The organism is Pseudomonas sp. B10 (assembly GCF_900156235.1).
Taxonomy (GTDB): Bacteria; Pseudomonadota; Gammaproteobacteria; order Pseudomonadales; family Pseudomonadaceae; genus Aquipseudomonas; species Aquipseudomonas siliginis.
Genome location: NZ_LT707063.1, coordinates 4,441,741 through 4,672,426, shown reverse-complemented (window position 1 = coordinate 4,672,426; position 230,686 = coordinate 4,441,741). Strand labels below are relative to the sequence as shown.

Sequence of the window (230,686 nt, the reverse complement as noted above, 5' to 3'; positions counted from 1 at the left end):
CTGCACACGGCGATTTCCGACCTCGAAGTGGAAAACCACGAAGAGAAAGGCTTTCTGTGGAACCTGAAATACCCATTGGCCGATGGCGTTAAAACCGCCGAGGGCAATGACTTCCTGATCGTCGCCACCACCCGTCCGGAAACCATGCTCGGCGACTCCGCCGTCGCGGTTAACCCGAACGACGAGCGCTACAAAGCGCTGATCGGCAAATTCGTCGAGCTGCCACTGGTTGGCCGCCGCATCCCGATCATCGCCGACGATTACTGCGATCCTGAATTCGGCACCGGCTGCGTGAAAATCACCCCGGCCCACGATTTCAACGACTACGAAGTCGGCAAGCGCCACAACCTGCCGCTGCTGAACATCTTCGACAAGAACGCCAACGTGCTGCCTGCCGCGCAGGTGTTCAACCTTGACGGCACGCTGAACGAGAGCATCGACGGCAAGATTCCGGCCGAGTTCGCCGGCCTCGAACGTTTCGAAGCGCGCAAGCAGATCGTTGCTGCGTTCGACGCCGCCGGCCTGCTGGTGAGTGTCAACGATCACAACCTGAAAACGCCGAAAGGCGATCGCTCCGGCACGGTCATCGAGCCGTGGCTGACCGACCAGTGGTACGTATCGACCAAGCCGCTGGCCGAGCCGGCGATTGCTGCCGTTGAAGACGGTCGCATCCAGTTCGTGCCCAAGCAGTACGAAAACATGTACTTCTCGTGGATGCGCGACATCCAGGACTGGTGCATCAGCCGTCAGCTGTGGTGGGGCCACCGGATTCCGGCCTGGTACGACGAGTCAGGCAAAGTCTACGTCGGTCGCGACGAAGCCGAAGTGCGTGCCAAGCACAACCTCGGCCCGGACGTTGCGCTGCAACAGGACAACGACGTACTCGACACCTGGTTCAGCTCCGGCCTATGGACGTTCTCTACTCTGGGCTGGCCTGAGCAGACCGAGTTCCTGAAGAAATTCCACTCCACCGACGTGCTGGTCACCGGTTTCGACATCATTTTCTTCTGGGTTGCCCGGATGATCATGATGACCATGCACCTGATGAAGAACGAAGACGGCACGCCGCAGGTTCCGTTCAAGACTGTCTACGTACACGGCCTGGTACGCGACGGCCAGGGCCAGAAGATGTCCAAGTCCAAGGGCAACGTCCTTGACCCGCTGGACATCATCGACGGCATCGATTTGGAAACCCTGGTGCAGAAGCGCACCTCGGGCCTGATGCAACCGAAACTGGCGAAGAAGATCGAGAAAGCCACCCGCGAAGAGTTCGCCAACGGCATCGAAAGCTACGGCACCGACGCCCTGCGCTTCACGTTCTGCTCGCTGGCCTCGACCGGACGCGACATCAAGTTCGACATGGGTCGCGTCGAAGGCTATCGCAACTTCTGCAACAAGATCTGGAACGCCGCGCGTTACGTTCTGGACAAGGGCGAAGACTGCGGCCAGAACGGCGAATCCTACGAGCTGTCGCTGGCCGATCGCTGGATCATCTCGCAGCTGCAACGCACCGAAGCCGAAGTGACCCGCCAACTGGATCAGTTCCGTTTCGACCTCGCCGCGCAAGCGTTGTACGAGTTCATCTGGAATCAGTACTGCGACTGGTATCTGGAACTGTCCAAGCCTGTGCTGTGGGACGAGAACGCGCCGGTCGAACGTCAGCGCGGCACTCGCCGTACGCTGGTGCGCGTGCTGGAAGTGGCGCTGCGTCTGGCGCATCCGTTCATGCCGTTTATCACTGAAGAAATCTGGCAGCGTATCGCGCCGCTGGCCGGTATTCAGGGCAAAACGATCATGCTGCAGCCTTGGCCGGTGGCCAACGAGGAGCGCATCGATCCGGCGGCGGAAAACGACATCGAATGGCTCAAGGAACTGATGCTCGGCACGCGCAACATTCGTGGCGAGATGAACATCGGCCCGGGCAAGCCACTGCCGATCTTCCTGAAGAACGTCAGCGCTGAAGACCAGCGCCGCCTGACCGAGAACGAAGCGCTGCTGAAGAAGCTGGCGCGTCTGGAATCGATCACCGTACTCGCCGCTGGCGAAGAAGCACCGCTGTCCGCTACCGCATTGGTGGGCGAGATGGAAGTGCTGGTGCCAATGGCCGGTCTGATCGACAAGGGCGCCGAACTGGCGCGTCTGGACAAGGAAATCCTGCGTTTGCAGGGCGAAGTCCAGCGGGTTGGCGGCAAGCTGTCCAACGCAGGTTTCGTCGACAAGGCTCCGGCCGAAGTCATCGAGAAGGAACGCGCCAAACTGGCCGAGGCCGAACAGGCCCTGGGCAAACTGGCCGAGCAACATGCGCGGATTGCCAGTCTGTAACGGCAAATCGCAGTGAAAAAGGGAGGCCCAAGTGGCCTCCCTTTTTTATTCCTGCCAAACCTTGAGTCCCCTGTGGGAGCGAGCCTGCTCGCGAAAGCGCTGTGTCAGCCGACAAATCTGCCGGATGTGAAACCGCCTTCGCGAGCAGGCCCGCTCCCACAGTTTGAACGGTGTTGCCTTCAGATGTGGGACAATGCCCGCCACTTTCAGCCATACCCGAATCGAACACGCCCATGACCGCCCCCCGCACACCCAAACCTGCGCGCAAGAAGCCTGATGTCGCGTCCCCAAGCAAAGCCGTCGAGCCGCGCGAGAAGGCCAGCCTGCACCCGCGCAATCGCCATCAGGGTCGTTACGACTTTCCGGCGCTGATCAAGACCACGCCGGAACTGGCCAAGTACGTGATCACCAACCCGTACGGCAAGGAAAGCATCGACTTCGCCAGCCCCGACGCAGTACGTGTGTTCAATCGGGCACTGCTCAAGGCGTTCTACGGCATTCAGCATTGGGATATCCCGGCGGATTACCTCTGCCCTCCGGTTCCGGGGCGTGCCGACTATGTGCACTTTCTCGCCGACCTGCTGGCGAGCATGAACGACGGCAAGGTGCCGCGCGGCGCGATCGTCAATGTGCTGGATATCGGCATGGGCGCCAACTGCGTTTATCCGCTGATCGGCAACAGCGAATATCGCTGGCACTTCCTCGGCTCGGAGATCGACCCGACAGCCGTGGCGGCGGCGCGAGCCATCGTGCAGTCCAATGATCTGAGCAAAGTGATCCAGCTGCGCCAGCAGGAAAACCGCAAGCACATCCTCATCGGCTTGCTGGAGCCGGGCGAGCGTTTTGACCTGACCATGTGCAACCCGCCGTTCCACGCTTCGATGGAAGAAGCGACCAAGGGCAGCGAGCGCAAATGGCGCGCCCTGGGCAAGGCCGACCCGAAACGCAAGCTGCCGGTGCTGAACTTCGGTGGGCAATCGGCGGAGCTGTGGTGTGAAGGCGGCGAAGCACGCTTCGTGACGCAGTTGATTGCCGAGAGCGCGAACTTCCAGCACAAGGTGTTGTGGTTCAGCACGCTGGTGTCGAAGGCCTCGAACCTGCCGGCCATCGAGACGGCACTGAAGAAGGCCGGCGTGCTGGAGAGCCAGGTCGTGGAGATGTCGCAGGGCCAGAAGCAGAGCCGCTTTGTCGCCTGGACCTTCCAGACCAAGTCCGAGCAGCAGATCTGGCGGCGTGAGCGCTGGGTTCGCTAACACACAGCAGATACCCCAGTGGGAGCGAGCCAGCTCGCGAAGGCAGCGTGTCAGTCAGCTTCAATATCGACTGACACACCGCTTTCGCGAGCAGGCTCGCTCCCACATTTGCCCGCGACTTGACCGTCAAATCACAGACACAAAAAAACCGTGCCCCGGATCACTCCGAAGCACGGTTTTTTTATCGCTGCGTCTTACTTGTTCACAGCGTCGGTCAGGCCTTTGGCCACAACCAGCTTGATCACTTTCTTTGCAGGGATTTCGATGGCAGCGCCAGTCGAAGGGTTACGGCCGGTGCGGGCAGGACGCTCGGTCACTTTCAGCTTGCCGATACCTGGCAAGGTGATTTCGCCGCCGTTTTCCAGCTGATCGGCAACGATTTGGCCCAGTTGGTCCAGAGCGTTACGCGCGGTGGTTTTCGGCGCGTCGATAGCTTCAGCGATGTCGGCGATCAGTTGGTCTTTAGTAAGAGCCATGTAGTGTTCCTTCCCTATCAAATTCATATGGATTGCAGAGTGCAGTGTCAGCCATCGAGCCCGATCTTCTGGATCTGGCACCCTCGGCGATAACCACGACGAGTCGGGTTATAGATGCCGAAATCAGGGTTTGGTTCGACCTGACAAATGCTGAATGCACGCTTAACGCAGTGACTTCGCGTAAGACCGGGCAAAACTAGCACAGCGACAAGGAAATATCCGCCTCTAGCTACCCATTTGGTCAGCTTTATTGCGCTAAATCGGTAAAAAACCGCTTAAGGCCGGGCGCGCGCCCCGGTTTTGCCCTGCAACCCGCGCCAAAACCAGTGGTTGCGGTACACTGAGCGCTTTTTCGGGGGAGCCTGCCCTCCTCCCTTCCAACAGCCGAGAAGCCCATGCCGATCCGTCATTGCATCGTCCACCTGATCGACAAAAAACCCGACGGCACGCCCGCAGTTCTGCACGCCCGTGACTCTGAACTGGCCGAGTCCGCAGCCATCGAAAACATGCTCGCCGACCTCAACGAAAGCTACAACGCCAAACAGGGCAAAGCCTGGGGCCTGTTCCATCCGGAATCCGGCGCGTTCCCCTTCAGCGGCTGGCTGAAGGAGTACATGGACGGCGGCCGTGACTTCACTGCATTCAGCAAAGTGGCGGTCGAGCATCTGCAGAAGCTGATGGAAGAATCCAACCTGTCGGTGGGTGGCCACGTGCTGTTCGCCCACTATCAGCAAGGCATGACTGACTATCTGGCGATCGCCCTGCTGCACCACAGCGAAGGCGTGGCGGTGACCGACGAGCTCGACGTGACGCCCTCGCGCCATCTCGACCTTGGCCAGTTGCATCTGGCCGCGCGGATCAACGTTTCCGAGTGGCAGAACAACAAGCAGTCCAAGCAGTACATCTCGTTCATCAAGGGCAAGAATGGCAAGAAGGTCTCGGAGTATTTCCGCGACTTCATCGGCTGCCAGGAAGGTGTCGACGGCCCCGGCGAGACGCGCACACTGCTCAAGGCCTTCAGTGACTTTGTCGAGAGCGAAGACCTGCCGGAAGACTCGGCCCGCGAGAAGACCAAGACCCTGGTCGACTACGCCAGCAGCCAGGCCAAGCTCGGCGAACCGATGGGCCTTGAGGAGCTGTCGGAACTGATCGACGAAGAACGCCCGAAGGCCTTCTACGACCACATCCGCAACAAGGACTACGGCCTGTCGCCGGAGATCCCGGCAGACAAGCGCACCCTCAATCAATTTCGCCGCTTCACCGGCCGCGCCGAAGGCCTGTCGATCAGCTTCGAAGCGCACCTGCTGGGTTCGAAGATCGAGTACGACGAAGAGAACGGCACCCTGATCATCAAAGGCCTGCCGACTTCGCTGACCGACCAGCTGAAGCGGCGTAACTGATGCTCGGCAATGTGCTGAAAAAAGTCGCCCTGGTACTGCTGGTGGTCGTGGTCTATCAGAACTGGGGCAAGATCGAGCGGGTGTTCAATCCCGCGCAAATGGTCTCGCCGCAGACCCGGGCGCAAGCCAATGTCGTGCTCTATGCCACCGACTGGTGCGGCTACTGCAAACAGACCAAACGCTTTCTCGACAGCAAAGGCATACCGTTCAAGGAGTTCGACATCGAGAAAGATGCCGATGCGCGCAAGGCGTATGAGGCACTGGGTGGGCGCGGGATTCCGCTGATCGATGTGAACGGCACGTTGATTCGCGGATTCGATCCGGACGAAATCCTCGCTGCCCTGAAATAATCCACTGTGGGAGCGAGCCTGCTCGCGAAAGCGCTGCATCAGCCAACAACCATGTTGAATGATCCATCGTCTTCGCGAGCAGGCTCGCTCCCACAGGTTTTGCAGCTGACTCGATAAATCAGCGCGCCTCGATACGGAACCCAAAGCGCGGAAAGTGCACATGCACCACGCCGCCACGTTCGTCTTCACGGCGAATGATCAGCTCTTCACGGCCAGCAAACAGCAGCTCGCCCACCACCGGATCAACGCCGTAATCGATAGCGGCAATAGCCACTTGCTGGCCGGCCTTGAAGCCGTTCGGATCAACGAACCGCTCATCCGGCAATGCCGCTGGCGTCGCGTTACGCGCGACCTCCAGTGCCTCGGCGGAAGACATCTCGCTCGCTGCGCCATGGCCGAACCCCAACACTCGACCCAGCCACGCCGCCACCGCCGGATATTCATCCACCAGCGGCGCCGTGACGTGGGTCGCCTTGAGGAACCACAGCGGATGCGCCAGGGCGAAGTCGGCAATCGATGGCTCGCCGAAGAGGAAGTCGCCCTGCTCGCGCTGCAACTGTTGCTCCAGCCGCGCCATGATCGTCGGCCACTGATGTTTGGCCTGCTCGGCGGACAGACGCGTGGCGCTGCCACCGCTGAACAAACCGGCGCGGTCGGCCAGGAAGGCCTTGATCGCTTCCGGCGGCAACTTGCCGAAACGCACCGCCACCGACTCCGGTTGGAACACCAGGCTCACCGCGTGCTGGAACACCACCGAATCGGCCCACGCCGCAAAACTGGCGCTGGTCATTTCCTGACCTTCGGGGAAGAACGTCGGCAGGGCTTTTTCCTGTTCCAGGCGTCGAGCGATCAGTGCGGTGTCGCAATAGATGTCAGCACCGATCTGCAACACTGGAGTCTTGCGGTAGCCACCGGTCAATGCCGTCAGATCAGGCTTGGGCATCACCGGGGAAATATGCACCGAACGCCAGGACAAACCTTTGAAACCCAGCAGCAGGCGCGCCTTCTCGGCGAATGGAGAGGTCGGGTAATGGTGCAGAATCAACTCGGACATGCTCGGCTCCGCCGCTCAGATAGTGAGCCCGCAGCTTAGCGTGCATTTGATTAGCAGCCTACAGATCTGCCTGATGGGAACCAATCAGTCAGATTGATAAGACGCGACGAGGCATTCCTTGGCGCTCTTGCGCAGTTTCTTGATCAACCGTTCCTGGCGCAAAGCATCGCTTTTGTCGCGGCAAAGTTCGGTGTAGACCAGCGCCATCGCCGGGCTGGAGAGAAAGAACCGCGCGCCCTTGCCGCTCTGGTGCTTGGCAAAACGCCGCACCGGGTCGTCGCTGATTCCGCAGTACAAGGAGCCATTGGCGGCACGCACGAGGTAGACGAACCAGGATTTGCTCACTGGCTCGGCAGCATCGACGGATTGTTCGCTAAGACTGGTCACTTCGGGATCTGAACGTGTAGGAAAACAGGCGGCGATCTTATCAGCGCCCGGCCTGAAATGCCTTCAGTCCCTTGCGCGCCTGGGCGCGGACGGCGTTGCGCACCAGCGGCGTCCAGCCCAGCAGCAGGCCTTTGAAACCGAGCGCCTGCCGCGACCAGCGCCACAGATCGAAGTGGTCGTGGTGCTCACAGATCTTGCCGTCACGGAACACGAAACGCGCCTGGATATCGTTGATGACGATGTTGCCGGTCTGGCTGAACAGGTAGGTCGCGACCCAGTGTGCGCCGCCGGTGCGCTCGTCGGCGCGGACGTTGTCGAAGGTCAGGGAAAAATCCTTGGCGCGGGTAGTCAGCATGCGCCACATGTCGCCGGCATCGCGCCCGCGCAACTCGCCGAAGGCCGGATCGCTGAAGACCACATCATCGGTGTAGCAGGCGGCCATGGCTTCGGCGTCAAGGCGCTGAAAGGCTTGGTAGAAGCGGGTGATCAGGGCGCTATGGGCTTCGCTCAAGGCAATCTCCAAAGAAATAGGTACAGATTGCCAGCACCATAATCTGCCGCGCGCAGAAACACTATCCGCAATACGCAAAACCCTTGTGGGAGCGAGCCTGCTCGCGAAGGCAATTCAACATTCAACATCTATGTTGACCGAAACACCGCTTTCGCGAGCAGGCTCGCTCCCACATTTGCACCCAGTGCATTCAGAGCTTTTCGCTTTGCACCTGCACATACAACGCGCGCCCCGCACCCAGCCCGGCGAGGATCGCACCGGCACCGATAACGCCGAATATCCAGCCCAGGGCATTCCAGCCGCCGGTCCAGTCATGCACCACGCCCACGGCAAACGGCCCCATGGACGCCAGGGTGTAGCCAAAACCCTGGGACATGCTCGACAGGTTCGCCGCGACATGGGAATCGCGCGAGCGCAGCACGATCAGGGTCAGGGCGAGACTGAACGTGCCGCCCTGCCCCAGTCCGAGCAGAATCGCCCAGCCCCACAGACCTTCGATAGGTGCGTACAGGCAGCCGAACAGGCCGGCCAGGGTCAGCGCCATGACCACGACGATCGCCAGGCGCTGATCCTTGCCCCGGGTCGCCAGCCACGGCGCGGCCAGCGAACTGGCCAGTTGAATGATCACCGAACCGGACAGCACCAATCCGGCCTGAGTCGGTGTCAGCCCGCGCCCGATGAGGATCGACGGCAACCAGCCAAACACGATGTAGGCCAGCGACGATTGCAGGCCCATGTACAAGGTCACCTGCCAGGCCAGCGGATCACGCAGCAACCCGCGCACGCGATAGGCGACGTTGTGTGCGCCATGTTTGGAGCCGACTTGTGGCAGCCAGAATACCGCGGCCACCAATGCCGGAATCACCCAGAAGCCCAGGCCCATCGCCCAGCTGTTGCCGAAGTGTTCACTTAGCGGCACGGTCGAACCCGCCGCCATCGCCGCGCCCAGGCACAGCGCCATGGTGTAGACGCCGGTCATGGTCCCGGCATGTTTGGCGAAGTCGCGCTTGACGATGCCCGGCAGCAGCACGCCAACGATGCCGATGCTGGCGCCCCCAAGCACGCTGCCGGCGAACAGGCCGATCTCGCCGAAATTGCTGCGCAGGATAATCCCGCCGGCCAGCGTCAGCAGAATCCCCAGCACCACGCGCTCGGCACCGAAACGCCGCGCCAGAATCGGCGCCAGCGGTGCGAACAAGCCCAGGCACAGCACTGGCAACGTGGTCAGCAATCCCGCCTGCGCCGCAGACAGCCCGAGGCTTCTGGAGACCTCGCTGAGCAATGGCGCCATGCTCGACAACGCCGGGCGCAGGTTCAGCGCCACCAGAATCAACCCGAGCAGCAACAGCCACGGGCGTTTTACCAATGGGTGGCTTTGCTGGACCTGCTCGTCATCAGCCTCGGCATCGATCAGCAGCTCTTCAAGTTCGGCGGAGCGCTTCGACGCTGTGGATAACTCACTGCGGGACATGGTTTTCTCGGTTTCAAGGTTCATTGATCAACTGCCTCGACAAGGCTTTCGCTCGTTCCGGGTCGCGTTGCTCGACCGCATCGAGCAAGTCGATGTGCAAATCGAACACTTCCTGACGGCGCGGGGAGATATTCAAGGTCTGGCGCAATTGCGCGCCGACGATGCTGGAGAAATAGCGATACAGCTCGCTGAGGGTCGGGTTGTGCGCGGCGTCGACCAATCGGCGATGGAACACCAGATCGCAGGCGATATAGGTGTCGAGATCGCCGTGATAGTGGCTGCCGCTGGTGCCGAGCGCTTCACGCAGCGCCGCCAGATCCTCATCGGTACGACGCAACGCCGCCAAGCCGATGGCCTCGACTTCAAGGATGTGTCGGGTCTCCCGAGCCTGCTCCAGGGAACAGCGGGACAACGCTTTGAGCGTATCCAGCGGATCGACCACCGCGCGCAGATAACTGCCATCGCCCTGGCGAATTTCGATCAGACCGGAAAACGCCAGAACACGCATGGCTTCGCGCACGGTGTTGCGGCTGATGCCCAGTTCGGCACACAGCTCAGGCTCGGTCGGCAGACGCTCGCCGACCTGCCACGCGCCGCTGTTGATGCGTTGACGCAGTTGATCCAAAGCCTGATCGACCAGGGATCGCTTGATCAAAGGGGAAATATCTGACATGTGCCTCACCCTTTCATCCAATCATGGGATGAATTTTCCGACATGTTAGTCAGACCCATGTAGGACGGCAACCACCTAGGGTCAATCGGAGACACATGAAGCGGTATTTTCGATTGGTCAAAATTACCCTTTAAGGGTAATTTCAGGGACAGGGTTTTGGCTTCTTATGGAAAAGAACACACCCCATTACGACTTGGCGGTGATCAAGGCGGATGTCAGGAGATTAGGCTGGAGAGCATTTACGCACACAGCAAGAAGAACCGGTTCCGACATGGAGCTTACGCTTGCAGAGATGCAGGAAGTCGTTTGCATGCTGCAGCGCAACATGCTCTACAAGTCGATGACGACCTATGACAACCACCGTATTTGGCAGGACGTCTACCACATCAATTCACATGGTCTGGAGATTTACATAAAGGTGTCATATCACAGCGACAGACGCCCGCCCGTGATCTCCTTCAAGGAGAACAAATCATGAATACGCAACAGTGCTTCAGTTGCGGTGCATCTGAAGGAATGGTGCATTTCGAAGGTCGAGGCGAAACGGTGAGCGTAAAGGGAATGGAGCGTCGAGTTGAGGACCTGTCGGGCTGGGAGTGCCAGAAGTGCGGAGAAGTCGAACTCGATGAAGTGTGCGGGCAGCGCTACTCGGACGCATGCGATGAGCTCGTTATCGCCAGCAGAAGAATGATCGGCAATGAAATGAAAAAAATTCGCCGGAAACTGCATCTGACACAAAAGGAAACGGTGCAATTGCTGTCCGGCGGTGGACACAATGCCTTTTCACGCTACGAACGCGGCGAGGTACTGCCGCCGAAGGCGTTAATGCTGCTCATGCGTTTGCTGGATCGCTACCCACACTTGCTGGCGGATGCCAGAGTCTTGGCAGAAGGCGCTGACTTGAGAGGAGCATTTACGTTCATCGAGCACGCAAAGCGCCAATCTCTCAGTGCTTCCTGAGCGCCCAAAAAAAACAAACCCGGCAAATCGCCGGGTTGTTTTTTACCCATCCACCATCAATGCAAAATCTGACTCAAGAACAACTTCGTCCGATCATTCTGCGGATTGTCGAAGAAGTCGTTCGGCGCCGCCTGTTCAACGATTTCGCCCTTGTCCATGAAGATCACGCGGTTGGCCACGGTGCGGGCGAAGCCCATTTCGTGGGTCACGCAGAGCATGGTCATGCCGTCTTCGGCCAGACCGATCATGGTGTCCAGAACCTCTTTCACCATCTCCGGGTCAAGCGCTGAAGTCGGTTCGTCGAACAGCATGATTTTCGGCTTCATGCACAAGGCGCGGGCGATCGCCACACGCTGTTGCTGACCGCCGGAAAGCTGCCCCGGATATTTGTGCGCCTGCTCCGGAATGCGTACGCGTTCCAGATAATGCATGGCGATTTCCTCGGCCTTGCGCTTGGGCATCTTGCGCACCCACATCGGCGCCAGGGTGCAGTTCTGCAGAATGGTCAGGTGCGGGAACAGGTTGAAGTGCTGGAACACCATGCCGACTTCGCGGCGGATCGCTTCGATCTGCTTGAGGTCGTTGGTCAGTTCCACGCCATCGACGACGATGCGCCCCTGCTGGTGTTCTTCCAGACGATTGAGGCAACGAATCGTGGTCGATTTACCGGAACCAGACGGGCCACACAGAACGATGCGCTCGCCCTGTTTGACGTTGAGGTTGATGTCCTTGAGTACGTGAAACTGGCCGTACCACTTGTTCACGCCCTGCATCTGGATGATGCCTTCCGGACCCACAGGCTTTTTGATTGCTTCGCTCATTTACAGAGAACTCCTAACGCTTGTGGCCAGTGTCGAGCTTGCGTTCCAGATGCATGGAATAGCGCGACATACCAAAACAGAAAATCCAGAACACCAGGGCGGCGAACACGTAGCCTTCGGTGGCCATGCCCAGCCATTTCGGGTCGGCGGCGGCTTGCTTGACGCTGTTGAGCAGGTCGAACAGGCCGATGATGATCACCAGGCTGGTGTCCTTGAACAGCGCAATGAACGTGTTGACGATGCCCGGGATCACCAGCTTCAGGGCTTGCGGCAGAATCACCAGGCCCATCGAACGCCAGTAACCGAGGCCCATCGCTGCAGCCGCTTCGTACTGCCCTTTGGGAATCGCTTGCAGACCACCGCGCACCACTTCGGCGACGTAGGCCGACTGGAACAGGATCACGCCGATCAGCGCCCGCAGCAGCTTGTCGAAGTTCATGCCTTCGGGCAGGAACAGCGGCAGCATCACCGAGGACATGAACAACACCGTGATCAACGGCACGCCGCGCCAGAACTCGATGAAGGTCACGCAGACCACACGAATCGCCGGCATGTTCGAACGCCGCCCCAGCGCCAGCACGATGCCCAGCGGCAACGCTCCGGCGATGCCGACCGTGGCGATCACCAGGGTCAGCATCAGGCCGCCCCACTGGCTGGTCGGCACGGTGGTCATTCCGAAACCGCCATGCAGCAAAGTGAAGGCAATGATCGGGTACAGCACCAGGAAGCTCAGGCCGTACACCGCTTTACGCGGCACCCGCGAGATGAACAGCGGTGCCGCGCCAATGACCGCCAGCCACACGGTCAGGTCGACGCGCCAGCGCAGTTCGGTCGGGTAGTAGCCGTACATGAACTGGCCGAACCGCTGCTGAATGAACACCCAGCACGCGCCTTCCTTGGTGCAGTCGGCGCGCGTGGTGCCGACCCAGTTGGCGTCGACGATCGCCCAACTGAGGATCGGTGGCACGACCAGGTAGATCAGGTAGAACGCAAACAGCGTCAGCAGGGTGTTGAGCCAGCTGGAGAACATGTTCGCGCGCATCCACGCCACCACGCCGATGCTGCTGTTGGGTGGAGGCATGTCGGGTTTGAAAGTATGAGTACTCATGCGCTTTTCCTTACCGCTCGATCAGCGCAATGCGCTTGTTGTACCAGTTCATCAGCAGGGAAATGCTGATACTGATCGCCAGGTACACGCTCATGGTGATGGCAATCACTTCGATGGCCTGCCCGGTCTGGTTGAGCACGGTGCCGGCGAACAGCGAAACCATTTCCGGGTAACCGATACCGGCGGCCAGCGAGGAGTTTTTCGCCAGGTTGAGGTATTGGCTGGTCAGCGGCGGAATGATCACGCGCAGGGCTTGCGGGATGATCACCTTGCGCAGGGTCGGGCCGTTGCGCAGGCCGAGGGAACGCGCTGCTTCGGTCTGGCCGTGGCTGACCGACTTGATCCCTGAACGCACGATTTCGGCGATGAACGCTGCGGTATACACGGTGAGCGCCAGGGTCAACGCCAGCAGTTCCGGGATCAACACCCAGCCACCGACAAAGTTGAAGCCCTTGAGCTCGGGCATTTCCCAGTGCAACGGAGCGCCGAAGATCAGCGCGCACAAGGTCGGGATCACCAGCGCAATCGCCAGGCCAGTCCAGAACTTGTGGAACGGTACGCCGGTTTCCTCGAAACGCTTGTTGGCCCAGCGGCACATCAGGACGATGCCGACGATCGCCAGCACGATGCTGATCACGAACGCCCAGAAGCCGTCAGCGGCGAGTGCGGCCGGCATGTTCAGGCCACGGCTGCTGACGAAGAAGGTGTCGCCGAAGTTGTGGCTGTTGCGCGGCCCCGGCATGGTCAGGAACACCGCGAAGTACCAGAACAGGATCTGCAGCAGCGGCGGAATGTTGCGGAATACTTCCACATACACCGTCGCCAGTTTGGCAATGATCCAGTTCTGCGACAGCCGCGCTACACCGACGATGAAACCGAGAATCGTCGCCAGGATCACGCCGATAAAGGTCACCAACAGGGTGTTGAGCAGGCCGATGACAAACACCCGCGCATAACTGTCCGCTTCGGTGTAGTCGATCAGGGTTTGAGCGATGCCGAACCCGGCACTGCGCTCCAGAAAGCTGAAACCGGAAGTGATACCCCGGTGCTGAAGGTTGGTTTGCGTGTTGTCGAACAGGTACCAGCCAAGCGAGACCACCGCCACAACGGTGATGATCTGGAATAGCCACGCACGCACTCGTGGATCGCTGAGGCTGAGCCTCTGCTTTGGTGCGCCGATTGAATTTTGCATGAAGTGCCCCGGAAGAAATGGAACAAGAACATCACCCGGCGGTTGGCCCGCCGGGCGATAGAACCATTAGCGCACTGGTGGTGCGTACTGAATGCCGCCGTTGTTCCACAGGGCGTTCAGGCCACGGTCGATTTCCAGCGGAGTGCTCTTGCCGAGGTTTTTCTCGAAGATTTCGCCGTAGTTGCCGACCTGCTTGACGATCTGCACAACCCAGTCTTTCGGCAGTTTCAGGTCTTTGCCGTATTCGCCGTCAGCACCGAGCATACGGGCCACGTCCGGGTTCTTGGTGGACTTGGCTTCAGCTTCGACGTTCTTCGAAGTGATGCCGGCTTCTTCGGCATTGAGCAGCGCGTAGCCGACCCAACGCACGATCGCCAGCCACTCGTCGTCGCCGTTACGCACGACCGGGCCCAGTGGTTCTTTGGAAATGGTTTCCGGCAGCACCACGTAGTCCTTCGGCGAGGCCAGCTTGCTGCGCTGGGCGAACAGCTGGGACTTGTCGGAGGTCAGCACGTCGCAACGGCCGGATTCCAGCGACTTGGCGCTTTCATCGGAGGTGTCGAAGGTGATCGGGGTGTATTTCAGACCGTTGCCACGGAAGTAGTCGGAAACGTTCAGTTCGGTGGTGGTACCGGCTTGGATGCAGATGGTCGCGCCGTCGAGCTCTTTGGCACTTTTCACGCCCAGCTTGTTGTTCACAAGGAAGCCGATGCCGTCGTAGTAGGTGATGAAGCCCGGGAATTTCAGGCCCATGCCCGCGTCACGGGAGCTGGTCATGGTGGTGTTGCGCGACAGGATGTCGATCTCGCCGGACTGCAGCGCGGTGAAGCGCTCCTTGGCGTTCAACTGGCTGAACTTGACCTTGTTGGCGTCGCCGAAAACGGCTGCGGCCACAGCGCGGCAGACGTCGGCGTCTATGCCGAGGATCTTGCCGGTCGCATCCGGTACCGAGAAGCCCGGCAGACCGTCGCTCACGCCACACTGCACGAAACCTTTTTTCTGTACCGCATCCAGGGTTGCACCCGCCTGAGCGAACCCGCTGACGCCTAGTACTGCTGCAGCAGTCACGACCGCCAGAGTGGATTTCAACATCTTCATTCAAACCTCCAGTTTTGCTCTTGTTGTGTCGGAGCTTGAGTCCAGTCGCACCCTTTTGAGGCGTTGTTGACCCGTGTTGGCTTTTTTTAGGTTCTTCACGGAATTCCGGGAAACACAGAAACAAGAACGCCGATTTGGTTGATGATGTTCGTGCGAGCAAACACATCTAACAAACCGGCGTTCTTATGCGTGATATTAATACTTTCCTTCCTTTTTGGGAGGGCTTTTCTGTCGTCACGATCAAGCCTGATGGCGACGCACTACAGATCGATCTGATCCCCCATGCCACCCGATTTCCTTCCTGTGGCGGCTGCCTAAGGCCCTGTTCAACTACGCATGAGTATTGCGAGCGCGTCGTTCGTGATTTGCCCATCCTTGGCCGCGCTGTACGTCTCAACGTTTTGCTCAGGCGGGTTGGCTGTCGTGACTGTGGCAAACGCATGGAGGCTGTCAGTTGGCTAGACCGCTACGCTCGCATGACGCGCCGCTTGGCCGAGGCGGTCATTCAGGCCTGCGAACGCCTTCCAACCCTGCACGTGGCTCAGATGTTCGGCCTACATTGGGATACTGTTAGGTTGCTGGAGCGTCGAGCCTTGCAAGCGACGTTGAGCGCGCTGCCAAAGGCGCAACCGCGACGTTTGGTGATGGATGAGTTTGCGTTGTTCAAAGGGCATCGTTATGCCAGCGTGGTGCTGGATGCCGATACCCGGCGCGTGCTGTGGATTGGTGAAGGCCGCAGCCGTGCGGCGGTCAGGCCATTCTTCGAAGAGCTGGGGGCAGAGGGTTGCGCCCGAATCGAAGCGGTCGCGATGGACATGAATACTGCTTTTGACCTGGAGGTTCGCCAGCACTGCCCAAAAGCTCGAGTGGTCTATGACCTCTTCCATGTCGTGGCCAAATATGGCCGAGAAGTGATCGATCGGGTTCGCGTTGACGAAGCCAATCGGCTACGTCATGACAGGCCGGCTCGCAAGGTTATCAAGCAAGCGCGATGGCTGTTACTGCGCAATCCGCAGAACCTGAAAACGCCGGAGCAACAGCTCCATTTACAAGACCTGTTGGCGGCCAACCAATCGCTGATGACGGTCTATTTGATGAAGGCTGAACTCAAAACGCTCTGGACGCCGAGCACCGCTTGGGACTGGAGATCAGCCTGGAAACAATGGCTGCGCCACGCACATGAAAGCGAAATACCTGCTCTGATCCAGTTCGCCAAACGGCTAAAGCTTTACTGGCGGGGCATTGTGAGCCGAGTTCGCTGGCCGATGCATACCGGCCAACTGGAAGGAATAAACAATCGAATAAAGGTGATCAAGCGGATGGCGTACGGTTACCGGGATAGCGAGTTCTTTTTCATGAAAATCAAGAGCGTCTTTCCCGGTAATCCGTGAAGAACCTTTTTTTAGGGTCAACCGACGTAAGACCTTCGCTATGAGTCTAGTAGGAGAAAATCCACATCATGGATCACTCACTTCTCACCAATCGGCCGAACGGGCTGTAGCCCTTTCACGTTCGCTAAGCCCGTAGCGGCCATTGGCGAACATCCATCACCGGATTCGTTGCTATCCCATCACGCGACTGACACTGATAGTGTTACCGCCACGCGTAGGACGCTTCGTACGCAAACCTCCATAGCAAACGCCGTACCACACCGCTTGCGAAAGTGATTGCGCGACACGTCAATAGCTAAACTTGTAACCTTGCGACATCTTGTTAACGGATCAACCGGGCGCGCACTTCAATCACGCACTCAATGAGAGCGCCCGCACATTTTTGGAGCAGACATGACCGAGCCCTTGATTCTCCAGCCTGTTAAGCCCGCAGACGCCTGCGTGATCTGGCTGCACGGCCTCGGCGCCGACCGTTACGACTTTCTTCCGGTGGCCGAGGCGTTGCAGGAAAGTCTGTTGAGCACGCGCTTTGTGCTGCCGCAGGCACCGACCCGTCCAGTGACGATAAATGGCGGATATGCCATGCCCAGCTGGTATGACATCAAGGCCATGAGCCCGGCCCGGGCGATCGATCGCGACGAACTGGAGGCGTCGGCAGAGCGCATCATCGAGCTGATCGAAAACGAGCGCGCCAGCGGAATAGACGCCTCGCGGATTTTTCTCGCCGGGTTTTCCCAAGGCGGCGCGGTGGTGCTGCACACCGCATTTCTGAAATGGCAGGGGCCGTTGGGTGGGGTGCTGGCGTTGTCGACTTACGCACCGACATTCAGCGACGAACTGGAGTTATCCGCCAGTCAGCAGCGCATTCCGGTGCTCTCGCTGCACGGCCAGTTCGATAACGTGGTTCAGAACTCGATGGGCCGCAGTGCTTACGAGCATCTGAAGAAGCATGGTGTCACCGTGACATGGCAGGAATACCCAATGGAGCACGAAGTGTTACCTGAAGAGATCCGCGACATTGGTGTCTGGTTGAGCGAACGACTGCGCTGATTGTCGACCAATCCCTGCCCATTGATCCCTCCTACTACGCCGCGCCCGATTCTTGCATTACACTGGCCGGCGTACATTCCTTAACCAATTGATGAGATGACCGTGCTCAAAGCACTCAAGAAAATGTTCGGTAAAAGCGAGGCTGAGCAGCTCGCGCCAGTTCCCAGTGCGCCGTCGCACGCCCCCGGTCATCGCGCCGATGCCCCGCAGGCCGACCGCCCCGCTCCCGTAGCCGCACCGAAGCCCGAAGAAAAACCCGCTGCGGCCGCGCCAATGGCCGTAGAGCCTGCACCCGGCGAAGCGCCGAAACCGGCCAGACCGCGTCGCGAACCGAAGCCCAAGGCACCGGTCATTCCATGGAAACTCGAAGACTTCGTCGTCGAACCCCAGGAAGGCAAAACCCGCTTTCACGATTTCAAGCTTGCCCCGGAACTGATGCACGCCATTCAGGATCTGGGCTTTCCTTACTGCACGCCGATCCAGGCGCAGGTGCTGGGCTTCACCCTCGCCGGCAAAGACGCAATCGGCCGCGCGCAGACCGGCACCGGCAAGACCGCCGCGTTCCTGATCTCGATCATCACCCAGTTGCTGCAGACGCCGCCACCGAAAGAGCGCTACATGGGCGAACCGCGCGCACTGATCATCGCGCCGACCCGCGAGCTGGTGGTGCAGATCGCCAAGGACGCCGCTGACCTGACCAAGTACACCGGCCTCAACGTAATGACCTTCGTCGGCGGCATGGACTTCGACAAACAGCTCAAGCACCTCGAAGCGCGGCATTGCGACATCCTCGTCGCCACGCCGGGCCGCTTGCTCGACTTCAACCAGCGCGGCGATGTGCACCTGGACATGGTCGAAGTGATGGTCCTGGACGAAGCCGACCGCATGCTCGACATGGGTTTCATCCCGCAGGTACGGCAAATCATTCGCCAGACCCCGCCGAAGTCCGAACGCCAGACATTGCTGTTCTCCGCGACCTTCACCGAAGACGTGATGAACCTCGCCAAGCAGTGGACTACCGACCCGGCGATTGTCGAAATCGAAATCACCAACGTCGCCAACGAGAACGTCGAGCAGCACATCTACGCCGTGGCCGCTGCCGACAAATACAAGCTGCTCTACAACCTCGTCAACGACAACGGTTGGGAGCGGGTCATCGTGTTTGCCAACCGCAAGGATGAAGTACGCCGCATCGAAGAGCGTCTGGTGCGTGACGGCATCAACGCCGCGCAGCTGTCCGGCGACGTACCGCAGCACAAGCGCATCAAGACTCTGGAAGGTTTCCGCGAAGGCAAGATTCGCGTGCTGGTGGCCACCGATGTCGCCGGTCGCGGCATCCACATCGACGGCATCAGCCACGTGATCAACTTCACCCTGCCGGAAGTGCCGGACGACTACGTACACCGCATCGGCCGTACCGGTCGCGCCGGCGCTGACGGTGTGTCGATCAGCTTTGCCGGCGAGGACGACTCCTACCAGTTGCCGTCGATCGAAGAAAAGCTTGGTCGCAAGATCAGCTGCGAAACCCCGCCGACGCACCTGCTGCGAGCGGTTGAGCGCAAGCGTCCGCAGTAAGCTCCGCTATATGAGAAAGCGCAGCCGGCAACGGACTGCGCTTTTTTTATGCCCGATGGTTGCTCGCCAGAACTAAAAGTCCATAATGGAAAAATAAGTTTAGTTTGGGAGCGCGAAATGTCCAGTACGCCTTATGTGATCGATCAAGCCCAGGCCCACCAGCTGTTGGCGCGTATCGATGTGCCGCAGATCCTGCGCAAGCTGTTCCGCGATCTGGCGGCCGGGAACGCCGTGCAGCCGGCGCAGCAATTGGTCGAGTTTCCGCAGGGTGCCGGCGACTTCATCAACTACTTGGGTGTACTGGCCGAAGACGGCGTGTACGGAGTGAAGACTTCGCCGTACATCGTTCGTGAGCAGGGTGCGCTGGTGACGGCGTGGACATTGTTGATGTCGATGAAAACCGGCGAGCCGCTGCTGCTCTGTGATGCCGGCGAACTGACCATCGCGCGCACCGCCGCGACCACGGCCGTGGCGGTCGATGCCCTCGCCCCGTTGAATGCCCAACGACTGGCGATCATCGGCAGCGGCAAGATCGCTCAGGCGCATCTGCACTATGTGAAAGCGTTGCGCGACTGGCAAAGCATCAGCCTGTATTCGCCGTCGCTCACGGAAGACGCCGAAACACAGGCCGTATTGAAGGCCATCACGCCGTCACTGAAGATTGCCGACAGCCGCGAGACCGCCATCGCCGATGCTGACGTGATCATGCTCTGCACCTCGTCGGCCGGGCCGGTGATTGATCCTGCAACGTTAAGCAAACCGGCGCTGATCACCTCGATCAGCACCAACGCCCCCCGCGCCCATGAAGTACCGCCGCAAAGTCTCAACGACATGCAGGTGTTCTGCGACTATCGTCTGACCACGCCCGGATCGGCGGGTGAGATGTTGATTGCCAGTGAACAGCATGGCTGGAGCAAGGATTCGATTGTCGGCGACCTCGCCGACTTGCTCAGCGAAAAAGTGCAGCGCCCGGGTTACGACCGTCACGTGTTCTTCCGTTCAATCGGCTTGGGCCTGGAAGACATTGCCCTCGCCAATGCGGTTTATCACTTAACCCACTAACGCCAACAATCCCCTGTGGGAGCGAGCCTGCTCGCGAATGCGGTCTGACATTCAGCGAAGATGTCGACTGATACACCGCTTTCGCGAGCAGGCTCGCTCCCACGATGGACTAGCGAACGCCTTGATATTGCGTACCCACTGGAGACCTACATGAGCCACGCAGATTTCATCATCATCGGCGGCGGGATTGCCGGCGCTTCCACCGGGTTCTGGCTGGCGCCGCACGGCAAAGTGATCGTGCTCGAGCGTGAAACCCATCCCGGCTATCACTCCACCGGTCGCTCCGCCGCGCTGTACACCGCCGCCTACGGCACCGCACAGGTCCGCGCACTGACTCAGGCGAGCCGCGCGTTTTTCGACAGTCCTCCGAGCGGCTTTTGCGAGCACCCACTGCTGACCCCACGCGGCGAAATGACCGTCGACTTCATCGGTGATCCCGCCGAACTGAACAACCAATACCTCAGCGCCAAAGCGACCGTGCCGCAGATGCAACTGCTCAGCGCCGACGAAGCCTGCGCGCGTCTGCCGATCCTGCGCCGGGAAAAAGTCCACGGCGCGATCTACGACCCATCGGCCTGCGACATCGACACCGACGCACTGCATCAGGGCTACCTGCGCGGCATTCGGCGCAACCACGGCGAAGTGCGCACCGATTGCGAAGTGCTCGGCTTGAGCCGCGATGCCGATGGCCTGTGGATCGTGCAGACCAACGGCGAGACATTCAGCGCACCAGTGCTCATCAACGCCGCCGGTGCCTGGGCCGACAAGGTCGCTGCCTTGGCCGGTGCGCAGCCGCTGGGGCTGCAAGCGAAACGCCGCGCCGCGTTTATATTTGCCGGCCCGGAAGGCGTGGACACTCATCATTGGCCAATGCTGGTCAGCCTCGACGAATCCTTCTACATGAAGCCCGACGCCGGCATGTTCCTCGGCTCGCCGGCTAACGCCGATCCGGTCGAACCACACGATGTGCAGCCGGAAGAACTCGACATCGCCATGGGCATCTATCAGATCGAAGAAGCCACCACGCTGACCATCCGCCGTCCGACCCGCACCTGGGCCGGTCTGCGCAGTTTCGTTGCCGACGGTGATTTGCTCAGCGGCTTTGATCCGCAGGTGCCAGGGCTTTTCTGGGTCGCCGCGCAGGGCGGTTACGGCATTCAGACGTCGCCGGCGATGGGCCAGGCCAGTGCGGCGCTGGTGCGCGGCGAGCCATTCCCCGAGCACCTGCATCAATTCGGCCTGGACAGCGCCATGCTCTCCCCGGCCCGACTGGCTTGATCGCATCGACTCGTCGAAAAGATTGCGGCACACTCGCAGCGCCCCGGCACAAGGGGCGCTGACGCTGCCTGGAGCTCCACTGTCATGACTGCCCCCGAATTCGACCCGGCGCTGGATAACTTCCGCGCCATCGCCGACGCCATCGCCACGCTGTTCTTTCCACATGGCGAGGTGGTGCTGCACGACCTGCGCACGCAGAAGGTCGACTACATCGCCAACAATCTGTCCAAGCGCGAGATCGGCGACGACTCGTCACTGGAAGACATGCTCAGCGAGGATGTCAGCGACAGGAACATCGGCCCGTACGAAAAGCTCAACTGGGACGGTCAGAAAATTCGCAGCCTGAGCACCGTGCTGCGTGACAGCGAAAGTCGGCCGCTGGCGGTGCTGTGCATCAATCTGAATATTTCCCTTTTCGAGAACGCCAAAGCGGCGCTGGACCTGTTTCTCTCGCCGAGCAAGCTGATTCCGCAGCCGGACTCGCTGTTCCGTGATGACTGGCAGGAGCGCATCAACACCTTCCTCCACGCCTGGTTGCGCGAGCGGCAGTTGAGCCTGAATCTGCTGACTCGTGACCACAAACGCGAACTGGTGCTGGCGCTGCACGCCGAGGGGGCGTTCAAGGGCAAGAGCGCCTCGAACTACGTGGCCAATGTGCTGAACATGGGACGGGCGACGGTGTACAAGCATTTGAAGGAATTGAAGGGCTGAATTCTGCGGTGACTCGTCCGGCCCCATCGCTGGCAAGCCAGCTCCCACAGTAATTGCGTCACAGACAAAATTTATGGCGACCGCTGAACCTGTGGGAGCTGGCTTGCCAGCGATAACGGACTGTCAATCGCCGTAGATATCGGTCTTGAAATACTTCTCGGAAATCTTCTGATATTCGCCATTCGCGCGAATCCCGTCGATGGCGCTGTTCAACTGGCTGACCAGCTCAGCATTGCCCTTGCGCACGGCAATACCCGCACCTTCGCCGACGTACTTCGGATCCTTCAGCTCCGGCCCGACAAACGCGTAACCCTTGCCACGCGGCATCGACAGAAAGTCATTGAGCGGGATGGTGTCGGCGAAAATCGCATCGAGGCGCCCCGCCGCCAGGTCCATGTAGATTTCTTCGTTGTTGCTGTAGCGCTTGACGTTGATGCCCTTGGGTTCGAACACCTCGGTGGCATAACGATCGGTGGTGGTCGCGCGCTGCACGCCGACGTTCTTGCCTTTGAGGCTGGCGTACTGATCATCGACCGTAGCGCCTTCCTTCATCACCAGACGCGAAGAAGTGAAGTAATACTTGTGGCTGAAATCCACCGACTTCTTGCGATCTTCGTTGATGGTCATCGACGACAGCGCCATGTCGATCTTCTTCACTTTCAGCGAAGGAATCAGCCCGTCGAACTCACCTTCGACCCACACGCACGTGACCTTCATCTGCGCACACAGGGCATTGCCGATGTCGTAGTCGAAACCGACGATTTCACCTTTATCGGTTTTCGACGCGAATGGCGGGTAGGCCGCTTCGATGCCGATGCGCAAGGTTTTCTCGGCGGCAAAGGTGCTGGCACAGGCCAGCAGACTGAGCGCCAGACCGGTGATGAGGGGGAGTTTCTTCATGTTCGTTCTCTCGCGGGTTGTTGTTGGTTTGGCGAAGAAGAGCAGCTACAAGCGGCAAGCTGATAGCTGCAAGACAGAAGCTTTTTTGTACTTGGAAATCCATACTGGACTCTCAGGTACAAATCGTCAATCGGGTAGAGAGGGAAGGATTTTCGGTGTCACAGATGACGCCTTCGCGAGCAGGCTCGCTCCCACAGGGGAACGCTTTCCAATTGTGGGAGCGAGCCTGCTCGCGAAGACTGACCGGAGGGCGCTACAGAAACTACTTCTTCCAGCGATCCGCAGCCGCATGATCACTGTCGCGCCCTTCGACCCAACGTGGTCCATCGCTGGTGTTTTCTTTCTTCCAGAACGGCGCGCGGGTTTTCAGGTAGTCCATGACGAAGGCGCAGGCATCGAACGCGGCCTGGCGGTGGGCGCTGGCGGCGCCGACGAAGACGATCGGTTCGCCCGGCTCCAGCGCGCCGATGCGGTGCAGCACTTCCAGTTTCAACAGCGGCCAGCGCTGCTCGGCTTCGACAGCGATCTTGCCGAGAGCCTTTTCGGTCATGCCCGGATAGTGTTCGAGGAACATCCCGGCCACGTCGAGCCCGTCGTTGAAGTCGCGCACATAACCGACAAAGCTCACCACCGCGCCCACACCGACATTGGCCGCGTGCATCGCATTGACTTCAGCGCCCGGATCGAACGGCGTGGCCTGCACGCGAATCGCCATGTTCAGCCTCCGGTCACGGTGGGGAAAAACGCCACTTCATCACCATCGACAACTGGCTCGTCGAGCTGGCAGAGGTCTTCGTTGCGTGCGCACATCAGGTTCTGCTCGCTCAGCACTTCGGCGCCATCACGTTCTGCCAACAGTGCCCGAACGTCATCGACGGTGGCGAAATCGCCTTCAACCGCAACCGAATCCACGCCCAGCGCTTCACGGTAGCGGGCAAAAAATTTCACCGTCAGTTTCATGGCTGCTCCGCCTGGAAGTGGCCGCTCTTGCCGCCGACTTTCTCCAGCAGACGCACGCTTTCGATGGTCATGCCACGGTCGACGGCTTTGCACATGTCGTAAATGGTCAGGGCAGCGACACTGGCGGCGGTCAGCGCTTCCATCTCGACACCGGTCTGCCCGGACAACTTGCAGCGCGCGACGATACGCACGCTGTCCTCACCCTCGGCGCTGAGTTCGACTTTGACGCCAGTCAGCATCAGCGGGTGGCACAGGGGAATCAGATCGCTGGTCTTCTTCGCCGCCTGAATTCCGGCAATGCGCGCCACGGCGAACACATCGCCCTTGGGGTGGCCGCCGCTGACGATCATCTGCAGGGTTTCAGGGAGCATGCGCACTAGCGCTTGAGCCGTCGCTTCACGGAACGTCACGGCTTTTTCAGTGACGTCGACCATGTTGGCGCGACCTTGGGAATCGAGATGAGTCAGCACGAGGGCCTCCTTGAGGCAGCTGCGAGCGGCAAGCTACAAGCGGCAAGTTAAAGCGCGGTAGGCAGGCGTCAGGAAAGCTCGCATTTAAACAGCCGAAAGCCGCAAGCTTCAAGCGGCAAGTGAATTTCACTCGGACCACTTGTAGCTTGCGGCTTGAAGCTTGTAGCTGCTCCTCTTAGAGATGCGATTCGGCGTATTCGGCCAGGATCGAGCGAGGCACCCCTTGCAGGGTGATGTGCACACCGTTGGGGAAGTCCTTGAAGCGTTCGGTCAGGTAGGTCAGCCCGGAGCTGGTCGCGGACAGGTAAGGGGTGTCGATCTGCGCCAGGTTGCCCAGGCACACCACTTTGGAACCGGCGCCGGCACGGGTGATGATGGTTTTCATCTGGTGCGGCGTGAGGTTCTGGCATTCGTCGATCAGGATCAGGCTTTGCTGGAAGCTGCGACCGCGAATGTAGTTGAGCGATTTGAACTGCAACGGCACTTTGCTGAGGATGTAGTCGACGCTGCCATGGGTGTTTTCGTCATCCATGTGCAAGGCTTCGAGGTTGTCGGTGATGGCGCCCAGCCAAGGCTCCATTTTCTCCGCTTCGGTGCCGGGCAGGAAACCGATTTCCTGGTCCAGACCCTGCACGCTGCGGGTGGCGATGATGCGGCGATAACGTTTGCTGACCATGGTCTGCTCGATCGCAGCGGCCAGCGCCAGAATGGTTTTACCGGAACCGGCGGCGCCAGACAGGTTGACCAGATGAATGTCCGGATCCAGCAACGCATACAGCGCCAGACTCTGATAGATGTCGCGCGGCTTCAGGCCCCAGGCCTCCTGATGCAGCAGCGGTTCCTGGTGCAGGTCGAGGATCAGCAGGCGGTCTTCCTGGATTTCCTTGATCCAGCCGACAAAGCCCTGCTCGTCGATGATGAACTCGTTGATGTGCACGGCCGGCAGGTTATCGATCAGTTGCACCTGATGCCAGGTGCGGCCGTGGTCCTGACGGGTTTCGACCTTGCTCACGCGGTCCCAGAAGGAGCCGGTCATGTTGTGGTAGCCGTTGGGCAGCAGGGACACGTCATCGACCAACTGGTCGGTGCTGTAGTCCTCGGCATCGATGCCACAGGCGCGCGCCTTGAGGCGCATGTTGATGTCTTTGGTGACCAGCACCACCGGTTTCTGCGGATCGCGGGTATGCAGATCAATCAGTTGGTTGATGATTTTGTTGTCGTTCAGGTGCTCGGGCAGAATCAGGTTCGACTCGGCCTGCTTGCTCATCAGAATTGACAGCAAGCCCTTCGGCCCGCCCTTGCCGCGCTGGATCGGGACACCCAGCTCAACGTCTTCAGGGGACGCATCGCCCAGGGTCTTGTCGATCAGGCGGATCGCCTGACGGCATTCGGCGGCCACGCTGTGATGGCCGCTCTTGAGCTTGTCCAGCTCTTCCAGCACGGTCATCGGGATGGCGACGTGGTGTTCTTCGAAATTCAGCAGGGCATTTGGATCGTGAATCAATACGTTGGTATCGAGTACATACAGGATTGGCTGGTTGGAGGAAGGGCTGCGTCCGTGATCATCCATACTCGGTCACCTTTGTGGGAGCCATTCGACGCAATACCTTGACAGTGCTGCGCCTCGAGGTGACTGCCGAATTCATCCACGAGGGCCTGGATGAACTGCACACAATAGGAGTCTGGGAAGACGCCACCTGTGTTGCAGGTTTCGGCGGTCTGTCTTCGTAATACTCCAAAACCGATGACATAAAAAAGCACTTTGACGGTTTTTTTAAGTTTATTTTGCAGAGTGACGAAAAGCCCTTGGCGGACTCCCCGTACCCCGCTAAAGTCGGAAGTCCGCCTGCATCGAATTCCTTCTGAAAATTACCCCAAGCCCAATGTTTCCGGGCTTCTTGTCGTTTCTCAACGAAACGCGTCCTGACAGTCTTCCCAGCCGATGCCGCTCTGCGCAGTCTGGGTGATCAGCCACGGTAAGGACGTCTTCACCGCATCCTGTTTCATGTTGAAATTGATCACCCCGTGCCGCCACAGCAGCATCAGGGTCAGCACTCGCTGCGCGCTCGCCGGCCCCTTGAGCTTGCCGGCACCGTCCTGGGCATCGATATCCCAGAGCGCTACTTGCAGGCCCTGGCTGTTGAAGAAACCTTGTGCGTCACTGCGGCGCTGGCCATCCGGCGGCCGGAACAGCGGCACGTAGTTTTCCGGCAGTTTGTTCTTCACCAGATCGGCGCTGCGTCGCACCGAATCCTGCCAGTCCTGCCAATGGCTGTGAGAGCGGAACTCCCAGCCCTGCACGCCCACGCACTGCCGGGAGAAACTCGCCTGCAGGCTGCTGACCGAACGGCCGGTGAGTCGCGCCTGAATATCCTTGCCCAAGACAAAGAATGTCCCGCTCAGATTGGATTTGCGCAGGTATTCGGTCAGCCAGTCGGTGTTGTCCGGTTGCACGTTGGCGGCGCTGTCGAACGTCAGCATAAAAAGCCGATCATGCATGTCGTCGCCGTTGCGCTCGTAGTCGCCAAAACGATCGAATTCGTTACTGGTTTGCGGCGACAGCGCGGCCTTGCGCATCAGCTCGTCGAGGTACTGCAAATGGAAGATCCGGCTCGGCTCGGCCCACTTGGTGTAATAGCTGTCGTCGCTGACGACGAACTTGGCCGCCTGCTCGCGCAGGGTCGGCAGGTCTTCGACGAGGAAGCAGAACGAGGCGTCCTGATCGCAGCTTTGCTGGGCGTGGTTGTAGTTGGCGAGCAAGCGCTGCCAGAGGCGCTGGCGCAGCTGATTGACCGCATCGATATTGACCGTGCGCAGGCCCAGGCGCTGGGCCAGTGCCGCCTCGTCGATGGACTCGGTGCCGAGCAGGCCGCGAGCGAACATGAGGATTTCCGCCCGCGACGCGACGTCGAACAGGGTCGGATTGCTGAGCTGCTCCGGCCAGGTCGTGCGATCCAGCGTCGCCGCATCACCGGGCGCCGCCATGGCGCCGAAGCTCAGCAGCCACGCGGTGAATAAAAGAACAATGCGCAAAGGGATGTCTCCATAACAAAACCCGCGCGGCACTATAGCTGATCCTGTCCTGTTTCCCCTCAGCCACGGATGATCGTTCCCACGCTCTGCGTGGTAACGCCTCCCCGGACGCTCCGCGTCCGACGACTGTGACGCAGAGCGTCACGGGCTGCATTCCCACGCGGAGCGTGGGAACGATCATGTAAATCCGCTTTCGCGAGCAGGCTCGCTCCCACAAGGGGTCTGAGTTAAGCCGTCGATCACCTATGGGCTTGATAGCTGGAGTCAACCCGGACAACCCCCTAGAATCGCCCCCACGATTAAAGGAGACGACTTCATGCTGATGGTGATTTCCCCCGCCAAGACCCTCGACTACGAAACACCGCCGGCGACCCAGCGCTTTACCCAGCCGCAGTACCTCGATCATTCCCAGGAATTGATCCAGCAGTTGCGCGAGCTGAGTCCGGCGCAGATCAGCGAGTTGATGCACGTGTCCGACAAGATCGGTGGCCTCAACGCCGCGCGTTTCGGCAGCTGGACACCCGCCTTCACCCCGGAAAACGCCAAACAGGCCCTGCTCGCCTTCAAGGGTGATGTGTACACCGGCCTCGACGCGCAGTCCTTCAGCGAGGCGCAATTCGATTACGCGCAAAAGCACTTGCGCATGCTCTCCGGCCTTTATGGCCTGCTGCGGCCGCTGGACCTGATGCAACCCTATCGCCTGGAAATGGGCACCAAACTGGCCAACGGCCGTGGCAAGGATCTGTATGCGTTCTGGGGTACGCGCATCAGCGAGTGGCTGAACGAAGCGCTGGCCGAGCAAGGCGATGACGTACTGCTCAATCTTGCATCCAACGAATACTTTTCTGCGGTCAAGCGCAGCGCGTTGAAGGCGCGGATCATCAACACCGAGTTCAAGGATCAGAAGAACGGCCAGTACAAGATCATCAGTTTCTACGCGAAAAAAGCGCGCGGCCTGATGAGCCGTTTTGTGATCCAGGAACGCATCAACGACCCGGCTCAGCTCAAGCAATTCGATGTACAGGGTTATCGCTACAGCGCCGAACAATCGAAACCTGACAATCTGGTGTTTTTGCGCGACCACGCCCCGGAATAAAGCATGCCCTTTGCACGACTCTTTTTCTCAAGAGTCGTGCAGTCCGCCCGAAGTCAAAATTCCCCCGCCGCATATCGCCAAATTCATGGCGCCAATAAAACCACACTCTATTTTCTAATTTTAGTTTCACTCGACACTGAAGTTTTTTTTCAGTAGTGGCACCTAAATTTTTTACCCGTAGTGGCACAAAACTATCGGCCCCGGTTTCGCCCCGATAACTAAAGGGCGAAATCGTTAGTGCTATCAATTTGCACCCAGTGCCATCTTCATCAATATTTCAAAAAATTTCGACTGGCACGATGAGCGGGCTGGAACTATGTCCAAATGCGTTGCTCATACCACCGGTAACGATTCTCGCCGAGTTTGTACGAGATAACTTACGCAGAGCTGATAGCCATGTAACCAAGTTGTCACAGCAACTTGCCTGAGTGACTAACTAGTCTCAAAACAATCGAAGGACAGGAGATACGCACCATTAATATCCCCTACAAAGGCCAAGGCCGCGCCCCTATAAACGTGCTCGCCTGAGCACCTAACTGCTTGATTTACCGGCTCCCTACCGGACGTCGAGCAGGCTACACGACTGCACTAGAGTCTTCCCGCACGGAAGATCGGCTGCATAACAGGGCAAGTCATAACAACAAGGCCTAGTTGCGCACATCTTGAGTGCACTTATTAGACACTCGGAACTTTGTATGCCTGCACACGGCATTGTGGCGCCTGTAAGCCGCACTTCCGAGTGCACTAGTGACCGCTGAACACCATTAACTCCGGCCTTCTAAGGCCTGATATATACAGAGGTAATTGCGATGCGCATCAGCATATTTGGTTTGGGTTACGTTGGCGCAGTATGTGCCGGTTGCCTGTCTGCACGGGGCCATGACGTAGTTGGCGTCGATGTTGCCAAAGACAAGATCGACATGATTAACGCCGGCAAATCGCCGATTGTAGAACCAGGCCTGGGCGAACTGCTGCAGCAGGGTATCCAGACCGGCCGTCTGCGCGGCACGACCAACTTCGCCGAGGCGATTCGTGATACCGACCTGTCGATGATCTGCGTCGGCACGCCAAGCAAAAAGAACGGCGACCTGGAACTGAACTACATCGAGGCCGTGTGCCGCGAGATCGGTTTTGTCCTGCGTGAAAAAACCACCCGCCACACCATCGTCGTGCGCAGCACCGTGCTGCCAGGCACCGTGGCCAACGTGGTCATCCCGATTCTGGAAGACTGCTCGGGCAAGAAAGCCGGCGTCGATTTCGGCGTTGCGGTCAACCCGGAATTCCTCCGCGAATCCACCGCCATCGCTGACTACGATCAGCCACCAATGACCGTTATCGGTGAGTTCGATACCGCCTCGGGCGACGTTCTGCAATCGCTGTACGAAGAACTCGACGCCCCGATCATCCGCAAGGACATCGCCGTTGCCGAGATGATCAAGTACACCTGCAACGTCTGGCACGCGACCAAAGTGACCTTCGCCAACGAGATCGGCAACATCGCCAAAGCCGTCGGCGTCGATGGTCGTGAAGTGATGGAAGTGGTTTGCCAGGACAAGACTCTGAACCTGTCCCAGTACTACATGCGTCCGGGCTTCGCCTTCGGCGGTTCGTGCCTGCCCAAAGACGTGCGTGCGCTGACCTACCGCGCCGGTTCCCTGGACGTCGAAGCACCGCTGCTCAACTCGCTGATGCGCAGTAACGAATCGCAAGTGCAGAACGCTTTCGACATCGTTGAAAGCCATGAAAAACGCAAAGTCGCCCTGCTCGGTCTGAGCTTCAAGGCCGGCACCGACGACCTGCGCGAAAGCCCGCTGGTCGAACTGGCGGAAATGCTGATCGGCAAGGGTTACGACCTGAGCATCTACGACAGCAACGTCGAATACGCGCGTGTCCACGGTGCGAACAAGGACTACATCGAATCGAAGATTCCGCACGTATCGTCCCTGCTCAACTCCGACTTCGACTCGGTGATCGATAACTCCGACGTGATCATCCTCGGCAACCGCGACGAGAAATTCCGTTCGCTGGCCCAGGAAGCGCCGCAGGGCAAGCAAGTCATCGACCTGGTGGGCTTCATGTCCAAGGCCACCAGCGCCGGTAGCCGCACCGAAGGCATTTGCTGGTAACGCAGCCCCAAGCGACAAGCGTCGAGCTGCAAGTCAACGCGATTGGCTTGCAGCTTGAAGCTTGCAACTTGCAGCTTCCCTTACCTTCGGATGACGGTTATGACCAAGCTCAAACATTTTTTTCTGCAATCAGCCGGCTGGCTTTTTTATCTCAGTCTGCTGATGGGCCTGGCCTTGATGCTGCCCACGTCCACATTCGACTCCGAGTCGAAGGACTTCATTTTCCTGATTGGCGCCGTGGGTATCTGGCGCTACTCGATGGGTGCAACGCACTTTGTGCGCGGCATGATTTTTCTCTACATCGTTTACCCGCACCTGCGTCGCAAAGTACGCAAGCTGGGTAAAGCGGCCGATCCGTCGCATGTGTTTCTGATGGTCACCAGCTTTCGTATTGACGCGCTGACCACTGCGCAGGTCTACAGCTCGGTGATCCGCGAAGCCATCGACTGCGAACTGCCGACCACCATTGTCTGCTCGATCGTGGAAATGTCCGACGAGTTGCTGGTCAAGGCGTTGTGGGCACGGATGAATCCGCCGGAGCGGGTCAAGCTCGACTTCGTGCGTATCCCCGGCACCGGCAAGCGCGATGGTCTGGCCTTCGGTTTCCGCGCAATCTCCCGCCACCTGCCGGACGACCGTGCCGTAGTGGCCGTGATCGACGGCGACACCGTGCTCGGCGAAGGCGTCGTGCGCAAGACCGTGCCGTGGTTCCAGCTGTTCGGTAATGTCGGCGGCCTGACCACCAACGAGTTCTGCGAAGTGCGCGGCGGCTACATCATGAGCGAATGGCACAAGCTGCGTTTCGCCCAGCGCCACATCAACATGTGCTCGATGGCCCTGTCCAAGCGCGTACTGACCATGACCGGTCGGATGTCGGTGTTCAAAGCCTCCGTGGTGACCAATCCGGAGTTCATCGCCGACGTTGAAAGCGACTCGCTGCAACACTGGCGTCTGGGCCGCTTCAAGTTCCTGACCGGTGACGACAAGTCGAGCTGGTTCAGCCTGATGCGCCTGGGTTACGACACTTTCTACGTGCCGGACGCCGCGATCAACACCGTTGAGCATCCGCCGGAAAAGAGCTTCATCAAGGCCAGCCGCAAGCTGATGTTCCGCTGGTACGGCAACAACCTGCGCCAGAACTCGCGTGCACTGGGTCTGGGTATCCGTCGCCTCGGCGCGTTCACCTCGGTGGTGCTGTTCGACCAGCGCGTATCGATGTGGACTTCGCTGCTCGGCCTGACCGTCGCACTGATCGCCAGCTTCAAGTACGGCACCGCGTTCATCCTCGTGTACCTGCTGTGGATCGGCATCACCCGCCTGATCCTGACGCTGTTGCTGTCGTGTTCCGGTCACCGCATCGGCCCTGCTTACCCGGCGATTCTGTATTACAACCAGATCGTTGGCGCCCTGGTGAAGATCTACGTGTTCTTCCGCCTCGACCAACAATCCTGGACTCGCCAGCCCACATCCCTGACCCGTGATCTCGCCAGCTTTCAACGTTGGTTCAACACCTGGTCGTCTCGGACCATGACCTTCTCCGCCGGCAGCATTTTTGTCGCCGTGCTGCTGATGATGGTCTGACCCGCTCCTATTGAATTAACAAGGAAATCGCCCCTATGAATACCGCCGTCAACGTCAACGTAGTGCATGAATCCGAAGCCCAGCGCCAGCACGCTCGCGTGAAAATCCCGGCCAAGCTGCGTTTCTTCGGCCCTGACCGGACGCCGCTCGAAGCGCGCGTCCTCGATCTGTCGGCTGGCGGTCTGGCGTTCAACGCCGGGCAGATGCCACTGACCATCGGCGAGGTGTACAAGGCGCGTCTGCAATTTGTCATCGACAACCTCGGCCTGGCCATGGACGTTGAACTGCAGGTGCGTTCCTTTGACCGCGCCACCGGCCGCGCCGGCTGCCAGTTCCAGAACCTCGAGCCGCAGGACATTTCCACCCTGCGCCACCTGATCACTTCGCACCTGGCCGGCGACATCGTCAGCATCGGCGAAGTGCTGGCGACCCTGCAGCGCGACAACTTCACCAAGGCGCGCAAGAACAAGACCAACGACACCGGCATGACGCCGTTCGGCCGCCTGAAAGCCGTGACCTTCAGCGCCGGTATTTTCGCCGTTGGCCTGGTCGCTGCCGGTTTTATCTTCAAGTCGGTGTACGGCATGTACTTCGTCAGCCACGCCCAGGCCGGTCTGGTCAGCGTGCCGGGGATGAACATCACCATGCCGCGTGACGGCACAGTGCAGAGCCTGGTCAAGTCCGACGGCGTTGCCGCCAAAGGCGCACCACTGGCGACCTTCAGCACCAGCATGCTCGACGTGCTCAAGGGCCATCTGGCCGAAGACCAACTGGCCCCGGCCAAGGTTGAAGAACTGTTCGGCAAGCAAATGACCGGCACCCTGACCTCGCCGTGCGATTGCACCGTGGCCCAGCAACTGGTGGCTGACGGTCAGTACGCGAGCAAGGGCGACGTGATCTTCCAGTTGGTGCCGCGCAACACCCAGGCCAACGTTGAAGCACGCTTCTCCTATCGCCAGTTCGGCGACGTGCGTCCAGGCACTCCGGTGAGCTTCCAGATCGCCGGCGAAGACAAGACCCGCACCGGCAAGATCGTCAGCAGCACCAGCCTGAAGAGCGCCGACCTGTCCTCCGACATCCGCGTGCAGATCCAGCCTGACGAGCCGCTCGACAGCAGCCTGGCCGGCCGCCCGGTTGAAGTGAACAGCGACCGTGGCCCGAACCTGAACTGGCTGATCGACAAAGCCATGGCTGCCGGTCTTTAAGTCGAGGACATGCCTGTGACTACTCCACCCATCCTCAGAACACCGCTATCACTGTGTGCCCTGGCATTGGCGGTGAGTCTGGCCGGTTGCGCCGGGCTGCCCGATCAGCGCCTGGCCAACGAAGCGCTCAAGCGTGGCGACACCGCCACCGCTGCGCAGAACTACCAGCAACTGGCCGATCTGGGTTACAGCGAGGCGCAAGTCGGCCTGGCCGATATCCAGGTCGACAGCCGCGACCCGGCGCAGATGAAACAGGCCGAGGCGACTTACCGCGCAGCGGCCAGCGTGTCGCCGCGTGCCCAGGCACGTCTCGGTCGTCTGCTGGTGGCCAAGCCGGGTTCGACCGAAGCCGAGCACCACGAAGCCGAAACCCTGCTGAAAAAAGCCGCCGCCAATGGCGAAGGCAACACGTTGATCCCGCTGGCGATGCTGTATCTGCAATACCCGCACAGCTTCCCGAACATCAACGCCCAGCAGCAGATCGATCAGTGGCGCAAATCCGGTTACCCGGAAGCCGGTCTGGCGCAGGTGCTGCTGTATCGCACCCAAGGCACCTACGACCAGCACCTGGATGACGTGGAAAAAATCTGCAAGGCCGCGCTCAACACCACCGACATCTGCTACGTCGAACTCGCCACCGTTTACCAGAAACGTGGCCAGCCGGAGCAACAGGCCGAGCTGATCAAGCAGATGCAGGCCGGTTACAGCCGTGGCACCGTCACCGCGCAGCGTGTCGATTCCGTGGCCCGCGTGCTGGCCGATTCGACCCTGGGCAAGACCGACGAAAAAACCGCGCAGGCGCTGCTCGAGCCGATCGCTCCGGGCTACCCGGCGTCGTGGGTCACCCTCGCGCAATTGCTTTACGACTTCCCCGAACTGGGCGACGTCGACCAGATGATGAAGTACCTGGACAACGGTCGCGCCGCCGACCAGCCGCGCGCCGAACTGTTGCTGGGCAAGGTCTACTACGAAGGCAAAATGGTCCCGGCCGACGCGAAAGTCGCCGAAGAACACTTCCAGAAAGCCGTCGGCCGCGAAGTGGCCGCCGACTACTACCTCGGCCAGATCTACCGTCGTGGCTACCTGGGCAAGGTCTATCCGCAGAAGGCTCTGGACCACCTGCTGACCGCTGCGCGCAACGGCCAGAACAGTGCCGACTTCGCCATCGCCCAGTTGTTCTCGCAAGGCAAGGGCACCAAGCCCGACCCGCTGAACGCTTACGTGTTCAGCCAACTGGCCAAGGCCCAGAACACCCCGCAAGCCGATGAACTGGCAGCGACCCTCGAGGCGCAATTGCCGCCCGAGCGCCTGCCCGAAGCCCGCCGTCTGTTGCAACAGGAACAGGCCAGCCGTGGCGCCCTGAACTCGAACACGCTGCAACTGCACGCCCTGCAAGAAGAAGACGGCGAGGAAAAACTATGAAGCTGAACCCATTCGTGAAGGCCGGTATTGGCCTCACCTTCGCGCTGCTCTGGTCTTGCCCGACACTGGCTGCGATGACTGAAACCAAGAACTTCGGTCTGGAAGTGAAACTCACCGGCCAGTCCGAAGACGACCGTGACCTCGGCACTGCCGGCGGCGGCGACGTCAATGGCGTGGGCCTCGACCTGCGTCCGTGGATCTACGGCGAAAGCGGCGCGTGGAGCGCCTATGCGATGGGTCAGGCGGTGACCTCGACCGATATCATCGAGACCGACACCCTGCAGCAATCGGACGGCGAACAGGCCACCGACAGCGGCGATCGCGAAACCAAGAAAAACTACCTGGCGATGCGCGAGTTCTGGGTCGGCTACAGCGGCTTCACGCCCTACCCTGGCGAGATTCTGAAGTTCGGTCGTCAGCGCCTGCGCAATGACGACGGCCAATGGCGCGACACCAACATCGAAGCGCTGAACTGGACCTTCGATACCACACTGCTGCGCGCCAATGCCGGTGTTGCCGAGCGTTTCAGCGAATACCGCACCGACTTGAAAGAGTTGGCGCCGAAAGACAAGGATCGCCTGCACGCCTACGCCGACGCTGCTTATCAGTGGACGCCGGGGCAGTGGGTCGGCATTCGCGGCCACCACACTCACGATGACGGCAAACTCGATTACGCCGAGCCGGGCGTCCCGCGCGATTCGCTGGACAAGACCGAGAACGGCGACATCAGCTGGATCGGCCTGACTGCCGACAGTGACGCCTACAACTGGCGCAACACCAACACCGTCAACTACTGGGGCAGCATCACCGGCATGAGCGGCGACCGCGACACGGTCAACGCGCTGAACGCCGACGGCACACGTCCGACACAAGCCAAGCGCAGCGATGACATCAGCGGCTGGGCAGCCGACGTCGGCGTACGTCTGCGCCTCGATCCGCAGTGGCAAGTCGGCGGTGCATACGCCCGCGCCAGTGCCGATTACGAACAGAACGGTCTGGAGAGCAACCGCTCCAACTACACCGGTACCCGCTCGCGCGTGCACCGTTTCGGCGAAGCGTTCCGTGGCGAAATGAACAACATGCAGACCGCCACCCTGTTCGGTTCGTGGATGGTCAACGACGAGTACGACGCCAGCCTGATCTACCACAAGTTCTGGCGTGTCGACGGCAACAAGCCGGTCGGCAGCAACGGCATCAACGCGGTGGAAAACAACACCGACGACGTCACCGGCGCAATCCTCTCCAGCACATCCTTGCCGCTTGAAGATGGCAACAAGGACCTGGGTCAGGAAATGGACCTGGTCGTCACCAAGTACTTCAAGCAGGGCCTGTTGCCGGCGGCGTTGAGCCAGTCGATCGACGAGCCTTCGGCACTGGTGCGTTTCCGTGGCGGTGTGTTCAAACCGGGCGATGCCTATGGCAGCCAGGTTGATTCCTACATGCACCGCGCATTCATTGACGTGATCTGGCGCTTCTGATGCAAACCGCCAAGGGAGTGCCCGACATGATCAGCACCAGAACAGGCTCACTCAGCCTGCTGGCCGGCGCGATGCTGCTGGCCAGCGCCGGCGCCTTCGCCAATGTTGAACCGGCCAAACCTGCGAACGTGGCCAAGGAACTGCAACAGGCCAAGACCTACACCGTCAGCAGCGCGCCGACCGACGCGCTGAAACTGGCCAAGCCGACCCTGCCCGACCTGTCCGGCTTCACCGCCGAAGCCGCTGCCGCGAAGATCGTGCGCAGCAAACCGGGCAAGATCAGCGTGCGCCGGATGATGCAGGAAAACGCCCTGAAGGACTTCATCGGCGGCGATAACAAGATGGCCGAATGGGTCGTGCGTCAGCACGGCATCCCGCAGGCGATCTTCATCGACGACGGCTACATGAACCTCAAGGATCTGGCGAAAAAACTGCCCAAGCAGTATTTCAGCGAGACCGCTCCGGGCGTGTACCTGGCCAAATTGCCGATCGTGGTCGGCGAGAAAGGCATCCTCGAAATCGATGGTCAGACCCAGGAACTGCGCCTGTCCCAAGAGGCCGGTTCGTTCCTGGTCAATGACGGCAAACTGTTCGTGCGTGACACCAAAGTCACCGGCTGGCGCGAGAAGGACAACGGCCCGGCAACCTTCCGTTCGCCGAAGGAATTCCGTCCGTTCCTGCTCTCCTGGGGCGGCACCGAGACCTACATCGTCAACAGCAAGATGGCCAGTTTCGGTTACGCCAACAGTAAGTCGTACGGGGTGAGTATTTCCCAGTACACGCCGAACATGGCCAAAGTCCTCAAGCGCCCGGAACCGACCGGCTGGATCGTCGGCTCCGAGTTCTCGGACATGTGGTACGGCTTCTACTGCTACGAAACCAGCGACTTTGTGGTCAAGGGCAACACCTACAAGGACAACATCGTCTACGGCATCGACCCGCATGACCGCTCGCACCGTCTGATCATTGCCGAGAACACCGTTCACGGCACGAAGAAGAAGCACGGGATCATTATTTCCCGTGAGGTCAACGACAGCTTCATCTTCAACAACAAGAGTTTCGACAACAAGTTGTCGGGCCTGGTGATCGACCGTAACAGCGTCAACAACATCATTGCCTACAACGAGATCTACAAGAACCACACCGACGGCATCACGCTCTACGAGTCTGCCGACAACCTGCTGTGGGGCAACAAGGTCATCAGCAATACCCGTCACGGCATTCGTATTCGTAACAGCGTGAACATCCGCCTCTACGAAAACGTTGCCATGACCAACGGCCTGACCGGTATCTACGGCCACATCAAGGATCTGACCGACACCGACCGTGACATCAAGCTCGACCCGTTCGACGCGCAGGTCTCGCTGATCGTCGTCGGCGGCGAGCTGGCAGCCAACGGCAGCGGCCCGCTGTCGATCGACTCGCCGCTGAGTGTCGAGCTGTATCGCGTGTCGATGCTGGCGCCGACCAAGTCCAGCGGGATCAGCTTCAACGGCATTCTCGGCGAGCGCCAGGATGAAATTCTCGATCTGTTGGTGCGCCAGCAGAAAGCCGTGCTGATCGACCCTGTCGAACGCCAGACCGAATTGCAGGACTGAGGATAATTTTTATGCACCCACACATGATCAAACTGCTCAGCCTCTCGGCCCTGACTCTCGGCATTCTCGCTGCCGGCAACGCCCGCGCCGACGCTGACGGCGCAAGCGTCACGCCACCGAAGTTCACCGCCGAACCGTGCTGCAACCTGTGCCCGGCTGCCCATGACGCGAAGAACTACACCACGCGTTATCAGCAGAACTTCACCACCTTGGTACAGGCCCAGGGCGACTGGCTGTTCCGTACCCAGGAAGACCTGCGCACCGAGTTCAACACCACGCCGGCCGGCTACAAGCGCCTGCAACAGTTGCACGATGCGTTCAAGAGCAAAGGCGTCGAGTTGGTGATCGTTTACCAGCCGACCCGTGGCCTGGTGAACCGCAACAAGCTCAACCCGCGGGAAAAAGCCGCGTTCGATTACGAGAAAGCGCTGGGCAACTACAAGACCATGCTCGGCCGTTTCGCCAAGATGGGCTACGTGGTGCCGGACCTGTCGCCACTGACCAACGAATCGCTGCCGGACACCCTGCCCGCCCACGATTTCTACTTCCGTGGCGACCAGCACTGGACACCTTACGGCGCCCAGCGCACGGCAAAAATCGTCGCCGAAAAGGTCAAGCAGATCCCGGCCTTCGCCGACATTCCCAAGCGTGAATTCGAGACCAAGCGCTCCGGGCGCATGGGCAAGACCGGCACTCTGCACAACATGGCCGGGCAACTGTGCGGCACCAGCTATGCGATCCAGTACATGGACCAGTTCACCACCGAGCCGAAAGGCGAAGCCGGCGACGGCGATCTGTTCGGCGATTCCGGCAATCCGCAGATCACCCTGGTCGGTACGTCGCACAGCGGCAAGAACTACAACTTCGCCGGTTTCCTCGAAGAGGCCATCGGCGCCGACATCCTCAACGTGGCCTTCCCCGGCGGCGGTTTCGAAGGTTCGATGCTGCAGTACCTGGGCAGCGAAGAATTCCAGAAAACCCCGCCGAAGATTCTCATCTGGGAATTCTCGCCGCTGTATCGCCTCGATCAGGAAACCATCTATCGCCAGATGATGGCGCTGCTCGATAACGGTTGCGAAGGCAAAGACGCGCAAATGTCCGCCAGTGCCACGCTGAAGCCGGGCAGCAAGCAAGAACTGCTGGTCAACAGCAAGAACCTGAACCTGCAGAATGCCAACCATCAGGTCGACATCCGCTTCGCCGACACCTCGGTGAAAACCCTGCAAGCCACCCTCTGGTACATGAACGGTCGCCACGAGGACATCAAGATCGAAAAACCGGAAACCTCCGACACCGACGGTCGTTTCGCCTTTGAGCTGCGCACGGACGAAGACTGGGCCTCGCAAAACCTGCTGGCAGTCGAAGTCCAGGGTCCTGAAGCCGGACCTGGCGCCGCCCCACAAAAAGTCGAAGCGAAAATCTGCAAACGCAACGTATTCCCGGGCGCTGGTCAACAGACCGCGCAGCTCGGGCAATGAGGTCTGCTATGCGAAATCCGAAACTGAAAAATCTGTTGGCACCGACACTCCTGAGCCTGGCGATGTTCGCCGGGGCAACTCAGGCCGCCGCGCCATTGCGTCCGCCGCAGGGCTACTTCGCCCCGGTGGATAAATTCAAGACCGGCGACAAGAGCGATGGCTGCGACGCGATGCCGGCGCCGTACACCGGTCCGCTGCAATTTCGCAGCAAATACGAAGGTTCGGACAAGGCCCGCGCGACGCTGAACGTGCAGTCGGAAAAAGCCTTTCGCGACACCACCAAAGACATCACTACGCTGGAGCGCGGCACCGCCAAGCGGGTCATGCAGTTCATGCGCGACGGTCGCCCGGAACAGCTCGAATGCACGCTCGACTGGCTGACCGCGTGGGCCAAGGCTGACGCGTTGATGTCCAAAGACTTCAACCACACCGGCAAGTCGATGCGCAAATGGGCGCTGGGCAGCATGGCCTCGTCGTACATTCGCCTGAAGTTCTCCGACTCGCACCCACTGGCCCAGCACCAGCAGGAAGCGCAGTTGATCGAAGCCTGGTTCAGCAAAATGGCTGATCAGGTGGTCAGCGACTGGGACAACCTGCCGCTGGAAAAAACCAACAACCACTCGTACTGGGCCGCCTGGTCGGTGATGGCCACCGCCGTCGCCACCAACCGCCGCGACCTGTTCGACTGGGCCGTCAAGGAATACAAGGTCGGCGTCAATCAAGTCGATGCCGATGGCTTCCTGCCCAACGAACTCAAGCGCCAGCAACGCGCCCTCGCCTATCACAACTACGCCCTGCCGCCGCTGGCGATGATCGCCAGTTTCGCCCAGGTCAATGGTGTCGATCTGCGTCAGGAAAACAATGGCGCGCTCAAGCGTCTGGGTGACCGCGTATTGGCCGGCGTCAAGGACCCTGATGAGTTCGAAGAAAAGAACGGCAAAAAGCAGGACATGACCGACCTGAAAGAGGACATGAAATTCGCCTGGCTCGAACCGTTCTGCACGCTCTACACCTGTGCGCCGGATGTGATCGAGAAGAAGCGCGACATGCAACCGTTCAAGACCTTCCGTCTTGGCGGCGACCTGACCAAGGTCTACGACCCGTCGCATGAAAAGGGCAACAAAGGCAGTTAGTCGCTGATCGTTCCCACGCTCTGCGTGGGAATGCAGCACGGGACGCTCTGCGTCCCAAAGCGTGACGCAGAGCGTCACAAGAAGCATTCCCACGCAGAGCGTGGGAACGATCATACAACCGCCCGTTTTACGTGGGGGGTTTGGGGGGCTTTGGCCCTTGACTGTTGGTTCAAACATGGAGAGATCGGGATGGTATTTTCATCCAACGTGTTCCTGTTTCTGTTCTTGCCGATCTTTCTCGGCTTGTACTACTTGAGCGGGCAACGCTATCGCAACCTGCTGCTGCTGATCGCCAGCTACGTGTTCTACGCTTGGTGGCGAGTGGACTTCCTCGCGCTGTTCGCAGCGGTCACGCTGTGGAACTACTGGATCGGCCTGAAAGTCGGTGCCGCCGGCGTCAGAACCAAACCGGCGCAGCGCTGGCTGCTGCTCGGCGTGGCCGTCGACCTGTGCATTCTGGGCTACTTCAAGTACGCCAACTTCGGTGTCGACAGCATCAACGAGATCATGACTTCGTTCGGTCTCGAGCCGTTCATCCTCACCCACGTGCTGCTGCCGATCGGTATTTCGTTCTACATCTTCGAATCGATCAGCTACATCATCGACGTGTACCGTGGCGACACTCCGGCCACGCGCAACCTGATCGACTTCGCAGCATTCGTGGCGATCTTCCCGCACCTGATTGCCGGCCCGGTCCTGCGTTTTCGCGACCTCGCCGATCAGTTCAACAACCGCACGCACACCCTCGACAAGTTCTCCGAGGGCTGCACGCGGTTCATGCAGGGTTTCATCAAGAAGGTGTTCATCGCCGACACCCTCGCCGTGGTCGCCGACCATTGCTTCGCCCTGCAGAACCCGACCACGGGTGACGCGTGGCTCGGTGCGCTGGCGTACACCGCGCAGCTGTACTTTGACTTCTCCGGTTACAGCGACATGGCCATCGGCCTAGGCTTGATGATGGGTTTCCGCTTCATGGAAAACTTCAAGCAGCCGTACATCAGCCAGTCGATCACCGAGTTCTGGCGCCGCTGGCACATCAGCCTGTCGACCTGGCTGCGTGACTACCTGTACATCACCCTCGGCGGTAACCGTAAAGGCACGCTGATGACCTATCGCAACCTGTTCCTGACCATGCTGCTCGGTGGTCTGTGGCACGGCGCGAACATCACTTACATCATCTGGGGCGCCTGGCACGGCATGTGGCTGGCGATCGAAAAAATGCTCGGCCTGAACACTTCGCCGCGCAGCCTCAACCCGATCCGCTGGGCACTGACCTTCCTGCTGGTGGTGATGGGCTGGGTGATCTTCCGTGCCGAGAATCTGCACGTCGCCGGTCGCATGTACGGTGCAATGTTCAGCTTCGGCGACTGGTCGCTGTCGGAACTCAATCAGGCCAGCCTCACCGGTCTGCAAGTGGCAACTCTGGTGGTGGCTTACGTGACCCTTGCGTTCTTCGGCCTGCGTGATCTGTACACCAATCAGCCGCCAGCCAAGACCAAACCTGAAGTCAACGTCGAGGCCGATGGCCCTGCCACGGCGACGCCGGGAATGATCAAGGCAGCGCCTGGGGAAAATCCGGCGAGCATCCACGAACCTGGCTACACCGTCGGCGTCGAAGCCCAGGTGCAACCGGCCTACTGGACCGCCGACTGGTCGCGCTACGTGATGCGCGGGCTGATCCTGCTGCTGTTCATCGCCTCGATTCTCAAACTCTCGGCGCAAAGCTTCTCGCCGTTCCTTTACTTCCAGTTCTGAGGGATCTGACATGACCCGCTCATTACGCATCTTCTACATCGCCCTGTTCCTGGTGACGCTGTTGGTCCTCGGTCTTTGGTCGGTTCGCAGCTTCTTCGGCTTCAGCACCAACGCCGATGCGACGGTGCTCAACGGCCGCTGGACCAAGGCGGTGGAAACCCACTACGACGATGAATTCCCGATCAAGCGTCTGGGCACCAACCTCTGGGCCGCGCTGGATTTCAAACTGTTCAACGAAGGTCGTCCGGGCGTCGTGCTCGGCCGCGACCAGTGGTTGTACAGCGATGAAGAATTCAACCCGATCGTCAACGAACAGCAGAACCTGCAAGGCAACTACGCGCTGGTCGAAGGCGTGCGCCAGACCCTGAAAGAGAAAGGCGTGAAACTGGTGATGGCGATCGTGCCGGCCAAGGTGCGTCTGTATCCAGAGCATCTGGATGAAGTGAAGCCTTCGAGCATTCACCAGAACCTGTATCAGGATTTCCACGCCCGTGTCGCGGCCGACAAGATCCTCGCCCCTGACCTGCTCGGTCCGCTGCAACAGGCCAAGCAGAACGGTGAGCAAGTGTTCCTGCGCACCGACACCCATTGGACGCCGGAGGGCGCCGAGATCGCCGCCAACACGCTGGCGAAAACCATTGCCGAGAAATTCCCGCTGAGCGGCGAGCCACAGCGCTTCGTCACCACGCCAGCAGAGAAGGTCACGCACAAGGGCGATCTGCGTCTGTTCCTGCCGCTCGATCCGCTGTTCGAAAACATGATGCCGGCGCCTGAGCCACTGCTTAAACGCAACACCGTGGCCGCCGAGCAACCTGCCGGTGACGACGCCCTGTTCGCCAACAGCGAAGTTCCGGTCGCGCTGATCGGCACCAGCTACAGCGCCAACCCGAACTGGAACTTCGTCGGTGCGCTCAAGCAAGCGCTGCACAGCGACGTCGTCAACTACGCCGAAGACGGCCATGGCCCGATTCTGCCGATGCTCAGCTACCTGAAAAGCGATGACTTCAAGAACAGCCCGCCACAAGTGCTGATCTGGGAGTTTCCTGAACGATATCTGCCTGTGAACAACGAAATCGGCGACGCCGACCCGCAGTGGGTCGCAGAGCTCAAACAAGCCGGCGCCCGCCAACAAAACGTAGCCATCAACACTAAATCCGAGACGCCCGATCGGGCGCAAAACTGAAAGAGAGGTACACCATGACTTTCACTACTACTCCTCGTCGTCTCGCTAAAAGCTTCGCACTGGTTGCTGGCCTCAGCGTACTTTCCGTCCCAGCCTTCGCCGGCGGCGACGCCGCGCTGTACGGCCCGACCGCTCCGAAAGGCTCGACCTTCGTGCGTGTCTACAACGCCAGCAACGCTGAAGTCAGCGCGACTGTCGGCAGCACCAACCTGAGCGATATCGCGCCACTGGCCAGCAGCGACTTCAGCTTCATGCCGGGCGGCGATTACAGCGCCAAGGTCGGTAGCCAGACCCTGCCGGTCAAACTCGCTGGTGACCACTACTACACCCTGGTCAACAACGCTTCCGGCGCGCCACAACTGATCGAAGAGCCGCCGTTCAAGAACAAGCAGAAATCCCTGGTTCGTGTACAGAACCTCAGCGACAAACCACTGACCCTGAAGACCGCCGACGGCAAGACCGAAGTGGTGCCGAACGTGGCAGCCAAGGGCCGTGGCGAACGTGAAATCAACCCGGTGAAAGTCAGCCTGGCACTGTACGAAGGCGACAAGAAAGTCGGCGACGTGAAACCGGTCGCTCTGGAGCGTGGTGAGGCAGCCGTGCTGTATGTCACCGGCAACGGCAGCAACCTGTCGCCAGTCTGGGTGAAACGCCCGGTGTCGACTCGCTAATCGCTCGAGCTATCAGCTACTAGCTTCAAGCTGCAAGTGAAGTGCTTCTAACTCACCACTTGCAGCTTGCAGCTCTCAACTGCATTTTATGGAGTAAACATTATGATTCCGGTGATCTTGTCAGGTGGTAGCGGTTCGCGTCTGTGGCCTCTTTCGCGTAAGCAGTTCCCTAAACAATTCCTCGCTCTGACCGGCGAACATACACTGTTCCAGCAAACCCTCGAGCGCCTGGTGTTCGAAGGCATGGACACGCCAATCGTGGTCTGCAACAAGGAACACCGTTTCATCGTCAACGAGCAACTGGCCGCACGCAATCTGGAATGCCAGCGCATCCTGATGGAACCGTTCGGCCGCAACACGTCGCCGGCCGTAGCATTGACCGCGATGATGCTGGTCAATGAAGGCCGCGACGAACTGATGCTGGTGCTGCCGGCCGACCACGTGCTGGAAGACCAGAAAGCCCTGCAACGTGCGCTGGCCCTGGCCACCGTCGCAGCCGAGAACGGCGAGATGGTGCTGTTCGGCGTGCCGGCAACCAAACCGGAAACCGGCTACGGCTACATCAAATCCACTGCTGATTCGCTGCTGCCCGAAGGCGTCAGCCGCGTCTCGCACTTCGTCGAAAAACCGGATGTGAAGCGCGCCACCGAGTACGTCGAATCCGGCGGTTACTACTGGAACAGCGGCATGTTCCTGTTCCGTGCCAGCCGCTTCCTCGAAGAACTGAAAAAGCACGATCCGGACATCTACGACACCTGCCTGCTGACCCTTGAGCGCAGCCAGCAGGACGCTGACACCATCACCTTCGACGAAGCCACCTTCGCCTGCTGCCCGGACAACTCCATCGACTACTCGGTGATGGAAAAAACCCAGCGCGCCTGCGTGGTGCCGCTGACCGCCGGCTGGAGCGATGTCGGCTGCTGGTCGTCGCTGTGGGAAGTCAACGAGAAAGACGCCAACGGCAACGTCAGCAAAGGCGATGTGGTCATCCAGGACAGCAAGAACTGCATGATCCACGGCAACGGCAAACTGGTCTCGGTGATCGGTCTTGAAAACATCGTCGTGGTCGAAACCAAGGACGCGATGATGATTGCCCACAAGGACAAGGTCCAGGGCGTCAAGCAGATGGTCAACACCCTCAACGCCCAGGGCCGCAGCGAAACCCAGAACCACTGCGAAGTCTATCGCCCGTGGGGCTCGTACGACTCGGTGGACATGGGCGGGCGTTTCCAGGTCAAGCACATCTCGGTCAAGCCGGGCGCGTGCCTGTCGCTGCAGATGCACCACCACCGCGCCGAGCACTGGATCGTGGTCAGCGGCACCGCCGAAGTGACCTGCGACGAGAACGTGTTCCTGCTCACCGAAAACCAGTCGACCTACATCCCGATCGCCTCGGTGCATCGCCTGCGCAACCCGGGCAAGATCCCGCTGGAAATCATCGAAGTGCAGTCGGGTTCGTACCTGGGTGAAGACGATATCGAGCGTTTCGAAGATATCTACGGCCGCTCCACCCCGATCGAACGCGGCGTGTCGGTGAAAACCATCGCGCAGTAATCGCCTGCTGAAACAAGAAGCCCTCGTCCAGCCCGTTGCGCTCCCTATCCGCAGCGGGCTGGGCGGGGGCTTTTTTTGTCTAGCCGAAGACTGAATTGCGGCGTCTCGCCAGTGGTGAATCTTCATCGACCGACTCGCCTTCCGTCGCCTGCGCCAGCCCCGCGGGACCTCGTGTAAACGCGGCTGCAAACAGTTGCTGCGCCAACGGTGTGGGCGTTGATTCCGGTTCTGCGAACAACGGCTGCCGCCGGGTCGATCGATTGAAGGACTGCAAGTCGACCGCCGGACTGTTCGAGGAGATGGCAAGAGGCACGGCAACGGGTGTGCTGAGCAGTTTGTACTGGATCCGCGTCTGAGCCTCGGAAACCTGCATGGCATTGCCCATTGCCACACTCAGTGAGCCCACCAACTGAGCTGCGGGGTTAGCGGCGTGCATCAGCAGATTTCCGCCGATCTGGAAGCCTTTGGCCACGGCTCCGCGCCTGGCTGCAAGCACTTGCGGTTCTTCGACAGGGCTGTTGAACGCAACGGACATGGGTCCCATGATCCGGCTGGTGGTCTCCTCCCCCAACACCCGATTCATTGTCGAAGAAACGAATTCACCGGAGTGGTACAGCACGGCCCCCGAAGGTGGCGCGGTGTGCGTCCGGACGGCGGCAATGACATGTGCCTGATGTGTGTTGAGCACGGAGTTGTCCCGGGCTCCCAGCTCTGCCAGCGCTACCGGTATTTCGCGGCGGTAGGCCTGGACGTCGGGATTTGGGTCATTCTCGAAGTAACGGCGCACGGGCTGCATGCCGGCGGCTTGCACGGGATTGACCAGTTTCTTGTCGGCAAGATCGTGATACACCCGGTCGCCAGCACGCTTGTCGGGCTTGTCGGGCTTGCGCCCGTCGCTGTCCCTGTAAGTCATTGGGTTGTTGCGCAGCGCGCGATAGCGATTATGGCCGTCGATCGCTCCGCCAGGATCGCTGTTCAGCCAGCGTTGCAGCCACGGCACGTAATAGCGAAACCCGTAATAGTAAAGTCCCGTGGCGTCACGTTCCTTTGCCGAATACCGCGCGGTCTTGTAGCTGACGTCGGGTTCTTCGGCCCACGCCGTTGCACCGAACGGATAAAAATGCTCGCGGCTGATCAGTTGCGCATCCGCGTCCAGCTCAAGACTGATTGAGCCCAGATGATCATTGAAACTGTATCGGTAGAGATTATTGAGGCCGGTCGGCGGTGCGCTTTGCCAATGCAGGACGCGTACGATATTGAGTCCGGTCCGCACGATGATCACCTGCAGGCTCTCACCGGTGCCGGTATCGGTGCGTAACTCCAGCGCCGGCAGATAACGCACCTGGGCAAGAAGACTGCGCGCAGAGGTCCGTGACGAACGCATTTTGCATACCCGCTGACCGGCGCCGTCATAGAGATAGCTTTCTCGGTCATCGGCATCTGATCGGCGTGAGACGACCACGACCGAGTCCAGCTGGCAACGCAGATTCCACTGCAACCGGCGTCCCTGATCCAGCACCAGCAAATTACCCCGCGGATCGAAAGCTTCCGCGATCTCTGCTTCAGAGGGCGGCTTACCGTCGTGCCACGGCAAACACCGATTGCTATAGCGTGCGGCCTGCAGTTGATGACCTGGACTCTGTTGGCCGACGTGAGTCAGCTCGCACAAATTGCCGCCGGCGTCATAACGATAATTCTGGCTGTAGTTGGCAACAGCGGTCGGCCCGCCACCGCCAACGCCGGCCTCCCAGCCAGTGGCATGGGACAACTGATAAAGGCTGTCATAGCGGTAACGACTGACCGGTTCGATGCGCTGGTTGGCGAACCAGCGCACGGGCAATGCCTGGTCTTCGATACTCGTTACATTGCCCATCGGGTCGTAGGCGTAGATCAGATGCTGCAGCACATTGCCCAGATTGTCCCGAGCATGGCGAGTGAGCAGACGGCCGTCTTCGGGACGGTAGCTCAGCGTAGTCAGCACGCCGTTGCCTGCCAGTTCATGAGTGACTTGTCCGTAAGCGTCGTAGCGAATATCACTGACGACCGAATGGTTCTGCGTCTGAAGTTTGAGCCGTATTTCAACTGCACGTAACTGGCCGTGGAGAGTCAGTGCGAAGGCCTGCCGATTGCCACCGGCATCGATCTGTTCGAGCACAGGTCCCAGCGGGGCATAGCGCCATTGTGTGGTTGCCCCTTGAGGTTCGAGCAACTTCTGTCGATCGACGATCGCCTCTGGCCAATCCGCGGCAACCGGCTCAAGCGTGAAGTGACGGATGTTTTCACTGCACTGCCCGGTGATCGCAAACTGCGAGAACAGAACACTGCCGCCGGGATCGTCATGACGAATCACTTGACCGAGCTGATTGCGCAGCGGATCGCCCGCGCCGGGACGGCCATAGGCAAGTCGCTCGGAACAACGGCGAGGTACGCCGGTGCCTTCCTCGAACACCGCGACAGGTCGCAACAAGTCATCGTATGCAATTTCACGGCATGTGCCACGGCTGTCCCAGTTGCACAGCGTCTGGCCGGCCAAACCCGGCAACTGGACCTGGACTCCCGCATCGGTACTGTCCGAGCGCAGCGCGATATCGGTCAAGGCATGGACAGTGGTGAGGCTGGCGGGCGCCTGTGGATCAATCGCCTGCAACGCCCACAATCGCGCATCCCATTGTTTGACTGCACGGCCGGCGTTGTCGCGCAACGTCCGCTCGATCCGGGGCTCGCTTGCCAGCGCCGCATCGGCGCGCCAGTAGTTGACGTTGAGGATGGCCAACCCGCGCGGATCGTTCACGGCAAGCGTTGGCGTATTGCTGTGGATGCCCATAATGCGTCAACGTCCCAGTGTGCCCTTGGCTCATGAGAGCAAGCGCGGAACCGCATTCCTACTGTCAGAAATTACAGTCCCGACCAACGGTGCGATCAAACTCGTCCCGAATACCCATTGCGCCAAGCCTTCGGTAGGATGGGGCTCACTCACCCACGGAGCGCTCACGCATGTTCATCGGCATCCTGCTGGTCATTACCTGGCTGATCCTGCTGCTGCGCTACCCGGCCAAGGCCTTGCCGGTTTCGGTAGCCGCTGCGATTGGCCTGGGTTTCGTGGCCATGTGGGTGGTGTGGCTGGACAACCGCGAGATCAAGCAACTGGCGCGCCTGGAACTGCGCATTGCCTACGCTCCCGAGCAATGCCCGGCCGACCGTCCACTGCAATTGAAAATGAACAATGGCAACAATGTGCCGCTGACCGAGCTGCGCTGGCGCATCGCCGCTTATGCGCCGGGCGATACGGTCAACCTGGCCGACAATCAATACACTGCCCCACGCTATCGCGGCCCCGGCGAATTGCAGGCCGGCGCGACCTGGGAAGACTGCTTGCCACTGCCGCCGCTGCGCCCCGGCTATCGTCCGCAAACCCTGGAGTTTCGCGCCGAGCATTTGCAGGGTAGTTTCTCTGACTGATCCCCTCCTCCGACTGTTTGCACAAGGAATGCGCCATGCCCGTTGCGTTGATTACCGGTTGTTCCAGCGGCATCGGCCGCGCCCTCGCCGACGAGTTCAAAGCGGCAGGCTACGAAGTCTGGGCCAGTGCGCGCAAGGCTGAAGATGTCAGCGCGCTCAGCGCTGCCGGTTTCACCGCTGTCGAGCTGGACGTCAACGATGGCGCCGCGCTGGAACAACTCGCCGAGCGTCTGAGCCAGCAACACGGCAGTCTTGATGTACTGATCAACAACGCCGGTTACGGCGCGATGGGGCCACTGCTCGACGGCGGCGTGCAGGCGATGCAGCGCCAGTTCGAAACCAACGTATTTTCGATTGTCGGCGTCACCCGCGCGTTGTTCCCGCTGCTGCGTCCGGCCAAGGGGTTGGTGGTGAATATCGGCAGTGTGTCGGGTGTGCTGGTCACACCATTTGCCGGCGCCTACTGCGCTTCGAAAGCGGCGGTGCATGCGCTTAGCGATGCGTTGCGCATGGAGCTGGCACCGTTTGGCATCCGTGTGATGGAAGTCCAGCCCGGTGCGATCGAATCGAGCTTTGCGAAGAATGCCGGACATGAAGCCGAGCAGTTGATCAACGAGCAATCGCCGTGGTTTCCCCTGCGTGAAGGCATTCGCGCACGGGCCAAGGCGTCGCAGGACAAGCCAACCCCGGCCAGTGAGTTTGCGGCTGAGTTGTTGAAAGCGGTGCGGCAGAGCAAGCCGCCACGGCTGGTTCGCATCGGCAACGGCAGCCGGGCGTTGCCGTTGTTGGCGGCGTTGTTGCCGCAAGGGTTACTCGAATCGACGTTGATGAAGCGGTTCGGGTTGCGCGCCAAGCTCTGATCCCCAGTCGTTGCGACCAGCGGTAGCCAGACCTGTCAGAGTTGACAGTAGGCGCCCTCTGAACTAAGGCCTATCGTGAGTTCAAGCCAGGTGAACAGTGTCGAGTCCGTGTTAGCGCCCGGCGAGTAAACCGACCTCACGACAACCGCGCAGGGACGTATATGGCAATCGCAAAGAAGGCCGCGAACATCAGGGCGACAATCGACGCTACATGGGGAAGCGGCCAAGGCAAACTTCAACTTGACGATATATTCCAGGACGACCCGACGAAGTCCCGGCCCCTCACGGGGTCGACGCTGCTGCGCGATAAATCGTTGCTGGTCACCAGTACCTTCGATAACGGCGTCTTCTTCGTTGCCAAGCTGAACCACTTGGGTGCCTTAGACTTGGCGTTCGGTGTCGAAGGGCGTGTCACGGGTTCGTTCCTGGCCAATGAGCAGGCCTCTGGCGGGCCGATTGCAGAAGGTGCCGACGGGCGGCTGTTCATGGCAGGCAGCACAGCCAATGAGGAATCGAACGAGGTTAGCGCTGCGATTCTCTGCCTTGACAGCAAAGGCAATCGAGTGAGCAGCTTTGGCGAGAATGGCCAAGTCATCATCGATCCCCCAAACACACAACGGCTTACGAAAAAAGGCCCGGCATTCGTCTTCGCGCTACCCGATGGCAGCGTTATTGTCGGCGTTGATTACCACACGCCTGACGTGCTCAGGGCGCACCTTTACAAGTTCGATGCGCAAGGCGCACCCGTGAAGGCATTCGGCACAGATGGCCGAGTTGAAATAAATCACGGGATGCCGCATGCATCGACCTCACTCAGCGACGGTTGCGTGCTCGACAATGGACTCTTGTTATTTGCAGGCTACGAAAAATACGAGCCCGACGTGAACACGGACGGTCTCGTCGTGATGTTGAATTCAGACAGTGGCGCGCTCCATGAGAGTTTCGGCCTCCCGGAAAGACCCGGGGTTGTGGTAGTCCGGTACAACTCCATGGGTGCCGAACTCAATACTGTGAGACAGCGAGCCCCTGATAGATTTACGGCATCTGGCTACACCAACATGGGCAACGGTGTCAGTGAGCGATACGGCATGTTGTTCGCCTTCGATGAAAAAGGTAAGCCCGATTTTGGCGTTTTCGGCAATCCGAATGTCATGCCACTCCCACCAGATCTCGGCAGCGACAGGCGAGTCAACTGGGCGGACCATGTTCCTTTCGCTGATAACATCGTAGTTTCTGGTGGAGACGAGAAGGGCAATTATATTGCCTGTGTGAAAACCCGTAGCGGTGGCTACAACTCCGATTTTTCAGACGCGGGTGGCGTCATCCATCGCGACGAGACCACCGACTCGCTCTCCAGGCTTCATTATCAGCAGGCCCCAGGCAAATTGATTATTGCCCTCAACATCAATCCAGAAAACCCTCTGGGTTGTCTGTATCGCTACAACATTTCCCAGTAGCTGGAAGCATCACCGCGTCGCCCTGGTCAGGGGCGACGCGGTCGATCAATTGCCTGCCTGGTCCTGCTTCACCACTACCGTGCAAGTAATCCCCGCCGCCAGTAACACGCCCTCTGGCACCTCATCAATATGAATCCGCACCGGCACGCGCTGCGCCAGCCGCACCCAGTTGAACGTCGGGTTCACGTCGGCAATCAGTTCGCGGCTTTCCGGGTTGTCGCGGTCGTAGATCCCGCGCGAAATGCTTTCGACATGGCCCTTGAGCACTTCGCCGCTCATCAATTGCATGTCGGCTTGGTCACCTACTTTGACGTGAGGCAGTTTGGTTTCCTCGAAAAAGCCGTAAACCCAAAATGAATTCATGTCGACCACGGCCATCTTCGCCTCGCCGATGCGCGCGTAGTCGCCGCGATGCACATTGAGGTTGGTCACGTAACCGTCCACCGCCGCACGCACTTCGGTGCGTTTGAGGTTGAGTTCGGCGGCTTCCAGTTGCGCCTGGGCGTGTTGGTAATCGGCCAGCGCGGCGTCGGCGATGTTGCTGGCGTCGTCGCGGTTTTCCTTGGAGATCACCAGATTGTCGAGGTCGGCGCGGCGATGGGCGTTGACCTTGCGCATTTCCCAGGTCGACTTGCGCGAAGCGACCAGTGACTGCGCCTGCTTGACCGCAATGCGGTAGTGCTCGGGGTCGATGCGCATCAGCAGATCGCCCTTTTTCACCAGTTGGTTGTCACGCACCGGCACTTCGACCACTTCGCCGGTGACGTCGGCGGCAACGTTGATGATGTCGGCGCGAACGCGGCCATCGCGGGTCCACGGCGTGTTCATGTAGTGCTCCCACAGCGTGCGGCCGATCCACAGCGCCAGGGCCAGCACCAGCAGGGTCGCGAGCAGGCTGAAAAACTTTTTCATCAAGATGTTCTCAACGGTAGACAGTCAGCGCCATGGCGCCGAACAGACAGGTAAACAGGCTCAGGCGCAGCAACGCCGGGTGCCAGAAAAAGCGGTACAGGTCGAACCCCGAGAGGAAGCGGTCAACTGCCCAGGCCAATCCCGCAGCAATGAAAAACATCAGGGTCATGGTCGGCATGTACACGCCGTGGAAGGCGATTTCACGAGGCATGGGCGAGTCCTTCGGGCCGGGCAGAAGCGAATTCGGCCAGGGGTGATTGCGGGTCGAGCAACGAGGTGCGGATAAAGTGCAGATAGCTCTTCACCCGGCGCAACGCCGAGGTATCGAAGTGCGGCGCGAACGGCTCATCGGTGGCGGCGACGCGGCTGATCGCGTGATCGACCGCCACCAGTGCGCGTTCGAGATTGCTGGCGTTCGGCTGCAAAAACAGGCGTACCAACGCGCGCCCCATCACGCGGATTGCCTGACGCCACGGCTGCGATTCGGCATACGCCGGGTGCACCGGCAGGATCGCCTGCTCCTTGCGCAACTCGATAATCGCGTGGCCGACTTCCAGCACCACGAACATCCAGCGCAGCAGACTCTTCTGCACCTTCGGTTGCCCTGCCGCGAGGCCATAGGCCTGATGCAGCAGATCGCGGGTGCGGCTCTCGAAACGCGAGGCCAGGCCCTTGAGTTTGCCGCTGATCGCGTAGACCACTTGCCCGCGCAAGTCCTGCTCCAGGCGCTGCCACAGCCAGCGACTGTTCGGCGGCAGAATAATCGCCCCCGCCGCCGCACACACGAGCATGCCCATGACCATGGCGATGTAGTCGTTGATGAAGGTGTAGGGGTTGTAGATCGTGAGATTGTCCGGCACTGAACCGGTGCTGAAAAAAATCAGCAGGCCCAGTCCGACCCCGGCGTATTGCGGCCGCGAGGCGAGGAACGAACCGAGCACGATCACCGGCGCGAGCATCATGCAGAGCAAGGGGAAACCGTCGATCAACGGGAAGATGAAAAACATCTCGACGAAGCCGATCAGCGCACCGAGAAAAGTCCCGCAGGCCATTTGAAAAGCCATGCGTTTCGGGTTCGGTGTGGCGGCGGAAAGGCCGACGGTGGCGGCGGCGATCAGGGTCATGGTCGCCCCGCTCGGCCATGCCGTGGCGACCCAGTAACTGCCCAGCACAATCAGAATGAACGAGGCGCGAATCCCCGAAGCGGCCGCCGCCCACCAGTTGGTTTGCGGGGTGAACGGCTCGTCCCAGCGTTCGCGTTCGTGGCGGTGATCGGCCAGGGACGCGTGGGTCTGCGCATAGCTGTGCAGGTCATCGACGAAGCGGTAGAGCAATTCATAGGCGGTGTGGAAATCCAGTTGTTCGGCTTCGCTCGGACCGGTGTCCTGAAAGATCCCGCGCAGCGTTCGGACACGTGCCGGCAGACCTTCCTTGTAGCTGGCCAACGCGGTCGCCAAACGAGCCGCATCGGGGCTGGTCAGGGCGCGACCGCTGAAGCCGTCGAGCACTTCGGCGAGGTCCTGCAAGCCCGGTTTGATCGCTGCCACGACGTGCTCTTCGCCATTGCCGTGCAGGCGCTCGAGCAACTGATGCAAGGCGTTGAAACGCGTGGTGATGCCCATGAACTCGCTGTTCAATCGGCTCAGGCGGCCGTTGCGCCGGCGCATGTGCGGGTCTTCGAACACGGTCACGCTGCGCAGCCCCTCCAGACCGACGGCTTCGGCAATGAAGCGCACGTTGCTGGCTTCGAACGCTTCGGCTTTGCTGCGCCCGCGCAAGCCATCGGTGACGAAGCGCGCGAACACACCGAAGCGCTGATACAGGGCGTTGCGCATCGCCGCACTCGAGGTCTGCGGCAGAATCGCCGCGCTGATCAGCGTCGAACAGAGAATCCCCAGCGAGATTTCCAGAACCCGCCATACCGCCGCCATAAAGGCGCCGTCCGGGTGCGCCAGCGCCGGCAGACCGACCATCGCTGCGGTGTAACCGGCGAGCACAAAGCCATACGCGCGAAAGTTGCGGCAACGTGCGGCACCGGCTGAGCAGATGCCGACCCAGATCGCCAGCGAGCCGAGAAACAGCTCAGTGTTCTGCGCGAACAAAGCGATCAGCGTGACCATCATCGCCGACCCGGCCAGCGTGCCGAGCAAGCGATAGAAACTCTTGGCGAACACCTGACCGCTCTGCGGCTGCATGACGATAAACACCGTGATCATCGCCGTGCGCGGTTGCGGTAGTTCCAGACGCATCGCCAGCCATAGCGTGAGAAACGCGGCGAGCAACACCTTGAAGATATACACCCAGGTCACGCCATCGCTGCGTGCCCAGTCGAAAAAACCGCGACGCCATTCCAGGGAGTGGAGCCAGCGCAGGGGGGCGGGCAAGGAGGTCATTGGAAATACTCAGGCATGCAATGCGGACTCGAAACCTGTGGGAGCGAGCCTGCTCGCGAAAGCGCAGTCTCAGGCAACATGTTCATTGACTGATACGCCCCCTTCGCGAGCAGGCTCGCTCCCACAATGGATGCTGTGTTCACCGCAGCGCCGCCGGGGTTTTCGGGGCTTGGGTCTGCTCGGCTGTCGGCACGTCATTGCCCGCACCGAGGCCGCCCCCCAAGGCAGTCACCAGCTCGGCATGCGCACTCAACCGCGCGGCCTGCACTTGCTGCTGAACCTGCTGTTGCTTGAACAGCAAGGTCTGCGCATTCAGCACATTGAGGTAATCGGTGAGGCCGCGTTGATAAGCGATCATCGCGATGTCGTAGGTTTTCTGTGCTGCGGCCACGGACTCGGCGGCGAAGTCCTGCTGCTTGTCCATCGACTCGCGGCGGATCAACTGATCGGAAATGTTCTTCAGCGCATTGATCAGAGTCTGGTTGTAGTGCGCCACGGCGATGTCATAACCGGCCGCCGCTTCGCCCAATTCGCCACGCAGTCGGCCGCCGTCGAAGATCGGCAACGAGATCGCCGGGCCGACGTTGTAGTTGAGTTTCTTGCCGGTCAGAAACTCCAGCGCGCCGCCGCCCGTGGCCATGTAGCCGAGGCTGCCGACCAGATCTACATTGGGGTAAAACCCGGCGTGAGCGACATCGATACCGCGCGCCTGCGCCGCCACTTGCCAGCGACTGGCGACCACGTCCGGACGCTGGCCGAGCAGTTCGGCAGGCAATGCCGAGGGCAATTTCAACGGCGCCGCGAGGGACAGCGTCGGCCGTTGCAGTTGCGCAGCAGCGCCCGGCCCTTTGCCGGCCAGCGCAGCAATCTGGTTGCGGCTCAGGGCGATTTCCTCGTCCAGCGCATCGAGTTGGCGATGGGTTTCCGGCAACGGCGTTTCGGCCTGGCTGACTTCGAAATGCGTGCCGATGCCACCGCTCAAACGCTTCTGCGCCAGATCGAGAATCTGCTGTTGCTGCCTGAGCATTGCGGCAACGATGTCGCGCTGGGCGTAATGCAGCGACAGCTCGATGTAGGCGCGGACGATGTTGTTCTGCAGTTCCAGCTGCGCCAGGCGCGCCTCGGCCACGCTCACATGGGCCAGATCCACCGCGCGTTCACTGGCATTGCGCTCGCGGCCCCAGAGGTCGAGGGCGTAGCTGAAGCCGAGCGCGGCGTTGTTGTCCCATGTGGTGGTATTGGCCAGTTCGCCGGGGCCGTAGAACTGATCGGTCGGCCAGTTGTGGCGCTTGAGGGTCGACTCGCCATTGATCTGCAACGCCTCGGCCGCTTCGGCAACACCGGCCATGGCCTTGGCCTGACGCACCCGCGCAGCGGCCATGGCCATGCTCGGGCTGCCTTGCACGGCGAGGTCGATCCAGCGATTAAGTTGCGCATCACCAAACGCCTGCCACCATTGGGCGCTGGGCCAGTGGGCGTCTTTGGCGGCCTCGGCAATGGCCGCGTCGGTGGCCAGTGAATCGGCCGCGAGTGCCTCGCCGTGAGGGGCAATGCCTTGGGTAGAGATGCAGCCGCCGAGAGCCAGGGTTAAAGCCAGAACACTGAGCGGCAAAAGCGCTCTGTTGATGCGACGCGGCACAGCTGCGAATTCCTGAGAGAGGGATAGATCGAGGACCGTGCAGGAGCTGCCGCAGGCTGCGATTTTTGATCTTGATTCCCTTAAAACAAAATCAAAAGATCGCAGCCTTCGGCAGCGCCTGCACAGGATCGGCGCAATTCTATGGAGCTGCCTCTGCGGCGATAAGCTGGGATTTCTGTGAATCTTTGTTACGGTTAACGAGATAATCCCTTGGTCGGGGGTCTCAGCCCCTGAAACTTCGTGTCACAATTTGCCATCTCCCTTGAGAGCACCCCATGGACACTTTGCAAAACATGCGCGCCTTCAGTTGTGTTGCCGAAGCGGGCAGCTTCACCGCCGCCGCCGTGCAACTGGACACCACCACCGCCAACGTCTCGCGCGCGGTCTCCAATCTGGAAGCCCACCTGCAAACCCGCCTGCTCAATCGCACGACCCGGCGCATCGCCCTGACCGAGGCCGGCAAACGCTACCTGCTGCGCTGCGAGCAGATCCTCGCCTACGTCGAAGAAGCCGAAGCGGAAGCCAGCGACGCCCACGCGCGCCCCGCCGGCCAACTGAAAGTGCACACCATGACCGGCATCGGTCAGCACTTCGTCATCGACGCCATCGCCCGCTACCGCAAGACCCACCCCGACGTGACCTTCGACCTGACCCTGGCCAACCGCGTGCCGGACCTGCTCGACGAGGGCTACGACGTGTCCATCGTGCTGGCCAGCGAACTGCCCGACTCCGGCTTCGTTTCGCAACGCCTGGGCATCACCTACAGCATCGTCTGCGCCTCGCCGGCGTACGTGAAAGCCAACGGCGCCGCGCAGAAACCCAGCGACCTGCTCAACCACGCGTGCCTGCGCCTGGTCAGCCCGGTGATCCCCCTGGAGAAATGGGCCTTCGACGGCCCGGACGGCCAGGAAACGGTCACCATCAACAGCTCACCATTCCTGGTGAACTCCGCCGACGCCATGAAAACCGCCATCACCAGCGGCATGGGCGTTGGCGTGCTGCCGGTCTACGCCGCCATCGAAGGCCTGCGCAACGGCACCCTGGTGCGCGTGATGCCGAACTACCGCTCGCAGGAACTCAACCTCTACGCGATCTACCCGTCGCGGCAGTACCTGGATGCGAAGATCAAAACCTGGGTGGAATATTTGCGTGGATCGTTGCCGGAAATATTGGCGGCGCATCAGGCGGAATTGGTTGCGTATGAGTTGAGCGGGAGTTTGGCAGGCGTCCGCGTTGCGACCTGAGTTTTAAACACTCGCAGGTTTCGTGCAGGAGCTGACGAGTGCAACGAGGCTGCGATCTTTTGATCTTGCTGTTTAAAAATCAACGGATCGCAGCCTACGGCAGCTCCTACATCGCGGTGTTTTCAAGGAAGTTTCCGACAGGTTTTGCAGGTTGTCCGTCGGAAGAGCGCTGGCTAGGATTTGGTGGTTGCTGACGAATCAGCGACCGGACTTGGTCGTCCGGGTTTAGAATGGCGCACATTTTCAAGCATGCTTAATGGCGAGCTGTGCGTGGGAGGGCCTCGTCCCTGCCGGGTTTCCATTCCCTGGTCGACCAACCCGCGTACGGTTCGCCACCCGATTGCTTGGTCGCAGTCAGTGGCGAACTCCACTTCCAGAATGGAGTTTCACCATGTTCAAACCCACACCCAATCCCCCCGAATCCGAAAGCACCTCACCCTACCAATCCCCCGACTCAACGAAACTCCACGACGCCGCCGAGCGTGCGCTGGATCACTACCTCAAACCGCCCGCCAGCGCGCAGCAAAACCACAAACCCAGCACCATGTTCCAGGTCGCCCCGGACCAGGACAACGAAAGCCTGCTGGCCCACGCCTGCGAATCCCTCGCCTCGGCCAGCATCATGAGCAGCGACATCGCCGCCCACGTCGACAGCCCACAGCGGCACACCATACTGGCCATCCAGCAGGTGATCATGCTGGCGGAACTGGCGGTGAACCGCGTGTTGGATAACTACGAAGTCCACCAGCCCCCGTCACACAATTGAACCTCTGTGGGAGCGAGCCTGCTCGCGAAGGCTTCGGCACATTCAACATTCGGGTGTCAGATAAACCGCTTTCGCGAGCAGGCTCGCTCCCACAATGCTGGATCGTGTACATCAGCAAGATATGAGTCGGCTGTCAGGCCGCTTTCGCTGGCAAGCCAGCTCCCACAGGGACGGGGTGAATCTGGCAGAGATGGGTTGGCAGTGGAGACGCCTTCGCGAGCAGGCTCGCTCCCACAATTCTGGATCGTGTACATCAGCGAGATATGAGTCGGCTGTCAGGCCGCCTTCGCTGGCAAGCCAGCTCCCACAGGGACGGGGTGAATCTGGCAGAGATGGGTTGGCAGTGGAGACGCCTTCGCGAGCAGGCTCGCTCCCACAATTCTGGATCGTGTACATCAGCAAGATAGGAGTTGGCTGTCAGGCCGCCTTCGCTGGCAAGCCAGCTCCCACAGTTTGAATCGAGTACATCAGCGAGAAACAGGTCGACTGTCAGGCCACCATCGCGAGCAGGCTCACTCCTACAAAAGCAAAGGCAAAGCAGCGCAGCTGCCCGCGGCGAAGCCGCCCCACTCAACAATGAGCGCAAGCTCGAGTGCTCTTGATCTTGATCCACCGGCGACGTCGGAAGGCTGAGCGGAGGGATTGATCCGGGGGTGGGAGCGCAGCGACCGTCTGGCGCAGCCAGACACAGCGGAAGGAGGTGCAGCGAAGCAAACCGGAGCCGCTGCGCCCGGATCGATCCCGCAGCGAAGGAACCCGAGCCTGCGAGGGCCGAACGCAGGAGCAAGCCTTTTCGGTTACCTTTTTGGCGTTTGAAAAAGGTGACCCGCCGTAAGGGCGGAACCGTAATCAGCAACACCCGAAGAAACGGATATTCACCCAAAACCCCAAGAACCTGGTCGGCCCAGAGGCCGCCAAGACAACCCGAGCGAGAAAATGTTAGCGTGCTTGCAATCAAGCCCCGACGAGCCCAAGCCCAATGAAAAAAACAGTCCTGGCCTTCAGCCGCATCACCCCGCCCATGATCGAACGCCTGCAAGAAGAATTCGACGTCATCGTCCCCAACCCCAAGACCGGTGACATCAACGCCCAGTTCAACGAAGCCCTGCCCCACGCCCACGGCCTCATCGGCGTCGGCCGCAAACTCGGCCGCGCACAACTGCAAAGCGCAACCAGACTCGAAGTGGTCTCGAGCGTCTCGGTCGGCTACGACAACTACGACCTCGACTACTTCAACGAACGCGGGATCATGCTCACCAACACCCCCGACGTGCTCACCGAAAGCACCGCCGACCTCGCCTTCGCCCTGATCATGAGCAGCGCCCGCCGCGTCGCCGAACTCGACGCCTGGACCAAGGCCGGCCAATGGCAGGCCAGCGTCGGCGCCCCGCTGTTCGGCACTGATGTGCACGGCAAGACCCTCGGCATCGTCGGCATGGGCAACATCGGCGCCGCTGTCGCCCGGCGCGGGCGCTTCGGCTTCAACATGCCGATCATCTACAGCGGCAACAGCCGCAAGACCGAACTGGAACAGGAACTCGGCGCGCAGTTCCGCAGCTTGGATGAGCTGCTGGCCGAAGCCGATTTCGTCTGCCTGGTAGTGCCGTTGAGCGACAAGACCCGCCACCTGATCAGCCATCGCGAACTCGCGCTGATGAAGCCGAGCGCGATCCTGGTCAACATCTCGCGCGGCCCGGTGCTCGACGAACCGGCACTGATCGAAGCCCTGCAAAACAACCGCATCCGCGGCGCCGGGCTGGACGTCTACGAAAAAGAACCGCTGGCCGAATCGCCGCTGTTCCAGTTGAAAAACGCCGTGACCCTGCCGCACATCGGCTCGGCCACCACCGAGACCCGCGAAGCCATGGCCAACCGCGCCTTGGCCAACCTGCGCAGCGCCCTGCTCGGCGAACGGCCGCAGGATCTGGTCAACCCGCAAGTCTGGCGCGGCTGAAAAAAAGGGCCGGCGCAACATGGCGCCGGCCTTCACCTTACATAACTTGCAACCGAACAAAACGCCAGACCAAGTAACAGCAATATAAGCTCTCGCAACTTATCAACTTATTGATTAATTGCCATGGAGAGCCAACCCCGTGAACACCCTGACCACCGACAAACTCATTCGTTACAGCAAAGTCATCTTGATGGCTTATATAAGTTTCTTTGGCCTGCTGGTGATGATCCATAACTTCACTGACTATGAGTCCAACTACACTTACGTTGCACACATCCTGAGCATGGACACCACCAACGCCAGCGAAAACATCATGTATCGGGCCATTGATTCGCCGATGATCCATCACCGGATCTACTGGTTCATCATCACCATTGAAGTCATCTACACCGTGCTCTGCCTGATCGGCACTTACCAGTTGTATCGCTACATCGATGCATCGCCAGCGGTATTCCATGAAGCCAAGAAGTTTTCGATCATGGGTATATTGGTCGCCATCTTCATTTATTACGTGTGCCTGCAAACTGTAGGTGTCGAATGGTTCGACATGGACACTTCGCAATCCTGGAATGCCAAGGACTGGGCAAGGCATATTGTCGATTTCATCTTCCCGGTGATGATCTACATCACTTTGAAAGTTGAGCGCTGAGTATCAGCGCTCGTTTTATCAAGCCAACTTCCCTTGAGCCGCAGACAACAGCACTTTCGGTTTACGAAACACCAGCACGTTGCCCAACATCACCAACACCAGCCCGACGAGCGCCGGTGCGGTCCATTGATAACCTTCGGCAAACGCCGACACGTTCAGGGCCACCACCGGGAACAGCACCGTGCAGTAAGCCGCCCGCTCCGGCCCCATGCGCCCGACCAGCGTCAGGTACGCGGTGAAGCCGATCACCGAGCCGGGAATCACCAGATACAACAGTGCCCCGACATAACGCGGCGACCAATCCATGTCGAAGGGTATGCCCTTGATCAGACACCACACCGTCAGCATCGCCGCGCCGTAGGCCATGCCCCAGGCGTTGGTGGTCAGCGGTCTGAGGCCGGCCTTCTGCTGCAGGCTCGAAAGCATATTCCCCGCTGAAAAACACAAGGTGCCGCATAACGTCAATCCAAGGCCGAGGAGGGTTTGCGGGCTGGCCTGATGCCCGGCCAGTTCCGGCCAGAACAACAGCCCCAGACCGAACAGCCCCAGCGCACCGCCCATCAACACATTGCGGGCAATGCGCTGGCCGAAAAACACCCGCGCATTCAGCGCGTTCCACAACGTTGCCGTGGAAAACACCACCGCCACCAGCCCGCTGGGAATCCACTGACTGGCGGTCAGAAAACACATGAAGTTCACGCAGAACAGACATAACCCTTGAGCCACACAAATCAAATGCCCACGGCGGTTCATCGGTTGCAGACGCCGGCTGAGCAGCAAGAGGGCAAACAACACCAACGCAGCCAGGCCGAAGCGATAGACAATCGACACCGGAATTTCGACCACACCCAATTGCCATTTCAAGGCAATCCAGGTGGTACCCCAGATCAGCACGGTCAGCAGGTACAACGACAGGTTCATGGCCAACACTCCTTAAACAGGCCTTGAGTGTCTGCCCCGGCCATCATTCGGCGCTTGCACAATCTTGCGCTTTTGTCTGGCGGCAGGCTGGCAGCGCGGCGTCTACGGAGTAGGATGCAAAGCGTTGGAGAGAACCGAACATGGCCGCTATCGATACCCTGCAAGTCTTTCAAGCCCTCAACCGCTCGCCGAATGCACGTCTGGTGCACAGCGCCGAGCTCGGTGACGGCATGTCTGCGGCTTTGTGGACCAACCACCACGATGCCCAGGAATACGAAGCGCCAAGTCATCACACGCTTTCGTGCTACGTCGCCGGCGGCACCGGCACATTCCGTCGTGGCCAGCCGGGCCGCAAAGGCGGGCCGGACAAGTTGTGCATCCTGCCGGCCGATCACGAATCGGGCTGGGTGATCAATGGCGACATCCGCTTGGCGCACCTGTATTTCAGCGCCGAACAATTCGCCCTCGGTTGCGTGACTTTGCTCGATCGCGAACCGCGCGAGATGCAATTACGCGAGCAGACTTTTCTTGAAGATCCGCAGCAGGCGCAGCGCTTTCGGCAGTTGCTGAACCTGAACTGGCAAGAGCCGGCCGAGCGCTTGCTGACCAGCAGCCTCGCCCACGAATTGATCAGCCACACCTTGCTCAGCCAGGTGGGTGCACGACAGGGCTTGCGCTTGAAGGGCGGACTGGCGCCACATCAGCGCCGACAACTGGTGGAGTTCATCGACAACCAGTTGAGCGAAGCCATCAGCCTCGGGCAACTGGCCGGGCTGTGTGCACTGTCGGAATACCACTTTGCGCGGATGTTTCGCCTGAGCTTCGGCCTGCCGCCGCATCAATATGTGCTGGCGCGGCGCTTGAGCCGGGCGCGGGAATTGTTGCGCGGCACGGCGCTGCCCTTGGGGGAGATTGCGCTGGCGTGCGGGTTTGCCAGTGCGAGTCATTTTACTAATCGGTTCAGGCAGGTTTTGGGTGGGACGCCGGGAGAGTATCGGCAGGCTTTTTTGCGTTAGAAACTCGTACCTTTTCGCTAGTGATGGCCCCTTCGCGAGCAGGCTCGCTCCCACCTTGAAATGCAGTCTCCTGTGGGAGCGAGCCTGCTCGCGAAGAGCGTTGATGCGGTTTTGGATCAGAACTCCAGAGTGCTCGACAAGGAAACCTGCCGCGAATCCCCCATCGACACAAAGAAGCGGCTCGCCGACGAGGTGTAATAGGTGCGATCAAACAGGTTCTTCACGTTCAACTGAAACTTGACCTTCTGCCAGTCAACCGTGGTGTCGTAAGTGGCAAACGCATCCGCCACGGTGTAGCTCGGCAGGTCAAAATCATTCACCGCGTTGCCGGCACGCTCGCCGACATAGCGCGCGCCCGCCCCGACACGCAGTTGGTCGCCGCCAAACACATTGCCGAAGTCATACACCGCCGACAGCGAGCCGGAATTCTTCGCTACGTTTTGCAGGCGCTTGCCTTTGTATTCCGGGTCTTCGGTGACTTCGGCATCGGTGTAGGCATAGCTGCCGATGAGGTTCCAGTGCTCGCTGAGTTGCCCACTCAGGTCGACTTCCAGCCCGCGTGAACGCACCTCGCCAGCGGCGCTGTAGATCGTCGTCGGACCTTCGGAGTTGGCCACCAGCACGTTGCGTTTCTTGATGTCGAACAACGCGATATTGCCGGTGATGCTGCCCGGCATATCCAGCCGCGCACCCAGCTCCCACGACTTGGCTTCTTCCGGCGCGATGCTGCCGTCGAGCACGGTGCTGCTGCCGCTCAGCGGGGCGATGGTCGAGTTGGGTTTGAACGATTCGGTGTAGCTGCCGTAGAACGACAGTGCATCGGTGTAGCGATACACAAGCCCTGCGCGCGGCACCCACTTCTGGCCATTGCTGTCGGTGTTGGCCTTGAACGGCACGCCTTTGCCGGCGTACTGGTCGTACTCCTGAAAACGTCCGCCAGCGACCAGGATCCACTGCTCGTTGAGGTGAATCGAATCCTGCAGGAACAGCGAATCGCTGCGCAGCTTATCGGTCTGCGCACTGTCGGGCGCACTCACCGTAGTGCCCATCACTTCGCGACCATAGACCGGGTTGAGATAGCTGAAGGTGCTCAGGCTTTTCTGCCGGATCAGATCTTCGCGGTAGATCTTGCGATATTCGTCGTCGACGCCGAACACCAGGTCATGCTGCATGCCCAGCACATTCACCTTGCCTTCGAGGCTGGCGGTGGTGAAACGATCGGTGCTGATCGCATTCTGGGTGCCGTCCATGCTGCGGGTCAGCGTGCCTTTGTTGGTGTCGATCGCAGTCACGCGCACCTGGCTGGCGTCGTAGGTTTCGCGGTTCCAGCTGTAGCCGAAGTGGGCTTTCCAGTCGTCGTTGAGTTCGTGGTCGGCTTCGAAATGGTAGAGGTCCGAGCGCCCTTCCATGTCGTTGAACGGTTCGTCGAGACGCTGCTTGCGCGAGATATCCAGCGGATGATTGGTGCGCGGATCGATCAAGGTGCCACGGTCGAACGGGGTGAGAAATTCGCGGTGCTCGTAGGCGAACAGCAGCTTGGTGCGCTCGCCGTACCAGGCCAGCGACGGTGCGATCAGCGTCTCGCGATGGGTGCCGAAGTTGCGCCAGTAATCTTCGTCTTCATGATCGACGACCATGCGATAGGCGAACCCGGAATCGCCCAGCGCACCGGTGCTGTCGAAGGCGCCACCGCTGCCGTTCTTGCCGTCACCGTAGCTCGAACCGCGCACGGTCACGGCGTTGTACTGGGTCAGTTCCGGCTTCTTGCTGACCAGGTTGACCACGCCACCCGGATCCTGAATCCCGTAGAGCAACGAGGCCGGGCCTTTGAGCACTTCGACGCGATCCACGGTCGCGTTCATGCCACGACCCTGCACCAGCGGCATGCCGTCGCGCATGATCGAGCCATTGCGGTTGTCACCGAAACCGCGAGTCATCACCGAGTCCTGGGTACTGCCCAAGGTGTTGCCCTGCGTGATGCCGCTGACATTGGCCAGCGCGTCGTCGAGATTGCGCGGCGCCTGATCGCGAATGACCTGCGCCGGGATGACATTGACCGTCTGTGGAATTTCTTGCAGCGACGCCGATGAGCGCATCACCGAACTGGTTTCCGGCGGCTGATAGCTCATCGATTCGTCGCGCGTGGACGTGATGGTCGTGGCGCCGAGATTGAGCGCGCCTGCGGTCGGCATCGGCTCCAGCGCCAGGGTATGACTGTCGGTGCGGCGAAAGCTCAGGCCGGAATTGCCGAGCAGGCGTTGCAGGGCCTGTTCGGCGCTCATCTGGCCGTTGACTGCCGGAGCATTGAGGCCGTACGGCGCTTCGTCGGTGTAGACCACGCTCTGCCCGGTCACACGGCTGAAGTCGCTCAGGGCCTGCGGCAACGGTTTCGCGGCGAGGGCAAAATTGAATTGCTGTTGCGCCTGATTGCTCACCGCTTCTGCCGCCAGCGCGATACTCATCGGCAGCAATGCCAATGATGAAAAACTCAACGCCGACACGCTTAACCACTGTTTGACCGAACCGGATTTTGCCCTGGACTTCATTGCTCAATGACCTGTGTAGAACCGCAACGGATGCGAATGGCTCGCAGTTTCAGTCACTACACGGATGGGGCTCGGGGTTACCTCACCTTTAATTTGAAAATATTTTTCGGGGAATTTGTTGCCTGGGCTGACGCCTTCGCGAACAGGCTCGCTCCCACCTTTGGAATGCGTTCCCTGTGGGAGCGAGCCTGCTCGCGAAGAGGCCGGCACCCTCAGCGCAGAATAATCAGCTGCCCCAACACCCGATGCTGCTCAAACCCCAACACTCCCTGCAACGAATTGAGCACCGCCTGCGGGTCCTTGCTCGGAAAGCTGCCGCTGACCTTGCGCGCCGCCAGCTCATCGTTGAGCAGCACAATCCGCCCCGGGTAATAGCGGCGCAGATCCTCGACAACTTCGGCCAGCGTGGTCTTGTAGTAAGTCAGCCAACCCTGACGCCAGGCCAGTTGCGCTTCACTGTCCACGCCATGCAGTTTTTCCGCCGTGCCGTCGGCATAAGCGACCTGCTGCCCGGCAGTGAGAATCTGTTGTTGGCCATGCTCATCCGCCGTCACCGCGACACGTCCGGACAACACCGTCACTTGCGCGCCGTGGAGTTGCCGGCGCACTTCGAACTGGGTGCCCAGCACCCGCGCCTCGCCCTGCTCCGCCGCCACCACAAACGGATCGCCGGTGTGGGTGACGCTGAAGAAACCGGCGCCTCTGATCAATTTCACGCGGCGCTGGCCATGGCTGAAATCCACAGCAATCGCACTGTCGGCATCCAGTGTCACTTGCGACTGATCGGCCAGAGTCACCGTGCGGATTTCTCCCGGTGCCGAGACATGATCAGCGCGCAGATCGTCGAGCCAGCGCTGCGCCTGCCACCCCGTGCCGAGGCTGACCATCAACAGCAGACACGCGGTCAGCGCCAGTGCTCCAGACCAACGCAACAACGGCGAGCGACGCGGAGCGTCCATCGCCTGCAGATAACCTTGCAACGCGAACGCATCTTCATCGGCCAGCGTGCGCGCGGGGCTTTCGCTGAGTTCCCAGATCACCTGCGCCTGCGCATACGCTTGGGCATGGGCCGGATCGGCGCGCAGCCATTGGCTGAAGGTCAGCTGATCGCCAGTGCTCGGGCGGTCGTGCAACAGGCTCAGCCAAGCCAGCGCGGCCTGCTCCTGAGCCGGTGTCGGTGTGATCGGACCGGATGGCTTCACGGTGCTTTCCCTGGCAGGCGTGGCTCGGGGTCGCGCAGGCTGGCCTTGCAGGCCTCGAGGGCGCGCATCATATGTTTTTCCACGGCACTTTGGGACAGGCCCATGGCCTTGGCGATGTCGGCGTACTTGCGCCCATGAATGCGATTGAGCAGAAAAATCTGCCGGGTACGCTCGGGCAAGGCGCGCAACGCCGCTTCGACATGGCGCAGATCGTTGCCGGCTTCGAGGGCAGCCTGGGGTTCGCTGCCGTAGCTGTCGGGTTCGTCCGGCTGCCAGCCTTCGTTGGCCCGCGTGCGCGTGCCTTCACTGCGCAAATGATCGATGGCGATGTTGCCGGCGCAGCGCAGCAGATAAGTGCTGAGCTCTTCGACCTGGACCAGCGGCCGCCGCCAGAAGCGCAAAAACAGATCCTGGACCAGATCCGCCGCGGTCGCCCGACAACCGACGCGCCGATTCACCAGCGCCTCCATTTGCGCACGCTGGGACAGAAACACCTGAAGAAAATGCGCACGCGCGCCACGCGCTTCATCGTCACGCGATTCCGGCGGCAGACCCATCAGCACTTCAGCACTGCGCCCAGGCGGCGACCGGGCTCGCCAGCAGGCTCAACCCGGCCAGTGCCATGGCCAGACGCGGGCGATACGGCAGCAACAGCACCAATGCCAAAGCGCTGAGCATCAGCACCGCGAACCAGTCGACCAGACCGAAACTCCAGCCACTGGCCGCGACCGCCGCCCACAGCGAAAGCGCCAGCAACAGCCATCCCGCCAACGCCAGACCCTGACGGCGGCGCATCGACGGTTTGGCGCCGAGCAACTCGGCGTGATGACGTGGCATCGACAGGCACAACGCGGTGAAGCCGGGATAGGTGAGCAACAGGGCCAGCAGCATCAGTTGGCACCCTGTTCGACAGTGATCGACCGAGGCGAAGAACTTGCTTTGCGAACGCTGACGCGCTCGCCCGGACGCTGCATCTTGCGCGCAGCCCAGCCAAGAAAAAGCCCCGTCGCCAGACAAGTCAGATCAAATCCGGCCAGTGCCCAGTCGCGCTGCATCAGGCTGGCGCCAAGATTCCACGGCGTGGTCAGCGCATTGATCAGCGGCACCGCGATAAACAGCGCAGCGCCGAGCGTCAGCTGTTCGATCCACGCCTTGCGTCCCGGACGCAACACCGCGTGCACCACGCTCAGGCCCCAGGCTATGAAGAACGCATTCACTTCCCAATCGGCCCGCCCCGCCAGACTCACCGGCAACAGTCGATTGGCCAAAAAGAACACCGCCACCGCCGATACCAGGCCGGCCATGCTGGCGATATTCAGCACCTCGACCAGGCGCAATTCGAACGGCAGCGCCGCGCTTTTTACGTGCTTGAGCTGCCGCTTGCCGAGCCAGATCACCAGCCCGGTGCCAATCATCGCCGTGCCGGCCAGTCCGCAAATGAAATACAGCCAGCGCAACAGCGGCCCGGCGAAATGGCCCATGTGCAAACCGTAGAACGCGCCTCCCACGGCCATCGCCGCTGGCTGATCCGGTGTGCTGCCGAGTAGCTCCCCGGTGACCCCGTTAAAAGTCACCGCCCGGCCGAAATCATGCACCACCCGATCGCCCGCGCGGGACAGCACCACCGTGGCGCTGGCATCGCCCGGGTTGCTTACCGACAGGCGCGCGGTATTGCCGCCCGACCACTGCTCGCTGGCCTTGGCCAGTAGCGGCGTCATGGCGGTCAGCGGCGCGGCGATATCGGCGCGCTCGGGCGTCTTCGAGGCGGGAAAGACTTCGTCGTAGAACTTGCGCACGTCGCTGCCGTAAGAGGCGACGATGCTCGCCGGCATGACCATCGACATGAAAATCACCAGGCTGCTGTAAGTGATCATCAAGTGAAACGGCAGCACCAGCACGCCCACGGCGTTATGCCCGTCGAGCCAGGAACGCTGGCCCTTGCGCGGGCGGAAGGTGAAGAAGTCCTTGAAGATTTTCTTGTGGGTGATGATGCCGCTGATCAGTGCAACGAACATCACCATCGCGGCGAGGGTCGCCAGCCAGCGCCCCCACGGATAAGGCATCTGCAACTGGAAATGGAAGCGATAAAAGAACTCGCCGCCCATGCTTTCGCGACCCTGTACTTCGACTCCGGTTTGAGCATCGAGGGTTCGGGATTCGAAGCGGCCGCGCTCGCCGGGTTTGCCCGGCGCCTGCTGCCAGCGCACCGTCAGGCCGGGGTCGCGGGCATCGGGCAAATCGATCAGCCAGCGCGAGGCGCCGGCGGCGTGTTGCTGCAGATAATCTTGCGCCAGCGCCAGGCTCGCTTCGCTATCAAGCGAATGTGCAGCGATTTCCGGCTGCATCCAGTGGCTGATTTCATCTTTGAAGTAAGCGAGCGTGCCGGTGAAAAAAATCGCGAACAGCAACCAGCCGAACACCAGCCCGGCCCAGGTGTGCAGCCAGGCCATCGCCTGCCGGAACCCTTCCTTCATGCCAGCCCCAGACCGCGCGCGACACCGGAAACGGTGGCGAGGATCACGCTCGGCACCAACAGGCCGACCCACGCCGACCACGCGCTGCGGCAGGCAAAGCACCAGAGCACTGCGACCAGATAGACCAGAAAGGACACGGTCATGCCAGTGACCACCGCTTCGGCGCGGTTCAGCGGCAGCCACAACGTCAGGGTGACACTGGCCAGCGCCGCGACCAGATAGCCGCCGAAAATCGCCGCCAGTACCCGCGAAGTGACGGCCAGACGATAGGACATGGGAAGGGTGGCGAGTTTGCCTTTCATGTTTCGACCCTGAAACGAAAAACGTTCGGCCGACAAGCCGAATCTACAGGCGAGCAATATTAATGATAAATATTCTCATACGCAAAAGCATCTGATTGCCGGACACTGTCGCCAGCCTCTACAATGCGAACCGTTCTTGTTCTCTAATGCACGTTCTCTACGCAAATTTTGCGTCCGGAGTCATTTCGTTGCCGCCCGCCCATCCCGTCGAATCGCTCTACCACGCCCATCACAGCTGGCTCACCGGCTGGTTGCGGCGCAAGCTCGGCTGCCCCGACAGCGCGGCGGATCTGGCTCAGGACACGTTCATCAAGGTGCTGACCGCTCGCGAACCACCGGTGATCATCGAACCGCGCGCCTTTCTCACCACCCTGGCCAAGCGCGTGCTGTTCAATCATTACCGGCGCCAGGATGTGGAACGCGCCTACCTTGAGACGCTGGCGCAAATGCCGGAAATGGTCACGCCGTCGGAAGAGCACAAAGCGATCATCCTGCAGACGTTGATCGAACTCGATGAGCTGCTCGACGGCTTGCCGCGCCAGGTCAAACGCGCCTTTCTGCTCGCGCAGGTCGATGGTCTGACTTATCCACAAATCGCCGCAGAACTGGGCATCTCAGTGGCCACGGTCAAACGCCATTTGAACAAAGCGGCCATGCGCTGCTACTTCGCCCAGTGAATCGGACGCCGGATTTCTCCGCGCAGGTCGCCGAACAGGCGGTGCACTGGCTGCTGGAAATGCAGCAGGGCACGCTCACCCCGCGCCAGCAACAGGCCTGGCAACAATGGCTGGATGCGCACAGCGAACACCGCCGAGCGTGGGAACACATGCAACGAGTCAATCAGCGTTTGCGCGGCGTTTCGTCGCCGTTGGCCCACGCGGCGTTGAACGGACCGAAGTCCGGCAGCCGCCGTCAGGCGCTGAAAATGTTGCTGATTCTCGGTGCCGGCTCAGCGGCGACCTGGGGCATGCGCGAGCACACGCCACTGCCGTCGCTGCTCGCCGATTACCGCACGCCGGTCGGCCAGCGGCGCAAGATCGGCTTGGGCGGTGCCGATTCGTTACAGCTCAATACCGCAAGTTCCGTCGATGTCGATGACACGCAGCGTACGATTCGTCTGCTCGAAGGCGAAATGCTGTTGAGCGCTGCAAATCCGTTCGAAATACGCACGGCACACGGCGTGCTGAAAACCCAAGGTGCGCGCCTCAATGTGCGGCAGTTTGTTGATCACACGCAGATCGCCCTGTTTGAAGGACGAGTCGAACTCATCGCCAGCCAGCGCGCGCCCCTGCTGCTGCCGGTCGCGCGGCAGTTGAGTTTTACTGCCAGCTCCGTCAGCGCGGCTAAACCACTGGACGCCAATAGCGGCGCCTGGACTGACGGCATGCTGGTCGCCGCCCATATGCGCCTCGGCGATTTCCTCGAAGAGCTTGGCCGCTACCGGCGCGGGCAGCTGCGGTGCGACAGTCAGGTTGCCGATCTGCTGATTTCCGGGACGTATCCACTGGATGACAGCGAGGGGATTCTCGACGTGTTGCAGATCAGTCTGCCGGTCAGAGTGAAGCGCTTTACCCGTTATTGGGTGAGCATCGAAGCGCGGGTGTAAAAAAACGCCAAAACCATGAGCCGTTTTTCAGATCTGGCGTGACAGAGAAGGAAAGCCCCCTTGATTCCACCTTCTCAGGATCATCCACATGCAGCCCAACCGCCTTACGCCACTGGCCCGCAGCCTGCGCAATCTTCTGCTCGGCGCCAGCCTGAGTTTCACCGCCCTGCCCGCTGCGCTGGGCGCCGAGACCAAGGTTTATCACATCGCCCCGACGTCGCTGGAAACCGCGCTCAACCAGTTTGGCCGGGAAGCCGGCGTACTGATTTCCTTCGGTTCACAAGTCACCAGCGGCGTGCAGAGCCGGGGTCTGGAGGGCAATTACACGACGCAACAAGGCCTCGATGCGTTGCTCGAAGGCACCGGCCTGCAAGCCCGCGCCGAGGGTAACAACTCCTTCAGCCTGCAACCGCTGGCTGACGCTGCGCTGGAGCTGGGCACCTCGACGGTGGTCGGCGACTGGCTCGGCGATGCGGCGCAGATCAATGTCTTCGAACACCCCGGCGCGCGTGATGTGATCCGCCGCGAAGAGTTCGAACGCCAGGGCGCGACCCAGGCCCGCGACGTGCTCAACCGCATCCCCGGTGTGAATGCGCCGGAGAACAACGGCACCGGCAGCCACGACATGGCGCTGAACTTCGGTATTCGTGGTTTGAATCCGCGCCTGGCCGCACGCTCGACAGTATTGATGGACGGCATCCCGGTGCCTTTCGCGCCGTATGGTCAGCCGCAGCTTTCGTTCGCGCCGATCAGCATGGGCAACATGGATGCGGTGGACGTGGTGCGCGGCGGCGGCGCGGTGCGTTATGGCCCGCAGAACGTCGGCGGCGTGGTCAACTTCGTGACCCGGGCGATTCCTGACGAGCCAACGGTCAAGGGTGGGTTCCAGACTGAAACCAGCCCATCGTCGAGCCACGACGGTTTCAAGACCAGCGCCAATCTGCTGGCCGGCGGCACCAACGCCAACGGCCTCGGTGGTGCGCTGTTGTACTCCGGCACCCGTGGCGGTGACTGGCGCGAACACAGCGATACCGAGATCGACGACCTGATCCTCAAGGGCAAGTACCAGCTCGACGAGGCCAACAGCTTCAACGCCATGGCCCAGTATTACGAGGGCAAGGCCGACATGCCCGGCGGTCTCAATGTCGCCGATTACGATGCCGATCCGTATCAGTCGACGCGGCCGAAAGACCAGTTCTGGGGGCGCCGCACGATGTTCAACTTCGGCTATCACTATCAGCAAGATCGCCGCGAGTTCACCGCCAACACCTTCTTCACCAAAACCCTGCGCAGCGGTTATCTGGATCAGGGCACATTCCTTTCGTTGTCGCCCCGCGAGTATTGGGTACGTGGCCTGGAAACCCGTTTCGCCCAAGGCTTCGACCTTGGTCCGAGCAGCCATGAAGTCGGCGTCGGCTACCGCTACATCAATGAGGCCGGCCACGAACTGCGTTATCGCACGCCGATCAGCGCCAACGAATACCCGACCACCAGCAGCCGCAACGACCGCGACACTCGCGGTGGTACCGAGGCCAACGCGTTCTTCGTCGATGACCGCATCGACATCGGCAAATGGACCATCACCCCGGGCGTGCGCTACGAGATGATCGAGTCGCAGCAGACCAACAACCTGACCAACGTCAAATACAAGGGCGACTACAACACCGCGCTGCCGGCGCTGAACGTGCTCTATCACCTCACCGACAGCTGGAACCTGTATGCCAACACCGAAGGCTCGTTCGGCAGCGTGCAGTACAGCCAGATGCCCAACCGCGTGAGCAGCGGCGAAGTGAAGCCGGAAAAGGCCCGCACCTGGGAACTCGGCACTCGCTATGACAACGGTGCCCTGCGCGCTGAAATCGGTGCGTTCCTGATCAACTTCGACAACCAGTACGAAAGCAACCAGACCAACGATTCGGTGATCGCGCGCGGCGAAACCCGCCATCAGGGCATCGAGACCAGCGTCAATTACGCGCTCGACGACTTGAGCCCGGCGCTGGCCGGTTTCGATGTCTACGCCAGTTATGCCTATGTCGACGCAACCATCCGCGAGGACGGGCCGAACAAAGGCAACCGCGTGCCGTTTTCCTCCAAACACAAAGGCACGATTGGCGTCGGTTATACCGAAGGGCCATGGAAGCTGAATCTGGACAGCAGCTTCCAGAGCGACCAGTTTGCCGACAACGCCAACACTTCGAAAGAAAGCGCCGATGGCAGCACCGGCAAGATCCCTGGTTACATGCTGTTCAGCAGCCGCGCCGGGTATGACTTCGGACCGCAACTGTCGGATTTGAATGTGGCGGTGGGGGTGAAGAACATCTTCAACACGCAGTACTTCACACGCTCGTTCGATGACAACAACAAGGGCAAGTATGTGGGAGAGCCGCGGACGGTTTATGTGCAGACGTCGGTGGCGTTCTGAACAGACTCTGAAGCCTTGCCGCCATGCGAAAAAAACGGGCCTGCATCAGCAGGCCCGTTCTCCTTGTGTGACTTGTGAAATCAGCGCATCAACTGTTGATCGCTGCCTGTTCGTTCTCGTCGAATTCTTCCGCCAACAGCTTGTCGTTGGCTTTGCCGCTAAACGGCACTACAGCGGCGCGTGGCTTACCTCGCAGTTTGCCGAACAGGTGCTCCAGGGCGTGCTCAAGTTTCTCGGCAGCGCCGTCAATTGCCAGCTCCAGCGAATCGGCTTTGTGGGTCACGGAAATCGGTTGGTGGCCTTTTGGCCGCGCTTCCAGTTGGCAGCGCAAGTCATGGGGACCTGGTTTGTCACCGTTCTCGTCGCTCAGGTGGACTTCGACACGGGTCAGGTCTTCTTCATAACGCTCGAGCGTGCTCTCAATAGTTGTACGTACCCACTCCTCCAGTCGCTGACTACTTTGAATATGGTTATCGCTGTTGACTTGGATTTGCATAGTTCATCCCTTATTTCAGCTAGCTCGCTGGAGGCCTTGAGTTGAATTTCCTGACCTCCTGGTTACAACAATCGGCCCGAGCGACGAACATTTCAACCCCTGAAAAAAGAAAAATATTCATTCGCAAAAAAAGCCGGACAACCGAGCGAGGCGCTGTTAATGTCGGGAGTTGGGTCGACCCGCACCGCAGAAAAATCTGCTCACATCTGTTGCTCATTCAGCGGATGCAGGCTGCGAAAAATCCCCGCCTCCTCCACCAGCCAGTCATGCACAGCGCGCACGCCTGGATGGCTCAACGCCCCCGGCGCATATAGCAGCACGTAGCGTTTATGGTTGGGTACCGACAAGCCGAACGGCACAATCAAAGTGCCGCGCTCCAGCTCATCATTGAGCAACGTGCGCCGGGCAATCGCCACGCCCATGCCGGCAATCGCCGCTTCGATGGTCAGGTGATTGCGATTGAAGGTGTGGCCGCGTCGCACATCGGCGCCTTCGAAGCCGATCGCATTCAAATAGAACTCCCATTCCGCGTACTCGTAACTGCCACGCCAGGCGGTGATGTCGTGCAGCAACGGGAAATGCACCAGATCGGCCGGCCCGTGCAACGGCGGGCGCCCACGCAACAGGCTCGGCGCGCACACCGGAAATATCTGCTCGTCGAGCAAGGCTGTGGATAACAATCCGGGATAACTGCCATCGTTGAGGTCGATGGCCAGATCGAAATCGCCCTCATGCAAGGGCACGCTGCTGTCCTCGGCTACCAGGCGCAACTGGATATCCGGAAAGCGTTGCTGCAAGCGCGGCAGGCGCGGGGTCAGCCACTTGCCGAGAAACGACGGGATCGAGCGCAACCGCAGAGTCCCGCTGATCATCCCGGCGTCCAGCCGGCGCAACTCCGCATCGATGCTGCCATAGGCTTCGTTGACGGTAATCGCCAGCCGCTGCCCCTGTGCACTCAACTCAACGCCCCGCGCGCGCCGATGAAACAGGCGAAAGCCCAGGCGCTCTTCCAATTGGCGGATCTGCTGGCTGACCGCGCCCGGGGTGATGTGCAGTTCTTCGGCACAACGGGTGAACGACAGGTGCCGCGCGGCACAGGCAAATACCTGCAGCCAGACGTAGGTCTGGGCATGCAATTGACGACTCATTGTTTAGTCCTGCTAAAGGCTGTCTTAGGAGGTTTCGTTGGTCACCTCGAACCGAGGCAGGCAGTATCGCCGACATTGCGCTTGTCCGACAAAAAATGGCAGCGATTCCTACTCCATTGCTTGTAAGGGTTTAGCATGGCTATCAGTGTTTTCGATCTATTCAAAGTGGGCATCGGCCCGTCCAGCTCCCATACCGTCGGTCCGATGCGTGCAGCGGCGACCTTTGCCCAGGCTCTGATCGATCAGCATCTGCTCAATGATGTGCGACGTGTGCAGATCCGCCTGTACGGTTCGCTCTCGGCCACCGGCGTTGGCCACGCCACTGACCGCGCAACGGTCATGGGCCTGATGGGCGAGTGGCCGGACAGCATCGATCCTTCGACCATCGATCCACGCATCCAGCAACTGCGCGAAACCGGGCAACTGTCCCTCGCCGGTCAACGCACGATTGCGTTTGACTGGCAGAGCGATCTGCTGCTGCTCGACGAGAGCCTGCCCTACCACCCCAACGCCATGTCGCTGAGCGCCTTTGGCGAGAGCGCCGAGCTGTTCGCGCAAACCTATTACTCGGTGGGCGGCGGCTTCATCGTCGAAGCGGCTGAAGCCGAGTCTGGCGTGGCGCCAGCCAGCGACGTGGTGTTGCCGTACGATTTTTCCAGCGCCGCCGAACTGCTCGCTTTGTGCAAAAAGCACAATCTGCGCGTGTCCGAACTGATGATGGCCAACGAGCGCGCCTGGCGCAGCGATGCCGAGATTCGCCAAGGCCTGCTGCACATCTGGTCAGTGATGCGCGAGTGCGTCGAACAAGGTTTGCGCCACGAAGGCATCCTGCCCGGCGGTCTGAAAGTACCGCGCCGCGCGGCGAAACTGCACCGCAGCCTGTTGGAAATCGGCAAACCGAATGTGATCAGTTCGACCCTGTCGGCGATGGAATGGGTCAACCTGTTCGCCCTCGCCGTCAACGAAGAAAACGCGGCCGGTGGGCGCATGGTCACCGCGCCGACCAATGGTGCCGCCGGCATCATTCCGGCGGTTCTGCACTACTACATGAAATTCAATCCGGATGCGTCTGACGATGATGTCGTCGCGTTCTTTCTCGGTGCAGCCGCTGTCGGCATTCTGTGCAAGAAAAACGCCTCCATCTCCGGTGCCGAGGTCGGCTGTCAGGGCGAAGTCGGTTCGGCATGCGCAATGGCCGCCGCCGGCCTCGCCGACGTGCTAGGGGCGACGCCGGAGCAACTGGAAAACGCTGCCGAAATCGGCCTGGAACACAACCTGGGCCTGACCTGCGATCCGGTCGGTGGCCTGGTGCAAGTGCCGTGCATCGAGCGCAATGCCATCGCGGCGGTGAAGGCAATCAACGCCACGCAAATGGCCCTGCGCGGCGACGGCAATCACTTCATTTCCCTCGACCGGGTGATCCGCACCATGCGCGACACCGGCGCCGACATGCACGACAAATACAAGGAAACTTCGCGGGGCGGGCTGGCGGTGAACTGGGTGGAGTGCTGATCGGCCTGATTGCACTGTCAGCGATCATCGGCTCATTCCTGCCCTGAAAACGCGCCACAAAAAACGGCGAGCCTCGAGGCTCGCCGTTTTTTTCACCGTGTTTATTGTTCGACAATTTTTCCGGCATGCGCCTTGCTACACCACCCTTGAGGCAAACGGACATTGCAAACCTCAGCGAACGAGATGCCAGTGGTCTGGTGTTGCGAACCAAATCAGATCATGGCCGGTCAACAACTGCACGTTCAATCAGGCGGTGACGCATCATGGACAACCCATTTCAGATCATTACCGATGCTTTCGCGCCGGACTATCAGATCAATCTGAGCATTCAGGGCCTGGACGGCAGCATCATGCTGACGCTATCCAACGCCGGCCGCATCGTGGCCAAGCGCATGATCAGTGCCGAACAGCGCAACGATCCCGAGCGTTTGAAACGGCTGGTACAAAGCATCCAGTTCGGCATCGCCATCGAACAGGGCCACAGCGCCATGTCGATTCTCGAAGCCATGACCAGCGGCGCCGGGCTGACCCCGCCACCGCCAAGGGTCAAAGGCCAGCCCGGCCAAGCGGCGGGCCTTTAGAGCTCGCCCTTCTCCACTTCCGGATGCTCGCTGGAGCCCGTGCCGATCTTGCGCTGCGGGTTCTCGATCTTCACCGAAGGGAACTGCGACGAGGCGTAACGCACCACCAGGATCGCAAACGCCAGCAGCAAAATGCCGCCGCACAGGTAGATGATGCCCATGTCCGGCGGGTTGTGGTGCGAGACGTTGGAGATCAGCAGGCGCGTCAGTGCAGTGATCGCCACGTAGATCAGAAAGCGCACCGGCATGTGGTTGGTCTTGAAATAAATCCCGACCATCGCGCCCAGTTCCAGATAGATGAACAGCAACAGGATGTCATCGATCTTGATGTGCCCGACTTCGAGCATGCCGAGAAACTCCATCACCGCAGCCCACGCCGTCACCGCACCGATGGCGAACAGCGCCAGATAGTGGAAGGTTTCGACGAACAGGTTGCCCAGGGACTCGGCCAGTTGATGCACGTTACGCCGCAGTTTCTCGGCCCAGTTTATTTTCACGATGAGTTTCCTTAGCCCGTTTCGGGCGGATGATGCGTATCGCACGTGACGGTTTTGCGCGCGCGCCTTGTTGCAACGGTTTTCATGCAGGTTCAGGGCCACGCATCATGGCGATCCGCCGCAAATCCCGCGCCGTGGCGTTTGGTCGCAGGCTAGCGGCTTTGCACAATCCCCGTGGGAGCGAGCCTGCTCGCGAATAGCAGCCACCCCGTCCCCCTGACAAACGCCAAATCCGGTCTACATTGAAAAGCCACTACCCATGGCGCAGGGATTCGCTTATCCTTTTCGCTGTATATGGATACAGTAGTCGTCAAGACAACTTAACGTGAAGGCATGTGAGGTGGTGAATGGCCGTCGAAGTGGTATACCGCAGCAGCCGAGATCTGGAGCGCTTGTTCATGGATAAAGCCGAAGCTGATCGTCATGACAAAATGCTCGAACTGGCCGAATATCTGGCCGATGTGCTGCAAAAAGCCGTTCCGTCCCTGACCGAACAGCAAGTGGAAGAAGCCGGGATCTACATGGCGAAGAATCGCGATGTGTTCGCCAGAGCGTTCAAGAGCCAGCCCGATGCGCTGTCGGAGCTGATCAATGCGCCGGCCGAGCCTGTCGAAAAAGCTGAAGCGGCAGAACCTGACGAGGCGCCGGCGAAGCCAGCCAAAGCAGCGAAAGCGCCGAAGTAATCAGAAAGATCGCAGCCTTCGGCAGCTCCTGCATTCAGAGATACAAGGAGCTGCCGAAGGCTGCGATCTTTTGCTTTCAGCGATACAAAACCTTTTCGGCCAACTCATCCGCCACCCGCGCCGGCGAACGTTTTTCCGCCTGAGCATGGGCAAAGACTTCGGTCAGCCGCGAACTGATTTTCGACAGATGCGCCGTAATCGTCGGCAACTCCTCGCCACGATGTTTCAGCGAAACGTAAATCAGCCCGCCGGCATTGATCACATAATCCGGCGCATAAAGAATCCCGCGTCGTTCCAGTTGATCCGCCACGTCCAGATGGGAAAGTTGATTGTTCGCCGAACCGGCCACCGCCGAGCAGCGCAGCTGTGAAACGCTGTGACTATTAAGCACCCCGCCCAACCCGCACGGCGCGAGAATGTCGCACGGCGTGCTGAGCAATGCATCGTTGGCGATCGGGTGAGCATTGAGCTGTTCCATTGCCAGCTGCACCTTGCCGTGGTCGATGTCACTGACCAGCAACTCGGCGCCGGCAGCGTGCAGTTGCTCCGCGAGTGCAAAACCGACATTGCCAAGCCCCTGGATGGCGACGCGCAGACCTTCGAGGTTGTCGCTGCCCAGGCGCGCCATCGCCGTGGCGCGAATGCCGGCGAATACGCCCATGGCCGCATGCGGCGCCGGGTCGCCTGCCGAGGTGGTGCTGGTAACGTGGCGGGTCTGCTGGGCAATGCAGTCCATATCCGCCACTGAAGTACCGCTGTCGATGGCGGTGATATAGCGGCCGTCGAGTTGCTCGATGCAACGTCCGAAAGCCTCGAACAACGCGGCGCGATTCTCGACATGGGCCGGGCGCACGATCACCGCCACCCCGCCGCCCTGCGCAAGGCCGGCGAGCGCCGCTTTGTAGCTCATGTTTTGCGCCAGGCGAATGGCGTCCTCGACCGCAGATTCGTCGTTGGGATAGGCAAGGTAACGGCACCCGCCCAGGGCTGGCCCCAGATGGCTGTTATGAATGGCAATGACCGCCTTCAACCCGGTTGCCGGGTCCACGCTCAGGTGCAGCGATTCCAGGCGAGTGCTTTGCATGAGAGCGAACATCGACAGGCTCCCGAATCACTTCTTGTAGAACGCCAGTATAGGCTTGCCCCTGAAAATTGCTGGCGCGCACCGGCATGAGCCGCCGAGCGGACAATGCTGCGCCGCTATAACTCGCGCTCAACGCGCCCGGCACTGGACGAACCACCCGGACGGGGCTAAAACGAGGCATTGGAGGGAGATTCAGATGAGTGCGCGCCAACGCTTTTTCGAATGCCTGCATCGTTCACCGCCGGCCCTGCTGGAAGCTGCGCTGTGGATAAGTGCCGAGCACGACAAAACCCTCGAACCCGAGGCATGGTTGCGCACCTTCAAGGATCTGCAACTACGCGTCAGCTATGGGCTGCCGATGCTGCCGGTCAGCGAACTGGCGCAACCGCTGTTGCGGCGCATGGTCGATCTCGGTTTCGCACAGGATGATTTCCTGCCGCTGCGCCCACAGGCGGCGCTGCTGCACCGCGTGTTGCACACCCAGCGCGGTCAGCCGCTGGCATTGGCGTTGATCGCACTGGAATTGGCGCGTGGGCTGGAGATTCCTTTGGTCGGGGTCAACTTCCCCGGACATTTTCTGCTGCGGGTACCCGGCGCCGACCACTTGCTCGACCCTTGCGGCGGGCGGCGACTATATCCCAATGACTGCCGAGAACTGTTGCAACGCCAATACGGGCCGAACATGCAGCTCAGCGCCGAACATTTGCTGAGCGCAACGCCGGTGCAGATGCTGCAACGTCTGTCACGCAACCTGCGCCAATTGCACCTGACCCACGACGATCACATCGCCGCGCTGATCGACGCAGAACGAGTGCTCGAACTGGGTGATGCGAAGGCCTCCGATTACATGGCCCGGGCCAGTCTGTATCAACGGCTGGACTGCCCGAACGCCGAGCGCTTCGACCTTGAGCACGCGCTGATGCTCAGTGAAGACCCGATCCAGCGCCTGCGCCTGACCGAACGCCTCGGCCATCTGCCGCCCAACTCCGTCGTGCATTGACCAGATTTTGTAGGAGTGAGCCTGCTCGCGATTGCGGTGTGTCAGGCGAAATTTTTTTGATCGTTCCCACGCTCCGCGTGGGAATGCCGCCCCGGACGCTCTGCGTCCAATGTGACGCAGAGCGTCACGAGATGCATTCCCACGCAGAGCGTGGGAATGATCATTTAGGGGTATCTGGTTGGTTGGCGGGATGGGCCTTGATGAACGCTGGATGTTCCAAAGCGAGCGCAGCAACGCGGCGGATTTTCGGGTAAGCCTCCAGCGAAACATTGAAGCGTTCTGCCGCATACAACTGCGGAATCAGATACACATCTGCCACGCACGGCCATTCGCCAAAACAGAAACCGCTGTCGCCGATCAACTGCTCCACTGTCGCCAGCCCTTGGCTGATCCAGTGACTGATCCACTCCACCACCTGCGTTTCATCCTGCCCGGACTGGCGCAGACGATTGAGTACGCTGACGTTGTGCAGCGGGTGCACGTCGCAGCCGATCACCGCCGCGACACCGCGCACCTGCGCGCGCGCCAGCAGATCATCCGGCAGCAACGGCACCTGCGGGTAACGCTCTTCCAGATACTCGATGATCGCCGGCGATTGAATCAGCAGCGCGCCGTCATCGGTGCGCAAGGCCGGCACCCGGCCCTGCGGATTGAGCGCCAGATACGCCGGTTGCCGATGTTCACCACCCGACGGTGCGATCAGGTTGACCGGCAGCGCCTGGTAATCGAGGCCCTTCAACGCCAGCGCAATGCGCACCCGGTACGACGAAGTGGAACGGTAATAGCCATAGAGATCCATAAGCCGCTCCTGTCAGCGCGCAGCGACCACGGTGCCGCGACATTCGCCGAAGCCGATCGAGGCAAAACCTTCGCGGGCGCAGCGGGCACGCAGGATGATTTCGTCACCGTCCTCAAGGAACTTGCGCACTTCGCCGGAGGCCAGTTCGATCGGCTTCTTACCGCCCTCAGTGATCTCCAAAAGGCTACCGAACTGGCCGTTTTCCGGGCCGGACAAAGTGCCCGAACCAAACAGGTCACCGGCCTGCAACTGGCAACCGTTAACGCTGTGGTGCGCGACCATTTGCGCGACGGTCCAGTACATGTAGCGGGTGTTGCTCAGGGTCAGGCGATGGGCGGGCAGGTCCTGCTCGCGCATGGTTTCGGTACGCAACAGCACTTCCAGCTCAATGTCGAAGGCGCCGCCATCCTGGTCACGCTTGTCGAGCAGGTACGGCAGCGGCTGCGGATCACCTTCAGGGCGGGCCGGTTGCGCCGTGCGGAATGGTTCCAGTGCTTCAGCCGTCACCACCCACGGCGAGACGCTGGTGATGAAACTTTTCGACAGGAATGGGCCGAGTGGCTGGTATTCCCAAGCCTGGATATCCCGCGCCGACCAGTCGTTGAGCAGGCAGAAACCGGCGATGTGCTCGGCAGCGTCACCGATGGCAATCGGCTCGCCCATCTCATTGCCTTGGCCGATCCAGATGCCCAGTTCCAGTTCGTAATCCAGACGCGCGCATGGACCGAATACCGGTTCAGTCTGCCCGGCCGGCAGCGTCTGGCCTTTCGGCCGGCGCACGTCGGTGCCGGACGCTCGCACTGTGGAAGCGCGACCGTGGTAACCGATCGGCACGTGCTTGTAGTTCGGCAACAGCGGGTTATCCGGGCGGAACAGTTTGCCGACATTCTGCGCGTGCTCGATGCCGACGTAGAAGTCGGTGTAATCGCTGATCCGTGCCGGCAGGTGCATCTGGCAATCGGCAGCCAACGGCAAGACTTTTGCGCCTTGCGCTTCGATGTTGCCGCGCAGGGTGCTGCCTTCACTGAACAGTTCGATCAGGCGTTCGCGCAGGGCCACCCGCGCCTCACGACCGAGTTCAAAGAACGCATTCAACTGCCCGCCGTGCATGGCTTCCACCGAACTGCGTGCGACACCGTCGAACAGACCGGCCTCGAGCGCCACCTGCAAATCGAAAATGTGCTCGCCGATCGCTACGCCCGCGCGAGGCGCCGAACTGTCCAGGCTGAACACGCCCAGCGGCAGATTCTGCAAGGGGAAATCGCTGTGACCGTTGGCCGAAGCGACCCAACTGCGGGGGATGGAATTCTGTGTCATGGGTTATCTCCGGGTCGGGTCGAACGTGGCGGGCAGCGTCGCCCAGCAAGCGTCGTAACTGGGTTGCAACTGTGGGCATTCGAGGGCGAAACGACTTGGACGAAGCACCTGGCTGGTCTCGAACATGAAGGCCATGGTGTTATCGATTTTTGCAGGTGCAAGCTCGGCGTTGATCGCCCTGGTGCAGGTTTCGCCGTCCGGGCCGTGGGCGCTCATGCAGCTGTGCAGCGAAGCGCCACCGGGCACGAAGCCTTCGGCCTTGGCGTCGTATTCGCCCCGGATCAGGCCCATGAATTCATTCATCAGGTTGCGATGGAACCACGGCGGCCGGAAGGTGTTTTCGGCGACCATCCAGCGCGGCGGGAAGATCACGAAATCGAGGTTGGCCAGACCGTGCACGCTGGTCGGCGAGGTCAATACGGTGAAGATCGAAGGATCGGGATGATCGAAACTCACCGTGCCGATGGTGTTGAAACGGCGCAGGTCGTATTTGTACGGCACGTTGTTGCCGTGCCAGGCGACCACATTGAGCGGTGAGTGATTGAGTTCGGTGGCCCATAAGTGGCCAAGAAATTTCTGCACCAAAGTAGTCGGTTGCTGCAGGTTTTCGTAGGCAGCGACCGGGGTGAGGAAATCCCGTGGATTGGCCAGACCGTTGCTGCCGATCGGCCCCAGATCCGGCAGGCGCAGCGGCGCGCCGTGGTTCTCGGCGAGGTAGCCGCGTGCCTGTGGATCGAGCAGTTCGACGCGAAATTTCAGGCCACGCGGCAGAACGACGATTTCCAGCGGTGCTACGTCCAGCACGCCCAATTCAGTGGCGATGCGCAGACGACCGAGTTGCGGCACCAGCAGCAGTTCTCCATCGGCGTTGAAGAACACCCGCTCCATCGAACGGTTGGCGGTGTAGTTATAGATGCTGATGCCGGACGGTTTCTCGGCGCCGGCGTTGGCCGCCATGCTGACCAGGCCATCGATGAAATCCGTCGGTTCGGTCGGCAGCTCCAATGGATTCCAGCGCAGGCGATTGGGGGTTACTTCACCCAACGGCCCGCCGGCCAGTTGCCGTTCCAGTTTGACGAACGCCGGGTGGTTGGCCGACGGCTGGATCCGGTACATCCAGGTACGCCGCGCTTCGCTGCGCGGCATAGTGAACGCGGTGCCGGAGAACAGTTCGGTATACAGGCCGTACGGGGCTTTTTGCGGGGAATTCTGGCCAACGGGCAGCGCGCCGGGCAACGCTTCAGTGCTGAATTCGTTGCCAAAGCCGGACTGGTAAACCAGGTCCTGCGCGGTTGAATCGAGGTTCATGGAGCCTCCTGAACAGGGAGTCGGCAGTGGCCCATCGCTCTGGATCAGAGGTCTCGGCACGCCGGGGTTGTTATTATCGTAATCTGATTACGCATAACGTAATTTGCTCGCTATCCAGCGTCAAGCTATAAAGACGCCCATTCGAACCGGAACCGCCAGCCCCATGGAAAAAACCAGCGACAGCAACGGCAAACAGAAAGTCCGCTCCGCCGAGGTCGGCACCGACATCCTCAAGGCCTTGGCCGAGTTGTCGCCGTCGACTTCGCTGTCGCGTCTGGCCGAACACGTGCAGATGCCGGCGAGCAAGGTGCATCGCTATCTGCAGGCGTTGATAGCTTCTGGATTTGCCGAACAGAACACCGCCACCAACCATTACGGCCTCGGTCGCGAAGCACTGCGCGTGGGCCTGGCCGCGCTCAACAGCATGGACGTGCTGAAAGTTGCCGCCCTGCCGCTGTCCGACTTGCGCGACGAACTCAACGAAACCTGCTTTCTCGCGGTGTGGGGCAATCAGGGCGCAACCGTGGTGCATATCGAACCGGCGGTGCGCGCGGTGACGGTGGTGACGCAATTGGGTTCGGTGCTGCCGCTGCTCAGCTCGTCCACCGGGCTGGTGTTCAGCGCTTACCTGCCGCATCGGGAAACCGATGAATTACGCGAGCAGGAGATCGCTGTCGCGGAGCATCCGCTCAAGGATGAAACAGCCTATGCAGCGCTGTGTGAACAGATACGCGAACGCGGTCTGCATCACGTGCATGGTTTGTTGATGCCGGGTGTGGATGCGCTTTCTGCGCCAGTGTTCAACGCGGTCGGGCAGATCGCTGCGGTGCTGACCATCGTCGGCCCGACCTCACTGTTCCACGCCGACGAAAACGGCCCGGCGGCGCAGCGTTTGTTGGCTGCGACCCGGGCCGTGAGTTGGCGCATGGGTTACGAAAGATAAATCAGACTATGAGCGCTCGAAACGGCTCAGCGAACCGTGGTCTTGCTTAATGCAGACTCAGCCTCTTGCATCAGTGCCTTGAAGAACCCGATCAGTTCATCGGCGGGGTCTTCATGGCCGGTGTAATACGTAACCAGCTCCGCGACCGTGCGGGCGTCTTCAAACAAACTCAGAAACGAGCGTTGCGCACGGCTAAGTTCTTTAGCCGGCGCCCCCGCCGCTGCAGCCTGACCCAATGTCAGCAGTCCGCTCAATACATCCTGCACATGCCCCAGCGCGGCGGAATAATCACCGCGTCGGTGCGACTGCGACGCGTCGTAGATGCTTTTCATCACCTGCACAGCCACCACCACAGTGCCTACGGGTGGCACCAGCAGGCTGACAATGTTTGCGGCCTTCAACAGATTTTCATAAACCACACCGGCGATTATTTCGTTGAGACTGGTGGTCCGTTCGTCGATGTCACTCAATACACGGCGCACTCGCTCGTCATGGAAAGTGAACAGATCGGGCAGTAACGAACGCTGCTGTGTGCGAATGACCGGTCGGGTATCAACCGTTGCGACCAGATTATCGAAGTAGTCATTGGTCACTTTCTGGTCAACCAGCAGTATCCGCTCGCTGTAATAGTTCCTGAACGGGCCTTTTCGAAAACGAATCGAAGGAATGAACTCAGCGATCGGCCGGAAGTTGACTTGATCCGGCGCGTCAGGCGTATAGAGCAAGTCGAAGAAACCTGACGACAACTTCAGTCGAAAAATATAAACGCCGCCAACCGCGCGGTCCCCAGGAGTCGTCAGACCCAGCGCGCCAATATTGAATTTATACAGCCCGATATCACCTTCGGCGGTGCTGGTCCCTACCGACTGATAACCGCCACTCTCTTTCAGGTTATCGATAACCTCTTGGACAGCAGAGAAAGACTCTGTCGATAATCTGCCGTTGGTGAAATCGGCAAACGCATTGCGATACATCTCACAGCGGATTTTCCGGGCGTGTACCGCGCGCTTGAAAGCGTGATCAGGATGCGCCTTGTTCAGATATTGCTCTTCCAGCATCGCGCTGTATCGGTCACCAGGGCGGAAGGTTTTCGATAGCGAAGACAAATCCCGGATATCCAGTTTTTCAACGAGGGGATGTCCATTCACCAAGTAATATTTGGGGCTGTACTTGGTTTCATAGGCCGGATGCACCGCTTCGAAAGCGAGTCCCTCAAGCAGGACGTCGGTAACGCTCTTACGAAACTCTTCGGTCTGAATAATGATCTGATCGGGATTGACCGAAACGTTGCTGCCACGCGAACGCAATAGGTCTTCTATCTGGGCTTTCACCGCGTCATAGGTGAACTGCTCGAAGGTCGGAAAACCATTGTCTCGTACATCAACCGTGGACAACGCCTTGAGTTCGGTTGTCAGACGCGAATAGCGCTTGCGCCCCTCAATGCCAAGCGCCCGATAAGCTGCCGGTGCAATGGCCTTGTGCAGCGCAACTTCGGCTCGGTAGGCGACATTTACGTAGTCCGCCAAAGGTGCCTTGGCGTTCAGATAAAGATCGACCGGCCGGCTATCAAGCGTGTAGCGGTAGCTCAGCTGAGTACCAGCGCTGCCAAGCAACTCACCCGCCTCGTGCAGGTAGTCGGGATGGATCATCAATGCGGCGTATTCACGATCCGCCGACAACGCCGACTCCAGCCAGCGGTTCGCCGCGTAGATATCGGAAAATTTCTGCAGTTCGAATTGCCCGTCAGCTGTTTTGACCAACATCAGCGACGGTGCGTATTCTTTGGCCGAAATCATCAGAACGTCTTTCAGCGCTGGCACTTGCAGCCTGATTTTCAAGCCCTGAATAGTCACCGCAGGGTCGTTGGCCATGGCGCGCGCGATGATGTTCGCATCGGTGGAATCCAGCTTCCCGGACTGGCGAGCTACAAAAACTGCAAACTCCATCTGGCTGAAGAGATAGTTGCGATAGGCCTCCTGCCAAGCAACCGACGGCGAGTAAGCAAGACTGCCGGTAAACTCCAGGCGCAGATTGCGATTTTCCAGCCACTGCTCGAGCGCTACTGCCGTCAGCCGACTTCCGTCGGGAGCGCCGATGATGGTCAGAGTCGCTTTGTAACCATTGTCGTGCAGACCGAAAACAAGAAACTCCGTCAGCGTCCGGGTTTCTTCCTGTTCGATGGTCCGTCCGGCAACTTGCAAAGTGTACGAGCTATGGACACTGATCGCTTCAGGATCCAGGCGTTCGTCAAAGGCCCTCTGCGCCCATGCGGCGAACGTGCGCACCACATAGTCCTTGAAAGAAAAACACGTATCGAACGCGCTCGAATATGCAGCCTCATACTGGTCTTTGGATTCTTCAAGCTCGCTATAACGTTGTTGAACATCGCTACCAGCGGCATGCAGCCAAAGCGGCCAGTCGGTGCGCTTCAGTGCTGCCCAAAGCAGATAAAAGCGGGTGTCGATGCCGTAACGCAGCACATGCAGGCGTTGATTCTCCTGAAGCATGGAGGTCAGCGGTTTTTCCAGTTGTGCCTGGCCACTGATCAAGGTTGCCACGCTTTCAAGCTGACCTTTGAGGTGAGCCTCTGCACAAAACGCATGAGGATTTTGCGTGGCTTTCGGATAACTGATCTGCTCGCTACGCAGGGAAAGTCGCTGCTGAAGTTTGCTGTGCAAATCGGTATTTTTTTCAAAGAACTCAAAGCCGTTTTCCGGCGTGTGCAGCAGATAGGAAGTCGACTCGTTGACCAGTTGCATCTCTGCGACCGCACGCTCGGCGTTGTCCAGAACGAAACAGGGCTGGCGCACCAGAAGATAATCCTGTGCCGGTTGCAGGTTGACTTCAAACGCTGCGCGACCGGCATCTGCTTCCAGCAGATGAGCGAATCGCTCGCCCAATCGGGCATCGAAGTTGTTGGCCATGACCGACAGCGACAGCTCTGCACCGGTGACCACGGCATAGGCCTTGATGAAAGCCTGTTTGTTCGACAGCGGTGCATTGTCGGCATGGACGGGTTTCGCTGGCGCAGCCCAGAACTTTGCGATCTCGGCTCGCAATGTTTTTTCCAGTCCGGCAGTTACAGCAGCGATCAGATCTTCAACAACAATGGTGTTGAGCACCTTGACTTTGAATTGCTCACTGAACGTATCCGGCAGAACAAAAACCCCATCGCCACCCATAATATAGGCAGGACTTACATGGTTATTCAGACAATGAACCGTTACCTCCCAAAGAGTGCCTGATGGCCGATTTTCATCGGCAGGGAAAGCAGGATCCGTATTGATATAGACCTTGTCGATATCAACTGTTTTGCCCAGACGCTTCAGTTCACCCTCAAGCATGCTGCGCAGAATATCCAGCACGCTCGGCATGGCGTCGATGATCTTGAACAGATCGGTTTTAGCCTGTGTTGCCTTTTCCCACTCTTCCGGCCAGGTAACCTGCTCACCGAAAGAACCACGCATCAAACTTTTATATAACTTGGCCACAAACTTTCCTTACTTGATTATCCAGAGCTGCAAGTGCAGCCACCGCCGATAATTGCAAGGTAGTTTCTTTTTCAGCCGACATGAAGCTCGAACAAATTACAAAACATGCCACCACCAACGTAAACCATGTTGCGCTACTGAAATTTACAAAGCTAAACCAGTATCCCCATCAACTTGGCTTTCGCCACAGCCTGGGTTCTGCGTTCTACACCCAACTTACCGTTAATCCTTCTCGCATGGGTTTTTACTGTATGTAATGAAATAAACAGTTGTTCGGCAACTTGCTGATTAGAAGCCCCTTGAGCAATCAACATCAGCACTTCGCGTTCGCGCCGACTGAGGCCAGGCGCCTGTTCATCGTTATCCCGCGGCCAGGCAGAAACCTCCTTGCCAGACCCAGTGCCGAGGCTTCCTCGGCGTAATTCCCACTCGCGCACGGCTTGCTGCAATCGGCAACGCTCCGCCAGCGTTGCGGCTCGCTGGAACGCTTGCTGCGCCGCTACCGTGTCACCGTGCGCTTCGGCCAACTGGGCGAAGGCCAGCAACAGCTCCGTTTCCGCCGCCAACATGCCTTTGGCCTGAGCGCGCTTCAACAATTGCTCAATGGTGGGCAAAGCGCTTTCGTCCGGGTCCGATTGCGCATTCGCGCAGGCCAGCAGGTATTCGATGCGAATAATCAGTTCGAACGTCGCGGGTGGCGCCTGCAACGCCGAAGGTCCCCGGTAATGCCGTAACAGTCGGCTCAACGCTTCTTGCACGAGATGCGGTCGGCCCTGTTGCAACCAGAACTGGCTGCTCACCTGCAACACAACACCGCGATAGACCGTATCGGGAATCTGCCGCTGCTGCATGACCCTTTCGGCCTCGCGCAGGCGTTCGAAAGCGCAGGCATAATCGCCGCGATTGCCGGCCAGTTGTGCCTGCCCCAGATAACCATACAAGACCCGCTTGTCGTGGCTGCGCAAGCAATCTTCAAGGCCTTGACTGAACAACTGCGCAGCCTGCGCTTCAAGTCCCATGCACAGCGCCAGTCGTCCGCGCCGCAGGGCAATCCGGCCGAGCAGTGGCACGGGCACTGTGGCGCGCTGGCGCAGCAAGTGCTCGATCTCCACCAGCAGGCTTTCGGCACGCAAAGGCGCGCCCCGCTGCTCGAGCCATTGCGCATGGTCAAGCTCAAGCAAGCCTTCGAACAGCAAGGAGCCATGAGACCGCGCCAGGCACAGCGCCTCGCGGTTGAGGGCATGGGCCTGATCAAGCTCACCGCACAGCAACGCCTGCTGGGTCAGTCCTGACAGGCACATCAGACGCGCCTGCCAGGCCTCGTCAGCCAGCGCAGACAAAGCCTCCTGAAAGCAGGCGCGTGCCGGCTCCATTTGCCCTTGCAGGTGAAAAAGCCACCCCTGTTGCGCCTGCCAGCGGGCCAGCAGTTGCTGCTCCAGCTGCGCTCTCGGTTGCGGCATGAAGCGGCCGAGATGAGCCAGACATTGCCCGGCCTGTTCGAACCGACCGGCAAACAGCAAGGCTCCGGTAACCAGCCCGATCAGCTGCGGTGTCATCAGGGTCAGCTCCTGACTTTGTTGCTCGTGCAAACGCAACAGCAGGACGACGGTCTGGTCTTCGAACAGATCCTCGAAGCTGAAATACTGCAACAGGCTGACGGCAGTTTCGTATTCCTCGGCCAACAACGCTTGCTCGAACGCCGCTCGCCAATCCTGCGTCGCGCTGAACCACTGACAGGCGCGCCGGTGCCAGGAACGCGCACACGGCCAGTGCGACTCCTGGATGATTCGTGACAGCGGGCGGAACACCTGGAGCCAGTCAGCGGACGCTTGCCAAGGCTCGATGAAGCAGCCCAACACCTGCAGATCGTGCAGCAGCTGAGCGCCTTCGCCAGGGCCGAATAAATGCTCGCATAACGGCGCGTTGAACCGTGGCAGGTGAGCCAGCACACGCCATGCCTCGTCCTGTTCCGGCGTCAGGTTGCTGAACAGTTCGTGCTGCAGATAATCGAGCAGAGTGTCGACACGCTGCTGCGGTTGCAGGTTTTGCGACCAGTCGCACTTTTGCAGGAGCGCCATGCGCGCGCCCGCGCACCAACCGCCAGTACGCTGGATGATACGGGTGGCGACACGGTCCGCCTGGTCAGGCGGCAAATGGTGCAACACCGATACAACTTCATCGTGAGTCAGCGCCAGGCTGGCGCTCTCGAATTCGTAGAGTTCGTCATCGAGCAACAGGCGCGGCCAGTTGCACTGCGGCCGGCGGCGAGTGCTGATCCACCAGGTGAGCGCAGGGCTGCTGACCGCCAGCAAGCGATCCAGCAGAGCATCCACAGCCGGATCCGGCAGCCGACTGTAATCGTCGATAAACAGCGACGTCGGCCTCGACCAATGGGCCAGCTCCGCCATCAGCTGCCTATCATCAAGGCCTTCGACCAGCCCGAGCGCCTGCGTCAGACGCCGGCAAAATTCATCGGCGCTGAGCGCTGCTCCCGCCAGCGGCAGCCAGATTGCCTCGCACTCCGCGCGCACCTGAAGAAGACATTCGGTGAGCAGTGCGGTTTTGCCACTGCCTGCCGGCGCGCACAACAGCCTGACCCGTGCGTTCGATGTCAGCAAAGGCGCAGTCAAGCGACTGCGAGGCTGATGATGTGAAGAAAGCCTGGGCAAAAATCCGGGTCGATCCAGGCACGGGGTCATGGCGGTCATCGGGTGAGCCTTCTTATCGTTGTGCGCTCACCCTAGCCCTCTCCCGCGCCCTTGTTGACGAGTATTCAGCACGCTGATTGATGGCCATAAAAAAGGCGACCGTGCGGTCGCCTTTTGTCCAGCGGTACAGCAGAGCCGTTAGCGCACGCCCTCGGCGCGCAGGGCCGAAGGTGTGTAATCGGCAGCCTTGGCTTCAAAACCGAATTCGAAGCTGTGCTTCTCTTCGTTCTTCATGCCCAACGCAATGTAGCGGCCGGCAATGATGTCGTAGAGCGCTTCCAGCGTGTAAGCCTGAGCCTGATGATCGTAGTAGTACTGCGCGTGACCTTCGGCAACGCGCCACAGTTGCCCGCGACCGTCGTAGTGATCGGCCAGTGCCACTTGCCAGCTGTCCTCGTCGATGTACATGTGGCGCTTGGCGTAGATGTGCCGCTCGTTCGGTTTCACCGTGCCGATCACTTCCCAGACGCGGTGCAGTTCGTAACGGGTCAGATCCTGATTGATGTGCCCGGCCTTGACGATGTCGTCGTACTTGAGCTTCGGCGAGTCGAGCTTGTAGCTGTTGTAGGGAATGTACATTTCCTTCTTGCCGACCAGTTTCCAGTCATAGCGATCCGGCGCGCCGGAGAACATGTCGAAGTTGTCGGAAGTCCTCAGGCCATCGGCCGCTGTACCCGGACCGTCATAGGCCACTTGCGGTGCGCGACGTACGCGGCGTTGACCGGCGTTGTAGATCCACGCCAGACGCGGTTCCTTCACCTGATCGAGAGTTTCGTGCACCAGCAGCACGTTACCGGCCAGCCGCGCCGGAGCAGTCACCGATTGCTTGAAGAAGGTCAGCACGTTGGCAGCTTTTTCCGGATCGATGTCCTTCATCAGTTGCGGCACGGCGATCTCTTCTTCGAAACGGATCGGCGTGTAGCTGCCGTTGGTCTGCGGCGTGACCTGGGTGATGATCCGCCGCAAGTTGCCGCCGTGATAACGGGTGATGTGGTTCCACAGCACCTCGACGCCGTTCTTTGGAATCGGGAAGGCGTAGTAACGATTGCCAGTGAAATTGGCCAGGCCGTTGCCGTCATTGATCGCGTTGACGTTCAGCGCACTGCGCTTGGCCGACTCGTAGATTTCCGCCGGCGCGCCCACGGTGCGGTGGGTCGGGTAGACCGGGATCTTGTAGGTTTCCGGGTAGCGCTTGAACATCGCCACCTGGCCATCGGAGAGTTTGCTTTTGTACTGCTCGACGTTCGCGGCGGTGATGGTGAACAGCGGTTTTTCGATGGCAAACGGGTCGGCGAGGAAGCCCTTGCTGTCCACCGCACCGGCGTTTTTCGGGATGCCGCCGGTCCAGGCCGGAATCGATCCGTCCGCATTGCCGGCCTTCTCGGCGCCAAGCGGGGTCAGGCTGGTGCCGAGCTTGTTCGCTTCATCCGGCGACACCGCCGCCATCACGTTGGCCGCCAGCAGACTCAAGGCCAGCACGCCACATTGCAGAATCGTTTTGCGCATTGCAGTCATCCTTCTCGGGCAGATCAGAAGTTCACGCCGAAGCTCAGGGCCACGAAGTCACGGTCTTCGAGGACGTTGTAGTCGCCACCGAAAAAGTCGGTGTAACTCAGGCTTGCGGTGTAGGTGTTGCGGTAGTCGGCATCGACGCCGAAGCTGATGGCTTTCGCACCTTCGTTGAACAGTCCGTTGGGGCCGTAACCGGCGACGTCGTGCGACCACGACAGGTTGGGTTTGAGGTTGATCCCGCCGATGACGTTGGCGTAATCGAGAATCGCCCGGGCGCGATAGCCCCACGAAGTCGAGGTGACGAAACCGTCGGTGTCGCCGCCGAAACCGTACTGGCCGTAGACCGAATCACGGCCATAACGCAGCTCACTGCGTGACTCCAGACCACCGACATGCACCACCGCCGCTTCGCCGACCACGGTCAGGCGTTCGGCGCCGAGCACCTGATCGAAGAAGTGTGTGAGGGTGCTTTGGATCTGCGTGACTTCCTTGCGCCGGTAGCCTTTGTTGTCGGCACCCGGCGAAGTGGCGAGTGGCGATGCGGTGCCGCCGGCAATCGGGTTGACCAACGCCAGGGTGAGATCGTTGGTGTTGACCTGCACCGGCGCGTTCGGCCGGTAGCTGATCTCGCCGGTCCACGCGGTGCCGGTGGGCAGGGTGGTGGAGAAACTCGCGCCGTACAGGCGAATGTCTTCCGGATATTCGAGGTAATACTGACCGCGCCCGAGCATCACGCTTTGCGCCAGCCCCGCACCACTGCCAGGCGCGAGGCCGTTGGCGATGCCGACCAGGCCAGGCAACGCCGCCAGTGTCGACAGCCCCGCCGTAGTGGTGCCGACCGTCGGCGTACGGCTGTGGTAGTTCATGAAGTAGAGGCCGTACTCGGTGTCGTCGCCGAGCCAGCGCAGCGCCGTGCCCCACTGCCCGGAATCGCGCGCATCGCGATCACCGCCACGGGGGATCACCACGCCCTCGCGGGTGACCTGAATGCCTTGGCCGAACGCGGTGGTCAGCGGCACCAGTGGCGCCACCGCTGGGCTGCCGACGGTGTAGCCGTTGTTGCAACCGTCCGCCGCCACGTCGACGCCGAAGAACGTGCCGCAGTTGTCGAGAACTGTCTGGTCCCACTCCAGTTGGTAGAAGCCTTCGACCGAAAGTTTGTCGGTCAGGCTCTGCGAGCCAAACAGCATGTTCACCGGAATCAAGCCTTCCTTGATCTCGGCACCGGGGCGGCGGAACGCCGAGACGTCGACCGGGTTGATGCTGTTGATCGAGTTGCCGATGAAGGTACTTTCGCCCCAGCTCACCACCTGCTTGCCGGCCCGCACGGTGCCGGGCAGATCGGCGATGGCATAGTTGTGATAGACGAAGGCATCGAGGATCTGCGCGCCGGAAGACTTGGCGCCTTCCTTGCGGCCGCTGTCGCTGATCTGTTTGAACTCGCGGTCTTCGTCCTTGAGTTCGAAGTCGTACCAGTATTTGCCCCGGACGAACACGCCGGTATCGCCGTACTTCAGTTCGAGGTCATGGATGCCCTTGAAGATTTTCGAGAAGGTTTCGCCTTTCTTGAAATTCAGGCGCCCGTCATCGCCGGTGGACGATTGTCCGCTGCCGCCATTGACCGTACCGACCAGCGAGTTGTCGGCATCGCGCAGGCCCCAGCTCGCGCCGACCGAAAGTGACGAGTCGAAGGTGCCTTCGATTTCGCCGATGTTGAAGGCGACCGCTTGCGCCTGGGCGCCGCAACCCAGAGCCACCGCAGCGGCCAGCGCCTGCGGTGTGAAGATGGCGCGCATTGTTGTTTTTGTCATGCGTCTTCCCCGGTGAGTGACAGAAGGCCCCACCCTACTGCCGGGTGAAGCGGTCGATAAGCGCACCAAGGAGGTATTTGCGTTGTCGCTCGAAAGGATGAGTGACCTTGTACGGCGGGGCCTGGGGCGGTTCATGGGCTGGCTGGATAGCGCGTCATCAGCGCCATCCATGGGCACCCCACTGTTGCGTGCCCCGTAACAGTGCATGTCTGGAAACGGTATTTTTCCTACAGACTCAAGCCCGTATTCTGAGCGCGCTTTCCCGGCACACGCCGCAAAGCGCGAAGCCCGCTACGCTGAATCGCGAGCGATTGGCTACAGATTCTGGATAAATCGATTTTTCGGTCTATCGCCCCGGTGTTCACTGACGTTGATTTGTAGCTCCTTGATCCAACGTCTTACCTTGGCCGCTGCGTTTGCAGCGGCCTTTTTTATGGGCGGCTTGCGCGCGATGCACTTGGAGGTGGGAATCAGGGCCCAATGGCAGCCCTGTCGCCTGGAGGGAGGGCCTAAATCGAATACTTCTGCAAATTCGCCATCATTTCCTTCAATGCTTCAATATTGTCCTTCGGATGCGCCGCGCCTTCGAAATCACAAATCTGCTGCCAGTGCGCCGCCACATCCTCTGGCGAGAACCCTTCGCGCGGATCGAAGCCGGCACCGAGGCTGCGTTCCCAGCGCACCTTGCCCATCCAGCCGCCGCCGACTTCGAACAGGCCGGACGTTTCCTGGCATTGCTCGCTGGCCAGATACACCACCAGCGGGCTGACCAGTTCCGGCTTCAGTTGCTCGAATACTTGCGGCGGGATCAGGCCCTCGGTCATGCGCGTGCCGCCGGTCGGGGCGATGGCGTTGACCAGAATGTTGTTCTTGCGCCCTTCGATCGCCAGCGTTCGGGTCAACCCGTAAAGCCCGAGTTTGGCCATGCCGTAGTTGGACTGACCGAAATTGCCATAGATGCCTGAAGTCGATGCAGTGAAAATCACGCGACCGTAGTTTTGCTCGCGCAGATGCGGCCAGGCGGCCCGGGTAACCTTGTAGGCGCCTTCGACGTGGACGCGATAGACCAGATCCCAGTCGGCGTCGTCCATCTTGTGAAATGACTTGTCGCGCAGGATCCCGGCATTGTTGACCACCACGTCGACGCGGCCGAAGGCATCGAGGGCGTTCTGTACCAGTTTGTCGCCGTCAGTGACCGAGTCGTGGTTGGCTTCGGCAATACCGCCGGCCTCGCGGATTTGCGCCACTACGCGGTCGGCAGCCGAAGCGTTGGCGCCCTCGCCCTGTGTCGAGCCACCGAGATCGTTGACCAGCACTTTGGCGCCCTGTCTGGCGAACAGCAGAGCATGCGCACGACCGAGGCCGCCACCGGCGCCGGTGACAATCACGACTTTATCTTCGAAACGCACAGGTTCATTCATCGCGGCAACTCCAGCAGGCCAAGGGATATTGCCCCGAGTGTCAGGCACGGCGCTTTGGGTCACAACGAACACGGCTGCGGCTGAATGGTGCGCGATAAGGCTGAGGGATGATCGAGTGTCAGGACGCCGAGAGCCCGTGCTCTCGGCGAGAATCAGGAGTACGCCACTTTGCGCGGAGGCAATACCAGACGATCGCGGAACGCCAGATAGTGCTTGAGCACCAGCGCCGGCGCCTCGGTTTGCGGATAGTGGCCGATGCCGGGTAAGAGCACGGTGTCTGCATCAGGGATCAGTGCGCGATATCGCTCGACCATGTGCACGCCGGAGATCGGGTCAAATGCGCCATCGATCACCCGCAAGGGAATTTCACCCTGCTGCATGGCCGTCACCCAGCGCTCACGTTGCACCCGGCGCTCGGGGATGTAAGTGATCAATTTATGCAGGATGCGCGGGCCATGGTTGCTGTCGACCAGACTCCAGTAATCATCCAGTTCGCTTTCAGTCGGCTGGGTCTGCGGGCCGAAGATCTGCCGGAAACCTTTGACCAACGCCTCACGACTGAATGCGCGACCAAGCAGCCAGCCAATCGGACTGAGCAGCAGTTTCTGCATCAGCAGCGGACGATGGGTTTCCGGAAACAGACCGCCATTAAGGAATACGCAACTGGCCACTTCAATGCGCTTTTCGTAGTGCCGAGCGAGCAGCTCCTGAGCAACGCTGTCGCCGTAGTCGTGGGCGAGGATGTGCACGGCTTGTTCAACCTGCAGATGGGCGAGCAGTGCCTGTTGCAGATCGGCCTGTTCCAGCAGGCTGTAGGTGTGATTGCGCGGTTTTGCCGAATCGCCGAAACCGAGCATATCGCAGGCAATCACCTGATAACGCTGGGCCAGTGGTTGCCACAGGTAATGCCAATCCCAACTGGCAGTAGGGAAACCGTGAATCAGCAGCAACGGTTCACCCTGCCCGACTGTCCAGTAGCGGATCGACTGACCACGAAAGACAAAAGTCCGGCTGCGCTTGCGCCAGACACACAAAGGAATCTCGGCAAGTGGCATTAGAATTTATACCCCGGATCCTGCAGGTCGAGTTTGCGCAACAGCGCCGGCCACGCCAGCGCGCCGCCCATGCCCTGCGCGCTCTTGGTGACGCCGGCAATCATCGCCTTGGCGCCGGCGAGAATCTGCGGTTCGATGGCGATCAGTTCGGTCCCTCCAGTCTGCGCCATGACCTGAATGTCGCAGGCACGCTGGAAGGTGAACATCATCAGAAAAGTGTCGGCGATAGTCCCGCCGCAGGTGAGCAGACCGTGGTTGTGCAGCATGAGGAAACTGTTGTCGCCGAGATCGGCTTGCAGGCGCGCCTTTTCTTCATGATTCAGGGCCACGCCCTCGTAGGCGTGATAGGCCAGGCTCGATAACACAAACAGTGACTGTTGACTGATCGGCAAAACCCCCTGCCTTTGCGCCGACACCGCAACGCCTGACGCGGTGTGCGTATGCAGCACACAAACCACATCGTGGCGCACCTCGTGGACGGCGCTGTGAATGGTATAGCCGGCGGGGTTGATTTCGTAGGGGCTGTCCATGAGTTTGTTGCCGGCCTGATCGACTTTCACCAGGCTTGAGGCGGTAATCTCGTGGAACATCAGGCCAAACGGATTGATCAGGAAATCTTCGGTGCCGGGCACCTTGGCCGAGATATGCGTGAAGATCAGATCGTCCCAGCCGTGCAGCGCGACCAGACGGTAACAGGCGGCAAGATCAACGCGGGTCTGCCACTCGGCAGCGCTGACCTTATCTTTGACATTCGGCGACGATTGGACGGGGGCTACGCTCACTGTATGCACCTCTGCGTTCTTCTTGTTCTGCTCGTGTCAGCAGTCTAGTCAGGCGCAGGGCATCGCGTAGTTGCATTGGCAGCCAGCTTGATGACTGAACGAGTCAGCCGGGCAAACAGCCTGGATCCGTTGCAATGCAACAACGCTTATAAGGTGCAGCGATTATTGCCCGCAATCAGCCCTTGAGCGCTTCGATCAACTGCGCCAGCCACGGCTCGGCATCGGTTTCCGGCGTGACGCTTTCGCTGGCGTCGATGCGCAACATTTCCTGAACCTCGTTTACGCCCAGTTCGGCAAACAGTTCGCGCATCTGCTCGCCACCGCCGCAGAAGGTGTCGCCGTAGCTGGCGTCACCGAGGGCAATCACCGCGCCGGGCAGGCCCCGCAACGAAGCAGGCAACTGATCGCGCAGGGTCGAATACAACGGTTGCAGGTTGTCTGGCAGCTCGCCCATGCCAGTGGTCGAAGTGACGGCCAAAAGAGCCTCAGGAGCGAACGCCTGAATATCGGCCAGCGCGGCCCGCGAGTTGTAGAAGGTTTCAAAGCCGGCGGCTTTCAGCAGGTTCTGGGCGTGGCGGGCGACTTCTTCGGCGGTGCCGTAGACCGAACCTGAGAGGATGGCGACTTTCATCAATCTGATCCTGGAACTGAAAAAAAAGAGCCGCGATAGTAACAGCCCATGCCGCGAAGTTGCGATTGGCTCTCAATGCAAGCGGATGGCCTATAGACAGTCCGCGGCTTTCTTCTAGAATGCCTGCCACTGACATAACGGAAGGGATTCTCGGATGATCAACGCCAGCCTGCTGCAAATGGTGATCAATGCGTCGAATGACGGAATCGTGGTCGCTGAAAAGGAAGGCGAGCAGGACAACATCCTTATTTACGTCAACCCTGCCTTCGAGCGCATGACCGGTTATAGCAGTGAGGAAATCCTCTACCAGGACTGTCGTTTTTTGCAGGCTGGAGACCGTGATCAACCAAGTCTGCAACTGATTCGCGAGACATTGCGTGAAGGCGGTTCCTGCCGGGAAATCCTGCGCAACTATCGCAAGGATGGCACGCCGTTCTGGAACGAATTGTCATTGTCGACGATAAAAAATGCCGATGACGGGCAGACCTATTTCATCGGTGTGCAGAAAGATGTGACGGTTCAGGTCAAGGCGCAGCAGCGGGTTGCGCAGCTCGAAGCTCAAGTGGCGGCGCTGCAAAGCGAGCTGGCGGCACTCAAAGCGACGAACGGCGCAAACAAAACCGCGAACTGACGGTCATTAACTACAATCACCAATGACTTTGTAACTATTCACTTCGAGTTAGCCATGCAGCGCGACGCCCTCCTCACCCAGGACGAGCTGGATTTCATCCAGACAATGCAGCACAACCCGCAACTGAACGTGCGGGATGCGACGTCGAGTCTGCTGGTTAATGGTGGTTCGCAGATCCGTGACCTGCTGACACGTCTGGCTGCTCACGAGCAAGTGACGATCCAGGCCAACTTCGAAAATCAGCAGATGACCTTCCCGCTGCATCTGGTGGAAGACGAGTTCCACGCGCTGCATCTGCGTCTCGGCGTGCCGAGCATCTATGAAGACGGCCCGATGGTGCGGCCGTGGCGCCTGGTATTGGAAGAGCCGGTGGCATTGGAAAACGCCAAAGGCCAGCCCGGCACGCTGTGGGTACACGAGGTGTCGCACAAAGGTGTGTTGCTGGAAGTACGCAACAAGACCAAACCACCGAAACATTTCGCCCTGTGGTTCAGCCCTTCCGGTTATGAGCGCATCTCGTTGCGCGGCCATTTCGAGCGTGAAACCGAGCAAGGTTTCTTCGCCTACGAACTGAGCCAGACCGATGCCGACGAAACCGAGCGCTTGCGCCAGTTCATCCTGCAACAGCATCGCCTGACCCACCCCGCCCTGCACGCCTGAGTCTCAGGTATCCAGCTTGCCCGCCATGAATTGCTTCATGCGTTGACGCATTGTTGCGCCCTCATTCCCCAGGCATGCCACCGATGAACCGGCCAGGCTGTCTTCGGCCAGTTCCGAGGCATCGCCGGCCAACATCAATTGGCAATCGAGGCTCAGTGCCAGACGATTCAGGCGCCGGGGCAGCTCTGGACCGGGGGCATGATTGGAAAACAACACAAGTGCGTCAGGCTTGACCTTTTCGCAGACCAGCGTCAATTCATCGAAAGGCTGGCCCGTGGTCAGCACCCGCACGCCAGAATCGTTGCCACTGAGAAACAACGCCGCGACCAGCAACTCAAGCTCTCTGCACTGCCCCGCGAGCGCGCTGACAATCACCCGGCGCGGTTGCGCACCCCGCAACATGACAATGCGCTGCAGTACACGCACCCTGAGAAACCCGTCGAGAAACAACCATTCGCTGGTTTGCCCGAAAGCGTCCTGGCGCTGCAGCAGTTGACGCCACAACGGCATCAGAATGGCTTCGAACACCACCGGCAGCGCGTACGACGAGAAAATCTGCCCGTAGACGCGATCCAGCTGCTGATCGTCGAACGCACTGACCGCCTGCTGAACCTGCTCCTGCCATTGCTTGTAATCGGCCTGCACATGGTCATCGGGGATAAAGTTTGCCAGCACCTTCAGAGGCTCTGTTTTCGCCAGGATCTTGCCGACTTTGCTCACGGCCACGCCGCGATCGATCCAGTCGACAATGCTGCGCACGCGCTCGATATCGTTCATGGAATACAAACGATGCCCGCTTTCGGTGCGCGTCGGCTGGATGAGTCCGTAACGGCGCTCCCAGGCACGCAGGGTCACCGGGTTGACGCCAGTCAGGCGCGCCACTTCGCGGATGGGAAACAGCTCTTCGCGCTCGAGCGTGCCGAGTGCTGTCGAAGCCGGGCGAGGGTCCGTGATTACAGGCATCTGGCGGTCAACTTCCATGTCGGTTCATTGGATCCCATTTTAAACATGATGGACTGGAAACCTTCAAGTAGTGATCTACGACGAATGTGGCTGGTTTAATCGACAAAATCAGGAATAATCCTTGCTTGCTGCAAAGCGCAGGTCTCTACCCCGGCCTGCGTCAGGCGAAGCTCTTACCCGGAGTGACGCACTCGAAATACGGAGATACAAAATGTCTACTTCCCCCGTTACGTTGATGGTAGCGCGTCGCGTCGCTGATGGCCGCTATCACGATCTCATTGCATGGTTGCGCGAAGGCGAGCAACTGGCCACCGACTTCCCCGGCTACCTCGGCTCCGGCGTCCTCGCGCCACCGCCCGGTGACAACGAATTCCAGATTATCTTTCGCTTTGTCGATGAGCAGACGCTGCATGCTTGGGAATATTCGGCGTCGCGTACCGCCTGGCTGAACCGCGGCAGCGATCTTTTCGAACATCCCAAAGAGCATCGGGTCAGCGGCATTGAAGGCTGGTTTGGTGCTGCCGGCCAACGCCCGCCGCGCTGGAAACAGGCCGTGGCGATCTGGCTGGCGTTTTTTCCGGTGTCGCTGATATTCAATTTTGCCCTCGGCCCGCTGCTCGCTGAGCTGAGCCTGTTGCCGCGCATCTTGATCGGCACGGCGTGCCTGACGCCGCTGATGGTGTATTTCTTCATCCCGTTGTCGACGCGTCTGCTGGCGAACTGGTTGAATGGCACTCCGACGCGGCCATTGGCTGGCGCACCGTCGGCGCAGAATCGCTGATCTGCAGCGGGCGGCGAGCCTGTTATAGTTTTCGCTTCAACCGCGATGCGAGCCGCCCATGCCAGATTCCGCAGCCCCGATCCTCATCACCGGCGCCGGCCAGCGTGTCGGTTTGCACTGCGCGCAGCGCTTGATCGAGGATGGTCACCCGCTGATTTTCACTTACCGCACCGAGCGACCGGGCGTACAGGCCCTTCGCGATCTTGGCGCGACAGCGCTGTTCGCGGATTTTTCCAGTGAGGCCGGGATTCTTGCCTTCATCGACGCGCTGAAAGCCCACACCGACAGTTTGCGCGCGATCGTGCACAACGCCTCCGAATGGCTGGCGGAAACCCAGGGCAGCGAAGCACAAGCCTTCAATCGCATGTTCAACATTCACATGCTCGCGCCTTACCTGATCAACCTGCACTGCGCCGGTTTGCTGCAACGCTCTACCCCAGCCGACATCATCCACATCAGCGACGACGTCACCCGCAAGGGCAGCAGCAAGCACATCGGTTATTGCGCCAGCAAGGCCGGGCTCGACAGTCTGACCCTGTCGTTTGCCGCGCGCTTTGCGCCCGCCATCAAGGTCAACGGCATCGCCCCGGCGCTGTTATTGTTCAACCCCGACGATGACGCGGCGTACCGCGCCAAGGCACTGGCCAAGTCCGCCTTGGGTATTGAGCCGGGCAGCGAGGTGATCTACCAGAGCCTGCGCTATCTGCTCGACAATCCCTATGTCACTGGCACGACCCTGACCGTCAACGGCGGCCGGCACGTCAAATAGGCCGTCCCGCTTCGGCCGCGAGTCGAGTAAGATCCACCAGAACGCCTGCAATAGACTGGACGGAGCAAATCAATGCCACAACTTCAACCGGGAATGGCGCGCATCCGGGTCAAGGATCTGCGCCTGCGCACCTTTATCGGCATCAACGAGGACGAAATCCTCAACAAGCAGGATGTGCTGATCAACCTGACCATTCTTTACGCGGCTCAGGAAGCGGTGCGTGACAACGACATCGACCACGCGCTGAATTACCGCACCATCACCAAAGCGATCATCGCCCACGTCGAAGGCAACCGCTTCGCCCTGCTCGAACGCCTGACGCAAGAATTGCTCGATCTGGTGATGACCAATGCATCGGTGCTGTACGCCGAAGTCGAAGTCGACAAACCCCACGCGCTGCGTTTCGCCGAGTCGGTATCGATTACGCTCGCAGCGAGCCGCTAGCTTCAAGCCTCAAGCCGCAAGCTGTAAACTTTGCTCACAGACACCCATCTTGCAGCTTGAAGCTTGCCGCTTGAAGCTGTCTCGAAGAGACCCCCCATGACTGATCAACAACGCCTGGAACTCGAAGCCGCCGCCTTTCGCCGACTGGTCGCCCACCTCGACAGCCGCAAGGACGTGCAGAACATCGACCTGATGAACCTTGCCGGGTTCTGCCGCAACTGCCTGTCGAAGTGGTACAAGGCCGAAGCCGACCAACGCCAGATCGAGGTCAGCCTCGATGACGCCCGCGAAGTGGTGTACGGCATGCCCTACGCCGAGTGGAAAGCCCAATACCAGCAAGAAGCCAGCGCCGAGCAGCAAGCAGCGTTTGCCAAAGGAAAACCCCAATGACTGATTTGAACACCCTGCGCGCCAGCTTCAAGAGTGGCGAGCATGCTTTCGCCGACACCCTGGCGTTCATCGCCGCCGGTTACGACTACCAGCCGCAAGCATTCAACAACGGCGGCGTGGAAAACGCTGCCGGACAGAACGAAGGCTCGTGCAAGACACTGGGCCTGGCATTGCTTGAGGGTCTGAGTGATGAAGAAGCGCTGCTGGCGTTCGGCGAGCATTACCGTTCGGTGCTGGCGACGCCTGAGGGCAGCGATCACGGCAATATCCGCGCGTTGATCAAGCACGGCCTGGCCGGGGTGAAATTCAGCGCCGAACCCCTGAACCGCCGCTGATCCCAACAGCCACACATGCCCCCTGTGGGAGCGAGCCTGCTCGCGAAGACGGACTGACATTCAACGTTGTTGTCGACTGATACACCGCTTCGCGAGCAGGCTCGCTCCCACACTGGATGCGTGGCGACTGCGAATCTCGAGCACAAAAAAACCGGCCAATCTGGCCGGTTTTTTGTGCCCTGCGGTCTTAGAACGTGGCGTTCTGCAAGCCGTCCAGGTAACGCTCGGTGTCCAGTGCCGCCATGCAACCGGCGCCGGCCGAGGTGATGGCCTGACGGTAAACGTGGTCAGCCACGTCACCGGCAGCGAAGATGCCTTCTACGCTGGTGGCAGTCGCATTGCCTTCACGGCCGCCCTGCACAACCAGGTAACCGTCTTTCAGCGTCAACTGGCCTTCGAACAGCGAAGTGTTCGGGGTGTGGCCGATGGCGATGAACACGCCGTCGACTTTGATTTCGTCGAAGCTGCCATCGTTGTTGCGCAGGCGCGCACCGGTCACGCCCATGTTGTCGCCGAGGACTTCGTCCAGGTTGGCGTTCAACTTGAGAATGATCTTGCCTTCAGCCACACGAGCGTTGAGCTTGTCGATCAGGATCTTCTCGGCGCGGAAGGTTTCGCGACGGTGGATCAGAGTCACGGTGCTGGCGATGTTGGCCAGGTACAGCGCTTCTTCGACAGCGGTGTTGCCACCGCCAACCACGGCGACCGGCTTGTTGCGGTAGAAGAAACCGTCGCAGGTTGCGCAGGCCGACACGCCTTTGCCCATGAACGCTTCTTCCGACGGCAGACCCAGGTAGCGGGCGCTGGCACCGGTGGCGATGATCAGCGCATCGCAGGTATAGACGGCGCTGTCGCCGGTCAGGGTGTAAGGCTTGGCTGCGAAGTCCACGGCGTTGATGTGATCAAACACGATCTCGGTTTCAAAACGCTCGGCGTGCTCGCGCATGCGCTCCATCAGCACCGGGCCGGTCAGGCCATGAACATCACCCGGCCAGTTGTCGACTTCGGTGGTGGTGGTCAGTTGACCGCCGGCCTGCATGCCGGTGATCAGCAGTGGCTTGAGGTTGGCGCGTGCTGCGTAGACCGCAGCGCTGTAGCCGGCGGGGCCGGAACCGAGAATGATCACTCGCGAATGACGGACTTCAGACATGAATCTGCTCCTGTTGGCCGGCCATGAAAAATCTGGCACGGACGCCGGACGGCCGGCGGAATAAAAAAGGACCGTGGACACCTTGGGGAAGGCTTGAACTCGACAGTCCTGTAAAAAGTTGGGTGCAGCGTATCGAGGGGGGCAAGATTAAGGAAATACGGTTTAACAATCCAGCTCATAGGTGGTCTCTATGCCGAGACGCTGACGAGATAGACCTCTTTGTTACAGTGAATGTCGATTGCTCTGCCGCGCTTTCGCCGCTGGGGCAAAGCCGGTAACGTCGGCGCGTTTTCCCTTGCTTCGGAGCACCTTATGCCCGCCCCTGTTCTGTCCGGCCCGCAATACCTGCGCGAAGGCCTCAAACTGGTCCTGAGCCCTGGCCTGCGCCTGTTCGTGTTGTTGCCGCTGGCAATCAACCTGGTGCTGTTCGTCGGATTGATCTATCTGGCCGGCCACCAGTTCAGCCTGTGGGTCGATACGCTGATGCCGTCGTTGCCTGAATGGCTGAGTTTCCTCAGCTATATCCTCTGGCCGTTGTTCGTGGTCCTCGTGGCCTTGATGGTGTTTTTCACCTTCACCATGCTCGCCAACATCATTGCCGCACCGTTCAACGGCTTCCTCGCGGAGAAAGTCGAAGTGGTGGTGCGCGGTACCGATGATTTCCCGGCGTTCAGTTGGGGCGAACTGATCGCGATGATCCCGCGCACCCTTTCCCGGGAAATGCGCAAGCTCGGCTACTTCCTGCCGCGCGCCATCGGCCTGTTCATCCTGTCGTTCATCCCGGTGGTGAATATCGTCGCCGCGCCGTTATGGCTGCTGTTCGGCGTGTGGATGATGGCCATCCAGTACATCGACTACCCGGCGGACAACCACAAGCTGGGCTGGAACGAGATGCTCGCCTGGCTGCGGCAGAAGCGCTGGCAGAGCATGAGTTTTGGCGGGATCGTCTATCTGGTGTTGCTGATTCCGGTGGTCAACATCCTGATGATGCCGGCGGCGGTAGCCGGGGCGACGTTGTTCTGGGTGCGTGAACGTGGTGCCGAAAATCTGGTGATCCAGCACTGACCGCGTCACAAATCCATCATCCAAATGTCACAACGTCGACATGGCCTCAGCCGACACTGAGGTCATGACGACAGCTCTACATATCACCCTCATCAGCGAAACCTTCCCACCGGAAATCAACGGCGTGGCCAATACCCTTGGCCGCTTGTGCGAGGGTTTGCGCGCACGTGGGCATCAGGTGGAGCTGGTGCGCCCGCGCCAGGCCACCGATCCGCAACGCAGCGAAGACGATGCGCTGTTGCTGTGTCGCGGATGGCCGCTGCCGGGCTATCCGGGACTGCAATGGGGCCAGTCGTCGATGCATAAACTGCTGCGGCGCTGGAAACGCCAGCGCCCGGATGTGCTGTACATCGCCACGGAAGGCCCGCTCGGGTTGTCGGCACTGCGCGCCGCACGGCGCCTGGGGATTGCGGTGGTGAGCGGTTTTCACACCAACTTCCAGCAATACACCAGCCAGTACGGCCTCGGTCTGCTGACGCGCATGCTCACTCATTACCTGCGCTGGTTTCACAATCGTTCGGCAATGACTTTGGTGCCGAGCGTCAGTCAGCGCCTGGAACTGGAGCGACGGCATTTCGAGCGGCTGGCGTTGTTGTCGCGGGGTGTGGACAGCCAGTTGTTTCATCCAAGCAAACGGCAGAGCGCGTTGCGTGAGCAATGGGGGCTCTCTGATACGGATATCGCGGTCATCCACGTAGGAAGGCTCGCCCCGGAGAAAAATCTGGGCCTGCTCAAACGCTGCTTTGAAAGCCTGCAGCAGACTTATCCACAACGCCATCTGAAGCTGATCGTGGTCGGAGATGGCCCGCAGCGTTCGGTGCTGGAAAAAGAACTGCCGGAGGCAATCTTCTGCGGCGCGCAGCGGGGAGAACCACTGGCGGCGCACTACGCCTCAGGAGATCTGTTTGTATTTCCCAGCCTGACCGAAACCTTCGGCAATGTGGTGCTGGAAGCCCTGGCTTCGGGACTTGGCGTTGTTGCCTATGACCAGGCAGCCGCGGCGCAGCATATTCGCCATGGCTACAACGGCGTGTCAGCCATGCCCGGCGATGAGCAGGCGTTTTGCGAAGCGGCGGCGTGGTTGCTGGAGGAAGATGAACGGTTGCGTTGTGTGCGACTGAATGCGCGGCAGCATGGCAGTCGCCAGGGCTGGGCGGCGATCATCGAGCAGTTCGAGGGGTATTTGCGGGGGGCTTGTGCGGGGGAGCTGGTGGTGCCTGGGGCGCAGACACAACCTTAGATTTTCGGCGACATAGAAACAGCTTTCGCGAGCAGGCTCGCTCCCACATGGGTACTGCATTCTTTCAGATGGAATGCGGTCGAAGGTGGGAGCGAGCCTGCTCGCGAATGGTTCGAACTGGCGCCGCTTAGACCAAGGTCATCAACGCCTCACGACTAAACGGCAGAATGTCCTGCTCACGCCCTTCACGGACTTTCTGCGCCCAGTCCGGATCGACCAGCAGCGCGCGGCCCACCGCTACCAGGTCGAACTCTTCTTTGTTCAGACGCTCCAGCAGGTCTTCCAGGCTGGCCGGTTGCGCGACCTTGTCGGTGTTGACCATGAACTGCAGGAACTCGCCGTCCAGGCCGACGCTGCCCACGGTGATGGTCGGTTTGCCAGTCAGCTTGCGGGTCCAGCCAGCAAGGTTCAGATCCGAACCGTCGAACTCCGGCTCCCAGAAGCGTCGGGTCGAGCAGTGGAAAATGTCCACGCCAGCGTCGGACAGCGGCTTGAGAAATTCGCCCAGCGCTTCGGGAGTTTGCACCAGACGCGCGGTGTAATCCTGCTGCTTCCATTGCGAGAAGCGGAAGATGATCGGGAAACCCTCACCGACGGCTGCGCGCACCGCTTGAATCAATTCGATGGCGAAACGCGAACGGTTGGCCAGGCTGCCACCATATTCGTCAGTGCGCTGGTTGCTGCCTTCCCAGAAGAACTGGTCGATCAGATAACCGTGGGCGCCATGGATTTCCACACCGTCCATGCCGATGCTTTGCGCATCTTTGGCAGCCTGGGCAAACGCGGCGATCACGTCCTGGATGTCCTGCTTGGTCATGCCGTGCACCACGACCTGACCGTCCTTGAGTTTCTCCGATGGACCGTAGCCCGGCACGCTGGCGTCCGGCTCGGTGCCGAGGCGACGTACGCTGCCGACGTGCCACAGTTGCGGAACGATCTTGCCGCCCTCGGCGTGCACGGCGTCGACAACTTTTTTCCAGCCAGCCAGCGGCGCGTCACCGAAAAATTGCGGCACGTTTGGATAGCCATTGGACGCGATGTGGCCGACGGTGGTGCCTTCGGTGATGATCAGACCAACCCCGGCGGCCGCACGACGGCGATAGTACTCAATGACCTTGGAATTCGGCACACCGCCCGGCGAAAACGAACGGGTCATTGGCGCCATGACCACGCGGGTCGGCAGTTCGAGGGCACCGAGAAGGAACGGTTTGAACAGGGCTTTAACGGGCATCGAGAGGCTCCACGAAAACATTGGCGACAGATATTGATCGATATGACGGCGATAATATCCACCACATCCTTCGCGTGACAGCACTATTGATCAGAGTGATTAAGGGTCAAAAGGCAGGCAAAAAAATCGCAGCTCAATGCTGCGATTTTCTGATTCAGGCTAAGGCTTTTTCGATCGCGGCAATCACTGTCGGATCATCCGGCGCGGTGCGCGGCGAGAACCGCGCCAGCACCCGGCCGTCCTTGCCGAGCAGAAACTTTTCGAAGTTCCAGGTGATGTCACCGGGAAATTCGGCGCCCTCGCCCGCCAGCAGGCGATACAACTGATGCCGCTCGTGGCCGTTGACTTCGAGCTTGCTCGACAACGGAAAGGTCACGCCATAGTTGAGGCTGCAGAACTCCTGGATCTCTTTCTCCGAGCCTGGCTCCTGGCCGGCAAACTGGTTGCACGGGAGGCCCAGCACAGCAAAGCCTTTATCTTTGTATTGCTGGTAGAGGTTTTCCAGTGCCGCGTACTGAGGGGTCAAGCCGCATTTGGAGGCCACGTTGACCACCAGCACGACTTGGCCCTTGAACGGCGCCAGCGGTAGCTCCTGACCATCCAGGGCGGTCAACTTAAGGTCGTGAAAAGCACTCATGCCGAACTCCAGGATTCTCGTGTTCTACTCGAAACAGCCACTTGGCGAGGCCACCAAGGACAGCCGCGGACTAAAAAGGCGCCCACAGGCGCCTCTCCAGTACTCGAAGCTTAGCGCAGAAAATCAGTGGTGATGGCCACCTTCGCCATGGACGTGACCATGAGCGATTTCTTCCTGGCTGGCGTCACGGATATCAACGATCTTCACTTCGAAGTTCAGGCGCTGACCGGCCAGAGGGTGGTTGCCATCAACGGTGACGTCGTCGCCGTCCAGATCACGGATGGTGACGATCTGCATCTGGCCGTCCGGCGCCGAAGCGTGGAACTGCATGCCGACTTCCAGCTCGTCAACGCCTTCGAACATGCTGCGGCTCAGGGTGCTGACCAGTTCAGCGGCGTATTCACCGTAAGCGTCTTCCGGCTCAACGGCTACTTTCAGCTCGTCGCCGACAGCTTTGCCTTCCAGGGCTTTTTCCAGGCCCGGGATGATGTTGCCTGCGCCTTGCAGGTAAACCAGCGGAGCGCCGCCGGCGGAGCTGTCGATGACCTCACCAGCGTCGTTGGTCAGGGTATAGTCGATGGAGACAGCCTTATTGGCGGCGATCAGCATGGGGCGAGACCTTTTGCATAAGAATATAGAAAGGCCAAGTTTAGCGAAGCAATCGCGTGAAAGCGACCACAACCCGGACAAACGGGTTTCGACCATCACCGGCTTCCATCAGGACGAAGAAGGCCATTGGGTGGTCGAGCTTTCCTGTGGCCACACCCAGCACCTGCGCCACCAGCCGCCGTGGCAAACCCGCGCCTGGGTTCTGGATCCGGCGCAACGTATTGAAAAAACAGGTCAACCCTTTGCCTGCGGTTGGTGTGCACAAGGCTCGGTTAGCGCTAACCTTGGCGACTGAATTTCGGTAGTCGGCCAGACATAGGCTGACACCCTTGCATAGAGAATTCCCATGCAAACTTTTTTTATCGCCCCCACCGATTTTGGCGTGGGTCTGACCTCCATCAGCCTCGGGCTGGTGCGCACGCTTGAACGCGCCGGGCTGAAAGTCGGCTTTTTCAAACCGATCGCCCAGCCACATCCGGGCGACACCGGCCCTGAACGTTCCACCGAACTGGTGGCGCGCACCCATGGCCTGAAACCGCCACAACCGCTGGGGCTGGCGCACGTCGAACGCATGCTCGGCGACGGTCAGCTCGACGAATTGCTCGAAGAAATCATCGCCCTGTATCAGCAAGCGGCGGTCGGCAAAGACGTGCTGGTGGTGGAAGGCATGGTGCCGACGCGCAGCGCCAGTTACGCCGCGCGGGTCAATCTGCACCTGGCCAAAAGTCTGGATGCCGAGGTTATTCTGGTCTCGGCGCCGGAAAACGAAGTGCTCGCCGAGCTTTCTGGCCGTGTCGAGCTTCAGGCTCAATTGTTCGGTGGCCCGAAGGATCCGAAGGTCCTCGGCGTGATCCTCAACAAGGTCAAGACCGACGAGAGCATGGACGCCTTCGCCACGCGTCTGAAGGAGCATTCGCCGTTGCTGCGCAGCGGTGATTTCCGCTTGCTTGGCTGCATCCCGTTTCAGCCGGAACTCAATGCGCCGCGCACCCGCGACGTCGCCGACCTGATGGGCGCGCAAGTGCTCAACGCCGGCGACTACGAAACCCGGCGCATGAGCAAAATCATCATTTGCGCACGAACCATGCGCAACACCGTCGAGCTGCTCAAGCCCGGCGTGCTGGTGGTGACGCCGGGTGATCGCGACGACATCATCCTCGCCGTCAGTCTTGCGGCGATCAACGGTGTGCCCCTGGCCGGTCTGTTGCTGACCAGTGACACCCTGCCCGACCCGCGCATCATGGACCTGTGCCGGGGCGCGTTGCAGGCCGGTTTGCCGGTGTTGTCGGTGAGCACCGGCTCTTACGACACCGCCAATCTGCTCAATGGCCTGAACAAGGAAATCCCGATCGATGACCGCGAGCGCGCGGAGATCATCACTGATTTCGTCGCCAGCCACCTCGACGCCAACTGGCTGCACCAGCGCTGCGGCACGCCAAGGGAGATGCGCCTGTCGCCGGCGGTGTTCCGCTACCAATTGATCCAGCGCGCGCAAGCGGCGAACAAGCGCATCGTCTTGCCCGAAGGCAGCGAGCCGTTCACCGTGCAAGCGGCGGCGATCTGTCAGGAGCGCGGGATCGCCCGCTGCGTGCTATTGGCCAAACCCGAAGACGTCGAAGCGGTCGCCCGCGCCCAAGGCATCGTGCTGCCGCCGGGCCTGGAAATTCTCGACCCGGACCACATCCGCGAGCGTTACGTCGAGCCGATGGTCGCCCTGCGCAAGAGCAAAAGCCTCAACGCACCGATGGCCGAGCAACAACTGGAAGACACCGTGGTGATCGGCACCATGATGCTGGCGCTGGATGAGGTCGACGGCTTGGTTTCGGGTGTGATCAACACCACCGCCAATACCATCCGCCCCGCCCTGCAACTGATCAAGACCGCACCGGGCTGCACGCTGGTGTCGTCGGTGTTCTTCATGCTTTTTCCGGAAGAAGTGCTGGTCTACGGCGACTGCGTGATGAACCCGCACCCGAGCGCCGCGGAACTGGCCGAGATCGCCCTGCAAAGCGCTGACTCGGCAGCCGCATTCGGCATTACCCCACGGGTGGCGATGATCAGCTACTCCAGCGGCGAATCGGCGCGCGGTGAAGAAGTCGAGAAAGTCCGCGAGGCGACTCTGCTCGCCCATGAGCAACAAAACTCGCTGCTGATCGACGGCCCGTTGCAGTACGACGCTGCCGCCAACGCCGACGTCGCCCGGCAACTGGCGCCGAACAGTCAGGTCGCCGGGCGCGCCACGGTGTTTGTGTTCCCCGATCTGAACACCGGCAACACCACGCACAAAGCCGTACAGCGCAGCGCCGATTGCGTCAGCCTCGGGCCGATGCTGCAAGGCCTGCGCAAACCGGTGAACGACCTGCCGCGCGGCGCGCAAGTCGATGACATCGTCTACACCATCGCGCTCACCGCGATTCAAGCCGCCAACCGACCTATGGATGTGTAAATGCTGGATTTTCTACCCGCCCCCGTGCGCGGCGTGATCGCCTCGCTGCTGCTGGCGCTCAACACGATTCTGCTGTGCTCGTTCCTGTTCTGTGTGGCGCTGGTCAAGGCCCTGCCGTTTGCCTTTACCCAGCGCATTGCCGGTTGGCTGATGAGCCACACCCACGAGGCGTGGATCAGCAATAACAAAGGCTGGATGAATCTGGTACGGCGCACCCGCTGGCACCTCAGCGGTCTGCAAGGCCTCGACTATCAGCACTCGTACCTGATCACCAGCAACCACCAGAGCTGGGTGGATATTCTGGTGCTGCAATACGTGCTCAACCGCAAGATTCAGCCGCTGAAGTTCTTCCTCAAGCAGGAGCTGATCTGGGTGCCGGTAATCGGGCTGGCCTGGTGGGCGCTGGGCTTTCCGTTCATGAAGCGCTACTCCAAGGCGTATCTGGAAAAACACCCGGAGAAGAAAGGCAAGGACCTGGAAACCACGCGCAAGACCTGCGCGAGATTCCGCCATAACCCGGTGGGAATTTTCAACTTCGTCGAAGGCACACGCTTCACCGAAGGCAAGCATGCGCAGCAGCAGTCACCGTTCAAGTACCTGCTCCAGCCCAAGGCCGGCGGGATCGCCTTTGTGCTGGATGCGATGGGCGAACGGCTGGAGTCGATCGTCAACGTGACGATTCACTATCCGGCCGGGCGTCCGGGGTTCTGGGATTTGCTCTGCGGCAATGTGCGCGATGTGGTGGTGCATTTTGAAGAAATCAAAATCCCGCCGGCCTTCATCGGCAAGAACTACGATCAGGACGGCGAGTATCGATTGCAGTTCCAGGGCTGGATCAATCAGCTGTGGCTGGACAAGGATGCAATGCTGGAGCAGATGCACCGCGAATATCCAGGTCACCAATAACCCCCTGTGGGAGCGAGCAGGCTCGCTCCCACAGTTGATCGTTCCCACGCTCCGCGTGGGAATGCAGCCCGGGACGCTCCGCGTCCCTGCCGAAGCGGACGCGGAGCGTCCAATGAGGCATTCCCACGCGGAGCGTGGGAACGATCACCAGGCACAAAAAAGCCCGCCGATGATCACTCATCGGCGGGCTTTTTCTTGCCGCTTGCAGCTAGAAGCTTGTCGCTGCTTCTGCCTTAGATCGCGCCACGCTGACGCAACAGCTCCAGCACTTGCTTGACGCTTTCTTCCAGGCTCAGCGACTGCGTGTCGATCACCAGATCGGCATTGAGCGGCACATCGTACGGGAAGGACTCGCCCGGGATATTGTCGCCACCAGCGGCGTACAGCCCTTGCGGATCACGTTCGGCGCACACGGTCGGCGACGCCTGCACATAGACCGTCAGCAAGCGATCCTCGCCGATCAGTTCCTTGGCCTGCTCGCGACCTTCGGCACTCGGCGCGACGAACGCGGCCAAGGTCAGCAGCCCCGCTTCGTTGAACTGACGCGCCACGTGCGCGGCACGACGCCAGTTCTCGGTACGCCCGGCGCGATCCTGCGGCAGACCCTTGTTCAGATCGTGACGCAGGTTCTGGCCATCGAGTACAAACACCGCACGGCCCATGTCGAACAGCTTGCGCTCGACCGCATACGCCAGGGTGCTTTTACCCGCGCCGGACAGGCCGCTGAACAGCACGGTGGCCGGTTGCTGGCCGAAGCGCTGGGCACGTTCTTCGGTCGCCACGTGGGCCAATTTGCCGTGGTGGGTGGCGGTGCCATGGGCCACTGGCTGAGCGACGATCATGCCGGCGCCAACGGTGCCGTTGGTCAGGCGATCGATGACGATGAATGCGCCGGTGGTGCGGTTGCTTTCGTAACCGTCGAGGGCGATCGGCGCGTCGAGCGCGATCTTCACCTTGCCGATTTCGTTGAGCTGCAACGCGCTCGCCGGGCCTTCTTCCAATGTGTTGACGTCGACCTTGTTGACGATGCTGGCGATCGAGCCCGGCACGTAACTGGTGGCGCGTTTGATGTCGTATTTCTTGCCCGGCAGCATCGGCTCTTCAGCCATCCACACCAGCATCGCTTCGAAGCTGTCGGTGACCGGCGGCACGTTATCGGCATGCACCAACAGGTCGCCACGGGAGATGTCGATTTCGTCTTCCATGGTCAGCGTTACCGCCTGACCTGGGCCTGCGTGCTCCAGTTCACCTTCGAAGGTGACGATGGATTTCACGCGGCTGCTCTTGCCCGACGGCAGCACCACGACTTCGTCGCCCTTGTGCACAATGCCGCTGGCCAGGGTGCCGGCGAAACCACGGAAGTTCAGGTTCGGACGGTTGACGTACTGCACCGGGAAACGCAGATCGGTGAAGTTGCGATCGCCCGCCACTTCCACAGTCTCGAGGATTTCCATCAGCGACTGGCCGGTGTACCACGGCGAACGCTCGGACTTGTTCACCACGTTGTCGCCTTTAAGGGCAGACATCGGCACGAAGTGCATGCTGGTCGGCTTCATCTTCAAGCCTTCGGCGAACTTCAGATAGTCGGCCTTGATCGACTCGAACACGCCTTCGTCGAAGTCCTTCAAGTCCATCTTGTTGATGGCGACGACGATGTGTTTGATGCCCAGCAACGAAGCAATGAAGCTGTGACGACGGGTCTGGGTCTGCACGCCGTAACGGGCGTCGACCAGAATGATCGCCAGGTCACAGGTGGACGCACCGGTGGCCATGTTGCGGGTGTACTGCTCATGGCCGGGGGTGTCGGCGATGATGAATTTGCGCTTGGCGGTGGAGAAATAGCGGTAAGCCACATCAATGGTGATGCCCTGCTCACGCTCGGCCTGCAGACCGTCGACCAGCAATGCCAGGTCGATGTCGTCACCGGTGGTGCCGGATTTTTTCGAATCGCGGGTGATCGCTTCGAGGTGATCTTCGTAGATCATCTTCGAGTCGTGCAGCAGGCGCCCGATCAGGGTGCTCTTGCCGTCGTCGACGTTACCGCAGGTCAAAAAGCGCAGCAGTTCTTTACGTTCGTGCTGGCCCAGGTAGGCGAGGATGTCCTCGCTGATCAAATCAGAAGCATGGCTCATTGCATTCAAGCTCCAAGCTGTAAGCTTCAAGCGGCAAGCTTGTCGGCGTACAGCTAGTCAGAAATTTTGTTGATCAACCCAACCAGCATCCTAGAAAGCTCTCGGGTCTCCATAATCCAATTTTCAGCCAGTGGTTCTGCGATGTAAGCGATATCTCGGCCTATCAGGATCTGGGTGCGCAGCTCTCCACAAGAAGCTTTCGCAATCCAAAGAAAATGAACCTTTTCTTTGCAACTCCGACGCTCCATGCCTTCAGCGATATTGGAAGGCACTGAAAGTGCAGAACGGGTGATCTGATCCTTGAATCCAAAATCCCCGCACCGCGCAAACTCTTTGAAAATCCTCACCGCCAGACATTTGCTTCGCTGCCATACAACCAGTCTCTCGAAATCCATTACGAGTCATCCGATTCCGGCCCGCAGCAACCGGCTGCAAGCGCCAAACTGCAAAGCTACTCATACCGCCGTTAACTTGCAGCTTGCCGCTTGTAACTCGAAGCTTAAAAGTAACCTTGACGTTTTTTGTCTTCCATCGAGCCTGCGCCATCGTGGTCGATGACCCGGCCCTGGCGCTCGGAAGTTCGCGTCAGGAGCATTTCCTGAATGATGTCCGTCAGGCTTTCGGCCTCGGACTCCACCGCGCCCGTCAACGGGTAGCAGCCAAGGGTGCGGAACCGCACTTTCTTTTTCACGATGCGCGCTTTGTCTTCGTCGGACAGGTGCTCGAGGATGCGCTCGTCGTCGATCATGATCAGCGTGCCGTTCTTCTCGATCACTTCGCGTTCGGCGGCGAAGTACAGGGGCACAATCGGAATGCCTTCGAGATAGATGTACTGCCAGATGTCCAGCTCGGTCCAGTTCGACAACGGGAATACACGAATGGATTCGCCCTTGTTGACCTTGCCGTTGTAAACGTTCCACAGCTCCGGACGCTGGTTTTTCGGGTCCCAGCGGTGCTTGCTGTCACGGAACGAGTACACGCGCTCTTTGGCGCGGGATTTCTCTTCATCGCGACGGGCGCCGCCGAACGCTGCGTCGAAACCATGCTTGTCGAGTGCCTGTTTCAGGCCTTCGGTTTTCATGATGTCGGTGTGCTTGGCGCTGCCGTGGGTGAACGGGTTGATGTTCTGCGCCACGCCATCGGGGTTGATGTGGGTAATCAGGTCCAGGCCCAAGTCTTCGACCATCTTGTCGCGGAACTTGTACATTTCCTGGAATTTCCAGCGGGTGTCGACGTGCATTACCGGAAACGGCAGTTTGCCCGGGAAGAACGCCTTGCGTGCCAGGTGCAGCATCACGGCGGAGTCTTTACCGATGGAGTACAGCATCACCGGGTTATCGAACTCGGCGGCCACCTCGCGGATGATGTGGATGCTTTCCGCCTCCAGCTGTTTCAGATGCGTCAGTTTGTCGACCATGGCTACTCACGAAAGCTTTCTTATGAACGGCCAGCGGGCCGTGTTCGAGCGAGGAATCCTAGCACAGCGACCTCTTCTAATCAGGACGCCAACTAGATCGAAAGGGTATATGAATATGCCCACCAGTTCGGCCGTCAGGGCCGAACGTGGGAGCGAGCCTGCTCGCGAAGGCGGAGTGTCAGGCACCTTGTATTGAAGGTCTGACGCCTTCGCGAGCAGGCTCGCTCCCACAGGAGTTTGCGGTGAGCTCAGATCGGGTTGGGGCAATCGATGAAGATGTGCTCAAGGGCAAAGCGCTTCGCCAGATACTCGCCCAGCGCCTGCACGCCATAGCGTTCGGTGGCGTGATGGCCGGCGGCGATGAAGCTGATGTCGTTTTCCCGCGCACTGTGGAAAGTCTGCTCGGAGGCCTCGCCACTGATGAACAGATCGACCCCCGCCGCCACGCCCTGATCGATATAACCCTGGCCGCCGCCGGTGCACCAACCGACGCGGCGGATCATGCCGCTGCCTTCGATCAGCAGCGGCTCGCGGCCCATGACTTCCTGCACCTTGCGCGCGAAATCCCGCGCAGTCATCGGCTCATTCAGCGAACCGACCAGCCCGACGACTTTCGGGTTGCTCGGGTCGAGCGGCCCTTCGACAGTGATGTCGAGCTGACGCGCCAGTTGCACGTTGTTGCCGACGTCCGGGTGCAGATCCAGCGGCAGGTGATAGGCGAGCAGACTGATGTCGTGCTTGAGCAAGGTCTTCAAGCGGCGCTGTTTCATGCCGGTGACGCAAGGATTTTCGCCTTTCCAGAAATAACCGTGGTGGACCAGGATCAGGTCGGCCTCGGCGTCGACGGCGGCGTCCAATAAAGCCTGGCTGGCGGTGACGCCACTGACGATGCGCATCACTTGCGGGCGGCCTTCGACCTGTAATCCGTTGGGGCAATAATCGGCAATTTTCGCACTGCCCAGGTAACGGTCGGCTTCTTCGACGAGGGTGCTGAGGGCAACGGCCATGAAAGACTCCTAAATATCCCGTTCAGAGGCGCGCGCGGCCTCGTATAATGCGCGACATTATGGGCGGTCTGACCTCGCCTGCAACCTTTCCAGGAACGTGCTTAATGCTCAAGGCGCTGCGTTTTTTTGGCTGGCCGCTGTTGGCCGGTGTGCTTATCGCTCTGTTGATTATTCAGCGTTACCCCGAGTGGGTCGGGCTGCCGAGCCTCGATGTCAATCTGCAACAGGCGCCACAGACCACGATCGTGCAGCAGGGGCCGGTGTCCTATGCGGATGCAGTGGGCATCGCCGCGCCGTCGGTGGTCAACCTGTACACCACCAAGGTCATCAACAAACCGGCGCATCCCTTGTTCGAGGATCCGCAGTTCCGCCGTTTCTTCGGTGACAACTCGCCGAAACAGAAGCGCATGGAATCGAGCCTCGGTTCCGGGGTAATCATGAGCCCGGAAGGCTACATCCTCACCAACAACCACGTCACCAGCGGCGCTGACCAGATTGTCGTGGCGCTCAAGGATGGTCGCGAAACACTCGCGCGGGTGATCGGCAGCGATCCGGAAACCGACCTCGCCGTCCTGAAAATCGATCTGAAAAACCTCCCGGCGATCACCGTCGGCCGCTCCGACAGCATTCGCATCGGTGACGTCGCGCTGGCCATCGGCAACCCGTTCGGCGTCGGCCAGACCGTGACCATGGGCATCATCAGCGCCACCGGCCGTAATCAGCTGGGGCTGAACAACTACGAAGACTTCATCCAGACCGATGCGGCGATCAACCCGGGCAACTCCGGCGGTGCGCTGGTCGACGCCAACGGCAACCTCACCGGTATCAACACGGCGATCTTTTCCAAATCCGGCGGCTCGCAAGGCATCGGCTTTGCCATTCCGGTGAAACTGGCGATGGAAGTGATGAAATCGATTATCGAGCACGGCCAGGTGATTCGTGGCTGGCTGGGCATTGAAGTGCAACCGCTGACCCAGGAACTGGCGGAGTCGTTTGGCTTGTCCGGGCGCCCGGGGATTGTCGTCGCCGGAATCTTCCGTGACGGCCCGGCGCAGAAAGCCGGTCTGCAACTGGGCGATGTGATTCTGAGCATCGATGGCGAGCCGGCCGGCGATGGTCGCCGCTCGATGAACCAGGTGGCGCGGATCAAACCGACCGACAAGGTGACAATTCAGGTCATGCGCAACGGCAAGGAACTGAAGCTGACAGCTGAAATCGGCCTGCGTCCACCGCCGGCACCGGTGAAAGAAAAAGAAGAGTAAAAATGTTTTCGCGCCAGTAGCGCGAATAACAGACATTCTCAACAGGCATGTTATATTGTTTCAATTCTAGCAATTGGAACAACATAACATGTCGTCTCGCAAAAAGGCCTCGCTGCTCGGCCTGACTCTGGGTTTGCTCTGCGATCCCGCCTTCGCCGATGAGCCGCAGCCCGTTGAGCTGGAAGCCATCAGCGTCACCTCCGACTACGAATCACCCACCGGCCCGGTCAGCGGTTATCGCGCGACTCGCTCCGCCAGTGCGACCAAAACCGACACGGCGATTCGCGATATTCCGCAAGCCATCAGCGTGGTCCCGGCCAGTGTGCTCTCGGATCTGGGCAGCAGCAGCGTCGAACGTGCACTGGATTTTGCTGGCGGCGTATCGAAGCAGAACAACTTCGGCGGCCTGACCCTTTACGAATACAGCGTGCGCGGCTTCACCACGTCCGAGTTCTACAAGGACGGCTTCAGTGCCAATCGCGGTTATCCGAGTACGCCAGATGCGGCCAATATAGAACGCATCGAAGTGCTCAAGGGCCCGGCCGCCAGCCTGTACGGCCGGGGTGATCCGGGCGGCACGGTGAACATCGTCACCAAGAAGCCGCAGCCCGAAGCGTTCACCACGGTGCAAACCAGCGCCGGCAGTTGGGACCGCTATCGCACCGCGCTGGACGTCAACACGCCCCTCGATGCTCAGGGCAATGTGCTCTCGCGCATCAACCTCGCCGTAGAAGACAACAACAGCTTTCGCGACCACGTCGACAGCCAGCGGGTATTCGTCGCGCCTTCGATCAGTTGGCAGTTGAACCCGGACACCTCGCTGCTGGTGGAAAGCGAAATCGTCCGTCACAACTCGACGTTCGATCGAGGTGTGGTGGCGCCGAACAACAAGTGGGGCGGCGTATCGCGCTCGACCTTCCTCGGCGAGCCCAACGACGGCAACATCGACAACCACAACAACCTGCTCCAGGCCGCCCTTGAGCACCATCTGAACGACAGCTGGAAGCTGCGTCTGGCCAGTCACTACAAGGAAGGCAAGCTCTGGGGCGACGCCACGGAACAACGCGCGCTGAACGCCGACGGCCACACGGTCAACCGCCGCTTGCGCGAACGCGATACGAATTGGCACGACAGCATCACCCAACTGGAACTGCGCGGTCTCTTCGACCTCGGGCCGTGGCAGCACGAATTGCTGATCGGCACCGAGTACGAGAATTACCGCAAGGACGAACGCGTCACCACCATTGCTGGCGGCCCCTACGCCATCGACATCTATAAGCCGGTTTACGGCCAGCCGAAACCCAACGGCGCACGCTCGGGCACCGACTTCTTCGAACACGTTGAAAGTCATGCGCTGAATCTGCAGGACCAGATCATCTTCACCGACAAGCTGCGCGGCATGGTCGGCGCGCGCTTCGAGCACTTCGATCAGCGCATCGACGATCACAGCCGCAACGCCAAAAGTCAGCAACGCCACGACGCGCTGACTCAACGCGCCGGCCTGCTCTATCAGCTCACGCCGAACACCGGCCTGTTCGCCAACGCCTCCACCTCGTTCAAACCGAACAACGGCCTGGATGCTTCCGGCAAATCCTTCGATCCGGAAGAAGGTGTCGGTTACGAAGTGGGGATCAAGAACGAACTGTTCGATGAGCGGGTGAGCAGCACCCTCGCCTTCTTCCACATCGACAAGGAAAACGTTCTCGCCCTCGATCCGGGCACCGACACCAGTCGCGCCATGGGCAAGGCGCGCAGTCAGGGTTTCGATTGGCAAGTGAGCGGCCAGGTGACCGACGCAGTGCGGGTCATCGGCGCCTTCGCCTACATCGACGCCGAGGTGACCAAGGGCGACGCGACCATTCCTACCGGCAGCCGCATCCTCGGCGTGGCCAAACGCAGCGGCAGTCTGCTGGGCGTCTATGAATTTCAGGATGGCCGTCTGCGCGGTTCAGACGTCGGCGCAGCGTTCACTTACGTCGGCGATCGCTCGGGCGAATCCGGCAGCGACTTCGAATTGCCGGCCTACCAGACCGTTGATTTGCTCGCACATTACAAGGCCAGCGACAACGTCACGGTCGGCCTGAATCTGAACAACATCTTCGACGAGAAATACTACGAGCGCTCCTACAGCAACTACTGGGTCAACCCCGGCGAGCCGCGCAATTTCACCGTCAGCCTGACACTCAACCTGTAAAAGGACGTCACCATGCACTACGGCAAATCCCTTCTGCTCATCGCTGCGCTCTTCACCGGGCAAGTGTCGGCCCACGGCCTGTGGACAGAGGAACGACGCGGCAACATCGAAGTGGTCTACGGTCACGGCGCCGAAGACAACGCCTTCAAGGCACAAAAAATCAGCGGTGCCTGGGCTTATGACGCAAGCGGCAAAATGATCCCGGTCAGCGTCGAGCGCCTGGCCGATCATGCCCGTTTGAAACCATTGAAGCCACCGGCGGTGATGGCCGTGGCGCTGAATAATGGCATGTGGTCGCAGACGGCGGACAAGAAGTGGATCAACGAAGGACGCAGCAAAGTGCCCGGCGCCACCGAGGCCACGCAGACCTTCAAGTACAGCCTGGCGATCTATCAGCCGGGGGCGAAATTGCCGAAACTGGACCAGATCAAACTGCTGATCCTGCCGGAGGTCGATCCGCTGACGGTCGGGCCGGGCAAATCGTTACCGGTACGGGTGCTGCTCGATGGCAAACCGGCGGCAGGGGTGAAGTTGATTGGCGACTATCGCAGCGCGCCAAACACCCTGAGCACCGAGACCGACAAGGATGGGCGTGCGCAGGTGCTGGTGCGTAATGAAGGGTTGAATGTGATTGCGGCGCAGGTTGAAGTGCCGGTGAAGGACAGCGCTGATGTGGATAGTCGTGGGTTGTTCAGTTCGCTGACATTCGTTGGCGAGCCGCATCACGAATAAACACAACAAACCCCCTGTAGGAGTGAGCCTGCTCGCGATTGCGCCGGGTCAGCCAACATCAATGTTGAATATCCCTCCGCTATCGCGAGCAGGCTCACTCCTACAGAAAGCAGAGCTGGTCAGAGATCCCCAAGCCCATCAATCAACGCCTGATTCTGCTCCGGGGTACCCACCGATATCCGCAAGAACTGCGCAATCCGTTCCTGCTTGAAGTGCCGCACGATCACGCCCTGCTCGCGCAGCTTGGCCGCCAGGCCCGCCGCGTCATGCTGCGGGTGGCGAGCGAAGATGAAGTTGGCCGCCGACGGCAGCACTTCAAAGCCTTTAGCCTGCAACTGCGCCACCACCCACTCGCGGCTCTCGATCACCTGACGACAGGTCTTGTCGAAATACTCGCGATCGGCAAACGCCGCCGCCGCGCCGACAATCGCCAGACGATCCAGTGGATAGGAGTTGAAGCTGTTCTTGATCCGCTCCAACGCCTCGATCAGATCCGGGTGCCCTACCGCCAGACCGACACGCAGGCCCGCCAGCGAGCGTGACTTGGACAGCGTCTGCGTCACCAGCAGATTCGGATAGCGGCCCACCAGACTGATCGCCGTCTCGCCACCGAAGTCGATGTACGCCTCGTCGACGACCACGACCGAATCAGGACTGGCCTTGAGGATTTGCTCGACGGCGTCCAGCGCCAGCAGGCATCCGGTCGGGGCGTTCGGGTTGGGAAAAATGATCCCGCCATTCGGTTTGGCGTAATCGGCCGGGTTGATCTGGAATTGTGCATCCAGTGGCACCGCATCGAATTCAATGCCGTACAGACCGCAGTAGACCGGATAGAAGCTGTAGCTGATGTCCGGGAACAGCAGCGGCTGATCGTGTTGCAGCAGACCGTGGAAGATGTGCGCGAGCACCTCGTCCGAACCGTTGCCAAGGAACACCTGACTGGTTTGCACGCCGTAATAGTCGGCCACGGCGTTTTTCAGCAGATCACTGTTCGGATCCGGGTACAGGCGCAGGTTGTCGTTGAGCTCGGCTTGCATCGCCGCCAGCGCTTTTGGCGACGGGCCATACGGATTTTCGTTGGTATTGAGCTTGACCAGTTTGGTCAGCTTCGGCTGTTCGCCCGGCACGTAGGGCACCAGGTCCTTGACGAACGGGCTCCAGAATTTACTCATCGCTCAGTTCCCCTGCCCTTTCAGAAAGTCTTGGTCTTTGATGCGGTATTCGGCGCTGCGTGCGTGGGCGCTCAGCGATTCGCCACGGGCCAGTACCGATGCTGTTTTGCCCAGCTCGGAAGCGCCGGCCTCGGAGCAGAAGATGATCGACGAGCGCTTCTGGAAGTCGTAGACGCCCAGCGGCGAGGAGAACCGCGCGGTGCCGGAAGTCGGCAACACGTGGTTCGGACCGGCGCAGTAATCGCCCAACGCTTCGGAAGTGTGGCGGCCCATGAAGATCGCACCGGCGTGGCGGATCTGCGGCAGCCAGGCTTGTGGATCAGCGACCGACAACTCCAGGTGTTCCGGGGCGATACGGTTGGCGACTTCGATGGCCTGGGCCATGTCAGTGACCTGGATCAGCGCACCACGGCCATTGATCGAAGTTTCGATGATGGTCGCGCGGTCCATGGTCGGCAGCAATTTATCGATGCTCGCGGCCACCTTGTCGAGGAACTCGGCGTCGGGGCTGACCAGAATCGCTTGCGCGTCTTCGTCGTGCTCGGCCTGGGAGAACAGGTCCATGGCGATCCAGTCCGGATCAGTCTGGCCGTCGCACACCACAAGAATTTCCGAAGGGCCGGCGATCATGTCGATGCCGACCTGGCCGAACACATGGCGCTTGGCCGTGGCCACATAGATGTTGCCCGGGCCGACAACCTTGTCGACACGCGGCACGCTTTCGGTGCCATAAGCCAGTGCGGCAACCGCTTGCGCGCCGCCGATGGTGAACACGCGGTCGACACCGGCGATGCAGGCAGCGGCCAGCACCAGCTCGTTGATTTCACCGCGCGGGGTCGGCACGACCATGACCACTTCGGTCACGCCGGCGACCTTGGCCGGAATCGCGTTCATCAATACCGAAGACGGATACGAGGCCTTGCCGCCCGGCACGTAAAGGCCGGCACGATCCAGCGGCGTGACTTTCTGGCCGAGCACCGTGCCGTCAGCCTCGGTGTAGCTCCAGGAATCCTGCTTCTGTTTTTCGTGATAGCTGCGCACGCGGGCGGCGGCTTTTTCCAAGGCCTCGCGTTGCGGCACAGTGATGCGGGTCAGGGCCAGTTCGAGACGCTCGCGCGGCAGGATCAGGTCGGCCATCGAGGCGACTTCGAGGCCGTCGAACTTCTGGGTGAACTCGACCAGCGCCGCGTCACCGCGCTCGCGCACAGCCTTGATGATGTCGAGCACGCGCTGATTGACCGAGTCGTCAGACACACTTTCCCAGCTCAGCAGATGATCCAGATGATGCGCGAAATCCGGGTCAGCAGCGTTGAGTCGGCGAATTGCAGTCGGTGCGGTCATAGCGAGAGCCTCATAGGAATTGGCAAAAAACTCAGGCGCCCGAAACTAGCATTCGATCCGCTTGGGCACCTGAGAATTCTGGCTATGAGGCGGATAGACGGCGCGGCCTCGGGCCGCGCTGGTAGATCAGCCGCGGTGTCGCGATTCCACTGCGTTGCGCAGGGTGTCGATCAACGCCTGGATTCGGGCGTGCTGCATTTTCATCGAAGCCTTGTTGACCACCAGACGCGAGCTGATCGTGGCGATCAGTTCCTGTGGCTCCAGGCCGTTGGCGCGCAGGGTGTTACCGGTGTCGACCACGTCGATGATCTTGTCGGCCAGCCCGATCAGCGGCGCCAGTTCCATCGAGCCGTACAGCTTGATGATGTCGACCTGACGGCCCTGCTCGGCGTAATAACGCTTGGCAACGTTGACGAACTTGGTCGCCACGCGCAGACGGCCCTTGGGCTCGGCCGCGCCGATCTTGCCGGCGGTCATCAGCTTGCACTGGGCGATCTGCAGGTCCAGCGGCTCATACAGGCCCTGGCCGCTGTATTCCATCAGCACGTCCTTACCGGCAACGCCGAGGTCGGCCGCGCCATGCTCGACATAGGTCGGCACGTCGGTGGCACGCACGATCAGCAGACGCACGTCGTCCTGGGTCGTGGGAATGATCAGCTTGCGGCTCTTGTCCGGATTCTCGGTCGGCACGATGCCCGCTTCAGCGAGAAGCGGCAGAGTGTCGTCAAGGATGCGGCCCTTGGACAGTGCGATGGTCAACATGGGAAACGTCAGTCCTTATCAAGGTACTCATGCCCGGTCGCAATCGGCGCCGGACACACATCGAGGGTGCGTACACCCTCGACTCGAAACGAATTCAGTGGACACGTCCCTGTGTCCCGATGCAGCGATCAGCCCGGAACGCGACGGATCTTGGCACCCAGCATTTGCAGTTTTTCTTCGATGCACTCGTAACCACGGTCTATGTGGTAGATGCGGTCGATCAGCGTGTCGCCTTCGGCAACCAGCGCCGAGATCACCAGACTGGCCGATGCGCGCAGGTCGGTGGCCATGACTGGCGCGCCCTTGAGCTTCTCGATACCGGTGACGATGGCAGTGTTGCCTTCAACCTGGATATGCGCGCCCATGCGGTGCAGCTCGTACACGTGCATGAAACGGTTTTCGAAGATCGTCTCGATCACCGCACCAGTACCTTCGGCAATGGCGTTGAGCGAGATGAACTGGGCCTGCATGTCGGTCGGGAACGCCGGGTACGGCGCGGTGCGCACGTTGACCGCCTTCGGGCGCTTGCCGTGCATGTTCAACTCGATCCAGTCTTCACCGCAGGTGATTTCCGCACCGGCTTCACGCAGCTTTTCCAGCACCGCTTCAAGGATGGTCGGATCGGTGTCCTTGACCTTGACGCGGCCACCGGTCACGGCAGCGGCGACCAGGTAGGTGCCGGTTTCGATACGGTCAGGCATGACCTTGTAGAACGCCGAACCCAGGCGCTCGACGCCATCGATGGTGATGGTGTCGGTGCCGGCGCCGGAAACCTTGGCGCCCATGGCATTGAGGAAGTTCGCCAGGTCGACTACTTCAGGTTCGCGCGCGGCGTTCTGCAACACGCTGCGGCCTTTGGCCAGTGCAGCGGCCATCATGATGTTCTCGGTACCGGTCACGCTGACGGTGTCGAAGAAGAAGTGCGCGCCGCGCAAGCCACCTTCAGGTGCCTTGGCCTTGATGTAGCCGCCTTCGACGTCGATGACCGCGCCCATGGCTTCCAGACCGCGGATGTGCAGATCGACCGGACGCGAACCGATGGCACAACCGCCAGGCAGTGCGACTTCGGCTTCACCGAAACGCGCGACCATCGGGCCGAGCACAAGGATCGACGCGCGCATGGTTTTCACCAGTTCGTAAGGCGCGATCAGGGTCTTGATGGTGCGCGGGTCGATTTCGACGCTGAGCTTCTCGTCGATTACCGGCTCGATGCCCATGCGCCCGAACAGCTCGATCATCGTGGTGATGTCGTGCAGGTGCGGCAGGTTGCCAACGGTGACCGGGCCATCGCACAGCAAGGTCGCGGCCAGAATCGGCAGGGCGGAGTTCTTCGCGCCGGAAATGCGGATCTCGCCATCAAGACGAGCGCCACCGGTAATAATCAATTTATCCATTAGTATCTCGACGCCCTAGGGCTCAGGTGCGCTCGGCCCAGGCCGCGCGGCTGAAAAATTTCATAGTGACCGCATGGATGCTGCCATCGGTGATCCATGGGTTCAAATGGGCATAGACCTGCTGCTGACGCTTCACCGGGCTCAACGCCGCCAGTTCATCGCTAATCACGTTCAGCTGGAAGTTGCAGCCTTCGCCTTCAACTTCTACCAGCGTTCCTGGCAGCTTTCCTTCAAGGAAGCTCTTCACTTCTACGGCCTGCATGCTCAACCTCAATCGGCGCCCTGTGCGCACGGGTCGGACATCATACAAAAAAGCCCCGCGCCTGCGAACCCCGCAACGCAGGACTCTGACGGGGGGCTTCTTTATAGATGATGGTTCAGGGTTGCGCCAACAGCTCGGTCAATTCACTGACCTGAGCGATTTCGCGCATGTCATCAGGCATCGCACGGATGCTGACGGCCTTGCCGGCCGCCTGCGCATCGCGCATGAAGCACAGCAGCAACGACAGGCCGACGCTGCTGGACTTCTGCACCGCCGAACAATCGATGACCAGCGCGGACGCCTTGCTCGACTTGATCAGCGCCTGCCCTTCCTTGCGCAGCTCAGGCCCGGTGCGGTAATCCAGCACGCCGCTGAGCACCAGCTCGTCGACATCACTCATACGAACTGCCGCCTCACTCATTGCGCTGGCTTCGCGGCGGCTTTGTCGGTTTCCTGCTTGGCCTTGGCCACTTCACCGGCCCAGCCATCGATGGTCTTGTCCAGATCGTTGCCATTGCGTTGCATGGCGTCAGCAAACTGGTCACGGAACAGCTTGCCGATGTTGATGCCGTTGATGATCACGTTGCGCAGTTTCCACTCGCCGCTGATCTTCTCAAGCGTGTACTGCACCGGATAGATCGCGCCATTGCTGCCCTTGACGGTCATGTTGACGCTGGTGCGGTCGCCCGATTCGTCTTTGGCCGGGTCAACCGTGATGCCCTGGTTGTTGTATTCCAGCAGAGCGTTGCCATAGAACTGGAACAGACCGCGCTTGAAGTTTTCCTGAAAGCGCTGCATCTGCTCAGGCGTGGCCTTGCGCGAATACTTCACGGTCATGATGCTTTTGGAGATGCCCTCGGCATCCACCACCGGCCCCACAATGCTGTTGAGCGCCGCATAGAAATCCTGCGGATCCTGCTTGTACTTCTCTTTATTTGCCTGCAAGTCGGCAAGCATCCGGTTCGTGGTGTCCTGAATCAGGTCATGAGCCGATTGCCCCGGTGCAGCGTTAGCCATCAACGGCAGGGCCGCGAGCAACACCAACAGGCCACGTCGCAAGATAGAGATCATTCAAAAGCTCCTCATTTGGCGTCTTTGCTAACGGTATTGAGCAGGAATTTACCGATCAGGTCTTCCAGTACCAGTGACGACTGCGTGTCGTGGATGGTTCCACCGTCTTTCAACTGGGTGTCTTCACCGCCGACGCTGATACCGATGTATTTCTCGCCCAGCAGACCCGCGGTCAGGATAGACGCTGTGGAATCGACCGGCAGGTTGTCGACCTTTTTATCCACTTGCAGCGTGACCCGACCGGTGAAGCTGTCGCGATCCAGATCGATAGCGGTGACCTTGCCGATGGTCACACCGGCCATGGTCACTTTGGCTCTGACCGTCAGACCGGCGATATTGTCGAAATACGCATACAACTTGTAAGTGTCGGTGGACGAAGTCGGAGACAGGCCGCTGACGCGCAAGGCGAGCAGCAGCAAAGCCAGGATCCCTGCCAGCAGGAACAGGCCGACACCGATTTCCAGGGTGCGGTTTTGCATCAGAAATCTCCAAACATCAAAGCGGTCAGAATAAAGTCCAGGCCGAGCACTGCCAGCGAGGCAAACACCACGGTCTTGGTGGTGGCTCGACTGATCCCCTCGGACGTGGGTTCACAGTCATAGCCTTGGAATACGGCGATCCAGGTCACCACAAAGGCGAAAACGACACTCTTGATCACGCCATTTAGCACATCACTGGTGAAGTTCACGCTGTTCTGCATGTTCGCCCAGTACGAGCCTTCGTAGACGCCCAGCCAGTCGACCGCCACCCACGAACCGCCCCAGATGCCGACGACGCTGAAGATCATCGCCAGCACAGGAAGGGAAATGAAGCCGGCCCACAGGCGCGGGGCAATGATGTACTTGAGCGGATCGACACCGATCATTTCCAGACTGGACAGCTGCTCGGTGGATTTCATGTTGCCGATCTCGGCGGTCAACGCCGAACCGGCCCGCCCGGCAAACAGCAACGCCGTGACAACCGGCCCCAGTTCACGCAGCAGCGTCAGGGCGACCATCTGCCCTACAGCCTGCTCTGAACCATAGCTGGAAAGAATGCTGAAGCCCTGCAGCGCCAGGACCATGCCGATGAAAATGCCGGAGACCACGATGATCACCAGCGACATGACGCCGACCGAATGCAGCTGTTTGACCAACAGGCCGAATCCACCGCTGATGCCGCCACGGCCCAGCAGGGCGTGAAACAGGAACAGGGTCGCCCGACCAAACACCGCGACCGCGTCGATCGCCGATTCGCCGAACCGACGCACGCGTTCCATCAATGAAATTCTGCGCATCAACGCTTCCCCAGAAGATCTGCGCGGTAATCCGTCGCTGGAAAGTGATACGGCACCGGGCCATCGGGATCACCGGTCATGAACTGACGGATACGCGGGTCATCCGAATTCATCAGCTCATCCGGCGTGCCCTGCCCCAGCACCTGACCATCGCCCACGACATAGATGTAGTCGGCAATGCTCGCGGTTTCCGCCAGGTCGTGCGAGACCACGATGCTGGTGATTCCCAGTGCATCGTTGAGCAGGCGGATCAGGCGCACCAACACGCCCATGGCAATCGGGTCCTGGCCCACAAAAGGCTCGTCGTACATGAGAATCTGCGGATCGAGGGCAATCGCCCGGGCCAGCGCCACGCGGCGCTTCATCCCGCCGGACAGTTCGTCCGGCATCAGCTCGATGGCGCCACGCAGCCCCACCGCCTGCAATTTCAGCAGGACGATGTCGCGAATCATGTCTTCCGGCAGTTGCGTGTGCACCCGAAGCGGAAAGGCCACGTTCTCGAACACATCGAGGTCAGTGAACAGCGCACCGCTCTGAAACAGCACGCCCATGTGCTTGCGCGCATCGAACAGATCACTGCGCGACAGCGTCGGCAGGTTCTGCCCGTTGACCCAGACTTCGCCGCCGGACGGCCGCAACTGCGCGCCCATCAGGCGCAGCAGCGTGGTCTTGCCGCAGCCGGAAGGCCCCATGATGCCGGTGACCTTGCCGCGCGGGATGCGGATATCGACGTTATTGAAAATGCTCCGCGCACCGCGCTTGAAGGAGACTCCCTTCAGCTCGACCGCGTAGGCGTTATCGGCACTCATCTAAACTCCTTGCGATGCAGCCTCTCACTGGGATGCCAGACTTTCCTCGGAAACACCTGCATCCCGGGCAGGCCGAACTGGCGGCGAACTATATCACTGCAAAGGCTGAGCGCCCAAGCGAGAACCCGGCCAAGATCGCCGACTGAAGAGGGCCTGAGCGACTTTCAGAGTGTTTTGGTAACCAGTAATGACAAAGCACGTCGAACTTGCGTGAGGCTTTGCCACATAACCGCTATAATCGCCGCCTTTTCATCGGCCCATACGATTCTGACATGAGCAAAACCCGCGACCTGATTCAATCGGCACAACGCACCATCCGCCTCGAAGTGGAAGCCGTCCAAGGCTTGATGGCCCATATCGACGCCGATTTCGTACGCGCCTGCGAGATGATTCTGGCCAGCAAGGGCCGCGTGGTCGTAGTCGGCATGGGCAAATCCGGGCACGTCGGCAACAAGATCGCCGCCACCCTCGCCAGCACCGGCACCCCAGCGTTTTTCGTGCATCCGGCCGAAGCCAGCCACGGCGACATGGGCATGATCACCCGCGACGACGTGATTCTCGCCCTGTCGAACTCCGGCTCGACCAACGAAATCGTAACGCTGCTGCCATTGATCAAACGCCTGGGCATCCAGCTGATCAGCGTCACCGGCAATCCACAGTCGCCATTGGCGAAGGCTGCCGAGGTCAATCTCAATGTGCATGTCGAGCACGAAGCCTGCCCGCTGAACCTGGCGCCGACCTCATCGACCACAGCGGCACTGGTCATGGGCGACGCTCTGGCCGTGGCCCTGCTGGAAGCGCGTGGTTTTACCGCCGAAGATTTTGCCTTCTCGCATCCCGGTGGCGCCCTTGGCCGTCGCCTGCTGCTGAAAGTCGAAAACGTCATGCACGCCGGGCAGGAGCTGCCGCAGGTACAACGCGGTACCCTGCTCAAGGACGCGCTGATGGAAATGACCCGCAAGGGTCTGGGCATGACCGCTATTATTGAAGCCGATGGCAAGCTCGCCGGGATCTTCACCGACGGTGATTTGCGCCGCACGCTGGATCGCGCCATCGACATCCGCAGCGCCACCATCGACCAGGTGATGACCGCCCACGGCAAGACCGCCCGGCCCGACATGCTCGCCGCCGAAGCCCTGAAAATCATGGAAGACCATCGAATCAACGCCCTGGTAGTCGTCGACGAGGAGGATCGCCCGATCGGCGCCTTCAACCTCTCCGATCTGCTGCGCGCAGGAGTCATGTAATGAGCAACGATCTGCTGCAACGTGGCAAAGCAATCAAACTGGCTGTGTTCGACGTCGACGGTGTGCTCACCGACGGGCGTCTGTACTTCCTTGAAGACGGCAGCGAGTTCAAGACCTTCAACACCCTCGACGGCCAGGGCATCAAGATGCTGATGAATGCCGGCGTGCAAACGGCGATCATCAGTGGTCGCAAGACCCCGGTGGTTGAGCGACGCGCTAAGAACCTCGGCATCCCGCACCTGTTTCAGGGACGCGAGGACAAACTGGTGGTGCTCGACGGCCTGCTCGCGCAACTGGGCCTAAGCTATGAGGAAGTCGCCTATCTGGGCGACGATCTGCCAGACTTGCCGGTGATCCGCCGTGTAGGGCTGGGCATGGCGGTAGCCAACGCTGCCGATTTCGTCCGCGAACACGCCCACGGCGTTACCCGCGCCCGTGGCGGCGAAGGTGCCGCCCGCGAATTCTGCGAATTGATCCTGCGCGCCCAGGGCCGCCTCGAAGCGGCCAACGCCGCGTACCTGTGAGCCTGACCATGTTTAGCAAAAAGTTTCGCAATTTCCTGCTGTTCGGCTGCATCGCGGCGATTTTCGCTGCGGTCGGCTACTGGAACATCAGCCCGGAACGCTTCCTCGACAAGCCGCCGGTCTCGGCCGCCGAGAATCCGATCGACTGGTATGCGACCAACACGCACACCATTCAGTACCTGCCCGACGGCAAGGTGCAGTATGAGATGACCTCCGACAAGGCCGAGCACGTCAAGGCCACCGATGTCACTCTGGTAACCAAGCCTGACTTGAACATGTATCGCGGCACCGACTTCCCGTGGCACGTGACCAGCGAGCGCGGCGAAGTGAATTCGGGCGGCACCGAAGTTGAATTGATCGATTCGGTACGCGTACAGCGCACCGACGAGAAACAGCGCGGCACCCTGATCACCAGCACCCGCATGACCGTGTTCCCGCAGCAAGAATATGCGCAGACCGCGCAACCCGTTAGAATCGAGGGCGCTGGCGGCGTATCGACTGGCGTCGGGATGAAAGCGTACCTGAAGGACAGCAGGATACACCTGCAATCGAACGTAAGAGGACAGTATGAGGCTCGTTAAAACCCTCCCTATTTTGCTCAGTCTGGGCGCAGCACTGGGAAGCGCGAGCGCCTGGTCCCTGCCGAACGATCAGCAGCAGCCTATCCGCATTCAGGCCGACGACGCCCAACTGGACGACAAGAATGGCATTGCCACCTATAAAGGTGACGTGATCATTACCCAGGGCTCGATGATCGTTAAAGGCAACACCGTGACCATGACGCGTGCGCCCAATGGCGACATCGACGTGGTGACTTCGGTAGGCAACCTGGCTTACTTCGAGCAGTTGCAGACCCAGGGCGACGCCAACCCAGTCAAGGGCTACGGTGTGACGATTCAATACCACGCCCAGCAGAACCGGGTGGTGCTGATCGACAAGGCCAAGGTTATCGACAAGGATAACAACGTCACCCAGGGCGAAAAAATCGTCTACGACACCGTGAAGAAACTGGCCAGCGCCGGTCGCGCCACGGGCAGCAAGGTCACCGAATCGCGTCCGCGCATCGATATGGTGATCCAGCCGAAGAAGAAAACCGAAGAGAAATCCCAGTAATGGCAACTCTGAAAGCTCAGCACCTGGCCAAGGCCTATAAAAGCCGCCAGGTCGTGCGTGACGTCAGCCTGTCGATCGACAGCGGGCAGATCGTCGGCTTGCTCGGCCCGAACGGCGCCGGCAAGACTACGTGCTTCTACATGATCGTTGGCCTGGTGCAGGCAGATCAGGGTCGCGTGCTGATCGACGATCTTGACGTCAGCCACCAGCCGATGCACGGCCGCGCCAAGGCCGGTATCGGCTATCTGCCGCAAGAAGCGTCGATCTTCCGCAAACTGTCGGTCGCCGACAACATCATGGCGATCCTCGAAACTCGCCCTGAACTCGACAAGGCCGGTCGGCGCAAGGAGCTGGAAAGCCTGCTGCAGGAATTCCACATCAGCCACATCCGCGACAACCTCGGCATGAGCCTGTCCGGCGGTGAGCGTCGCCGGGTGGAAATCGCTCGCGCCCTGGCCACTGCACCCAAGTTCATCCTGCTCGACGAACCGTTCGCCGGTGTCGACCCGATCTCCGTCGGCGACATCAAGCAGATCATCCACCACCTCAAGGCCAAGGGCATCGGTGTGCTGATCACCGACCACAACGTGCGTGAGACCCTGGATATCTGCGAAACCGCTTACATCGTCAACGACGGTCAACTGATCGCTGAAGGCGATGCCGAGACCATCCTGGCCAACGATCTGGTCAAGGAAGTGTATCTGGGTCACGAGTTCCGCCTGTAAGCGCGACAGCGCTGTATCGATTCAAGGCGCATTTATCCGCTTTAATTGTTACAGCGCTCTAGGCAAACACTTCAGTTTCAGGCATATAATTTGCTTAAGTTTGGCGCTTCGGCGCCCTGTAGTGGATGGCGCAAAGCGCCGGCGAATAAGGTGTTAAGCCCCTGCCATGAAACCATCGCTAGTCTTGAGAATGGGCCAGCAGCTGACGATGACACCGCAGCTGCAACAGGCCATCCGCCTGCTCCAATTGTCGACCCTGGACCTGCAACAGGAGATCCAGGAGGCTCTGGAATCCAATCCGATGCTCGAGCGCCAGGAAGAAGGCGACGACTTCGACAACGCCGATCCGCTGGCCGACAACGCCGAACAGAAGCCCGCCGAAATCCAGGAACCCTCCTACCAGGAAACCGCCCCGACGGTGGATAACCTCGAGGATGGCGATTGGAACGAGCGCATCCCCAATGAACTGCCAGTGGATACCGCCTGGGAAGACGTCTACCAGACCAGCGCCAGCAGCCTGCCCAGCAGCGATGACGATGAGTGGGATTTCACCACCCGCACGTCCGCCGGCGAGAGCCTGCAAAGCCATCTACTCTGGCAACTGAACCTGGCGCCGATGTCCGACACCGATCGCCTGATCGCTGTCACCCTGATCGACTGCATCAACAATCAGGGCTATCTGGACGAAACACTCGAAGAAATTCTTGAAGCGTTCGATCCGGAACTGGACATCGAGCTCGACGAAATCGAAGCCGTCCTGCATCGCATCCAGCAATTCGAGCCCGCCGGTATCGGCGCCCGCAACCTCAGCGAATGCCTGCTGCTGCAATTGCGCCAGCTGCCCGCGAAGACGCCGTGGCTGACCGAGGCCAAGCGGCTTGTCGCCGATTACATCGACCTGCTCGGCAGCCGCGATTACAGCCAGTTGATGCGGCGCATGAAGCTCAAGGAAGACGAGCTGCGCCAAGTCATCGAACTGGTGCAGAGCCTCAATCCGCGTCCCGGCTCACAGATCGAGTCGACCGAAGCCGAATACGTGATTCCCGACGTGATCGTGCGCAAGGACAACGAGCGCTGGCTGGTCGAGCTGAACCAGGAATCGGTGCCTCGCCTGCGCGTCAACGCCCAGTACGCCGGTTTTGTGAAGCGTGCCGACACCAGCGCCGACAACACTTTCATGCGCAACCAGTTGCAGGAAGCGCGCTGGTTCATCAAGAGCCTGCAGAGCCGTAACGAAACCCTGATGAAAGTGGCCACGCAGATCGTCGAACATCAGCGCGGCTTCCTCGAATACGGCGACGAAGCAATGAAGCCGTTGGTATTGCATGACATCGCCGAAGCGGTCGGCATGCACGAATCGACGATTTCCCGGGTGACCACACAAAAATTCATGCATACCCCGCGCGGTATTTATGAGCTGAAATACTTTTTCTCCAGCCACGTCAGTACCTCCGAAGGCGGCGAATGCTCGTCCACGGCGATCCGCGCGATCATCAAGAAACTGGTCGCAGCGGAAAATCAGAAAAAGCCGTTGAGTGACAGCAAGATCGCTGGTTTACTGGAGGCACAAGGCATTCAGGTGGCTCGCCGCACCGTCGCCAAGTACCGCGAATCCCTCGGAATCGCGCCTTCGAGCGAACGCAAGCGGTTGATGTAAGCCACGTTACAGCGTTCCAGTGGCAGGCTTTTCGGCCTGCCGCTTTATGCACTGGCAACGAAGGAGAAGCTGTATGCAAGTCAACATCAGTGGACACCAACTGGAAGTGACCCAACCTCTGCGTTCCTACATCGAGGAAAAACTCCAGCGACTGGAGCGACATTTCGACAAGATCACCAACGTGCAGGTCACGATGTGCGTCGAAAAGCTGAAGCAGAAGATCGAAGCCACCTTGCATATCCCCGGCAGCGAAGTGGTCGCAAACGCAGAAGATACCGACATGTACGCTGCGATCGACTCACTTACCGACAAGCTGGATCGCCAACTCAAAAAGCATAAGGAAAAGACCCAGAGCCTCCTCCAGGGCGCGACCGGTCGTTAACACCCCTATCCATGATCCGACTTGAAACCATCCTGACCCCCGGCCGTTCCCAAGTGAACGCGCCGGGCGGCAGCAAGAAAAAAGCCCTCGAACAGATTGCCAACCTGATCCACCGCGAAGTGCCGGATCTGGCGATGCAGGATGTCTTCGAGGCGCTGATCGCCCGTGAAAAACTCGGCTCCACCGGTTTTGGCAACGGCATCGCCATTCCCCACTGCCGCCTCAAGGGCTGCGCGGGGCCAGTGAGCGCCCTGCTGCACCTCGAAGCCCCGATCGATTTCGACGCCATCGACGGCGCTCCGGTGGACCTGCTGTTCGTGCTGCTTGTCCCGGAAGCCGCGACCGACGCGCATCTGGAGTTGTTGCGCCAGATCGCCAGCATGCTCGACCGCAAGGAAGTGCGCGACAAATTGCGCAGCGCTCCGAGCAATGAAGCCTTGTACCAGGTTGTACTGGACGAGCAGAACGGGCACTAATCATGCGCTTGATCATTGTCAGTGGCCGTTCGGGCTCGGGTAAAAGTACCGCCCTGAATGTCCTTGAGGACAACGGCTACTACTGCATCGACAATCTGCCGGCCGGTTTGCTGCCGGAACTGGCCGAGCGTGCGCTGATTCACACGGAGCTGGCGCAGCCGCTGGTCGCCGTGTCGATCGATGCACGCAACCTGCCCAGCCATCTGTCACGCTTTCCCGAGTTGCTCGAAGACGTCCGTGCCAAACACATCAAGTGCGATGTGCTGTACCTGGACGCCGACGAAGAAACCCTGCTCAAGCGTTTTTCCGAAACCCGGCGACGTCACCCGCTGAGCAACGCCAATCGCTCACTGGCCGAGGCGATTCACGATGAAACCGCCCTGCTCGGCCCGATCGCCGATCTGGCTGACCTGAAAATCAACACCACCAACCTCAATCTGTATCAACTGCGCGATACCCTGAAGTTGCGCCTGTTGAATCAGCCTGAGCCCGGCACGGCGTTTCTGGTTGAATCATTTGGCTTCAAGCGCGGCATGCCGGTCGACGCCGACCTCGTGTTCGATGTGCGCTGCCTGCCCAATCCGTACTGGAAACCGGAGCTGCGCGCTCAGTCCGGCCTCGATGCCCCTGTGGCCGAGTACCTGGCGCAGCAGCCGGATGTCGAAGAAATGTATCAGGACATCTACGCCTACCTGAACAAGTGGCTGCCACGTTTCGCCGCCAGCAACCGCGCCTACGTGACCATTGCCATCGGCTGCACCGGCGGGCACCACCGCTCCGTCTACCTGACCGAACGACTGGGTCAGGCCCTGCAGAAAACCCTGAAGAACGTCCAGGTTCGCCACCGCGACCTCACCTAAAGGATCCACACCGCGATGCCTGCTCGTGAAATCGAAATCATCAATAAGCTGGGCCTGCATGCCCGGGCATCGGCCAAATTCGTCGGCGTGGCGGGTCAGTATCCAGACTGCACGATCCGGGTGGGACGCACACCTGAAACGACTGTCGACGGCAAGAGCATCATGGCAATGATGATGCTCGCGGCGGGTAAAGGCACCAAAATCCATTTGAGCACCGAAGGCGAACAGGCTCAGGAAGCCATGGACGCATTGGTCGATCTGATCGAAAGGTATTTCGACGAAGGTGAATAATCCTCGAGGCGGGGCACACTGTTCCTCGCCTTCATTCAACCCAACGCCGTATCCATCACCATCATCAGACAAAACCCGACCAACAGGCCCAGACTGGCCAGCTTGTCATGCCCATGACGGCGTGACTCTGGAATCACTTCGTGGGTCACCACCAGCAACATCGCCCCCGCCGCCAGTGCCAGCCCCAACGGCAATAGCACCTGAGCCAGACTCACGAGCCACGCACACAGCAGCGCAAATACCGGTTCGACCAGCCCCGACGCCGCGCCGATCAGAAACGCTCTGACCCGCGACATTCCCGCCCCGGCCAGCACCAGAGCAATCACCAGTCCTTCCGGCACATCCTGCAACGCAATGCCCATCGCCAGACTGTCGGCGTCCGCCATCCCGCCTCCGGCAGATACGCCAACCGCCATGCCTTCCGGAATGTTGTGCGCGATGATGGCGAACACGAACAGCCAGATTCGTGGTGGAATCACCGGATGCTCCAGCGTGCCGACGAGCATTTCCGGCGAGGCACCGGAGACGCGCCGATCCACCAGATACAGACCGAACGCGCCGAGCAGGATGCCGAAGCAGATCAGGCCACTGGCGGCCCACGGCGTCAGGCCAAGACTCTCCGCCGCAGCTATGCCCGGCACGATCAGCGAAAACGCCGTCGCCGCCAGCATCACCCCGGCACCAAATCCCAGCAAGGTGTCGCTGAGTGCCTGCGGCATGCGCCGGATCACCAGCACCGGCACCGCGCCAAGCGCCGTGCCCAAGGCGCAGATGGCACCACCCTGCAAGGCGCGCAACAGCCGCGGTTCCAGATTCAGCCATTGCAAAGCGTGGGCGACCAGTAAAGTCATACCCGCCAACAGCAACAGCGAACCCACCGCGTAACGAAACATGCGCCCGCTGCCAATCGCCAGTGTTTCCGTGCCCATAGTCAGCCCTGATTGTTTTTATTGAAGGCTTAAACCAGTGCGGCCTGATAGCGCGCAGCAACTTCCGGCCAGTTGATCACGTTGTAGAACGCGTTGATGTACTCCGGGCGACGGTTCTGGTAACGCAGGTAGTAAGCGTGCTCCCAGACATCGAGGCCAAGGATCGGGGTGTTGCCGTTCATCAACGGGCTGTCCTGGTTGCCGCTGCTTTCCACGACCAGTTTTTTCTCCGGTGTCACGCTCAGCCACGCCCAGCCGCTGCCGAAACGGGTCAGCGCGGCTTTGGTGAACGCTTCCTTGAAACTGTCGAGTCCGCCCAGTTGCTCGTCGATGGCCTTGGCCAGCGGGCCGTCGGGCTTGCCGCCACCGTTGGGCACCATCACTTCCCAGAACAGCGAATGGTTGGCGTGGCCGCCGCCCTGATTGATCACCGCCGCGCGAAGTTTTTCCGGCAGTTGCTGCACGCTGGCGACGAGTTTTTCCACTGGCCACTCGGCGAACTCGGTGCCTTCCACGGCGGCGTTGAGGTTGTTGATGTAGGTCTGGTGATGCTTGGTGTAATGGATTTCCATGGTCTGCGCATCGATGTGCGGCTCTAGGGCATCGTAGGCATAAGGTAAGGCAGGCAAGGTAAAAGCCATTTCAATGGACTCCATACTGATGGGGATTTGAGGCGCGGCGGGCATTGCCGGTGTCCGGATGCAGCAGGCGCTGGGTGCGTGGGTATTCGCCGTGCTCGCTGATGAAATTCAACAGTTCGACGTAGGTCTTGCTGCTCTGGCGCAGCGCCGCCTCACGCAGAGCCGGGCGCAAGCGCTCGTCCTGCATGGTCTGCAACAAACGTTGATGGATGGCACAGAGATATTCGGCGCTCTCCTCCGGTTGGTTCAGGCGCAGATGCAGATCGGCGAGGTTGTGATGAGAGACGACGCAGGCCGCCACCGCTTCGTCGGCATCCGCCCAGCGTTCGAACAACACTTGCGCCAGGGCCAGGGCTTGCAGGTAAGCCTCGCGGGCGTCGATCAGTTCGCCCAGCATGAAGCAGCGATTGGCCCGTTCGATCGTGCGTTTCCAGTGCTCCATGATGAGCCTCCAAAGCGGTTGCGGGGTTTACACGCCGCCGGCGGTGAGTTTCTCGGGGTTGAGCAACTCTTCCAGCTGGCTGCGCGACAGGTCGGTGTGTTCCAGGGCGACGTCGATCACCGCGCGGCCTTCCTTGCAGGCTTTAGCGCGCAACGGATCTGGCGGCTCATCCAGTGCCAGCTTTCGAGGTAGGGCTGCTCGTGCAAGGCAGAACTCATGATCCGTGACTCGTTCGGAGATGAGATTTATTATTAGATGATAATGAGAACCAACACAAGCACCCAAGTTTGCGCTGTTCACTTGTGGGAGCGAGCCTGCTTGCGAATGCGCCGTGTCAGCCAGCACATTTGCAACTGATCCACCGCTTTCGCGAGCAGGCTCGCTCCCACAGGGGATTTGTGCGAAGCGAATAAAAAAGGCGCGCCATCCACAACGGATGGCGCGCCTTTTTGGCTTGGCGGATTCGCGGCTTAGCTGCCGGCGACAGTCATCCGCTCGATCAACACAGACCCGGTGCGAATGTTGCTGCGCAGTTCCAGATCATTACCCACTGCGACAATCTGCTTGAACATGTCGCGCATGTTGCCGGCGATGGTCACTTCCTGCACAGCGAACTGGATCTCGCCGTTCTCCACCCAGAAGCCCGCCGCACCGCGCGAATAGTCACCGGTGACCATGTTCAGGCCATGGCCCATCAATTCGGTGACCAGCAGTCCTCGGCCCATGCGCTTCAACAGCGCTGCCTGATCCTCGTCACCGTGGGTGACGAACAGGTTGTGCACCCCGCCCGCGTTGGCGGTGCTCGGCATGCCCAGTTTCCGTCCGGAATAGGTGCCGAGGATGTAGGAGACCAACTCGCCCTTTTCGACGAACGGTTTCGCGTAAGTCGCCAGGCCATCACCGTCGTAGGAAGCACTGCCCATGGCACGCATCAGATGCGGACGCTCATCAATGGTCAGCCATTCCGGAAACAGCTTTTGCCCCAGTGTGCCTTCCAGAAACGACGATTTGCGATACAGGCTGCCGCCCGACACGGCCGAGAGGAAGCTGCCGAACAGACCGCCCGCCAGTTCGGCGGAAAACAGCACCGGCACTTCGCAGGTCGGCACCGGCCGCGCGCCCAGACGGCTCGCCGCCCGTTGCGCTGCACGCTGGCCGATGCTCACCGGATCGGCGAGCAGACTGCCCTGGCGATTGACGTCATACCAGTAATCGCGCTGCATTTGCCCGTCAGCTTCGGCGATCATCACGCAACTCAGGCTGTGCCGGGTCGACGCGTAACCGCCGATGAAACCGTGGCTGTTGCCATAAACCCGGCAGCCCTGATGGGTGCTGAGGGTGGTGCCGTCGGCGTTCTTGATCCGCGCATCGGCATCGAACGCCGCTGCCTCGCAGAGCAAAGCCTTCTCAATGGCCTGTTCCGGGGTGATGTCCCATTCGTGGAACAGGTCGAAATCCTGCACATCCCTGGCCATCAGTGCGGCGTCGGCCAGACCCGAAGCTTCGTCCTCGGACGTGTGTTTGGCGATGGCCAGTGCTGCTGCGACGGTTTCACGAATCGCCTCCGGCCCGGTGGCCGAGGTGCTGGCCGAGCCTTTGCGCTGGCCGACGTACAGGGTGATGCCAAAACCCTGATCACGATTGAATTCAACGGTTTCGACCTCGCGCTGACGCACCGAAGTCGACAGCCCCTGCTCCAGCGACACCGCGACTTCACAGGCGCTGGCGCCCTGGCGCTTGGCTTCGGCGATGATCTGCTCGACCTGTTCTTGCAGTGCCGGCAATGCCTGCGGGCCGACGCTTTGAACTGCACTCATGCTCATCTCCACTCAAATTCTGCTTTCGGCTGGGGTCATCGAGCGACCGGGCCGGACAAGCGGCCCCCGACTGGTTATCATGGCGGCGTTTCTTTGCGGACTGCCACCATGGTTGATTCTTACGACGACTCCCTCGATACGGGAGAAAAAAGCAAATCTCAGGTCAAACGCGAGTTGCATGCGCTGGTTGACCTCGGCGAGCGCCTGACCACACTCAAGCCTGATCTGGTCGCCAAACTGCCGTTGACCGACGCTTTGCGCCGGGCATTGGCCGATGCGCCCAAGCACACCGCGAACATCGCGCGTAAACGGCATTTGCAGTTCATCGGCAAACTGATGCGCGACCAGGACACTGACGCGATTCTGACTCTGCTCGATCAACTCGATGCCTCCACTCGCCAGTACAACGAGCGCTTCCATAATCTGGAACGCTGGCGTGACCGCCTGATCGCGGGCGATGACGCCGTGCTGGAGAAATTCGTCATCGAGTACCCGGACGCCGATCGCCAGCAATTGCGTTCCCTGATCCGTCAGGCCCAGCATGAGGTTGCGCAAAACAAACCACCTGCTTCGAGCCGCAAGATCTTCAAATACATTCGGGAGCTGGACGAGACTCAACGCGGCCTGCGTTGATAATCGTCACCGGGTGGCCGTCCTGCGCGCCACCCGAAAGCCCCGCCTCTCTTATGCGCCCGTGCCACCCACGGTAATCGCATCGATTTTCAGCGTTGGCTGGCCGACACCCACCGGCACCGACTGCCCATCCTTGCCACACGTACCCACACCGCTGTCCAGCGCCAGATCGTTACCGACCATCGACACCCGGCTCATCGCCTCGGGGCCGTTGCCGATCAACGTCGCGCCTTTGACCGGTGCGGTGATCTTGCCGTCCTCGATCAGATAAGCCTCGCTGGTGGAGAACACGAACTTGCCGCTGGTGATATCGACCTGACCGCCACCGAGGTTGGCGCAGTAAATGCCCCTCTTCACCGAGGCGATGATTTCTGCCGGATCGCTTTCGCCACCGAGCATGTAGGTGTTGGTCATGCGTGGCATCGGCAGGTGCGCATAGGATTCGCGACGACCGTTACCGGTGCGTGCCACGCCCATCAGCCGCGCATTGAGCTTGTCTTGCATGTAGCCCTTGAGTACGCCGTTTTCGATCAGCGTGGTGCACTCGGTCGGCGTGCCTTCGTCATCGACGCTCAGCGAACCGCGACGGCCGCTCAAGGTGCCGTCATCGACGATGGTGCATAGCTTGGAGGCAACCATTTCACCCATGCGCCCACTGTAGGCCGAGCTGCCCTTGCGGTTGAAATCGCCTTCCAGGCCATGGCCGACCGCTTCGTGCAACAGCACCCCGGACCAGCCGGAACCCAGCACCACCGGCAAGGTACCGGCCGGCGCCGGAATCGCTTCCAGATTGACCAGAGCCTGGCGCAGCGCTTCGCGGGCATAACCCATGGCGCGGTCTTCGGCGAGGAAGTAGCGGTAATCGGTACGCCCACCGCCGCCGTGCCCGCCGCGTTCGCGACGGCCATTCTGTTCGACGATGACGCTTACGTTGAAACGCACCAGTGGGCGCACGTCGGCGGCCAGCCCACCGTCGGTGGAGGCCACCAGGATTCGCTCCCAGACCCCGGCCATGCTCACGCTGACCTGCTGAATCCGTGGGTCGAGTGCGCGTGTGGCGACGTCGATGCGTTTGAGCAACTCGACTTTTTCCGCGCGGCTGAGCACTTCCAGCGGGTTATCGGGCGCGTACAGTTGCGCGACGTCCTGGCTGGTGAACGCCTGCACGGTGCCGTTCTGCCCGGCGCGGGAGATCGAACGCGCCGCACGCGCCGCTGCACCGAGGGCCTCAAGGGTGATCGCGTTGCTGTAGGCAAAACCGGTTTTCTCACCGGACTGCGCGCGCACGCCGACACCCTGATCGAGGTTGAAGCTGCCTTCCTTGACGATGCCGTCTTCCAGCGCCCACGACTCGGAAATCTGGCCCTGGAAATACAGGTCGGCGGCATCGATGCCCGGCCCGGCCAGATCGCCGAGCACGCCTTGCAGGCTCTCGATCGTGACACCGCCGGGTGCCAACAGGTGATCACTGACTGAGGACAACAACTCGCTCATAGGTTTACGCCTTAAATTCGTGTTCTGAAGCAGGCCGCTGGGCGCCCTGCGAGAAAAACCGCCGATGACGCGTCACCGGCATGCGCGCCCGGATGGACGCTTGTTCATCGCTGTCGCGGGCGGCCAGCAACACCGCCTCGCCTTGATCCTGCTGGGCCAGCACACGCCCCCACGGGTCGACAATCGCCGCATGCCCGAAGGTCTCGCGTGGCCCCGGATGACTGCCGCCCTGTGCGGCCGCGAGGATATAACACTGTGTTTCGATGGCCCGCGCGCGGATCAGTACATCCCAATGCGCGGCGCCGGTTACGGCCGTAAACGCCGACGGTGCGGTAATCAATTCGGCACCGGCGGCACGCAATTCACTGTACAGCTCCGGGAAACGCAAGTCGTAACACACGCTCAGACCGACTCGCCCCACCGGCGTATCCGCCACCACTACATTACCGCCATAAGCATAGTCATCGGATTCACGGTACCGGCCGCGATTGTCGGCGACATCGACATCGAACAGATGCAGCTTGTCATAGCGCGCGACGATCTCGCCGTATTCATTGATCAACAACGAGCAGGCATTGGCTTTGGCCGTGGGTTGACCCAGCGGTGGCAACGGCAATGTACCGGCGACTATCCATAAGGTGAGGTCGCGGGCGGTCTGTTTCAACCAGGGCAGGATCGGCCCTTCGCCCAAGGCCTCGGCGCGGCCGATATCGGCGACGTCGCGACGGCCCATGGCGGCGAAGTTTTCCGGCAGCACCGCGAGTTTCGCCCCGCCAGCGGCGGCCTGTTCAAGCAGGCGTCGGGCCTGGGCCAGATTGGCCGGCACGTCGCTCTGGGTGACCATTTGAATCACCGCTAAAGACATGGCGAACTCCCAAAGAGGTATTCGGCCATGCTACTCCATCGCTTCAAGGCCGGGCCGTTCAAAAAGGCTTGTCGAAGGTGATTTTCGGCTCTTTCCATGGGCCTTTGACGGTGTACTTGACGCTGGCGAAGCGCGCGACGCGGTCGCCGATCAGCTTGTCGATGAGGAACAGCGCGCCGCCGACCGCCGGTGCGCCGACGAGCAGCGCGGCGATCGGCAGGTTGTTGGTCACCGGCAAGGTCACCAGCAATTTCGCATCGACCTTGTCACCGACCAGATCCAGCGTGCCGTCCAGCTCAAGGTTGCTCGAAGGCCCGGTCAGGCGAATCGGCTCACGTGTCACGTAGACACCGTTGTTCGCCACCAGCAAACCTTTGACCCGGTCGTAGCTCAGGCCTTTGCCGAACAGGTCGGAGAAGTCCAGACGCAGACGCCGGCCGATCGAGTTGAAGTTGAGCAGGCCGAACACCCGCAGCGCCTGAGCACCGCCCTCCACTTCAACGAACTGGCCTTTGTTCAGCGAGGCATCGAGGGTGCCGGAGAAGCGCTTGGTCGCCAGCCACGCCGGCGAGCCCGGCCAGCGGCCATCGACATCCATGTGGAATTCTTCACTGGTGACGCTTGGCGCGAAACCCCAGCCTTTGAGCACGTCGGCCAGATTCTTGCCGCCAATGCGGCCCTTGTACCAACTGCTGGTCGCCCCCGGCGCGCCTTCCCAGCCGCCGTTGCCTTGCAGCAGGATGCCCTTGAGGCCCATGTCGAGGTTGTTCAGCGCGATGCCCTTGGCGGTCGGCCGCACTTTCAGCGACCAGCCACCCACTAGGTCGGGGCCGAGGAATAATTGGTTGAGGGTTATATCCAGCGCCGGGATTTTCGTCGGGTCGACCGACGCCAATGGATCAGGCGCGTTCTCGTCAGCCTGCACCGCCGGGTCCGGCGCCGGCAGTTTCACGTATTGCAGATTCACCGCAATCGGCACGCCGTTGGCGTCCGGCAGGCTGGCGCTGCCCTTGGCCTGTTGGCTATCCAGCGCCAGGTTCCACGCGCCTGGCTTGCGATTGATCTGCACCGAGGCCTGATCCAGTGTGGTGCCGAGCGCGGTCAATTTGCCGACCTTGATGTCAGCGCTGCTCAGCAGTTGCTTGGCGCTGCCGCCCGGATCCCCGCCCGCGTATTTGTTGGCCAGATCCTGCCACGGCGCGACGTCCAGTTCCGACAGCACCCCGCGAATGCGCAGGCCCTTGGCGCCCGGCAACACCGCTTCGCCAGCGCCGAGAAACAGTTCGCCACGGCCATCGGCGAAATTGCTCGGCGGCGCGGCAAAGGTGAAATTGGCCAGTTGATCGTAATTGAACCAGTAACGCCGCTCCTGCCCTTGCAAGGTCATGCGGAACACCGTGTCGCGCCCGACATCGGCGGCCATGCCGAACGGCGCCGGCAAATCCACTGCCACGCCTTTGAGGCTGGAGCTGACCAGCAACTGACTGTCGGCCCCGGAAAGATTCAGCTGCAACTGATACGGAATCGTCCCGGACACCGGCAACGGCTGGGTCACGCCCAGCCAGTCGGTGAGCTTTTTGACTTCAACCTGTCCGGATGCGGCGACGCGAGTCTTGATCTGATTGGGGCTGCCGTCGGCGAATATCTGCGCAGTGACCGGTTTGTCGAAGGCCCGTGCAGAGATGTTCTGGCCGCTGAGGCCCTTATTGCTGTCGAAGCGGAAATCGCCCTTGAGTTGGCTCAGTTCCAGTTTCGGTTCGGCCAGTTTCAGCCGCGCGTTGGCGGTTTTGAAATCGACGAGGATTTTCGGCTGTTCGCCCTTGGCCAGCGGAATGTCCAGTTTGAGCTTGCCATTCAGATCACCTGCGCCCTCCCAACCGGCAAAGGTCTCGCCAGTGCCGATCGGCGCATCCTGAAGAATCTTCAAGCCATCGCCGAGGCCACCGGCAAATGCGCCATCAAGGAACAAATGCGAGTTCTGCCCGGCCGGTACATGAGGAATATTGACGAAGACATCGCTGACTTGGGTGTCGAGCAACTGGCCTTTGCTGGCCCAGATGCGCACGCCGCTGTCTTCGATGAACACATCGCCGCTGACTTTGCTCACATGCGGCCAGCCCGGCTGAAACGCCAGTTCGGCGTCATGGACCTTGAAGAACAGGCTGATGCTGCGATCAGCCTCGCCGGCGTTCTTGCTCAGCGAGCCCTGATACTGGAAGAAGCCCTGATCCACCGCGCCTTTGAGGATCGCTGTGCGCAGCCACTCATCAAGCGCCGGGCTCAACACCGCCGGCAGATATTTCGCGGTATAGCGACCGTCGCCATCGACCAGGCCGACGCGCAGGTCCATGTAGTCTTCCTGGCTATGGTCAAAGTGCAGGCGAATGAGGAAATCGCCGGCAATCTTGCCCTCCTCGCCCAATACCTTGAGGTATGGCGCAATCAGGGTGAAGCCATCCTTGTCGAGCTTCCAGGTCAGCCGCGCATTGGCCTGCAGGTATTGCCATGGTTTGGCGAAAATCGGATCGAGGTGCAGGACAAAGTCCTTGCTGTCGAGGCGCAACTCGCCGCCGTCGAGGTTGCCACTCAGGCTGCCACTGACATTCCGCGCCGCCGGAGCGCCGTGGTAGGCATCGAAACCGACATTATCGAGGTTGGCGGCAAAGCCGAATTTGCTGCCATCGGTGGCGGTCGGGCGGAAGTCCAGCAACACGTTGCGCAGGCCGCCGGTTACCTTCAAACGCTCGACCACTGTGGCGAAGCTTTGCGGCAACGGCCCCAACGCATTGAGCAGCGGCGTGATCGGGGTCAGATCGAGGCGATCGGCCTGCAGATGCCAGAGCTCTTCAGCCTTGGCGCTGGCGCGGGTCTGCTGCACCTGCACATGGGATTCCCAGCGGGTTTCGCCGAAGCTCATGGCCAGTGAATCGAGGGTGACTTTCACTCCCTCGGCGTTGTTGCGGTAATAGGCGTTGAGCGCCAGATTGTTGATCTGGATTGGCTTGCGCTCGGCGTAGGCACCGGTCACTTGCGGCGCATTCAGGCGCAACGCGGCGCTTTGCAACGCGCCTTCGGCCCAATCGACCCAGAGTTCACCGCCGGCCTTGATCTCGGAAAAATTCCATTGCTGGGTCAGGCGCTCGGGCAGCCATTTCGACCAGTCGCTCTGTGGCAGGCTGGCATAACCCTCGATGGCGCTGTTCTGCCATTGATCGGGACGAAGCTGGCTGCGCAGGCTCAGCGCGACAGGCTGGCCATCGGGCAAGGTCAGACGCGCGTCGAGACGCTGGCGGCTGGCGCCGGTACGCAGATTCAGACCGACATAGGTGAGCGTCATGGGCGGGTGGTCGAGCGGTTGCAGGGTCACCTGGCTGTCGAGCACCGACAGTTGCCTGATCATCTGCGAGCGCTGGAACAATTGTGCCGGATCGAAGGGTTGATCCTTCTGCACCGGCAGGCCTTCCAGCGCCCAAGTGCCGTCTTCGGCTTCCTTGAGGCTGATCTTCAAACCGTTGAGTTCGATATGCGCGAGGCGTACTTCGCGGGCCAACACGCTACCCCACATATCCGGCACCACCCGCACGCGGTCGAGGCGCAGAGCGTTGGCGCCGTCGCCGACCATCACGTCATGGGCCAGCAGGATCGGCGCGAAACCGCTCCAGTTGCCTTCCAGCTCACCGATTTGCAAAGGCATGCCGAGGGCGGCGCTGGCCTTGTCTTCGATGTCGGCGCGGTATTCCGCCACCAGAGGGGTCAGCTCGCGGCCGAGGCTGACGTACAACGCCATCAACACCAGAACCAACGCGCACAGGCCCAGCCCCCAGCGGGTGAGTGCGGCCAGAATGCGTGTCAGACGCTCCATGTCAGTTGGCTCCCATGGCAAAAAAACTGCGAAAAGCTGAGGCCAGCCGCGTTGAATGAAGGGTGATGCAGGGTTTCAGAGCAGCACCACGTCATATTGTTCCTGGGAATACATGGTTTCCACCTGGAAGCGTATGGTGCGACCGATGAAGCCTTCAAGCTCGGCGACGTTACCGGACTCTTCATCAAGCAGACGATCGACCACTTTCTGGTTGGCCAGCACTCGATAACCCTCGGCCTGGTAGGCCCGGGCCTCGCGCAGAATCTCACGGAAGATCTCGTAACAGATGGTTTCGGCGGTCTTCAGTTTGCCGCGTCCCTGACAACTGCTGCACGGTTCGCACAACACCTGCTCAAGGCTTTCGCGGGTGCGCTTGCGGGTCATCTGCACCAGGCCCAACTCGGTGATGCCGATGATGTTGGTCTTGGCGTGATCGCGCTCCAACTGTTTCTCCAGAGTGCGCAGGACCTGACGCTGGTGCTCTTCATCTTCCATGTCGATGAAGTCGATGATGATGATCCCGCCGAGATTGCGCAGGCGCATCTGCCGGGCGATCGCCGTGGCCGCTTCGAGATTGGTCTTGAAAATGGTTTCTTCGAGGTTGCGATGACCGACGAACGCCCCGGTGTTGACGTCGATGGTGGTCATGGCTTCCGCCGGATCGATCACCAGATAGCCGCCGGATTTCAGCGGTACCTTGCGCTCCAGCGCGCGCTGGATTTCGTCTTCGACACCGTACAGATCGAAGATCGGCCGCTCGCCCGGATAGTGTTCCAGACGATCGGCGATTTCCGGCATCAGTTCGGCGACGAACTGCGTGGTTTTCTGGAAGGTTTCCCGGGAATCGATGCGGATCTTCTCGATCTTCGGGTTGACCAGGTCACGCAGGGTGCGCAGGGCCAGGCCGAGGTCTTCGTAGATCACGCTCGGCGCGGCGATGGTCTTGATCTGCTCGTTGATCTGGTCCCAGAGGCGCCGCAGGTAGCGGATGTCCATGAGGATTTCATCAGCGCCCGCGCCTTCAGCGGCTGTGCGCAGAATGAAACCGCCGGCCTCCTTGATGCCTTCTTTGGCCACGCAATCACTGACCACCTGCTTGAGGCGCTCGCGCTCGGCTTCGTCTTCGATCTTCAGGGAAATACCGACATGAGCGGTACGCGGCATGTACACCAGATAACGCGAAGGAATCGACAGTTGTGTGGTCAGGCGTGCGCCTTTGGAGCCGATCGGGTCTTTGGTGACTTGCACCACCAGACTTTGGCCTTCGTGCACCAGCGAACTGATGCTTTCCACCGCCGGGCCTTCACGCAGGGAGATTTCGGCGGCGTGAATGAAAGCCGCACGATCGAGGCCGATATCAACAAATGCCGCCTGCATGCCCGGCAGGACGCGAACGATCTTGCCTTTATAGATGTTGCCGACGATCCCGCGTTTCTGCGTGCGCTCGACGTGGACTTCTTGCAGCACACCGTTTTCGACCACCGCCACGCGCGACTCCATCGGCGTGATGTTGATCAGAATCTCTTCACTCATGGCAGGATCTCGTTCAGGCATGTTCACGATAGTGGCCGCATCTGGATTCGTACGACGCTCAGGGCGTGTTCAGGTTTTGCCAACAGGGTATGCCGAAATGGCCCAACACCTCGCAGGTTTCGCACAACGGCAAGCCGACCACCGCCGAATAGCTGCCGTCGAGCCCGGCGACAAACACCGCACCCAGGCCCTGAATGCCATAGCCGCCGGCCTTGTCGCGCGGTTCGCCACTGGCCCAGTAGGCGCCGGCCTCTTCGCGGCTGATGGTGCGGAAACGCACGCGACTGCGCACCACCCGCGACTCGCAGCGCTCACCTTCAAGCACGGCGATGGCGGTCAGCACTTCGTGTTCGCTGCCGGACAACATCATCAGCATGGCGCATGCGTCGGCTTCGTCCACCGGTTTGCCAAGTATTTTGCCGTCGAGTACCACAGCGGTGTCGGCGCCAAGCACGCAGAACGGCTGGTCAGAGACGACCGAGCGGCGCCCGGCCTCAGCCTTGCCACGCGCGAGGCGTTCGACATAGGCCGAAGGGGATTCTTCAGGAAGCGGGGTTTCGTCAATGTCCGCGCTGATGGCGGCGAACTGCACACCGATCTGCGTGAGCAATTCACGGCGGCGCGGTGAGCCGGAGGCGAGGTAAAGCAGTTTCATCAAAACATCTCCCTGTTCAGTGTCCTGCTTCACCGGCTCAATAGATTCTGTAGCGTCGGCACATCCCGCGAAGGGCGAAGCTGACCCACGGCCAGAGCAAGGCACTGACCAGCGCCGGCAAGACCAGCGCCAGGGTTGGCTGACGGTTGCCGGTTAGAGCGCTGAGCCACAGTTGCGCCAATTGTGCGAGGCCGAAGATCACCAGGATCACCAGGCACTGCTGCCACATCGGGAACATGCGCAGGCGCTGCTGCAACGACAACACGAGGAAAGTAATCAGGGTCAGGATCAGCGCGTTCTGCCCGAGCAGGTCGCCCTGCAGGACATCTTCGGCCAGTCCCAGACAGAAGGCGGTGACCATGCCGACCGTGTGCGGCATATACAGCGCCCAGAAGGTCACGAGCAAGGCCAGCCACAGCGGGCGAAGGATTTCCATGAAGATCGGCAACGGTGAAACGCTGAGCAGGATGCCGACGAAGAACGTCAGCCAGATCATCCAGCCGTTTCCGGATTTTTTCGCGCCGACCATTATTCTCGTCCCCCGGTAGTGGCTGGCGGTTTCGCCGGTGGTTTGCTCGCGGCCGGCGGTTTGGCAGCGGCCGGAGCGGCAGCGGGCGGCTTGCTCGCGGCGGGCTTGGCAGGCGTGGTGGCAGGCGCCGCTGCTTCAGCGGCCGGCGCTGCGGTAGCGGTCGACGGCGTGGCAGGCATGATCAACGGTTTCGGCACGCTGGCCGGCAACATCGGGCCGCCGCCGTGGGCATCGAGCTGTTCCTGCGCCTGGGCGGCGTCATTGGCGCGTTCCTCGGCGGTGCGGCTGTCGCTGAACACCAGCAGCAGGTAGCGGCTGCGGTTCAGGGCGGCAGTCGGCACGGCGCGGACAATGGCAAACGGTTGGCCGGAATCGTGGATGACTTCCTTGACCGTGGCCACCGGATAACCGGCCGGGAATCGCTGGCCGAGGCCGGAGCTGACCAGCAGGTCGCCCTCTTTGATGTCTGCCGTGTCGGCGACATGACGCAATTCCAGGCGCTCAGGGTTGCCGGTGCCACTGGCAATCGCGCGCAGACCGTTACGGTTTACCTGCACCGGAATGCTATGGGTGGTGTCGGTCAGCAGCAGGACCCGCGAGGTGTACGGCATCAACTCAACCACCTGGCCCATCAGCCCGCGTGCATCGAGCACCGGTTGACCGAGCACCACGCCGTCGCGCTCTCCTTTGTTGATGATGATGCGATGGGTGAAGGGGTTGGGGTCCATGCCGATCAGCTCGGCCACTTCGACCTTTTCATTGACCAATGCAGAGGAATTGAGCAACTCGCGCAGCCGAACGTTCTGCTCGGTCAGGGCCGCGAGCTTTTGCATGCGCCCCTGCAACAGCAGGTTTTCGGTCTTGAGTTTTTCGTTTTCGGCGACGAGCTCGGTGCGGCTGCCGAACTGACTGGCGACCCCTTCCCACAAGCGGCCGGGCAGGTCGGTGATCCAGTAGGCATCCATGAGCACCAGCGACGCTTGCTTGCGCGCGGGCTTGAGCAGGTCGAAACGTGCATCGACCACCATCAGCGCGACCGCGAGCACGGCCAGCACCAACAGGCGCACGCCCAACGAAGGGCCTTTGGTGAAAAGCGGTTTAATAAGCCGCTCCTCCCAGGCAAATGTTCTGTTTATTCATACGGCATCAAACCGGCCTGGATGAAGACTGACAGAAGATAAACGCCAACAGGCAGCACTGCAAAGTGCTGCCTATGCGTTCACCCACGTATTGCATTCGAAGCTTATTCGCTCGAAAGCAGATCCATGGTGTGCTTATCCATCATTTCCAGCGCACGGCCACCGCCGCGAGCAACGCAAGTCAGCGGATCTTCGGCAACGATCACCGGCAGACCGGTTTCCTGGGCCAGCAACTTGTCGAGGTCACGCAGCAGCGCGCCACCACCGGTCAGCACCAGGCCACGCTCGGCGATGTCGGAAGCCAGTTCCGGCGGCGATTGCTCCAGCGCGCTTTTCACCGCCTGCACGATGGTGGCCAGCGACTCTTGCAGAGCCTCGAGCACTTCGTTGGAGTTCAGGGTGAATGCGCGTGGAACGCCTTCGGCCAGGTTGCGACCGCGAACATCGACTTCGCGCACTTCGCCGCCCGGGTAGGCCGTACCGATTTCCTGCTTGATGCGCTCAGCGGTGGATTCACCGATCAGGCTGCCGTAGTTGCGGCGCACGTAGGTGATGATCGCTTCGTCGAAACGGTCGCCGCCGACACGTACGGATTCGGCGTAGACCACACCGTTCAGGGAGATCAGGGCGATCTCGGTGGTACCACCACCGATATCCACGACCATCGAACCGCGCGCTTCTTCAACCGGCAGACCGGCACCGATCGCAGCAGCCATCGGCTCTTCGATCAGGAACACTTCACGGGCACCGGCGCCAAGGGCCGATTCACGGATGGCGCGACGCTCAACCTGGGTGGACTTGCATGGAACGCAGATCAGCACACGAGGGCTGGGCTGCAGGAAACTGTTTTCGTGAACCTTGTTGATAAAGTACTGCAGCATCTTTTCGCAGACGCTGAAGTCGGCGATCACGCCGTCCTTCATCGGACGAATGGCAGCAATGTTGCCCGGCGTACGGCCGAGCATGCGCTTGGCCTCGGTGCCGACAGCAACGACACTTTTCTGGTTACCGTGTGTCCGAATGGCCACAACCGATGGCTCATTCAGGACGATACCGCGCTCGCGCACGTAAATAAGGGTGTTGGCAGTGCCCAGGTCAATGGAAAGATCGCTGGAAAACATGCCACGCAGTTTCTTGAACATGGGAAAGGGACCCTAGGCAACGCGTGGGTAAAAAAGTGCGGCAAACTCTAACAACGACAGGGATTTTGGGCAAGGCGCCAATATGTTAAATTGGCCGCTTTTCTGTGCACCAAGCCCCACAATCGCGGCCTTATGACCGTAGAAGTGCGGTAGTGTTCCGACAATCTAACACACGGACGCCGTCCGTTCTGTTTTCCACTGGAGAATCCCGATGGCGCTAGAACGCTCCGACGTGGAAAAAATCGCGCATCTGGCCTGCCTTGGCCTCAACGATGCCGATCTTCCGCACATTACTTCCGCCCTCAACAGCATTCTCGGGCTGGTCGACGAAATGCAGGCCGTTGATACCGACGGTATCGAGCCGCTGGCCCACCCCCTGGAAGCCAGTCAGCGCCTGCGCGCCGACGTGGTGACCGAGACGAATAATCGCGAGGCCTACCAGTCCATCGCACCAGCGGTCGAAAACGGCCTGTATCTGGTTCCGAAAGTCATCGACTAAAGGGAAAGAGCCTGCAATGCATCAAATGACTCTGGCCGAGATCGCCCGCGGTCTCGCCGATAAAAAGTTTTCCTCCGAAGAGCTGACCAAAGTCCTGCTGGCGCGTATTACCCAGCTCGATCCGCAGCTCAACAGTTTCATCAGCCTCACCGAGGATCTGGCCATCGAGCAGGCGAAAGCCGCCGATGCACGCCGGGCCAATGGTGAGAGCGGCGCTCTGCTCGGTGCGCCGATCGCCCACAAGGACCTGTTCTGCACCCTGGGTATCCGCACCAGCTGCGGCTCGAAGATGCTCGACAACTTCAAGGCCCCGTATGACGCCACCGTAGTCGCGAAACTGGCCGCTGCTGGCGCCGTGACCCTGGGCAAGACCAACATGGACGAATTCGCCATGGGTTCGGCCAACGAGTCGAGCTGGTACGGCGCAGTGAAAAACCCGTGGAACCTGGAACACGTGCCGGGCGGTTCGTCCGGTGGCTCGGCCGCCGCCGTGGCCGCTCGCCTGCTGCCTGCCGCCACCGCAACCGACACCGGCGGTTCGATCCGCCAGCCGGCAGCATTCACCAACCTCACCGGTTTGAAGCCGACCTACGGTCGCGTTTCGCGCTGGGGCATGATTGCCTACGCGTCCAGCCTTGATCAGGGCGGCCCGTTGGCGCGCACCGCCGAAGACTGCGCGATCCTGCTGCAAGGCATGGCCGGCTTCGACCCGAACGATTCCACCAGCATCGATGAGCCGGTTCCGGATTACTCCGCCGGCCTGGGCGATTCGCTGCAAGGCCTGCGCATCGGCGTGCCGAAGGAATACTTCAGCGCCGGTCTCGACCCGCGCATTGCCGAGCTGATCCAGAACAGCATCCAGCAGTTGCAGAAGCTCGGTGCGGTGATCAAGGAAATCAGCCTGCCGAACATGCAGCACGCCATTCCTGCGTACTACGTGATCGCCCCGGCAGAGGCCTCCTCGAACCTGTCGCGTTTCGACGGCGTGCGTTTCGGCCACCGCTGCGAAAACCCGGAAAACCTCATCGACCTGTACAAGCGCTCCCGTGGCGAAGGCTTCGGCGCCGAAGTACAGCGCCGGATCATGGTCGGTGCCTACGCGCTGTCCGCCGGTTACTACGATGCCTACTACCTGAAAGCGCAGAAGATTCGTCGTCTGGTGAAGAACGATTTCATGGCTGCCTTTAATGAAGTCGACATCATCCTCGGCCCGACCACGCCGAACCCGGCCTGGAAGCTTGGCGCGAAGAACAGCGACCCGGTCGCTGCATACCTGGAAGACGTCTACACCATCACCGCCAACCTCGCCGGCCTGCCGGGCCTGTCGATGCCGGCCGGTTTTGTCGACGGTCTGCCGGTGGGCGTGCAGTTGCTCGCGCCGTATTTCCAGGAAGGCCGCCTGTTGAACGTTGCCCACCAGTATCAGCTCAACACTGACTGGCACACCCGCACCCCAACCGGCTTCTGAGGAGACACACATGCAATGGGAAGTCGTGATCGGGCTGGAGATTCACACTCAGCTCACCACCCGGTCGAAAATCTTTTCCGGTAGTTCCACCACGTTCGGTTCCGAGCCGAACACCCAGGCCAGCCTGATCGATCTGGGCATGCCCGGCGTGCTGCCGGTGCTCAACCAGGAAGCGGTGCGCATGGCGGTGATGTTCGGTCTGGCGATTGACGCCGAGATCGGCCAGCACAACGTGTTCGCCCGGAAAAACTATTTCTACCCGGATCTGCCGAAGGGCTACCAGATCAGCCAGATGGAATTGCCCATCGTTGGCAAGGGCCACCTGGACATCGCCCTGGAAGACGGCACGGTCAAACGCGTCGGCATCACCCGCGCGCACCTGGAAGAAGACGCCGGCAAGAGCCTGCACGAAGAATTCAACGGTGCCACCGGCATCGACCTGAACCGTGCCGGCACGCCGCTGCTGGAAATCGTTTCCGAGCCGGACATGCGCAGCGCCAAGGAAGCCGTGGCTTACGTCAAGGCGATCCACGCACTGGTGCGTTACCTGGGCATCTGCGACGGCAACATGGCCGAAGGCTCGCTGCGTTGCGACTGCAACGTCTCGGTACGGCCGAAAGGCCAGGTCGAGTTCGGCACTCGCTGCGAGATCAAGAACGTCAACTCGTTCCGTTTCATCGAGAAGGCGATCAACTCCGAGATCCAGCGCCAGATCGAGCTGATCGAAGACGGCGGCAAAGTGATCCAGCAGACCCGTCTGTACGATCCGAACAAGGACGAGACCCGTCCGATGCGTTCGAAAGAGGAAGCCAACGACTACCGTTACTTCCCCGATCCGGACCTGCTGCCGGTGGTCATCGAAGAGTCGTTCCTCGGTGAAGTGCGTGCCACCCTGCCGGAACTGCCACCGCAAAAGCGCGAACGCTTCCAGAGCCAGTTCGGTCTGTCGGCCTACGACGCCAACGTGCTGGCCACCAGCCGTGAACAGGCGGATTACTTCGAGAAAGTCGCAGCCATCGGCGGCGACGCGAAACTGGCGGCGAACTGGGTGATGGTCGAGTTGGGCAGCCTGCTCAACAAGCAGGGCCTGGACATCGAGGATTCGCCAGTCTCCGCCGAGCAACTGGGCGGCATGCTGCAGCGCATCAAGGACAACACCATCTCCGGCAAGATCGCCAAGGTGGTGTTCGAAGCGATGGCCAACGGCGAAGGCAGTGCTGACGAGATCATCGAAAAGCGCGGCCTCAAGCAAGTCACCGACACAGGCGCGATCTCGGCCGTGCTCGACGAAATGCTCGCGGCCAACGCCGAACAGGTCGAACAGTACCGCGCGGCAGACGAAGCCAAACGCGGCAAGATGTTCGGTTTCTTCGTCGGCCAGGCCATGAAAGCCTCGAAAGGCAAGGCCAACCCGCAGCAGGTGAACGAACTGCTGAAAAGCAAGCTCGAAGGCTGACCACCAATGGAGCCAGATCCAAAGCCTGGCTCCATTCCCTGTGGAAGGGACCTGTGGCGAGGGGATTTATCCCCGTTGGGCCGCGAAGAGGCCCCAATTGCTGAGCTTGATTTGCACCAGATAAACCGAGTTCTCAGTTTTGGGACTGCTGCGCAGTCCAACGGGGATAAATCCCCTCGCCACAGGTCACTCCTACATTTGATCCGGGATACCTTTGAATGAAGCGTCTGTTGCTGAGCAGCGCCCTGCTCTCTCTGCTGGCCGGTTGCGCCAGTACCGACACCATCGACCCGCACGGTTACGACCAGACCGGCGTCGCCTCCTATTACGGAGCCAAACATCACGGTAAACGCACCGCCAGCGGCGAAGCGTTCAACCAGCATTCCCTGACCGCCGCCCACCGCCAGTTGCCGTTCGGCACGCGGGTGAAGGTCACCAACCTGAAAAACGATGAATCAGTCGTGGTCCGCATCAATGACCGTGGCCCGCACACCCGTGGCCGGCTGATCGATCTGTCACGCGAGGCCGCCGATGAAATCGGCATGCTGCGCAGTGGCACCGCACGGGTTCGCGTGCAGGCCCTGGACTGATGGAGCGCCGACCATTTTCGGACTAGCCGATCTGCCGCTGATCAACGTCATCGAATTGCTCAGCGGCCTGGTTCTTTTGATCATCGGCGCCGAGCTGATGGTGCGCGCCGCCGTGCGTCTGGCCGAGCGCCTGCATGTGCGTCCGTTGATCATCGGCCTGACCATCGTCGCCCTCGGCAGCAGCGCGCCGCAAATGACCGTGAGCCTGCAAGCGGCGTTGACCGACAACCCGGACATCGCCGTCGGCAGCGTGGTCGGCAGCGGCATCTTCAATATCCTCGTAACCCTTGGCCTCTCGGCACTGATCATCCCGCTGCGCGTGTCGCGGCAACTGGTGCGTCTGGATATCCCGTTGATGATCGGTGCCAGCCTGCTGGTATTCATCCTCGCCTGGAATAAAGACCTCGGGCGTTTCGACGGCGTCCTGCTGCTCGGCGCTTTGGCACTGTACCTCGGCTTGCTGTTGCGTCAGTCGCGACACTCGACCCGGCCCCATGGCGCACGACCACAGGATACGCAGCAATCCTGGTTGATCAGTGTGCTGATGATTCTCGCTGGCCTGGCCATGCTGGTGTTCGCCGGCCGTCTGCTGCTCGGCGCCGCCGTGGTCGTGGCCACCGACTTGGGCCTGTCCGAACGGGTCATCGGCCTGACCGTGGTCGCGGTCGGCACCTCGCTGCCGGAACTGGCGACCTCGCTGATCGCCGCCCTGCGCGGGCAGCGTGACATTGCCGTGGGCAACGTGATCGGCGCCAATCTGTTCAACCTGCTCGGGGTACTCGGGCTGACCGCGCTGCTCGCACCGACGCCGCTTTCCGTCTCCCCCAACGCGCTGGATTTTGACTTGCCGGTGATGCTCGGCGTCGCTGCGCTGTGTCTGCCAGTGTTTTACTCGGGCTACCGCGTGACCCGGGCTGAAGGCTTGTTGCTGCTCGGCTTGTATCTGGTCTACGGGCTGCATGTGGTGTCGTTCACCACCGGCATGCCGCTGGCCGGCAAACTCGAGCGCTTGATGCTGTTTTATGTCCTGCCGGCGCTGCTGACGTTTCTGCTGTTCACGTCGATCCGCGCCTGGCGTCGCCAACACCACAAGAGAGATGTGCCATGAGCGAGTCGAAGCAGTCCGGGGTTGAAATCCGTCGTCAGGTCATGGGCGATGCGTTCGTTGATCGCGCCTTGGGCAACGCCACCGAGTTCTCCCAGCCGTTGCAGGATTTCGTCAATGAACACGCCTGGGGCGGAGTGTGGAATCGCGAAGGTTTGTCGCTGAAAACCCGCAGCCTGATTACCCTCGCCGCGCTGACCGCGTTGAAGTGTCCGCAGGAGTTGAAGGGCCACGTGCGCGGTGCCCTGAACAATGGCTGCAGCGTGGAAGAGATTCGCGAGGCGCTGCTGCATTGCGCGGTGTATGCCGGCGTACCGGCGGCGATCGATGCGTTTCGCGCGGCGCAGGAAGTGATTGATACCTACCAGAAACCTGAGTGATTCAGTGCTGCTGAAATAGCTTTCGCGAGCAGGCTCGCTCCCACATCTGGAATGCATTTCAAATGTGGGAGCGAGCCTGCTCGCGAAGAGGCCCTGGCAGACACCGCAAATCCTTGTCAGATCCACCCACCCCACTGCAACACAAAGATCCCGACGTTGGTGGTAATCGCCGCCATCAACGTGGTCATCACGATGATCGCCGCTGCCAGCTCATGATTGCCCTGCGCCGCCCGGGCCATGACGAAACTTGCCGCCGCCGTGGGGCTGCCAAAGTAGAGAAACAGAATCCCCAGTTCCGCCCCGCGAAAGCCCCACAGCCACGCCCCTAGTGTCGCCAGCACCGGCAGACCGATCATCTTCACCAAGCTGGAACTGAGTGCCATATTGCCGCTCTTGCGCAACGCCGCCAGTGACAGCGTGCCGCCGATACAGATCAGCGCCAGTGGCAGCGTGGTCTGCGCCAGATACTGGCCGGAGGTCTCCAGCCAGCCCGGCAAACCGATCTTGAAATAGGCGAACGGCGCTGCCGAAATCACGCTGATGATCAGCGGGTTGCTGAACACGCTTTTGCAGATGCTCCACGGATCGGACTTGATCACCGGGCTGTACACCGCCAGCACAATGGTCGACAGGGTGTTGTAGAACAGGATCACCAGCGCCGCGAGAATTGCCCCGAGGGAAATGCCGTAATCGCCGTACATGCTTGCCGCGAGTGCCAGGCCGATCACGCCGTTGTTGCCGCGAAACGCGCCCTGGGTGTAGATGCCGCGATCTTCCCGCGGACATTTGAAAATCGCCCAGCCCCAGGCCACGGCGAAACTCACCAGGGTCGCGAGGGAGAAGTAGATGAGTAGCGAGGGTTGCAGTGCGGCGTGCAGGTCCGCGTGGAGGATGCCGAGGAACAGCAGCGCCGGCATGGTCACGTTGAACACCAGCGACGAGGCGGTGTGGATGAAGTTGTCGTTGATCCAGTCGATGCGCTTGAGCAGCACACCGAGAAACAGCATGGCAAACACCGGCGCGGTGATGTTCAGGGTTTCAAGAAAGATTGCCAGCATGCCGGGGAGCCTTGGGTGAGCGTCGATAGGGGGCTAATGATAAGCCACTTTCACCCTGATCGTTCCCACGTTCTGCGTGGGAATGCAGCCCCGGGGCGCTCTGCGTCCCAAAGCGTGACGCGGAGCGTCACATGAGGCATTCCCACGCAGAGCGTGGGAACGATCACAGGCACCGCAAGTCCTTCGGCGTCTGGCAGATCGCTTTCGCGAGCAGGCTCGCTCCCACATTTGCAATGCATTTCCCTGTGGGAGCGAGCCTGCTCGCGAAGAACGATGACGCGGTCTCAGGTAATCGGCGCCGGGTTGAACAAGGTGATGTCGTTATGCAGCTTGTGCTTCTCCGCCCAGGTCTGTTGCTTGCCACTGGCAACATCCAGGTAATAGTGAAACAACTCCCAGCCGAGTTCTTCGATGGTCGCGCGCCCGGTGGCAATGCGGCCGGCGTCGATGTCGATCAGATCCGGCCAGCGCTGCGCCAGTTCGGTCCGCGTCGACACCTTGACCACTGGCGCCATGGCCAGCCCGTAAGGCGTGCCGCGGCCAGTGGTGAACACGTGCAGGTTCATCCCCGCCGCCAGTTGCAGCGTACCGCAGACAAAATCACTGGCCGGCGTCGCGCAGAAAATCAGGCCCTTGTGCTTGAAACGCTCGCCCGGGCCGAGCACGCCATTGATCGCGCTGCTGCCGGACTTCACGATCGAGCCCAGCGACTTCTCGACAATGTTCGACAACCCGCCCTTCTTGTTGCCCGGCGTGGTGTTGGCGCTGCGATCGGCTTCGCCCTTGGCCAGGTAGCGGTCGTACCAGTCCATCTCGCGCACCAGCTCTTCGGCGACGGTTTGCGTCTGCGCCCGCGACGTCAGCAGGTAGATCGCATCGCGCACTTCGGTGACTTCGGAAAACATCACCGTCGCCCCCGCACGCAACAGCAAGTCCGAGGCATAACCCAGCGCCGGGTTGGCGGTGATGCCGGAGAACGCGTCGCTGCCGCCGCACTGCATACCGAGAATCAGCTCGGAAGCCGGCACGGTTTCGCGGCGGCGCTGGTCGAGTTTCTTCAAGCGCACTTCGGCCAGTTCCATGATCTGTTCGATCATTTCGGTAAAGCCGTGACTGGAATCCTGCAAGCGGTACAGCCACGGATCGCTGAGATCCACCGAGGCATCGTCCTCGTGCATCACCTGCCCGGCCTGCAATTTCTCGCAGCCCAGACCGATCACCATCGCCTCGCCGCCCAGGTTCGGGTTGCGTGCCAGATTGCGCACGGTACGAATCGGGATGTAGGCGTCGGTCGCGGTGATCGCCACACCGCAGCCATAACTGTGGGTCAGTGCCACCACGTCATCGACGTGCGGGTACTTCGGCAGCAGCTCTTCCTTGATGCGCTTGACCGCGTGATCGAGCACGCCGGTGACGCACTGCACGGTGGTGGTGATGCCGAGAATGTTGCGCGTGCCGACAGTGCCGTCGGCGTTGCGATAACCCTCGAACGTGAAGCCTTCCAGCGGTGCCTGCGCATCCGGCACATCGGTGGACAGCGGCAAGCTGTCCAGCGGCGGCGCGGTCGGCATGCGCAGTTGATCTTCCTTGACCCAACTGCCGCGACGGATCGGCTGCAAGGCGTAGCCGATGATCTGCCCGTAACGAATCACCGGGCCGCCTTCGGGAATATCCTCCAAGGTGACCTTGTGGCTCTGCGGTACGAAATCCAGGGTGACCAGGCCATCGGCAAACTCGGTACCGGCCGGTACGCCCTGATCGTTGACCACCACTACAACGTTGTCCCGCTCGTGCAGGCGGATGTAGCGCGGCGAGTCGGAATGTTCAATCAACTGCATGACGCCGCTCCTCAGGAATGCGCTTGAGACAAATTGCCGGTGGCTTCATTGCCGCCCTTGGCTGGCGGCTCTTTCAACACCACACGCTTGATCGGGCCGACGATCACCAGATAGCTGAACACCGCGACCAGTGCGTTGGCACCGACAAACACCAGCGCCCACTTGAACGAGCCGGTGGAGCTGATGATGTAGCCGATGACGATCGGCGTGGTGATCGAAGCGATGTTGCCGAAGGTGTTGAACAGGCCACCGCTCAGACCGGCGATCTGTTTCGGCGAGGTGTCGGAGACCACCGCCCAGCCCAGTGCGCCAACGCCTTTGCCGAAGAATGCCAGCGCCATGAAGCCGACGACCATCCATTCCACTTCAACATAGTTGCACGCGACGATGCTGCTCGACACCAGCAGACCGGCGATGATCGGCGCCTTGCGAGCAAAAGTCAGCGAATGGCCCTTGCGCAGCAGGTAGTCGGAAATCACCCCGCCAAGCACGCCGCCGATAAAGCCGCAGATCGCCGGCAACGAAGCGATGAAACCGGCCTTGAGAATGGTCATGCCACGCTCTTGCACCAGATACACCGGGAACCAGGTCAGGAAGAAATAGGTGATGCCGTTGATGCAGTACTGGCCCAGATACACGCCAAGCATCATGCGGTTGGTCAGCAACTGACGGATGTAATCCCACTTCGGACCGTCGGACTTCTTGCCCTTCTGATCCATGTCGACCATGCCGCCGTTGTCAGCGATGTGCTTGAACTCGGCCTCGTTGACCCGTGGGTGCTCGCGCGGGCTGTAGATGACTTTCAGCCACACCAGCGAGAACACGATACCGAGGATACCCATGACGATGAACACGTGCTCCCAGCCGAAGCTGTAGACGATCCAGCCCATCAACGGCGCGAACAGCACGGTGGCAAAGTATTGCGCCGAGTTGAAGATCGCCGAAGCGGTGCCGCGTTCAGCGGTCGGGAACCACGCCGCCACGATGCGCGCGTTGCCGGGGAACGACGGTGCTTCCGCCAGGCCCACGAGGAAACGCAGCATGAACAGCGCAACCACTGCCGTGGACATGCCGAATTCACCGACGAAGCCTTGCAGCACGGTGAACAGCGACCAGGTGAAAATGCTCAGGGCATAGACTTTTTTCGAGCCGAAGCGATCGAGCAGCCAGCCACCGGGAATTTGCCCGGCGACGTAGGCCCAACCGAATGCGGAGAAGATGTAGCCGAGGGTAACGGCGTCGATGCCAAGGTCCTTTTGCAGGCTGGAACCGGCAATGGCGATCGTGGCACGGTCGGCGTAGTTGATCGTGGTCACCAGAAACAGCATGAGCAGGATCAAATAGCGGACGTGAGTCGGCTTGGAGGATTGCATGCAGATGTACTCCCACTGATTATTTTTATGCGGGTAAAACATTCTTTGGTCTTTGTGGGAGCTGGCTTGCCAGCGATGGCATCAGCGCGGCGTGCCTGCAGCACCGTGTTGCCTGAATCGCTGGCAAGCCAGCTCCCACAGGTATTGCATGTATCAGGAACCGATGTAGGCAGTCTTCACGACCGTGTAGAACTCTTGTGCATAGCGGCCCTGCTCACGGGAGCCGTAGGACGAGCCTTTACGGCCACCGAACGGTACGTGGTAATCCACGCCGGCGGTCGGCAGGTTGACCATCACCATCCCGGCCTGGGAGTGGCGCTTGAAGTGGTTGGCGTACTTCAGCGAGGTGGTCGCGATGCCGGCCGACAGGCCGAATTCGGTGTCGTTGGCCATTGCCAGCGCAGCTTCGTAATCGGCCACGCGAACGATGTTGGCTACCGGGCCGAAAATTTCTTCGCGGCTGATGCGCATCGACGCTTCACTGTCGGCAAACAAGGTTGGTGCGAGGAAGTAGCCTTCGGTATCGCAGGTCACCACACCACCGCCGCTGACCAGACGTGCACCTTCGGACTGGCCGATGTCGATGTACTTCATGTCCTGTTCAAGCTGCGCCTGGGAAACCACCGGACCGATGTCGGTGCCGGCTTTCAGCGCGTGGCCGACCTTGATCGACTTCATGCGCTCGGCCATCGCTTCAACGAACTTGTCGTGGATGCCGGCGGTGACGATCAGACGGCTCGACGCTGTGCAGCGCTGGCCGGTGGAGTAGAACGCGCTCTGCACCGACAGCTCGACCGCTTGCTTGAGGTCGGCGTCGTCGAGAATGATCTGCGGGTTCTTGCCGCCCATTTCCAGCTGCACCTTGGCCTGGCGCGAAACGCAGTTGACCGCGATCTGACGACCCACGCCCACCGAACCGGTGAAACTGATGCCATCGACTTTCGGGCTGTTGACCAACGCCTCGCCAACCACCCGACCGCTGCCCATTACCAAGTTGAACACACCGGCCGGGAAGCCTGCACGGGAGATGATTTCCGCCAGCGCCCAGGCGCAGCCCGGCACCAGATCGGCAGGTTTGAGCACGACGCAGTTGCCGTAGGCCAAGGCCGGGGCGATTTTCCACGCCGGGATGGCAATCGGGAAGTTCCACGGCGTGATCAGACCGACCACGCCCAGCGCTTCACGGGTGACTTCGACATTGACGCCCGGGCGTACCGACGGCACGTAGTCACCGGACAGGCGCAGGCATTCACCGGCGAAGAACTTGAAAATGTTGCCGGCGCGGGTCACTTCACCGATCGCTTCCGGCAGGGTCTTGCCTTCTTCACGGGCCAACAGCGTGCCGAGCTCTTCACGACGGGCGAGGATCTCGCTGCCGACTTTATCCAGCGAATCGTGACGGGCCTGAATGCCCGAAGTGGAGTACGCCGGGAACGCTGCGCGGGCGGCGTCGATAGCGGCGTTGACCTGGGTCAGGTCAGCCTTGGCGTAATCGCCGATGGTGTCGCTGAGTTCGGACGGGTTGATGTTGGCCGAGTAATCGGCACCGGCGACCCATTCGCCATTGATGTAGTTGTCGTAGCGTTTTGCAGTTGTCACAGGGCAGCCCTCAACTCTAAAAGCCTTCACGCAAAAAGCCGCTGATTGCTCAGCGGCCTCGCTTTTCTCGTTTACTGCGCGCCTTGCTTGTCGATCAGCGCGGCGAGCATTTCGTACTCTTCGCCGGTCAGGTCGGTCAGCGGCGCACGCACCGGACCTGCGTCATAGCCGGCGATTTTTGCACCTGCCTTGACGATACTCACGGCGTAACCGGCCTTGCGGTTGCGGATGTCCAGGTACGGCAGGAAGAAGTCGTCGATGATCTTGCCGACGGTGGCGTGATCTTCGCGAGCGATCGCGTGGTAGAAGTCCATCGCGGTTTTCGGGATGAAGTTGAACACCGCCGAGGAGTAGACCGGCACGCCCAACGCCTTGTAGGCAGCGGCGTAGACTTCAGCGGTCGGCAGACCACCCAGGTAGCTGAAGCGATCACCGAGGCGGCGACGGATCGACACCATCAACTCGATATCGCCCAGGCCATCCTTGTAGCCGATCAGGTTCGGGCAGCGCTCGGCCAGACGTTCCAGCAGCGGCGCGTTGAGGCGGCAAACGTTGCGGTTGTAGACGACCACGCCGATCTTCACCGATTTGCACACGGCTTCAACGTGGGCGGCAACACCGTCCTGGCTCGCTTCGGTCAGGTAGTGCGGCAGCAGCAGCAGACCTTTGGCGCCCAGACGCTCGGCTTCCTGAGCGTATTCGATGGCCTGGCGGGTCGAACCACCGACGCCGGCGAGGATCGGCACGCTGGTTGCGCAGGTGTCGACGGCAGTCTTGATGATTTCCGAGTATTCGCTGGCGGCCAGGGAGAAGAACTCACCGGTGCCGCCGGCGGCGAACAGAGCCGAAGCGCCATACGGAGCCAGCCATTCCAGGCGTTTGATGTAGCCCGCGCGATTGAAATCGCCTTGCGCGTTGAAATCGGTCACCGGGAAAGACAGCAGGCCGGCAGAGAGGATGGACTTCAGTTCTTGTGGATTCATTATTCGAACACCCTGGTAGCAACGTTTTATTGTGAGTGGACCGTTCAGCCTTCGCCGAAGTTGTAGGTCATCGTACAACTTAAAAAATAACCGTCAACTGCATTTCATCGTTGGCAGGGCTTTTTTGTCGGACAAGATTGGCTTTTGCGCTTTATGAAATGGCTACAAGGCTCGTGCTTGACGCTTTCGAAGGCTGAAATATCTGGTCTGGATTCGTTTAATTCTGTGGCGACCTGCGGCTCGTAAAGTACGTCGACTGCCACGAAGGATCGTGGCGGACCACTCAAAGGAAGCCGCTATGTCGATGCATTTTGCCGCCCCCACCCTCACCCACGTCGCCCCTGCGCAAGACGATTGCGTGACGCTTCAGCTCTCGCAATTGCCGGACATCCTCACCGTGCAGGTCCCGGATTCCAGCGATTTCGCAGCAAACTGGAGCGTCTACGCGATTCTCGGCAGCGATGGAGAAGAACCCGAATGGGAAGGTGATGAGGTGGACACTGGCGCTTGGGACGACGCCGAGGATGAAATGGAAAAGCTGCTCGACATCGAGGTGCATCTGCCGAAAGAGGCGCTGCAACCGTACCTGAACCGCGAGGTGGAGCTGCGTTACAAGTTTCGCGATGAGTCGAGTATGGAGCCGTACTCGCTGCCGCTGAGGCTGCGCATAGAGGCGTAATGCTCAGTTTCGCTGCGCCTGCGCCTCTTCATGGGCCTGGCGCAGTCTTTCGCGGCTGTTGGTCAGGTGCAACCGCATTGCGGCGCGGGCAGCATCGGAATCCTGACGGGCAATCGCGTCGTAGATTTCCTCGTGCTCGCGGCTCAGGCGGCTCATGTAGTGCTGCTGATCATCATGGGCCAAGCGCGCCGAGTTCAGCCGGGTACGCGGAATGATGCTGGTGCCCAGGTGCGTCATGATGTCGGTGAAGTAGCGGTTGCCGGTGGACAGGGCAATTTCCAGGTGGAAAGCGAAGTCTGACGACACCGCATCGCTGGCATGCGAGGCGCTTTCGTTCAAGGCGTCGAGGGCGGCGCGCATGGTTGCCAGTTGTTCGGGGCTGCGGCGTTGCGCGGCAAGGCCGGCGGATTCGACTTCGAGGCTGATGCGCAATTCGAGAATTGCCAGCACGTCACGCAGGGTGACAACGGTGGCCGGATCGATGCGGAAACCGCTCGGGCTCGGCGTATCGAGAACAAAGGTGCCGATGCCGTGGCGGGTTTCTACCTGGCCGGCGGCCTGCAGACGGGAAATTGCCTCGCGGACCACGGTGCGGCTGACGCCATGGGCTTCCATGATCGCCGACTCGGTGGGCAACTTGTCGCCACGCTTGAGCAGGCCATCGCGGATCTGCTCGCTCAACACCGTCACCAATTCCTGGGCGAGGCTGCGGCGCTTGCGGGGGAGGCGCGGGGTGTCGATCAGCTTTTCCATGGTCTGCATCTTGTCTCGAAAGTTCGGCTTGGCGCCATCATAGCTCAAGCGAGTTGTACGATCACTTTCCGTTTCTACACAAATCCTGTGGGAGCTGGCTTGCCAGCGATGAGGCCATATCAGGCAACACAGATGTCGTCTGTTGCGCCGCCATCGCTGGCAAGCCAGCTCCCACAGAGGTATTGCACTAGTCAGGCAGTCACGGGTTGCTCCACCAAATGCCCGCTATCGATCCGCACATGCCGTGGATGGAATCGTTTCAAACTGCTTCGGTGACCGACGCTGACAATGCTCAGCCCCGGAATCTCGTCGATCAACGCCTGATACAACGTCGCCTCGTCCTCTTCATCCATCGCCGATGTAGCCTCGTCCATGTACAGCCATTGCGGTGCGTAGAGAAGCGCGCGGGCGAAGGCCAGGCGTTGCTGCTCACCCGGCGAGAGCATGCGTTGCCAGTGATTGGCTTCATCCAGCCGCCCAATCAAATGTGGCAGACGGCAGGTTTCCAGCACCTGTGCATAACGTTCCGGCGCGTAGGTGTCGCCCGGTTGTGGATAACTCAACGCTTCACGCAATGTGCCGATCGGCAGATAAGGCTTCTGCGGCAGGAACAGATAGCGCGCCGCTGGTAAACGAATATTGCCGTGCCCCGCCGGCCACAAATGCCCCATCGCCCGCAGCAATGTGGACTTGCCGCTGCCGGAACGGCCGCTGAGCATCACGCGCTCACCCGCTTCAACGGTCATGTCGGCGTCGGTCAGCAGGTGACGACCATCGGCCAGATCCAGGCCGAGGTTGTGCACCTGCAATTCGCGGCCCTGATTCTGCACATCGATGGCCGGGGTGCGCTGTTCGTTGTCGCTCATGGCTTGACGGAAACTCAGCAGACGATCACAGGTGGCGCGCCACTCGGCCAGATCCTGATAAGCGCTGATGAACCAACTGAAGTTCTCCTGCACATTGCCGAACGCCGAGTTGATTTGCATCAGCTCACCCAGCTCGATCTTGCCGCTGAAATACCGTGGTGCCGCAACAATGAACGGGAAAATGATCGCGATCTGCCCATAGCCCGAAGTAAAAAACGTCAGGCGCTTGGACACGCGCATGATGTCCCAGAAGTTATGCCAGACCAGCCCGAAGCGATTGCTCAAGCGCCGGTTTTCATTCGGCTCGCCGTTGTACAAAGCGATGCTTTCGGCATTCTCGCGGACCCGAACCATCGAGAAACGCAAGTCGGCTTCGAAACGCTGCTGGTTGTTGTTCAGGCCGATCAGGCGTCGGCCGATCAAATGCGTCAGCCAACTACCGACCGCCGCGTAGACCAATGCACACCAGAACATGTAGCCGGGAATCGTGAAACCGAACACTTCAATGCTGCCGGAAACGCCCCACAGGATGATCGAGAACGACACCAGACTGACCACCGTGCGGATCAAACCCAAGCCAAGGGCCAGCGTGGTCGCGGTGAATTTATTAAGGTCTTCGGAGATTCGCTGGTCAGGGTTATCGGTGTAACCGCCCTGCTCCAGCTGGTAGTAATTCTTGTGTTCAAGCCAACGAGTGAAGTGCTTTTCGGTCAGCCACGCCCGCCAGCGAATGGTCAGCATCTGCGTCAGGTACTGACGATAAACCGCAGCGAGAATCGCCACAGCGGCAATACCGCAGAAGTACAGGATCAACTGCCAGAACGCGGCTTCATCCTTTTTCTGCAGGGCGTTATAGAAATCCTTGTACCAACTGTTCAGCCACACGGCGATCCATACGCTGAACAGCGTCAGCGCAAACACGGCAATCAGCAACGTCCAGGCCTTGCCCTTCTCTTCGCTGCGCCAGTAAGGCGTGGTCATCGCCCAGACCTTGCGAAAAAACTGCCCGCGCACAGCATCGTTGACCGCGCAATATTCAGCGTTCTGATTCATGGATAAGGCTCGATAGTAAAAAGAACGGACACGCGCCGATCATAGATGATCGGCGCGATTTATCGCGAGGGCTGGCGATAGTCGTTCAGCGCAGGTTCAGCGACGCACCGGGCGCTTCTGCAGTTTGCGTTGCAGGGTGCGGCGGTGCATGCCCAGCGCGCGGGCCGTGGCGGAAATGTTGCCTTCGTGCTCGGTGAGCACACGCTGGATGTGCTCCCATTGCAGGCGATCGACCGACATCGGGTTTTCCGGCACCAGACTGTCGAGGTCGGCGTGCTCGGACAGCAGCGCGGCCAGCACGTCGTCGGCATCGGCGGGTTTGCACAGGTAGTTGCAGGCGCCACGCTTGATCGCCTCCACCGCTGTGGCAATGCTCGAATAACCGGTGAGGATCACCACGCGCATTTCCGGATCGAGTTCCAGCAGCTTGGGCAGCAGGACCAGACCGGAGTCGCCGTCCATTTTCAGGTCCAGCGCGGCGTAATCAGGCAGATCGGCCTGGGCGATGGTCAGGCCTTCTTCCGCAGAACCGGCGGTGCTGACGCGAAAGCCACGGCGGGCCATGGCGCGGGCCATGACGCGGGTGAAGGTCGCGTCGTCGTCGACCAGCAGCAAATGCGGCAGTTCTTCGCCTTCGACTTGGATTTCGTCACTCATGTTGGTCTCCTCGGGCGCCGTGGGGCAGGCGCAGCTCGGTGAGCGTGCCGCCTTCCTCATGACTATAGAGTTTCACTGAGCCGCCGGCGCGTGTCACGCTGGCCTTGCTCAAAAACAGGCCCAGGCCGAAACCTTTGCCCTTGGTGGTAAAAAACGGCTTGCCGATCTGCTCGGCGATGGCCAGCGGCACACCGGCGCCGTGATCGCGAATGCTGATGGTCAAAGTCTCTGCGTCCCAGTCCAGCGTCACCTGGAGGTTTTCCGGGCAGGCGTCGGCAGCGTTGTTGAGCAGATTCAGCAAAGCCTGGGTCAAATCCGGCGGCGGCGCCATGCGCGGCACCGCACCCTGGCCGAGACGCTGGAAGCGGTAACTGGCTTCCGGGCGCATCAGGTGCCAGCGGTTCAACGCCTCGTCGAGCCAGTCGGTAACGTCCTGCATCTCCACCGCCAGACGCCGATTGGCCTCAGCGGCGCGGACCAGTTGCTGCAAGGTTTCCTTGCACAGCTTGACCTGATCCTGCAGCACTTTCAGATCGTCCTGCAGCAACGCATCGGGGTGATCCTGCTGCATTTCCTTGAGCAACACGCTCATGGTCGCCAGCGGCGTACCCAGCTCATGCGCAGCACCCGCGGCCTGGGTCGCAACGGCGAGGAGCTGCTGATCACGCAGACCCTCTTCACGGCGGATCGCGCGCAACTCTTCCTGCCGGCGCAATTCTTCAGCCATGCGCGCGGCGAAGAAGGTAATCACCGCAGCAGCCAGGGCGAAGCTCAGCCACATGCCGTAGATCTGCAGATTCTCACGGGCGACCGGCAGGGTTTCCAGCGGATAGAAACGCGTCAGCATCAGCGTGTACAGCGCCAGCGCGATGCCCGACAGAATCACCGAATAACGCCACGGCAGCGTCACCGCCGCGATCGTCAGCGGCACCAGATAATAGGAAACGAAGGGGTTGGTCGAACCGCCGGAGAAATACAGCAGCGCACTGTGAATCACCAGATCGCAGGCCAGTTGCAGCGCGTATTCGAGCTCGGTCACCGGCCACGATGTGCGCAGGCGCACGGCAGTGAACACGCAGAGCAGAATCGAGCAGCCCAGGGTCATCGCCAATTGCACCCACGGCAACGGCAACAATTGCAGCCAGTAGGCCAGGCCCACGGACCCGGCCTGCGCGGCGAGCACCAGGGTGCGGATGAAAGTCAGCCGCCAGAGGTTCTGGCGAGTGGCGGAAGTCAGTTGTACGGGGGCGAGCATGAGCTCTCCTGATGAGCGCTCCAGGCGGATCGCACGGAGTATAACCAACGCGCGGGGTTCAAAGGCGAAAGTGCGGCAAACGACCACATGGCGGCGATGGAGAATTCATCTGAGTTGAAGAAGATGCCGAGGGCTATTGGAGATCAATTGTGGCGAGGGGATTTATCCCCGCTGGGTGGCGGAGCCGCCCCAAGTCATGCGACCTCATTTAACCAGACATACCGCATCAGCCGGATTTGCGCCTGCTGCGCAGCCGAACGGGGATAAATCCCCTCGCCACAGAAGCACTCCCCACTGCGCGCAGGTATCTGTATAGAAGTTGTAACTGGGCGAACCGGATCATAGAAGTTAGAGTCTGATGGTTCACGCAGGCCGCGACCCATCACCTGCGCCTCATTCAAGGAGCCTTCATGCACACATTTCGCCGCAGCGCCGCCCTCCTCGCCCTGACCGTCGGCAGCGTCGCCAGCCTTCCGGCGCTGGCCGCCGATGAGCTGCACTACAACCAGATTTCCCTGCGCGCCGAAGTCAGCCAGGAAGTGGCCCGCGACCAGATGATCGTGACGCTCTATACCGAAGAGCAGAACACCGACCCGGCCAAACTCGCCGCCGCCATCAGCACCACCATGAACAAGGCCACCACCCAGGCCAAGCAAGTCAAAGACATCACCCTGCGTACGGGCAGCCGCAACAGCTACCCGATCTACGACACCAAAGGCCAGAAGATCACCGGCTGGCGCGAACGCGCCGAACTGCGCCTGGAAAGCACCGACTTCGCCGCCCTGTCCAAACTCACCGGCGAGTTGCTGACCGACCTGAAAATGGGCGGCATGGACTTCGCCATCGCCGACCCGACCCGCAAGGCCAGCGAAGACCAGTTGCTCAAAGAAGCCGTCACCGCCTTCAAGACCCGCGCCCAACTGGCCACCGACGCCCTGGGCGGCAAGGGCTACAAAATCGTCAACCTGAACCTCAACAGCAACGGTTATCCACAACCGTACCTGCGCGCGCCGATGATGATGAAAGCCGCGGCCATGGATTCCGCGCCGGTGACGCCTGAAGTTGAAGCCGGCACCAGCCAGGTCAGCATGACCGCCGATGGCTCGATTGAAGTGCTGATGCAGTGATTTAAGCTTGGCTGAATGAAGGACCGGCAATCAGTAAATGGTTGCCGGTTTTTTTGTGCCCGGGTTTTGTAGTGAATGATCCACCGCTATCGCTGGCAAGCCAGCTCCCACAGGTTTTGTTGTGTCTTGAAAATCGCATATAACCCTGTGGGAGCGGGCTTGCCCGCGAAAAACGATAACGCGGTGGCCCTGACTGATTACGTACGCGGATCAACCCGATCCAGCGCCCGATTCACCGCCAGCTCCGCCAGCATGATGATCTGCTGAATCGCCAGCGCCGTATTGCGCTGCGGACGACCGAGCTGTTCGGCGAAATCGCTGGCCAGAGTGTTGGCTGAAGCGAGGGATTCGCAGGCGTGGGCAAGCAGGCTTTCAGTGTCGATGTCGGGCCGGATCAAAAACATCGTGCTGGGTGGATGGGGTTTGCCGGGTGGCGGGCAGAGATAGAAATCGAGGGCACGCTTGATGGCTTCGCGGTTCTTCGCGAGATCGTCGGCGCGCAGCGCGGCTTCAAGGGGGGTTGTGGTTTCTTCGGGTGGGTCGGGGACTGGTTTGCTCATGCGCTTCACCTATGAGGTTGAGCCATCTCGATGCCGTTTCTCACACGGCGAAGAGGTGGCAGCTTTGTGCGGGGTGAGAAAACCGGTCATAGGCACCCGGCCGGACATAAGCCCGCCCGCACAGAGCCGCCATAACGCACTTGCAGGCAGCAAACTTGCTCGCGGCAATTATGCGGATCTGGGCACTGAATGACTATGAATGTCGGGTTCTCACACCCGATCGCTGAACAACCAGCGACGACCCAAGCCTAGAGAGCGGGACGTCCGACGGACAACCTGAAAACCTTGTGGGAAGGTTCGGGTTATTTGGCATCGGAATTAAACAAACTCAAGCCCTCGGGAGCCTGGAGGTGCCTCATCGCGAGCAGGCTCACTCCTACAATTGGATCGAGCACAACCTCAAGAAACAGGTCGGCTGTCAGGCCGCCTTCGCGAGCAGGCTCGCTCCCACAGAAAAGCAAAAGCAAAAGATCGCAGCCTTCGGCAGCTCCTACACAATGAGCGCAAGCTCGAGTGCTTTTGATCTTGATCCACCGGCGACGTCGGAAGGCTGAGTGGAGGGATTGATCCGGGCGTGGGAGCGCAGCGACCGTCTGGCGCAGCCAGACACAGCGGAAGGAGGTGCAGCGAAGCAAACCGGAGCCGCTGCGCCCGGATCAGTCCCGGAGCGAAGGAACCCGAGCCTGCGAGGGCCGAACGTAGGAGCAAGCCTTTTCGGTTACCTTTTTGGCGTTTGAAAAAGGTGACTCGCCGTAAGGGCGAAACCGCCAGCCGCCACACCCGCAGAAACGGATATACACCCAAAACCCAAGAGCCTGGTCGGCCCAAAGGCCGCCAAGGTGCCACCAATCGAAACACCCGGTTGCACCAAGTAAAACTCCCCAATCCCTGCTCCAATCCACCCCACCCTGAGCCACCCCAAAAACCCCTCAACCCCGCCCATCCCCAAGGGTATAAATAAGTAACACCAAGCCCCACCCAAGCGCACCCGACACCTCCAGCGCACCATTTCAGTGCCGCAAATGCACCGCAAAAACCACCCGCAAACGGTCAAATGCGTCAAAAGTTATACGGATGCGACATTAAGGTACGTTCGTGCCACCGTTTAACGCCGCCGACCGCTCTGGATCTTGCATTGGGTATGGGGCCTGCATAAGTATCCGCAGGCACGACTCACGAGGTCGTACCTCACAACTAAAAAATGACAACAAATCATGAGGCCAACATGCTTAAACACGCGGTCATTCCGTTTCTAGTCGGCGCAGGCTTGTTAGCCTCCGCACCTTTCGCCACCGCTGCGACTAACCTGGTGTTCTGCTCCGAAGGGAGCCCGGCCGGTTTTGATCCAGGCCAGTACACCACCGGAACCGACTTCGACGCCTCAGCCGAAACCATGTTCAACCGCCTGACCCAGTTCGAGCGCGGCGGCACCGCCGTGATTCCTGGTCTGGCGACCAAGTGGGACATTTCCGATGATGGCCTGACTTACACCTTCCACCTGCGTGAAGGCGTCAAGTTCCACACCACCCCGTATTTCAAGCCGACTCGTGAATTCAATGCCGACGACGTGCTGTTTACGTTCAACCGCATGATCAACAAGGACGACCCGTTCCGTAAGGCGTACCCGACCGAATTCCCGTACTTCACCGACATGGGGATGGACACCAACATCACCAAGATCGATAAAGTCGACGACCACACCGTCAAGTTCACGCTGAAAGAAGTCGACGCCGCGTTCATCCAGAACATGGCCATGAGCTTCGCGTCCGTGCAGTCCGCCGAATACGCGGCCCAACTGCTCAAGGATGGCAAACCCGCTGACATCAACCAGAAGCCGATCGGCACTGGCCCGTTCGTGTTCAAGAGCTACCAGAAAGACTCCAACATCCGTTACACCGGCAACAAGGATTACTGGAAACCTGAAGACGTGAAGATCGACAACCTGATCTTCGCTATCACCACCGACCCGTCGGTGCGTATCCAAAAGCTGAAAAAGAACGAGTGCCAGGTCACCCTGTTCCCGCGTCCGGCCGATCTGAAAGCGCTGAAAGAAGACAAGTCGCTGAAGATGCCGGATCAGGCTGGCTTCAACCTCGGCTACATCGCTTACAACGTGATGGACAAGGTCAAGGGCAGCAACGAGGCCAACCCACTGGCTGACCTGCGCGTGCGTCAGGCGCTGGACATGGCCGTGAACAAGCCGCAGATCATCGATTCGGTTTACCAGGGCGCGGGCCAACTGGCCGTCAACGCCATGCCGCCGACCCAGTGGTCCTACGACACCACCATCAAGGATGCCAAGTACGATCCTGAGAAAGCCAAACAGCTGCTCAAGGAAGCCGGCGTCAAGGAAGGTACCGAGATCGTCCTGTGGGCGATGCCGGTTCAGCGTCCGTACAACCCGAACGCCAAACTGATGGCTGAAATGCTCCAGTCCGACTGGGCCAAGATCGGCTTGAAAGTGAAAATCACCAGCTACGAGTGGGGCGAGTACATCAAGCGTTCCAAAGGTGGCGAGAACCAGGCCATGATCATTGGCTGGAGCGGTGACAATGGTGATCCGGACAACTGGCTCAACGTTCTGTTCGGCTGCGACTCGCTGAGCGGCAACAACTTCTCCAAGTGGTGCGACAAGAAGTTCGACGGCCTGGTGAAAGAAGCCAAACGCACTACCGACCAGGGCAAGCGCACCGAGCTGTACAAACAGGCGCAACACGTCCTCAAAGATGCAGTTCCAATGACACCTATCGCTCACTCGACGGTGTATCAACCCATGCGCGCCAACGTGCAGGATTTCAAGATCAGCCCATTTGGCCTGAATTCCTTCTACGGCGTCAGCGTCAGCAAGTAAGACATTGCAACGGCGGCGTTTCTGACGTCGCCGTTGCTTTATCTACCGGGAAAAAAGGAAAAGGCCTACACCCAAATCCGCCGCAGATGATTGCTTCGGTATAGGTGCGTCGACTTTTCCTACGAGCATTAAGGCAATTACGTATTTACTGCCAGAGGCACGGTGCCTACCGTCGCGTACTGACCAGTGTCTGCGTGGGCCACCGGTTTTGCCGTACGTATTGGATTGAGCTCAATGCGACCAGAAAGTCCCGGGATAGGGACCCTGACGCATTGCACAACACTAAAAAGAGGGAGCGTCATGCGCCATACCTTGGTTTTTTCCGCACTGTTGGGCGCCGGCCTGTTGGCCGCCACGTCTGCAAGCTACGCCGCCAGCGACAGCCTGGTGTTCTGCTCGGAAGGCAGCCCGGCGGGTTTCGATACCGCGCAATACACGACGGCCACCGACAACGACGCCGCCGAGCCGCTGTACAACCGCCTGGTGGAGTTCGAAAAAGGCGCAACCAATGTCGTACCCGGTCTGGCAACCAAGTGGGACATTTCCGAAGATGGCCTGAAATACACCTTTCACCTGCGTGAAGGCGTGAAATTTCACACAACCCCTTACTTCAAGCCGAGCCGCGATTTCAACGCCGACGACGTGCTGTTCACGTTCAATCGCATGCTCGATGCGCAACAGCCGTTCCGCAAGGCCTATCCCACCGAGTTTCCGTACTTCAACGGGATGAGCCTGAACAAGAACATCGCCAAGGTCGAGAAGACCGGGCCGCTGACCGTGGAGTTCACGCTCAACAGCGTCGACGCCGCGTTCATCCAGAACATCGCCATGAGCTTCGCTTCGATTCTGTCTGCCGAATACGCCGACAAGCTGCTGGCCGACGGCAAGCCGAGCGACATCAACCAGAAGCCGATCGGCACCGGGCCGTTCGTGTTCAAGAGCTACCAGAAAGACTCGAACATCCGTTACACCGGTAACCCGCAGTACTGGGATCCGAGCCGGGTCAAGCTGAAGAACCTGATTTTCGCCATCAACACCGACGCTTCGGTACGTGTGCAGAAGCTCAAGGCCAACGAGTGCCAGATCACCCTGCACCCGCGCCCTGCCGATGTTGAAGCGCTGAAGGCCGACCCGAAACTGCAACTGATTTCCAAGCCGGGCTTCAACCTCGGCTACATCGCCTACAACGTGCGCCACAAGCCGTTCGATCAACTGGAAGTGCGTCAGGCGCTGGACATGGCGGTGAATAAACAGGGAATTCTCAACGCTGTTTATCAAGGCGCCGGCCAACTGGCCGTCAACGCCATGCCACCGACCCAGTGGTCCTACGATGACACCATCAAGGACGCCGCCTACAACCCGGAAAAAGCCAAGGAACTGCTCAAGGCCGCCGGGGTGAAAGAAGGCACCGAGATCACCCTGTGGGCAATGCCGGTGCAGCGTCCGTACAACCCGAACGCCAAACTGATGGCCGAGATGCTCCAGTCCGACTGGGCGAAGATCGGTCTGAAAGTGAAGATCGTCAGCTACGAATGGGGCGAGTACATCAAGCGCACCAAGAACGGCGAGCACGACGTCAGCCTGATCGGCTGGACCGGTGACAACGGGGACCCGGACAACTGGCTGGGCACGCTGTACAGCTGCGACGCCATCGGCGGCAACAACTACTCCATGTGGTGCGACCCGGCTTACGACAAGCTGATCAAACAGGCCAAGGTCGTCACCGACCGCGACCAGCGCACCGTGCTTTATAAACAGGCCCAGCAATTGCTTAAACAGCAAGTGCCGATCACGCCTGTCGCCCACTCGACGGTCAACCAGCCGTTAAGCACCCGGGTCGAAGGGTTCAAAGTCAGCCCGTTCGGCCGCAACGTGTTCTCGGGTGTCAGTATCGATTAAACCAACCGATTAGCCGCAATGCTGAGGGGAGCCGTCTACTCCCCTCACGCAAGCGCTTTGCCTAAATTCGCCAATCCGGCTTTTTGCAAACGTTTGCGATGTGTGAACGAGTTCTAAACCAATAACCGGCATACCAAAAAAAGCCGGGATAAAAAGAAAGTAAAGGAGCTTCACCCATGAAACTGAGCAGCACCGCGATACTGGCTCTGGCCATCAGCAGCATCACCGCCACGGCTTATGCGGAAACCCAGAGCCAGGCGTTTACGCCGGTAACCGTCAACGAGAAGAGCGCCCAAGCCGAAGCCACTGGCTTCCTCGAAGGGCAATCGATCAGCGGTTCGACCCGTAACTGGTACGCCAACGAACAACTCAAGCGTGGCGGCAAGTTCGCTTACCGCAAGAATGGCCAGTCCACCGAAACCGATCGCCGGATCAACTGGGTCCAAGGCACGATCATCAAGTACAACTCGGGCTTCACCGAAGGTACTGTCGGCTTCAGCACCGAAGTGGCTGCTTACAACGCGATCGCCCTCGAGCGCGACCGCGAGAACCTCGCCTCAAACAACGGCGGCGCTCCGGGCACTCGCCCAGGTGCAGGCAACAACCGTACCCTGACCCGCGAAGGCGGTGACGCTGTCGGCCAGTGGAGCAAGCTGGGCCTGGCCAACGTCAAGGCGCGCGTCTCCAACACCACCCTGACCGCCGGCCGCATGAACTTCAGCAGCCCGCAAGTCGACGTGATCGGTAACCGTCCGTTGCCATCGAGCTTCGAAGGTATCGCGATCCACAGCGAAGAGCTGAACAACCTGGCGTTCGACGTCGCGACCTTCGACCGCGTTTCGCCACGTACCGAAGAAAGCCTGAGCAAGTTCCGCTCCGAATACGGTGACATCAACGCTGAAGCCGATCACGTCAACACCGCCGGTATTTCGTACCAGCCGTTCGCCAGCCTGACCACCAGCCTGTGGGGCACCCAGGCCGAAGACCTGTGGAACCAGTACTACTTCGGCGCTACCCACGTGTTGGGTGACAGTTCGATCCTGAGCCTGACCACCGGCCTGAACTACTACAAGACCGTCGACGAAGGCAAAAAACTGCTTGGTGACATCGACAACGACACCTACTCGCTGTCGTTCGGCCTGACGCACCAGGCCCACACCGTGACCTTCTCCTATCAGGAAGTGAACGGTAACGAGTACTTCGACTACCTGCACGAAACCAACGGTATCTACCTGGCCAACTCCCTGCTCTCGGACTTCAACGGCCCGAACGAGAAGTCCTTCCAGGTTTCCTACGGCCTCAACATGGCCGAATACGGCGTGCCAGGCCTGAAATTCAACATCTACCAGGCACGCGGCTGGGGCATCGACGGCACTCACTACAAGGGTGGCGGCTACGATGGCGTGCAGGCGATGGATGGCGAGCACCATTATGAATACGGCGTCGGTGCAACCTACGCAGTACAGAGCGGCCCGCTCAAGGCCACAACGATTCGCGGCACCTACACCGCTCACCGTGCCAGCGAAAACCAGGCTGACGGCAGCATCAACGAGTTCCGTCTCGTGACCACCATCCCGTTCAACATTCTGTAAAAACGCCAACCGACGGCTGACTCATGATGAGTCGGCCGTTCGGTTTTCTGTCTTCAACCGATTGCAGAGGGTTATCGATGAAAATGCTTCCCCTACGTGCGGCCATCGCGGCTGCGTTGCTGAGTGTCGCTGTCGGCGCCTCGGCCAAACCCTTGGTGGTCTGCACCGAAGCCAGCCCGGAAGGCTTCGATATGGTCCAGTACACAACTGCAGTCACGGCGGATGCTGTGGCCGAAACCATCTTCAATCGCCTGGCCGATTTCAAGCCCGGCACCACCGAAGTGATCCCGGCGCTCGCCGATTCCTGGGACATCAGCGAAGACGGCCTGACCTACACGTTCCACCTGCGCAAAGGCGTCAAGTTTCACACCACCGAATATTTCAAGCCGACCCGCGACATGAACGCCGACGACGTGGTCTGGAGCTTCCAGCGTCAACTGGACCCGAATCACCCGTGGCACAAACTGTCCAGCGTGGGCTTCCCGTACTTTGAAAGCATGGGCTTCAAGGAACTGCTCAAAAGCGTAGAAAAAGTCGACGACAACACGGTCAAGTTCACCCTGACCCGCCGCGAAGCGCCGTTCCTGGCCGATATCGCCATGGCCTTCTCGTCGATCTACCCAGCCGAATACGCCGACCAGTTGCTCAAGGCCAACAAGACTGGCGATCTGAACAACAAGCCGATCGGTACCGGCCCGTTCATCTTCCAGCGTTACGCCAAGGATGCGCAGGTGCGCTTCAAGGCCAACCCGGATTACTTCCGTGGCAAGCCGCCGGCCGACGCGTTGATTTTGGCGATCGCCACCGACAACAACGTGCGCCTGCAAAAGCTCAAGGCCAACGAGTGCCAGGTTGCGCTGTATCCGAAACCGGATGACATTCCGAGCATCAAGAAAGACAGCAAGCTGAAAGTCGACGAGCTGGACGCGATGACCGTTTCGTACATCGCCATGAACACCCAGCACAAGTACATGAGCGACGTACGCGTGCGCAAAGCCATCGACATCGCGTTCGACAAGGAAGCCTACGTCAACGCGCTGTTCGGCAAGGGCAACGCGTCGGTGGCGGTCAACCCGTACCCGCCGACCCTGCTCGGCTACAACCATGATCTGAAGAACCCGCCACGCGACCTGGACAAGGCACGCGCCCTGCTCAAGGAAGCCGGGGTTCCGGAAGGCACTACCTTCACCCTGTTCACCCGTAACGGCGGCGGTCCGACCAACCCCAACCCGATGCTCGGCGCGCAAATGATGCAGGCTGACCTGGCGAAAGTCGGGATCAAGATCGACATCCGCGTGATGGAATGGGGCGAGATGCTCAAGCGCGCCAAGGCCGGCGAGCACGACATGGTCTCGGCCGGATGGGCGGGCGACAACGGCGACCCGGATAACTTCCTGACGCCTATGCTCAGTTGCGAGGCCGCCAAGAACGGCGAAAACTACGCACGCTGGTGCAACGAGAAATTCCAGGCACTGCTGGATGAAGCGCGGGCTAAAGTAGATCCGGCCGAACGCGCCGCGCTCTACGAACAGGCTCAAGTGCTGTTTAATCAGGACCAGCCATGGATCAGCATGGCCCATACTCGGATGTTCACTGCAATGCGCAACAATGTAGAGGGCTACCACATCAGCCCTCTCACCACTAATAACTTCGCCACCACCCAGGTGAAGTAGATAAGAAACGCCCGGCGTCCCTTACCTGAGGGACGCCGGACACGCCTAACCGGCTGATGAGGTACCACACAAGATGTTTAGTTTTATTGCCCGCCGACTGGGGTTGTTGATCCCCACGTTTTTCGGCATCACCTTGCTGACTTTCGCGTTGATTCGCATGATTCCGGGCGACCCCGTGGAAGTGATGATGGGCGAACGTCGGGTCGACCCCGAAATGCACGCTCAGGCAATGGAACGCCTGGGGCTGAACAAGCCGCTGTATGCCCAGTATCTGGACTACATCGGCAAACTGGCCCAGGGCGATCTCGGTGAGTCGTTGCGTACCCGTGAAAGTGTGTGGACCGAGTTCACCTCTCTTTTCCCGGCGACCCTGGAACTGTCCATGGCCGCCCTGCTGTTCGCTGGCATCCTCGGGCTTCTGGCCGGGGTGATCGCGGCACTTAAACGAGGATCGCTGTTCGACCACGGGGTGATGGGCATCTCCCTCGCGGGCTATTCGATGCCGATCTTCTGGTGGGGCCTGATCCTGATCATGTTCTTCTCGGTGAGCCTGGGCTGGACTCCGGTTTCCGGGCGCATCGACCTGCTGTATGACATCGAGCCGAAAACCGGCTTCATGCTGATCGACACGCTGCTGGCCGATGACGTCGGCGCGTTCTTCGACGCCCTGCATCACCTGATCCTGCCGGCCATCGTGCTCGGTACCATTCCGCTGGCGGTGATCGCACGGATGACCCGTTCGTCGATGCTCGAAGTGCTGCGCGAAGACTACATCCGCACCGCCAAAGCCAAAGGCCTGTCGCCGTCGCGCGTGGTGTTCGTGCATGGTCTGCGCAACGCACTGATCCCGGTGCTGACGGTTGTAGGTCTGCAAGTCGGTACTTTGCTGGCCGGTGCGGTCCTGACCGAAACCATCTTCTCCTGGCCCGGCATCGGTAAATGGCTGATCGAAGCCATCGGCGCCCGGGACTATCCGGTGGTGCAAAACGGCATCCTGTTAATCGCCTGCCTGGTGATTCTGGTCAACTTCGTGGTGGACATCCTCTACGGCTTTGCCAACCCACGCATCCGTCATCAGCGCTGAGGTCAATACCCATGAGCACTCCAACATCCTCAGTAGCCACCGCCACGTCCGCCGTGGATCAAAGCCTGCTGTACCCGTCGCCGTACAAAGAATTCTGGCAAGCGTTCTCGAAGAACAAGGGCGCCGTTGCCGGCCTGCTGTTCATGCTGCTGATCATTTTCTGCGCGATTTTCGCGCCGTGGGTCGCGCCGCATAACCCGAGCGAGCAATACCGTGACTTCCTGCTGACGCCACCGGCGTGGCTGGAGGGCGGGCAGATGCAATTCCTGCTCGGCACCGACGAACTCGGCCGTGACCTGCTGTCGCGTCTGATCCAGGGCTCGCGCCTGTCGCTGCTGATCGGCTTGTCGTCGGTGGTGATGTCGTTGATTCCGGGGATCCTGCTGGGTCTGTTTGCCGGTTTCTTCCCGAAAGTGGTCGGCCCGACCATCATGCGTCTGATGGACATCATGCTGGCCCTGCCGTCGCTGCTGCTGGCCGTGGCGATCGTCGCCATCCTCGGCCCTGGCCTGATCAACACCGTGATCGCGATTGCTGTGGTTTCCCTGCCGTCCTACGTGCGTCTGACCCGTGCCGCCGTCATGGGCGAACTGAACCGCGACTACGTCACCGCCGCGCGTCTGGCCGGTGCCGGTCTGCCGCGTCTGATGTTCATCACCGTGCTGCCCAACTGCATGGCGCCGCTGATCGTGCAGGCGACCCTGAGCTTCTCCTCGGCGATTCTCGATGCCGCTGCACTGGGCTTCCTCGGCCTCGGCGTACAACCACCAACCCCTGAGTGGGGCACCATGCTGGCCTCGGCCCGCGACTACATCGAACGCGCCTGGTGGGTAGTAAGTCTGCCTGGCCTGACCATTTTGCTCAGCGTGCTGGCAATCAACTTGATGGGCGACGGCCTGCGCGATGCGCTGGACCCGAAACTCAAGAACGCCGCCTGAGGAGATTCAAATGTCACTGCTAGAAATCAAGAATCTCAACGTCCGCTTCGGCGACAAGACCGCGACTCCGGTGGTCGACGGCCTCGACCTGAAAGTCGACAAAGGCGAAGTGCTGGCCATCGTTGGCGAGTCGGGTTCGGGTAAATCCGTGACCATGATGGCGCTGATGGGCCTGATCGAGCATCCCGGCATCGTCACCGCTGACTCGCTCAGCTTCGACGGCAAGGACATGCTCAAACTGAGCAACCGTCAGCGTCGGCAGATCGTCGGCAAAGACCTGTCGATGGTCTTCCAGGATCCGATGACCGCGCTGAACCCGAGCTACACCGTCGGTTTCCAGATCGAGGAAGTGCTGCGCCTGCACCTGAAAATGTCTGGCAAGCAAGCGCGCAAGCGTGCCATCGAACTGTTGGAAAAAGTCGAGATCCCGGGCGCCGCCAGTCGTATGGACGCCTATCCGCATCAACTGTCTGGCGGTATGAGCCAACGCGTCGCGATCGCCATGGCGATTGCCGGCGAGCCGAAACTGTTGATCGCCGACGAACCGACCACCGCGCTGGACGTGACGATTCAGGCGCAGATCATGGATCTGCTGCTGGCGTTGCAGAAAGAGCAGAACATGGGCCTGGTGCTGATCACTCACGACCTCGCGGTCGTGGCGGAAACTGCCCAGCGCGTCTGCGTGATGTATGCCGGCCAGGCGGTTGAAGTCGGTCAGGTGCCGCAACTGTTCGACATCCCGGCGCACCCGTACAGCGAAGCGCTGCTCAAGGCGATTCCCGAGCACAGCCTCGGCGCCTCACGCCTGTCGACCTTGCCGGGCATCGTCCCGGGCCGTTACGACCGACCACAGGGTTGCCTGCTGTCGCCGCGCTGCCCGTACGTGCAGGACAACTGCCGCACCCAGCGTCCGGGCCTTGATCCGAAAGCCAACAGCCTCGCCCGCTGCTTCTACCCGCTGAACCAGGAGGTGGCGTAATGGCCGTCGTACTTACCGCCCGCGACCTGACCCGTCACTACGAAGTCTCCCGTGGCCTGTTCAAGGGCCACGCCACCGTGCGCGCGCTCAACGGCGTGTCGTTCGAACTGGAAGCCGGCAAGACCCTCGCCGTAGTGGGTGAGTCGGGCTGCGGCAAATCCACTCTCGCCCGCGCCCTTACGCTGATTGAAGAGCCGTCTTCGGGCTCGCTGCAGATCGCCGGCCAGGAAGTCGCCGGCGCCGACAAGGCCGAACGCAAGCAATTGCGTAAAGACGTGCAGATGGTGTTTCAGAGCCCGTATGCGTCGTTGAACCCACGGCAGAAAATCGGCGATCAACTCGCAGAACCGCTGTTGATCAACACCAAGCTGTCGGCCACCGAACGTCGCGAGAAAGTTCAGGCGATGATGAAGCAGGTCGGCTTGCGCCCTGAGCATTACCAGCGCTATCCGCACATGTTCTCCGGCGGTCAGCGCCAGCGTATCGCTCTGGCGCGGGCAATGATGCTGCAACCGAAAGTGCTGGTCGCGGACGAACCGACTTCGGCGCTGGACGTGTCGATTCAGGCCCAGGTGCTCAACCTGTTCATGGATTTGCAGCAGGAGTTCAACACCGCCTACGTGTTCATCTCGCACAACCTCGCGGTGGTGCAGCACGTGGCCGATGACGTGATGGTGATGTACCTCGGCCGCCCGGTGGAACTGGGTCCGAAGAACGACATCTACGAACGCCCGCTGCACCCGTACACCCAGGCCCTGCTGTCGGCGACCCCGACCATTCACCCGGACCCGAACAAGCCGAAAATCAAGATCGTCGGCGAACTGCCCAACCCGCTGAACCCGCCACCAGGCTGTGCTTTCCACAAGCGCTGCCCGTACGCGACCGAACGTTGCACCACGGAAGAGCCGCTGTTGCGTGAACTGGATAATCGGCAGGTGGCTTGCCACTACGCCGAGCAGTTCCTCGACGGCGCGGCGTAAGACCACGGAATATCTCATGTGGGAGCGAGCCTGCTCGCGAATGCGGTGTAACAGTCACCAACATTGTCGACTGAAATGACGCTTTCGCGAGCAGGCTCGCTCCCACAGGGAGTTCGTGTTGATTCAAGAATTCATGCGATAACAAAACCCCTTCCACCTCGATTGCGCATCAGTCGAGGCCGAAGGGGTTTTTCTTTGGCCGGCGATCTATGTCTGGCTATCGCCTTCGTCATCCGGGTCATCGGTGTCCGGCTCATCAGTGGTCGTGTCGTCATCATCAGCGCTGCCGCCCTGATTCATATCCCCCGGTTCCGACTCGGACTTGGCGAGCATCAGCCCGCTATGCCCGACCTGCCCATTGAACGCTTGAGATTCGTGATCCTCGCACTCGGCCCACGCCGTTGCGGTGCCGAGTGACAGCATCACCATCACTTTCAACAACATCAAAACCCGTAGCAATCTGCTTTTCATGGCCGACTCCATCCTGTTGCGCTAAGACATGCTTGCCGGACTGGCTCGATGTGAAATCTAGTTGCGATCCGACCGGCTCACCACTTAGGACGCGACCGCGCAGGCAGAAATGCCATCAACCGCCAGATTGCTTTCGAATAACCCCGATAACTGAAACAGCTAAGCGCCACGCGTGGCCTGCCAGGTCAACGGAATAGAGAGCAGCACCAGCAGCGCGCTCATCAGCCACACACTGTGCCCGCCAAACTGGCCATACAGCTGACCGCTGAGCACCGGCGACAACAGCGCGCTGGCACTCCAGCTCATGAAGAACAGCCCGAAGTACTGACCGCTCTTGCCGCTCTGGGCAAACTGCATCGCCAGCACATTCAATGGCGGCATGAACAGCGCCTCGCCCAGCGTCCAGATCAGCGTCGACAGACAGACAAAAGCCAAGCCGGAACCGAACGGCAACATGCCCAATCCGCAGGCCAACAGCACACTGCCGACGAGCATCTGCCAGCGCGAGCCCCAACGCTCGACCGAGTGCGACAGCGGAATCTGCAACGCGATCACCAACAGCGCATTGAGCCCGAACTGCCAGCCAATCGCTTCGGTGCTCAGGTGGTAGTAATCACGCAGATAATTGCCCAGCGTGCTGTACACCGTGTCGAACGCGATGCCCAATACGGCCGTCGCCGCCAGCAGCCAGAGGAACGGCTTGTCGCGATACGGCAGGCTTGAGCCATCGGTCGATTCGTCTTCAACCACCAGCACCGGCCGCCGCCACGTCGTGCGCACGAACCACAGCAACGCCAGCATCGTCATCGCCGCACTGACAAAAAACACCCAACGAAAATCCGCCTGCGCCAAGACCCCACCGGCCACCCCGGCAGCGGCCATGCCGAGATTGCGCGCGACCCGACTCAGAGCCTGCGCACGGGAACGTTGCGCGACCTCGCAATACTCCATGATCAGCCGCTGATGCAACGTCCGAATCGCGCCGTCGATCACACCGCTGAGCAACAGCAAAGCGGCCAGCCACGGCACCTGCGTCACCAGCCCCAACAGCATCAGCACCCACACCGAAACGAAAAACAACGCCGCCGTCAGCCGCGCCGTGCGCACATGATCACTGAGCCAGCCGCCGAGCATCGAACCGACCAGCAACCCAGCGCCATAGGCCGAAAGCAACCAGCCCACGGTTTCAATCGCCAGACCCAGCTCCTGACGCAGGTACAGCGCCATGAACAGCTTGACCATGGCGCTGAGGCGGTTGATGAACAACAGCGCCGCGAGGACCCAGGCCATGGGGGTGAAATAGCCTTTAAGAAGCAACAGGGGATTCAGCCGACTTGTCACTCCATTGACCTCTTCGAACGACTTGCAGGGACAGGAACACTACCGGTCAGCATGGCGGTTGTCGCATACCAGCACATCCAAAACACGGAAAAAAGGATCCGCCCTACAACACACTGTAGGAAATGCCGCAGAGTGCGGGCTTTTGACCTTGCTTTTCAGCTTCGCACTCTCCAACAACCGAAACATGTGCGCTCTACGTGTCGCTTTTTTGAGATTTTGACGACACGTCATGATCTCATGTCGCTGACGACGACATGTGCGCATGTCGTGTCTTCAAAATGGATTTCAAGCGACGTATTGTTCTCCAACCCAGCGCACGTTATGAAGACAGACCATGCTCGGCCCAAAAGCCAAGACCAAAACCGGCAGCCCATAAAAAAGCCCCCAAGGCCTACACCTCAGGGGCTTTCAGAAAAACACCTCAAACCTTAATGATGCTCCCGCGTCGCACGGAATTTCACATCCGGCCAGCGCTCTTCCATCAACGCCAGATTCACCCGCGTCGGCGCTAGGTAAGTCAGGTGACCACCGCCATCCAGCGCAAGGTTCTCCACCGCCTTGTTGGAAAACTCCTCAAGCTTCTTCTTGTCGTCGCACTCGATCCAGCGCGCCGAATACACGGTGATCGGCTCATACGAGCACTCGACTTTGTATTCCTCTTTCAAGCGGCTGGCGACCACATCGAACTGCAGCACACCGACGGCGCCGAGAATGATGTCGTTGCTGCGCTCGGGGAAGAACACCTGCGTCGCGCCCTCTTCCGCCAACTGCTGCAAGCCCTGACGCAACTGCTTGGATTTCAGCGGATCACGCAGACGCACGCGACGGAACAGTTCCGGGGCGAAGTGCGGAATACCGGTGAAACCGAGGACTTCGCCTTCGCTGAAGGTGTCGCCGATCTGGATCGTACCGTGGTTGTGCAGACCGATGATGTCGCCGGCGTAGGCCTCTTCCAGTTGCTCACGCTCGGAGGAGAAGAACGTCAGAGCGTCGCCGATGCGCACGTCCTTGCCGGTACGCACGTGGCGCATCTTCATGCCTTTTTCGTACTTGCCGGAGCAGATACGCATGAAGGCGATGCGGTCGCGGTGTTTCGGGTCCATGTTCGCCTGGATCTTGAAGATGAAGCCCGAGAACTTCTCTTCGACCGGCTCGACAGTACGCTCGTTGGCCACACGGGCCAGCGGACGCGGCGCCCAATCGACGACAGCATCGAGCACGTGGTCGACACCAAAATTGCCCAGCGCCGTACCGAAGAACACCGGGGTCAACTGGCCGTCGAGGAATTCCTGCTGGTTGAATTCGTGACAGGCGCCCTGCACCAGTTCCAGCTGTTCGATGAAGCGCTCGTACTCATCGCCCAAGTGCGCGCGCGCCTCGTCGGAGTCGAGTTTCTCGATGATCTTGGTTTCGGTGCGCTCGTGACCGTGACCGGCGGTGTAGACGATGATGTAGTCGTCGGCCAGGTGATACACGCCCTTGAAATCGCGGTAGCAACCGATCGGCCAGGTGATCGGCGCAGCCTTGATCTTCAGAACGGCTTCGATCTCGTCGAGCAGTTCGATCGGGTCGCGGATGTCACGGTCGAGTTTGTTGATGAAGCTGACGATCGGCGTGTCACGCAGACGGCAGACGTCCATCAGCGCAATGGTCCGTGGCTCTACACCCTTACCGCCGTCGAGCACCATCAAGGCCGAGTCCACCGCTGTCAGGGTGCGGTAGGTGTCTTCGGAGAAGTCTTCGTGGCCCGGGGTGTCGAGCAGGTTGATCATGTGTTCGCGATAGGGGAACTACATGACCGACGTGGTAATGGAAATACCCCGCTGTTTCTCCATCTCCATCCAGTCGGATGTCGCATGGCGATCGGATTTACGGGATTTCACCGTACCGGCCACTGCAATCGCCTTGCCCATCAACAGGAGCTTTTCGGTGATCGTGGTTTTACCGGCATCGGGGTGGGAAATAATGGCGAAAGTGCGGCGTTTCGCGACTTCGGCGGCCTGTTGGGTCATGGGAAATCGCCTGGCGGTGATTCAAAAAAGGGCCGCGATTATAGCCCAACTCGCTGCAATAACCGAACCGTTGAGCACATTAAGGGTGGCCAAATGCTGCCTCAGATGGGAACCTTTTAAAGCACGGAGACGTCCATCCCCTGTTACGAACTTTCGTCAGGGGCTGAAAAATCAGCAAGTTAGCCTGACGAGGCTGCGCTCATGGCTCGCTTTCAGACCGCTTTGCCGGCTCTGAAAAACGGCTACTTTTCGCGAACGACGCTCCCGGCAGCCAAGGCTTGGCATGCCACACGGGACTGCGCTCGCCGACTACAAAAAAAGGAGTCCGCCTGTGGCTATCCGCTATGGCAAAGGGCTGATGGGAGGTGCGGTGGTGATCGCGCTCCTGGCCCTGCTGGTCCACTGGATCGGCATCAACACGATCGAACACTACCGCGACGATTTGTTGTTTTACCTGCAAGCTCATCTGATTCTCGTCCTCGCCTCCATGCTGGCCGCCCTTGTCGTGGGCATCCCCGCCGGTATCTTCCTCAGCCGCCCGAGCATGGTCGGCCGCGCCGAACGCTTCATGCAGATCTTCAATATCGGCAACACCGTGCCACCGCTGGCCGTGCTCGCGATTGCGCTGGGCATCCTCGGCATCGGCAGTGGCCCGGCGATCTTCGCCCTGTTCCTCGCCTCGCTGTTGCCGATCGTGCGCAACACCTATGAAGGCCTGAAAAATGTGCAGGGCTCGCTGAAGGAAGCCGCTGTCGGCATCGGCATGACCCCGCGCCAAGTGCTGTGGAAAGTCGAATTGCCCAACGCCGTGCCGATCATCGTCGGTGGCGTGCGGGTCGCACTGGCGATCAACGTCGGTACCGCGCCGCTGGCGTTCCTGATCGGCGCCAACAGCCTCGGCAGCCTGATCTTCCCCGGCATCGCCCTGAACAATCAGCCGCAACTGCTGCTCGGCGCCGCGTGCACCGCGCTGTTGGCGCTGTTGCTCGATGGCGTGGTCACCCTCGCCAGCCGCCTATGGCTGGAACGCGGTCTGCGCCCGTCTTAAGGCTTTGCGAAGGAATATTTATGAAACGACTTAGCTTGATCTTAGGCTGCGTCCTGCTGTTCGCAGGAATCGCGCAAGCCGCTGAAAAACCGGTCATCCGCCTCGGCGCCCGGGTCTTCACAGAGCAGACCCTGCTTGCCGAAATCACCGCGCAATACCTGCGCAGCAAAGGCTACGACGCGCAGATCACCGGCGGTCTGGGCAGCAACCTCGCCCGCAGCGCCCACGAAAGCGGCCAATTGGACCTGCTCTGGGAATACACCGGCGTGTCGCTGGTGGCCTACAACCATGTCACCGAGAAACTCGACAGCGCGCAGTCCTACGCCCGGGTCAAAGAACTCGACGCGAAAAAAGGCCTGGTCTGGCTGACGCCGTCGAAATTCAGCAACACCTATGCCCTTGCCCTGCCGAAAAAAGTCGCCGAGCAATACCCGCAGATCGGCAATATCAGCCAGCTCAACGAAGTGCTGCGCGCCGAGGCCAAAACCAACCACCTGGTGGCGCTGGATACCGAGTTCGCCAACCGCTCCGACGGTCTCGACGGCATGGTCAAGCTCTACGACATGAACCTGACCCGCAAGAACATCCGCCAGATGGACGCCGGCCTGGTCTACACCGCGCTACGCAACGGTCAGGTGTTTGCCGGCCTGGTCTACACCACCGATGGCCGTCTCAACGCCTTCGGCCTGAAATTGCTGGAAGACGACAAGCATTACTTCCCCGACTACACCGCCGCTCCCGTGGTGCGTCAGGCCACGCTGGACGCCAACCCGAAACTGGCCGAACAACTCAAGCCGCTGGCCGAACTGTTCGACGACGAAACCATGCGCCAGCTCAACGCGCGGGTCGACGTCGACCACGAGAGCCCATCGTCCGTTGCCGCCGATTTCCTGCGCCAGCACCCACTGAATTAAGAGAGGAGAAGTCATGGAATTTCTGAACGCCTTTTCCCATCTCGACTGGCAGCAGGTGATGCACCTGACCTGGCAGCACATCACTCTGGTCGGCATCGCCGTGACCCTGGCGATCGTCATCGGCGTGCCGCTGGGCATCCTGATGACGCGTTTTCCCACCCTCGCCGGCCCGCTGCAGGCCAGCGCCACGGTGCTGCTGACCGTGCCGTCGATTGCCCTGTTCGGTCTGCTGCTGCCGTTCTACTCCAAGTTCGGCCAGGGCCTGGGGCCGCTGCCGGCGATCACTGCCGTGTTCCTCTATTCGCTGCTGCCGATCATGCGCAACACCTACCTCGCCCTGACCGGCGTCGAGCCGGGCATCCGCGAAGCTGCGCGCGGCATCGGCATGACCTTCGGCCAGCGCCTGCGCATGGTCGAACTGCCGATTGCGGTGCCGGTGATCCTCGCTGGCGTGCGCACCGCCGTGGTGATGAACATCGGCGTGATGACCATTGCCGCGACCATCGGCGCCGGCGGCCTCGGTGTGTTGATCCTCGCCTCCATCAGCCGCAGTGACATGTCGATGCTTATCGTCGGCGCGCTGCTGGTCAGTCTTCTGGCGATTTTCGCCGACCTCGTTTTGCAGTGGCTGCAACGCTCGCTGACTCCAAAAGGACTCCTAAAATGATCGAACTTCAAAACCTCAGCAAAACTTTCCAAAGCAACGGCAAAGATGTCAAAGCCGTGGACTCGGTGAGCCTGACCGTCAATGAAGGCGAGATCTGCGTGTTCCTCGGGCCATCGGGTTGCGGCAAAAGCACCACGCTGAAAATGATCAACCGCCTGATCAAACCGACCTCGGGCAAGATCCTCATCAACGGCGAAGACACCACCGATCTCGACGAGGTGACCCTGCGCCGCAACATCGGCTACGTGATCCAGCAGATCGGCCTGTTCCCGAACATGACCATCGAAGAGAACATCGTCGTGGTGCCGAAACTGCTCGGCTGGGACAAACAGAAATGCCACGACCGCGCCCGCGAACTGATGAGCATGATCAAGCTCGAGCCCAAGCAGTATCTGCATCGCTACCCGCGTGAATTGTCCGGTGGTCAGCAACAGCGTATCGGCGTGATTCGTGCGCTTGCAGCTGACGCCCCGCTGCTGTTGATGGACGAGCCGTTTGGGGCGGTCGACCCAATCAACCGCGAGATGATCCAGAACGAATTCTTCGAAATGCAGCGCGCGCTGAACAAGACCGTGATCATGGTCAGCCACGACATCGACGAAGCGATCAAGCTGGGCGACAAGATCGCCATTTTCCGCGCCGGCAAACTGCTGCAGATCGACCACCCGGACACCCTGCTGGCGCATCCGGCGGATGATTTCGTCAGCAACTTCGTCGGCCAGGACAGCACGCTCAAACGCCTGCTGTTGGTGAAGGCCGAAGACGCGGCGGACAACGCGCCGTCGGTCAGCCCGGAAACCCCGGTGGCCGATGCGCTGGAATTGATGGACGAGCACGACCGTCGCTACGTCGTGGTCACCTGCGCCGAGAACAAGGCGCTGGGTTACGTGCGCCGTCGCGACCTGCATCGCCAGACCGGCACCTGCGCGCAATTCCTGCGTGAGTTCAACGCCACCGCAGCGTACGACGAGCACCTGCGCATCCTGTTGTCGCGCATGTACGAGTTCAACCGCGCCTGGCTGCCGGTGATGGATGCCGAACGGGTATTCCTCGGTGAGGTGACGCAGGAATCGATCGCGGCATACCTCAGCTCGGGACGTTCGCGGGGAATGAAGACCAATATCGTCTCGCCGGCTGAAGTCGTCGTCGCCTGATTAATCGGTAAAACACAAAACCCTGTGGGAGCGAGCCTGCTCGCGAAAGCGCAATATCAGTCGACGCTGATGGCGGCTGTGAAAATGCCTTCGCGAGCAGGCTCGCTCCCACAGGATCTACGCAATTTTGTTGATCTTCACTGGGTGACAAAGAATCTCAACAGCCTCTCCTGCAAGAGCGTCGTCAATTCAGCTCCTTCAAGGTCCAAATCCCGCTTCAAAACCCTCTCTCGACGCCAACGTCGCCGATGTTGCCGCTATCACACTTACCTGCGATCTAGCCGACAAAAGCCACGAACGTGCAGATATGTTTAACACTCGAAAATTCACCGGGAACATCTGCCCGTCATCTCGGTCGGGTAGAAGGAGTGATGAACGCGACGCACGTCAGAAGCGTGCAAAAACGCGACATTTTTAGTTGATCTCGCGCCCCTCACGCCCTAAAGTTCGCGCCGAACGTCCATGCTGGAAACGATCCATCCGGCTCAAGTACTGACGACGAGACAGCGAGGCCAAGGGACAGCTGCACATCCCCAGGCCTTTTTGCTTTCGGCGACATGCCTTGGGAAGTAGGCGAACCAAAGTGGGGATACGGAGGGCGTTCATGCACCCATTGTTTTTACGAGTTTGCCCATAGGAGCACCCAGCATGTCGATCCAGGTCGAAGACTATTTCGCGCGCGCTACATTCGACAAAATGAAGGCGTTCGCCGACAAACAGGAAACCCCGTTCGTGGTGATCGACACCGCGATGATCGCCCAGGCCTACGACGACCTGCGCGCCGGTTTCGAATTCGCCAAGGTCTACTACGCGGTCAAGGCCAATCCGGCCGTCGAGATCATCGACCTGCTCAAAGACAAGGGCTCGAGCTTCGACATCGCCTCGATCTACGAGCTGGACAAGGTCATGGATCGCGGCGTCAGCCCGGACCGTATCAGCTACGGCAACACCATCAAGAAATCCAAGGACATCCGCTACTTCTACGAGAAGGGCGTGCGTCTGTTCTCCACCGACTCCGAAGCCGACCTGCGCAACATCGCCAAGGCTGCACCAGGTTCGAAAGTCTATGTGCGCATCCTCACTGAAGGTTCGACCACGGCTGACTGGCCACTGTCGCGCAAGTTCGGCTGCCAGACCGACATGGCCATGGACCTGCTGATCCTCGCTCGCGACCTCGGCCTGGTGCCGTACGGCATCTCCTTCCACGTTGGTTCGCAGCAGCGCGACATCAGCGTCTGGGACGCGGCGATCGCCAAGGTCAAAGTGATCTTTGAGCGCCTGAAAGAAGAAGACGGCATTCACCTGAAGCTGATCAACATGGGCGGCGGCTTCCCGGCCAACTACATCACCCGCACCAACAGCCTGGAAACCTACGCCGAAGAGATCATCCGCTTCCTGAAAGAAGACTTCGGTGATGACCTGCCGGAAATCATTCTGGAGCCGGGCCGTTCGCTGATTGCCAACGCCGGTATTCTGGTCAGCGAAGTGGTGCTGGTTGCACGCAAGTCGCGCACTGCCGTCGAGCGCTGGGTGTATACCGATGTGGGCAAGTTCTCCGGCCTGATCGAAACCATGGACGAAGCGATCAAGTTCCCGATCTGGACCGAGAAGAAAGGCGAGATGGAAGAAGTCGTCATCGCTGGCCCGACCTGCGACAGCGCCGACATCATGTACGAGAACTACAAGTATGGCTTGCCGCTGAACCTGGCGATTGGTGATCGTCTGTACTGGTTGTCGACCGGTGCGTACACCACCAGCTACAGCGCGGTCGAGTTCAATGGCTTCCCGCCGCTGAAGTCGTTTTACGTTTAAGAGGCCGCGGCAAGTTTCGAGCTGCTAGTGCTAGCTGCAAGAGAAAAGCCCATGACGTGTCATGGGCTTTTTTGTGATCCAGGAGGTCCCTTGTGGGAGCGAGCCTGCTCGCGAAAGCGGTGAGTCAGTACAGATGTGGGTGACTGACACGACGAATTCGCGAGCAGGCTCGCTCCCACAGGGTTATGCGGTGCGGGTCAGTTCATCTGCACGCCGCTGGTATCGAGTTGCCAAAGCCTGAATCCGCAGATCTGTCGCATCAGCCAGCGTCTGACTCGCCACCCGCAGGAAATTCAGATTGCCGGCGGCCAAGGCTTTCTCCAGCCACTCGACCGCTTCATCAACCCGTCCCTCCGCCGCCAACACCGCTGCATAACTGAACTGCCCACGAAAATCCCCACCCTCGGCCGAACGCCGATACCAGTCACGCGCCGCCAGCGGATCCGCCTGACACACCTGCCCTTCCTCCAGATAGCGCCCCAGCAGATTCATCGATTTCGCGTGACCCAACTCAGCCGCGCGCCGGTACAACGCCAGCGCATGCTGATGATCAACCTTCACCCCGCGCCCGGTGGCCAGCAGATTGGCCAGGTTGTACATCGCCCAGTCCAGCGCCGCCTCGGCAGCGATTCGATAATGCTGCGCCGCGACCGAGGCATCCGCCGCACAACCCCAACCATGCTCATGACAACGCCCGAGCATGTTGCGCGCCATCAGATGTCCACGCCCGGCGGCGATGCCGAACCAGCGCAATGCAAGCGGTTGATCCTGCGCGATGCCCTGACCGTCCAGCAGGATCTGCCCAAGCAGCGCCTGCGCTTCAACCTCGCCCTCGCCTGCCGCCAGCAAGATCGCCTGCGCAGCGCGGGCGGGACTTTCGCCGAGCATGGCGCGCAGCTGTTCACCGTTGAGAACTTCCTCGCGGCGCAAGTGGAAACTCATACCTCGACCCAGCGCCGCAGCAGGTTGTGATAAGTGCCAGTGAGGCGGATCAGCGAAGGGTGATCGGGAACGTCCTGGGTCAGTTGCTGAATCGCCCCGTCCATTTCAAACAGCAGCGCGCGCTGGCTGTCTTCGCGCACCAGGCTCTGCGTCCAGAAAAACGAGGCATAACGCGCACCACGGGTGACCGCATTGACCTTGTGCAAACTGGTGCCCGGATACAACACCATGTCGCCGGCTGGCAGCTTCACGCGCTGAGTGCCGTAGGTGTCCTGAATCTCCAGTTCGCCGCCGTCGTAATCTTCCGGCTCGCTGAAAAACAGCGTCGCCGACAAATCGGTGCGCACCCGCTCGATGCTGCCCTTGGGCTGGCGCACGGCATTGTCGATGTGGAAATCGAAACTGCCGCCGGCCGTGTAGCAGTTCACTAACGGCGGGAAGACTTTGTGCGGCAGTGCGGCAGACATGAACAGCGGATTTTTCCACAACCGCTCAAGCATCGCCGCGCCGATTTCCTTCGCCAGCGGGTGGCCTTCGGGCAGTTGCAGATTGTGCTTGGCCTTGGCCGACTGGAAGCCGGCGGTGATCTTGCCATCGGCCCAATCCGCTTGCTCCAGGGCCTGGCGGATGCGCTGCACTTCGTCTTTTGCGAACAGCCCGGGAATGTGCAGCAGCATGGCGATGTCACCTGATGGCAAGAAGGAGGCAATGGTATTGATTCTTATTGACTGTGTAAAACCCCCGAGACGGATGAACAAGCAGAAACCGTAAGGGCAAATTGTAAAGAATGTAAATTCAATGCGAATAACAATGTTTCGCAATTGATACGAATACCTGTTTACCCTATATTCCGCCGCCTCAAATCCTTGGGGAGGGGAATAAAAATGGCACGTCAACACGCACAACTACCGGTCAGTTCACCACGTCTGCTCGCCTCGGCAATCGGTGTCGCAATCACCGCCGGCTCGGCTGGGCAGATGGTCTTCGCGGCGGAAAAAACCGAGAGCAAAACTTCCGGCAACGCCATTGCCCTGGATGCCACCGCCATCACCGGCGAAGCCCAGGACTCGACCTCCTATCAGGTCGAAAAAGCCTCCTCGCCCAAGTACACCGCACCGCTGGTCGACACCCCGCGCTCGGTCACCGTCATCCCGCAACAAGTGCTCAAGGACACCGGCGCGCTGAATATGCAGGACGCGCTGCGCACCGTGCCGGGCATCACCTTCGGCGCCGGTGAAGGCGGCAACCCGCAGGGCGACCGTCCGTTCATTCGCGGCTTCGACGCCCAGGGCGACACCTATCTGGACGGCGTGCGCGACACCGGTTCGCAGAGCCGTGAAATCTTCGCTGTGGAAAACATCGAAGTCAGCAAAGGTCCGAACTCGGCGATCGGCGGTCGTGGCGCGGCCGGCGGCAGCATCAACCTGGTGAGCAAGAAAGCGCATCTGGGCAACTCGTTCGACGGCGGCTTCACCTATGGCTCCGACCAGACCCAGCGCTACACCCTCGACGGCAACTACCAGTTCAGCGACAGCGCTGCCGGCCGTCTCAACCTGATGAGCCACGAGAGCAACGTCGCCGGTCGCGACAAGGTCGATTACGACCGCTGGGGCATCGCGCCGTCGCTGGCCTTCGGCCTGGGCACCGATACCCGTGTAAACCTCGACTACTACCATCTGGAAAGCAACGACACCCCGGACTCGGGCATCCCGTACACCATCCCAACCGGTGGTTCGGCCGCACGCACCAAGTCCAACCCGGACAAGCCGTACGCCGGTGGCGATCACGACAACTTTTACGGTCTGGATCGCGACTTCCGCAAGGGCCGCACCGACACCGCGACCTTCGCCATCGAGCACGACCTCAATGATGCGCTGACCATCAAGAACACCCTGCGCCACGGCAGCAGCATGCAGGATTACATCCTCACCCAGCCGGACGACAGCAAGGGCAACGTCAACAACGGCAGCGTCTGGCGTCGGGCCAACACGCGGGTGAGCAACACCGAAACCACCACCAACCAGACCGACCTGTTCGGCACCTTCTACGTGGCCGGTTTCAAGAACAGCTTCTCCACCGGTGTCGAATACACCCGTGAGCAGAGCGAGAAATCCTCGTACAACGTCAACACCGACACTACGCCGCGTACGACCAATGTGCCTTCCAGCAGTAACTGCACACCGGCGATGATTGGCGCCTCGAGCAATTACAACTGCACCTCGCTGTCGAACCCGAACCCGAACGATCCGTGGAACGGTGCGATCTCGCGCAACTACGCCGGCACCGACACCCAGGCGGACACCTACGCGCTGTACGTATTCGACACGCTGGAGTTGTCCGAGCAGTGGCTGGTGAACATGGGCCTGCGCTACGACCACTTCGACACCGACTACAAAACCTACAACGCAGCAGGCACCACCACCTCGAAGGGCGATGACACCAGCGAATTCGTCACCGGCCAGTTCGGCGTGGTCTACAAGCCGGCGGAAAACGGCAGCATCTACGCCTCTTATGCAACCTCGGCGACACCGCCGGGCAACACCCTGGGCGAAGGTCAGGAAGGCAACCCGCTGGGCGGCACGCCGGATCGCAGCGGCAACCTGCTGAGCAGCGACATGGAGCCGGAAACCACCAAGAACTACGAGATCGGCACCAAGTGGGATCTGCTCAATGATCGCCTGTCGCTGACCGCCGACATCTTCCGCACCGAGAAGGAAAACGCTCGCGTGCAGGTCGACACCAGCTCCTACGAGAACGCCGGCAAGACCCGCGTACAAGGCTTCGAACTGTCGGCCAGCGGCAAGATCACCGACAAGTGGCAGGTGTTCGCCGGTTACGCCTTCATGGACAGCGAACAGGTTGATGGTGGCCCGCTGGGTCGCGCCAACGACGGCAACGATCTGCCGAACACACCGAAAAACAGCGCCAGCCTGTGGACCACGTATCAGGTCACGCCAAAGCTGACGATCGGTGGTGGCGCGTTCTACGTCGATGACGTCTACGGCAGTGTCGCCAACACGACGATGGTCGATTCGTACGTGCGTTACGACGCGATGGCGGCCTACAAGCTGACCAAGAACGTCGACCTGCAACTCAACGTGCAGAACCTGACCGACGAAACCTATTACGACAAAGCCTTCTCGACCCACTTCGCCAATCAGGCGGCGGGACGCACGGCGCTGTTGAGCACCAACTTCCACTTCTGACCGATGTGAATAACTGTGGGAGCGAGCCTGCTCGCGAAGGCAATCTTTCAGCAACATTGATGCTGACTGACACACCGCTTTCGCGAGCAGGCTCTCTCCCACAGAGAATGTGCCGCGAGGCTCGGCCCCGTTCATTCAGTTGAACGGGGCTTTCGTGTGTTACGCAAAACGCTTCTTGATAACCCACGGCATAATGCGCGCCGTGATGACAATTTCCGAACGGACGGCGAGTGACGTGTTGAAGAAAACCCTGTTCCAGTTGCACTGGTTTTTTGGCATCACCGCAGGGCTGGTGCTGGCTCTGATGGGCATCACCGGCGCGGCCTATTCGTTTCAGGACGAGATCCTGCGCGCGCTGAATCCGTCCGTTCTGCAGGTGGAAAAACAGGTCGCCGGAGTGCTGCCGCCGGTGGAACTGGTGGAGCGCATCGAAGCTGCGTCCGGCAAGAAAGTCGCGATGCTCTGGGTCGAGACCGACAGCGGTCACGCCGCACGCGTTTACTTCACCCCACCCAAAGGCGAACGGCGTGGCGAGATGCGCTACTTCGATCCGTACACCGCCGAGTTCAAGGGCGACGCCACTGGCCAGGACTTCTTCGGCCTGATGCTGCAACTGCACCGCTTCCTCGCCATGGGCGACACCGGGCGCAACATCACCGGCGCCTGCACCTTGATGCTGTTGTTCTTCTGCCTTTCTGGTCTGTATTTGCGTTGGCCACGCCAGTGGAACAGCTGGCGCGTGTGGTTGACCCTGGACTGGAAAAAGAAGGGCCGCGCGTTCAATTGGGATCTGCACTCGGTGGCCGGCACCTGGTGCCTTTTGGTCTATCTGCTGCTGGCGTTGACCGGGTTGTCATGGTCGTACGAGTGGTACAACAAAGGCCTGACCCGACTGCTTTCCGACGCGCCGCAAAACGAACGCGTACGCGGCGGTCGCGGCCCGGCGCCGGAAGGCCCGGCACCGACCGCCGACTACGCGGCGATGTGGAGCAGCATCTACAGCGCTGCCGGCCCGGGCCTGGCCGCGTATAACATTCGCATGCCTGCGGTGGCCGGCCAACCGGCGACGGTGTTCTACCTGCTCGACAGCTCACCCCATGACCGCGCGCTGAACCAGATCACCCTCGACCCGGCCACCGGCGTGGTCAAACGCGTCGACCGCTATGCCGACAAAAGCTTCAAGGCCCAACTGCTGACCAGCATTTATGCGCTGCACGTGGGCAGCTATTTCGGCCTTGTCGGGCGCATCATCGTGACGATCGCAGCGGTGTGCATGCCGCTGTTTTTCATCACTGGCTGGCTGCTGTATCTGGATCGTCGGCGCAAGAAAAAGCAGATCAAGGATGCCCGCCAAGGCCTCGCGCAACCGTCCGCCGAGGCTTCGGCCTGGCTGATCGGTTTCGCCAGCCAGAGCGGATTCGCCGAGCAATTAGCGTGGCAGACCGCCGGACAACTACAGGCCGCCGGGCTGCCGGTCAACGTACAGCCACTGGCCAATATCGGCGAACGGGACCTGCGCAATTCCAATAACGCGTTGTTCGTGGTCAGCACCTTCGGCGACGGCGAAGCGCCGGACAGCGCGCGGGGTTTCGAACGCAAAGTGCTGGCCAAGGCCTCGACACTCGACAGCCTCAACTACGCCGTGCTCGGCCTCGGCGATCGGCAGTACGCGCACTTCTGCGGCTTCGCCAAACGCCTGCATCAATGGCTCGGCGAACACGGCGGCAAAACGTTGTTCGCCCCGGTGGAAGTCGACAGCGGCGATCCTTACGCGCTGCGTCACTGGCAAACCCAACTCGGCCAGCTCACCGGACAGGCGCCGAGCGAAACCTGGCAAGCACCCAGCTACGACAACTGGACGCTGGTCCGTCGCGAACTGATGAACCCCGACAGCAGCGGCGCGCCGGTCTACCTGCTCGGCCTCAAAGCCCCGGACACCCGCAGTTGGCTGGCCGGTGACCTGGTCGAAGTGCTGCCACGCAACTGCCCGTGGGCCATCGAACATTTCCTCGACGGCCTCGGCATTCGTGGCGAAACTCAGGTGAAGGTCAACGGCATCGACGAACCACTGGAGGTGGCCCTCGCCTCACGGCAACTGCCCGAACACCGCGCGCATCTGGTCGGCCTACATGCGCAGTCGCTGGTCGACGCGATGGTGCCGCTGGCCATGCGCGAATACTCCATCGCCTCGATTGCCGCTGACGGCGTGCTGGAGCTGATCGTGCGTCAGGAACAGCACAACGACGGCAGCCTCGGCATCGGCTCCGGCTGGCTCACCGAACACGCGCCAGTGGGCGGCAGCATCAGCCTGCGCGTGCGGCGAAACAGCGGTTTCCATCTGCCGAACGAACCCGTGCCAATGATCCTGCTGGGCAACGGCACTGGCCTGGCCGGCCTGCGCAGCCTGCTCAAGGCACGCATTGCCGATGGTCAGCAACGGCAGTGGCTGCTGTTCGGCGAGCGCAACCGCGAGCACGACTTCCTCTGCCGCGCCGAGCTGGAGGAATGGCTGGTCAATGGTGATCTGGCGCGGCTGGATCTGGCGTTTTCGCGGGATCAGGCTGAGAAGGTTTATGTGCAGGATCGCTTGCGTGAGTCTGCGGATGAATTGAAAAAGTGGTTGGCTGATGGTGCAGTTATCTATATCTGCGGCAGCCTTCAGGGGATGGCCTCAGGCGTAGACCAGGCCCTCAGCGATATCCTCGGCAGCGCCGAAGTCGAACGCCTGATCGAACAGGGCCGCTATCGCCGGGATGTTTACTGACCCAACACCATCCCCTGGTGGGAGCGAGCCTGCTCGCGAAGGCGATTTAACAGTCAACATTGGTGTTGGCTGTAAGTCCGCTTTCGCAAGCAGGCTCGCTCCCACAGGGGACGTGCTGCTCAGTCCGGTTGGAGTTTCTGTTCGTAAACAGCGATGCCATCCAGATCCCGCAACACCACGCTCATCTCGCCGCTCTGCCCCTCGATATTCACCTCGCCAAAAAACTGAAACCCGGCAAACGGCGAGGTGTTCTGTGCGGGCGGTGCTTTCTCGAACACCACCTCTGGGCCAAACGTCTTGTCCAGTGGATTCGGCCCGAAACTGCCGGCGTTCAACGGCCCGGCAACAAACTCCCAGAACGGTTCGAAATCCTGAAACGCCGCGCGGTCCGGGTGGTAGTGATGCGCCGCGCAGTAGTGCACGTCCGCCGTCAGAAACACGAAATTACGCACCTGCTGCGCACGTAGAAATCCGAGCAATTCGGCAATTTCCAGTTCACGCCCCTGCGCCGGGCCGGGGTCGCCGTTGGCCACGGCTTCCCAGCGTGCAACCCCCGGGCTGACCTCGCCGTCCGGGACGCCCAGGCCGATGGGCATGTCGGCGGCGATGACTTTCCACTGCGCCGTCGACGCCTGCAATTCACGCTTGAGCCAGTCCAGTTGCTCACGGCCGAGAAACGGTTTTGCCGCGCCCAGGTTGGCATCGTTGGCTTCGCGATAGCTGCGCATATCCAGCACGAACACATCGAGCATCGGTCCGTAGCTGAGCTTGCGATAAATCCGCCCGCCGCCGTCCGCCGCTTGCAAACGCATCGGCGCATATTCCAGCCACGCCTGCCGCGCGCGGCCGACCAGCTTGTGGATATCTTTCTCCTGATAACGCTCATCCAGCTGCTTGCCCGGCGACCAGTTGTTGACCACTTCGTGATCGTCCCACTGCCAGATCTGCGGCACTTCGGCGTTGAAGCGGCGGATGTTTTCGTCCATCAGGTTGTAGCGATAGTTGCCGCGATAATCGTCGAGAGTCTGCGCGACTTTGCTCTTGGCTTCGGTGGTGATATTGCGCCAGATGCGCCCGCTTTCGGTGGTCAGTTGCGCGGGCACCGGGCCGTCGGCGTAGATGGTGTCGCCGCTGTGAATAAAGAAGTCCGGCAGACGCAGGCGCATGGCTTCGTAGATGCGCATGCCGCCGATGTCCGGATTGATCCCGAAGCCCTGGCCGACGGTGTCACCGCTCCAGACAAAACGGATGTCGCGTTTTGTCGTTGGCACGCTGCGCAGATGGCCGAACCACGGTTCGCTGGCGACCCCGCTCTGGGCGTCTTCGAAGTGCACGCGATAGAAAATTGCCTGGTTGGCCGGCAGGCCGGTGAGTTCGACGCGGGCGGTGAAATCACTGCGCGCATCGGCCAGTGGCGAGACGAATTTGCGCGGGTTGCCGAAGAGGCTGCCGGTGTCCCACTCGACCACCAGGCGCGCCGGCCGATCGCTGCGACTCCAGATCATCGCGCGGTCGCCGAGCAGGTCGCCGGACTGCACGCCGTCGGTGAGCTGCGGACGATCCTTGACCGAGGCAATCACCGCCGGCGCCAGCCCCGGCAGCAACAGCCCGGCGCCGACCGCTTGCATGACGCGACGCCGACCGAGATTGAAATCGCTCATGGTGTTCTCCCTGCAAAAGGGAAAACTTAAGCACGGGTGTATGAATCCGCTATGACAATGCAGACTCCTGTGGGAGCGAGCCTGCTCGCGAAGGCGTCCTGCCAGCTACCACATCTTCAGCTGACACTCCGCTTTCGCGAGCAGGCTCGCTCCCACAGGGTTTGGCGGGTATCAGGCGTTGACGGGTTCGACTGCCAACTCGACAGCCTCAGGCCGTTTGAGCAGCGCATACACCACCGCCGTGACCAGGCTCCCCGCAACAATCGCCAGCAGATACAGCAGCGCATGGTTGATCGCATTCGGGATCGCCAGCACGAACAAGCCACCGTGCGGCGCCATCAGTTTGCAGCCGAAGTACATCGACAAGGCACCGGTCAGCGCGCCGCCAGCGATGCTCGCCGGAATCACCCGCAGCGGGTCTTTCGCGGCAAACGGAATCGCCCCTTCGGAGATAAAGCACAGGCCCAGCACGAAAGCCGCTTTGCCGGCCTCGCGTTCAGTCTGGGCGAACTTGCGCCGGGCAATGAAGGTGGCGATGCCCAGGCCAATCGGCGGCACCATGCCGGCGGCCATGGTCGCGGCCATCGGTGCGTAACTCTGCGAGGCCAGCAGCCCCACCGAAAACGCATAGGCAGCCTTGTTGATCGGCCCGCCGAGGTCGACGCACATCATGCCGCCGAGCAACACGCCGAGCAGAATCGCGTTGGTGGTGCCCATGCTGTCGAGGAACTGCGTGAGCGCGGCGAGCATGCCGGCGACCGGTTTGCCGACCACGTAGATCATCACGAGGCCGGTGACCAGACTGGCCAGCAACGGAATGATCAGAATCGGCTTCAGCGCTTCCAGGCTCTGCGGCAATTTCACATAGCGGGCGATGGCTTTGGCGGCATAACCGGCGATGAAACCGGCAATGATCCCGCCGATGAATCCGGCGCCCAGAGTGCCTGCGAGCAAGCCGCCGATCATCCCCGGCGCCAGGCCCGGGCGGTCGGCGATCGAGTAGGCGATGTACCCGGCGAGCAGCGGCACCATCAGCTTGAACGCGGTTTCGCCGCCGATCTGCATCAGTGCCGCCGCCAGCGTGCCTTCTTCCTTGTACGCGGTGATGCCGAACACGAACGACAACGCGATCAGCAAACCACCTGCCACCACCATTGGCAGCATGTACGACACACCCGTGAGCAGGTGTTTGTAGACGCCGGTTTTTTCCGACTTGGCCGCAGCCTTGCCGTCGCTTGCCGCACTTTCTACAGCGCCTTCGGCCAGGGCTTTTTTCAGGGTCGCTTCGGATTGCTTCAGCGCAACGCCAGTGCCGCAGCGATAGATTTTCTTGCCGGCGAAACGCTCGGTGGCGACGTCGATATCCGCCGCCAGCAGCACCACGTCTGCGTCGGCGATGGCCGTTGCGCTGAGTGGTGTTTTCGCGCCGACCGAGCCCTGGGTTTCGACCTGCAATTCATAACCCAGGCGCTTGGCAGTCTGCTGCAACGCTTCGGCGGCCATGAAGGTGTGGGCGACGCCGGTCGGGCAGGCCGTGATAGCAACGATGCGCGGCGCACGTGGCGCGTCAATCGCCGGTTCGACTGCGCTGGCCACGTAGACTTCGGCTTCTTCGGCACCGCGACGCAGTACCGCTTCGACATCCTGCAGCGCCTGCGCCGGAGCGATCTGGAACACGCGCTTGCCGACAAACCGGCTCATGTCCACCGCGCCGGTGGTGACCAGCAAGACCCACTCGGCGGCTTCGATGGTCGCCGCCGACAATTCGCGTTCCGGGTGTGCCGGATCGACCACTTCAACGCTGGTGCTCCAGCCCTGGCGCTGCGCCGCTGCATCGAGCAGGCGCGCGCACAGCACACTGGTGACCATGCCGTTCGGGCAAGCCGTAACAATGGCTAACTTCATGACAAACCCTCTTATTGTTCTGTCAGGGGGCGCACGCGCACGCCCTGTTCGAGCTGCGCCAGTTGCGCTGCGTCGTTGATGCCAAAACCGATCTGGGTCACCGCCATCGCCGCAATCGCGGTGGCGGTGCGCAGGGTTTGCTCCGGCGTATCAGCACTGAGCAGACCGTGGAGCATGCCGGCCAGCAAGGAATCGCCGGCACCGACCGTGCTGGCCACGCTGACCTTCGGCGGCGAGGCATGGAGGGCCGAGCCGACACTGAACCAGTTGACCCCGTCGGCGCCGTGGGAAATCACCACGTGCTCGATGCCTTGCGCATGCAAACGTGCGGCGGCTTGTGCTTCGGCGATCGGCGACACCACTTCGCAGCCGAGGGCGTGGGCCAGTTCTTCGGTGTTCGGCTTGATCAGCCAGGGGCTGGCCTGCAACGCGACGCGCAAGGCTTCGCCGCTGGAATCAAGGGCGACTTTCAAGCCGAGCGCGTTCAAGCTTTCAATCAGCTCGCGCAACCACTGCGCAGTGACGCCGCGCGGCAGACTGCCGGCGACCACCACCGCATCGTGCCCCGGTGCGATCTGCTGCAAGCGATCAAGCAAGGCTTGCTGCGCCGTTGCATCGACCACCGGGCCGGGGCCGTTGATGTCGGTGATGCGCCCGTCCTGTTCGGCGACTTTGATGTTGCTGCGCGTCTCGCCCGGCACGCGGATGAACGCGTCGACAAAACCACGCTTGGCGAACAGGGTTTCGAACGCTTGCAGATTGTCTTCGCCGAGAAAGCCGCTGACGGTGACCTGATGGCCGAGATCCGCCAGCACCTGGGCGACGTTGACGCCTTTGCCCGCAGCGTGGGTGTGCATCTCCTCGCTGCGATTGACCTGACCGGCATCCAGCCGTGACAGCTCGACGGTGAGGTCGAGAGCCGGGTTGAGGGTCAGGGTGAGAATCTTGGCCATTTACAGGGCCTCCACTAATGCGCGTACTTCATTCGCGCTGCCCACGGCCAGGGCCTGTTGAGCGAGGGTTTGCGCCTGGGGCAGGCTGAGTTCACGGATGCGCGCCTTGACTTCGGCAATGCTGCGCCCGGAGACGCTGAGCTCGTCGACACCGAGACCAACCAGCACCGGCACCGCCAGCGGGTCCGCCGCCAGCTCGCCGCAGACGCCCACCCATTTGCCATGGGCATGGGCGGCGCGCACGGTGATGTCGATCAGTTGCAGGACCGCCGGGTGCAAGCCGTCCGCTTGTGCAGACAGGGTCGGATGACCACGGTCGATGGCCAGGGTGTATTGGGTCAGGTCGTTGGTGCCGACGCTGAAGAAGTCGACTTCCTTGGCCAGCACTGGCGCAAGCAACGCGGCCGACGGCACCTCGATCATGATCCCCAGCTGAAGATCGGCGACTGGAATTTCCAAGCGCAGACGCTCGGTCATGTCACGGGCCTGGCGCCACTCTTCGACGCTGCCGACCATCGGGAACATGATCCGCAGCGGACGGTTGTCGGCCGAGCGCAGCAAGGCGCGCAGTTGCGCTTCCATGATCTGTGGCCGCTGCAGAGTCAGGCGAATGCCGCGCACGCCGAGGAACGGGTTTTCTTCCTTGGCAATCGGCCAATACGGCAGCGGTTTATCGCCGCCGACGTCGAGCGTACGAACCACCAGCGGCCGTCCGGCCAGACCATCGAGGACGCGACGGTATTCGGCTTCCTGGGTTGCCTCGTCCGGTGCCTGTGGGTGGGCCATGAAAATCAGTTCGGTGCGCAGCAGACCAATGCCTTCGGCGCCCTGCTCCACCGCGCTGGTCACGCCTGCGCTTTCGCCGATGTTGGCGAACACTTCGACGGCGTGGCCGTCGGTGGTGTGCGCCGGTTGATGGCGTTGTTCGGCGGCGATCTTCAGGCGTTGCTCGCGGGTGTCGCGCTCTTCAGCGGCACGCTTGAGGGTCGCGGCATCGGCGTCGACATGCAGACGGCCACGCTGACCGTCGAGCAATAGCGGCGTGCCCGGCTCGAGCAACAGCACCGCTGCACCCGCGCCGACCAGTGCTGGAATACCGAGCGCGCGGGCGACGATTGCGCTGTGCGCGGTAGCGCCGCCGCGTGCGGTGAGAATCCCTGCCACTCGCGCAGGATCCAGGCGCGCGACATCGGACGGGCCGACTTCGTCCATCACCAGAATGTACGGTTGCTCAGGTTCGTTCGCGGTCTGCACGCCACACAATTGCGCCAGCACCCGGCGACCGATGTCGCGCAGATCGGCGGCACGCTCGGCGAGCAAAGCGTCCTGCAGCGATTCCTGCTGTTTGGCCGCAGCTTCGATCACCGCCATCCACGCCGCTTCGGCGCTTTCGCCTTGCTTGAGGCGGGTGTCGACTTCGTCGGTCAGATCCGGGTCGTCGAGCATTTCCTGGTGAGTGATGAAAATCTCGCGAATCGCCTTGGCCTTGCTGCGTTCGATCAAGCCCTGAATGTCGCGGCGCACGTCGCTCAGCGCTTGCTTGAGGCGCTCGCGCTCGATCGCGGCAGATTCGCCGCGCAACGGATAATCGATGGCTTGCAGGACCTGAATGTGCGCCGGGCCGATGGCGATGCCCGGTGCGGCAGGAATCGCCTGCAACAGGCTGCCGGAGGCCGGGGCGATCAGCACTTCGGCGATGTCGGCGATCACTTCGCGCTGCTGACTCTCGGCCGGCAGCGGCTCGACTTCCTCACCGAGGCCTTCTTCAATCGCCGCGAGCAAGGCCGGCAAGGCATCGCTGGCGATGCTCGGTTCGGCAATCAGCTCCAGCACCTGACCGCGGCGGGCGCCGAGGCTGAGCAGTTTGCTCAGGCTCTTCACCGACACGGCGCTGTCCTGGCTATCGACGATGCGCACGCGTATTTCGCCATCAAAACTCTTCGCCAGTTGCGCGAGGATCTTCGCCGGCCGTGCGTGCAGACCGTGGGCATTGGCCAGGGCAATACGTGCACTCGGCCAGTCGGCAGGCAATTCACCGCCGAGCACTTCAAGGACTTTGCGACTGCTGGTGGCGCGGCCCAGTTCGTGGCCACGACCTTCGATCAGCAACGCGCACAAACGCTCGAGCAGCGCCTGATGCGCTTCGCCCAGACTCGCCAGGCAGAACAGACCACTGAGCGGCTGGCCGAGGTAGCGCATCGGTTTATCCGGGGTGACGAACGCCAGCCCCGGACGCTTCACTGTCTGCTCGCTGTGCAGCCACCACAGGCCGTCGCCCAGGGGCAGCGCTTCGACTTGCTGCAACACGCCGGCAAAGCCGTTGCTCACACAATCGGCCTGACGCAGCAGACGTGCGCCGCGCCAGACCAGTTCTTCGAAATCATCGGCCGACACGCCGAGGCCGATCATCTGCGCATCGAGCGCCAGTTCCTGCGGCGCGCCTTGCAGCAGCTTCAGGAGCGCTTCGGGCGAGCTGGCGCGACGCAGGGCCTGGCCCAGATCGGTCTCGCCGAGGGCGCGGGTCAGCAGTTGCAGCAGGCGCAGGTGTTCATCAGATTTCGCCGCGATGCCGATCGCCAGATAGACGATCTGGCCATCGCCCCAGTCGACGCCGTCGGGAAACTGCATCAGGCGCACGCCGGTGGCGAATACCTGATCGCGGGTTTCCGGGGTACCGTGGGGAATGGCGATGCCTTGACCGAGAAAGGTCGAGCCCTGGGCTTCCCGGGCCTGCAGGCCGGCGAGGTAGCCGTCAGCTACCAGACCATCGGCGACCAGATGACTGGCCAGCAATTGCAGGGCAGCGGGTTTATCCACGGCCGACTGGCCCATGGATATCTGCTCTATAGTGAGCTCGAGCATGCGATCTCCTTTTTGGCGCAGTTCAACGCCAGGTATTGTTTTGAATGGTTCACAGCTTAGGCGCTCTGCCGCGCTTTTCAGCGGCAGTTTTGGCGGTTTCACGGCAGGACCGGCCAAAGGCGTCTAAAACGTAGAAAATACGCTTGCTGAAACGTTTAATCTAGATTGATCGGCACGTTACTCGATAATGTCTCATCCTTGAAGTCCAACTGGTCGGATCTGCCCAGGCAATAAGTCGACTGCCCTTATCGGGTAGGATTGGCGAAAATGTCGCGGCATGCTCGAAAAAACAAGGAAATACCGGGTTGAAACTCAGTGATATCGCGCGGTTGGCCGGCGTCTCCGTCACCACCGCCAGCTACGTCATCAACGGCAAGGCCGAACAGCAACGCATCAGCAACGCGACCGTCGAGCGCGTGCGCGCGGTGGTCGATCTGCACGGCTTCACGCCCAATCCGCAAGCGGCCGGTCTGCGCAGTCGGCACACGCGCACCCTGGGTTTTATCCTGCCGGATCTGGAAAACCCCAGTTACGCGCGGATCGCCAAGTTGCTCGAACAAGGCGCGCGGGCTCGCGGCTATCAATTGCTGATCGCCAGCTCCGACGATGCGCCGGACAGCGAGCGCCAGTTGCTGCAACTGTTCCGCGCCCGTCGTTGCGATGCGCTGATCGTTGCCAGTTGCCTGCCGACCGGTGATGACAGCTATCGGCAGTTGCAGGCCAAGGGGCTGCCGATCATCGCCATCGACCGGGTCATGGAGCCGGAGCATTTCTGCTCGGTGATCAGCGACGACCGCGAGGCCAGCCTGCATCTGACCCAGAGCCTGCTCGATCCGCAGCCAAAGCAGATCGTGCTGCTCGGCGCACGGCCGGAGCTGAGCATCAGCCAGGAACGTGCCGCCGGTTTCCGCGCAGCGCTCAACGATTTCAAAGGTGAGGTGCTGGTCGAGCACGCCGAGTCGTTCAGCCGTGAGTGCGGCAAGCAATTGATGGAAGAACTCCTGCAGCGTCTGGGGCATTTGCCTGACGCACTGGTGACCACTTCCTACGTGCTGCTGCAGGGCGTGTTCGATGCGCTGCATGATTTCCCGCTGAAATCGCGGCCGCTGCGCCTCGGCACCTTCGGCGACACGCAACTGCTGGATTTCCTGCCGCTGCCGGTCAACGCCATGTCCCAGCAACACCAATTGATCGCCGACAAGGCCTTGGAACTGGCCCTGGCCGCCGTCGAGCAGGATGACTACCAACCGGGCGTGCAAGCCATCGCGCGGACCTTCAAGCAGCGTATTCATCGGGACTGAATCGTGGAGCTGATCGACAGCCACACCCACCTCGACTTTCCCGACTTCGACGCCGATCGCGCGGCGCTGCTGGCCGAAAGCCGCGCCCTCGGCGTGCGGCGCATCGTCGTGCTGGGGGTGCATCAGGGCAACTGGCAACGGGTGTGGGATCTGGTGCAGAGCGATGCCGAGCTGTATGCGGCGTTCGGATTGCACCCGGTATTTCTCGATCAGCATCGCCCCGAAGATTTGAGCGCGCTGGGGGACTGGCTGACGCGCTTGCGCGGAAATCGTCAGCTGTGTGCGGTGGGCGAGATCGGCCTGGATTACTTCATCGAAAACCTCGATCGCGAGCGGCAACAGTCGTTGTTCGAAGCGCAGCTGCAACTGGCGGCGGACTTCGAGTTGCCAGCGCTGATCCACGTACGCCGCAGTCATGCAGCAGTGATCGCCACGCTCAAGCGCTTCAAACTCAAACGCGCCGGCATCATCCACGCCTTCGCCGGCAGTCGCGAGGAAGCGCGGGAGTACATCAAGCTCGGGTTCAAACTGGGCCTCGGCGGCGCACCGACCTGGCCGCAGGCATTGCGCATGCATCGGGTGCTGCCGGAACTGCCGCTGCAATCGGTGGTACTGGAAACCGACTCACCAGACATGGCCCCCGCCATGTTCCCCGGCCAGCGCAACAGCCCGGCGCATCTGCCGGCGATTTGCGCGGCGCTGGCCGAGCTGATGAATATCACGCCTGAACAACTGGCCAACGCCAGCACCGCCAACTGCTGCGAAGTCTTCGGCTGGTAACACCGCAAATCCCCTGTGGGAGCGAGCCTGCTCGCGAAAGCAATCTGTCAGTGACATCGCCAGTGCCTGACCCACCGCCTTCGCGAGCAGCCTCGCTCCCACATTTTTGATCCGGTTCCAGCCTTTCAGACACGAAACGCACTGATCAGCTGTTTGAGCTCAACCACCTGCGCCGACAGCGCGCGGCTGGCATCTTCGGTCTGGTGTGCGCCTTGTGCTGTGCGTTCGCCAGCGCGGTTGATCTCGACGATGTTCTGATCGATGTCGTGGGCCACGGCGGTCTGCTGTTCGACGGCAGCGGCGATCTGCTGGTTCTGATCGACGATCATGCCCACCGCGCCAAGGATGTTTTCCAGCGCCTGCTGGACCTTCTCCGACTGGCCCACCGTGCCGTTGGCCATCTGATGGCTGACGCCCATGGCCTTCACCGCCGCGCCGACCCCGCCGTGCAGCTTGGCGATCATCTGCTCGATTTCTTCGGTCGATTGCTGGGTACGCTTGGCCAAGGTGCGTACTTCGTCGGCGACCACCGCAAAACCGCGCCCCTGCTCGCCGGCCCGGGCCGCTTCAATGGCGGCGTTGAGCGCCAGCAGATTGGTCTGTTCGGCGATGCTCTTGATCACCTCAAGCACACGGCTGATCGACTGGCTGTCGCTGGCCAGTTGATTGATCACCAGCACCGACTGATCGATTTCGCTGGCCAGCGCGGCAATGCTGCCCTGCTGCGATTCCACCAGCCCGCGCCCGCTGAGGGTTTCGTCGTTGACGCTGTGGGCGCTGCTCACCGCCGCAGCAGCACTGCGCGCGACTTCCATTGAAGTCGCCGACATCTGGTTCATCGCCGTCGCCACTTGTTCGATCTGCGAGCGCTGCCCAGCGACAGCCTGATTGCTCTGCGCCGACACGCTTTCGACCTGGCCGGCCTGACGCTCGACCTCGCCGACGGTATGACCGACACGTTCGATCAAGTCGTGAATCTTCTTCACCGTGCCGTTGAACACCTCGCCCAACTCGCCCAGTTCATCGCGGCTGCTGGCCTTGAAGTTGACGGTCATGTCACCAGCCGCGACCTTGTCCATCATGGCGCCCAGGCTTTTCAGGGTGGTGCGGGTCGAGGCGTAGAAACCGCCATAAAGATAGAAAATCAGCACGAACACCACCGACAGTGCCGAGGCTTGCAGAATCATGTGCGTGCGGTTCTGCGCCAGACGCTGCTGCAATTGGCTGTCGAGGAATTTCAGCGTGGCCTGATTGAGCTGGTAGGTGTGTTCCATCAGCCCGGTCACTTGGTCGTAAAACGCCTGCCACGGCGCATCGAGGGTGTCGGCCATCACCACTTGTTCTTCGAACAGCTCGCTGGCCTGCTTGAGCGAGGCCTTGCTGATGTCAGCCTGGGCACTGAGGGATTCGCGTGCAGCGCTGCTGGAACCGAGGGCGTCCTGCAGTTTCAGGGCGTATTCGGCCTGGAGTTTTTCGATCTGCACCAGCAACTCGTCAAAACGCGTGCTCGAGGAACTGTTGAGAAAACCCTGACCCAACGAATATGAACCCATCGCCCGGCCCTCGCCGAGGGTTTGCGTGACGCTGGGGGTAATCAGCGTGACCAGTTCGCTGAGCTGACGAATGTCGCTCTGGTTGTCGCGGCTCAACCCGGCCTGACTGGTGATGATCTGGCTGAAAATCTGCGCACTGGCCAGCAACTTGCCAATCAACGCGCTTTTGCTTTGCAGCGAGCTCTCCGCTTGCTGGGCCTTGAACGCGGCGATCATTTCATCGCGCTTGGCCTCGAACTGCTTGATCTGCTCGGGGTCTTCGGTCATCGCCGTCAGCCCTTCGAGCCGCGCGAGCACGGCTTGCTCCAGCGCCTGGATCTGCGCCTCGACATTGCCGGCCTTGCCGGACTGGCCGAGGGTGACGTCGATCTGCACCAGATTATTCAGGGTCTCCAGATCCCGGCGCAGGCTCAGGCTGCTGCCCAACAGGTCGAGGCTCTGCAGTTCGACGCGGGTGCCCTGAAACTCGCGATAGGAATCGCGCACCAGGTAGAAATTGGTCACCAGCATCGGCACCAGGAACAGCACGCTGATCAGGCTGAACTTCATGCCGAAGCTCAGACGGTTCATCAGCGAGACGGCGGGATAGAGCAAGCTCTTCACTGGAAGTCTCCCTTGGTTTTTCTTGTTTTTATTGGCAGGCGCGGGACGACAGCAGATAGCCACTATCGGGCGCTATCTCTGTATAGCGTAAATCGGCGGGAGGTTTTGTAACTTATGGTTACTGATGAATGGTGGAACAGGGTTTTCTGGGCTGCGGCGCAGCCCCTCGGGGATAAATCCCCTCGCCACAATGAGTTTCACTCTGGCTTATCAGTGAACCAGAACCGTCCACAAGGCAAACCCGGCATACCACAGCACCGCCGCGCGCAGCAGCAGTTCCCACAGGCAATCGAGAGTGTTGATGCCGTCCGGGCCGACCACTGGCGGTGGAACTTCCCCGGCGGCCAGGCCGACCTTGTTGATCAACTGCGCAGCGCTGATGTTCCAGTTCAGCAGCTCATGCAGCATCACTCGGCTGACCGCGACGAAATTGCCGACCAACGCAAGACTCGCCGCCAGCAAACGCACCGGCACCCAATCGAAAGCGTGACGCAATTGCGCAGCACGCTCGACCAGCGCCGGATTGCTGCCGTGCTCTTCGGCCAGCGCCAACAGGCGATAAGCCAATGCCGCCACCGGACCGAGGAGGAAGTACCAGAAGATCACCGCAAAAAAACTCTGATAGGCCTGCCACAGCAGATGCCCCTGCACTTGCTCAAGCAATTGCTCGCCGCTGTCGGCGCAGATGTCCAGGTCGCGCTTGGCGACGTGCGCCGCCGCTTGCAGATCCTCACGGCGCCAGGCATCGCGGAACGGTCCGAGGCCGCCGAGCAGATCGCCGCGTCCGAGGCTGTAAATCACCACCAGCAAATGCACCGGCAGCGCCAGCAGACCGTACGCCACCGGTTCCAGCACCAGCAGCAACAGCGCCAGCAACGCCACCGGGCACAGCACCAGAATCGTCAGCACCAGCCACGGTTGCCTGGCCAGCCGTTTGCTGTTTTCGAGTTTGTGCAGTTCGCGGATCCATCCGCCGTCGCGTTGAAGCCGATGACGCAGGGCCGAAAACTTCTCGATCCACACCGCCAGCAGTAACACCAGAAAACTCATTGTCCTTCCTCTTTTGCCAGGGCTGCGCGGTAGCGTGCCCAGTCGAATGCCGGTCCCGGATCGGTCTTGCGCCCCGGCGCGATATCGCTGTGGCCACAGATACGCTGATCGGTGATCGCCGGAAAACGTTTCTGCAACTGCCGGGTCAGCGCAGTCAACGAACAATACTGTTCGTCGGTGAACGGCAGATCATCGGTGCCTTCCAGCTCGATGCCCACGGAAAAATCGTTACAGGTTTCACGGCCTTCGAACATCGAAACGCCGGCATGCCACGCGCGCTCCAGACAGGAGACAAACTGGGTGACCTTGCCGTCACGTTCGATCAGAAAATGCGCCGAGACACGCAGGTCAGCGATGCCTGCAAAGTACGGGTCTTCGGTGACATCCAGACGATTCTGGAAAAATTCCTGAACCTTGCCCGTGGCGAATTGCGCCGGCGGCAGGCTGATGTTGTGGATGACCAACAGGGACACTTCGCCCGCCGGGCGCTCATTGAAGTTGGGCGACGGGCAGATCTGCACGCCATGACACCACCCGCTCGCGGGATCCAACTGCATACCGATTCCTTCAACGCCGACCATGTGGGCGCCCAGTATGCCGCGATCCGCCCTCACCGCGCGATCACTTGCCGCGATTGAGTCGCCGTAGGTCGCCCAACACCGATTCCAGTGCGCGGTCGAACAGCAAGGTGTCATCTAGCGCACGCGCGGCGCCACGGCTGAAAGCCAAGGCGAGGTCGGTGCGGCTGTGCTCCAGCACTTTCGTCCCGGTGCGGTCGACGAAGACATATTTGCCGGTCTCTTCGATGATCGCGGCGAGTTTGCAACGCAAGGTCTGTTCCTCGTCTGCGTCGAACACCACCCAGTGGCCCACACGCAACTGCTCGACCTGAGACAGACCGGCAGCGTCTTGCGCCAGGCGCGGCGCCGGGGTGGCTGCTGCCTGGTGGGCACTGTGCTGCAAGACCTCGGGCGTGACTTCGATCAGCGGCATGGCGCTGTGATCGGCATCGTCGGAACGCTCCAGCACGCGCACGTGCAGAGCCTCCAGCTCACTGAAAAATTCGCTGGTGGCAAACGGGTCGAACGCGGTACTGCTCAGGCCATCGCGCAGCGACTTGAGCAAGCCCGGCACCAGCGCCAGCAGGCGCAGGCTGGATTCGCCGTCGTCATGGCGCTGCACGCTCCAGACCAACTGTTCCATGGTCTGCACGTCGGCGTGCCATTCGGCAGACTGATCGCCATGCTTGAGGCAGGTCAGCAACAGCACTTTGCTCCAGGCCTGCTGGACGAAACTCACCACCGTCGCCGGCAGCACTTTGCCCAGTAGCGCCTGTTGCAACGCCTGCGCGACACGCCGTTGAGCCAGCTCGGCCTTCGCCCGGCCTTCCTCGGCGTCCCGCAAGCGTTGTTCAAGCAGTTCGGTGCGGCGGCGCTCTTCCTGAGTGAAGGCGAGGAAGTCGGCGAGCAGTTCGGAGAAGATCGCCGGGTCGTCGACAAACTCGCTGAGCAAGCGCTGTACCACTTGCTCGATGCGCACGTAGAGGTTGTCGCGCTCAGCACCGTCGCAATCGCTCCAGCCCATTGCGGCCTCGGCGATTTCATTGAGCAGGCGCCGCGCCGGGTGGGTGCTGCGGCTGAAGAAACTCTTGTCCAGCACCGCAACCTTGAGCATCGGAATCTGCAATCGGCCGATCAGCGCCTTGAGCGCGTCAGGCACATTGCGATCGTCGAGGATGCAGTCGAAGACCATGGCGATCAGGTTGATCACATCTTCGTCGGCAGTCGCGACGACGCGGGAGCGGCCGCTCCTGACGCTGACCCGGGTCAGCAGTTGCTCGAGCTGATGGCGCAGATCGAAATCTTCCTGGGCCTCAAGCGCCGGTACGTATTGCTGCAAGTGCGACAACAAACGCAACAGGTCGCGGGTGTTGATCGGATGCGCCGGGGCGCCGGGCTCCAGGGTCGGTGTGACGCGGCCGCGCACCTGGGCGAGCAATTGCTGCATCGCGGCGAACACTTCCTCGATGCCTTCGTCCGCTGGCGGCTCGTCGAGATCTTCAATCAATGTGTCGCTGTCCGCAGGCTCGACCATGCGACGAGCCACGGCGGGCTTCAGATGTGGCAACACGCCGGTGGCGAGCAACAGCTGATTGGCCTCGCCATACAGCTGCTCGGTGTCAGCCAGCACATAGCGTTCGAACAGTTTGAGCAGGATCAGCTTGACCTTGATCTCGACGCCGAGGTTACGCCCGGCCTGCAGGAAATATTCGCAGAGCATCGCCGGACTCAGCGGGTTGTGCTGATCGTCCAGACGCTTGCCGAGCATCGAGCTGAAGCGGGCGGTCAGTTGGTCGAGAGCGAAGCCGTCGCGCTTGAGCACACGACTGACCATGGTCTGCACAGCGACGGTACGCTCCATGGCATCGGTGCGCGGCGCCGACTCTTCGACCACCGGCGTGCGTGGCAGGGTGTTGGCGGCGGGGTCGTATTGGGTAAGGCCCGCGAAGGCTTCAAAGAACAGTTCAAGAAAGCCGCGCTCGATATTCTTGCGCTTGAGGCGCAGGTCGCGCATGGCTTCGAAAAAGATGTTCTGATCGACGTCGTTGCGCGCCCGGTCGGCCATTTCGAACAGCGTGTCGTCGGCGTTATCGAACAGCTCCTGCAAATCGTGGCGCAGCTGCTGCGCAGCCTTGTCGCGGACCTGCAGCAAAATCACCGGCAAGCGGGCAAGCGGCGAGTGGTCCGCCAGATCGGCAGTCGCCCGGTGCAAAGGCACCACTTTCCCGTCGTTGCGCATCCAAGCCTCCTGGAACGGTGATTCGGTTCGTCGCTTTCGACACTGCCCCAGCGGAGTCGTTCGTCAAAGCCATGACGTCAAATACAAGGCGGATTATCTGGCAAAAGAGGCCGGCGATGCTATAGGCCTCAGGGTTTCCCCTATACGCCATACACCTCGCACTCAGCGCAGGAAAATCGACCAGATGCGCCAGGCACGCACGTTCTCGCCTTGGGTTGGCTCGCGCCCTGCCCCTATAATCGAACCACTTTGTTTGTGGAGTCCGTTATGCCGAATCTACGTCTCGCCGATCTGACCGCCGAAATCGAAAACAACGTGCGCCGTGCGTTGCTCGAAGACGTCGGCAGCGGCGACATCACCGCGCAACTGATCCCGGCCGAACGCCTGGCCAAAGCCACCATCATCACCCGTGACGACGCCGTCATCTGCGGTACCGCGTGGGTCGATGCGGTGTTTCGCCAGCTCGATCCGCGCGTGGCGGTGCATTGGCAAGTGGTCGACGGCCAGCGGGTCAAAGCCAATCAGCCGCTGTTTCACCTGGAAGGCCCGGCTCGCTCACTGCTGACCGGTGAACGCAGCGCGTTGAACTTCCTGCAGTTGCTGTCCGGCGTAGCCACGCGCGCGCAGTACCTGGCGGACTTCGTCGGCGAGACGCAGGTCAAGTTGCTCGACACGCGCAAAACCTTGCCGGGCCTGCGGATGGCGCAGAAATACGCAGTGACCTGCGGCGGCTGCCACAACCATCGCATCGGTCTTTACGACGCCTTCCTGATCAAGGAAAACCACATCGCCGCCAGCGGCGGCATCGCCGAAGCCGTGGCCGCCGCACACAAGATCGCCCCGGGCAAACCGGTGGAAATCGAAGTGGAAAGTCTTGAGGAATTGAAGCAAGCGCTGGAAGCCGGCGCCGACATCATCATGCTCGACGAACTGAGCCTGGATGACATGCGTGAAGCCGTACGCCTGACCGCCGGCAAAGCGAAACTGGAAGCCAGCGGCGGCATCAACGAAAGCACGCTGCTGCCGATCGCCGAAACGGGCGTGGATTACATTTCGATTGGTGCGATGACCAAGGATGTCAAAGCGGTGGACCTGTCGATGCGACTGAGCCTCTAGACGCAGCGGCAAACTACAAGCTACAAGCCAAGCGACTCTGCTTTGACTTGCAGCTTGTAGCTAGAAGCTCGCAGCTGCTCTTATACGACGAGATTATTCATCTCGCAGTACTCTTCCCACTCGACACCCAATACCTCCGCCGCTTCCTTGTGCAGCACGAGGCGCTGCGCCTCGAACTCCTCCGGCGTGCTCGTGTACTTGAGGGTCAGCTCCCACGGCTGCAAGCCCTGCGCTTCGGCTTCGTCTTCGAAGGCCCACTGGATCTGGTCTTTTTGATCATCGGGACTCAGGTCCTTGATCTCATCCTTCAGATCCGGCACATCCAGAAGGTATTTTTCCAGCGCTTGTTCGTGGCGTTGCTCTTGGGTCAATTCAGTCATGGGGTTCTCGCTGATCTTAGGAATGGAGGATGGATCTGGATCATCAAGGATCTCTCTGACGCAGGAAGCCATTGGAAGCTCGGTTTTTCCTGGCCTTCAGGACCATTCGTGGATCATATGAAAACAACGGTGCTTGCTTGTCTGGTACGAAGGAATCCTAACAGAGACGCAAGCCAGTGCAACCGGGGGAATGAAATGAAGGGTGGTATGCGCTTGGTTACAGTTTCCTGTTTCCATGCGCGAAATTCACTGCGTATAAATCCTCGCCATCGCCTTTGAGGTCAAGGCAAACGAAACCTTCACATTGACCGCCCAAAAACAGGCAACTATATTCAGTTGCAATCATAGGCCAGCATGTCAAAGACTGAAAAACTTCTCGCCAAACTAGTCAACGGCCAAAGCGCATTCACATGGTCCGAGCTTGTCACTCTGTTGGCGCGTCTTGGTTACTCTCAGCTGGAAGGATCCGGTAGCAGGATCAAATTCGACAACGGGAATCCGAGCGCAATGATCAACCTGCACAAGCCACATCCCGGAAATGAAATCAAAACATACGCAAGACGCCAGATTATCGAGCAACTGAAAACAGGAGGCCTGATTCCATGAGTTCCCAGCTGCACTACAAAGGCTATGTTGGCTCTATCGAGGCGAGCACGGAAGATAAGTGCCTGTTCGGAAAACTCCTTTTCATCAGGGCGCTGGTTAATTATGAAGGACAAACGGTGGCTGAACTGGAAGCAGCCTTTCGCGAGGCGGTAGATGACTATTTACAAACCTGTCAGCAGCTCGGGCAGAAGCCTGAAATCCCATGCAAAGGATCGTTCAATGTTCGCATAGGTCACGATCTGCATTTAGCAGCGGCTCTGGCGGCAACCCGTCAAAATGTGTCGTTGAATGATCTGACACGTCAAGCACTGAACGAATACCTCCAACACCACGCATAAAACCGAAGGCGAAAATTTTTTGCCCGAGACAGGAATCGAACCTGCGACCTTCGCGTTACGAGTGCGCTGCTCTACCGGCTGAGCTACACGGGCGGTGGGCTAAACCTAGCACCGGTCTCGAGCTGCGGCAAATTTGTGGGTTGTCTGATGGTTTTCTTTTGAGAACTACAATTTCTTTATTTCAGATAAAAAAATACCCCCGCCGTTTGCACGGCGGGGGCATCTTTATTGCGCTAAAGCGTTGGGGTGATTAAACGCCCGAAGCCTTGGCAGCTGCCACGTCTTTGATGGACAGCTTGATACGGCCGCGGTTGTCCACGTCCAGTACCAGCACTTCCACTTCCTGGCCTTCTTTCAGGATGTCGGTCACTTTCTCAACGCGAGCGTCGCTCAGCATCGAGATGTGCACCAGACCGTCCTTGCCCGGCAGGATGTTGACGAATGCGCCGAAGTCGACGATGCGCTCAACCTTGCCGACGTAGATCTTGCCGATCTCGGCTTCTGCCGTGATGCTCAGAACGCGCTGACGCGCTGCTTCTGCGGCATCCTTGGTTTCGCCGAAGATCTTGATCGAACCGTCGTCTTCGATGTCGATCGAAGCCTTGGTTTCTTCGCAGATCGCACGGATGGTCGCGCCACCTTTACCGATAACGTCACGGATCTTGTCGGTGTCGATCTTCATCGCGATCATGGTCGGAGCGTTGGCCGACAGTTCGGTACGCGACTGGCCAATGATCTGGTTCATCTGGCCGAGGATGTTCAGGCGCGCTTCAAGGGCCTGGCCCAGAGCGATTTCCATGATCTCTTCGGTGATGCCCTTGATCTTGATGTCCATCTGCAGCGCAGTAACGCCTTTGGCGGTACCGGCTACCTTGAAGTCCATGTCGCCCAGGTGATCTTCGTCGCCGAGGATGTCGGTCAGGACGGCGAACTTCTCGCCTTCTTTAACCAGACCCATAGCGATACCGGCTACCGGTGCCTTCATCGGTACACCAGCGTCCATCAGTGCCAGGGAAGCACCGCACACGGAAGCCATCGAGCTCGAACCGTTGGATTCGGTGATTTCCGACACCACGCGGATGGTGTACGGGAACACGTCAGCGGCTGGCAGCATGGCCGAAACCGAACGACGGGCCAGACGGCCGTGACCGATTTCGCGACGACCGGCGCCACCCATGCGACCACACTCGCCCACCGAGAACGGCGGGAAGTTGTAGTGCAGCATGAACGGGTCTTTTTTCTCGCCTTCCAGGGTGTCCAGCAGTTGTGCGTCACGGGCGGTGCCCAGTGTTGCAACAACCAGTGCCTGGGTCTCGCCACGGGTGAACAGAGCCGAACCGTGAGTCTTTGGCAGAACGCCGACTTCGATGTTCAGCGGACGCACAGTCTTGGTGTCGCGACCGTCGATACGTGGCTTGCCGTTAACGATGTTTTCGCGAACGGTGCGGTATTCGATTTCGCCGAAGGCTGCTTTGACTTCAGCAGCGCTTGGCTGGCCTTCTTCACCGGACAGCTTGGCAACCACTTGGTCCTTCAGCTCACCCAGGCGAGCGTAACGGTCGGCCTTGATGGTGATGGTGTAAGCCTGGGAGATCGCTTCGCCGAACTCGGCACGGATAGCGCCCAGCAGTTCGGTGGCTTCTGGCGCAGGAGCCCAGTTCCAGGTTGGCTTGGCAGCTTCGGCAGCCAGTTCTTTAACAGCGTTGATCACAACCTGGAATTCGTCGTGAGCGAACAGTACCGCGCCCAGCATCTGGTCTTCGGTCAGCTCTTTGGCTTCCGATTCAACCATCAGCACGGCGTCGGAAGTACCGGCAACGACCATGTCCAGGCTCGAAGCGGCCTGCTGTTCGTAGGTCGGGTTCAGCAGGTAGCCGGTGCTTTCGTGGAAAGCCACGCGAGCGGCGCCGATCGGGCCGTCGAATGGAATGCCGGAGATGGCCAGGGCAGCCGAGGTACCGATCATCGCAGCGATGTCCGGATCGGTCTTCTTGCTGGTGGAAACGACGGTGCAGACAACCTGCACTTCGTTCATGAAGCCTTCTGGGAACAGCGGACGGATCGGACGGTCGATCAGTCGGGAAGTCAGGGTTTCTTTCTCGGAAGGACGGCCTTCACGCTTGAAGAAACCGCCAGGGATCTTACCGGCAGCGTAAGTCTTTTCCTGGTAATGAACGGACAGAGGGAAGAAGCCCTTGCCCGGATCGGCTTGCTTTGCACCGACAACAGTCACCAACACGCTGACGTCGTCGTCAACGGTGACCAATACTGCGCCGGAGGCCTGACGGGCGATACGGCCTGTCTCGAGGGTAACGGTCGATTGACCGAACTGGAATTTTTTGATTACCGGGTTCACGGTGTCCTACCTTCTTTGTGGCTCTTGGGGGAAACGGTTTCTTGCGAATTCTTGGGCAATCTCGGGAATCGGCCCGATGGCAATTGTCCGGGTGCTACAGGTAAAGCCATGCTGCAGATAAAACTTGAGGCTGGGAGCCTGCAAGGCGCCAGCGGAAAACCGCTGACGCCCGACAGACCACCAACCTCATAGCGCAATCGCTGATTAGCGACGCAGACCCAGGCGAGCGATCAGCGCGGCGTACCGGCTTACGTCCTTGCCTTTCAGGTAGTCCAGCAGCTTGCGACGCTGGTTAACCATGCGGATCAGACCACGACGGGAGTGGTGATCTTTACCGTTGGCCTTGAAGTGACCTTGCAGTTTGTTGATGTTGGCGGTCAGCAGTGCAACCTGCACTTCTGGCGAACCAGTGTCACCAACAGCTTGCTGGTAGTCAGCAACGATTTGAGCTTTTTCTTGAACGTCGAGAGCCATGAGGCAATCCTTCCTTATCAGGAAACTGTTTCAGGGAAACAGCTTCAACAGGCCAGGGACAAATCCCTGTATCTATAAATGAGTAGTGACCATGCCTGTTAACAGCCACACTCGCCGGCCCGCTTAACGCAGACCGGTTCCGGTCATTCTGACCGAATCAAGCGACGCGGCGCGATACGCCCGTCTTCGCTCACTTCACCGATACCGATGAAGCGACCATTATGATCCTGTACTCGTACCATGCCGAACTTCGGTGCATCCGGGGCACGTACCGGCTGGCCGTTGAGCCAGTAGAACGCGCTCGCTTCCGAGAAGTGCAGCAGCGGCCAATCCTGCAGGCCGCTGTCCGATGGCATCAGGAAGCGGTCGACCGCTTCATTGCCGCCTTCGGCATGTACCGCTTCCAGCTCTTCGAGGGTAACAGTCTGCGCCAGGGTGAAAGGCCCGGCCTGGGTCCGGCGCAATTCTGCGACGTACGCACCACAACCGAGTTGCTCACCGATATCCTCCACCAGGGTCCGAATATAGGTGCCCTTGCTGCAGTCCACCGCAAGCCGCGCAGTATCGCCTTCGAAGGCCAGCAATTCCAAGCGCGCAATAGTAACAGAACGCGGTTCGCGCTCCACTACTTCGCCTGCACGTGCCAGTTTGTACAGCGGCTGGCCATCACGCTTGAGTGCCGAGTACATCGGCGGTATCTGACTGATTTGCCCACGAAATTTCGGCAGAACCGCTTCGACATCGGCGCGACCAACGGTCACCGGACGCTCCTGCAAAACCTCTCCTTCGGCATCGGCCGTGGTGGTGGTCTTGCCCAGTTGTGCCAGGGTCTCATAGCCCTTGTCGGAATCGAGCAGGTATTGCGAAAACTTGGTCGCCTCGCCGAAGCACAGCGGCAACACGCCGGTGGCCAACGGGTCGAGGCTGCCGGTGTGCCCGGCCTTCTCGGCATTGAGCAGCCAGCGCACCTTCTGCAAGGCAGCGTTGGAGGTGAACCCCAATGGCTTGTCGAGCAGGATGATGCCGCTGACGTTACGACGGATACGTTTGACCTGAGCCACCGAATTACTCCTTGGTGTCTTCAGGTGCTGGAGCGGCAACGTGCTGATTGTCTTCAGCCACGGCGCGCTCGATCAATGCCGACAGGTGCGCGCCACGCACGACGGATTCGTCGTAGTGGAAGTGCAATTGCGGCACGCTGCGCAGCTTCATTTCGCGGGCCAATTGCATGCGCAGGAAGCCTGCGGCGGCGTTGAGCACCTTGATGCTTTGCGCGATGTCTTCAGCATTGTCCTGACCCATCACGGTGATGAAAATCTTCGCGTGACCGACGTCACGGGACACTTCCACAGCGGTGATGGTGACCAGGCCGACGCGCGGATCTTTGACTTCGCGACGGATCAGTTGCGCCAGCTCGCGCTGCATCTGATCGCCGATACGTTGGGTACGGCTGTATTCTTTTGCCATGATTTGTTACCTGTTACTGCCCAGCGGTGAAACCCGCAAGGTCTGAAAGCGGCAAACGCCCGGCCTGACAAAAGCCAGACCGGGCGTTGCGTTTAGAGTCCGGACGCTGTGCCGTGCATTTGCATGCTACGGCCCATCGTGGCCCTTGAAGTGCGCGAGTCAGAGGCTGCGAGCAACCTGAACCTTCTCGAAGACTTCGATCTTGTCGCCGACTTTGACGTCGTTGTAGCTCTTCACGCCGATACCGCATTCCATGCCGGCACGTACTTCGGAAGCGTCATCCTTGAAGCGGCGCAGGGATTCCAGCTCGCCTTCGAAGATAACGATGTCTTCACGCAGTACACGGATCGGACGGTTACGGTGCACGACACCTTCGATCACCATGCAACCGGCGATCGCGCCAAACTTCGGCGAACGGAACACGTCACGCACTTCGGCCACACCCAGGATGTTCTCGCGAACATCGCTGCCGAGCATGCCGGTCAGGGCTTTCTTGACGTCTTCGATGATGTCGTAGATCACGTTGTAGTAACGCATATCCAGACCTTCCTGCTCGACGATCTTGCGAGCGCCGGCATCGGCACGCACGTTGAAGCCGAACAGTACAGCGTTGGAAGCCAGTGCCAGGTTGGCGTCGGATTCGGTGATACCACCGACACCGCCACCCACGACGCGCACTTGTACTTCGTCGTTGCCCAGGCCATTCAAGGCACCGTTCAACGCTTCCAGCGAACCACGGACGTCGGATTTGAGGACGATGTTGAGCGTCTTCTTCTCGGCCTGACCCATGTTTTCGAAGATATTTTCCAGCTTGCCGGCGTGAGCGCGAGCCAGTTTGACTTCGCGGAACTTGCCTTGACGGAACAGAGCCACTTCACGGGCTTTCTTCTCGTCGGCAACCACGCTCATCTCGTCGCCAGCGTCCGGGGTACCGTCCAGGCCGAGGATCTCGACAGGGATGGATGGACCGGCTTCCTTGATTGGCTTGCCGTTCTCGTCGAGCATGGCACGTACACGGCCGTAGTTCGAACCGACCAGGACCATGTCGCCTTGACGCAGCGTACCGTCCTGAACCAGCACGGTTGCCACCGGGCCACGACCCTTGTCGAGACGCGATTCAACCACCACACCACGGCCAGGAGCCGACGGTGTAGCTTTCAGTTCGAGAACTTCGGCCTGCAGCAGAACGGCTTCAAGCAGCTCGTCCACGCCAGTACCCATCTTCGCCGAAACCGGAACGAATGGTGTGTCGCCACCCCAGTCTTCGGAAGTCACGCCGTGAACCGACAGTTCGCTGCGGATGCGATCGAGATCAGCGCCCGGCTTGTCGATCTTGTTCACTGCAACCACCAGCGGCACGCCAGCTGCCTGCGCATGCTGAACCGCTTCGATGGTTTGCGGCATCACGCCGTCGTCCGCTGCAACCACGAGGATCACGATGTCGGTCGCCTTGGCACCACGGGCACGCATTGCGGTAAACGCAGCGTGACCCGGGGTGTCGAGGAAAGTGACCATGCCGCGATCAGTCTCAACGTGGTATGCACCGATGTGCTGGGTGATACCGCCGGCTTCGCCAGCAGCTACCTTGGCACGACGGATGTAGTCGAGCAGGGAAGTCTTACCGTGGTCAACGTGGCCCATTACGGTCACGACTGGTGCACGGGAGAACGACTCACCTTCAAACTTCAGGGACTCGGCCAGGGAATCTTCCAGAGCGGTGTCGCTGACCAGGGTCACTTTGTGGCCCAGTTCTTCGGCTACCAGTTGAGCAGTTTCCTGATCAAGCACCTGGTTGATGGTCGCTGGGGTACCCAGTTTGAACATGAACTTGATGATTTCAGCCGCTTTGACCGACATCTGATTGGCCAGATCGCCAACCGTGATGGTCTCGCCGATCTGCACATCACGCACGACAGGGCCGGTCGGACTCTGGAAACCGTGAGCGTTGCGCTTCTTCAGCTTGGCCTTGCCGCGACCACCACGACGGAAGCCATCGCTTTCTTCGTCGGTAGTGCGTGGCGCCACACGTGGTGCCGGGGCTTTTTCTTTGACCGATGCGCGATGCGGAGCGTTTTTGCGCTCGCCATCACCGCCGCCGCTACGACGATTGTTATCGTCGGCACGTGGCTTGTCCGGACGGCGCTGTTCGTTCTGCTTGTTGCGAACGTCAGCCGATGGAGCAGGAGCAGCAGCCACCGGTGCGCTTTCGCGAACAGGTTCGGCAGCAGCCGGTGCCGCAACGGCGTCGCTGGCAGCGGTTTGCGCAGCAGCAGGCTGGCGACGCGCTTCTTCTTCGGCGCGTTGCTTGGCTTCTTCTTCAGCCTTCTGACGGGCAGCATTTTCTACTGCGCGACGCTCATCCAGTTCACGCTTGCGCTCGGCTTCGATTTCTTCCGGGCTGCGCTGTACGAAAACTTTCTTCTTGCGAACTTCAACGCTGATGCTCTTGCTACCAGCCACACGCAGGGTGCTGGTGGTTTTACGCTGCAGCGTGATCTTGCGTGGTTCTTCCACTTTCGCCTTGTGACTGCTCTTCAAGTGAGTCAGCAGGGATTGCTTCTCACTGTCAGTCACATTTTCGTCGGCGGCGGTGTGCGGCAGACCTGCCTCACGCATCTGCTGCAACAGGCGCTCTACCGGTGTTTTGACCTCATCGGCCAGTTGTTTCACCGTGACTTGCGTCATGCACTTCTCTCCTCAGGCCGCGCCTAGTTACTCGAACCAGTGGGCTCGGGCGGCCATGATCAACTTGCCGGCACGATCATCGTCAATGCCGTCGATGTCGAGCAGGTCGTCAATAGACTGCTCGGCCAGGTCTTCGCGGGTAATTACGCCGCGCACCGCCAGTTCCATCGCCAAATCCTTGTCCATACCCTCAAGCGAGAGCAGGTCTTCGGCCGGATGGGCGTCTGCCAGCTTTTCCTCAGTAGCGATGGCTTTGGTCAACAAGCGATCCTTGGCGCGAGCACGAAGCTCGTTGACGATGTCCTCGTCAAAGCCGTCGATGTTGAGCATCTCCTCCACCGGTACGTAGGCAATCTCTTCCAGGCTGGTGAAGCCTTCATCTACCAGCACCTGAGCCAGTTCTTCGTCGACTTCCAGCTCGTCGATGAAGTTGCGCAGGATGTCGCCGGTTTCTGCTTGCTGCTTAGCCTGGATGTCCGATTCGGTCATCACGTTCAGGGTCCAGCCAGTCAACTGGCTGGCCAGACGCACGTTCTGACCACCGCGACCGATGGCCTGAGCCAGATTGTCTGCGCCAACGGCGATGTCCATGGCATGGGCATCTTCGTCAACGATAATTGCCGCAACCTCGGCCGGGGACATGGCGTTGATCACGAACTGGGCCGGGTTGTCGTCCCACAGCACGATATCAACACGCTCACCGCCCAACTCACCCGATACCGCCTGGACGCGCGAACCGCGCATACCGATGCAGGCACCTTGCGGGTCGATGCGCTTGTCCTTGGAGCGGACGGCGATCTTGGCACGCGAACCCGGATCACGGGAGGCGGCCATGACCTCGATGAGGCCTTCGGCGATTTCCGGCACTTCGATACGGAACAGCTCGATCAGCATTTCCGGCGCGGTACGCGACAGGATCAGCTGCGGGCCGCGGTTCTCGGTGCGGATTTCCTTGAGCAGCGCACGCAGACGCACGCCGACACGGAAGGTTTCGCGAGAAATGATGTCTTCACGGGCCAGCAACGCTTCAGCATTGTTGCCCAGATCGACGATCACGTTGTCGCGGGTGACTTTTTTCACGGTGCCGGAGATGATTTCTCCCAGGCGCTCGCGATAGGCGTCGACCACTTGAGCACGCTCGGCTTCGCGAACTTTCTGCACGATGACCTGCTTGGCAGTCTGTGCAGCGATGCGGCCGAATTCGATGGATTCGATTTTCTCTTCGACGACGTCACCGACCTTGGCGCCAGGATGCGTTTCGGCAACCTTGCTTGGCCAGGTCTCGATGGCCGGATCGTCGAGATCATTCTCTTCGACGACCGTCCAGCGACGGAAGGTTTCGTAGGAACCGGTGTGGCGGTTGATTTCCACACGCAGGTCCACTTCGTCTTCAAAACGCTTTTTGGTAGCAGTGGCCAGAGCCAGCTCCAGCGCTTCAAAAATTACGCTTGCCGGTACACCCTTTTCATTGGATACCGACTCAACAACCAGCAGTACTTCTTTGCTCATCGTACGCCTCGCCTTTCGCAAGCCATTGGATCCGCGGGATCCGCGTCTCAGTCAAAACTGGGAATAATGTTGGCCTTGTCGATCATATCGATCGGCAACAGGAACTCGTGGTCTTCTACCTGCACCACGACGTCCTGCTCTTCTACACCGCGCAGAAGGCCCTGAAAGTTGCGTCGACCTTCGAAAGGCGAGCGCAGCTTGATCTTCACTTGTTCACCGGCAAATTTGGCAAACTGCTCAAGAGTGAACAGCGGGCGCTCCATGCCAGGCGAGGAAACTTCAAGGGTGTATTCAACGGAGATCGGATCTTCAACATCCAGAACGCCGCTGATCTGACGGCTGACAATGGCGCAATCGTCCACCAGCACGCCACCCTCTTTATCGATATAAACGCGCAACATCGAGTGACGACCCTGAGCCGAAAACTCGATACCCCAGCATTCATAGCCCAGGGCCACGACCACCGGGGCCAGCAAGGCCTGCAACTCTTCTAGCTTGCTCGACACCTGAACCCCCTAGTGCATGATATGTGCATGCTTTGCAAAATAAAAAAATGGGCATAACGCCCATCCTTGAAACGCCGTCGAACAGCGGCGTTGAAAGTATCCAGCTAACAAAAAGCCCCTTAAAAGGGGCTCCTTAAACTGGTTGCGGGGGCCGGATTTGAACCGACGACCTTCGGGTTATGAGCCCGACGAGCTACCAGACTGCTCCACCCCGCGACAAAGCTGGGGCGGAAGTATACGACCGATCCCTTTTAGGGTCAATGTAACCTTCCACCTGCAAGAAAGCCCGCAACAGCGGGCTCTCCTGACTAATTGGTACCGAGAAGGGGACTCGAACCCCTACACCCTATGGGCACAACCACCTCAAGGTTGCGTGTCTACCAATTCCACCACCTCGGCAATACTACGTTTGAAACTCTTCTTACTTCTGCTCTTGAGCTGGAGGCACGTCAGTCGCTGGAGTAGCCGACTTTTGCTCTTGAAGCACCGGGACATCATCAGAAGCCGGTTGTTGCTTAGGTACTTCCAACACTGCTGGATCTGGAAGACCTGCTTGAGTCAGCTGATGAGCTTTCTCTTTAGCAAAGTAACCTAACCCCAAGCTGGTTATGAAGAAACCGGCGGCAAGTATAGCAGTAAACTTACTAAGAAAGGTAGAGGAACCTTGGCTTCCGAACACAGTATTTGAAGCACCTGCTCCGAAAGACGCGCCAGCGTCCGCACCCTTACCCTGCTGCAGCAAAACCAGAGCAACTACGCCCAATGCACCCAGCAGATGAAAAACGACTACGACTGTTTCCAGCATTTTTTCAGTTTCCCGCGGCGCGACAGATCGCACCGAACTCATCTGCATTCAGGGAAGCTCCACCAATGAGCCCCCCATCGATATCCGGCATGCCGAACAGTTCGACCGCATTGGCCGCCTTCACGCTGCCGCCGTATAGAAGCCGCACACCTCGTGCGACTTCAGAATTCTCTGCCGCCAACTGCTCGCGAATGGCTTTATGCACATCCTGAGCCTGTTGCGGCGTTGCAGTCAGCCCGGTACCAATGGCCCAGACCGGCTCGTATGCAATCACTGCCTTGGCAAAGGCACCGACACCCAGCTCCTCAATGATGCTGCCCAGCTGACGCCCGACAACCTCAAGAGTTTTTCCGGCTTCGCGCTGCTCGAGGGTTTCCCCTACACACAACACCGGAATCAAGCCACATGCCTGTGCCGCTGCGAACTTGCGATTCAGCATCCCGTCTCGCTCGCCCATAATCTGGCGGCGTTCGGAGTGCCCGACAAGCACCAGGGAACAACCTGCATCCACCAGTTGGCTGGGAGCAATCTCACCAGTCAACGCACCTTGCATGGCTTCCACCGCAGAATTCTGCGCGCCGACCGAAATCGACTTGCCTTTCAAGCCATCAATCACTTGATTGATATACAAGCAAGGCGGGAACACCGCGACATCAACACCGCTAGGCAAGGCCAGATGACGAAGGCCGTTGATCAGCTCAGCGACGCTGGCGCGGGTACCGTGCATCTTCCAGTTACCAGCTACCATAGGGCGACGCATGCTGTACCTCGTCGGTCAAAGTGGGCGCAGATGTTACCCAACACAATCATGGCTTGCAAGCCGTATCAGGCAGAAACTTCGGTTACCAGTTTTGCCAGCTCTTCGGCATAGCCGCGAACCTGGTTTTCGTCCTCGCCTTCAACCATGACGCGCACCAAAGGCTCTGTGCCGGACTTGCGCAGAAGCACGCGACCGCGCCCCGCCATCGCCTGAGTGACACGGGCGCTGGCTTCCTTGACAGCCGGATGCTCCAGCGGGCTTTCACCGCCGCCAAAGCGAACGTTGATCAGCACCTGAGGGCACTTGCGCAAAGCCTGCCGCGTTTGCGCCAGACCTTCGTTGCGGGATTTCAGAGCCATCAACACCTGCAGAGCCGCGATGATCGCATCGCCCGTGGTGGTGTGGTTGAAGCAGACCACATGCCCGGAGTTTTCCCCACCAACGAGCCAGTTGCGCTCTTGCAGTTCGGCAATCACGTAGCGGTCACCGACATTGGCGCGAACGAACGGGATCGACAGATCCGCAAGGGCCAGTTCGAGACCAAGATTGCTCATCAACGTACCGACGACGCCACCCTGCAACTTGCCACGCTCATGCAGATCGCGGGCAATGATAAACAGCAGGTCATCACCATCGACGATGGTGCCGGTGTGATCGACCATCAATACCCGATCACCATCACCATCGAAGGCGATACCCAGGTCCGCATGCTCGGCCAGAACGGCGGCCTGCAACGGCCCCATATGCGTGGAACCGCAGTTATCGTTGATGTTCAGCCCGTTCGGCTGAGCGGAAAGCACGACGACTTCGGCACCCAATTCACGGAAGACGCTCGGCGCTACCTTATAGGTCGCACCATGCGCGCAGTCGATCACGATCTTCAGGCCGGCGAAATTGGTCCCGGTAGGCACGCTGCTTTTGCAGAACTCAATGTAGCGACCCGATGCGTCATTGATTCGCGACACTTTACCGATCTTGCTCGACTCGACGACAGTCATTGGCGTATCCAGCAACTCTTCGATCATCAGTTCCAATTCATCTGGCAGCTTGGTGCCTTTGCCGGAGAAGAACTTGATGCCGTTGTCGTCATGCGGGTTGTGCGAAGCACTGATCACGATCCCGGCCTCTGCCTGGAAAGTGCGCGACAGATAGGCGATGGCAGGTGTCGGCATCGGACCGAGCAGCATCACATCGGCACCCGCCGAGGTCAGCCCGGCCTCGAGTGCCGATTCGAACATATAGCCAGAGATCCGCGTGTCCTTACCGACCAGCACCTTGCAGGCACCCATCTTGCGGAAAGCCATGCCAGCCGCCCAACCGAGCTTGAGCATGAAGTCAGGCGTGATCGGGTATTCACCTACGCGACCGCGAATGCCGTCGGTACCAAAATATTTCTTGCTCATAAGTGCTCCATCATTCTTATTCGGCTGACTCTACGGCCGCGATCATTCGCACTACATCGACAGTTTCCGCCACATCGTGAACCCGCAAGATCCGCGCACCCTTGACCGAAGCCAGCGCAGCAAGCGCCAGGCCGCCGTGCAGACGCTCGCCCACGGGACGGTTCAAAGCGTGGCCAATCATACTCTTGCGCGAAACACCTACCAGCAATGGCCGCCCCAGCGCATGCAGGGCCTCCATGTGTTTGAACAAGCTTAGATTGTGCTGCAAGGTCTTGGCGAAGCCGAAGCCGGGATCAAGAATGATCCGCTCGGCGGGAATACCCGCCTGCGCGCACTGTTCCATGCGCTCGGCGAGAAACTCGCCGACCTCGCGGGTGACATCCTGATACTGCGGATTATCCTGCATATCGCCCGGCTCGCCGAGCATGTGCATGAGGCAGACCGGCAACCCTGTCGCCGCCGCCGCATCCAGCGCGCCATCGCGACGCAACGAACGCACATCATTGATCAGGCCGGCACCGAGCCGTGCGGTTTCGCGCATGACTGCCGGGGTGGAAGTATCGACCGAGATGATGACATCCAGCTCGCGATTGATCAGCTCGACAATCGGCGCGACGCGCTCGAGCTCCTCCAGGGGAGAAACCGCTCGCGCGCCTGGCCGGGTCGATTCGCCGCCGACATCAATCAGCGTCGCGCCAGCCAGCACCATGGCTTCGGCATGGCGCAGCGCCGCATCGAGCTGGCTGTAGCGGCCGCC

Annotated in this window: 202 protein-coding genes, 3 tRNA genes and 4 pseudogenes (2 of these 209 running past the window's edge); 95 read left to right on the top strand and 114 right to left on the bottom strand. The window is 60.3% G+C overall.

Annotation, left to right across the window (positions count from 1 at the left end; all coding sequences use genetic code 11):
* On the top strand, positions 1–2,322 hold the 3' portion of the coding sequence (locus BXA01_RS21155; protein WP_076565995.1) for a valine--tRNA ligase. 525 nt of this gene lie to the left of the window's left edge; 2,322 of the gene's 2,847 nt are visible here — the last part of the coding sequence; the start codon falls outside the window, past its left edge; the stop codon is at positions 2,320–2,322.
* 233 nt (positions 2,323–2,555) lie between these two features.
* On the top strand, positions 2,556–3,575 hold the full coding sequence (rlmF, locus tag BXA01_RS21150) for a 23S rRNA (adenine(1618)-N(6))-methyltransferase RlmF (protein ID WP_076565993.1): 1,020 nt from the start codon (positions 2,556–2,558) through the stop codon (positions 3,573–3,575).
* Between the two features lie 194 nt (positions 3,576–3,769).
* Here rlmF and BXA01_RS21145 read toward each other — a convergent pair whose 3' ends face one another.
* Entirely contained in the window at positions 3,770–4,051 is a 282-nt protein-coding gene (locus BXA01_RS21145; RefSeq protein WP_003221909.1) for an HU family DNA-binding protein, read from the bottom strand.
* 395 nt (positions 4,052–4,446) lie between these two features.
* Between BXA01_RS21145 and yejK the strand changes: the two genes are divergently transcribed.
* Together yejK and BXA01_RS21135 are read left to right on the top strand one after the other, a co-directional pair.
* The gene (gene yejK / locus BXA01_RS21140; RefSeq protein WP_016771572.1) at positions 4,447–5,451 is read left to right on the top strand and encodes a nucleoid-associated protein YejK; all 1,005 of its coding nucleotides are present in this window, start codon (positions 4,447–4,449) and stop codon (positions 5,449–5,451) included.
* Complete coding sequence (locus tag BXA01_RS21135; protein WP_056783081.1) at positions 5,451–5,801, top strand: glutaredoxin family protein; 351 nt, start codon at positions 5,451–5,453, stop codon at positions 5,799–5,801. The genes yejK and BXA01_RS21135 overlap by 1 nt, the downstream gene beginning before the upstream one ends.
* A gap of 118 nt (positions 5,802–5,919) precedes the next feature.
* Here BXA01_RS21135 and BXA01_RS21130 read toward each other — a convergent pair whose 3' ends face one another.
* The 5 genes from BXA01_RS21130 to BXA01_RS21110 all read right to left on the bottom strand — a co-directional run bounded on the left by BXA01_RS21130 (position 5,920) and on the right by BXA01_RS21110 (position 9,897).
* Positions 5,920–6,855 carry a glutathione S-transferase family protein gene (locus tag BXA01_RS21130; RefSeq protein ID WP_076565991.1) on the bottom strand — a complete coding sequence of 312 codons (936 nt, stop codon included), beginning with the start codon at positions 6,853–6,855 and terminating at the stop codon, positions 5,920–5,922.
* A gap of 84 nt (positions 6,856–6,939) precedes the next feature.
* Positions 6,940–7,242: a GIY-YIG nuclease family protein gene (locus BXA01_RS21125; protein WP_073473642.1), complete on the bottom strand. Its 303-nt coding sequence runs from the start codon at positions 7,240–7,242 to the stop codon at positions 6,940–6,942.
* 40 nt (positions 7,243–7,282) lie between these two features.
* Positions 7,283–7,753 carry a nuclear transport factor 2 family protein gene (locus BXA01_RS21120; RefSeq protein ID WP_076565988.1) on the bottom strand — a complete coding sequence of 157 codons (471 nt, stop codon included), beginning with the start codon at positions 7,751–7,753 and terminating at the stop codon, positions 7,283–7,285.
* A gap of 190 nt (positions 7,754–7,943) precedes the next feature.
* Complete coding sequence (locus BXA01_RS21115; protein ID WP_076565986.1) at positions 7,944–9,248, bottom strand: CynX/NimT family MFS transporter; 1,305 nt, start codon at positions 9,246–9,248, stop codon at positions 7,944–7,946.
* Positions 9,238–9,897 carry a FadR/GntR family transcriptional regulator gene (locus BXA01_RS21110; protein ID WP_076565984.1) on the bottom strand — a complete coding sequence of 220 codons (660 nt, stop codon included), beginning with the start codon at positions 9,895–9,897 and terminating at the stop codon, positions 9,238–9,240. The genes BXA01_RS21115 and BXA01_RS21110 overlap by 11 nt, the downstream gene beginning before the upstream one ends.
* A gap of 166 nt (positions 9,898–10,063) precedes the next feature.
* On the opposite strand from BXA01_RS21110, the gene BXA01_RS21105 reads away from it, so the two are divergent.
* Together BXA01_RS21105 and BXA01_RS21100 are read left to right on the top strand one after the other, a co-directional pair.
* Positions 10,064–10,375 (top strand): type II toxin-antitoxin system MqsR family toxin, encoded by a 312-nt coding sequence (locus BXA01_RS21105; protein ID WP_076565982.1) that lies wholly within the window; start codon positions 10,064–10,066, stop codon positions 10,373–10,375.
* Positions 10,372–10,857, top strand: coding sequence for a type II TA system antitoxin MqsA family protein (locus BXA01_RS21100; RefSeq protein ID WP_076565980.1), 486 nt, complete (start codon positions 10,372–10,374; stop codon positions 10,855–10,857). The genes BXA01_RS21105 and BXA01_RS21100 overlap by 4 nt, the downstream gene beginning before the upstream one ends.
* Before the next feature lie 56 nt (positions 10,858–10,913).
* On the opposite strand, the gene BXA01_RS21095 is transcribed toward BXA01_RS21100, so the two are convergent.
* From BXA01_RS21095 to BXA01_RS21080, 4 genes are all read right to left on the bottom strand, one after another.
* Positions 10,914–11,678, bottom strand: coding sequence for an amino acid ABC transporter ATP-binding protein (locus BXA01_RS21095; protein WP_016771581.1), 765 nt, complete (start codon positions 11,676–11,678; stop codon positions 10,914–10,916).
* Between the two features lie 13 nt (positions 11,679–11,691).
* Complete coding sequence (locus BXA01_RS21090; protein WP_016771582.1) at positions 11,692–12,786, bottom strand: amino acid ABC transporter permease; 1,095 nt, start codon at positions 12,784–12,786, stop codon at positions 11,692–11,694.
* Between the two features lie 10 nt (positions 12,787–12,796).
* Positions 12,797–13,978, bottom strand: a complete 1,182-nt coding sequence (locus BXA01_RS21085) for an amino acid ABC transporter permease (RefSeq protein ID WP_071174462.1) — start codon at positions 13,976–13,978, stop codon at positions 12,797–12,799.
* A gap of 66 nt (positions 13,979–14,044) precedes the next feature.
* Positions 14,045–15,076, bottom strand: coding sequence for an amino acid ABC transporter substrate-binding protein (locus BXA01_RS21080; RefSeq protein ID WP_016771583.1), 1,032 nt, complete (start codon positions 15,074–15,076; stop codon positions 14,045–14,047).
* A 185-nt stretch (positions 15,077–15,261) separates the two neighbouring features.
* Here BXA01_RS21080 and BXA01_RS21075 point away from each other — a divergent pair, with 185 nt between their 5' ends.
* The 6 genes from BXA01_RS21075 to BXA01_RS21050 all read left to right on the top strand — a co-directional run bounded on the left by BXA01_RS21075 (position 15,262) and on the right by BXA01_RS21050 (position 22,143).
* A complete protein-coding gene (locus tag BXA01_RS21075; protein ID WP_083957550.1) occupies positions 15,262–16,467 on the top strand; it encodes an ISL3 family transposase in 1,206 nt (401 codons plus the stop codon).
* Between the two features lie 393 nt (positions 16,468–16,860).
* A complete protein-coding gene (locus BXA01_RS21070; RefSeq protein WP_076565978.1) occupies positions 16,861–17,517 on the top strand; it encodes an alpha/beta hydrolase in 657 nt (218 codons plus the stop codon).
* Positions 17,518–17,613: 96 nt separating this feature from the next.
* A complete protein-coding gene (rhlB, locus tag BXA01_RS21065) occupies positions 17,614–19,092 on the top strand; it encodes an ATP-dependent RNA helicase RhlB (RefSeq protein WP_076565976.1) in 1,479 nt (492 codons plus the stop codon).
* Between the two features lie 117 nt (positions 19,093–19,209).
* Positions 19,210–20,154 (top strand): ornithine cyclodeaminase family protein, encoded by a 945-nt coding sequence (locus tag BXA01_RS21060; protein ID WP_076565974.1) that lies wholly within the window; start codon positions 19,210–19,212, stop codon positions 20,152–20,154.
* 150 nt (positions 20,155–20,304) lie between these two features.
* Positions 20,305–21,432: an NAD(P)/FAD-dependent oxidoreductase gene (locus tag BXA01_RS21055; protein ID WP_076565972.1), complete on the top strand. Its 1,128-nt coding sequence runs from the start codon at positions 20,305–20,307 to the stop codon at positions 21,430–21,432.
* Between the two features lie 84 nt (positions 21,433–21,516).
* Positions 21,517–22,143: a helix-turn-helix transcriptional regulator gene (locus BXA01_RS21050; RefSeq protein ID WP_076565970.1), complete on the top strand. Its 627-nt coding sequence runs from the start codon at positions 21,517–21,519 to the stop codon at positions 22,141–22,143.
* Between the two features lie 123 nt (positions 22,144–22,266).
* On the opposite strand, the gene BXA01_RS21045 is transcribed toward BXA01_RS21050, so the two are convergent.
* From BXA01_RS21045 to BXA01_RS21020, 6 genes are all read right to left on the bottom strand, one after another.
* Positions 22,267–23,043, bottom strand: coding sequence for an ABC transporter substrate-binding protein (locus tag BXA01_RS21045; RefSeq protein ID WP_076565968.1), 777 nt, complete (start codon positions 23,041–23,043; stop codon positions 22,267–22,269).
* A gap of 262 nt (positions 23,044–23,305) precedes the next feature.
* Positions 23,306–23,758 (bottom strand): molybdopterin synthase catalytic subunit MoaE, encoded by a 453-nt coding sequence (gene moaE, locus BXA01_RS21040; protein ID WP_016771590.1) that lies wholly within the window; start codon positions 23,756–23,758, stop codon positions 23,306–23,308.
* 2 nt (positions 23,759–23,760) lie between these two features.
* Positions 23,761–24,003: a MoaD/ThiS family protein gene (locus BXA01_RS21035; protein ID WP_024011686.1), complete on the bottom strand. Its 243-nt coding sequence runs from the start codon at positions 24,001–24,003 to the stop codon at positions 23,761–23,763.
* A complete protein-coding gene (gene moaC, locus BXA01_RS21030; RefSeq protein WP_008080206.1) occupies positions 24,000–24,473 on the bottom strand; it encodes a cyclic pyranopterin monophosphate synthase MoaC in 474 nt (157 codons plus the stop codon). The genes BXA01_RS21035 and moaC overlap by 4 nt, the downstream gene beginning before the upstream one ends.
* A 175-nt stretch (positions 24,474–24,648) precedes the next feature.
* On the bottom strand, positions 24,649–26,043 hold the full coding sequence (locus tag BXA01_RS21025) for a PhoH family protein (protein ID WP_024011685.1): 1,395 nt from the start codon (positions 26,041–26,043) through the stop codon (positions 24,649–24,651).
* Positions 26,044–26,381: 338 nt separating this feature from the next.
* Positions 26,382–27,458, bottom strand: coding sequence for a polysaccharide deacetylase family protein (locus BXA01_RS21020; RefSeq protein ID WP_442961921.1), 1,077 nt, complete (start codon positions 27,456–27,458; stop codon positions 26,382–26,384).
* 364 nt (positions 27,459–27,822) lie between these two features.
* On the opposite strand from BXA01_RS21020, the gene yaaA reads away from it, so the two are divergent.
* From yaaA to BXA01_RS20955, 13 genes are all read left to right on the top strand, one after another.
* The gene (yaaA, locus tag BXA01_RS21015; protein ID WP_076565964.1) at positions 27,823–28,602 is read left to right on the top strand and encodes a peroxide stress protein YaaA; all 780 of its coding nucleotides are present in this window, start codon (positions 27,823–27,825) and stop codon (positions 28,600–28,602) included.
* Positions 28,603–29,411: 809 nt separating this feature from the next.
* Entirely contained in the window at positions 29,412–30,728 is a 1,317-nt protein-coding gene (locus tag BXA01_RS21010) for a nucleotide sugar dehydrogenase (protein WP_016771595.1), read from the top strand.
* A 99-nt stretch (positions 30,729–30,827) separates the two neighbouring features.
* Positions 30,828–32,309, top strand: coding sequence for a mannuronan synthase (gene alg8 / locus BXA01_RS21005; RefSeq protein WP_162098720.1), 1,482 nt, complete (start codon positions 30,828–30,830; stop codon positions 32,307–32,309).
* A 35-nt stretch (positions 32,310–32,344) separates the two neighbouring features.
* Positions 32,345–33,514 (top strand): alginate biosynthesis protein Alg44, encoded by a 1,170-nt coding sequence (locus BXA01_RS21000; RefSeq protein ID WP_024011680.1) that lies wholly within the window; start codon positions 32,345–32,347, stop codon positions 33,512–33,514.
* 9 nt (positions 33,515–33,523) lie between these two features.
* Positions 33,524–34,936, top strand: coding sequence for an alginate biosynthesis TPR repeat lipoprotein AlgK (gene algK / locus BXA01_RS20995; RefSeq protein ID WP_073473671.1), 1,413 nt, complete (start codon positions 33,524–33,526; stop codon positions 34,934–34,936).
* Positions 34,933–36,414 (top strand): alginate export family protein, encoded by a 1,482-nt coding sequence (locus BXA01_RS20990; RefSeq protein ID WP_076565962.1) that lies wholly within the window; start codon positions 34,933–34,935, stop codon positions 36,412–36,414. Before algK ends, BXA01_RS20990 begins: the two co-directional genes overlap by 4 nt.
* A gap of 26 nt (positions 36,415–36,440) precedes the next feature.
* A complete protein-coding gene (gene algG, locus BXA01_RS20985) occupies positions 36,441–38,012 on the top strand; it encodes a mannuronan 5-epimerase AlgG (RefSeq protein ID WP_076567791.1) in 1,572 nt (523 codons plus the stop codon).
* Positions 38,013–38,023: 11 nt separating this feature from the next.
* Positions 38,024–39,490 carry an alginate O-acetyltransferase gene (locus BXA01_RS20980; RefSeq protein ID WP_076565960.1) on the top strand — a complete coding sequence of 489 codons (1,467 nt, stop codon included), beginning with the start codon at positions 38,024–38,026 and terminating at the stop codon, positions 39,488–39,490.
* A gap of 8 nt (positions 39,491–39,498) precedes the next feature.
* Positions 39,499–40,623, top strand: a complete 1,125-nt coding sequence (locus BXA01_RS20975) for a mannuronate-specific alginate lyase (RefSeq protein WP_016771602.1) — start codon at positions 39,499–39,501, stop codon at positions 40,621–40,623.
* 189 nt (positions 40,624–40,812) lie between these two features.
* The gene (locus BXA01_RS20970; RefSeq protein ID WP_024011674.1) at positions 40,813–42,378 is read left to right on the top strand and encodes an MBOAT family O-acyltransferase; all 1,566 of its coding nucleotides are present in this window, start codon (positions 40,813–40,815) and stop codon (positions 42,376–42,378) included.
* A gap of 10 nt (positions 42,379–42,388) precedes the next feature.
* Entirely contained in the window at positions 42,389–43,561 is a 1,173-nt protein-coding gene (locus BXA01_RS20965; RefSeq protein ID WP_076565958.1) for an alginate O-acetyltransferase, read from the top strand.
* Positions 43,562–43,575: 14 nt separating this feature from the next.
* On the top strand, positions 43,576–44,232 hold the full coding sequence (locus tag BXA01_RS20960; protein ID WP_016771605.1) for an alginate O-acetyltransferase AlgF: 657 nt from the start codon (positions 43,576–43,578) through the stop codon (positions 44,230–44,232).
* Between the two features lie 102 nt (positions 44,233–44,334).
* On the top strand, positions 44,335–45,786 hold the full coding sequence (locus tag BXA01_RS20955; RefSeq protein WP_024011673.1) for a mannose-1-phosphate guanylyltransferase/mannose-6-phosphate isomerase: 1,452 nt from the start codon (positions 44,335–44,337) through the stop codon (positions 45,784–45,786).
* Positions 45,787–45,865: 79 nt separating this feature from the next.
* Here the strand turns inward: BXA01_RS20955 and BXA01_RS20950 are convergent, their stop codons facing one another.
* Positions 45,866–48,610, bottom strand: coding sequence for an RHS repeat domain-containing protein (locus tag BXA01_RS20950; protein ID WP_076565956.1), 2,745 nt, complete (start codon positions 48,608–48,610; stop codon positions 45,866–45,868).
* 170 nt (positions 48,611–48,780) lie between these two features.
* Here BXA01_RS20950 and BXA01_RS20945 point away from each other — a divergent pair, with 170 nt between their 5' ends.
* The 3 genes from BXA01_RS20945 (at position 48,781) to BXA01_RS20935 (ending at position 51,562) form a co-directional block, all read left to right on the top strand.
* Complete coding sequence (locus BXA01_RS20945) at positions 48,781–49,245, top strand: hypothetical protein (RefSeq protein ID WP_056783040.1); 465 nt, start codon at positions 48,781–48,783, stop codon at positions 49,243–49,245.
* 35 nt (positions 49,246–49,280) lie between these two features.
* Positions 49,281–50,105 (top strand): SDR family oxidoreductase, encoded by an 825-nt coding sequence (locus BXA01_RS20940; protein ID WP_076565954.1) that lies wholly within the window; start codon positions 49,281–49,283, stop codon positions 50,103–50,105.
* 161 nt (positions 50,106–50,266) lie between these two features.
* Entirely contained in the window at positions 50,267–51,562 is a 1,296-nt protein-coding gene (locus BXA01_RS20935; protein WP_076565952.1) for a hypothetical protein, read from the top strand.
* A gap of 45 nt (positions 51,563–51,607) precedes the next feature.
* Here BXA01_RS20935 and BXA01_RS20930 read toward each other — a convergent pair whose 3' ends face one another.
* From BXA01_RS20930 to BXA01_RS20915, 4 genes are all read right to left on the bottom strand, one after another.
* Positions 51,608–52,474 (bottom strand): efflux RND transporter periplasmic adaptor subunit, encoded by an 867-nt coding sequence (locus tag BXA01_RS20930; protein WP_076565950.1) that lies wholly within the window; start codon positions 52,472–52,474, stop codon positions 51,608–51,610.
* 10 nt (positions 52,475–52,484) lie between these two features.
* The gene (locus tag BXA01_RS20925) at positions 52,485–52,685 is read right to left on the bottom strand and encodes a DUF1656 domain-containing protein (protein WP_016771611.1); all 201 of its coding nucleotides are present in this window, start codon (positions 52,683–52,685) and stop codon (positions 52,485–52,487) included.
* On the bottom strand, positions 52,675–54,867 hold the full coding sequence (locus tag BXA01_RS20920; protein ID WP_076565948.1) for an FUSC family protein: 2,193 nt from the start codon (positions 54,865–54,867) through the stop codon (positions 52,675–52,677). The genes BXA01_RS20925 and BXA01_RS20920 overlap by 11 nt, the downstream gene beginning before the upstream one ends.
* Before the next feature lie 139 nt (positions 54,868–55,006).
* Positions 55,007–56,506: an efflux transporter outer membrane subunit gene (locus tag BXA01_RS20915; protein WP_076565946.1), complete on the bottom strand. Its 1,500-nt coding sequence runs from the start codon at positions 56,504–56,506 to the stop codon at positions 55,007–55,009.
* A 275-nt stretch (positions 56,507–56,781) separates the two neighbouring features.
* Between BXA01_RS20915 and BXA01_RS20910 the strand changes: the two genes are divergently transcribed.
* From BXA01_RS20910 to BXA01_RS20895, 4 genes are all read left to right on the top strand, one after another.
* Positions 56,782–57,750: a LysR family transcriptional regulator gene (locus BXA01_RS20910; RefSeq protein WP_076565944.1), complete on the top strand. Its 969-nt coding sequence runs from the start codon at positions 56,782–56,784 to the stop codon at positions 57,748–57,750.
* A 391-nt stretch (positions 57,751–58,141) separates the two neighbouring features.
* The gene (locus BXA01_RS20905; protein WP_076565942.1) at positions 58,142–58,516 is read left to right on the top strand and encodes a DUF6124 family protein; all 375 of its coding nucleotides are present in this window, start codon (positions 58,142–58,144) and stop codon (positions 58,514–58,516) included.
* Positions 58,517–59,495: 979 nt separating this feature from the next.
* Positions 59,496–60,470, top strand: a complete 975-nt coding sequence (locus tag BXA01_RS20900) for a 2-hydroxyacid dehydrogenase (protein WP_076565940.1) — start codon at positions 59,496–59,498, stop codon at positions 60,468–60,470.
* Between the two features lie 139 nt (positions 60,471–60,609).
* Positions 60,610–61,119, top strand: coding sequence for a DUF2165 family protein (locus BXA01_RS20895; RefSeq protein WP_076565938.1), 510 nt, complete (start codon positions 60,610–60,612; stop codon positions 61,117–61,119).
* An 18-nt stretch (positions 61,120–61,137) separates the two neighbouring features.
* On the opposite strand, the gene BXA01_RS20890 is transcribed toward BXA01_RS20895, so the two are convergent.
* The gene (locus BXA01_RS20890; protein WP_076565936.1) at positions 61,138–62,040 is read right to left on the bottom strand and encodes a DMT family transporter; all 903 of its coding nucleotides are present in this window, start codon (positions 62,038–62,040) and stop codon (positions 61,138–61,140) included.
* A 140-nt stretch (positions 62,041–62,180) separates the two neighbouring features.
* On the opposite strand from BXA01_RS20890, the gene BXA01_RS20885 reads away from it, so the two are divergent.
* Positions 62,181–63,056, top strand: a complete 876-nt coding sequence (locus BXA01_RS20885) for a helix-turn-helix domain-containing protein (RefSeq protein ID WP_076565934.1) — start codon at positions 62,181–62,183, stop codon at positions 63,054–63,056.
* Between the two features lie 116 nt (positions 63,057–63,172).
* On the opposite strand, the gene BXA01_RS20880 is transcribed toward BXA01_RS20885, so the two are convergent.
* The 6 genes from BXA01_RS20880 to BXA01_RS20855 all read right to left on the bottom strand — a co-directional run bounded on the left by BXA01_RS20880 (position 63,173) and on the right by BXA01_RS20855 (position 69,580).
* Positions 63,173–65,602 carry a TonB-dependent siderophore receptor gene (locus BXA01_RS20880; RefSeq protein WP_076565932.1) on the bottom strand — a complete coding sequence of 810 codons (2,430 nt, stop codon included), beginning with the start codon at positions 65,600–65,602 and terminating at the stop codon, positions 63,173–63,175.
* A 212-nt stretch (positions 65,603–65,814) separates the two neighbouring features.
* Positions 65,815–66,804, bottom strand: coding sequence for a FecR family protein (locus tag BXA01_RS20875; RefSeq protein ID WP_076565930.1), 990 nt, complete (start codon positions 66,802–66,804; stop codon positions 65,815–65,817).
* On the bottom strand, positions 66,801–67,367 hold the full coding sequence (locus BXA01_RS20870; RefSeq protein ID WP_076565929.1) for an RNA polymerase sigma factor: 567 nt from the start codon (positions 67,365–67,367) through the stop codon (positions 66,801–66,803). The genes BXA01_RS20875 and BXA01_RS20870 overlap by 4 nt, the downstream gene beginning before the upstream one ends.
* A gap of 1 nt (position 67,368) precedes the next feature.
* The gene (locus BXA01_RS20865; protein WP_076565927.1) at positions 67,369–67,695 is read right to left on the bottom strand and encodes a DUF3325 domain-containing protein; all 327 of its coding nucleotides are present in this window, start codon (positions 67,693–67,695) and stop codon (positions 67,369–67,371) included.
* Complete coding sequence (locus BXA01_RS20860) at positions 67,695–69,278, bottom strand: PepSY-associated TM helix domain-containing protein (RefSeq protein ID WP_076565925.1); 1,584 nt, start codon at positions 69,276–69,278, stop codon at positions 67,695–67,697. The genes BXA01_RS20865 and BXA01_RS20860 overlap by 1 nt, the downstream gene beginning before the upstream one ends.
* The gene (locus tag BXA01_RS20855) at positions 69,275–69,580 is read right to left on the bottom strand and encodes a DUF3649 domain-containing protein (RefSeq protein WP_076567789.1); all 306 of its coding nucleotides are present in this window, start codon (positions 69,578–69,580) and stop codon (positions 69,275–69,277) included. The genes BXA01_RS20860 and BXA01_RS20855 overlap by 4 nt, the downstream gene beginning before the upstream one ends.
* A gap of 146 nt (positions 69,581–69,726) precedes the next feature.
* On the opposite strand from BXA01_RS20855, the gene BXA01_RS20850 reads away from it, so the two are divergent.
* The 3 genes from BXA01_RS20850 to fecA all read left to right on the top strand — a co-directional run bounded on the left by BXA01_RS20850 (position 69,727) and on the right by fecA (position 73,608).
* On the top strand, positions 69,727–70,257 hold the full coding sequence (locus BXA01_RS20850; RefSeq protein WP_076565923.1) for a sigma-70 family RNA polymerase sigma factor: 531 nt from the start codon (positions 69,727–69,729) through the stop codon (positions 70,255–70,257).
* Entirely contained in the window at positions 70,254–71,186 is a 933-nt protein-coding gene (locus BXA01_RS20845) for a DUF4880 domain-containing protein (protein ID WP_076565921.1), read from the top strand. Before BXA01_RS20850 ends, BXA01_RS20845 begins: the two co-directional genes overlap by 4 nt.
* A gap of 88 nt (positions 71,187–71,274) precedes the next feature.
* Positions 71,275–73,608 (top strand): TonB-dependent Fe(3+) dicitrate receptor FecA, encoded by a 2,334-nt coding sequence (fecA, locus tag BXA01_RS20840; RefSeq protein WP_076565919.1) that lies wholly within the window; start codon positions 71,275–71,277, stop codon positions 73,606–73,608.
* Positions 73,609–73,696: 88 nt separating this feature from the next.
* Here fecA and BXA01_RS20835 read toward each other — a convergent pair whose 3' ends face one another.
* Positions 73,697–74,104 carry an HPF/RaiA family ribosome-associated protein gene (locus tag BXA01_RS20835; RefSeq protein WP_076565917.1) on the bottom strand — a complete coding sequence of 136 codons (408 nt, stop codon included), beginning with the start codon at positions 74,102–74,104 and terminating at the stop codon, positions 73,697–73,699.
* Between the two features lie 200 nt (positions 74,105–74,304).
* On the bottom strand, positions 74,305–75,252 hold the full coding sequence (locus BXA01_RS20830) for a LysR substrate-binding domain-containing protein (protein WP_016771630.1): 948 nt from the start codon (positions 75,250–75,252) through the stop codon (positions 74,305–74,307).
* A gap of 135 nt (positions 75,253–75,387) precedes the next feature.
* Here BXA01_RS20830 and BXA01_RS20825 point away from each other — a divergent pair, with 135 nt between their 5' ends.
* Both BXA01_RS20825 and BXA01_RS20820 read left to right on the top strand, forming a co-directional pair.
* Positions 75,388–76,764: an L-serine ammonia-lyase gene (locus BXA01_RS20825; RefSeq protein WP_076565915.1), complete on the top strand. Its 1,377-nt coding sequence runs from the start codon at positions 75,388–75,390 to the stop codon at positions 76,762–76,764.
* Between the two features lie 263 nt (positions 76,765–77,027).
* Positions 77,028–77,345, top strand: a complete 318-nt coding sequence (locus tag BXA01_RS20820) for a DUF3509 domain-containing protein (protein WP_016771632.1) — start codon at positions 77,028–77,030, stop codon at positions 77,343–77,345.
* On the opposite strand, the gene BXA01_RS20815 is transcribed toward BXA01_RS20820, so the two are convergent.
* Positions 77,342–77,842 (bottom strand): phosphate-starvation-inducible protein PsiE, encoded by a 501-nt coding sequence (locus BXA01_RS20815; RefSeq protein WP_016771633.1) that lies wholly within the window; start codon positions 77,840–77,842, stop codon positions 77,342–77,344. The two genes, BXA01_RS20820 and BXA01_RS20815, sit on opposite strands and share 4 nt — an antisense overlap.
* A 347-nt stretch (positions 77,843–78,189) precedes the next feature.
* Between BXA01_RS20815 and BXA01_RS20810 the strand changes: the two are divergent.
* A pseudogene (locus BXA01_RS20810) lies at positions 78,190–78,444 on the top strand (YebG family protein); the annotation flags it as partial.
* A 157-nt stretch (positions 78,445–78,601) separates the two neighbouring features.
* Here the strand turns inward: BXA01_RS20810 and BXA01_RS20805 are convergent.
* Entirely contained in the window at positions 78,602–79,621 is a 1,020-nt protein-coding gene (locus BXA01_RS20805; RefSeq protein ID WP_041479665.1) for a Glu/Leu/Phe/Val dehydrogenase family protein, read from the bottom strand.
* A 184-nt stretch (positions 79,622–79,805) separates the two neighbouring features.
* Here BXA01_RS20805 and BXA01_RS20800 point away from each other — a divergent pair, with 184 nt between their 5' ends.
* Positions 79,806–80,609 carry a SirB1 family protein gene (locus BXA01_RS20800; RefSeq protein WP_076565913.1) on the top strand — a complete coding sequence of 268 codons (804 nt, stop codon included), beginning with the start codon at positions 79,806–79,808 and terminating at the stop codon, positions 80,607–80,609.
* Between the two features lie 160 nt (positions 80,610–80,769).
* On the opposite strand, the gene maiA is transcribed toward BXA01_RS20800, so the two are convergent.
* Genes maiA through hmgA form a run of 3 tightly spaced genes read right to left on the bottom strand, consistent with a single transcriptional unit; the run spans position 80,770 to position 84,033 of the window.
* The gene (gene maiA, locus BXA01_RS20795) at positions 80,770–81,408 is read right to left on the bottom strand and encodes a maleylacetoacetate isomerase (protein WP_076565911.1); all 639 of its coding nucleotides are present in this window, start codon (positions 81,406–81,408) and stop codon (positions 80,770–80,772) included.
* Between the two features lie 12 nt (positions 81,409–81,420).
* Positions 81,421–82,725: a fumarylacetoacetase gene (gene fahA, locus BXA01_RS20790; RefSeq protein WP_076565909.1), complete on the bottom strand. Its 1,305-nt coding sequence runs from the start codon at positions 82,723–82,725 to the stop codon at positions 81,421–81,423.
* Positions 82,726–82,728: 3 nt separating this feature from the next.
* Complete coding sequence (gene hmgA / locus BXA01_RS20785) at positions 82,729–84,033, bottom strand: homogentisate 1,2-dioxygenase (RefSeq protein WP_076565907.1); 1,305 nt, start codon at positions 84,031–84,033, stop codon at positions 82,729–82,731.
* Positions 84,034–84,196: 163 nt separating this feature from the next.
* Between hmgA and BXA01_RS20780 the strand changes: the two genes are divergently transcribed.
* Entirely contained in the window at positions 84,197–84,976 is a 780-nt protein-coding gene (locus BXA01_RS20780) for an IclR family transcriptional regulator (protein ID WP_076565905.1), read from the top strand.
* A gap of 26 nt (positions 84,977–85,002) precedes the next feature.
* Here BXA01_RS20780 and BXA01_RS20775 read toward each other — a convergent pair whose 3' ends face one another.
* The 8 genes from BXA01_RS20775 to BXA01_RS20740 all read right to left on the bottom strand — a co-directional run bounded on the left by BXA01_RS20775 (position 85,003) and on the right by BXA01_RS20740 (position 98,387).
* Positions 85,003–88,467, bottom strand: a complete 3,465-nt coding sequence (locus tag BXA01_RS20775) for a dermonecrotic toxin domain-containing protein (RefSeq protein WP_076565903.1) — start codon at positions 88,465–88,467, stop codon at positions 85,003–85,005.
* Between the two features lie 152 nt (positions 88,468–88,619).
* Positions 88,620–91,175, bottom strand: coding sequence for a LuxR C-terminal-related transcriptional regulator (locus BXA01_RS20770; RefSeq protein WP_076565901.1), 2,556 nt, complete (start codon positions 91,173–91,175; stop codon positions 88,620–88,622).
* 138 nt (positions 91,176–91,313) lie between these two features.
* A complete protein-coding gene (locus BXA01_RS20765; RefSeq protein WP_076565899.1) occupies positions 91,314–92,681 on the bottom strand; it encodes a DUF1329 domain-containing protein in 1,368 nt (455 codons plus the stop codon).
* Between the two features lie 23 nt (positions 92,682–92,704).
* Entirely contained in the window at positions 92,705–94,498 is a 1,794-nt protein-coding gene (locus BXA01_RS20760; RefSeq protein WP_076565897.1) for a DUF1302 domain-containing protein, read from the bottom strand.
* 509 nt (positions 94,499–95,007) lie between these two features.
* Complete coding sequence (locus BXA01_RS20755) at positions 95,008–95,919, bottom strand: SDR family oxidoreductase (RefSeq protein WP_041478004.1); 912 nt, start codon at positions 95,917–95,919, stop codon at positions 95,008–95,010.
* Between the two features lie 152 nt (positions 95,920–96,071).
* Complete coding sequence (locus BXA01_RS20750) at positions 96,072–96,974, bottom strand: alpha/beta fold hydrolase (protein ID WP_076565895.1); 903 nt, start codon at positions 96,972–96,974, stop codon at positions 96,072–96,074.
* Positions 96,974–97,756, bottom strand: a complete 783-nt coding sequence (locus BXA01_RS20745) for a class II aldolase/adducin family protein (RefSeq protein ID WP_076565893.1) — start codon at positions 97,754–97,756, stop codon at positions 96,974–96,976. Before BXA01_RS20745 ends, BXA01_RS20750 begins: the two co-directional genes overlap by 1 nt.
* A gap of 175 nt (positions 97,757–97,931) precedes the next feature.
* On the bottom strand, positions 97,932–98,387 hold the full coding sequence (locus tag BXA01_RS20740; RefSeq protein ID WP_056782981.1) for a flavodoxin: 456 nt from the start codon (positions 98,385–98,387) through the stop codon (positions 97,932–97,934).
* Between the two features lie 154 nt (positions 98,388–98,541).
* Here BXA01_RS20740 and BXA01_RS20735 point away from each other — a divergent pair, with 154 nt between their 5' ends.
* Together BXA01_RS20735 and BXA01_RS20730 are read left to right on the top strand one after the other, a co-directional pair.
* On the top strand, positions 98,542–99,018 hold the full coding sequence (locus BXA01_RS20735) for a PAS domain-containing protein (protein WP_024011640.1): 477 nt from the start codon (positions 98,542–98,544) through the stop codon (positions 99,016–99,018).
* Positions 99,019–99,072: 54 nt separating this feature from the next.
* Positions 99,073–99,678 carry a hypothetical protein gene (locus BXA01_RS20730; RefSeq protein ID WP_024011639.1) on the top strand — a complete coding sequence of 202 codons (606 nt, stop codon included), beginning with the start codon at positions 99,073–99,075 and terminating at the stop codon, positions 99,676–99,678.
* Between the two features lie 3 nt (positions 99,679–99,681).
* On the opposite strand, the gene BXA01_RS20725 is transcribed toward BXA01_RS20730, so the two are convergent.
* Positions 99,682–100,641: a MerR family transcriptional regulator gene (locus BXA01_RS20725; protein ID WP_076567787.1), complete on the bottom strand. Its 960-nt coding sequence runs from the start codon at positions 100,639–100,641 to the stop codon at positions 99,682–99,684.
* A gap of 211 nt (positions 100,642–100,852) precedes the next feature.
* Between BXA01_RS20725 and BXA01_RS20720 the strand changes: the two genes are divergently transcribed.
* The 5 genes from BXA01_RS20720 (at position 100,853) to BXA01_RS20700 (ending at position 103,360) form a co-directional block, all read left to right on the top strand.
* Complete coding sequence (locus BXA01_RS20720; protein WP_076565891.1) at positions 100,853–101,422, top strand: antibiotic biosynthesis monooxygenase; 570 nt, start codon at positions 100,853–100,855, stop codon at positions 101,420–101,422.
* 58 nt (positions 101,423–101,480) lie between these two features.
* Positions 101,481–102,191, top strand: a complete 711-nt coding sequence (folM, locus tag BXA01_RS20715; RefSeq protein ID WP_076565889.1) for a dihydromonapterin reductase — start codon at positions 101,481–101,483, stop codon at positions 102,189–102,191.
* Between the two features lie 72 nt (positions 102,192–102,263).
* The gene (gene folX, locus BXA01_RS20710; RefSeq protein ID WP_016771653.1) at positions 102,264–102,635 is read left to right on the top strand and encodes a dihydroneopterin triphosphate 2'-epimerase; all 372 of its coding nucleotides are present in this window, start codon (positions 102,264–102,266) and stop codon (positions 102,633–102,635) included.
* Positions 102,636–102,731: 96 nt separating this feature from the next.
* Entirely contained in the window at positions 102,732–103,025 is a 294-nt protein-coding gene (locus BXA01_RS20705) for a DUF1244 domain-containing protein (RefSeq protein ID WP_076565887.1), read from the top strand.
* Complete coding sequence (locus BXA01_RS20700) at positions 103,022–103,360, top strand: HopJ type III effector protein (RefSeq protein ID WP_076565885.1); 339 nt, start codon at positions 103,022–103,024, stop codon at positions 103,358–103,360. The genes BXA01_RS20705 and BXA01_RS20700 overlap by 4 nt, the downstream gene beginning before the upstream one ends.
* Before the next feature lie 187 nt (positions 103,361–103,547).
* Here the strand turns inward: BXA01_RS20700 and trxB are convergent, their stop codons facing one another.
* A complete protein-coding gene (trxB, locus tag BXA01_RS20695) occupies positions 103,548–104,510 on the bottom strand; it encodes a thioredoxin-disulfide reductase (protein ID WP_016771656.1) in 963 nt (320 codons plus the stop codon).
* 312 nt (positions 104,511–104,822) lie between these two features.
* Between trxB and cysZ the strand changes: the two genes are divergently transcribed.
* Positions 104,823–105,575, top strand: coding sequence for a sulfate transporter CysZ (gene cysZ / locus BXA01_RS20685; RefSeq protein WP_038861129.1), 753 nt, complete (start codon positions 104,823–104,825; stop codon positions 105,573–105,575).
* A 40-nt stretch (positions 105,576–105,615) separates the two neighbouring features.
* Positions 105,616–106,815, top strand: a complete 1,200-nt coding sequence (locus tag BXA01_RS20680; protein ID WP_076565883.1) for a glycosyltransferase family 4 protein — start codon at positions 105,616–105,618, stop codon at positions 106,813–106,815.
* A gap of 127 nt (positions 106,816–106,942) precedes the next feature.
* On the opposite strand, the gene BXA01_RS20675 is transcribed toward BXA01_RS20680, so the two are convergent.
* From BXA01_RS20675 to BXA01_RS20665, 3 genes are all read right to left on the bottom strand, one after another.
* Entirely contained in the window at positions 106,943–108,046 is a 1,104-nt protein-coding gene (locus BXA01_RS20675; protein ID WP_076565881.1) for an NADH:flavin oxidoreductase, read from the bottom strand.
* Between the two features lie 154 nt (positions 108,047–108,200).
* Positions 108,201–108,683: a glutathione peroxidase gene (locus tag BXA01_RS20670; RefSeq protein WP_016771660.1), complete on the bottom strand. Its 483-nt coding sequence runs from the start codon at positions 108,681–108,683 to the stop codon at positions 108,201–108,203.
* A gap of 123 nt (positions 108,684–108,806) precedes the next feature.
* Entirely contained in the window at positions 108,807–109,292 is a 486-nt protein-coding gene (locus BXA01_RS20665) for an FKBP-type peptidyl-prolyl cis-trans isomerase (RefSeq protein ID WP_016771661.1), read from the bottom strand.
* Between BXA01_RS20665 and BXA01_RS20660 the strand changes: the two genes are divergently transcribed.
* From BXA01_RS20660 to BXA01_RS20650, 3 genes are read left to right on the top strand one after another with little or no spacing between them, the layout of a single operon-like run.
* Positions 109,261–109,587, top strand: a complete 327-nt coding sequence (locus BXA01_RS20660; protein WP_076565878.1) for a DUF3565 domain-containing protein — start codon at positions 109,261–109,263, stop codon at positions 109,585–109,587. The two genes, BXA01_RS20665 and BXA01_RS20660, sit on opposite strands and share 32 nt — an antisense overlap.
* Before the next feature lie 51 nt (positions 109,588–109,638).
* Positions 109,639–111,738: a phosphate acetyltransferase gene (pta, locus tag BXA01_RS20655; protein WP_024011632.1), complete on the top strand. Its 2,100-nt coding sequence runs from the start codon at positions 109,639–109,641 to the stop codon at positions 111,736–111,738.
* Positions 111,739–112,644 carry an acyltransferase gene (locus BXA01_RS20650; protein WP_076565876.1) on the top strand — a complete coding sequence of 302 codons (906 nt, stop codon included), beginning with the start codon at positions 111,739–111,741 and terminating at the stop codon, positions 112,642–112,644.
* Between the two features lie 233 nt (positions 112,645–112,877).
* Here the strand turns inward: BXA01_RS20650 and cysN are convergent, their stop codons facing one another.
* From cysN to BXA01_RS20630, 4 genes are all read right to left on the bottom strand, one after another.
* Positions 112,878–114,776 (bottom strand): sulfate adenylyltransferase subunit CysN, encoded by a 1,899-nt coding sequence (cysN, locus tag BXA01_RS20645; RefSeq protein ID WP_076565874.1) that lies wholly within the window; start codon positions 114,774–114,776, stop codon positions 112,878–112,880.
* Between the two features lie 53 nt (positions 114,777–114,829).
* The gene (locus BXA01_RS20640) at positions 114,830–115,171 is read right to left on the bottom strand and encodes a four helix bundle protein (RefSeq protein ID WP_039759341.1); all 342 of its coding nucleotides are present in this window, start codon (positions 115,169–115,171) and stop codon (positions 114,830–114,832) included.
* A gap of 104 nt (positions 115,172–115,275) precedes the next feature.
* Positions 115,276–116,193 (bottom strand): sulfate adenylyltransferase subunit CysD, encoded by a 918-nt coding sequence (gene cysD, locus BXA01_RS20635; RefSeq protein ID WP_016771664.1) that lies wholly within the window; start codon positions 116,191–116,193, stop codon positions 115,276–115,278.
* Positions 116,194–116,441: 248 nt separating this feature from the next.
* Complete coding sequence (locus tag BXA01_RS20630; RefSeq protein ID WP_076565872.1) at positions 116,442–117,200, bottom strand: Nif3-like dinuclear metal center hexameric protein; 759 nt, start codon at positions 117,198–117,200, stop codon at positions 116,442–116,444.
* 104 nt (positions 117,201–117,304) lie between these two features.
* Between BXA01_RS20630 and algW the strand changes: the two genes are divergently transcribed.
* The 3 genes from algW (at position 117,305) to BXA01_RS20615 (ending at position 121,388) form a co-directional block, all read left to right on the top strand.
* Positions 117,305–118,462, top strand: a complete 1,158-nt coding sequence (gene algW / locus BXA01_RS20625; RefSeq protein WP_016770590.1) for a Do family serine endopeptidase AlgW — start codon at positions 117,305–117,307, stop codon at positions 118,460–118,462.
* An 88-nt stretch (positions 118,463–118,550) separates the two neighbouring features.
* Positions 118,551–120,656, top strand: a complete 2,106-nt coding sequence (locus BXA01_RS20620; RefSeq protein WP_076565870.1) for a TonB-dependent siderophore receptor — start codon at positions 118,551–118,553, stop codon at positions 120,654–120,656.
* Positions 120,657–120,668: 12 nt separating this feature from the next.
* A complete protein-coding gene (locus tag BXA01_RS20615) occupies positions 120,669–121,388 on the top strand; it encodes a DUF4198 domain-containing protein (protein WP_076565868.1) in 720 nt (239 codons plus the stop codon).
* A 119-nt stretch (positions 121,389–121,507) separates the two neighbouring features.
* Here BXA01_RS20615 and hisC read toward each other — a convergent pair whose 3' ends face one another.
* The 10 genes from hisC to BXA01_RS20565 form a co-directional block, all read right to left on the bottom strand.
* Positions 121,508–122,560 (bottom strand): histidinol-phosphate transaminase, encoded by a 1,053-nt coding sequence (gene hisC / locus BXA01_RS20610; protein WP_076565866.1) that lies wholly within the window; start codon positions 122,558–122,560, stop codon positions 121,508–121,510.
* Between the two features lie 3 nt (positions 122,561–122,563).
* On the bottom strand, positions 122,564–123,901 hold the full coding sequence (gene hisD / locus BXA01_RS20605; RefSeq protein WP_041477986.1) for a histidinol dehydrogenase: 1,338 nt from the start codon (positions 123,899–123,901) through the stop codon (positions 122,564–122,566).
* 126 nt (positions 123,902–124,027) lie between these two features.
* The gene (hisG, locus tag BXA01_RS20600; RefSeq protein WP_016771668.1) at positions 124,028–124,663 is read right to left on the bottom strand and encodes an ATP phosphoribosyltransferase; all 636 of its coding nucleotides are present in this window, start codon (positions 124,661–124,663) and stop codon (positions 124,028–124,030) included.
* 128 nt (positions 124,664–124,791) lie between these two features.
* Positions 124,792–126,057, bottom strand: a complete 1,266-nt coding sequence (gene murA / locus BXA01_RS20595; protein ID WP_016771669.1) for a UDP-N-acetylglucosamine 1-carboxyvinyltransferase — start codon at positions 126,055–126,057, stop codon at positions 124,792–124,794.
* A 22-nt stretch (positions 126,058–126,079) separates the two neighbouring features.
* A complete protein-coding gene (locus BXA01_RS20590) occupies positions 126,080–126,319 on the bottom strand; it encodes a BolA family protein (protein WP_016771670.1) in 240 nt (79 codons plus the stop codon).
* A 115-nt stretch (positions 126,320–126,434) separates the two neighbouring features.
* The gene (locus BXA01_RS20585; RefSeq protein WP_076565864.1) at positions 126,435–126,740 is read right to left on the bottom strand and encodes an STAS domain-containing protein; all 306 of its coding nucleotides are present in this window, start codon (positions 126,738–126,740) and stop codon (positions 126,435–126,437) included.
* Positions 126,737–127,390 carry an MlaC/ttg2D family ABC transporter substrate-binding protein gene (locus BXA01_RS20580; protein ID WP_076565863.1) on the bottom strand — a complete coding sequence of 218 codons (654 nt, stop codon included), beginning with the start codon at positions 127,388–127,390 and terminating at the stop codon, positions 126,737–126,739. The genes BXA01_RS20585 and BXA01_RS20580 overlap by 4 nt, the downstream gene beginning before the upstream one ends.
* Positions 127,391–127,401: 11 nt before the next feature.
* Complete coding sequence (gene mlaD, locus BXA01_RS20575) at positions 127,402–127,869, bottom strand: outer membrane lipid asymmetry maintenance protein MlaD (RefSeq protein ID WP_016771673.1); 468 nt, start codon at positions 127,867–127,869, stop codon at positions 127,402–127,404.
* Positions 127,869–128,666 (bottom strand): lipid asymmetry maintenance ABC transporter permease subunit MlaE, encoded by a 798-nt coding sequence (gene mlaE / locus BXA01_RS20570; RefSeq protein ID WP_016771674.1) that lies wholly within the window; start codon positions 128,664–128,666, stop codon positions 127,869–127,871. Before mlaE ends, mlaD begins: the two co-directional genes overlap by 1 nt.
* Positions 128,666–129,475, bottom strand: a complete 810-nt coding sequence (locus BXA01_RS20565; RefSeq protein ID WP_076565862.1) for an ATP-binding cassette domain-containing protein — start codon at positions 129,473–129,475, stop codon at positions 128,666–128,668. Before BXA01_RS20565 ends, mlaE begins: the two co-directional genes overlap by 1 nt.
* A 272-nt stretch (positions 129,476–129,747) precedes the next feature.
* Here BXA01_RS20565 and BXA01_RS20560 point away from each other — a divergent pair, with 272 nt between their 5' ends.
* The 10 genes from BXA01_RS20560 to BXA01_RS20515 all read left to right on the top strand — a co-directional run bounded on the left by BXA01_RS20560 (position 129,748) and on the right by BXA01_RS20515 (position 136,750).
* Positions 129,748–130,722 (top strand): KpsF/GutQ family sugar-phosphate isomerase, encoded by a 975-nt coding sequence (locus BXA01_RS20560; protein ID WP_041477981.1) that lies wholly within the window; start codon positions 129,748–129,750, stop codon positions 130,720–130,722.
* A complete protein-coding gene (locus BXA01_RS20555) occupies positions 130,722–131,246 on the top strand; it encodes a KdsC family phosphatase (protein WP_016771677.1) in 525 nt (174 codons plus the stop codon). Before BXA01_RS20560 ends, BXA01_RS20555 begins: the two co-directional genes overlap by 1 nt.
* Positions 131,247–131,254: 8 nt before the next feature.
* Positions 131,255–131,827, top strand: a complete 573-nt coding sequence (lptC, locus tag BXA01_RS20550; protein WP_024011622.1) for an LPS export ABC transporter periplasmic protein LptC — start codon at positions 131,255–131,257, stop codon at positions 131,825–131,827.
* Entirely contained in the window at positions 131,814–132,359 is a 546-nt protein-coding gene (gene lptA, locus BXA01_RS20545) for a lipopolysaccharide transport periplasmic protein LptA (protein ID WP_016771679.1), read from the top strand. Before lptC ends, lptA begins: the two co-directional genes overlap by 14 nt.
* A complete protein-coding gene (gene lptB / locus BXA01_RS20540) occupies positions 132,359–133,084 on the top strand; it encodes an LPS export ABC transporter ATP-binding protein (protein ID WP_024011621.1) in 726 nt (241 codons plus the stop codon). The genes lptA and lptB overlap by 1 nt, the downstream gene beginning before the upstream one ends.
* Before the next feature lie 166 nt (positions 133,085–133,250).
* Positions 133,251–134,741 carry an RNA polymerase factor sigma-54 gene (locus BXA01_RS20535; protein WP_041477979.1) on the top strand — a complete coding sequence of 497 codons (1,491 nt, stop codon included), beginning with the start codon at positions 133,251–133,253 and terminating at the stop codon, positions 134,739–134,741.
* A 73-nt stretch (positions 134,742–134,814) separates the two neighbouring features.
* Positions 134,815–135,123, top strand: a complete 309-nt coding sequence (gene hpf / locus BXA01_RS20530) for a ribosome hibernation-promoting factor, HPF/YfiA family (protein WP_007912419.1) — start codon at positions 134,815–134,817, stop codon at positions 135,121–135,123.
* Between the two features lie 11 nt (positions 135,124–135,134).
* The gene (gene ptsN / locus BXA01_RS20525; RefSeq protein WP_041477978.1) at positions 135,135–135,599 is read left to right on the top strand and encodes a PTS IIA-like nitrogen regulatory protein PtsN; all 465 of its coding nucleotides are present in this window, start codon (positions 135,135–135,137) and stop codon (positions 135,597–135,599) included.
* 2 nt (positions 135,600–135,601) lie between these two features.
* Complete coding sequence (rapZ, locus tag BXA01_RS20520; RefSeq protein WP_076565860.1) at positions 135,602–136,459, top strand: RNase adapter RapZ; 858 nt, start codon at positions 135,602–135,604, stop codon at positions 136,457–136,459.
* A gap of 15 nt (positions 136,460–136,474) precedes the next feature.
* Positions 136,475–136,750 carry an HPr family phosphocarrier protein gene (locus BXA01_RS20515; protein ID WP_016771685.1) on the top strand — a complete coding sequence of 92 codons (276 nt, stop codon included), beginning with the start codon at positions 136,475–136,477 and terminating at the stop codon, positions 136,748–136,750.
* 35 nt (positions 136,751–136,785) lie between these two features.
* Here the strand turns inward: BXA01_RS20515 and BXA01_RS20510 are convergent, their stop codons facing one another.
* The 6 genes and pseudogenes from BXA01_RS20510 to pmbA form a co-directional block, all read right to left on the bottom strand.
* Positions 136,786–137,679: a ZIP family metal transporter gene (locus tag BXA01_RS20510; RefSeq protein ID WP_076565858.1), complete on the bottom strand. Its 894-nt coding sequence runs from the start codon at positions 137,677–137,679 to the stop codon at positions 136,786–136,788.
* A 29-nt stretch (positions 137,680–137,708) separates the two neighbouring features.
* Positions 137,709–138,320: a superoxide dismutase gene (locus BXA01_RS20505; RefSeq protein ID WP_076565856.1), complete on the bottom strand. Its 612-nt coding sequence runs from the start codon at positions 138,318–138,320 to the stop codon at positions 137,709–137,711.
* A gap of 1 nt (position 138,321) precedes the next feature.
* The gene (locus tag BXA01_RS20500; protein ID WP_016771688.1) at positions 138,322–138,762 is read right to left on the bottom strand and encodes a hypothetical protein; all 441 of its coding nucleotides are present in this window, start codon (positions 138,760–138,762) and stop codon (positions 138,322–138,324) included.
* A gap of 27 nt (positions 138,763–138,789) precedes the next feature.
* Positions 138,790–138,903 (bottom strand): annotated as a pseudogene (locus BXA01_RS27345) (hypothetical protein); the annotation flags it as partial.
* Positions 138,900–138,980, bottom strand: a pseudogene (locus BXA01_RS20490) (FagA protein); the annotation flags it as partial. The pseudogenes BXA01_RS27345 and BXA01_RS20490, both read right to left, overlap by 4 nt.
* A gap of 252 nt (positions 138,981–139,232) precedes the next feature.
* A complete protein-coding gene (gene pmbA, locus BXA01_RS20485) occupies positions 139,233–140,579 on the bottom strand; it encodes a metalloprotease PmbA (protein ID WP_024011613.1) in 1,347 nt (448 codons plus the stop codon).
* 108 nt (positions 140,580–140,687) lie between these two features.
* On the opposite strand from pmbA, the gene yjgA reads away from it, so the two are divergent.
* Entirely contained in the window at positions 140,688–141,212 is a 525-nt protein-coding gene (yjgA, locus tag BXA01_RS20480) for a ribosome biogenesis factor YjgA (protein WP_016771692.1), read from the top strand.
* A gap of 51 nt (positions 141,213–141,263) precedes the next feature.
* On the opposite strand, the gene tldD is transcribed toward yjgA, so the two are convergent.
* The 8 genes from tldD to mreB form a co-directional block, all read right to left on the bottom strand.
* Positions 141,264–142,706, bottom strand: a complete 1,443-nt coding sequence (gene tldD, locus BXA01_RS20475) for a metalloprotease TldD (RefSeq protein WP_076565855.1) — start codon at positions 142,704–142,706, stop codon at positions 141,264–141,266.
* Positions 142,707–142,710: 4 nt separating this feature from the next.
* Positions 142,711–143,571, bottom strand: coding sequence for a carbon-nitrogen hydrolase family protein (locus tag BXA01_RS20470; protein WP_076565852.1), 861 nt, complete (start codon positions 143,569–143,571; stop codon positions 142,711–142,713).
* 58 nt (positions 143,572–143,629) lie between these two features.
* Positions 143,630–147,433, bottom strand: coding sequence for a YhdP family protein (locus tag BXA01_RS20465; protein WP_076565850.1), 3,804 nt, complete (start codon positions 147,431–147,433; stop codon positions 143,630–143,632).
* Positions 147,434–147,508: 75 nt separating this feature from the next.
* Complete coding sequence (rng, locus tag BXA01_RS20460; RefSeq protein ID WP_016771696.1) at positions 147,509–148,966, bottom strand: ribonuclease G; 1,458 nt, start codon at positions 148,964–148,966, stop codon at positions 147,509–147,511.
* Between the two features lie 58 nt (positions 148,967–149,024).
* Complete coding sequence (locus tag BXA01_RS20455) at positions 149,025–149,621, bottom strand: Maf family protein (protein WP_076565848.1); 597 nt, start codon at positions 149,619–149,621, stop codon at positions 149,025–149,027.
* A 37-nt stretch (positions 149,622–149,658) separates the two neighbouring features.
* Complete coding sequence (gene mreD, locus BXA01_RS20450) at positions 149,659–150,150, bottom strand: rod shape-determining protein MreD (protein ID WP_024011608.1); 492 nt, start codon at positions 150,148–150,150, stop codon at positions 149,659–149,661.
* Positions 150,150–151,217 carry a rod shape-determining protein MreC gene (mreC, locus tag BXA01_RS20445; protein ID WP_231507578.1) on the bottom strand — a complete coding sequence of 356 codons (1,068 nt, stop codon included), beginning with the start codon at positions 151,215–151,217 and terminating at the stop codon, positions 150,150–150,152. The genes mreD and mreC overlap by 1 nt, the downstream gene beginning before the upstream one ends.
* A 176-nt stretch (positions 151,218–151,393) precedes the next feature.
* Positions 151,394–152,431 carry a rod shape-determining protein MreB gene (gene mreB, locus BXA01_RS20440; protein ID WP_002555108.1) on the bottom strand — a complete coding sequence of 346 codons (1,038 nt, stop codon included), beginning with the start codon at positions 152,429–152,431 and terminating at the stop codon, positions 151,394–151,396.
* Between the two features lie 211 nt (positions 152,432–152,642).
* On the opposite strand from mreB, the gene gatC reads away from it, so the two are divergent.
* The 6 genes from gatC (at position 152,643) to BXA01_RS20410 (ending at position 157,929) form a co-directional block, all read left to right on the top strand.
* Positions 152,643–152,930: an Asp-tRNA(Asn)/Glu-tRNA(Gln) amidotransferase subunit GatC gene (gene gatC / locus BXA01_RS20435; protein ID WP_024011606.1), complete on the top strand. Its 288-nt coding sequence runs from the start codon at positions 152,643–152,645 to the stop codon at positions 152,928–152,930.
* A 16-nt stretch (positions 152,931–152,946) separates the two neighbouring features.
* Positions 152,947–154,398 (top strand): Asp-tRNA(Asn)/Glu-tRNA(Gln) amidotransferase subunit GatA, encoded by a 1,452-nt coding sequence (gene gatA, locus BXA01_RS20430; RefSeq protein WP_076565843.1) that lies wholly within the window; start codon positions 152,947–152,949, stop codon positions 154,396–154,398.
* A gap of 10 nt (positions 154,399–154,408) precedes the next feature.
* A complete protein-coding gene (gene gatB, locus BXA01_RS20425; protein ID WP_016771702.1) occupies positions 154,409–155,854 on the top strand; it encodes an Asp-tRNA(Asn)/Glu-tRNA(Gln) amidotransferase subunit GatB in 1,446 nt (481 codons plus the stop codon).
* Between the two features lie 218 nt (positions 155,855–156,072).
* A complete protein-coding gene (locus BXA01_RS20420; protein ID WP_024011604.1) occupies positions 156,073–156,444 on the top strand; it encodes a septal ring lytic transglycosylase RlpA family protein in 372 nt (123 codons plus the stop codon).
* A gap of 97 nt (positions 156,445–156,541) precedes the next feature.
* Positions 156,542–157,552 carry a calcium/sodium antiporter gene (locus tag BXA01_RS20415; RefSeq protein ID WP_231991050.1) on the top strand — a complete coding sequence of 337 codons (1,011 nt, stop codon included), beginning with the start codon at positions 156,542–156,544 and terminating at the stop codon, positions 157,550–157,552.
* Complete coding sequence (locus tag BXA01_RS20410) at positions 157,549–157,929, top strand: carboxymuconolactone decarboxylase family protein (RefSeq protein WP_076565842.1); 381 nt, start codon at positions 157,549–157,551, stop codon at positions 157,927–157,929. Before BXA01_RS20415 ends, BXA01_RS20410 begins: the two co-directional genes overlap by 4 nt.
* 116 nt (positions 157,930–158,045) lie before the next feature.
* Here the strand turns inward: BXA01_RS20410 and BXA01_RS20405 are convergent, their stop codons facing one another.
* The 5 genes from BXA01_RS20405 to kdgD form a co-directional block, all read right to left on the bottom strand.
* The gene (locus BXA01_RS20405) at positions 158,046–158,987 is read right to left on the bottom strand and encodes an AEC family transporter (protein ID WP_041477966.1); all 942 of its coding nucleotides are present in this window, start codon (positions 158,985–158,987) and stop codon (positions 158,046–158,048) included.
* Positions 158,988–159,271: 284 nt separating this feature from the next.
* Positions 159,272–160,825 (bottom strand): galactarate dehydratase, encoded by a 1,554-nt coding sequence (garD, locus tag BXA01_RS20400; RefSeq protein WP_076565839.1) that lies wholly within the window; start codon positions 160,823–160,825, stop codon positions 159,272–159,274.
* 11 nt (positions 160,826–160,836) lie between these two features.
* The gene (locus BXA01_RS20395; RefSeq protein ID WP_051600602.1) at positions 160,837–162,198 is read right to left on the bottom strand and encodes an MFS transporter; all 1,362 of its coding nucleotides are present in this window, start codon (positions 162,196–162,198) and stop codon (positions 160,837–160,839) included.
* A gap of 153 nt (positions 162,199–162,351) precedes the next feature.
* Positions 162,352–163,797 (bottom strand): aldehyde dehydrogenase family protein, encoded by a 1,446-nt coding sequence (locus BXA01_RS20390; RefSeq protein ID WP_073473811.1) that lies wholly within the window; start codon positions 163,795–163,797, stop codon positions 162,352–162,354.
* A gap of 71 nt (positions 163,798–163,868) precedes the next feature.
* A complete protein-coding gene (gene kdgD / locus BXA01_RS20385; protein ID WP_016771708.1) occupies positions 163,869–164,780 on the bottom strand; it encodes a 5-dehydro-4-deoxyglucarate dehydratase in 912 nt (303 codons plus the stop codon).
* A 298-nt stretch (positions 164,781–165,078) separates the two neighbouring features.
* Here kdgD and BXA01_RS20380 point away from each other — a divergent pair, with 298 nt between their 5' ends.
* Complete coding sequence (locus BXA01_RS20380) at positions 165,079–165,459, top strand: hypothetical protein (protein ID WP_073473813.1); 381 nt, start codon at positions 165,079–165,081, stop codon at positions 165,457–165,459.
* 3 nt (positions 165,460–165,462) lie between these two features.
* Here BXA01_RS20380 and BXA01_RS20375 read toward each other — a convergent pair whose 3' ends face one another.
* The 4 genes from BXA01_RS20375 to BXA01_RS20360 form a co-directional block, all read right to left on the bottom strand.
* The gene (locus BXA01_RS20375; RefSeq protein ID WP_122508216.1) at positions 165,463–166,212 is read right to left on the bottom strand and encodes a FadR/GntR family transcriptional regulator; all 750 of its coding nucleotides are present in this window, start codon (positions 166,210–166,212) and stop codon (positions 165,463–165,465) included.
* Between the two features lie 191 nt (positions 166,213–166,403).
* On the bottom strand, positions 166,404–168,131 hold the full coding sequence (locus tag BXA01_RS20370; protein ID WP_076565836.1) for an ABC transporter ATP-binding protein/permease: 1,728 nt from the start codon (positions 168,129–168,131) through the stop codon (positions 166,404–166,406).
* 96 nt (positions 168,132–168,227) lie between these two features.
* Entirely contained in the window at positions 168,228–168,788 is a 561-nt protein-coding gene (locus BXA01_RS20365; RefSeq protein ID WP_003221630.1) for a response regulator transcription factor, read from the bottom strand.
* Complete coding sequence (locus BXA01_RS20360; protein WP_016771713.1) at positions 168,781–170,043, bottom strand: ATP-binding protein; 1,263 nt, start codon at positions 170,041–170,043, stop codon at positions 168,781–168,783. The genes BXA01_RS20365 and BXA01_RS20360 overlap by 8 nt, the downstream gene beginning before the upstream one ends.
* A gap of 410 nt (positions 170,044–170,453) precedes the next feature.
* Here BXA01_RS20360 and BXA01_RS20355 point away from each other — a divergent pair, with 410 nt between their 5' ends.
* Entirely contained in the window at positions 170,454–171,170 is a 717-nt protein-coding gene (locus tag BXA01_RS20355) for an SIMPL domain-containing protein (RefSeq protein WP_076565834.1), read from the top strand.
* Between the two features lie 197 nt (positions 171,171–171,367).
* Here the strand turns inward: BXA01_RS20355 and BXA01_RS20350 are convergent, their stop codons facing one another.
* Positions 171,368–171,730, bottom strand: a complete 363-nt coding sequence (locus tag BXA01_RS20350) for a DUF6124 family protein (RefSeq protein WP_076565832.1) — start codon at positions 171,728–171,730, stop codon at positions 171,368–171,370.
* Positions 171,731–172,955: 1,225 nt separating this feature from the next.
* Between BXA01_RS20350 and BXA01_RS20335 the strand changes: the two genes are divergently transcribed.
* The 8 genes from BXA01_RS20335 to BXA01_RS20300 all read left to right on the top strand — a co-directional run bounded on the left by BXA01_RS20335 (position 172,956) and on the right by BXA01_RS20300 (position 183,726).
* The gene (locus BXA01_RS20335; protein ID WP_076565826.1) at positions 172,956–174,581 is read left to right on the top strand and encodes an ABC transporter substrate-binding protein; all 1,626 of its coding nucleotides are present in this window, start codon (positions 172,956–172,958) and stop codon (positions 174,579–174,581) included.
* A gap of 300 nt (positions 174,582–174,881) precedes the next feature.
* Positions 174,882–176,480, top strand: a complete 1,599-nt coding sequence (locus BXA01_RS20330) for an ABC transporter substrate-binding protein (protein ID WP_076565824.1) — start codon at positions 174,882–174,884, stop codon at positions 176,478–176,480.
* A 176-nt stretch (positions 176,481–176,656) separates the two neighbouring features.
* Positions 176,657–178,072, top strand: coding sequence for an OprD family porin (locus BXA01_RS20325; RefSeq protein ID WP_076565822.1), 1,416 nt, complete (start codon positions 176,657–176,659; stop codon positions 178,070–178,072).
* Between the two features lie 77 nt (positions 178,073–178,149).
* Positions 178,150–179,745, top strand: coding sequence for an ABC transporter substrate-binding protein (locus tag BXA01_RS20320; protein WP_076565820.1), 1,596 nt, complete (start codon positions 178,150–178,152; stop codon positions 179,743–179,745).
* 73 nt (positions 179,746–179,818) lie between these two features.
* Positions 179,819–180,829 (top strand): ABC transporter permease subunit, encoded by a 1,011-nt coding sequence (locus BXA01_RS20315; RefSeq protein WP_016771720.1) that lies wholly within the window; start codon positions 179,819–179,821, stop codon positions 180,827–180,829.
* Positions 180,830–180,840: 11 nt separating this feature from the next.
* Complete coding sequence (locus BXA01_RS20310; protein WP_016771721.1) at positions 180,841–181,767, top strand: ABC transporter permease subunit; 927 nt, start codon at positions 180,841–180,843, stop codon at positions 181,765–181,767.
* 10 nt (positions 181,768–181,777) lie between these two features.
* Positions 181,778–182,746 (top strand): ABC transporter ATP-binding protein, encoded by a 969-nt coding sequence (locus BXA01_RS20305; protein WP_016771722.1) that lies wholly within the window; start codon positions 181,778–181,780, stop codon positions 182,744–182,746.
* Entirely contained in the window at positions 182,746–183,726 is a 981-nt protein-coding gene (locus BXA01_RS20300) for a peptide ABC transporter ATP-binding protein (RefSeq protein WP_016771723.1), read from the top strand. The genes BXA01_RS20305 and BXA01_RS20300 overlap by 1 nt, the downstream gene beginning before the upstream one ends.
* Positions 183,727–183,933: 207 nt before the next feature.
* On the opposite strand, the gene BXA01_RS20295 is transcribed toward BXA01_RS20300, so the two are convergent.
* The 3 genes and pseudogenes from BXA01_RS20295 to BXA01_RS20285 form a co-directional block, all read right to left on the bottom strand.
* A complete protein-coding gene (locus BXA01_RS20295) occupies positions 183,934–184,197 on the bottom strand; it encodes a hypothetical protein (protein ID WP_076565818.1) in 264 nt (87 codons plus the stop codon).
* Between the two features lie 159 nt (positions 184,198–184,356).
* Positions 184,357–185,487: an MFS transporter gene (locus tag BXA01_RS20290; protein ID WP_231990993.1), complete on the bottom strand. Its 1,131-nt coding sequence runs from the start codon at positions 185,485–185,487 to the stop codon at positions 184,357–184,359.
* A 479-nt stretch (positions 185,488–185,966) separates the two neighbouring features.
* Positions 185,967–187,550: pseudogene (locus BXA01_RS20285) on the bottom strand (peptide chain release factor 3).
* 358 nt (positions 187,551–187,908) lie between these two features.
* On the opposite strand from BXA01_RS20285, the gene BXA01_RS20280 reads away from it, so the two are divergent.
* The 5 genes from BXA01_RS20280 to BXA01_RS20260 all read left to right on the top strand — a co-directional run bounded on the left by BXA01_RS20280 (position 187,909) and on the right by BXA01_RS20260 (position 193,145).
* Positions 187,909–188,598: an ABC transporter permease gene (locus BXA01_RS20280; protein ID WP_166554532.1), complete on the top strand. Its 690-nt coding sequence runs from the start codon at positions 187,909–187,911 to the stop codon at positions 188,596–188,598.
* A 20-nt stretch (positions 188,599–188,618) separates the two neighbouring features.
* A complete protein-coding gene (locus tag BXA01_RS20275; protein ID WP_016771730.1) occupies positions 188,619–189,512 on the top strand; it encodes a glycine betaine ABC transporter substrate-binding protein in 894 nt (297 codons plus the stop codon).
* A 13-nt stretch (positions 189,513–189,525) separates the two neighbouring features.
* Positions 189,526–190,179 carry an ABC transporter permease gene (locus BXA01_RS20270; protein ID WP_024011588.1) on the top strand — a complete coding sequence of 218 codons (654 nt, stop codon included), beginning with the start codon at positions 189,526–189,528 and terminating at the stop codon, positions 190,177–190,179.
* Positions 190,176–191,333, top strand: a complete 1,158-nt coding sequence (locus BXA01_RS20265) for an osmoprotectant ABC transporter ATP-binding protein OsmV (RefSeq protein ID WP_076565815.1) — start codon at positions 190,176–190,178, stop codon at positions 191,331–191,333. Before BXA01_RS20270 ends, BXA01_RS20265 begins: the two co-directional genes overlap by 4 nt.
* Positions 191,334–191,981: 648 nt before the next feature.
* Positions 191,982–193,145 carry a type III PLP-dependent enzyme gene (locus BXA01_RS20260; RefSeq protein WP_016771733.1) on the top strand — a complete coding sequence of 388 codons (1,164 nt, stop codon included), beginning with the start codon at positions 191,982–191,984 and terminating at the stop codon, positions 193,143–193,145.
* A gap of 183 nt (positions 193,146–193,328) precedes the next feature.
* Here the strand turns inward: BXA01_RS20260 and BXA01_RS20255 are convergent, their stop codons facing one another.
* Together BXA01_RS20255 and BXA01_RS20250 are read right to left on the bottom strand one after the other, a co-directional pair.
* On the bottom strand, positions 193,329–194,087 hold the full coding sequence (locus BXA01_RS20255) for a tetratricopeptide repeat protein (protein ID WP_076565813.1): 759 nt from the start codon (positions 194,085–194,087) through the stop codon (positions 193,329–193,331).
* Positions 194,084–194,764, bottom strand: coding sequence for a Fe2+-dependent dioxygenase (locus tag BXA01_RS20250; protein WP_024011586.1), 681 nt, complete (start codon positions 194,762–194,764; stop codon positions 194,084–194,086). The genes BXA01_RS20255 and BXA01_RS20250 overlap by 4 nt, the downstream gene beginning before the upstream one ends.
* A gap of 207 nt (positions 194,765–194,971) precedes the next feature.
* Between BXA01_RS20250 and BXA01_RS20245 the strand changes: the two genes are divergently transcribed.
* Both BXA01_RS20245 and BXA01_RS20240 read left to right on the top strand, forming a co-directional pair.
* The gene (locus BXA01_RS20245; protein ID WP_076565811.1) at positions 194,972–197,293 is read left to right on the top strand and encodes a TonB-dependent receptor; all 2,322 of its coding nucleotides are present in this window, start codon (positions 194,972–194,974) and stop codon (positions 197,291–197,293) included.
* Positions 197,294–197,528: 235 nt separating this feature from the next.
* Complete coding sequence (locus BXA01_RS20240) at positions 197,529–200,057, top strand: PepSY domain-containing protein (protein ID WP_076567783.1); 2,529 nt, start codon at positions 197,529–197,531, stop codon at positions 200,055–200,057.
* A gap of 119 nt (positions 200,058–200,176) precedes the next feature.
* On the opposite strand, the gene BXA01_RS20235 is transcribed toward BXA01_RS20240, so the two are convergent.
* From BXA01_RS20235 to ptsP, 4 genes are all read right to left on the bottom strand, one after another.
* Complete coding sequence (locus tag BXA01_RS20235) at positions 200,177–201,718, bottom strand: alkaline phosphatase D family protein (RefSeq protein ID WP_076565809.1); 1,542 nt, start codon at positions 201,716–201,718, stop codon at positions 200,177–200,179.
* A gap of 171 nt (positions 201,719–201,889) precedes the next feature.
* The gene (locus BXA01_RS20230; protein WP_076565807.1) at positions 201,890–203,623 is read right to left on the bottom strand and encodes a PTS fructose-like transporter subunit IIB; all 1,734 of its coding nucleotides are present in this window, start codon (positions 203,621–203,623) and stop codon (positions 201,890–201,892) included.
* Between the two features lie 11 nt (positions 203,624–203,634).
* On the bottom strand, positions 203,635–204,576 hold the full coding sequence (gene pfkB, locus BXA01_RS20225; RefSeq protein ID WP_076565805.1) for a 1-phosphofructokinase: 942 nt from the start codon (positions 204,574–204,576) through the stop codon (positions 203,635–203,637).
* Positions 204,577–207,438, bottom strand: coding sequence for a phosphoenolpyruvate--protein phosphotransferase (ptsP, locus tag BXA01_RS20220; protein ID WP_076565803.1), 2,862 nt, complete (start codon positions 207,436–207,438; stop codon positions 204,577–204,579).
* Between the two features lie 305 nt (positions 207,439–207,743).
* Here ptsP and cra point away from each other — a divergent pair, with 305 nt between their 5' ends.
* The gene (gene cra / locus BXA01_RS20215; RefSeq protein WP_076565801.1) at positions 207,744–208,739 is read left to right on the top strand and encodes a catabolite repressor/activator; all 996 of its coding nucleotides are present in this window, start codon (positions 207,744–207,746) and stop codon (positions 208,737–208,739) included.
* Between the two features lie 3 nt (positions 208,740–208,742).
* On the top strand, positions 208,743–209,519 hold the full coding sequence (locus BXA01_RS20210) for a TatD family hydrolase (RefSeq protein WP_076565799.1): 777 nt from the start codon (positions 208,743–208,745) through the stop codon (positions 209,517–209,519).
* A 125-nt stretch (positions 209,520–209,644) separates the two neighbouring features.
* Here BXA01_RS20210 and BXA01_RS27770 read toward each other — a convergent pair whose 3' ends face one another.
* The 4 genes from BXA01_RS27770 to BXA01_RS20190 form a co-directional block, all read right to left on the bottom strand.
* The gene (locus BXA01_RS27770; RefSeq protein WP_370695133.1) at positions 209,645–210,334 is read right to left on the bottom strand and encodes a methyl-accepting chemotaxis protein; all 690 of its coding nucleotides are present in this window, start codon (positions 210,332–210,334) and stop codon (positions 209,645–209,647) included.
* Between the two features lie 1,551 nt (positions 210,335–211,885).
* The gene (gene ampE / locus BXA01_RS20200) at positions 211,886–212,725 is read right to left on the bottom strand and encodes a regulatory signaling modulator protein AmpE (protein ID WP_076565795.1); all 840 of its coding nucleotides are present in this window, start codon (positions 212,723–212,725) and stop codon (positions 211,886–211,888) included.
* A complete protein-coding gene (gene ampD / locus BXA01_RS20195; RefSeq protein ID WP_076565793.1) occupies positions 212,722–213,282 on the bottom strand; it encodes a 1,6-anhydro-N-acetylmuramyl-L-alanine amidase AmpD in 561 nt (186 codons plus the stop codon). The genes ampE and ampD overlap by 4 nt, the downstream gene beginning before the upstream one ends.
* A 64-nt stretch (positions 213,283–213,346) precedes the next feature.
* On the bottom strand, positions 213,347–215,524 hold the full coding sequence (locus BXA01_RS20190) for a DUF1631 domain-containing protein (RefSeq protein ID WP_076565791.1): 2,178 nt from the start codon (positions 215,522–215,524) through the stop codon (positions 213,347–213,349).
* 267 nt (positions 215,525–215,791) lie between these two features.
* On the opposite strand from BXA01_RS20190, the gene nadC reads away from it, so the two are divergent.
* A complete protein-coding gene (nadC, locus tag BXA01_RS20185) occupies positions 215,792–216,640 on the top strand; it encodes a carboxylating nicotinate-nucleotide diphosphorylase (protein WP_076565789.1) in 849 nt (282 codons plus the stop codon).
* 80 nt (positions 216,641–216,720) lie between these two features.
* Here nadC and BXA01_RS20180 read toward each other — a convergent pair whose 3' ends face one another.
* A complete protein-coding gene (locus tag BXA01_RS20180; protein ID WP_076565788.1) occupies positions 216,721–217,020 on the bottom strand; it encodes a DUF6388 family protein in 300 nt (99 codons plus the stop codon).
* Between the two features lie 354 nt (positions 217,021–217,374).
* Between BXA01_RS20180 and BXA01_RS20175 the strand changes: the two genes are divergently transcribed.
* The gene (locus tag BXA01_RS20175; RefSeq protein ID WP_056782877.1) at positions 217,375–217,626 is read left to right on the top strand and encodes a type II toxin-antitoxin system HicA family toxin; all 252 of its coding nucleotides are present in this window, start codon (positions 217,375–217,377) and stop codon (positions 217,624–217,626) included.
* Positions 217,623–217,964 carry a type II toxin-antitoxin system HicB family antitoxin gene (locus tag BXA01_RS20170; RefSeq protein ID WP_056782875.1) on the top strand — a complete coding sequence of 114 codons (342 nt, stop codon included), beginning with the start codon at positions 217,623–217,625 and terminating at the stop codon, positions 217,962–217,964. The genes BXA01_RS20175 and BXA01_RS20170 overlap by 4 nt, the downstream gene beginning before the upstream one ends.
* Before the next feature lie 20 nt (positions 217,965–217,984).
* Here the strand turns inward: BXA01_RS20170 and BXA01_RS20165 are convergent.
* The 14 genes from BXA01_RS20165 to folP all read right to left on the bottom strand — a co-directional run.
* Positions 217,985–218,057: transfer RNA gene (locus BXA01_RS20165), tRNA-Thr, on the bottom strand.
* A gap of 157 nt (positions 218,058–218,214) precedes the next feature.
* Entirely contained in the window at positions 218,215–220,320 is a 2,106-nt protein-coding gene (gene pnp / locus BXA01_RS20160; protein WP_024011572.1) for a polyribonucleotide nucleotidyltransferase, read from the bottom strand.
* A 204-nt stretch (positions 220,321–220,524) separates the two neighbouring features.
* A complete protein-coding gene (gene rpsO / locus BXA01_RS20155; protein ID WP_016771751.1) occupies positions 220,525–220,794 on the bottom strand; it encodes a 30S ribosomal protein S15 in 270 nt (89 codons plus the stop codon).
* A gap of 143 nt (positions 220,795–220,937) precedes the next feature.
* Positions 220,938–221,855 carry a tRNA pseudouridine(55) synthase TruB gene (gene truB, locus BXA01_RS20150; RefSeq protein ID WP_024011571.1) on the bottom strand — a complete coding sequence of 306 codons (918 nt, stop codon included), beginning with the start codon at positions 221,853–221,855 and terminating at the stop codon, positions 220,938–220,940.
* 4 nt (positions 221,856–221,859) lie between these two features.
* Positions 221,860–222,261 carry a 30S ribosome-binding factor RbfA gene (gene rbfA / locus BXA01_RS20145; protein WP_016771753.1) on the bottom strand — a complete coding sequence of 134 codons (402 nt, stop codon included), beginning with the start codon at positions 222,259–222,261 and terminating at the stop codon, positions 221,860–221,862.
* A 159-nt stretch (positions 222,262–222,420) separates the two neighbouring features.
* A complete protein-coding gene (gene infB / locus BXA01_RS20140) occupies positions 222,421–224,946 on the bottom strand; it encodes a translation initiation factor IF-2 (RefSeq protein WP_041477933.1) in 2,526 nt (841 codons plus the stop codon).
* Between the two features lie 27 nt (positions 224,947–224,973).
* On the bottom strand, positions 224,974–226,455 hold the full coding sequence (nusA, locus tag BXA01_RS20135) for a transcription termination factor NusA (protein ID WP_024011569.1): 1,482 nt from the start codon (positions 226,453–226,455) through the stop codon (positions 224,974–224,976).
* A 47-nt stretch (positions 226,456–226,502) separates the two neighbouring features.
* Entirely contained in the window at positions 226,503–226,961 is a 459-nt protein-coding gene (gene rimP / locus BXA01_RS20130; protein WP_007973115.1) for a ribosome maturation factor RimP, read from the bottom strand.
* Between the two features lie 139 nt (positions 226,962–227,100).
* Positions 227,101–227,177: transfer RNA gene (locus BXA01_RS20125), tRNA-Met, on the bottom strand.
* 97 nt (positions 227,178–227,274) lie between these two features.
* Positions 227,275–227,360: transfer RNA gene (locus BXA01_RS20120), tRNA-Leu, on the bottom strand.
* Between the two features lie 22 nt (positions 227,361–227,382).
* On the bottom strand, positions 227,383–227,766 hold the full coding sequence (gene secG / locus BXA01_RS20115) for a preprotein translocase subunit SecG (RefSeq protein ID WP_016771756.1): 384 nt from the start codon (positions 227,764–227,766) through the stop codon (positions 227,383–227,385).
* 4 nt (positions 227,767–227,770) lie between these two features.
* Positions 227,771–228,526: a triose-phosphate isomerase gene (gene tpiA / locus BXA01_RS20110; RefSeq protein ID WP_007915248.1), complete on the bottom strand. Its 756-nt coding sequence runs from the start codon at positions 228,524–228,526 to the stop codon at positions 227,771–227,773.
* A 65-nt stretch (positions 228,527–228,591) separates the two neighbouring features.
* A complete protein-coding gene (glmM, locus tag BXA01_RS20105) occupies positions 228,592–229,929 on the bottom strand; it encodes a phosphoglucosamine mutase (RefSeq protein ID WP_073473855.1) in 1,338 nt (445 codons plus the stop codon).
* Between the two features lie 16 nt (positions 229,930–229,945).
* Positions 229,946–230,686, bottom strand: partial view of a dihydropteroate synthase gene (folP, locus tag BXA01_RS20100; RefSeq protein ID WP_076565786.1) — the 3' portion only. Its footprint extends 111 nt past the window's final position; 741 of the gene's 852 nt are visible here — the last part of the coding sequence; the start codon falls outside the window, past its right edge; its stop codon occupies positions 229,946–229,948.

Excerpts from the sequence above, each read along its gene's own strand:
- rlmF (WP_076565993.1), top strand. The coding sequence starts at position 2,556 with ATGACCGCCCCCCGCACACCCAAACCTGCGCGCAAGAAGCCTGATGTC.
- BXA01_RS21145 (WP_003221909.1), bottom strand. The coding sequence starts at position 4,051 with ATGGCTCTTACTAAAGACCAACTGATCGCCGACATCGCTGAAGCTATC.
- yejK (WP_016771572.1), top strand. The coding sequence starts at position 4,447 with ATGCCGATCCGTCATTGCATCGTCCACCTGATCGACAAAAAACCCGAC.
- BXA01_RS21135 (WP_056783081.1), top strand. The coding sequence starts at position 5,451 with ATGCTCGGCAATGTGCTGAAAAAAGTCGCCCTGGTACTGCTGGTGGTC.
- BXA01_RS21130 (WP_076565991.1), bottom strand. The coding sequence starts at position 6,855 with ATGTCCGAGTTGATTCTGCACCATTACCCGACCTCTCCATTCGCCGAG.
- BXA01_RS21115 (WP_076565986.1), bottom strand. The coding sequence starts at position 9,248 with ATGAACCTTGAAACCGAGAAAACCATGTCCCGCAGTGAGTTATCCACA.
- BXA01_RS21110 (WP_076565984.1), bottom strand. The coding sequence starts at position 9,897 with ATGTCAGATATTTCCCCTTTGATCAAGCGATCCCTGGTCGATCAGGCT.
- BXA01_RS21105 (WP_076565982.1), top strand. The coding sequence starts at position 10,064 with ATGGAAAAGAACACACCCCATTACGACTTGGCGGTGATCAAGGCGGAT.
- BXA01_RS21100 (WP_076565980.1), top strand. The coding sequence starts at position 10,372 with ATGAATACGCAACAGTGCTTCAGTTGCGGTGCATCTGAAGGAATGGTG.
- BXA01_RS21095 (WP_016771581.1), bottom strand. The coding sequence starts at position 11,678 with ATGAGCGAAGCAATCAAAAAGCCTGTGGGTCCGGAAGGCATCATCCAG.
- BXA01_RS21090 (WP_016771582.1), bottom strand. The coding sequence starts at position 12,786 with ATGAGTACTCATACTTTCAAACCCGACATGCCTCCACCCAACAGCAGC.
- BXA01_RS21085 (WP_071174462.1), bottom strand. The coding sequence starts at position 13,978 with ATGCAAAATTCAATCGGCGCACCAAAGCAGAGGCTCAGCCTCAGCGAT.
- BXA01_RS21080 (WP_016771583.1), bottom strand. The coding sequence starts at position 15,076 with ATGAAGATGTTGAAATCCACTCTGGCGGTCGTGACTGCTGCAGCAGTA.
- BXA01_RS21075 (WP_083957550.1), top strand. The coding sequence starts at position 15,262 with ATGCGTGATATTAATACTTTCCTTCCTTTTTGGGAGGGCTTTTCTGTC.
- BXA01_RS21070 (WP_076565978.1), top strand. The coding sequence starts at position 16,861 with ATGACCGAGCCCTTGATTCTCCAGCCTGTTAAGCCCGCAGACGCCTGC.
- rhlB (WP_076565976.1), top strand. The coding sequence starts at position 17,614 with ATGACCGTGCTCAAAGCACTCAAGAAAATGTTCGGTAAAAGCGAGGCT.
- BXA01_RS21060 (WP_076565974.1), top strand. The coding sequence starts at position 19,210 with ATGTCCAGTACGCCTTATGTGATCGATCAAGCCCAGGCCCACCAGCTG.
- BXA01_RS21055 (WP_076565972.1), top strand. The coding sequence starts at position 20,305 with ATGAGCCACGCAGATTTCATCATCATCGGCGGCGGGATTGCCGGCGCT.
- BXA01_RS21050 (WP_076565970.1), top strand. The coding sequence starts at position 21,517 with ATGACTGCCCCCGAATTCGACCCGGCGCTGGATAACTTCCGCGCCATC.
- BXA01_RS21045 (WP_076565968.1), bottom strand. The coding sequence starts at position 23,043 with ATGAAGAAACTCCCCCTCATCACCGGTCTGGCGCTCAGTCTGCTGGCC.
- moaE (WP_016771590.1), bottom strand. The coding sequence starts at position 23,758 with ATGGCGATTCGCGTGCAGGCCACGCCGTTCGATCCGGGCGCTGAAGTC.
- BXA01_RS21035 (WP_024011686.1), bottom strand. The coding sequence starts at position 24,003 with ATGAAACTGACGGTGAAATTTTTTGCCCGCTACCGTGAAGCGCTGGGC.
- BXA01_RS21025 (WP_024011685.1), bottom strand. The coding sequence starts at position 26,043 with ATGGATGATCACGGACGCAGCCCTTCCTCCAACCAGCCAATCCTGTAT.
- BXA01_RS21020 (WP_442961921.1), bottom strand. The coding sequence starts at position 27,458 with ATGGCGGCGCCCGGTGATGCGGCGACGCTGGATCGCACGACCTGGCCG.
- yaaA (WP_076565964.1), top strand. The coding sequence starts at position 27,823 with ATGCTGATGGTGATTTCCCCCGCCAAGACCCTCGACTACGAAACACCG.
- BXA01_RS21010 (WP_016771595.1), top strand. The coding sequence starts at position 29,412 with ATGCGCATCAGCATATTTGGTTTGGGTTACGTTGGCGCAGTATGTGCC.
- alg8 (WP_162098720.1), top strand. The coding sequence starts at position 30,828 with ATGACCAAGCTCAAACATTTTTTTCTGCAATCAGCCGGCTGGCTTTTT.
- BXA01_RS21000 (WP_024011680.1), top strand. The coding sequence starts at position 32,345 with ATGAATACCGCCGTCAACGTCAACGTAGTGCATGAATCCGAAGCCCAG.
- algK (WP_073473671.1), top strand. The coding sequence starts at position 33,524 with ATGCCTGTGACTACTCCACCCATCCTCAGAACACCGCTATCACTGTGT.
- BXA01_RS20990 (WP_076565962.1), top strand. The coding sequence starts at position 34,933 with ATGAAGCTGAACCCATTCGTGAAGGCCGGTATTGGCCTCACCTTCGCG.
- algG (WP_076567791.1), top strand. The coding sequence starts at position 36,441 with ATGATCAGCACCAGAACAGGCTCACTCAGCCTGCTGGCCGGCGCGATG.
- BXA01_RS20980 (WP_076565960.1), top strand. The coding sequence starts at position 38,024 with ATGCACCCACACATGATCAAACTGCTCAGCCTCTCGGCCCTGACTCTC.
- BXA01_RS20975 (WP_016771602.1), top strand. The coding sequence starts at position 39,499 with ATGCGAAATCCGAAACTGAAAAATCTGTTGGCACCGACACTCCTGAGC.
- BXA01_RS20970 (WP_024011674.1), top strand. The coding sequence starts at position 40,813 with ATGGTATTTTCATCCAACGTGTTCCTGTTTCTGTTCTTGCCGATCTTT.
- BXA01_RS20965 (WP_076565958.1), top strand. The coding sequence starts at position 42,389 with ATGACCCGCTCATTACGCATCTTCTACATCGCCCTGTTCCTGGTGACG.
- BXA01_RS20960 (WP_016771605.1), top strand. The coding sequence starts at position 43,576 with ATGACTTTCACTACTACTCCTCGTCGTCTCGCTAAAAGCTTCGCACTG.
- BXA01_RS20955 (WP_024011673.1), top strand. The coding sequence starts at position 44,335 with ATGATTCCGGTGATCTTGTCAGGTGGTAGCGGTTCGCGTCTGTGGCCT.
- BXA01_RS20950 (WP_076565956.1), bottom strand. The coding sequence starts at position 48,610 with ATGGGCATCCACAGCAATACGCCAACGCTTGCCGTGAACGATCCGCGC.
- BXA01_RS20945 (WP_056783040.1), top strand. The coding sequence starts at position 48,781 with ATGTTCATCGGCATCCTGCTGGTCATTACCTGGCTGATCCTGCTGCTG.
- BXA01_RS20940 (WP_076565954.1), top strand. The coding sequence starts at position 49,281 with ATGCCCGTTGCGTTGATTACCGGTTGTTCCAGCGGCATCGGCCGCGCC.
- BXA01_RS20935 (WP_076565952.1), top strand. The coding sequence starts at position 50,267 with ATGGCAATCGCAAAGAAGGCCGCGAACATCAGGGCGACAATCGACGCT.
- BXA01_RS20930 (WP_076565950.1), bottom strand. The coding sequence starts at position 52,474 with ATGAAAAAGTTTTTCAGCCTGCTCGCGACCCTGCTGGTGCTGGCCCTG.
- BXA01_RS20925 (WP_016771611.1), bottom strand. The coding sequence starts at position 52,685 with ATGCCTCGTGAAATCGCCTTCCACGGCGTGTACATGCCGACCATGACC.
- BXA01_RS20920 (WP_076565948.1), bottom strand. The coding sequence starts at position 54,867 with ATGACCTCCTTGCCCGCCCCCCTGCGCTGGCTCCACTCCCTGGAATGG.
- BXA01_RS20910 (WP_076565944.1), top strand. The coding sequence starts at position 56,782 with ATGGACACTTTGCAAAACATGCGCGCCTTCAGTTGTGTTGCCGAAGCG.
- BXA01_RS20905 (WP_076565942.1), top strand. The coding sequence starts at position 58,142 with ATGTTCAAACCCACACCCAATCCCCCCGAATCCGAAAGCACCTCACCC.
- BXA01_RS20900 (WP_076565940.1), top strand. The coding sequence starts at position 59,496 with ATGAAAAAAACAGTCCTGGCCTTCAGCCGCATCACCCCGCCCATGATC.
- BXA01_RS20890 (WP_076565936.1), bottom strand. The coding sequence starts at position 62,040 with ATGAACCTGTCGTTGTACCTGCTGACCGTGCTGATCTGGGGTACCACC.
- BXA01_RS20885 (WP_076565934.1), top strand. The coding sequence starts at position 62,181 with ATGGCCGCTATCGATACCCTGCAAGTCTTTCAAGCCCTCAACCGCTCG.
- BXA01_RS20880 (WP_076565932.1), bottom strand. The coding sequence starts at position 65,602 with ATGAAGTCCAGGGCAAAATCCGGTTCGGTCAAACAGTGGTTAAGCGTG.
- BXA01_RS20865 (WP_076565927.1), bottom strand. The coding sequence starts at position 67,695 with ATGCTGCTGGCCCTGTTGCTCACCTATCCCGGCTTCACCGCGTTGTGC.
- BXA01_RS20860 (WP_076565925.1), bottom strand. The coding sequence starts at position 69,278 with ATGAAGGAAGGGTTCCGGCAGGCGATGGCCTGGCTGCACACCTGGGCC.
- BXA01_RS20855 (WP_076567789.1), bottom strand. The coding sequence starts at position 69,580 with ATGAAAGGCAAACTCGCCACCCTTCCCATGTCCTATCGTCTGGCCGTC.
- BXA01_RS20850 (WP_076565923.1), top strand. The coding sequence starts at position 69,727 with ATGCACGTTCTCTACGCAAATTTTGCGTCCGGAGTCATTTCGTTGCCG.
- fecA (WP_076565919.1), top strand. The coding sequence starts at position 71,275 with ATGCAGCCCAACCGCCTTACGCCACTGGCCCGCAGCCTGCGCAATCTT.
- BXA01_RS20835 (WP_076565917.1), bottom strand. The coding sequence starts at position 74,104 with ATGCAAATCCAAGTCAACAGCGATAACCATATTCAAAGTAGTCAGCGA.
- BXA01_RS20830 (WP_016771630.1), bottom strand. The coding sequence starts at position 75,252 with ATGAGTCGTCAATTGCATGCCCAGACCTACGTCTGGCTGCAGGTATTT.
- BXA01_RS20825 (WP_076565915.1), top strand. The coding sequence starts at position 75,388 with ATGGCTATCAGTGTTTTCGATCTATTCAAAGTGGGCATCGGCCCGTCC.
- BXA01_RS20820 (WP_016771632.1), top strand. The coding sequence starts at position 77,028 with ATGGACAACCCATTTCAGATCATTACCGATGCTTTCGCGCCGGACTAT.
- BXA01_RS20805 (WP_041479665.1), bottom strand. The coding sequence starts at position 79,621 with ATGTTCGCTCTCATGCAAAGCACTCGCCTGGAATCGCTGCACCTGAGC.
- BXA01_RS20800 (WP_076565913.1), top strand. The coding sequence starts at position 79,806 with ATGAGTGCGCGCCAACGCTTTTTCGAATGCCTGCATCGTTCACCGCCG.
- maiA (WP_076565911.1), bottom strand. The coding sequence starts at position 81,408 with ATGGATCTCTATGGCTATTACCGTTCCACTTCGTCGTACCGGGTGCGC.
- fahA (WP_076565909.1), bottom strand. The coding sequence starts at position 82,725 with ATGACACAGAATTCCATCCCCCGCAGTTGGGTCGCTTCGGCCAACGGT.
- hmgA (WP_076565907.1), bottom strand. The coding sequence starts at position 84,033 with ATGAACCTCGATTCAACCGCGCAGGACCTGGTTTACCAGTCCGGCTTT.
- BXA01_RS20780 (WP_076565905.1), top strand. The coding sequence starts at position 84,197 with ATGGAAAAAACCAGCGACAGCAACGGCAAACAGAAAGTCCGCTCCGCC.
- BXA01_RS20770 (WP_076565901.1), bottom strand. The coding sequence starts at position 91,175 with ATGACCGCCATGACCCCGTGCCTGGATCGACCCGGATTTTTGCCCAGG.
- BXA01_RS20765 (WP_076565899.1), bottom strand. The coding sequence starts at position 92,681 with ATGCGCAAAACGATTCTGCAATGTGGCGTGCTGGCCTTGAGTCTGCTG.
- BXA01_RS20760 (WP_076565897.1), bottom strand. The coding sequence starts at position 94,498 with ATGACAAAAACAACAATGCGCGCCATCTTCACACCGCAGGCGCTGGCC.
- BXA01_RS20755 (WP_041478004.1), bottom strand. The coding sequence starts at position 95,919 with ATGAATGAACCTGTGCGTTTCGAAGATAAAGTCGTGATTGTCACCGGC.
- BXA01_RS20750 (WP_076565895.1), bottom strand. The coding sequence starts at position 96,974 with ATGCCACTTGCCGAGATTCCTTTGTGTGTCTGGCGCAAGCGCAGCCGG.
- BXA01_RS20740 (WP_056782981.1), bottom strand. The coding sequence starts at position 98,387 with ATGAAAGTCGCCATCCTCTCAGGTTCGGTCTACGGCACCGCCGAAGAA.
- BXA01_RS20735 (WP_024011640.1), top strand. The coding sequence starts at position 98,542 with ATGATCAACGCCAGCCTGCTGCAAATGGTGATCAATGCGTCGAATGAC.
- BXA01_RS20730 (WP_024011639.1), top strand. The coding sequence starts at position 99,073 with ATGCAGCGCGACGCCCTCCTCACCCAGGACGAGCTGGATTTCATCCAG.
- BXA01_RS20725 (WP_076567787.1), bottom strand. The coding sequence starts at position 100,641 with ATGCCTGTAATCACGGACCCTCGCCCGGCTTCGACAGCACTCGGCACG.
- BXA01_RS20720 (WP_076565891.1), top strand. The coding sequence starts at position 100,853 with ATGTCTACTTCCCCCGTTACGTTGATGGTAGCGCGTCGCGTCGCTGAT.
- folM (WP_076565889.1), top strand. The coding sequence starts at position 101,481 with ATGCCAGATTCCGCAGCCCCGATCCTCATCACCGGCGCCGGCCAGCGT.
- folX (WP_016771653.1), top strand. The coding sequence starts at position 102,264 with ATGCCACAACTTCAACCGGGAATGGCGCGCATCCGGGTCAAGGATCTG.
- BXA01_RS20705 (WP_076565887.1), top strand. The coding sequence starts at position 102,732 with ATGACTGATCAACAACGCCTGGAACTCGAAGCCGCCGCCTTTCGCCGA.
- BXA01_RS20700 (WP_076565885.1), top strand. The coding sequence starts at position 103,022 with ATGACTGATTTGAACACCCTGCGCGCCAGCTTCAAGAGTGGCGAGCAT.
- trxB (WP_016771656.1), bottom strand. The coding sequence starts at position 104,510 with ATGTCTGAAGTCCGTCATTCGCGAGTGATCATTCTCGGTTCCGGCCCC.
- cysZ (WP_038861129.1), top strand. The coding sequence starts at position 104,823 with ATGCCCGCCCCTGTTCTGTCCGGCCCGCAATACCTGCGCGAAGGCCTC.
- BXA01_RS20680 (WP_076565883.1), top strand. The coding sequence starts at position 105,616 with ATGGCCTCAGCCGACACTGAGGTCATGACGACAGCTCTACATATCACC.
- BXA01_RS20675 (WP_076565881.1), bottom strand. The coding sequence starts at position 108,046 with ATGCCCGTTAAAGCCCTGTTCAAACCGTTCCTTCTCGGTGCCCTCGAA.
- BXA01_RS20670 (WP_016771660.1), bottom strand. The coding sequence starts at position 108,683 with ATGAGTGCTTTTCACGACCTTAAGTTGACCGCCCTGGATGGTCAGGAG.
- BXA01_RS20660 (WP_076565878.1), top strand. The coding sequence starts at position 109,261 with ATGGAGACAGCCTTATTGGCGGCGATCAGCATGGGGCGAGACCTTTTG.
- BXA01_RS20665 (WP_016771661.1), bottom strand. The coding sequence starts at position 109,292 with ATGCTGATCGCCGCCAATAAGGCTGTCTCCATCGACTATACCCTGACC.
- pta (WP_024011632.1), top strand. The coding sequence starts at position 109,639 with ATGCAAACTTTTTTTATCGCCCCCACCGATTTTGGCGTGGGTCTGACC.
- BXA01_RS20650 (WP_076565876.1), top strand. The coding sequence starts at position 111,739 with ATGCTGGATTTTCTACCCGCCCCCGTGCGCGGCGTGATCGCCTCGCTG.
- cysN (WP_076565874.1), bottom strand. The coding sequence starts at position 114,776 with ATGAGCCATGCTTCTGATTTGATCAGCGAGGACATCCTCGCCTACCTG.
- BXA01_RS20640 (WP_039759341.1), bottom strand. The coding sequence starts at position 115,171 with ATGGATTTCGAGAGACTGGTTGTATGGCAGCGAAGCAAATGTCTGGCG.
- cysD (WP_016771664.1), bottom strand. The coding sequence starts at position 116,193 with ATGGTCGACAAACTGACGCATCTGAAACAGCTGGAGGCGGAAAGCATC.
- BXA01_RS20630 (WP_076565872.1), bottom strand. The coding sequence starts at position 117,200 with ATGGCCGTTGCCCTCAGCACCCTCGTCGAAGAAGCCGACCGTTACCTG.
- algW (WP_016770590.1), top strand. The coding sequence starts at position 117,305 with ATGCTCAAGGCGCTGCGTTTTTTTGGCTGGCCGCTGTTGGCCGGTGTG.
- BXA01_RS20620 (WP_076565870.1), top strand. The coding sequence starts at position 118,551 with ATGTCGTCTCGCAAAAAGGCCTCGCTGCTCGGCCTGACTCTGGGTTTG.
- BXA01_RS20615 (WP_076565868.1), top strand. The coding sequence starts at position 120,669 with ATGCACTACGGCAAATCCCTTCTGCTCATCGCTGCGCTCTTCACCGGG.
- hisC (WP_076565866.1), bottom strand. The coding sequence starts at position 122,560 with ATGAGTAAATTCTGGAGCCCGTTCGTCAAGGACCTGGTGCCCTACGTG.
- hisD (WP_041477986.1), bottom strand. The coding sequence starts at position 123,901 with ATGACCGCACCGACTGCAATTCGCCGACTCAACGCTGCTGACCCGGAT.
- hisG (WP_016771668.1), bottom strand. The coding sequence starts at position 124,663 with ATGTTGACCATCGCACTGTCCAAGGGCCGCATCCTTGACGACACTCTG.
- murA (WP_016771669.1), bottom strand. The coding sequence starts at position 126,057 with ATGGATAAATTGATTATTACCGGTGGCGCTCGTCTTGATGGCGAGATC.
- BXA01_RS20590 (WP_016771670.1), bottom strand. The coding sequence starts at position 126,319 with ATGCAGGCCGTAGAAGTGAAGAGCTTCCTTGAAGGAAAGCTGCCAGGA.
- BXA01_RS20585 (WP_076565864.1), bottom strand. The coding sequence starts at position 126,740 with ATGAGTGAGGCGGCAGTTCGTATGAGTGATGTCGACGAGCTGGTGCTC.
- BXA01_RS20580 (WP_076565863.1), bottom strand. The coding sequence starts at position 127,390 with ATGATCTCTATCTTGCGACGTGGCCTGTTGGTGTTGCTCGCGGCCCTG.
- mlaD (WP_016771673.1), bottom strand. The coding sequence starts at position 127,869 with ATGCAAAACCGCACCCTGGAAATCGGTGTCGGCCTGTTCCTGCTGGCA.
- mlaE (WP_016771674.1), bottom strand. The coding sequence starts at position 128,666 with ATGCGCAGAATTTCATTGATGGAACGCGTGCGTCGGTTCGGCGAATCG.
- BXA01_RS20565 (WP_076565862.1), bottom strand. The coding sequence starts at position 129,475 with ATGAGTGCCGATAACGCCTACGCGGTCGAGCTGAAGGGAGTCTCCTTC.
- BXA01_RS20560 (WP_041477981.1), top strand. The coding sequence starts at position 129,748 with ATGAGCAAAACCCGCGACCTGATTCAATCGGCACAACGCACCATCCGC.
- BXA01_RS20555 (WP_016771677.1), top strand. The coding sequence starts at position 130,722 with ATGAGCAACGATCTGCTGCAACGTGGCAAAGCAATCAAACTGGCTGTG.
- lptC (WP_024011622.1), top strand. The coding sequence starts at position 131,255 with ATGTTTAGCAAAAAGTTTCGCAATTTCCTGCTGTTCGGCTGCATCGCG.
- lptA (WP_016771679.1), top strand. The coding sequence starts at position 131,814 with ATGAGGCTCGTTAAAACCCTCCCTATTTTGCTCAGTCTGGGCGCAGCA.
- lptB (WP_024011621.1), top strand. The coding sequence starts at position 132,359 with ATGGCAACTCTGAAAGCTCAGCACCTGGCCAAGGCCTATAAAAGCCGC.
- BXA01_RS20535 (WP_041477979.1), top strand. The coding sequence starts at position 133,251 with ATGAAACCATCGCTAGTCTTGAGAATGGGCCAGCAGCTGACGATGACA.
- hpf (WP_007912419.1), top strand. The coding sequence starts at position 134,815 with ATGCAAGTCAACATCAGTGGACACCAACTGGAAGTGACCCAACCTCTG.
- ptsN (WP_041477978.1), top strand. The coding sequence starts at position 135,135 with ATGATCCGACTTGAAACCATCCTGACCCCCGGCCGTTCCCAAGTGAAC.
- rapZ (WP_076565860.1), top strand. The coding sequence starts at position 135,602 with ATGCGCTTGATCATTGTCAGTGGCCGTTCGGGCTCGGGTAAAAGTACC.
- BXA01_RS20515 (WP_016771685.1), top strand. The coding sequence starts at position 136,475 with ATGCCTGCTCGTGAAATCGAAATCATCAATAAGCTGGGCCTGCATGCC.
- BXA01_RS20510 (WP_076565858.1), bottom strand. The coding sequence starts at position 137,679 with ATGGGCACGGAAACACTGGCGATTGGCAGCGGGCGCATGTTTCGTTAC.
- BXA01_RS20505 (WP_076565856.1), bottom strand. The coding sequence starts at position 138,320 with ATGGCTTTTACCTTGCCTGCCTTACCTTATGCCTACGATGCCCTAGAG.
- BXA01_RS20500 (WP_016771688.1), bottom strand. The coding sequence starts at position 138,762 with ATGGAGCACTGGAAACGCACGATCGAACGGGCCAATCGCTGCTTCATG.
- pmbA (WP_024011613.1), bottom strand. The coding sequence starts at position 140,579 with ATGAGTGCAGTTCAAAGCGTCGGCCCGCAGGCATTGCCGGCACTGCAA.
- yjgA (WP_016771692.1), top strand. The coding sequence starts at position 140,688 with ATGGTTGATTCTTACGACGACTCCCTCGATACGGGAGAAAAAAGCAAA.
- tldD (WP_076565855.1), bottom strand. The coding sequence starts at position 142,706 with ATGAGCGAGTTGTTGTCCTCAGTCAGTGATCACCTGTTGGCACCCGGC.
- BXA01_RS20470 (WP_076565852.1), bottom strand. The coding sequence starts at position 143,571 with ATGTCTTTAGCGGTGATTCAAATGGTCACCCAGAGCGACGTGCCGGCC.
- BXA01_RS20465 (WP_076565850.1), bottom strand. The coding sequence starts at position 147,433 with ATGGAGCGTCTGACACGCATTCTGGCCGCACTCACCCGCTGGGGGCTG.
- rng (WP_016771696.1), bottom strand. The coding sequence starts at position 148,966 with ATGAGTGAAGAGATTCTGATCAACATCACGCCGATGGAGTCGCGCGTG.
- BXA01_RS20455 (WP_076565848.1), bottom strand. The coding sequence starts at position 149,621 with ATGAAACTGCTTTACCTCGCCTCCGGCTCACCGCGCCGCCGTGAATTG.
- mreD (WP_024011608.1), bottom strand. The coding sequence starts at position 150,150 with ATGGTCGGCGCGAAAAAATCCGGAAACGGCTGGATGATCTGGCTGACG.
- mreB (WP_002555108.1), bottom strand. The coding sequence starts at position 152,431 with ATGTTCAAGAAACTGCGTGGCATGTTTTCCAGCGATCTTTCCATTGAC.
- gatC (WP_024011606.1), top strand. The coding sequence starts at position 152,643 with ATGGCGCTAGAACGCTCCGACGTGGAAAAAATCGCGCATCTGGCCTGC.
- gatA (WP_076565843.1), top strand. The coding sequence starts at position 152,947 with ATGCATCAAATGACTCTGGCCGAGATCGCCCGCGGTCTCGCCGATAAA.
- gatB (WP_016771702.1), top strand. The coding sequence starts at position 154,409 with ATGCAATGGGAAGTCGTGATCGGGCTGGAGATTCACACTCAGCTCACC.
- BXA01_RS20420 (WP_024011604.1), top strand. The coding sequence starts at position 156,073 with ATGAAGCGTCTGTTGCTGAGCAGCGCCCTGCTCTCTCTGCTGGCCGGT.
- BXA01_RS20415 (WP_231991050.1), top strand. The coding sequence starts at position 156,542 with ATGGTGCGCGCCGCCGTGCGTCTGGCCGAGCGCCTGCATGTGCGTCCG.
- BXA01_RS20410 (WP_076565842.1), top strand. The coding sequence starts at position 157,549 with ATGAGCGAGTCGAAGCAGTCCGGGGTTGAAATCCGTCGTCAGGTCATG.
- BXA01_RS20405 (WP_041477966.1), bottom strand. The coding sequence starts at position 158,987 with ATGCTGGCAATCTTTCTTGAAACCCTGAACATCACCGCGCCGGTGTTT.
- garD (WP_076565839.1), bottom strand. The coding sequence starts at position 160,825 with ATGCAGTTGATTGAACATTCCGACTCGCCGCGCTACATCCGCCTGCAC.
- BXA01_RS20395 (WP_051600602.1), bottom strand. The coding sequence starts at position 162,198 with ATGCAATCCTCCAAGCCGACTCACGTCCGCTATTTGATCCTGCTCATG.
- kdgD (WP_016771708.1), bottom strand. The coding sequence starts at position 164,780 with ATGAATCCACAAGAACTGAAGTCCATCCTCTCTGCCGGCCTGCTGTCT.
- BXA01_RS20380 (WP_073473813.1), top strand. The coding sequence starts at position 165,079 with ATGTCGATGCATTTTGCCGCCCCCACCCTCACCCACGTCGCCCCTGCG.
- BXA01_RS20375 (WP_122508216.1), bottom strand. The coding sequence starts at position 166,212 with ATGGAAAAGCTGATCGACACCCCGCGCCTCCCCCGCAAGCGCCGCAGC.
- BXA01_RS20370 (WP_076565836.1), bottom strand. The coding sequence starts at position 168,131 with ATGAATCAGAACGCTGAATATTGCGCGGTCAACGATGCTGTGCGCGGG.
- BXA01_RS20365 (WP_003221630.1), bottom strand. The coding sequence starts at position 168,788 with ATGAGTGACGAAATCCAAGTCGAAGGCGAAGAACTGCCGCATTTGCTG.
- BXA01_RS20360 (WP_016771713.1), bottom strand. The coding sequence starts at position 170,043 with ATGCTCGCCCCCGTACAACTGACTTCCGCCACTCGCCAGAACCTCTGG.
- BXA01_RS20355 (WP_076565834.1), top strand. The coding sequence starts at position 170,454 with ATGCACACATTTCGCCGCAGCGCCGCCCTCCTCGCCCTGACCGTCGGC.
- BXA01_RS20350 (WP_076565832.1), bottom strand. The coding sequence starts at position 171,730 with ATGAGCAAACCAGTCCCCGACCCACCCGAAGAAACCACAACCCCCCTT.
- BXA01_RS20335 (WP_076565826.1), top strand. The coding sequence starts at position 172,956 with ATGCTTAAACACGCGGTCATTCCGTTTCTAGTCGGCGCAGGCTTGTTA.
- BXA01_RS20330 (WP_076565824.1), top strand. The coding sequence starts at position 174,882 with ATGCGCCATACCTTGGTTTTTTCCGCACTGTTGGGCGCCGGCCTGTTG.
- BXA01_RS20325 (WP_076565822.1), top strand. The coding sequence starts at position 176,657 with ATGAAACTGAGCAGCACCGCGATACTGGCTCTGGCCATCAGCAGCATC.
- BXA01_RS20320 (WP_076565820.1), top strand. The coding sequence starts at position 178,150 with ATGAAAATGCTTCCCCTACGTGCGGCCATCGCGGCTGCGTTGCTGAGT.
- BXA01_RS20315 (WP_016771720.1), top strand. The coding sequence starts at position 179,819 with ATGTTTAGTTTTATTGCCCGCCGACTGGGGTTGTTGATCCCCACGTTT.
- BXA01_RS20310 (WP_016771721.1), top strand. The coding sequence starts at position 180,841 with ATGAGCACTCCAACATCCTCAGTAGCCACCGCCACGTCCGCCGTGGAT.
- BXA01_RS20305 (WP_016771722.1), top strand. The coding sequence starts at position 181,778 with ATGTCACTGCTAGAAATCAAGAATCTCAACGTCCGCTTCGGCGACAAG.
- BXA01_RS20300 (WP_016771723.1), top strand. The coding sequence starts at position 182,746 with ATGGCCGTCGTACTTACCGCCCGCGACCTGACCCGTCACTACGAAGTC.
- BXA01_RS20295 (WP_076565818.1), bottom strand. The coding sequence starts at position 184,197 with ATGAAAAGCAGATTGCTACGGGTTTTGATGTTGTTGAAAGTGATGGTG.
- BXA01_RS20290 (WP_231990993.1), bottom strand. The coding sequence starts at position 185,487 with ATGGCCTGGGTCCTCGCGGCGCTGTTGTTCATCAACCGCCTCAGCGCC.
- BXA01_RS20280 (WP_166554532.1), top strand. The coding sequence starts at position 187,909 with ATGGGAGGTGCGGTGGTGATCGCGCTCCTGGCCCTGCTGGTCCACTGG.
- BXA01_RS20275 (WP_016771730.1), top strand. The coding sequence starts at position 188,619 with ATGAAACGACTTAGCTTGATCTTAGGCTGCGTCCTGCTGTTCGCAGGA.
- BXA01_RS20270 (WP_024011588.1), top strand. The coding sequence starts at position 189,526 with ATGGAATTTCTGAACGCCTTTTCCCATCTCGACTGGCAGCAGGTGATG.
- BXA01_RS20265 (WP_076565815.1), top strand. The coding sequence starts at position 190,176 with ATGATCGAACTTCAAAACCTCAGCAAAACTTTCCAAAGCAACGGCAAA.
- BXA01_RS20260 (WP_016771733.1), top strand. The coding sequence starts at position 191,982 with ATGTCGATCCAGGTCGAAGACTATTTCGCGCGCGCTACATTCGACAAA.
- BXA01_RS20255 (WP_076565813.1), bottom strand. The coding sequence starts at position 194,087 with ATGAGTTTCCACTTGCGCCGCGAGGAAGTTCTCAACGGTGAACAGCTG.
- BXA01_RS20250 (WP_024011586.1), bottom strand. The coding sequence starts at position 194,764 with ATGCTGCTGCACATTCCCGGGCTGTTCGCAAAAGACGAAGTGCAGCGC.
- BXA01_RS20245 (WP_076565811.1), top strand. The coding sequence starts at position 194,972 with ATGGCACGTCAACACGCACAACTACCGGTCAGTTCACCACGTCTGCTC.
- BXA01_RS20235 (WP_076565809.1), bottom strand. The coding sequence starts at position 201,718 with ATGAGCGATTTCAATCTCGGTCGGCGTCGCGTCATGCAAGCGGTCGGC.
- BXA01_RS20230 (WP_076565807.1), bottom strand. The coding sequence starts at position 203,623 with ATGAAGTTAGCCATTGTTACGGCTTGCCCGAACGGCATGGTCACCAGT.
- pfkB (WP_076565805.1), bottom strand. The coding sequence starts at position 204,576 with ATGGCCAAGATTCTCACCCTGACCCTCAACCCGGCTCTCGACCTCACC.
- ptsP (WP_076565803.1), bottom strand. The coding sequence starts at position 207,438 with ATGCTCGAGCTCACTATAGAGCAGATATCCATGGGCCAGTCGGCCGTG.
- BXA01_RS27770 (WP_370695133.1), bottom strand. The coding sequence starts at position 210,334 with ATGGAAGTCGCGCGCAGTGCTGCTGCGGCGGTGAGCAGCGCCCACAGC.
- ampE (WP_076565795.1), bottom strand. The coding sequence starts at position 212,725 with ATGAGTTTTCTGGTGTTACTGCTGGCGGTGTGGATCGAGAAGTTTTCG.
- ampD (WP_076565793.1), bottom strand. The coding sequence starts at position 213,282 with ATGCAGTTGGATCCCGCGAGCGGGTGGTGTCATGGCGTGCAGATCTGC.
- BXA01_RS20190 (WP_076565791.1), bottom strand. The coding sequence starts at position 215,524 with ATGCGCAACGACGGGAAAGTGGTGCCTTTGCACCGGGCGACTGCCGAT.
- nadC (WP_076565789.1), top strand. The coding sequence starts at position 215,792 with ATGCCGAATCTACGTCTCGCCGATCTGACCGCCGAAATCGAAAACAAC.
- BXA01_RS20180 (WP_076565788.1), bottom strand. The coding sequence starts at position 217,020 with ATGACTGAATTGACCCAAGAGCAACGCCACGAACAAGCGCTGGAAAAA.
- BXA01_RS20175 (WP_056782877.1), top strand. The coding sequence starts at position 217,375 with ATGTCAAAGACTGAAAAACTTCTCGCCAAACTAGTCAACGGCCAAAGC.
- BXA01_RS20170 (WP_056782875.1), top strand. The coding sequence starts at position 217,623 with ATGAGTTCCCAGCTGCACTACAAAGGCTATGTTGGCTCTATCGAGGCG.
- rpsO (WP_016771751.1), bottom strand. The coding sequence starts at position 220,794 with ATGGCTCTCGACGTTCAAGAAAAAGCTCAAATCGTTGCTGACTACCAG.
- rbfA (WP_016771753.1), bottom strand. The coding sequence starts at position 222,261 with ATGGCAAAAGAATACAGCCGTACCCAACGTATCGGCGATCAGATGCAG.
- infB (WP_041477933.1), bottom strand. The coding sequence starts at position 224,946 with ATGACGCAAGTCACGGTGAAACAACTGGCCGATGAGGTCAAAACACCG.
- nusA (WP_024011569.1), bottom strand. The coding sequence starts at position 226,455 with ATGAGCAAAGAAGTACTGCTGGTTGTTGAGTCGGTATCCAATGAAAAG.
- secG (WP_016771756.1), bottom strand. The coding sequence starts at position 227,766 with ATGCTGGAAACAGTCGTAGTCGTTTTTCATCTGCTGGGTGCATTGGGC.
- tpiA (WP_007915248.1), bottom strand. The coding sequence starts at position 228,526 with ATGCGTCGCCCTATGGTAGCTGGTAACTGGAAGATGCACGGTACCCGC.
- glmM (WP_073473855.1), bottom strand. The coding sequence starts at position 229,929 with ATGAGCAAGAAATATTTTGGTACCGACGGCATTCGCGGTCGCGTAGGT.